At 61.9% G+C, this 224120-nt stretch carries 218 protein-coding genes, 2 tRNA genes, 1 rRNA gene, 1 other RNA gene, 1 pseudogene and 1 CRISPR repeat array (1 of these 224 running past the window's edge); of the genes and pseudogenes, 152 read left to right on the plus strand and 71 right to left on the minus strand.

What is annotated here, in order from left to right; translation table 11 throughout:
* Positions 1-99, plus strand: a 5S ribosomal RNA gene (gene rrf, locus JGZ97_RS05065); the annotation flags it as partial.
* Positions 100-244: 145 nt separating this feature from the next.
* Here rrf and JGZ97_RS05070 read toward each other — a convergent pair.
* Positions 245-880: a hypothetical protein gene (locus tag JGZ97_RS05070; RefSeq protein WP_207061537.1), complete on the minus strand. Its 636-nt coding sequence runs from the start codon at positions 878-880 to the stop codon at positions 245-247.
* A gap of 150 nt (positions 881-1030) precedes the next feature.
* Between JGZ97_RS05070 and JGZ97_RS05075 the strand changes: the two genes are divergently transcribed.
* Together JGZ97_RS05075 and JGZ97_RS05080 are read left to right on the plus strand one after the other, a co-directional pair.
* Positions 1031-1537, plus strand: a complete 507-nt coding sequence (locus tag JGZ97_RS05075) for a sigma-70 family RNA polymerase sigma factor (protein ID WP_207061538.1) — start codon at positions 1031-1033, stop codon at positions 1535-1537.
* The gene (locus JGZ97_RS05080; protein WP_207061539.1) at positions 1537-2292 is read left to right on the plus strand and encodes an anti-sigma factor; all 756 of its coding nucleotides are present in this window, start codon (positions 1537-1539) and stop codon (positions 2290-2292) included. The genes JGZ97_RS05075 and JGZ97_RS05080 overlap by 1 nt, the downstream gene beginning before the upstream one ends.
* A gap of 25 nt (positions 2293-2317) precedes the next feature.
* On the opposite strand, the gene JGZ97_RS05085 is transcribed toward JGZ97_RS05080, so the two are convergent.
* The 3 genes from JGZ97_RS05085 to JGZ97_RS05095 are packed head-to-tail and all read right to left on the minus strand — an operon-like array spanning position 2318 to position 6862.
* Positions 2318-3376, minus strand: a complete 1059-nt coding sequence (locus JGZ97_RS05085) for an efflux RND transporter periplasmic adaptor subunit (protein WP_207061540.1) — start codon at positions 3374-3376, stop codon at positions 2318-2320.
* A 5-nt stretch (positions 3377-3381) separates the two neighbouring features.
* Positions 3382-6672 (minus strand): efflux RND transporter permease subunit, encoded by a 3291-nt coding sequence (locus tag JGZ97_RS05090; RefSeq protein WP_207061541.1) that lies wholly within the window; start codon positions 6670-6672, stop codon positions 3382-3384.
* Positions 6665-6862, minus strand: a complete 198-nt coding sequence (locus JGZ97_RS05095) for a hypothetical protein (RefSeq protein ID WP_207061542.1) — start codon at positions 6860-6862, stop codon at positions 6665-6667. The genes JGZ97_RS05090 and JGZ97_RS05095 overlap by 8 nt, the downstream gene beginning before the upstream one ends.
* 68 nt (positions 6863-6930) lie before the next feature.
* Between JGZ97_RS05095 and JGZ97_RS05100 the strand changes: the two genes are divergently transcribed.
* The 4 genes from JGZ97_RS05100 (at position 6931) to JGZ97_RS05115 (ending at position 11849) form a co-directional block, all read left to right on the plus strand.
* Positions 6931-7296, plus strand: a complete 366-nt coding sequence (locus tag JGZ97_RS05100; RefSeq protein ID WP_207061543.1) for a rhodanese-like domain-containing protein — start codon at positions 6931-6933, stop codon at positions 7294-7296.
* Complete coding sequence (locus JGZ97_RS05105; protein WP_207061544.1) at positions 7293-7946, plus strand: DsbA family protein; 654 nt, start codon at positions 7293-7295, stop codon at positions 7944-7946. The genes JGZ97_RS05100 and JGZ97_RS05105 overlap by 4 nt, the downstream gene beginning before the upstream one ends.
* Before the next feature lie 251 nt (positions 7947-8197).
* Positions 8198-8953: a TSUP family transporter gene (locus JGZ97_RS05110; protein ID WP_242521554.1), complete on the plus strand. Its 756-nt coding sequence runs from the start codon at positions 8198-8200 to the stop codon at positions 8951-8953.
* A gap of 289 nt (positions 8954-9242) precedes the next feature.
* A complete protein-coding gene (locus tag JGZ97_RS05115; protein ID WP_207061545.1) occupies positions 9243-11849 on the plus strand; it encodes a hypothetical protein in 2607 nt (868 codons plus the stop codon).
* 172 nt (positions 11850-12021) lie between these two features.
* On the opposite strand, the gene JGZ97_RS05120 is transcribed toward JGZ97_RS05115, so the two are convergent.
* A tRNA-Phe gene (locus JGZ97_RS05120) sits at positions 12022-12097 on the minus strand.
* Positions 12098-12221: 124 nt separating this feature from the next.
* Here JGZ97_RS05120 and JGZ97_RS05125 point away from each other — a divergent pair.
* Genes JGZ97_RS05125 through waaF form a run of 4 tightly spaced genes read left to right on the plus strand, consistent with a single transcriptional unit; the run spans position 12222 to position 16209 of the window.
* Entirely contained in the window at positions 12222-12794 is a 573-nt protein-coding gene (locus tag JGZ97_RS05125) for an SIS domain-containing protein (protein ID WP_370584008.1), read from the plus strand.
* A 9-nt stretch (positions 12795-12803) separates the two neighbouring features.
* Positions 12804-14258 carry a bifunctional D-glycero-beta-D-manno-heptose-7-phosphate kinase/D-glycero-beta-D-manno-heptose 1-phosphate adenylyltransferase HldE gene (gene hldE, locus JGZ97_RS05130; RefSeq protein WP_207061546.1) on the plus strand — a complete coding sequence of 485 codons (1455 nt, stop codon included), beginning with the start codon at positions 12804-12806 and terminating at the stop codon, positions 14256-14258.
* Positions 14255-15199: an ADP-glyceromanno-heptose 6-epimerase gene (rfaD, locus tag JGZ97_RS05135; RefSeq protein ID WP_207061547.1), complete on the plus strand. Its 945-nt coding sequence runs from the start codon at positions 14255-14257 to the stop codon at positions 15197-15199. The genes hldE and rfaD overlap by 4 nt, the downstream gene beginning before the upstream one ends.
* A gap of 2 nt (positions 15200-15201) precedes the next feature.
* Positions 15202-16209 carry a lipopolysaccharide heptosyltransferase II gene (gene waaF, locus JGZ97_RS05140; protein WP_207061548.1) on the plus strand — a complete coding sequence of 336 codons (1008 nt, stop codon included), beginning with the start codon at positions 15202-15204 and terminating at the stop codon, positions 16207-16209.
* A 22-nt stretch (positions 16210-16231) separates the two neighbouring features.
* Here the strand turns inward: waaF and msbA are convergent, their stop codons facing one another.
* Positions 16232-18007, minus strand: coding sequence for a lipid A export permease/ATP-binding protein MsbA (gene msbA, locus JGZ97_RS05145; protein WP_207061549.1), 1776 nt, complete (start codon positions 18005-18007; stop codon positions 16232-16234).
* Positions 18008-18121: 114 nt separating this feature from the next.
* Here msbA and lpxL point away from each other — a divergent pair, with 114 nt between their 5' ends.
* Both lpxL and JGZ97_RS05155 read left to right on the plus strand, forming a co-directional pair.
* Positions 18122-19054 (plus strand): LpxL/LpxP family Kdo(2)-lipid IV(A) lauroyl/palmitoleoyl acyltransferase, encoded by a 933-nt coding sequence (lpxL, locus tag JGZ97_RS05150; protein WP_207061550.1) that lies wholly within the window; start codon positions 18122-18124, stop codon positions 19052-19054.
* Positions 19055-19411: 357 nt separating this feature from the next.
* A complete protein-coding gene (locus tag JGZ97_RS05155; protein ID WP_207061551.1) occupies positions 19412-20548 on the plus strand; it encodes a glycosyltransferase family 4 protein in 1137 nt (378 codons plus the stop codon).
* On the opposite strand, the gene JGZ97_RS05160 is transcribed toward JGZ97_RS05155, so the two are convergent.
* From JGZ97_RS05160 to JGZ97_RS05200, 9 genes are all read right to left on the minus strand, one after another.
* Positions 20545-21279, minus strand: coding sequence for a hypothetical protein (locus JGZ97_RS05160; RefSeq protein ID WP_207061552.1), 735 nt, complete (start codon positions 21277-21279; stop codon positions 20545-20547). The two genes, JGZ97_RS05155 and JGZ97_RS05160, sit on opposite strands and share 4 nt — an antisense overlap.
* Before the next feature lie 13 nt (positions 21280-21292).
* A complete protein-coding gene (locus JGZ97_RS05165) occupies positions 21293-22402 on the minus strand; it encodes a glycosyltransferase (protein ID WP_207061553.1) in 1110 nt (369 codons plus the stop codon).
* Positions 22403-22424: 22 nt separating this feature from the next.
* Positions 22425-23033: a CatB-related O-acetyltransferase gene (locus JGZ97_RS05170; protein WP_242521555.1), complete on the minus strand. Its 609-nt coding sequence runs from the start codon at positions 23031-23033 to the stop codon at positions 22425-22427.
* Entirely contained in the window at positions 23027-23722 is a 696-nt protein-coding gene (locus tag JGZ97_RS05175; RefSeq protein ID WP_207061554.1) for a lipopolysaccharide kinase InaA family protein, read from the minus strand. The genes JGZ97_RS05170 and JGZ97_RS05175 overlap by 7 nt, the downstream gene beginning before the upstream one ends.
* 4 nt (positions 23723-23726) lie before the next feature.
* On the minus strand, positions 23727-24851 hold the full coding sequence (locus JGZ97_RS05180) for a glycosyltransferase family 4 protein (protein ID WP_207061555.1): 1125 nt from the start codon (positions 24849-24851) through the stop codon (positions 23727-23729).
* A complete protein-coding gene (locus JGZ97_RS05185) occupies positions 24848-25654 on the minus strand; it encodes a glycosyltransferase family 2 protein (protein ID WP_207061556.1) in 807 nt (268 codons plus the stop codon). Before JGZ97_RS05185 ends, JGZ97_RS05180 begins: the two co-directional genes overlap by 4 nt.
* A complete protein-coding gene (locus JGZ97_RS05190; RefSeq protein ID WP_207061557.1) occupies positions 25651-26691 on the minus strand; it encodes a glycosyltransferase in 1041 nt (346 codons plus the stop codon). The genes JGZ97_RS05185 and JGZ97_RS05190 overlap by 4 nt, the downstream gene beginning before the upstream one ends.
* A gap of 126 nt (positions 26692-26817) precedes the next feature.
* Positions 26818-28089 (minus strand): 3-deoxy-D-manno-octulosonic acid transferase, encoded by a 1272-nt coding sequence (locus JGZ97_RS05195; protein WP_207061558.1) that lies wholly within the window; start codon positions 28087-28089, stop codon positions 26818-26820.
* Positions 28086-29156, minus strand: a complete 1071-nt coding sequence (locus JGZ97_RS05200) for a glycosyltransferase family 9 protein (protein WP_370584009.1) — start codon at positions 29154-29156, stop codon at positions 28086-28088. The genes JGZ97_RS05195 and JGZ97_RS05200 overlap by 4 nt, the downstream gene beginning before the upstream one ends.
* Before the next feature lie 2 nt (positions 29157-29158).
* Here JGZ97_RS05200 and JGZ97_RS05205 point away from each other — a divergent pair, with 2 nt between their 5' ends.
* From JGZ97_RS05205 to JGZ97_RS05215, 3 genes are all read left to right on the plus strand, one after another.
* Positions 29159-29860, plus strand: coding sequence for a 3-deoxy-D-manno-octulosonic acid kinase (locus JGZ97_RS05205; protein ID WP_207061559.1), 702 nt, complete (start codon positions 29159-29161; stop codon positions 29858-29860).
* A 181-nt stretch (positions 29861-30041) separates the two neighbouring features.
* Positions 30042-31043 carry a branched-chain amino acid aminotransferase gene (locus JGZ97_RS05210; protein ID WP_207061560.1) on the plus strand — a complete coding sequence of 334 codons (1002 nt, stop codon included), beginning with the start codon at positions 30042-30044 and terminating at the stop codon, positions 31041-31043.
* Positions 31044-31209: 166 nt separating this feature from the next.
* Positions 31210-32958, plus strand: a complete 1749-nt coding sequence (locus JGZ97_RS05215) for a CHASE domain-containing protein (protein WP_207061561.1) — start codon at positions 31210-31212, stop codon at positions 32956-32958.
* A 39-nt stretch (positions 32959-32997) separates the two neighbouring features.
* On the opposite strand, the gene JGZ97_RS05220 is transcribed toward JGZ97_RS05215, so the two are convergent.
* A complete protein-coding gene (locus JGZ97_RS05220) occupies positions 32998-35988 on the minus strand; it encodes a DUF748 domain-containing protein (RefSeq protein WP_207061562.1) in 2991 nt (996 codons plus the stop codon).
* Between the two features lie 154 nt (positions 35989-36142).
* Here JGZ97_RS05220 and JGZ97_RS05225 point away from each other — a divergent pair, with 154 nt between their 5' ends.
* Positions 36143-36565, plus strand: a complete 423-nt coding sequence (locus JGZ97_RS05225; RefSeq protein WP_207061563.1) for a heavy metal-responsive transcriptional regulator — start codon at positions 36143-36145, stop codon at positions 36563-36565.
* A gap of 15 nt (positions 36566-36580) precedes the next feature.
* Here JGZ97_RS05225 and rpiA read toward each other — a convergent pair whose 3' ends face one another.
* Complete coding sequence (gene rpiA / locus JGZ97_RS05230; RefSeq protein ID WP_207061564.1) at positions 36581-37255, minus strand: ribose-5-phosphate isomerase RpiA; 675 nt, start codon at positions 37253-37255, stop codon at positions 36581-36583.
* 170 nt (positions 37256-37425) lie between these two features.
* On the opposite strand from rpiA, the gene ilvA reads away from it, so the two are divergent.
* Positions 37426-38943: a threonine ammonia-lyase, biosynthetic gene (gene ilvA / locus JGZ97_RS05235; RefSeq protein WP_207061565.1), complete on the plus strand. Its 1518-nt coding sequence runs from the start codon at positions 37426-37428 to the stop codon at positions 38941-38943.
* Between the two features lie 37 nt (positions 38944-38980).
* On the opposite strand, the gene JGZ97_RS05240 is transcribed toward ilvA, so the two are convergent.
* Together JGZ97_RS05240 and JGZ97_RS05245 are read right to left on the minus strand one after the other, a co-directional pair.
* Positions 38981-40321: an ATP-binding protein gene (locus JGZ97_RS05240; protein ID WP_207061566.1), complete on the minus strand. Its 1341-nt coding sequence runs from the start codon at positions 40319-40321 to the stop codon at positions 38981-38983.
* Complete coding sequence (locus JGZ97_RS05245; RefSeq protein ID WP_207061567.1) at positions 40302-41027, minus strand: response regulator; 726 nt, start codon at positions 41025-41027, stop codon at positions 40302-40304. The genes JGZ97_RS05240 and JGZ97_RS05245 overlap by 20 nt, the downstream gene beginning before the upstream one ends.
* A 147-nt stretch (positions 41028-41174) precedes the next feature.
* Between JGZ97_RS05245 and JGZ97_RS05250 the strand changes: the two genes are divergently transcribed.
* Positions 41175-41798: a Spy/CpxP family protein refolding chaperone gene (locus JGZ97_RS05250; protein WP_207061568.1), complete on the plus strand. Its 624-nt coding sequence runs from the start codon at positions 41175-41177 to the stop codon at positions 41796-41798.
* Between the two features lie 37 nt (positions 41799-41835).
* On the opposite strand, the gene JGZ97_RS05255 is transcribed toward JGZ97_RS05250, so the two are convergent.
* The 4 genes from JGZ97_RS05255 to JGZ97_RS05270 all read right to left on the minus strand — a co-directional run bounded on the left by JGZ97_RS05255 (position 41836) and on the right by JGZ97_RS05270 (position 47737).
* The gene (locus JGZ97_RS05255; RefSeq protein WP_207061569.1) at positions 41836-42357 is read right to left on the minus strand and encodes a hypothetical protein; all 522 of its coding nucleotides are present in this window, start codon (positions 42355-42357) and stop codon (positions 41836-41838) included.
* Positions 42358-42430: 73 nt separating this feature from the next.
* A complete protein-coding gene (locus tag JGZ97_RS05260) occupies positions 42431-43624 on the minus strand; it encodes an NnrS family protein (protein ID WP_207061570.1) in 1194 nt (397 codons plus the stop codon).
* A 190-nt stretch (positions 43625-43814) separates the two neighbouring features.
* Positions 43815-46733 carry a bifunctional [glutamate--ammonia ligase]-adenylyl-L-tyrosine phosphorylase/[glutamate--ammonia-ligase] adenylyltransferase gene (gene glnE / locus JGZ97_RS05265; RefSeq protein ID WP_207061571.1) on the minus strand — a complete coding sequence of 973 codons (2919 nt, stop codon included), beginning with the start codon at positions 46731-46733 and terminating at the stop codon, positions 43815-43817.
* Between the two features lie 65 nt (positions 46734-46798).
* Complete coding sequence (locus tag JGZ97_RS05270) at positions 46799-47737, minus strand: inorganic triphosphatase (protein ID WP_207061572.1); 939 nt, start codon at positions 47735-47737, stop codon at positions 46799-46801.
* A 175-nt stretch (positions 47738-47912) separates the two neighbouring features.
* Between JGZ97_RS05270 and JGZ97_RS05275 the strand changes: the two genes are divergently transcribed.
* The 3 genes from JGZ97_RS05275 to argA all read left to right on the plus strand — a co-directional run bounded on the left by JGZ97_RS05275 (position 47913) and on the right by argA (position 51461).
* Positions 47913-48593 carry a TIGR00153 family protein gene (locus tag JGZ97_RS05275; protein WP_207061573.1) on the plus strand — a complete coding sequence of 227 codons (681 nt, stop codon included), beginning with the start codon at positions 47913-47915 and terminating at the stop codon, positions 48591-48593.
* Positions 48594-48694: 101 nt separating this feature from the next.
* A complete protein-coding gene (locus JGZ97_RS05280) occupies positions 48695-49960 on the plus strand; it encodes an inorganic phosphate transporter (RefSeq protein ID WP_207061574.1) in 1266 nt (421 codons plus the stop codon).
* Between the two features lie 157 nt (positions 49961-50117).
* Complete coding sequence (argA, locus tag JGZ97_RS05285; protein ID WP_207061575.1) at positions 50118-51461, plus strand: amino-acid N-acetyltransferase; 1344 nt, start codon at positions 50118-50120, stop codon at positions 51459-51461.
* Between the two features lie 93 nt (positions 51462-51554).
* Here argA and JGZ97_RS05290 read toward each other — a convergent pair whose 3' ends face one another.
* A complete protein-coding gene (locus JGZ97_RS05290) occupies positions 51555-52664 on the minus strand; it encodes a poly(3-hydroxybutyrate) depolymerase (protein WP_207061576.1) in 1110 nt (369 codons plus the stop codon).
* 306 nt (positions 52665-52970) lie between these two features.
* Here JGZ97_RS05290 and JGZ97_RS05295 point away from each other — a divergent pair, with 306 nt between their 5' ends.
* Both JGZ97_RS05295 and JGZ97_RS05300 read left to right on the plus strand, forming a co-directional pair.
* On the plus strand, positions 52971-53303 hold the full coding sequence (locus JGZ97_RS05295; RefSeq protein WP_370584011.1) for a VOC family protein: 333 nt from the start codon (positions 52971-52973) through the stop codon (positions 53301-53303).
* Positions 53304-53518: 215 nt separating this feature from the next.
* Positions 53519-53947: a hypothetical protein gene (locus tag JGZ97_RS05300; protein ID WP_207061577.1), complete on the plus strand. Its 429-nt coding sequence runs from the start codon at positions 53519-53521 to the stop codon at positions 53945-53947.
* A 71-nt stretch (positions 53948-54018) separates the two neighbouring features.
* Here the strand turns inward: JGZ97_RS05300 and sodB are convergent, their stop codons facing one another.
* Entirely contained in the window at positions 54019-54603 is a 585-nt protein-coding gene (gene sodB / locus JGZ97_RS05305; protein ID WP_207061578.1) for a superoxide dismutase [Fe], read from the minus strand.
* A 216-nt stretch (positions 54604-54819) separates the two neighbouring features.
* Here sodB and JGZ97_RS05310 point away from each other — a divergent pair, with 216 nt between their 5' ends.
* Complete coding sequence (locus JGZ97_RS05310) at positions 54820-55092, plus strand: hypothetical protein (RefSeq protein WP_207061579.1); 273 nt, start codon at positions 54820-54822, stop codon at positions 55090-55092.
* Between the two features lie 7 nt (positions 55093-55099).
* Here JGZ97_RS05310 and cysQ read toward each other — a convergent pair whose 3' ends face one another.
* Together cysQ and nudE are read right to left on the minus strand one after the other, a co-directional pair.
* On the minus strand, positions 55100-55924 hold the full coding sequence (cysQ, locus tag JGZ97_RS05315; protein WP_370584012.1) for a 3'(2'),5'-bisphosphate nucleotidase CysQ: 825 nt from the start codon (positions 55922-55924) through the stop codon (positions 55100-55102).
* Entirely contained in the window at positions 55921-56478 is a 558-nt protein-coding gene (gene nudE / locus JGZ97_RS05320) for an ADP compounds hydrolase NudE (protein ID WP_207061580.1), read from the minus strand. Before nudE ends, cysQ begins: the two co-directional genes overlap by 4 nt.
* A 38-nt stretch (positions 56479-56516) precedes the next feature.
* Here nudE and yrfG point away from each other — a divergent pair, with 38 nt between their 5' ends.
* The 7 genes from yrfG (at position 56517) to JGZ97_RS18455 (ending at position 63236) form a co-directional block, all read left to right on the plus strand.
* A complete protein-coding gene (yrfG, locus tag JGZ97_RS05325; RefSeq protein WP_207061581.1) occupies positions 56517-57179 on the plus strand; it encodes a GMP/IMP nucleotidase in 663 nt (220 codons plus the stop codon).
* On the plus strand, positions 57176-57580 hold the full coding sequence (locus tag JGZ97_RS05330) for an RNA-binding S4 domain-containing protein (protein WP_207061582.1): 405 nt from the start codon (positions 57176-57178) through the stop codon (positions 57578-57580). Before yrfG ends, JGZ97_RS05330 begins: the two co-directional genes overlap by 4 nt.
* A 136-nt stretch (positions 57581-57716) precedes the next feature.
* A complete protein-coding gene (hslO, locus tag JGZ97_RS05335) occupies positions 57717-58598 on the plus strand; it encodes an Hsp33 family molecular chaperone HslO (protein ID WP_207061583.1) in 882 nt (293 codons plus the stop codon).
* A 227-nt stretch (positions 58599-58825) separates the two neighbouring features.
* Positions 58826-59152, plus strand: coding sequence for a thioredoxin TrxA (gene trxA / locus JGZ97_RS05340; protein ID WP_207061584.1), 327 nt, complete (start codon positions 58826-58828; stop codon positions 59150-59152).
* Positions 59153-59381: 229 nt separating this feature from the next.
* Positions 59382-60641, plus strand: coding sequence for a transcription termination factor Rho (rho, locus tag JGZ97_RS05345; protein WP_207061585.1), 1260 nt, complete (start codon positions 59382-59384; stop codon positions 60639-60641).
* 343 nt (positions 60642-60984) lie between these two features.
* Positions 60985-62475 carry a 4-hydroxy-3-polyprenylbenzoate decarboxylase gene (gene ubiD / locus JGZ97_RS05350; RefSeq protein ID WP_207061586.1) on the plus strand — a complete coding sequence of 497 codons (1491 nt, stop codon included), beginning with the start codon at positions 60985-60987 and terminating at the stop codon, positions 62473-62475.
* Complete coding sequence (locus JGZ97_RS18455) at positions 62472-63236, plus strand: NAD(P)H-flavin reductase (RefSeq protein WP_207061587.1); 765 nt, start codon at positions 62472-62474, stop codon at positions 63234-63236. The genes ubiD and JGZ97_RS18455 overlap by 4 nt, the downstream gene beginning before the upstream one ends.
* A 29-nt stretch (positions 63237-63265) precedes the next feature.
* On the opposite strand, the gene JGZ97_RS05360 is transcribed toward JGZ97_RS18455, so the two are convergent.
* Genes JGZ97_RS05360 through hemC form a run of 4 tightly spaced genes read right to left on the minus strand, consistent with a single transcriptional unit; the run spans position 63266 to position 67616 of the window.
* On the minus strand, positions 63266-64519 hold the full coding sequence (locus JGZ97_RS05360; protein ID WP_207061588.1) for a heme biosynthesis HemY N-terminal domain-containing protein: 1254 nt from the start codon (positions 64517-64519) through the stop codon (positions 63266-63268).
* On the minus strand, positions 64519-65862 hold the full coding sequence (locus tag JGZ97_RS05365; protein WP_207061589.1) for a uroporphyrinogen-III C-methyltransferase: 1344 nt from the start codon (positions 65860-65862) through the stop codon (positions 64519-64521). Before JGZ97_RS05365 ends, JGZ97_RS05360 begins: the two co-directional genes overlap by 1 nt.
* Before the next feature lie 30 nt (positions 65863-65892).
* Positions 65893-66684 carry a uroporphyrinogen-III synthase gene (locus tag JGZ97_RS05370; RefSeq protein ID WP_207061590.1) on the minus strand — a complete coding sequence of 264 codons (792 nt, stop codon included), beginning with the start codon at positions 66682-66684 and terminating at the stop codon, positions 65893-65895.
* Complete coding sequence (hemC, locus tag JGZ97_RS05375; protein ID WP_207061591.1) at positions 66681-67616, minus strand: hydroxymethylbilane synthase; 936 nt, start codon at positions 67614-67616, stop codon at positions 66681-66683. The genes JGZ97_RS05370 and hemC overlap by 4 nt, the downstream gene beginning before the upstream one ends.
* 198 nt (positions 67617-67814) lie before the next feature.
* On the opposite strand from hemC, the gene argH reads away from it, so the two are divergent.
* Positions 67815-69200, plus strand: a complete 1386-nt coding sequence (gene argH, locus JGZ97_RS05380; protein ID WP_207061592.1) for an argininosuccinate lyase — start codon at positions 67815-67817, stop codon at positions 69198-69200.
* A 186-nt stretch (positions 69201-69386) separates the two neighbouring features.
* On the opposite strand, the gene JGZ97_RS05385 is transcribed toward argH, so the two are convergent.
* Positions 69387-69905, minus strand: coding sequence for a glycine cleavage system protein R (locus JGZ97_RS05385; RefSeq protein WP_207061593.1), 519 nt, complete (start codon positions 69903-69905; stop codon positions 69387-69389).
* Positions 69906-70039: 134 nt separating this feature from the next.
* Here JGZ97_RS05385 and JGZ97_RS05390 point away from each other — a divergent pair, with 134 nt between their 5' ends.
* Both JGZ97_RS05390 and JGZ97_RS18315 read left to right on the plus strand, forming a co-directional pair.
* Positions 70040-70966 carry an AEC family transporter gene (locus JGZ97_RS05390; protein ID WP_242521556.1) on the plus strand — a complete coding sequence of 309 codons (927 nt, stop codon included), beginning with the start codon at positions 70040-70042 and terminating at the stop codon, positions 70964-70966.
* Positions 70967-71204: 238 nt separating this feature from the next.
* On the plus strand, positions 71205-71333 hold the full coding sequence (locus JGZ97_RS18315; protein ID WP_255537706.1) for a hypothetical protein: 129 nt from the start codon (positions 71205-71207) through the stop codon (positions 71331-71333).
* A 13-nt stretch (positions 71334-71346) separates the two neighbouring features.
* On the opposite strand, the gene JGZ97_RS05395 is transcribed toward JGZ97_RS18315, so the two are convergent.
* The 4 genes from JGZ97_RS05395 to JGZ97_RS05410 all read right to left on the minus strand — a co-directional run bounded on the left by JGZ97_RS05395 (position 71347) and on the right by JGZ97_RS05410 (position 72703).
* On the minus strand, positions 71347-71931 hold the full coding sequence (locus JGZ97_RS05395; protein WP_207061594.1) for a 5-formyltetrahydrofolate cyclo-ligase: 585 nt from the start codon (positions 71929-71931) through the stop codon (positions 71347-71349).
* A gap of 9 nt (positions 71932-71940) precedes the next feature.
* Positions 71941-72121, minus strand: a non-coding RNA gene (gene ssrS / locus JGZ97_RS05400) — 6S RNA.
* A 58-nt stretch (positions 72122-72179) separates the two neighbouring features.
* Entirely contained in the window at positions 72180-72497 is a 318-nt protein-coding gene (locus JGZ97_RS05405; RefSeq protein WP_207061595.1) for a cell division protein ZapA, read from the minus strand.
* A complete protein-coding gene (locus tag JGZ97_RS05410; protein WP_207061596.1) occupies positions 72497-72703 on the minus strand; it encodes a TIGR02449 family protein in 207 nt (68 codons plus the stop codon). Before JGZ97_RS05410 ends, JGZ97_RS05405 begins: the two co-directional genes overlap by 1 nt.
* Before the next feature lie 179 nt (positions 72704-72882).
* On the opposite strand from JGZ97_RS05410, the gene JGZ97_RS05415 reads away from it, so the two are divergent.
* The 11 genes from JGZ97_RS05415 to JGZ97_RS05465 all read left to right on the plus strand — a co-directional run bounded on the left by JGZ97_RS05415 (position 72883) and on the right by JGZ97_RS05465 (position 86721).
* Positions 72883-73476 (plus strand): UPF0149 family protein, encoded by a 594-nt coding sequence (locus JGZ97_RS05415; RefSeq protein ID WP_207061597.1) that lies wholly within the window; start codon positions 72883-72885, stop codon positions 73474-73476.
* An 11-nt stretch (positions 73477-73487) separates the two neighbouring features.
* Positions 73488-74810 (plus strand): Xaa-Pro aminopeptidase, encoded by a 1323-nt coding sequence (gene pepP, locus JGZ97_RS05420; RefSeq protein WP_207061598.1) that lies wholly within the window; start codon positions 73488-73490, stop codon positions 74808-74810.
* Positions 74807-76063, plus strand: a complete 1257-nt coding sequence (gene ubiH / locus JGZ97_RS05425) for a 2-octaprenyl-6-methoxyphenyl hydroxylase (protein WP_207061818.1) — start codon at positions 74807-74809, stop codon at positions 76061-76063. The genes pepP and ubiH overlap by 4 nt, the downstream gene beginning before the upstream one ends.
* Before the next feature lie 6 nt (positions 76064-76069).
* Entirely contained in the window at positions 76070-77320 is a 1251-nt protein-coding gene (locus JGZ97_RS05430) for a UbiH/UbiF/VisC/COQ6 family ubiquinone biosynthesis hydroxylase (RefSeq protein WP_207061599.1), read from the plus strand.
* Positions 77321-77394: 74 nt separating this feature from the next.
* Positions 77395-78498 (plus strand): glycine cleavage system aminomethyltransferase GcvT, encoded by a 1104-nt coding sequence (gcvT, locus tag JGZ97_RS05435; RefSeq protein ID WP_207061600.1) that lies wholly within the window; start codon positions 77395-77397, stop codon positions 78496-78498.
* Positions 78499-78558: 60 nt separating this feature from the next.
* The gene (gene gcvH / locus JGZ97_RS05440; RefSeq protein WP_207061601.1) at positions 78559-78951 is read left to right on the plus strand and encodes a glycine cleavage system protein GcvH; all 393 of its coding nucleotides are present in this window, start codon (positions 78559-78561) and stop codon (positions 78949-78951) included.
* A 123-nt stretch (positions 78952-79074) separates the two neighbouring features.
* Positions 79075-80271, plus strand: a complete 1197-nt coding sequence (locus tag JGZ97_RS05445; protein WP_207061602.1) for a class I SAM-dependent rRNA methyltransferase — start codon at positions 79075-79077, stop codon at positions 80269-80271.
* Between the two features lie 33 nt (positions 80272-80304).
* A complete protein-coding gene (locus JGZ97_RS05450) occupies positions 80305-81342 on the plus strand; it encodes an NADP(H)-dependent aldo-keto reductase (protein WP_207061603.1) in 1038 nt (345 codons plus the stop codon).
* 95 nt (positions 81343-81437) lie between these two features.
* Positions 81438-82166 carry a divalent cation transporter gene (locus JGZ97_RS05455; protein ID WP_207061604.1) on the plus strand — a complete coding sequence of 243 codons (729 nt, stop codon included), beginning with the start codon at positions 81438-81440 and terminating at the stop codon, positions 82164-82166.
* A gap of 266 nt (positions 82167-82432) precedes the next feature.
* Positions 82433-84211: a methyl-accepting chemotaxis protein gene (locus JGZ97_RS05460; protein ID WP_207061605.1), complete on the plus strand. Its 1779-nt coding sequence runs from the start codon at positions 82433-82435 to the stop codon at positions 84209-84211.
* A gap of 140 nt (positions 84212-84351) precedes the next feature.
* Positions 84352-86721 carry an EAL domain-containing protein gene (locus JGZ97_RS05465; protein ID WP_207061606.1) on the plus strand — a complete coding sequence of 790 codons (2370 nt, stop codon included), beginning with the start codon at positions 84352-84354 and terminating at the stop codon, positions 86719-86721.
* A gap of 53 nt (positions 86722-86774) precedes the next feature.
* Here JGZ97_RS05465 and JGZ97_RS05470 read toward each other — a convergent pair whose 3' ends face one another.
* Entirely contained in the window at positions 86775-87761 is a 987-nt protein-coding gene (locus tag JGZ97_RS05470; protein WP_207061607.1) for a calcium/sodium antiporter, read from the minus strand.
* Positions 87762-88174: 413 nt separating this feature from the next.
* Between JGZ97_RS05470 and JGZ97_RS05475 the strand changes: the two genes are divergently transcribed.
* The 6 genes from JGZ97_RS05475 to JGZ97_RS05500 all read left to right on the plus strand — a co-directional run bounded on the left by JGZ97_RS05475 (position 88175) and on the right by JGZ97_RS05500 (position 93365).
* Positions 88175-89086, plus strand: a complete 912-nt coding sequence (locus JGZ97_RS05475) for an ABC transporter substrate-binding protein (protein ID WP_207061608.1) — start codon at positions 88175-88177, stop codon at positions 89084-89086.
* A 30-nt stretch (positions 89087-89116) separates the two neighbouring features.
* Positions 89117-90253: an ABC transporter permease gene (locus tag JGZ97_RS05480; RefSeq protein ID WP_370584013.1), complete on the plus strand. Its 1137-nt coding sequence runs from the start codon at positions 89117-89119 to the stop codon at positions 90251-90253.
* Positions 90250-91185, plus strand: coding sequence for an ABC transporter ATP-binding protein (locus JGZ97_RS05485; protein ID WP_207061609.1), 936 nt, complete (start codon positions 90250-90252; stop codon positions 91183-91185). The genes JGZ97_RS05480 and JGZ97_RS05485 overlap by 4 nt, the downstream gene beginning before the upstream one ends.
* A complete protein-coding gene (locus JGZ97_RS05490; protein WP_370584014.1) occupies positions 91182-91937 on the plus strand; it encodes an ABC transporter permease in 756 nt (251 codons plus the stop codon). The genes JGZ97_RS05485 and JGZ97_RS05490 overlap by 4 nt, the downstream gene beginning before the upstream one ends.
* A 117-nt stretch (positions 91938-92054) precedes the next feature.
* Positions 92055-92711: a DsbA family oxidoreductase gene (locus JGZ97_RS05495; protein WP_207061610.1), complete on the plus strand. Its 657-nt coding sequence runs from the start codon at positions 92055-92057 to the stop codon at positions 92709-92711.
* A 363-nt stretch (positions 92712-93074) separates the two neighbouring features.
* On the plus strand, positions 93075-93365 hold the full coding sequence (locus tag JGZ97_RS05500) for a cytochrome c5 family protein (RefSeq protein ID WP_207061611.1): 291 nt from the start codon (positions 93075-93077) through the stop codon (positions 93363-93365).
* 102 nt (positions 93366-93467) lie between these two features.
* On the opposite strand, the gene JGZ97_RS18460 is transcribed toward JGZ97_RS05500, so the two are convergent.
* Positions 93468-93581, minus strand: a complete 114-nt coding sequence (locus tag JGZ97_RS18460) for a nitrous oxide reductase accessory protein NosL (protein WP_207061810.1) — start codon at positions 93579-93581, stop codon at positions 93468-93470.
* Positions 93582-93612: 31 nt separating this feature from the next.
* On the opposite strand from JGZ97_RS18460, the gene JGZ97_RS05510 reads away from it, so the two are divergent.
* Entirely contained in the window at positions 93613-94266 is a 654-nt protein-coding gene (locus JGZ97_RS05510; RefSeq protein WP_207061612.1) for an MtrB/PioB family outer membrane beta-barrel protein, read from the plus strand.
* A 45-nt stretch (positions 94267-94311) separates the two neighbouring features.
* The gene (locus JGZ97_RS05515; RefSeq protein ID WP_207061613.1) at positions 94312-94881 is read left to right on the plus strand and encodes a hypothetical protein; all 570 of its coding nucleotides are present in this window, start codon (positions 94312-94314) and stop codon (positions 94879-94881) included.
* 348 nt (positions 94882-95229) lie between these two features.
* On the opposite strand, the gene JGZ97_RS05520 is transcribed toward JGZ97_RS05515, so the two are convergent.
* The 7 genes from JGZ97_RS05520 to JGZ97_RS05550 all read right to left on the minus strand — a co-directional run bounded on the left by JGZ97_RS05520 (position 95230) and on the right by JGZ97_RS05550 (position 101590).
* Positions 95230-95577, minus strand: a complete 348-nt coding sequence (locus JGZ97_RS05520) for a RidA family protein (protein ID WP_207061614.1) — start codon at positions 95575-95577, stop codon at positions 95230-95232.
* 39 nt (positions 95578-95616) lie between these two features.
* Positions 95617-97101 (minus strand): NAD(P)/FAD-dependent oxidoreductase, encoded by a 1485-nt coding sequence (locus JGZ97_RS05525; RefSeq protein ID WP_207061615.1) that lies wholly within the window; start codon positions 97099-97101, stop codon positions 95617-95619.
* Positions 97098-97418: a (2Fe-2S)-binding protein gene (locus JGZ97_RS05530; RefSeq protein WP_207061616.1), complete on the minus strand. Its 321-nt coding sequence runs from the start codon at positions 97416-97418 to the stop codon at positions 97098-97100. Before JGZ97_RS05530 ends, JGZ97_RS05525 begins: the two co-directional genes overlap by 4 nt.
* Entirely contained in the window at positions 97396-98526 is a 1131-nt protein-coding gene (locus JGZ97_RS05535) for an FAD-binding oxidoreductase (RefSeq protein WP_207061617.1), read from the minus strand. Before JGZ97_RS05535 ends, JGZ97_RS05530 begins: the two co-directional genes overlap by 23 nt.
* Before the next feature lie 155 nt (positions 98527-98681).
* Positions 98682-99680 (minus strand): TRAP transporter substrate-binding protein DctP, encoded by a 999-nt coding sequence (gene dctP, locus JGZ97_RS05540; protein ID WP_207061618.1) that lies wholly within the window; start codon positions 99678-99680, stop codon positions 98682-98684.
* Positions 99681-99738: 58 nt separating this feature from the next.
* The gene (locus tag JGZ97_RS05545; RefSeq protein WP_207061619.1) at positions 99739-101037 is read right to left on the minus strand and encodes a TRAP transporter large permease; all 1299 of its coding nucleotides are present in this window, start codon (positions 101035-101037) and stop codon (positions 99739-99741) included.
* On the minus strand, positions 101030-101590 hold the full coding sequence (locus tag JGZ97_RS05550) for a TRAP transporter small permease (RefSeq protein ID WP_207061620.1): 561 nt from the start codon (positions 101588-101590) through the stop codon (positions 101030-101032). The genes JGZ97_RS05545 and JGZ97_RS05550 overlap by 8 nt, the downstream gene beginning before the upstream one ends.
* Before the next feature lie 171 nt (positions 101591-101761).
* Here JGZ97_RS05550 and JGZ97_RS05555 point away from each other — a divergent pair, with 171 nt between their 5' ends.
* Positions 101762-102691, plus strand: a complete 930-nt coding sequence (locus JGZ97_RS05555) for a LysR family transcriptional regulator (RefSeq protein ID WP_207061621.1) — start codon at positions 101762-101764, stop codon at positions 102689-102691.
* Between the two features lie 517 nt (positions 102692-103208).
* Here the strand turns inward: JGZ97_RS05555 and JGZ97_RS05560 are convergent.
* The 5 genes from JGZ97_RS05560 to rph form a co-directional block, all read right to left on the minus strand.
* Complete coding sequence (locus JGZ97_RS05560; protein ID WP_207061622.1) at positions 103209-103934, minus strand: fumarate reductase iron-sulfur subunit; 726 nt, start codon at positions 103932-103934, stop codon at positions 103209-103211.
* The gene (locus tag JGZ97_RS05565; RefSeq protein ID WP_207061623.1) at positions 103931-105895 is read right to left on the minus strand and encodes a fumarate reductase flavoprotein subunit; all 1965 of its coding nucleotides are present in this window, start codon (positions 105893-105895) and stop codon (positions 103931-103933) included. The genes JGZ97_RS05560 and JGZ97_RS05565 overlap by 4 nt, the downstream gene beginning before the upstream one ends.
* On the minus strand, positions 105892-106620 hold the full coding sequence (locus tag JGZ97_RS05570) for a fumarate reductase cytochrome b subunit (protein ID WP_207061624.1): 729 nt from the start codon (positions 106618-106620) through the stop codon (positions 105892-105894). The genes JGZ97_RS05565 and JGZ97_RS05570 overlap by 4 nt, the downstream gene beginning before the upstream one ends.
* A 164-nt stretch (positions 106621-106784) precedes the next feature.
* Positions 106785-107009 carry an RNA-binding S4 domain-containing protein gene (locus JGZ97_RS05575; protein WP_207061625.1) on the minus strand — a complete coding sequence of 75 codons (225 nt, stop codon included), beginning with the start codon at positions 107007-107009 and terminating at the stop codon, positions 106785-106787.
* A gap of 524 nt (positions 107010-107533) precedes the next feature.
* Complete coding sequence (rph, locus tag JGZ97_RS05580) at positions 107534-108256, minus strand: ribonuclease PH (protein WP_207061811.1); 723 nt, start codon at positions 108254-108256, stop codon at positions 107534-107536.
* A gap of 162 nt (positions 108257-108418) precedes the next feature.
* Between rph and JGZ97_RS05585 the strand changes: the two genes are divergently transcribed.
* From JGZ97_RS05585 to JGZ97_RS05615, 6 genes and pseudogenes are all read left to right on the plus strand, one after another.
* The gene (locus JGZ97_RS05585) at positions 108419-109285 is read left to right on the plus strand and encodes a YicC/YloC family endoribonuclease (RefSeq protein ID WP_207061626.1); all 867 of its coding nucleotides are present in this window, start codon (positions 108419-108421) and stop codon (positions 109283-109285) included.
* 199 nt (positions 109286-109484) lie between these two features.
* Positions 109485-110678: a site-specific integrase gene (locus JGZ97_RS05590; protein WP_207061627.1), complete on the plus strand. Its 1194-nt coding sequence runs from the start codon at positions 109485-109487 to the stop codon at positions 110676-110678.
* Between the two features lie 43 nt (positions 110679-110721).
* Positions 110722-111582: a DUF6387 family protein gene (locus tag JGZ97_RS05595; RefSeq protein WP_207061628.1), complete on the plus strand. Its 861-nt coding sequence runs from the start codon at positions 110722-110724 to the stop codon at positions 111580-111582.
* Between the two features lie 139 nt (positions 111583-111721).
* Positions 111722-111967 carry an AlpA family transcriptional regulator gene (locus JGZ97_RS05600; RefSeq protein ID WP_242521558.1) on the plus strand — a complete coding sequence of 82 codons (246 nt, stop codon included), beginning with the start codon at positions 111722-111724 and terminating at the stop codon, positions 111965-111967.
* Between the two features lie 11 nt (positions 111968-111978).
* A pseudogene (locus tag JGZ97_RS18095) lies at positions 111979-114327 on the plus strand (DUF3987 domain-containing protein).
* Positions 114328-114330: 3 nt separating this feature from the next.
* Entirely contained in the window at positions 114331-114771 is a 441-nt protein-coding gene (locus tag JGZ97_RS05615) for a hypothetical protein (protein WP_207061632.1), read from the plus strand.
* A 547-nt stretch (positions 114772-115318) separates the two neighbouring features.
* Here the strand turns inward: JGZ97_RS05615 and JGZ97_RS05620 are convergent.
* From JGZ97_RS05620 to JGZ97_RS05635, 4 genes are all read right to left on the minus strand, one after another.
* Positions 115319-116086, minus strand: coding sequence for a hypothetical protein (locus JGZ97_RS05620; protein WP_207061633.1), 768 nt, complete (start codon positions 116084-116086; stop codon positions 115319-115321).
* Entirely contained in the window at positions 116086-117015 is a 930-nt protein-coding gene (locus JGZ97_RS05625; protein WP_207061634.1) for a hypothetical protein, read from the minus strand. The genes JGZ97_RS05620 and JGZ97_RS05625 overlap by 1 nt, the downstream gene beginning before the upstream one ends.
* Before the next feature lie 22 nt (positions 117016-117037).
* Positions 117038-117637, minus strand: a complete 600-nt coding sequence (locus JGZ97_RS05630; RefSeq protein ID WP_207061635.1) for a hypothetical protein — start codon at positions 117635-117637, stop codon at positions 117038-117040.
* Between the two features lie 155 nt (positions 117638-117792).
* Complete coding sequence (locus tag JGZ97_RS05635; protein WP_242521559.1) at positions 117793-119058, minus strand: thrombospondin type 3 repeat-containing protein; 1266 nt, start codon at positions 119056-119058, stop codon at positions 117793-117795.
* A gap of 402 nt (positions 119059-119460) precedes the next feature.
* On the opposite strand from JGZ97_RS05635, the gene JGZ97_RS18465 reads away from it, so the two are divergent.
* Positions 119461-120600 carry a helix-turn-helix transcriptional regulator gene (locus JGZ97_RS18465; RefSeq protein WP_207061636.1) on the plus strand — a complete coding sequence of 380 codons (1140 nt, stop codon included), beginning with the start codon at positions 119461-119463 and terminating at the stop codon, positions 120598-120600.
* A gap of 265 nt (positions 120601-120865) precedes the next feature.
* On the opposite strand, the gene JGZ97_RS05645 is transcribed toward JGZ97_RS18465, so the two are convergent.
* Both JGZ97_RS05645 and JGZ97_RS05650 read right to left on the minus strand, forming a co-directional pair.
* Positions 120866-121246, minus strand: coding sequence for a hypothetical protein (locus JGZ97_RS05645; RefSeq protein WP_207061637.1), 381 nt, complete (start codon positions 121244-121246; stop codon positions 120866-120868).
* Positions 121247-121279: 33 nt separating this feature from the next.
* Positions 121280-122542, minus strand: coding sequence for a hypothetical protein (locus JGZ97_RS05650; protein ID WP_207061638.1), 1263 nt, complete (start codon positions 122540-122542; stop codon positions 121280-121282).
* A gap of 891 nt (positions 122543-123433) precedes the next feature.
* Here JGZ97_RS05650 and JGZ97_RS05655 point away from each other — a divergent pair.
* The 7 genes from JGZ97_RS05655 to cas2 all read left to right on the plus strand — a co-directional run bounded on the left by JGZ97_RS05655 (position 123434) and on the right by cas2 (position 133511).
* Positions 123434-124276 (plus strand): WYL domain-containing protein, encoded by an 843-nt coding sequence (locus JGZ97_RS05655; protein ID WP_207061639.1) that lies wholly within the window; start codon positions 123434-123436, stop codon positions 124274-124276.
* Between the two features lie 130 nt (positions 124277-124406).
* Entirely contained in the window at positions 124407-126842 is a 2436-nt protein-coding gene (cas3, locus tag JGZ97_RS05660) for a CRISPR-associated helicase Cas3' (RefSeq protein WP_207061640.1), read from the plus strand.
* A complete protein-coding gene (gene csx17, locus JGZ97_RS05665) occupies positions 126839-128962 on the plus strand; it encodes a type I-U CRISPR-associated protein Csx17 (RefSeq protein WP_207061641.1) in 2124 nt (707 codons plus the stop codon). The genes cas3 and csx17 overlap by 4 nt, the downstream gene beginning before the upstream one ends.
* Before the next feature lie 40 nt (positions 128963-129002).
* A complete protein-coding gene (gene cas7u / locus JGZ97_RS05670; RefSeq protein WP_207061642.1) occupies positions 129003-129950 on the plus strand; it encodes a type I-U CRISPR-associated RAMP protein Csb1/Cas7u in 948 nt (315 codons plus the stop codon).
* A 3-nt stretch (positions 129951-129953) separates the two neighbouring features.
* Positions 129954-131447 carry a type I-U CRISPR-associated protein Csb2 gene (csb2, locus tag JGZ97_RS05675; protein WP_207061643.1) on the plus strand — a complete coding sequence of 498 codons (1494 nt, stop codon included), beginning with the start codon at positions 129954-129956 and terminating at the stop codon, positions 131445-131447.
* Positions 131448-131524: 77 nt separating this feature from the next.
* Entirely contained in the window at positions 131525-133189 is a 1665-nt protein-coding gene (gene cas1 / locus JGZ97_RS05680) for a CRISPR-associated endonuclease Cas1 (RefSeq protein ID WP_207061644.1), read from the plus strand.
* Between the two features lie 28 nt (positions 133190-133217).
* Positions 133218-133511, plus strand: coding sequence for a CRISPR-associated endonuclease Cas2 (cas2, locus tag JGZ97_RS05685; RefSeq protein WP_207061645.1), 294 nt, complete (start codon positions 133218-133220; stop codon positions 133509-133511).
* 205 nt (positions 133512-133716) lie between these two features.
* Positions 133717-134981: a CRISPR direct-repeat array (repeat unit 36 nt; unit sequence GTTATCCGGAGCGTTTAGCTCCGGCCTCTTTGAAGC).
* 445 nt (positions 134982-135426) lie between these two features.
* On the opposite strand, the gene JGZ97_RS05690 is transcribed toward cas2, so the two are convergent.
* Positions 135427-136386, minus strand: a complete 960-nt coding sequence (locus JGZ97_RS05690) for a LysR family transcriptional regulator (RefSeq protein ID WP_207061646.1) — start codon at positions 136384-136386, stop codon at positions 135427-135429.
* Positions 136387-136964: 578 nt separating this feature from the next.
* On the opposite strand from JGZ97_RS05690, the gene JGZ97_RS05695 reads away from it, so the two are divergent.
* The 7 genes from JGZ97_RS05695 to JGZ97_RS05725 all read left to right on the plus strand — a co-directional run bounded on the left by JGZ97_RS05695 (position 136965) and on the right by JGZ97_RS05725 (position 144860).
* Positions 136965-138344, plus strand: coding sequence for a glutamine synthetase family protein (locus JGZ97_RS05695; RefSeq protein ID WP_207061647.1), 1380 nt, complete (start codon positions 136965-136967; stop codon positions 138342-138344).
* Positions 138345-138378: 34 nt separating this feature from the next.
* On the plus strand, positions 138379-139770 hold the full coding sequence (locus JGZ97_RS05700; RefSeq protein WP_207061648.1) for an aldehyde dehydrogenase family protein: 1392 nt from the start codon (positions 138379-138381) through the stop codon (positions 139768-139770).
* A gap of 10 nt (positions 139771-139780) precedes the next feature.
* Complete coding sequence (locus tag JGZ97_RS05705) at positions 139781-140944, plus strand: iron-containing alcohol dehydrogenase (protein WP_207061649.1); 1164 nt, start codon at positions 139781-139783, stop codon at positions 140942-140944.
* A gap of 12 nt (positions 140945-140956) precedes the next feature.
* Entirely contained in the window at positions 140957-141673 is a 717-nt protein-coding gene (locus tag JGZ97_RS05710; protein ID WP_207061650.1) for a GMP synthase, read from the plus strand.
* A 158-nt stretch (positions 141674-141831) separates the two neighbouring features.
* Positions 141832-142338, plus strand: a complete 507-nt coding sequence (locus JGZ97_RS05715; protein ID WP_207061651.1) for a TRAP transporter small permease subunit — start codon at positions 141832-141834, stop codon at positions 142336-142338.
* A complete protein-coding gene (locus tag JGZ97_RS05720; protein ID WP_207061652.1) occupies positions 142335-143654 on the plus strand; it encodes a TRAP transporter large permease subunit in 1320 nt (439 codons plus the stop codon). The genes JGZ97_RS05715 and JGZ97_RS05720 overlap by 4 nt, the downstream gene beginning before the upstream one ends.
* Before the next feature lie 153 nt (positions 143655-143807).
* On the plus strand, positions 143808-144860 hold the full coding sequence (locus JGZ97_RS05725) for a TRAP transporter substrate-binding protein (RefSeq protein WP_207061653.1): 1053 nt from the start codon (positions 143808-143810) through the stop codon (positions 144858-144860).
* Between the two features lie 312 nt (positions 144861-145172).
* On the opposite strand, the gene JGZ97_RS05730 is transcribed toward JGZ97_RS05725, so the two are convergent.
* Positions 145173-145259, minus strand: a tRNA-Leu gene (locus JGZ97_RS05730).
* A gap of 182 nt (positions 145260-145441) precedes the next feature.
* On the opposite strand from JGZ97_RS05730, the gene queA reads away from it, so the two are divergent.
* The 6 genes from queA (at position 145442) to rnr (ending at position 153473) form a co-directional block, all read left to right on the plus strand.
* Positions 145442-146485: a tRNA preQ1(34) S-adenosylmethionine ribosyltransferase-isomerase QueA gene (gene queA, locus JGZ97_RS05735; protein ID WP_207061654.1), complete on the plus strand. Its 1044-nt coding sequence runs from the start codon at positions 145442-145444 to the stop codon at positions 146483-146485.
* Between the two features lie 22 nt (positions 146486-146507).
* Positions 146508-147623, plus strand: coding sequence for a tRNA guanosine(34) transglycosylase Tgt (gene tgt / locus JGZ97_RS05740; protein ID WP_207061813.1), 1116 nt, complete (start codon positions 146508-146510; stop codon positions 147621-147623).
* A 43-nt stretch (positions 147624-147666) separates the two neighbouring features.
* Positions 147667-147996, plus strand: a complete 330-nt coding sequence (gene yajC / locus JGZ97_RS05745; protein WP_207061655.1) for a preprotein translocase subunit YajC — start codon at positions 147667-147669, stop codon at positions 147994-147996.
* Between the two features lie 93 nt (positions 147997-148089).
* Positions 148090-149955 (plus strand): protein translocase subunit SecD, encoded by a 1866-nt coding sequence (secD, locus tag JGZ97_RS05750; protein WP_207061656.1) that lies wholly within the window; start codon positions 148090-148092, stop codon positions 149953-149955.
* Positions 149956-149958: 3 nt separating this feature from the next.
* A complete protein-coding gene (gene secF, locus JGZ97_RS05755; protein WP_207061657.1) occupies positions 149959-150882 on the plus strand; it encodes a protein translocase subunit SecF in 924 nt (307 codons plus the stop codon).
* A 167-nt stretch (positions 150883-151049) separates the two neighbouring features.
* A complete protein-coding gene (gene rnr, locus JGZ97_RS05760) occupies positions 151050-153473 on the plus strand; it encodes a ribonuclease R (protein WP_207061658.1) in 2424 nt (807 codons plus the stop codon).
* 1 nt (position 153474) lies between these two features.
* On the opposite strand, the gene JGZ97_RS05765 is transcribed toward rnr, so the two are convergent.
* Complete coding sequence (locus JGZ97_RS05765; RefSeq protein WP_207061659.1) at positions 153475-154890, minus strand: VTT domain-containing protein; 1416 nt, start codon at positions 154888-154890, stop codon at positions 153475-153477.
* A 76-nt stretch (positions 154891-154966) separates the two neighbouring features.
* Here JGZ97_RS05765 and serB point away from each other — a divergent pair, with 76 nt between their 5' ends.
* The 34 genes from serB (at position 154967) to rplQ (ending at position 175790) form a co-directional block, all read left to right on the plus strand.
* A complete protein-coding gene (gene serB, locus JGZ97_RS05770; RefSeq protein ID WP_370584015.1) occupies positions 154967-156181 on the plus strand; it encodes a phosphoserine phosphatase SerB in 1215 nt (404 codons plus the stop codon).
* Positions 156178-156849, plus strand: a complete 672-nt coding sequence (locus JGZ97_RS05775) for a TetR/AcrR family transcriptional regulator (RefSeq protein WP_207061661.1) — start codon at positions 156178-156180, stop codon at positions 156847-156849. The genes serB and JGZ97_RS05775 overlap by 4 nt, the downstream gene beginning before the upstream one ends.
* A gap of 230 nt (positions 156850-157079) precedes the next feature.
* Positions 157080-158642: an ABC transporter ATP-binding protein gene (locus JGZ97_RS05780; protein WP_207061662.1), complete on the plus strand. Its 1563-nt coding sequence runs from the start codon at positions 157080-157082 to the stop codon at positions 158640-158642.
* Positions 158642-159703 carry an ABC transporter permease gene (locus tag JGZ97_RS05785; protein WP_207061663.1) on the plus strand — a complete coding sequence of 354 codons (1062 nt, stop codon included), beginning with the start codon at positions 158642-158644 and terminating at the stop codon, positions 159701-159703. The genes JGZ97_RS05780 and JGZ97_RS05785 overlap by 1 nt, the downstream gene beginning before the upstream one ends.
* 8 nt (positions 159704-159711) lie before the next feature.
* Positions 159712-160644, plus strand: coding sequence for an ABC transporter permease (locus JGZ97_RS05790; protein ID WP_207061664.1), 933 nt, complete (start codon positions 159712-159714; stop codon positions 160642-160644).
* 46 nt (positions 160645-160690) lie between these two features.
* A complete protein-coding gene (locus tag JGZ97_RS05795; RefSeq protein WP_207061665.1) occupies positions 160691-161767 on the plus strand; it encodes a BMP family ABC transporter substrate-binding protein in 1077 nt (358 codons plus the stop codon).
* Between the two features lie 274 nt (positions 161768-162041).
* Entirely contained in the window at positions 162042-162353 is a 312-nt protein-coding gene (gene rpsJ, locus JGZ97_RS05800) for a 30S ribosomal protein S10 (RefSeq protein WP_207061666.1), read from the plus strand.
* Between the two features lie 105 nt (positions 162354-162458).
* Positions 162459-163097 (plus strand): 50S ribosomal protein L3, encoded by a 639-nt coding sequence (gene rplC, locus JGZ97_RS05805; RefSeq protein WP_207061667.1) that lies wholly within the window; start codon positions 162459-162461, stop codon positions 163095-163097.
* Between the two features lie 11 nt (positions 163098-163108).
* Complete coding sequence (gene rplD, locus JGZ97_RS05810) at positions 163109-163714, plus strand: 50S ribosomal protein L4 (protein ID WP_207061668.1); 606 nt, start codon at positions 163109-163111, stop codon at positions 163712-163714.
* Positions 163711-164007 (plus strand): 50S ribosomal protein L23, encoded by a 297-nt coding sequence (rplW, locus tag JGZ97_RS05815; RefSeq protein WP_207061669.1) that lies wholly within the window; start codon positions 163711-163713, stop codon positions 164005-164007. Before rplD ends, rplW begins: the two co-directional genes overlap by 4 nt.
* Positions 164008-164012: 5 nt before the next feature.
* Positions 164013-164840: a 50S ribosomal protein L2 gene (gene rplB / locus JGZ97_RS05820; RefSeq protein ID WP_207061670.1), complete on the plus strand. Its 828-nt coding sequence runs from the start codon at positions 164013-164015 to the stop codon at positions 164838-164840.
* 23 nt (positions 164841-164863) lie between these two features.
* Positions 164864-165139, plus strand: coding sequence for a 30S ribosomal protein S19 (gene rpsS / locus JGZ97_RS05825; RefSeq protein WP_114697027.1), 276 nt, complete (start codon positions 164864-164866; stop codon positions 165137-165139).
* Positions 165140-165153: 14 nt separating this feature from the next.
* The gene (gene rplV / locus JGZ97_RS05830) at positions 165154-165486 is read left to right on the plus strand and encodes a 50S ribosomal protein L22 (protein WP_207061671.1); all 333 of its coding nucleotides are present in this window, start codon (positions 165154-165156) and stop codon (positions 165484-165486) included.
* Positions 165487-165497: 11 nt separating this feature from the next.
* A complete protein-coding gene (gene rpsC / locus JGZ97_RS05835) occupies positions 165498-166184 on the plus strand; it encodes a 30S ribosomal protein S3 (RefSeq protein WP_207061672.1) in 687 nt (228 codons plus the stop codon).
* Between the two features lie 11 nt (positions 166185-166195).
* A complete protein-coding gene (gene rplP / locus JGZ97_RS05840) occupies positions 166196-166609 on the plus strand; it encodes a 50S ribosomal protein L16 (RefSeq protein ID WP_207061673.1) in 414 nt (137 codons plus the stop codon).
* Positions 166609-166800, plus strand: coding sequence for a 50S ribosomal protein L29 (rpmC, locus tag JGZ97_RS05845; protein ID WP_207061674.1), 192 nt, complete (start codon positions 166609-166611; stop codon positions 166798-166800). Before rplP ends, rpmC begins: the two co-directional genes overlap by 1 nt.
* 2 nt (positions 166801-166802) lie before the next feature.
* Positions 166803-167063, plus strand: coding sequence for a 30S ribosomal protein S17 (gene rpsQ, locus JGZ97_RS05850; RefSeq protein WP_207061675.1), 261 nt, complete (start codon positions 166803-166805; stop codon positions 167061-167063).
* Between the two features lie 77 nt (positions 167064-167140).
* On the plus strand, positions 167141-167512 hold the full coding sequence (gene rplN, locus JGZ97_RS05855; protein WP_207061676.1) for a 50S ribosomal protein L14: 372 nt from the start codon (positions 167141-167143) through the stop codon (positions 167510-167512).
* A gap of 111 nt (positions 167513-167623) precedes the next feature.
* Positions 167624-167941: a 50S ribosomal protein L24 gene (gene rplX, locus JGZ97_RS05860; RefSeq protein WP_207061677.1), complete on the plus strand. Its 318-nt coding sequence runs from the start codon at positions 167624-167626 to the stop codon at positions 167939-167941.
* 14 nt (positions 167942-167955) lie between these two features.
* Entirely contained in the window at positions 167956-168495 is a 540-nt protein-coding gene (gene rplE, locus JGZ97_RS05865; protein WP_207061678.1) for a 50S ribosomal protein L5, read from the plus strand.
* A 12-nt stretch (positions 168496-168507) separates the two neighbouring features.
* Positions 168508-168813 (plus strand): 30S ribosomal protein S14, encoded by a 306-nt coding sequence (gene rpsN, locus JGZ97_RS05870; protein WP_207061679.1) that lies wholly within the window; start codon positions 168508-168510, stop codon positions 168811-168813.
* Positions 168814-168862: 49 nt separating this feature from the next.
* Positions 168863-169255: a 30S ribosomal protein S8 gene (gene rpsH, locus JGZ97_RS05875; RefSeq protein ID WP_207061680.1), complete on the plus strand. Its 393-nt coding sequence runs from the start codon at positions 168863-168865 to the stop codon at positions 169253-169255.
* A gap of 10 nt (positions 169256-169265) precedes the next feature.
* A complete protein-coding gene (rplF, locus tag JGZ97_RS05880) occupies positions 169266-169799 on the plus strand; it encodes a 50S ribosomal protein L6 (RefSeq protein WP_207061681.1) in 534 nt (177 codons plus the stop codon).
* A gap of 12 nt (positions 169800-169811) precedes the next feature.
* Positions 169812-170162 (plus strand): 50S ribosomal protein L18, encoded by a 351-nt coding sequence (gene rplR / locus JGZ97_RS05885; protein WP_207061682.1) that lies wholly within the window; start codon positions 169812-169814, stop codon positions 170160-170162.
* A gap of 10 nt (positions 170163-170172) precedes the next feature.
* Positions 170173-170673, plus strand: a complete 501-nt coding sequence (rpsE, locus tag JGZ97_RS05890) for a 30S ribosomal protein S5 (RefSeq protein ID WP_207061683.1) — start codon at positions 170173-170175, stop codon at positions 170671-170673.
* Between the two features lie 6 nt (positions 170674-170679).
* Positions 170680-170862 (plus strand): 50S ribosomal protein L30, encoded by a 183-nt coding sequence (gene rpmD / locus JGZ97_RS05895; protein ID WP_207061684.1) that lies wholly within the window; start codon positions 170680-170682, stop codon positions 170860-170862.
* Positions 170863-170876: 14 nt separating this feature from the next.
* Positions 170877-171311, plus strand: coding sequence for a 50S ribosomal protein L15 (gene rplO, locus JGZ97_RS05900; protein WP_207061685.1), 435 nt, complete (start codon positions 170877-170879; stop codon positions 171309-171311).
* Positions 171312-172637, plus strand: coding sequence for a preprotein translocase subunit SecY (gene secY / locus JGZ97_RS05905; RefSeq protein ID WP_207061686.1), 1326 nt, complete (start codon positions 171312-171314; stop codon positions 172635-172637).
* Between the two features lie 21 nt (positions 172638-172658).
* Complete coding sequence (gene rpmJ / locus JGZ97_RS05910) at positions 172659-172775, plus strand: 50S ribosomal protein L36 (RefSeq protein ID WP_207061687.1); 117 nt, start codon at positions 172659-172661, stop codon at positions 172773-172775.
* A 142-nt stretch (positions 172776-172917) separates the two neighbouring features.
* Entirely contained in the window at positions 172918-173274 is a 357-nt protein-coding gene (rpsM, locus tag JGZ97_RS05915) for a 30S ribosomal protein S13 (protein WP_207061688.1), read from the plus strand.
* Between the two features lie 19 nt (positions 173275-173293).
* Entirely contained in the window at positions 173294-173680 is a 387-nt protein-coding gene (gene rpsK / locus JGZ97_RS05920; RefSeq protein WP_207061689.1) for a 30S ribosomal protein S11, read from the plus strand.
* Between the two features lie 15 nt (positions 173681-173695).
* Complete coding sequence (gene rpsD / locus JGZ97_RS05925) at positions 173696-174316, plus strand: 30S ribosomal protein S4 (RefSeq protein ID WP_207061690.1); 621 nt, start codon at positions 173696-173698, stop codon at positions 174314-174316.
* 27 nt (positions 174317-174343) lie between these two features.
* The gene (gene rpoA, locus JGZ97_RS05930; protein WP_207061691.1) at positions 174344-175345 is read left to right on the plus strand and encodes a DNA-directed RNA polymerase subunit alpha; all 1002 of its coding nucleotides are present in this window, start codon (positions 174344-174346) and stop codon (positions 175343-175345) included.
* Positions 175346-175388: 43 nt separating this feature from the next.
* A complete protein-coding gene (gene rplQ / locus JGZ97_RS05935; protein WP_207061692.1) occupies positions 175389-175790 on the plus strand; it encodes a 50S ribosomal protein L17 in 402 nt (133 codons plus the stop codon).
* A 736-nt stretch (positions 175791-176526) separates the two neighbouring features.
* Here rplQ and JGZ97_RS05940 read toward each other — a convergent pair.
* Both JGZ97_RS05940 and uvrA read right to left on the minus strand, forming a co-directional pair.
* Positions 176527-177282 carry a Mut7-C RNAse domain-containing protein gene (locus JGZ97_RS05940; protein ID WP_207061693.1) on the minus strand — a complete coding sequence of 252 codons (756 nt, stop codon included), beginning with the start codon at positions 177280-177282 and terminating at the stop codon, positions 176527-176529.
* 108 nt (positions 177283-177390) lie between these two features.
* Entirely contained in the window at positions 177391-180216 is a 2826-nt protein-coding gene (gene uvrA, locus JGZ97_RS05945) for an excinuclease ABC subunit UvrA (RefSeq protein WP_207061694.1), read from the minus strand.
* 173 nt (positions 180217-180389) lie between these two features.
* On the opposite strand from uvrA, the gene ssb reads away from it, so the two are divergent.
* Positions 180390-180923: a single-stranded DNA-binding protein gene (gene ssb, locus JGZ97_RS05950; RefSeq protein ID WP_207061695.1), complete on the plus strand. Its 534-nt coding sequence runs from the start codon at positions 180390-180392 to the stop codon at positions 180921-180923.
* Between the two features lie 11 nt (positions 180924-180934).
* Positions 180935-181819 (plus strand): dTDP-4-dehydrorhamnose reductase, encoded by an 885-nt coding sequence (gene rfbD / locus JGZ97_RS05955; RefSeq protein ID WP_207061696.1) that lies wholly within the window; start codon positions 180935-180937, stop codon positions 181817-181819.
* A gap of 17 nt (positions 181820-181836) precedes the next feature.
* On the opposite strand, the gene JGZ97_RS05960 is transcribed toward rfbD, so the two are convergent.
* A complete protein-coding gene (locus JGZ97_RS05960; RefSeq protein ID WP_207061697.1) occupies positions 181837-182217 on the minus strand; it encodes a SirB2 family protein in 381 nt (126 codons plus the stop codon).
* 105 nt (positions 182218-182322) lie between these two features.
* Between JGZ97_RS05960 and moaA the strand changes: the two genes are divergently transcribed.
* From moaA to JGZ97_RS06005, 9 genes are all read left to right on the plus strand, one after another.
* On the plus strand, positions 182323-183333 hold the full coding sequence (gene moaA / locus JGZ97_RS05965) for a GTP 3',8-cyclase MoaA (RefSeq protein WP_207061698.1): 1011 nt from the start codon (positions 182323-182325) through the stop codon (positions 183331-183333).
* 83 nt (positions 183334-183416) lie between these two features.
* Positions 183417-184529, plus strand: coding sequence for a 1-acyl-sn-glycerol-3-phosphate acyltransferase (locus JGZ97_RS05970; protein ID WP_207061699.1), 1113 nt, complete (start codon positions 183417-183419; stop codon positions 184527-184529).
* Between the two features lie 9 nt (positions 184530-184538).
* Entirely contained in the window at positions 184539-185039 is a 501-nt protein-coding gene (gene moaC / locus JGZ97_RS05975; protein WP_207061700.1) for a cyclic pyranopterin monophosphate synthase MoaC, read from the plus strand.
* Positions 185040-185042: 3 nt separating this feature from the next.
* Positions 185043-185300: a molybdopterin converting factor subunit 1 gene (gene moaD / locus JGZ97_RS05980; RefSeq protein ID WP_207061701.1), complete on the plus strand. Its 258-nt coding sequence runs from the start codon at positions 185043-185045 to the stop codon at positions 185298-185300.
* A gap of 16 nt (positions 185301-185316) precedes the next feature.
* On the plus strand, positions 185317-186066 hold the full coding sequence (locus tag JGZ97_RS05985; protein ID WP_242521561.1) for a 1-acyl-sn-glycerol-3-phosphate acyltransferase: 750 nt from the start codon (positions 185317-185319) through the stop codon (positions 186064-186066).
* Positions 186067-186077: 11 nt separating this feature from the next.
* Complete coding sequence (locus tag JGZ97_RS05990) at positions 186078-186347, plus strand: hypothetical protein (RefSeq protein ID WP_207061703.1); 270 nt, start codon at positions 186078-186080, stop codon at positions 186345-186347.
* A 74-nt stretch (positions 186348-186421) separates the two neighbouring features.
* Entirely contained in the window at positions 186422-187390 is a 969-nt protein-coding gene (locus JGZ97_RS05995) for a hypothetical protein (protein WP_207061704.1), read from the plus strand.
* 119 nt (positions 187391-187509) lie between these two features.
* Positions 187510-188364, plus strand: coding sequence for a transposase (locus tag JGZ97_RS06000; RefSeq protein ID WP_207061705.1), 855 nt, complete (start codon positions 187510-187512; stop codon positions 188362-188364).
* Positions 188365-188422: 58 nt separating this feature from the next.
* Complete coding sequence (locus JGZ97_RS06005; protein WP_207061706.1) at positions 188423-188776, plus strand: nucleotide pyrophosphohydrolase; 354 nt, start codon at positions 188423-188425, stop codon at positions 188774-188776.
* Positions 188777-188983: 207 nt separating this feature from the next.
* Here JGZ97_RS06005 and JGZ97_RS06010 read toward each other — a convergent pair whose 3' ends face one another.
* From JGZ97_RS06010 to ispB, 4 genes are all read right to left on the minus strand, one after another.
* The gene (locus tag JGZ97_RS06010; RefSeq protein WP_207061707.1) at positions 188984-190531 is read right to left on the minus strand and encodes a DASS family sodium-coupled anion symporter; all 1548 of its coding nucleotides are present in this window, start codon (positions 190529-190531) and stop codon (positions 188984-188986) included.
* 358 nt (positions 190532-190889) lie between these two features.
* Positions 190890-192110, minus strand: a complete 1221-nt coding sequence (gene fabB, locus JGZ97_RS06015) for a beta-ketoacyl-ACP synthase I (RefSeq protein ID WP_207061708.1) — start codon at positions 192108-192110, stop codon at positions 190890-190892.
* A 111-nt stretch (positions 192111-192221) separates the two neighbouring features.
* Positions 192222-192737 carry a 3-hydroxyacyl-[acyl-carrier-protein] dehydratase FabA gene (gene fabA / locus JGZ97_RS06020; RefSeq protein ID WP_207061709.1) on the minus strand — a complete coding sequence of 172 codons (516 nt, stop codon included), beginning with the start codon at positions 192735-192737 and terminating at the stop codon, positions 192222-192224.
* Positions 192738-192846: 109 nt separating this feature from the next.
* Positions 192847-193815, minus strand: a complete 969-nt coding sequence (gene ispB, locus JGZ97_RS06025) for an octaprenyl diphosphate synthase (RefSeq protein WP_207061710.1) — start codon at positions 193813-193815, stop codon at positions 192847-192849.
* Between the two features lie 224 nt (positions 193816-194039).
* Here ispB and rplU point away from each other — a divergent pair, with 224 nt between their 5' ends.
* The 4 genes from rplU (at position 194040) to proB (ending at position 197117) form a co-directional block, all read left to right on the plus strand.
* Complete coding sequence (gene rplU / locus JGZ97_RS06030; RefSeq protein WP_207061711.1) at positions 194040-194351, plus strand: 50S ribosomal protein L21; 312 nt, start codon at positions 194040-194042, stop codon at positions 194349-194351.
* Positions 194352-194373: 22 nt separating this feature from the next.
* A complete protein-coding gene (gene rpmA, locus JGZ97_RS06035) occupies positions 194374-194631 on the plus strand; it encodes a 50S ribosomal protein L27 (RefSeq protein WP_207061712.1) in 258 nt (85 codons plus the stop codon).
* A 130-nt stretch (positions 194632-194761) separates the two neighbouring features.
* Complete coding sequence (gene cgtA, locus JGZ97_RS06040; protein ID WP_207061713.1) at positions 194762-195964, plus strand: Obg family GTPase CgtA; 1203 nt, start codon at positions 194762-194764, stop codon at positions 195962-195964.
* 28 nt (positions 195965-195992) lie between these two features.
* Complete coding sequence (gene proB, locus JGZ97_RS06045; RefSeq protein WP_207061714.1) at positions 195993-197117, plus strand: glutamate 5-kinase; 1125 nt, start codon at positions 195993-195995, stop codon at positions 197115-197117.
* Between the two features lie 139 nt (positions 197118-197256).
* On the opposite strand, the gene rpsT is transcribed toward proB, so the two are convergent.
* Entirely contained in the window at positions 197257-197517 is a 261-nt protein-coding gene (gene rpsT / locus JGZ97_RS06050) for a 30S ribosomal protein S20 (RefSeq protein ID WP_207061715.1), read from the minus strand.
* Between the two features lie 147 nt (positions 197518-197664).
* Between rpsT and murJ the strand changes: the two genes are divergently transcribed.
* The 13 genes from murJ to thiO all read left to right on the plus strand — a co-directional run bounded on the left by murJ (position 197665) and on the right by thiO (position 211505).
* Positions 197665-199230: a murein biosynthesis integral membrane protein MurJ gene (murJ, locus tag JGZ97_RS06055; protein WP_207061716.1), complete on the plus strand. Its 1566-nt coding sequence runs from the start codon at positions 197665-197667 to the stop codon at positions 199228-199230.
* Between the two features lie 69 nt (positions 199231-199299).
* A complete protein-coding gene (gene ribF, locus JGZ97_RS06060; protein ID WP_207061717.1) occupies positions 199300-200247 on the plus strand; it encodes a bifunctional riboflavin kinase/FAD synthetase in 948 nt (315 codons plus the stop codon).
* A 5-nt stretch (positions 200248-200252) separates the two neighbouring features.
* Positions 200253-203072, plus strand: a complete 2820-nt coding sequence (gene ileS, locus JGZ97_RS06065; RefSeq protein WP_207061718.1) for an isoleucine--tRNA ligase — start codon at positions 200253-200255, stop codon at positions 203070-203072.
* Between the two features lie 10 nt (positions 203073-203082).
* A complete protein-coding gene (lspA, locus tag JGZ97_RS06070) occupies positions 203083-203592 on the plus strand; it encodes a signal peptidase II (RefSeq protein ID WP_207061719.1) in 510 nt (169 codons plus the stop codon).
* 6 nt (positions 203593-203598) lie between these two features.
* Positions 203599-204039, plus strand: coding sequence for a peptidylprolyl isomerase (locus JGZ97_RS06075; RefSeq protein WP_207061720.1), 441 nt, complete (start codon positions 203599-203601; stop codon positions 204037-204039).
* A gap of 216 nt (positions 204040-204255) precedes the next feature.
* Positions 204256-204825 (plus strand): GspH/FimT family pseudopilin, encoded by a 570-nt coding sequence (locus tag JGZ97_RS06080; RefSeq protein ID WP_255537712.1) that lies wholly within the window; start codon positions 204256-204258, stop codon positions 204823-204825.
* Positions 204822-205319, plus strand: a complete 498-nt coding sequence (pilV, locus tag JGZ97_RS06085) for a type IV pilus modification protein PilV (RefSeq protein ID WP_207061722.1) — start codon at positions 204822-204824, stop codon at positions 205317-205319. Before JGZ97_RS06080 ends, pilV begins: the two co-directional genes overlap by 4 nt.
* 10 nt (positions 205320-205329) lie before the next feature.
* Entirely contained in the window at positions 205330-206337 is a 1008-nt protein-coding gene (locus JGZ97_RS06090) for a PilW family protein (RefSeq protein WP_207061723.1), read from the plus strand.
* Positions 206338-206360: 23 nt separating this feature from the next.
* Entirely contained in the window at positions 206361-206849 is a 489-nt protein-coding gene (locus JGZ97_RS06095; RefSeq protein WP_207061724.1) for a PilX N-terminal domain-containing pilus assembly protein, read from the plus strand.
* A gap of 19 nt (positions 206850-206868) precedes the next feature.
* On the plus strand, positions 206869-208998 hold the full coding sequence (locus JGZ97_RS06100; protein ID WP_207061725.1) for a pilus assembly protein: 2130 nt from the start codon (positions 206869-206871) through the stop codon (positions 208996-208998).
* 17 nt (positions 208999-209015) lie between these two features.
* On the plus strand, positions 209016-209486 hold the full coding sequence (locus JGZ97_RS06105) for a type IV pilin protein (RefSeq protein ID WP_370584017.1): 471 nt from the start codon (positions 209016-209018) through the stop codon (positions 209484-209486).
* Between the two features lie 256 nt (positions 209487-209742).
* Positions 209743-210330 (plus strand): GspH/FimT family pseudopilin, encoded by a 588-nt coding sequence (locus tag JGZ97_RS06110; protein WP_207061726.1) that lies wholly within the window; start codon positions 209743-209745, stop codon positions 210328-210330.
* 62 nt (positions 210331-210392) lie between these two features.
* Complete coding sequence (gene thiO / locus JGZ97_RS06115) at positions 210393-211505, plus strand: glycine oxidase ThiO (RefSeq protein WP_207061727.1); 1113 nt, start codon at positions 210393-210395, stop codon at positions 211503-211505.
* An 87-nt stretch (positions 211506-211592) separates the two neighbouring features.
* On the opposite strand, the gene JGZ97_RS06120 is transcribed toward thiO, so the two are convergent.
* A complete protein-coding gene (locus tag JGZ97_RS06120) occupies positions 211593-212354 on the minus strand; it encodes an outer membrane protein assembly factor BamD (protein WP_207061728.1) in 762 nt (253 codons plus the stop codon).
* A 197-nt stretch (positions 212355-212551) separates the two neighbouring features.
* On the opposite strand from JGZ97_RS06120, the gene rluD reads away from it, so the two are divergent.
* Positions 212552-213517: a 23S rRNA pseudouridine(1911/1915/1917) synthase RluD gene (gene rluD / locus JGZ97_RS06125; protein WP_207061729.1), complete on the plus strand. Its 966-nt coding sequence runs from the start codon at positions 212552-212554 to the stop codon at positions 213515-213517.
* 4 nt (positions 213518-213521) lie between these two features.
* Entirely contained in the window at positions 213522-214280 is a 759-nt protein-coding gene (gene pgeF, locus JGZ97_RS06130) for a peptidoglycan editing factor PgeF (RefSeq protein WP_207061730.1), read from the plus strand.
* Here the strand turns inward: pgeF and tdh are convergent.
* A complete protein-coding gene (gene tdh, locus JGZ97_RS06135; protein ID WP_207061731.1) occupies positions 214277-215308 on the minus strand; it encodes an L-threonine 3-dehydrogenase in 1032 nt (343 codons plus the stop codon). The genes pgeF and tdh overlap by 4 nt on opposite strands.
* A gap of 29 nt (positions 215309-215337) precedes the next feature.
* On the minus strand, positions 215338-216525 hold the full coding sequence (locus JGZ97_RS06140) for a glycine C-acetyltransferase (RefSeq protein WP_207061732.1): 1188 nt from the start codon (positions 216523-216525) through the stop codon (positions 215338-215340).
* Positions 216526-216786: 261 nt separating this feature from the next.
* On the opposite strand from JGZ97_RS06140, the gene clpB reads away from it, so the two are divergent.
* The 3 genes from clpB (at position 216787) to JGZ97_RS06155 (ending at position 220567) form a co-directional block, all read left to right on the plus strand.
* Entirely contained in the window at positions 216787-219363 is a 2577-nt protein-coding gene (gene clpB / locus JGZ97_RS06145; protein ID WP_207061733.1) for an ATP-dependent chaperone ClpB, read from the plus strand.
* A gap of 167 nt (positions 219364-219530) precedes the next feature.
* Positions 219531-220163 carry an N-acetyltransferase gene (locus JGZ97_RS06150; RefSeq protein WP_207061734.1) on the plus strand — a complete coding sequence of 211 codons (633 nt, stop codon included), beginning with the start codon at positions 219531-219533 and terminating at the stop codon, positions 220161-220163.
* On the plus strand, positions 220163-220567 hold the full coding sequence (locus JGZ97_RS06155) for a gamma-glutamylcyclotransferase family protein (protein WP_207061735.1): 405 nt from the start codon (positions 220163-220165) through the stop codon (positions 220565-220567). Before JGZ97_RS06150 ends, JGZ97_RS06155 begins: the two co-directional genes overlap by 1 nt.
* Before the next feature lie 13 nt (positions 220568-220580).
* Here the strand turns inward: JGZ97_RS06155 and JGZ97_RS06160 are convergent, their stop codons facing one another.
* Positions 220581-220847 carry a hypothetical protein gene (locus tag JGZ97_RS06160; protein WP_207061736.1) on the minus strand — a complete coding sequence of 89 codons (267 nt, stop codon included), beginning with the start codon at positions 220845-220847 and terminating at the stop codon, positions 220581-220583.
* Positions 220848-221336: 489 nt separating this feature from the next.
* Between JGZ97_RS06160 and JGZ97_RS06165 the strand changes: the two genes are divergently transcribed.
* The 3 genes from JGZ97_RS06165 to JGZ97_RS06175 form a co-directional block, all read left to right on the plus strand.
* Positions 221337-223058 carry an acetolactate synthase 3 large subunit gene (locus JGZ97_RS06165; RefSeq protein ID WP_207061737.1) on the plus strand — a complete coding sequence of 574 codons (1722 nt, stop codon included), beginning with the start codon at positions 221337-221339 and terminating at the stop codon, positions 223056-223058.
* Between the two features lies 1 nt (position 223059).
* On the plus strand, positions 223060-223551 hold the full coding sequence (gene ilvN / locus JGZ97_RS06170; protein ID WP_207061738.1) for an acetolactate synthase small subunit: 492 nt from the start codon (positions 223060-223062) through the stop codon (positions 223549-223551).
* A 126-nt stretch (positions 223552-223677) separates the two neighbouring features.
* Positions 223678-224120: the 5' portion of a hypothetical protein gene (locus JGZ97_RS06175; protein ID WP_207061739.1), read on the plus strand. 166 nt of this gene lie beyond the right edge of the window; only the first 443 of its 609 coding nucleotides appear in the window; it begins with the start codon at positions 223678-223680; its stop codon lies off the right edge, out of view.

The following is a 224120-nucleotide window of genomic DNA, read 5'->3' on the forward strand; positions in this document are numbered from 1 at the left end:
TCCGGAACCACCTGACTCCATCCCGAACTCAGAAGTGAAACGGTCCAGCGCCGATGGTAGTGTGGGGTCTCCCCATGTGAGAGTAGGTCATCGCCAAGCGCCTTATCCTGAGAAACCCCCGGCACACCGTGCCGGGGGTTTTTCGTCTGGGGCTATTCCTAGGGAAAAATCGCTAGGGCCGCGATGCCCTATCACTCCTTCTCCTGGTAGCCAAAGGCATTGCCGTCGTCTTCTCTGCGGGCCTTTACATCCCTTCAGCTTTTGCCATAAAGCCCATGTGTTTTGCGCTTTCAGCCAAACCGCCCTCGCCCGCTTGCCAGGTGATTTTACCGTCGCCGTCAGCGTCTGCGCCCTCCACCAACTGATGGCTCAGTGCCTGGATTTCCTCAACCTTCGCGCTGGCTTCTGACGCGCTGTCGGCATCCAGTACCTGCTTCGCCAAAGTCAGGATTTTCTCCGCGCGGTCGGCGGTATTCGCGGCGGCGGTGGAAACATGCTCCGCGTGAAGCTTGATCGCTTCACTGGCCCCCTCACTGGCGGCGGCGAGCCCGATATGCTTGCTTACCCCTTGGGCCGCCGCCAATACGCCGTAGCCGTTGCCCGGCCCCTTTTCGGCCTGGCTGGGGTCGATCGCGTGGATGATATGCACGGTGTGGGTTTTCATCCAGGAGAGATCATCCGTTTTCTGAGCGGCCAGATCGGCATGCTGGATGGCGATCTTTGCCTCGTCCATTGCGGTGGGTAACAAGCCTGCATTAGCCGGCGTGTCTTTCCAGCCACTGGTAACGTGGCCCATGTGGGCATGGGCCATATTCATATCAGCACTGGCAGCGATACCGGCGAATCCGGCGCTCAGGACGAAAATGAGTGGTTTGATCATGGTTCACCTCTTAGGTTTTGGTCACGGTTACCCCCATCAACACGGCAGCCGTTAATTTATTCCTGATTTATTTACTTGGATTTAATTGGCGCTATGCTCGGAATAATCCGGCCGCCAACGTGTTAGTTGGTCAGAGGTGAGACAACCCGTATGAATTCGTTTGATCAACAACTGAGTGAGCAGATCCCGGCCCTGCGCCGCTACGCCAGGAGCCTTTTGCATAGCGGTTCGCAGGCTGACGATCTGGTACAGGACTGTTTGACCCGCGCTTTGGAGCGGCAGCACCTGTGGCAGGCGGGTACCGACCTCAGGGCCTGGCTGTTCACCCTGATGCACAACCTGTTCGTTAACCAGCTGCGTAGAAACGCGCGGCAACCGGTGGCCGTCACCTTGGTTGAGGACACCCCTGGCGATGTGGTCATTGGGCCAGAGCAGGTTGCCCGCAACCAGCAGCTGCACCGGCAGATGGCGCGGCTGCCTTTTCCCCAGCGCGAGGTGCTGGCCCTGGTGGCGCTGGAGGGCTTCACCTACCAACAGGTGGCGGAAATTTTGGATATTCCGATCGGCACTGTCATGTCGCGGCTGAACCGTGCCCGTGAATCCATGCGCCAGTGGTTGTACAGCGAACCGGGTAGCGGGCTTCGGAGGGTCAAGTAGTGAAGACACCCATTAGCGAGCGTGACCTGCACGCCTTTGTCGATGGCTTGCTGCCGCCGGAGCGTGCTGAGGATGTTCGGGAGTGGCTTGCCAGCCACCCGGACGATGCCGCCCGGGTGGCGGATTTTCGCCAGCTTAACGAGGAACTGCGTCTGGCCTATCCCACGCCGACCGGCCCGCTGCCTGAGCCCCGGCCCCGCCGGTCTTTGCCGCGCTGGGCGATTGCCGCGGCCATGGCCGGCTTAACCCTGTTCGGCGGCATTGGCGGCTGGCATTTGAATACCTATATGCAGCCCGCTGCCCGCCCGGCGCTGGCAGATCTTTCCCAGCGCCTGGTGCAGCCGGCACGGGTGTCGCATCAGGTGTACACTCCCGAGGTCCTGCATCCGGTGGAGGTGCGACGCGAGCAGCAGCAACACCTGGTGGGCTGGCTGTCCAAGCGTCTGGGCCAGCCGGTCAGCGCGCCGGATCTCGCATCCCAGGGCTTCGAGCTGATCGGGGGGCGGCTGCTGCCGGCCACCGATGGGCCGGCGGCGCTGTTCATGTACGAGAACAGCGTTGGGCAGCGGCTCACGCTCTACGTGCGTCAGGCAGATGACCCGCGCGAGCAAACTGCCTTTCGACGGTTCAGCGCCGAAGGGCTGAACAGCTTTTACTGGATCGACAACGGATTGGGCTACGCGCTGACCGGCGACATCAATGTTGAGCAGCTGATGGAGAGCGCCAACCAGGTTTACCGTCAGCTGACGCTCTAGCGGTGCGGGTTCAGCTCTCTTGTGGCTAGCCCGAAGGCATGACTGGCAGCAGCGCCTCGCCCGCCTGCAGCCCGGACACCACTATCCACTGGCCGTCCACCTCCCCGCCCAGGCGCACGAAGCGGCGCTCCGGCCCTGCGGGTGTCGATACCCACACCAGGTTGAGCTGCCCCACCTGCGCTACGCGCTCTTGAGGAATCAGCAGCAGAGTCTCCTCTCCGGCCGGCACCTCCAGCTCGGCATAGAGCCCGGGGAGGAGGCGTTCGTCCTGGTCAATACGGGCCTTGACCAGAAAGCTTCGCGAGCCGGGATCGGCGCTCGGCACCAGCTCTTCCAGGGTGGCGTTCAGGCTGATCTGCAGGGACGGCACCGACACCCTCAACGTCTGCTGGGGCTCAAGCGCAAGGGCCCTTTCCTCGCGCACCCGGGCTTCGATCCTGAGGGTTCCCGGGTTGTAGATTGACAGCAGCGCCTGCCCGGGTGAGGCGGTATCACCGGGTTCGGCCAGGCGATCGACAACCCGGCCGTCGATGGGCGATTCAATGCGGGTGTAACTTAGCGCCGCCTGGGCTTCTTTAACCCGCTGCCGCGCCGAGGCCAGCTCTGCCGTCAGGCTGTTGAATTCGGCCCGTGCCCGATCCAGGTCCGCCTGGGCCACCAGCTTGCGTTGATAGAGCCCTTCAATACGCTCCCGACTGGCGCGTGCTTGCTGCAGCCGGGCTTGTGCGGCCCTAACCTGTTCCTCGCTTTGGGCCAGGCGGGACTTGAGGTCCCGCTGGTCCAGTTCCACCAGCAGCTGACCGGTGCGGACCGTATCCCCGGCGCGCACGTGGACAGCCTCAATGGTCGCCAGCAGGCGTGATGAAATTACCGACGCCTGCTTGGCCTGCACGCCGGCGGGAACCGCCTCGATGCGGGTGCGGGTGACCGCGCGTACCGGAACCTGATCGCCGGTCGGTACGGCACGGGGCGCATTCAGTCCGGGGGCCAGGCGTTCGCTGAACAGCCCCGCCAGGTAGGCGACGATCAGCAGTAGCCCGACCACCGCCAATAACGGCAGAACCAGTTTTCTGGCCTTGCTCATGGGTGTCACTCCTCGTTAACAGCCGCCTCGGGGCGATCAAATACCAACAGGTAAACCACCGGCACCACCAGCAGGGTAAACAGGGTCGAGGCGATAATGCCGAAGATGATCGCCAGGGCCAGGCCGCTGAAGACCGGGTCGAGAATTATCACCAGGTTCCCCAGCAGGGTGGTGCCCGCGGTCAGGAGCACCGGGCGCATGCGCACCGCGCCGGCCTGGATCAGGGCCTCTTTGATACTGGCTCCCTCTGCCCGCGCCTGGCTGATGAACTCCACCAGGATCAGTGAATTGCGCACCACGATACCGGCCAGGGCGATCATGCCGATCATCGCCGTGGCGGTGAACAGCACCGGCTCCGGGGCGCCGGCCACCACCCGTTCGCCAAACTGATTCAGCAGCCAGAATCCGGGCATGATTCCGATCACCGTCAGCGGGATCGCCAGCATGATGATCAGCGACAGGGCCGCGGAGCCGGTCTGCGCCCGCAGCACGAAAAAGATCCCCAGCAGCGCGAAGATGAACGCCAGTCCCATGTCGCGGAACACGTCCTTGGTGATGCGCCACTCGCCCTCACCGGTCCAGCGGATATCGGTACCCGGAGGCAGACTCCAGCCCAGACCCGCCCCGGAGTTGATAAAGGTGCGCTGCTGCCAGTCGCTGCTCTCGCCGGGGGCTTTGCCCAGGTCCGCATGCACATCGGCGATGATCTCGGCCGGGGTGCGTCCGTTGAGTTCCGCGGTGACGTAGATGATCGGCTGCTGATCCTTGCGCAGTCGGGCGGGCTCCGCCGGCAGTTCTACGAATTCGCCCAGTTCGCCCAGGGCCACCAGCGGCTGCGGCGCGGCGTCCAGTACGCCCTCGTTCTGTTGTTGCACCACCCCGGGCCGTCCCTTGAGCTGCAAGCGCTCGAAGTCGCTGGCACCGGTGCGCTGGTCCGACGGCAGGCGCAGTTCGACCGGCAACGGCCGGGCTTCCCGGGGCTGCTGCAGGTAGCCCGCCACCAAGCCGCCGTTGGCAAGCGCCAGCAGCTGGTTGGCATCGTCGGTCGAGACCCCGGACAGGGCCGCTTTCTGCTTGTCTAACACAAAGCGCAGCCGCTGGGCGGGCTGCTCCAGGCTGGCATCGATCTCCACCACGTGAGGTTCCTGCGCCAGCCTGGCCATCAGTTGCCGCGCCGCTTCTTGCTGGCGGGCATAGGGCACCAGGGTGTCTGCGGTCACCTCGGCCACCAGGGTGCTCATGACCGGCGGTCCCGGCGGGACTTCCACCACCTTGACCGTCACGCCCCCGGCATTGAGGGGGTGCAGCAGCTGACGCAGCCGCAAGACCACCGCGTGGGACTGGTGCTCCCGCTCGGACTTGTCGACGAGGGTCAGGCGCAAGTCCGCCTGGTGGGGTTGGGTGCGCAGGTAGTACTGGCGCACCATGCCGTTGAAATCGATGGGGGAGGGCTCCCCGACAAAGGCCGCCACCGCGGTGACCTCCGGCAGGCGTCGGACCTGCAGCGACACCCGCTGCGCCATCGCCGCGGTCTGCTCCAGGGTGCTGCCCTCGGGGAGGTCGATCACGATCTGCACTTCGCTCTTGTTGTCGAAGGGCAGCAGCTTCAGCGGCACCAGGCGCAACAGCGGCAGGGCCGCCGCCAGCAGGAACAGCCCGAGCACGACCCACAGCAGCCACCGGGCCCGGTTCCTGTGTGCTAGGAGGGGGGCCAGCAGCCCCCGGTAGGCAGCTTCCATCGAGGAGGGTGGGGCGCTCTCCGTGGTGGTGTTTGGGCGCAGCAGGCGGGAGGCCAGCCAGGGCGTCACCAGGAACGCCACCAGGGTGCTGACGCCCACGCTGACCGGCACGTTGAAGGCCATCGGCGCCATGTAGGGCCCCATCATGCCGGTGATATAGGCCAGGGGCAGGAACGCGAGAACGATCGCCAGGGTCGACATCAGCAGCGGCACCCGGATTTCCCGTATCGCCGTCACCACCCGCTCTGCGGTGCCGCCTTCGCCGCCGCGCATAAACCGCTCGATGTTGTCGACGCCGGTAATCGGGTCGTCCACCAGCAGCCCCAGGGAGAGAATCAGGGCGAACAGGGTGACCCGGTTGATGGTGTAGCCGAACCAAAGGTCCAGGGCCAGGGTGATGCCGTAACAGATCGGCACCGCCAGCCCCACCACCAGCGCCGGGCGCCAGCCCAGGAATACGCCGATAAACACCACCACGGTGAACACCGCGAAGGCGAGGCTGGAGACCAGGTTGTTGACCTTGTCGTTGGCGGTCTGGCCGTAATCGCGCAGCACCGTTACCTGGATCTCCGGCGGCAGCAGTTCGGCCTGGAGCCGGGCCACCTCGGCGTGCACCGCTGCGGCCACCGCCACGGCGTTGCTGCCGCGCTGCTTGGCGATACTGATCGCCACCATGGGGCGGCCTTCAGCCTCTTCTGGGTTGGCAAAATCGATCCAGCTGTAGCGGGATGGCTCCGCCGGACCATCGACCACCGCCGCCACGTCCTGCAGGTAGACGGGGGTGGCGTCGACCACGTTCACCACCTGGTTGCGCAGGGCGTCCAGATCGTCGAAAAAGTCGCCGCCTTCGAGCTGCAGGGTGCGGTTGCCCAGGGAGAGGGCGCCGGCACTCTGGCGCAGGTTGGACTGGGCGATGGCCGCGGCCACCTCTATCGGCGTGGTCAGGCGCGCGGCCAGGCGCTCGGGGTCGAGCTGTACCTGCACCTTTCGCTCGCGCCCGCCCACCACCTGAATTTCACTCACCTGGGGCAGGGCCTGCAGGCCGGTGGTGAGTTCGTCGGCCACGCGGCGCAGCTCGAAGTCACTGTAGCGTCCGGGGTCACTGCTCCACAGCCCCAGTAGCAGAATCGCCACGTCGTCCACCTCCACCGGCCTGACCTGCCAGTTGCTGACGATGGCCGGCACCTGGTCCTGGTGGGAATAGAGCTTGTTGTAGGTGTTGAGCAGCGCGTCTTCGCGATCTTCCCCCACGAAAAAACGCAGGGTGACGTTCGCGCCGCCGCCAAAGGAGCTGGCGTAGAGGTGTTCGACCCCGGGAATCTGGGCCAGCAGCTTTTCCAGCGGCTGGGTGACCTGGCGCTCGATCTGCGTGGCGTCAAGCCCCGGCACCGCCACCCTGACATCCACCATTGGCACCACGATCTGCGGCTCTTCCTCGCGCGGCGTCCACTGCAGCGCGATCGCTCCCGCCAGCAGTGCTACCGCGAAGATCAGCGCCGGCAGGCCGCCGCCCAGGGCGCCTTCGACGATGCGATCCAGCCAGTCGGGTTTATTCATTGGCTTCGTCCAAGGTGGCCGGCCCCGCCAGCGGTGCGGGCGGCATCCGCTTGCGTTGCTTGCATATTCGATAATAGAGGATCTGGCGCCCATCGTGCGCTGAGACACCTTCGCAGGCCGGTTCCTGCCACCGGTGTTCGGCGGAGTGGTCTATAAACAGGTTCTGGTTCATGCCGCACAGTATAATCATTGTTTAGACATGGCTACATTAGCAAAAACAAATTAATATCCCCGTCAGCCATCAGAGGAGTAAACACCATGCTGACCCCCATTCCCGAGCTGATTCGTTCCATCAGCCCCAACGTTCGCACCCTCAGTGCCGAGCAGGCCCTGGCCGAGGCGGCAGAGCACCCCAACAGCTTAGTGATCGATGTCCGTGAGCCGGGGGAAGTCGCCGAGCGGCCAATCAAGGGTTCGATCAATATTCCCCGTGGCGTGCTGGAGATGAAACTCAGTACCCAGTACAACGACCCGCAACTGCCCATCTATCTGCACTGCGCCACCGGCGCACGGGCGACCCTGTCGGCGGAGCAGTTGCAACGTATCGGCTACCGTAACGTGACTGTCATCGGCTGCCCGATCGATACCCTGGAAGGGGTGTGCAACCGGGAGAACTGCGCATGACCCTGCCCATCGACTACTACAGCGATATTCTCTGTGTGTGGGCGTGGATCGCCCAGAAGCGGGTGGAGGAGCTGGACCGGCAGTGGGGTAGCCAGGTGGCGATCCGCAGCCGGTTTATCGATGTATTCGGCGACGCCCATGGCCGTCTCCATAAGCAGTGGCAGGATCGCGGCGGCTTCGAGGGCTTTGCCGAGCACGTGGTCAACGCCGCCGCGCCCTACGCCACCGCGCCGGTCAATCCCATTATCTGGCGCGAGGTGCGCCCCACCAGCAGCCTGCCGGCCCATCTGCTGATCAAGGCTGCTGAGCTGGTCAGCGGCAGTGAGGCTTCAGACCGCCTGGCGCTGGCACTGCGGCACGGATTTTTTGTCGAGGCGCGGGATATCAGCCAGCGCGACACCCTGATCGCGATCGCCCAGGAGCAGAAAGTTGATACCAAGGCGCTGCGCCAGCATCTCGACGACGGGCGCGCCATGGCGGCGCTGATGGCCGACTATCAGCAGGCGCGGCAACAGAACTTGCAGGGCAGCCCCTGCTGGATCATGAACGAAGGCCGGCAAACCCTGTACGGCAACGTGGGCTACCGGGTGCTGAATGCCAATGTCGAGGAGCTGCTCAAGCGCCCCGCCGACGAAGCCTGCTGGTGCTGACCCGGTCGGCCCTGCCCGTCATGGCCCGCTTAGCGGGCCCCCGAGCCCCATCGGGACGATAATCTCACGCAGCGCTTGACGCACGACTGCATCCGGCCCAGGATGCGCCTCTGTGTTTGCACCGCGACGGAAATTGTTCGGGAGATCAAGCGAGTGGACGACTCGTGTGGCTCCCGGGCGCGTGCCTGTCACCATCCAACAGCCAGGTTCCGCCCAGTGCGGGGCGCTTGATCGGAGTCACCGCTAACCCCATGCCCATCGAGCTGACGCTGGAGCTGGTCCTGATGCTCGCCTTTGCCGGCCTGGTGGCCGGCTGTATCGACGCGATCGCCGGCGGCGGCGGCATGATCGCCCTGCCCATGCTGCTGTTTGCCGGACTCTCGCCAGCCCAGGCGCTGGCCACCAACAAGTTGCAGGGCAGCTTCGGCACCTTCTCCGCCAGCCTCTATTTTATTCGCCGGGGGCTGGTTCAGCCGCGGCGCATCTGGCCGATGGTGCTGTGCACCTTTGCCGGGGCGGCTCTGGGTACGATCCTGGTACAGATGTTGGACCCGAGTTTTCTCACCGCGGTGATTCCGCTACTGCTGATCCTGATCGCGCTCTACTTTCTGTTCTCGCCCCAGGTGGGTGAAGAGGACGTGCAGCGGCGGATCGGGGAGTGGACGTTCGCCCTGACGGTGGGCTTCGGGGTGGGCTTTTACGACGGCTTTTTCGGCCCCGGCACCGGTTCCTTCTTCGCCATCGCCTTCGTCAGCCTGCTGGGCTTCGGGCTCACCAAGGCCACGGCCCACACCAAGGTGCTGAATTTAACCAGCAACCTCGCTTCCTTGCTGTTCTTTATCGCCGGCGGGCAGGTGGTCTGGACCCTGGGGCTGGTGATGGCCGCAGGGCAGCTGATCGGCGGGCGGCTGGGCGCTTCGCTGGTGGTGCTCAAGGGCTCTCGGCTGATCCGCCCCCTGGTCGTGACGATCTGTATCCTGATGAGCGTCAAGCTGCTGTTGGAGTGACCGCGGCTACTCGCTACAACTTAAAAATGAGAATACGGCCTGTCGCTAGTCGAGCGCGGGCAAAAAGGCAAAAGTCAATTTTCGTGCCTATACTTGCGTAACTGAACCCAAAGGCGCAATGCCTTGATCATGTTGTCAGCCCTGCTGGCAGTCACACGCAGAGTCACCTGCATGAGCCGCGCTAACGGTCCTAACCACCGGACGGAGGCGCCTCATGTCCCCAACGGAATCCCATTGCGCCGTAAAGCGCACACTTGATTATTTAGCTGTCTTTTTCCTCGTATGGGCCATGTTGCTCGTCGCGGCCTGCAGCGACAGCGATTCCGACAGTCCGGCGCCGCTGTCAGAGGGCGGCCCTCCGGCGGGTGAGGGGCGTCCGGCACCCCTTTCCGACGATCCGGTGGAAAATACCTTGCTGACCCTCGGGGTGCCCCTGGAAGATCGCGCCAGCCCCGCGATCGATGGCGACGGCAATCCGCTGCCGTCGTCATTCGAGCCGCTGGGGGCGGTCTTTGAGGTGTCGAAGCCGGCGGAGCTGCTGTTTGCCGGCGGCGCGTTTGAGACGCGAACGGAGCAGGGGGCGATCGTGGAGCGGGTTCCGGACCCGGATGCGGATTCGGAGGTTGACCCCGATGCCCGGGTCACATCGCTGCTGCATAACCCGCCGGAGCGTTTCTGGCTGACCTCCGGTTACTCCGAGCCCTACAGCGCCATTGGCGCGGATATTGACAGCGACGGGCTGGAAGAGACCGTCGTCGTCTATGTCGATGAGAACGGCGAACTGCGTGCCTACCTTATTGACGATGGCGAGAGCGGCTTCGCAGAGTCCGGTGAGCTGGTGGCGCCCGGCGGAATTACCGGCACCATTCACGCTGTCGACCTGGCGGCGGGTGATTTCGACAATGACCAAACTGTCGATGTGGCCCTCGCCGTTGGCACGCAAGAGGGGCTTGGCTTTCTGGTGATCCTGACCGATGAGGCTGGCCAGCTTGCGACCGTGCCGGCGCTGACGCGGCTCTACGCCTCGGCAGGCAATCCCCTGCGGCTGTTCGTCTCCGCGGGCAACAACGACTACGACAACGCCAGCGAACTGGCGCTGACCCGGATCGACGAGGATATCGACCCGTCGCTGGGCAAAGCAGGCAGCGGCGTGGTCCATCTTGAGGTGCTGGATGTCGAGGAGGGCGCCTGGGGGCTGGACTTCGAGGTCGACAACGTCACCATCGACGTCGAACTGAGCGGAGACGACACCCCCGAGCAGATGTCCGCCATCTTTGGCGTCGGCGTGCTTGTGGACATCGATGCCGACCAACTCGATGAGCTGGCCTTCGCCGGGCTGAATGCCTTCCTGCCTGACGTGACAGGCGATCTCGACAATGCCGACCCAAGGAAGAAGACCTTCTACATCCTCGTTGCCCATGAAGATGGCGAAGGGGGTTATCAGCCAATTGCCACGGCACGGCGTGAATTCAACTTTGAGGACAGCCTGGAGACGGCCCGCCAGGTGCGGTTTATCCACGTTAACCCGGTTGACCTCGACGGCGACGAGCGCTTGGAGCTCCAGGTCAACGAGGTGATTTTCGATAATTTTGCCGATACGCCCGAGCCCTGGGAAGCGTATTGCGCGATAGCGCCCAACGTCTTCCTGCCGGATGACTCGGACTTTCCCCTGGCGCCCAACAATACCGCGACCGCGATTGGCGATTTCAACGCGGATGGCACCAGCAATATGGCCTACCTGGTTCCAACCGGGGCGTTTGTTGAGACCATCAAGATCTACGGCGAGGGCTGTATCGTCGAGGATGAAATCCCCGTCGAGCCGCTTTCCACGGCAAGCAACAATGACGTCAAAGGTACGCTGAATTATGTCAACCTTCAGCTCGCTGCCGTCAACGTCGATGACGACGCCATCATCCTCCGTTCGGTGCCCGGTCAGCACTTTGTCTCCTATACCGAACCCATGATCGTCGCCGCCCTGGCCGCGCCTCCCTGCGCGTTCGATATCGGCCAGAGCATCGATGCCTGTTCCACCTCCTTTGGCAGCACCTCCTTTATCGATCTCGAGGCGTCTGCATCAATGACGGTTTTTGGCTCGATGGTCTTTGGCGTGGAGGTGGATGGCGGGGTCTCGCAAACTGAAGCGAGCGCCAAAACAAAGCTATCGGCCTACCTGAGCGCCGGCAAAGGCTGGGGATTCACCCGCTCTGAGTCCGTGGTCTTTACCTCCGGGGCGATGGAAGACACCGTTATCTTCTCCACGGTGCCCTACGATGTGTTCGAAATGGTCTATGTCCGATTCGCACAACGGCCGGACCTGGTGGGCCGGGTCGCTCGGCTGCTGCTGCCCCGGCCCCCATTGACGTTGATGGTAGAGAAAGAGTTTTTCAACGCCTCGGTGCCGGAGGAGGACCGGATCGGCAGCGATGTGTTTCAGCACACCATCGGCGATCTCGACTCCTACCCGACCGTCGCCGAGCGTGACCAGTTAATGCGGGAAAACGCCTTCGTACTCGACCTCGTCGACGGTTTTATACCCTGGGTGCCGCCAGCAAGAACCCAAAGCGCGGTCCATGTGGGGGAAGGCGGCGGCAATGTCCAGCTCGGGCTGGCGATTGGCCAGTCGGTATCGAGCTCGGTTAACGCAGGGCTCAGTCTCGAGCTGGATGTCGAGGTTACGGCGGCCGGTGTTGTTGGGGGCTATTCGGTGGGGGTCGGTGCGGAAGTGGGCTTCTCGAAAAGCTACGGTGAGGAGATGAGCTACACCGGCACCATCGGTAACTTAGATGCCGTCAACTTTGCCGATAGTGGTTATGCCTTCGGCTTGTTCACTTACCACCAGCAGCGGGCAAACGGCGATACCTTCGAGGTGATCAATTACTGGGTGGAGCCTGACTGAGTCCGGCTGTAGCTTACGCGCGGTCATCCCGTTATGAGCGCGGTTCGGGTAGAGGAAGATATAGGAGCCGTCTGAGGTTTACCCTTCTTCGCCTAGAGAAAGGGCCCGGGGCTGCAGAGTTGGTTGTTCAAAAACACAAAAGCCCCGTCGTACCGACGAGGCTTAAAAGAAGTGGTGCCCGGAGGCGGAATCGAACCACCGACACGAGGATTTTCAATCCTCTGCTCTACCAACTGAGCTATCCGGGCACTCAGAAGGCGCGTATTTAATCTTTTTTTGAGGGGGGTGTCAAGGGATCGTGCGGCGTCGTGGTCTCTCCTTTAAGCGCTCTGCTATAATGGCCGCTTTTCTGTGGCCTGCGGGGTGTTGGACGTGATTGACAGCTTTAATGATGCACTCAAGCGGCATCAGGAAGTCTTCGAGGCGGTCCGGGGGCTGGCGCCCCAGGCGGAGGCCTTTGCCCGGCGGGTCATCGATTGCATCGAGGGCGGCGGCAAGGTGCTCTGGATGGGTAACGGGGGCAGTGCCGCCGACTGCCAGCATCTGGCGGCGGAGTTCATGGTGCGCTACAAAGACGACCGCCGTCCCCTGGCGTCGATTGCCCTGACCACCGACAGCTCGATTCTCACTGCGCACACCAACGACTACAGTTTCGACACCCTCTTTGCCCGACAGGTGCAGGGGTTGGCGCAGCCCGGGGACCTGGTGGTGGGGCTGTCCACGTCGGGCAACAGCGCCAATGTCATCCGTGCCATTGAGCAGGCCAAGGCGCAGGGCGTGGCCACGGTGGCCCTGCTGGGCCGTGACGGCGGGAAGTTGGCGGGCATGGCGGATCTCTCCGTCACCGTTACCTGCCAGGAGACCGCACGCATTCAGGAGGCCCACATCTTTATCGGCCACTGGCTCTGCGAAATCATTGATACTCACCTAGCCAAGGATCACTGACAGCCGATCATGCAGCCTTCCTATATTCCTGATTTCTCACGCAGCCGGGTCCTGATCGTCGGTGACCTGATGCTGGACCGCTACTGGCACGGCAAGACGCAACGCATCTCCCCCGAGGCGCCGGTACCGGTGGTGCATATCAACGATCACGAGGGACGCCCGGGAGGGGCCGGCAACGTGGCGCTGAATATCGCTGCCCTCGGCGGGCAAACCACCCTGCTGGCCCTGGTGGGCGAGGATGCGGCGGCCGAGTCGCTGCGCGAGCAGCTGCAGGATGCCGGGGTGACCTGCCAGTTCGAGGCGGTGCCCGGCTCCGACACGGTGACCAAGCTGCGGGTGATGAGCCGCAACCAGCAGTTGATCCGCCTGGATTTCGAGGATGGCTTTGCCGACTACGACCACCAGCACCTGCTGAGCCGCTTTGATGCCTGCCTGGCCGAGGCCGAGGTGGTGGTTTTCTCCGACTACGGCAAGGGGTGTCTCGACGAGGTTGAGGCGATGATCAGCCGGGCGCGGGCGGCCGGCAAACCGGTGCTGATCGACCCCAAGGGCAATGACTTCAGCCGCTATCGAGGCGCCACCCTGATCACCCCCAACGAAGCGGAGTTCGCGGCGGTGGCCGGCGCCTGGGCGGATGAAACCGACCTGGTGGACCGGGCCCGCGCCCTGCGTCAGGCCTGTGAGCTGGACGCCCTGCTGATTACCCGCAGCGAGCGGGGCATGGCGCTGATCCGCGAAGCCGACGAGCTGCATATCCCCACCGTGGCCCAGGAAGTGTTTGACGTGACCGGCGCCGGCGATACCGTCATCGGCACCCTGGCCGCGGCCCTGGCCTCGGGGGAGTCCCTGGAGGACGCGACCCGCCTGGCCAATCTGGCGGCCGGCATCGTGGTGGCCAAGCTCGGTACCGCGACCCTCAGTGCCGAGGAGCTTAACCGTGCGGTGCTGGCCGACGCGGTGGAGGAAACCGGCGTGGTGAGCCTGCACGCGCTGCAGCACCAGCTGCAGGCGGCCCGTGCCCGGGGCGAGACCATCGTGATGACCAACGGCTGCTTCGACATCCTGCACGCCGGCCATGTCCAGTACCTTGAGCAGGCCCGGGCCCTGGGCGATAAACTGGTGGTAGCGGTCAACAGCGATGATTCCGTGGCCCGGCTCAAGGGGCCGGAGCGCCCCATCAACGGCCTGGAGCAGCGCATGGCGGTGTTGTCGGGGCTGGCCAGCGTCGACTGGGTGATCCCCTTCGGCAAGGACTCGGTGGACGATAATCCCGCGGAGCTGATCAAGGCCCTGCTGCCGGATATTCTGGTCAAGGGGGGCGATTACCGGCCCGAGGACGTGGCCGGAGGCGATGCGGTGATCGACAACGGCGGCGAGGTGATCATTCTCGGCTTTCTGGACGGCTGCTCCACCACCAATATCGTGCGACGGATTCGACAGGGCGAGGACATCAAGAACCCATGATTATCGTAACCGGCGGCGCCGGCATGATCGGCAGCAACCTGGTCAAGGGGCTCAACGAGCGGGGCGAGACCGATATCCTGGTGGTCGATAACCTCAGCAACGGCCACAAGTTCTGGAACCTGCAGGACTGCCAGATTGCTGATTACCTGGACAAGGATGAGTTCCTGGCCCGCATTCGCGCGGGGCAAGGCTTTGACCGGGTGCGGGCCGTGTTCCACCAGGGCGCCTGTTCGGCCACCACCGAGTGGGATGGCCGCTACATGATGGCCAACAACTACGAGTACTCCAAGGTGTTGCTGCACTGGTGCCTGGAGCGCAGCGTACCCTTCCTCTACGCCTCCTCGGCCGCCACCTATGGCAAGACCGAGACCTTCCGCGAGGAGCCGGCCTGCGAGGGGCCGCTCAACGTCTACGGCTACTCCAAGTGGCAGTTCGACCAGTACATCCGCCGCCTGGAGCCCTTTGCCAGCCAGGTAGTGGGCTTTCGCTACTTCAACGTCTACGGGCCGCGGGAGCAGCACAAGGGCAGCATGGCCAGCGTCGCCTTTCATCTCAATGAGCAGATCCTGCGGGGCGAGAACGCCAAGCTGTTCGGCGGCTACGACCACTTCGAGGCCGGTGAGCAGAAGCGTGATTTCGTCTACGTAGGGGATGTGGTCAAGGTCAATCTCTGGTTCCTGGATCACCCGGAGCAGTCCGGTATCTTCAACCTCGGCACCGGTCGTGCTCAGCCCTTTAACGACGTGGCCCGGGCGGTGATCGACTTCCACGGCAAGGGGGAGATCGAGTACATCACCTTTCCCGACCACCTCAAGGGGGCCTACCAGAGCTTTACTCAGGCCGATATCTCCCGGCTGCGGGCGGCGGGCTACCAGGAACCGTTCAAGACGGTGCAAGAGGGTACCGCCGAATACCTGCAGTGGCTGCACGAGAAGGGGTGAGCATGGGCAAACGCTACCTGGTGGTGGGGCCGTCCTGGGTCGGGGACATGGTCATGACCCAGAGCCTGTTCAAGCGGCTGAAAAACGAGTCGCCGGGCTGCGCGATCGACGTGGTGGCGCCGGCCTGGTCGCACCCGATCCTGGCCCGCATGCCCGAGGTGCGCGAAGCCATTGCCCTCGATGTGAAGCACGGCGAGTTCGGCTGGAAAAAACGCTTTGCGCTGGGTAAGCAGCTGAGAGGGGGCTACGACCACAGCATCGTGATTCCCCGCTCCTGGAAGTCGGCCCTGGTGCCCTATGTCGCGGAAGTACCCGAGCGCACCGCCTACCGGGGCGAGATGCGTTACCTGTTGGTGAACGATATGCGGCTGCTGGACAAGCAGCGCCTGCCCCTGGCCGTGCAGCGCTTTGTCGCCCTGGGTGGGGCGCCGAGCTTAAAACCCCCGGCGATACCGAGCCCTGAGCTCGAGGTGGATGCCGCCAACCAGCAGCGCTTTCTGGAGGAACACGGGATCGACCGGGATCGGCCGGTGATCGCGCTGCTGCCGGGCGCCGAGTTCGGCCCCGCCAAGCAGTGGCCCACCGCGTGCTGGGCCCGGGCCGCCGAGGCGCTCTACCGTCGTGGTTTCCAGCTTTGGTGCCTGGGTTCGCCCAAGGACAGCGAGGTGGCCGAGGCGATCCAGGCGGAGGCGGACTGTCCCATCCTCAACTTCTGTGGCCGTACCCGGCTGGAAGATGCGGTGGATCTGCTGGCGCTCGCCGAGCATGCGATCAGCAACGACTCGGGATTGATGCACGTCGCCGCCGCCGTGGGCACCCACGTGGTGGCCATCTACCGCACCACCACGCCCGACTACACGCCGCCGTTGACCGACAACGCGGACATTCTGCGTGCGGACCTGGGCGGCGATGAGAGCCTGATGGGGGTGCGGGAGCTGCCCGAGGGGCATGGTCTCAAGGATGTGCCCGTCGACCAGGTGCTGGACTGCATCGGCAGCAACACCGCTTAACCCCGGCTTTTTCCACCTTTTTCTATTCTGTTTCCATCTCTGCACCGGGCTCCTGTGCTGCCCGGTGCAGCCGTGCGTAGGCACCCCCCTCGGCCAGCAGCGCCTCGTGACGCCCTGACTCGATGATGCGCCCTTCCTCCATGACCAGGATCAGGTCCGCCTTCTCCACGGTGGAGAGACGGTGGGCGATGACCAGGGTGGTGCGCTGGGCCATGGCCGACTCCAGGGCCGCCTGAATGTGCTGCTCGGAGCGGGTGTCCAGCGCCGAGGTGGCTTCGTCCAGGATCAGGATGGGGGCGTTCTTCAGCAGCGCCCGGGCGATACAGATGCGCTGGCGCTGGCCGCCGGAAAGGCGCTTGCCCTGCTCGCCGATCGGCGTGTCCAGCCCCTGGGGCAGATCCCGGGCAAACTCCATGACCCTGGCCTGCTCGGCGGCCTGCTCCACCTCGCTCTCTGAGCTTCCGGCCAGCTCGCCGTAGGCGATATTTTCCCGAATGGTGCCGTCGAACAGCACCGCCTGCTGGTCCACCAGCGCGATCTGGCGGCGCAGTGCCTTCAGGGAGTAGTGCTCAAGGGGGATGCCGTCGAGCAGTACTTCACCCCCGGTGGGATCGTAAAAGCGGGGCAGCAGGCTGGCCGCCGTGCTTTTGCCGCTGCCCGAGGCACCGACTAGCGCCACGGTCTGGCCCGGTTCGATGTTAAAGCTGATGCCGCGCAGGGTGTCGTCGCGGCCGCCCGGGTAGCGGAAGACCACGTCTTTGAAGGCCAGTCGGCCCTGAGCGCGTTCGGGCTGCGCCTCCCCCTGGTCCTTCTCCGCCGGGGCGTCCAGCAGCTCGAACAGGCTCTGGGCGGCAGAGATACCCTGCTGGATGATGGCGTTGACGTCGGTGACCTGGCGCAGTGGCTTGGCAATGAGGATGGCGGCGGTGATGAAGGCGATAAATTCGCCGGTCTTCATGTCCGCCATCAGGTCGGGATGCAGGCCGACGAAGACCAGCCCCGCCAGGGCCATGGCCACGAACAGCTGGATTGTCGGGGTGCTGATCCCGGTGGTGGCGACCAGCTTCATACGCTGCTGCCGGTCCCGGGCGCAGGCCTTCATGAAGCTGCGCATCTCCTGACTCTCTCCGCCGTAGACCTTGACCACCGGAAAGCCGTGGATGGTCTCCGAGGCGGCATTGGTGACGCTGCCCATGGAGTCCTGAATCCGTCGACTGATCTTGCGAAAGCGTTTGGAGGCCTTGGCCACGACCACGCCGATGGCGGGGCTGACCAAAAACAGCATCAGCGCCAAGCTGCCGTTGAGGTAGATCAGGTACGCGAGCAGCCCGACGATGGTCAGCCCCTCGCGCACCACGATGGTCAGCGCCTTGGAAGAGGCGCCGGTGACCTGCTCGACGTTGAAGGTGAGCTTGGACAGCAGCTGCCCCGAGGGCAGGCTGGCGTAAAAGCTGCTGGGCAGGCGCAGCAGGCGTTGAAACAGTTCCTGGCGCAGGTCGTTGACCACCCCCCGGGTGACGTAGGCGATGCAGTAGGCGCCGATAAAGGTACCCACGCCGCGAATGGCGAAGATGACGATGATCGACAGGGCGATCGCTGCGCGCAAATCGTAGCTGCGCCCCTGCTCAATGGCGGTGATGACAAACTCCAGCCACTTGGCCGCCGCTGTCTGGGTGCCTGCGTAGACGGCAAAGCCCAGCAGGCTCAGGGCAAAGGGCTTCCAGTAGGGTTTGACGTAACGCAGCAGGCGCTTGTAGGCCTGCCAGCCATCGGGGTTGTGAGGGGTGTCGGGGGTCATGGGCTCCGCATTCGGGTCGGCTCAATCTGGAGGGCGATTATACCGGGATCGCCGCCCGAATGCTGCGAAGCTTGTCCAAATCCGGTATATTCAGCGCTTTTTCGAGGGTATGCCATGGGGCGAAAGCAGCAACAGCCGCCAGAGCATTTCTGGGCGCCAAGATGGTGGCCGGTCTGGGTCGGAGTCGGCCTGGGGCGGTTGCTGGCGCGCCTGCCCTTCGGCCTGCTGATGGGGCTCGGCACCCTGTTCGGACACCTCCTGTTCTGTCTGCTGCCCTCCCGGCGTCATATCGTGCGGGTGAACCTGCGCCTCTGTTTCCCCGAGCTTGCTGAGGCCGAGCGCGAAGCCTTGGTGCGGCGGGTGTTCGTGGCCAACGGCATCGGTTTTTTCGAATCCCTGCTGGCCTGGTGGGGACCACGGCAAGCCATGGCGCGGCGGGTCCGTTTCGAGGGGCTGGAGCACCTGGAAGGGGCCCTGGCCGAGGGGCGGGGCGTGCTGCTGCTGGGGGCTCACTTCAGCACCCTGGAGTTGGGTGGCCTGTTCATGGCGGAGGTGGCGACTGTCAACGCCATGTACCGGCGTCACGACAATCCGCTGCTGGACCGGATCATCACCCAGGCACGCCAGCGCTTCTGTCCGCAGCCCATTGAACGCCGAGATATTCGTGGAGTGATCCGCACCCTGAAAAAGAACCAGTGCGTCTGGTATGCCCCCGACCAGGACCTGGGCAAGCACGCCTCGGTTTTCGCCCCCTTCTTTGGCCAGCAGGCCGCGACCCTCACCGCCACCTCGCGTATGGCCCGGCTTAACAACTCTCCGGTTCTGATGCTGGCCCACTACCGCAATCCCGACAACCGAAGCTACACGGTGCGCCTCTCCCCGCCCCTGGAAGACTTTCCCTCGGGCGACGACGTGGCCGATGCGGTGCGGGTCAATCAGGTGATCGAGGAAGCGATTCGCGTCCATCCCGAGCAATACCTCTGGCTGCATAAGCGCTTCAAGACACAGCCGGACGGGCGGCATAAATTGTATAAGGAGTTTGAATAAAAAGTGTTTATAGGATGGTTGTTAATGTGGTTTGCCGAGGCTTGACCGGTGTTTTCCCCTTCTTTGGCACTGGCGTTGAGCGTTGGTCGAGGTGGTGCGTCCTGCTGCCCATGCTGCGACTGAGTCTGTTGTTGGAGCATAATATCGCACCTCTTTTTTTGCGCTTATGGGCGCCATTCTGAACCCTCCCCAATATAAGAACCGCTCGAGGTTGGAAATTTCCGGCTCGGCGAGGGGGTAGTTCTGGCGGGGTAGGTTTGCTCTGTCACTATAAAACCGGGCTTGAAAGCGGAGGCATGATACGCTGCTGGCCGCCCGATGAGGATGTAAAACTTTTGAGTAGAAGGTGTCAGGAGCGTGAGTACCGAAGTTTCGATGATTAGATCATTGCATATTTTGCATACCGAAGCGCTCAAAGGACCTGGTGGGCAGACGTTACGGGTTTTGAATGAGGCGCAAGGTATGATGGCTAGAGGTCATAAAGTGACTTTGATCTGTCGCCCGAACACCTTTATATATCAAGACGCTTTACGGCGAGGGATTCCTTGCGTGGCGATGGCTCTGGATAGAAAGAGCTTTAGGACGGCCCGCAAGCTGCGCCGATGGTTGAGGGAGAATCCTGTCGACGTTATCAACACGCACAGCTCGGCCGACAGCTGGGTGGTTGCCATGGCGCAGTTGAGCTTTCGAAAGCGCAAGATTCCTGTGGTGCGGACCCGTCATACGCAGAGGTCAGTTGGCAGGAATCTCAAGTCTCGCTGGCTCTATACTCGGGCAAGTCAGTTTATTGTTACTACAGGTGAAGGGGTTCGTTGTCGGTTGATTGAGGACAATGGGTTCGACCCTGACAGGATTCGCTCTTTCCCTTCAGGGGTTGACCACCAGTTATTTTGTCCAGGTGATAGCGAGGTGGCGCGTCGGAACCTGGGGCTGCCTGTGGACAAAACCATTGTTGGCATGGTCGCCCTCTTCTCGCCCGAGAAGGGGTATGAGGACCTGATCCGTGCAGCTGGGCGTTTGGAAAATCAGAACCTGCACTGGGTGCTGGTCGGCGATGAGAACCGGGATGGCAGCTACCGAGAGAAGCTCAAACAGCTTGCCCGAGAGGAAGGCGTGGACGAGCAGGTCACTTTCGCTGGCTTTCAGAGCGACGTGGCGCCTTGGTTTCAGAGCATGGATATTTTCTGTTTGCCTACCTTTGCTAAAGAAGGGGTGCCGCAAGTTATTCTCCAAGCGATGCTTTGCAGGCTTCCGGTCATCACGACAGGCGTGGGCAGTATTCTTGACGCGGTTGAAGACAAAGTGACAGGGCTGGTGGTGCAACCGCGAGATCCAGTAGCCCTCGCCGACGCGATAGAAACGCTAACAAAGGACATCCGGCTACGAGAGGCTCTAGCTGAGCATGGGCATCGTAAAGGACTTAGCCATTTTACTCTGGAGTCCATGCTTGACGGGATGGAAGGGGTTTTTCAGAAGGTGGTTGAGTCCTTCTAGCTTGGCTGCGGTTGAGTAACACCTGAAGCTTTGTGTAGTTGGCGATACAGGTTCATAAGATAGAGCATCAGGAAGAGCGCTAGGCAAAACTCTTTGGTTTCGCCTTTGGCAATGTCGAGAAGGTAGGGCATTTGGGCGCCCGTCGCTTCTACCGCTTTGCTGGGAAGGGTGACGAAGACTGCGACAAGCGAGGTAGGAATACAGATTCGTGTTGGCCAAATCCAGCCAAAAATGCTGCTGCTGCTAAAATCCGCCGGCTTGTTCCTAGCCCATAGCAGTGGCGCCAGTATGCCGCCAACAAAAGCGGCTAGGGTCAGGAGAGCGCGGGGCAGGTTGTCCAGTAAGCCTTCCAGTACAGGGTCGTTATGCAGGTTGAACTCGCCCTGTTCATTACGCTGAGCAATGGCCTCAGGGGTCGCATAGCCGAGCCAGTGCTGCCCCCAGCTTGCTTCTTCTCCTGCGAAATATAGGCAGCCTAGGGCCATTATCAGAGTGAAGGTGCCGAACAGGTTAGCACGCACGTGTTCACGCAATGTAAAGCAGCGAATGGCGTAGTAAACAGCGAATACTAAAAAAACCACGGTTAGGGTTTCGGTGACACCAAGTTCTCCGCGCATCCACTTGTGATAAACCTCTTCACCGGCGGCTTTGGCACCGATTTGCGCAGCGATGATGGCGATGGGGAGTCCTAGCCAGAGCCAAGGGGAGATTGAGCGATTCGAGCTAGTCATGAATTGTGAGTCTTTAGCCTTGAGGTGCTGGCTGGTCAGCCAGTTTTTCCCATAAATGAACGACGTTTTCCACCAGAAAGGGCCGATAGTTCCGTTCGCTGATCTCTGGCGCCATGCGTTCCACAGCGGTGATCCTTTCCGCGAAAGCGCCGGTATCGCCGAGGGGCACAAGGTAATCCAGCATTCCCGCCGCTTCAAGCACTTCTTTCGGGCCTGACTTGCAGTTCATGGCAACGACCGGTGTTTCCAGGACCAGTGATTCGCACAGAGAAACGGGCATCCCTTCTCTTTCGGATGTCATCAGAAGTGCTGTCGCATTTTTGATGTATTTGTACGGGTTTTTAATATGTCCGGTGAAATAAACCTGGCTTTCTAGCCCTCGTTCTTTGACGTCCGCTTTTATTTCTTCAAGGAGGTCTTCGTCGCCACCCCCGACAAGAATAAGAGGCGTTTTGGTCCCGGAACGTTGATACGCCTCGATCAACCAGTCAAAACGTTTCTGCCGGGATAGGCGGGCAACGGAGACAAAGTAGCGATCCAGGTCTATTTCGCGCGGCTCGTCGGCCTGCTCAAGCATCATGGAACGGTTGACCGGGTTGATGATGGATCGAATGCTTTTGGGTACCGGCGCACCAGCTACGGAATGGTAGGCGTCCATTACGCCCGATGAGACGCAGACTAAATTTTTGCCTTCCTGGCGCCTTTTCAGCCGCTTCATGCGCCCTTTTGGGCACCAAGTGATGCGGTCGCTATGGATCCAAAGGTAAAGATTGATGCGCTCGTCATCGATATTCTGCACGATGGATTGAGTGGACGAGACCACCACGTCCGGATTGGCTTTCAAGAGCGCCTTTTGCAGTCTTTTCCCCTGGAAATAATGCCGGAATCGCTTGGGTGTGAATCTTCCAGAAGAGAACTCCAGGCTTTTTAAAGTGACATTCTCGGGCAGGTCGTGATAGGCGCCTCCCTCCAATAGCCAAAGCTCTACCCGGTGGCCTCTTTCGGCCAGCCCTTCGGTTATGGTGATGTTGATCCGCCCGATCCCGCCTTTATCGATTCGATTGGCCAGAAAAATAAAGTGCAGGGGAGAGGCCGCAGGCTTGCTTGGATTGGAGTTATGCATTTGGTTAGGAATAATCGTTGGGTTAGTCAGCTTTTGAAGCGTTGTTTAGCATTTCAGTCACTCGGTCCGGATCAAGGTTCACCCAGTCTTGCCCCAAAAACTCAAAGTCGTCGTCAATATCTCGCTCGCTTATTTTCCTGGCAGGCACGCCACCATAAACGGCGTAGGGCTCAACATCCCGCGTGACGACCGCACCCGCAGCGATAACCGCCCCGGTCCCTATTTTGACGCCGTTTAGTATAACCGCTCGCGCTCCGACCCAGACGTCATGACCAATCGACGGTGGTGGCCCGTTGGCACTCACCGTTGGGTGTTTGGCGATGTAGTCTGGGTGGTTGTAGACCGCGGGAGAGGTGGTCAGAAAGCGGGTCGGGTGGTCTGTGCCCCCTATAAGGCAGTCGTACGAGATGGAGCAGTAGCGGCCGATCTGCGCCTGAAAGATGCGGGTACCCGGGTTGACGTAGGTATGGGCTCCGATGCTGACGTTTTTTCCGATCTGGACGTTCTCCTTGATAGCCGCGCCGGGCTCAATACGGCATTTTCGGGACACACGGGCGGATCTAATTGTGACCCCCGGAAATCTTCGGCGCAATTGGTATAGTTTTATCCTCTCTTTAATGGTGATCAGCATGAGGTTTGCAAAACCCTGTTGTTGAAGGCAGGCCATTCGGCTTCGGTACCACCGTGGCCAAAAAAACGTTTTTTAAACAGCGCATGATTTTTCAGAAATCGCTCCTGGGCTTTTTCCGGCGCACGGGGGTAGTGCTTCACCTCAGTGTCGATCCAGTAGAGTTCGCCCTGTGCGCTTCGCATAAGGTTGCCGAAGTGGAAGTCTCGAAACAGAACGCCTTGTGCCATCATCATTGCTAATTCATCGGCTGTCTGGTCCAGCAGTGTCTGCCGGTCGGTGGCGGCGGGGTGATGGCGCAGGTAGTCGCTTAGCGATATAGCACCGTCCAGGTACTCCAGGTAGAGCAGGGAGCGGTATTTGGCGCTCGGGTTTAGTGGCAGTGCGCGGGCCAGCACCGCCGGTGTTTTCAGCCCGCAGCTGGTCAGTAATTCGGCGCCTCGGGATTCCTTGTCCGCCGGGGTCAGTCCGGCCAGTTTGGCCAGGTTGTCGACCCAGCGATTGCGCCGGAGCGGGGCCTTTACGATAAAGCGGCGACTGGGGTCGACGAAAATATCGGAGGTGCTGTGCTCCAGCGTCAGCTGCTCAAACGCGCCGTCAAGCAGCGCTTGAGCAGCTGAAGGTTTATCGATGAAGAGCATGTGCCAGCGGTGGTAACCGTTGGGAAGGCGGATTTTGGCCAGTCGTAACATCGGGTCAGGCGCCCCGCTTTTCGAGGGCGACCTTCAGGAGGGCCTCGGTGTTGCGCTGCATGACCTGTTCAACGGCGAGCGCCTCGACCTGCTGGCAGCAGCGTTCGTGCAAGCGGCTCCCGGTCTGTTTCTGCCAGTGAATCATTGCCTCGCCCCAGTGCTCCGGCGGGGCCTCGGCATCTAGGACGCTGGCAACCTCGGAATGGACCACTTCGCTGGCACCGCACTGGCGGCTGGTAATCACCGGCACGCCGCTGGCCAGCGCCTCAATCACGCTGTAACCGAAGGGCTCGTAGCGAGTGGGTAAGACATAGCAATCGGCAGCCGCGTAGCAGACCTCAGGGTCGCGTCGCCCCCCCAGAAACGAGACGTGGCGCTCGATATTCAGGCTCCTGGCGAGGGCTTCATACTCGCCTTGATTGCTGTCGTAGCCCACTATCGCCAAGTGGCTGTCGGGGTGCGGTTGCAGTGCGCTGGCAAAGGCCTTCAGAGCGATATCCAGCCCCTTCCGTTGGTAACCGGACCCGAGGAAAAGGTAAAGGAAAGTGCTGCTCTTCAAGCCCAACTTCTCGCGCAGGGCGCCCGCGGCATCCCGGTGCTGTTCGCGGTTGAACCGGGATGTGTCCACTGCGTTGTGGATCACTGTGATTTGATCGGCGGGCACCTGGTAGTCCTTAACCAGCTCGCGCTTGGTTTTTTCCGAGTTGGCCACCACATGCCGATAGGCCCCAGGTTTAAGTGCCTTGGCTTCAATGCGGCGAGTGACGATGTCTTTTAACCGGTGTTTCTCCTTGCCGTAGGTGCTGAGCTGGAAGCTTTTGTGGGTGCCGCCGCCGATGCGGATCAGGTCATGGCTCCAGGTCTTGCCCAGGCCATAGACAAGGTCGTACTCATGGTGGCGCAAGTGGTTTTCCACCGCTTTGGCGAAGCGCCACATCCGCATTGCTTTGCCGATGGCGAAAGACTTGAGCGCCACAAATCGAACGCCGGGTGCAGGCGCTGCTTCATGGCTTCGACAGATAATCGTCACCTCATGGCCCTGGTTGACTAAGTAGGGGGCCAGTTGGTTGATGAATAGCTCGGTACCGCCAGCGTAGGCATGGCGCATGTGGACCAGGGCGATCTTCACGGCTGCTTCTCCCCTTGTTGCTTTTCCTGTTGCTGCAGGGCCCAGAGGGCGGCGTATTTGTTGAACACGTACTGGCTGGCCAGGATGGCCAGCAGAAAGCCATGCTTGCCGTCGAGAAAGCCCCTCTGGAACAGGTACTTGCGGATAAAGCAGGCGAAGGCGTGGAGCAGAGCGGTGGTCAGCCCGCTGCGCTTGCCCCGGGCGTGGCGGGCCCGGGCCCAGTCGGCGGCGTAGCGCACCGACTTGGTGACGAAGGGCTGGAACTCGGTGCAGGTGTAGTGGAGCAGGTCCCCCGCGAGCACCTCGGTCTTGCCTGCGGGGCAGTCGAGCTGCTCGTGGACCTGCGCGTCGTTGTAATGGTAGCGATCGCGGCGGTAGAGCCGGGCCACCCGGTCCGGGTACCAGCCGGAGTGGCGGATGAAGCGGCCGAAGAAGTAGCTGCTGCGGTTGACCGCGTAGACCTGTTCAGGATCGTTATTGGCCAGGGCCTGCTCGATGCTGGCCCGTAGCTGGGGCGTGACGCGTTCGTCGGCGTCGATCATCAGGATCCATTCGCTGGTGGCTGCCTCCTGGGCCCGTTGGCGCTGGCGGCCAAAGCCCGCCCAGGGGCCGGAGGTTTCTACGCGCGCGCCCAGCTCGGTGGCGATCTGCTGGGTGCCGTCGTCGCTGCCGCTGTCAAAAATCAGCACCTCGTCGGCCCAGCGCACGCTCTCGATGCAGGCGCGGATGTTGGCCGCTTCGTTCTGGCTGAGGATGACGGCGGACAGGGTTGGCTTGTCGGTGTCGGCGTCGGTATCGGTCATCGGTTCTCGGTCAGCTCCCGGTAAAGGGCCGTGTAGCGGTCGGCGATGGCGGAGGGGCTGTAAGCGGGCAGGCGTCGGGCGCCCTCGGCTGCCAGATGCCGAGCATAGTCCGGGTCCCTGTAGAGGGTCTCAATGGCCTCGGCAAGGGCGCTGGCGTCGGCCGGCGGCACCAGCAGGCCATTGGCTTGGTGCTCGACGATATCGGGAATGCCGTCGACCCGGCTGGCGACGATGGGCACCCGGTACTCCATCACGTCGAACAGCACCGAGCCCAGCCCCTCCTCCAGTGAGGGAAAGGCGAACAGGTCCAGGGCGGCAAGGTAGTCCCCGACGTTGCTTTTAAAACCGAGGAACTCGACGTTGTCGAGCCCCTCGGCCTCGGCCTTGAGCATCGCTTCGTCCCGTCCCTGGCCCAGAAACAGAAAGTGCAATTCCGGGCAGCGGGGGGCGAGCTGGCGGGCCGCCTCGATTAGGTGGCGCTGCCCCTTGTGCTTGTTGACCAGCGCGCCGATGTGGCCGACCAGGAACTTGCCCGGGTAGCGTTGGCGAATCGCCGCGGCTGCCTCGGGGTCGTGGTCGAGGTGGGCGCACATGCTGGGAATCACCCGCGTGGTCAGGGCCGGATCATAGGCGTGCAAACCGGTTTCGATGGCGCGGGAGAGCGCCACCACGCAGGATGAACGGCGGTAGGCCAGGCGGGTGCTGGCGCGCGTCTTCAGCGGGTTGGGCACGCGCCGGGTAATCAGGTAGGGGGCGCCGCCCAGGGCGTTCTCCAGCAGGCACCAGTGCACCGCACGGCCATCGTGGGCGTGGAGTAAATCGACTCCGCGCCGTCCCAGGCGGTGTCCGCCAAGGGGGGAGTTGGCAGTGTGAAAACGCAGGTTATCCACATCGGCCAGGTGCTCGCGCAGGGGCGAGGTCGCGCGGCAGACCAGTGCCTGGGTAAAACCGCGTGCGGCCAGCTCGCGAATCAGCAGGCCGGTCTGGCGCTCGCCGCCGCGAAAGCCTTTCGAGAGATTGACATGGCAGATGTGCATGGGGCGTGGTTGTCCGCGATTATTCGCAAATAGCCCGCCGGCAGGCTGGCCGTGGCGGCCCCGCCTAATCGGACGGGGCCGAAAAAAGAGCATGGTATCACGCTCGCCGCCCGCGCTGTAGCGGGCTCAGGGCTGGGGGAGCTGGCCCAGAATCAGCGCCGCCTGATCGGCGGCGGCGCCCTGCAGCTGTTCCTGGCACTGCCTCGCCTGCCGGGCCATGTGCTGTCGCGCCCCGGCGTCGGCCAGCAGCGCATCAAGGGATTGCTGGAGCGCCTCCGGGGTATCCACCTGCTGCAGGGCCTCGGCTTCGAGGAAACGCTGCAGGATATCGTCGAAATTGCGCATGTCCGGCCCCACCACCATCGGGCAGTCGCAGGCGGCGGGCTCAAGAATGTTGTGGCCGCCGACGGTGCTGAAGCTGCCCGCGACCCAGGCCAGATCGGCCGCGGTGTAGAAGGCCAGCAGCTCGCCCAGGGTGTCGGCCAGGTAAACCTGGGTCTTCTCGGCCACCGGGGTGTCATCGCGGCTGCGTTGCTGCCAGGCGAAGCCGGAGCGCTCGCAGAGCTCGGCGACGGCGGCGAAGCGCTGCGGGTGGCGGGGCACGATCACCAGCAACGCCTGGTCATGGTGCCCGAGGATCCGGCGCTGGCACTCCAGAGCGATCTGCTCCTCCCCGTCGTGGGTACTGGCGGCCAGCCAGACCGGGCGATCCGTCCCCAGGTGGCGGCGCAGCGCCTCCCCCTGATCACGGGTGTTGGCGTCCAGGGTCAGGGTGTACTTCACGTTGCCACTGACTCGCAGCCGTGAGGGGCTGACACCGAGCCGCTGGTAACGTTCGGCGATCGCAGGACTTTGGGCCAGGATCAGCTGCGCCCGTTGCAGGGTTTCCCGCCAGAGGGCCGGCAGCTGGCGCTGGTAGCGATTCAGGGAGCTCTCGGAGAGACGCCCGTTGGCCAGCACGATCGGGACGCCCCGGGCCTGGGCCTGGCTCCAGAGCTGAGGCCAGATCTCCACCTCCATCACCAGCAGCAGGCGTGGCCGAATGGCATCCAGGGCCCGGCGCACGGCACCAGGAGAATCGTAAGGCGCGTAGAGGTGCCGGTCCGCCTCGCCCAGGGCCGGGCGGATGGTGGCCGCGCCGGTGGCGGTGGTGGTGGTGACCACGAAGGGGCCTTGGTAACCCTGGGCCCGCAGGGTGTCGATCAGCAGGATGGCGGCCTTGGCCTCCCCCAGCGAGGCCGCGTGCAGCCAGATGGGAGTAGCGGGAAGGGGCGTGGAATAATGCCCCAGCCGCTCACGCCAGCGCGCCGGATCCTGCTTGCGGCCGAGCCACAGGGCCAGGGGGGTGGCCAGGGTGATCAGCGAACGGTAGAGCCCCCGCTGCGCGCCTGCGCTCACGCCGTTGCCTCAAGGACCAGGCGGTCCAGCATGGCGATCACCTCCTCGGGGGTGATCGCGTCCATGACATCGGGCTCGCGTACCCGCTTGCCCCAGCTCACCGCCTCGACTTCGCAGTCGAAGGCGCGTCGCACCTGATCCGGGTAGCGGTTGACCACCCAGTGACGGCTCAGGTAGGGGCCGGTGCGATCCGGGTTGGAACTGGCATAGAGGCCCAGGGCGGGGGTGCCGGTGGCGGTGGCCATGTGCATCGGCCCCGAGTCCGGTCCCAGCACCAGGCGGGCCCCTTCGACCAGCGCCAGCAGGCTTTTCAGGGAGGTGCGCCCGATCAGGTTGCGGGGAGCGTGCTGACAGAGGCGGCTGATGCGGCGGCCGTAATCCTGTTCCAGCTCGGTATCGCCCCCGGTCAGCACGCACGCCAGCCCGTGTTGTGCGAAGGCGTGATCGATGACCCGGGCGTAGCCCTCGGCTGACCAGTTGCGAAAGTTGCGTACCCGCTGGCTGGAGCAGGGGCTGATCAGCAGGTAGGGGCCGTTCGGGGCAAAGGCGTTGGCGGCGTCGCGCTCGGCCTCGGGAATGGGAATATCCCACTGCAGCGGCTCCGCCTTCGCCCCCAGGGCCCGGGAAAAATCCAGAAACCCTTCCAGCACGTGGCTGCGCGGGTGGGGGGGGATCTGCCGGTTGCAGAACCAGTTCTGGTGGTCCTTGGCCCGGGCATCGTCGAACCCCAGGCGAAGGGCGGCGGGAATCGCCAGGGAGACCAGGCTGGCGCGCAGCGCTGCCTGCATATGCAGCAGCACATCGAATTGGCGTTCCCTGAGCTGGCGGCGCAGGGCGAGTACGCCGCGGATGCCGGATTTCTTGTCGTAGGGGATGAACTCCACCCCCTTGAGGCCGGCCAGCAGGCGGTGTTCCACCTTGCCAATGATCCAGGTTATGCGACAATCGGGCCATTGCCTCTGCAGTGCCCGAACCGCCGGCACCGCATTACAGACATCCCCCAGCGCAGAGAGGCGCAGGATGCAGATCGATCGAGGCGCATGGGTCAGCGGTAGGTCCGAGTTCACGAATGACGTTCCAGATTCTGCAGCAGAGCGGGGGCACCGTGCTGGCGGTGCCGGAGTTGGTAGAGCATATTACTCCTTCCTGGTTTGATCTCAACTGGTGGCAGGCCCGGGGCCAGTCGGTGCGCTCGGCGCCGGGACGGGGCGAGAGTTACTTCCTCGACTACGAAGGCTGGCCGCTGGTGTGGCGTCACTACAAGCGTGGCGGGCTGGTGGCGCGCCTCAGCGAGGACCGCTACCTCTGGCCCGGCCTTACGCGAACCCGCGCCTACCGGGAGTTCACCCTGACCGAACAGCTGCGCCAGCGCGGCCTGCCGGTGCCGCGCCCGTTGCTGGCCCGTGTTCAGCGGTGCGGGCTGAGCTATCGCGCTGATCTCTTTACTCAACGCCTGCCGGCGGTACGCTCCATGGCCGATGCGCTGGCCAGCGGGGCCGAGCAGGTGCCCTGGGACGAGGTGGGCCGGACCCTGGCCCGCTTTCACCGGGAGGGGCTGGACCATGTCGACCTCAACCTGCGCAATATCTTGATCGATGCCCAGGGGCGTGTCTTTGTGATCGACTTTGACCGCTGTCGCTTGCGCCAGCCCGCTGTCAGCTGGCAACAGGGAAACCTGCGTCGCCTGCGCCGCTCCCTGCACAAATTGTTCCCTGGTGCCGAGCTGGACGCCGAGTGGCAGCGGCTTCTGGCTGCCTATGACCGGGGCTGAATGCCGGGCCGCGGGCGGGAGCTACGACCTTGGTGCCACTCAATTCCTTTTTCCAGAATTGCTGATTACAATCATCCTACGAGTCAATCGGCACGTCCCGGCGTGGGACTTCTGTGCGTCCCATTCCCCGCGCCGAGTCTAACTAAAACAATGTTTCATCATGGTGATTTGAGGTAGCTCAATGGCAGCATTCGGTACCCTGTTCATGCCCGAAATGGCGATTTCCTGGTTTGACGGCTCCGCCTGGAGCGAGCCCAAGCTGGTGGCCAGCGACAGTATCCAGCTGCATCCGGGGGCCCATGTTCTGCACTACTCCAGCACCTGCTTTGAAGGGCTCAAGGCGTTTCGTCACGAGGACGGCAGCATCAAGGTGTTCCGCATGGACGCCAGTATGGCCCGCTTCGCCCAGAGCAGCCGCCTGCTGGCCCTGCCCGAGATTGATCCGGCGATGAGCTCGCGCATGATCACCGAAACCGTTGCCCGCTTTGCGTCCGAGGTCCCCGCGCCTCCGGGCTCCATGTATATCCGTCCCACTCACTTCGGTACCGAGCCGGCGATCGGCAAGGCGGCGGCGCCCTCCAGCACCTCCTGCCAGTACATCCTGCTCTCCCCGGTGGGTGATTACTTTGCCGGCGGCGACAGTTGTTTGCGCCTGCTGGTCGAGGACCAGGGCATGCGCTGCGCGCCCCACAACGGCATGATCAAGAGCGGCGGCAATTACGCCAGCGCCCTGCGCCCGATCTTGGCGGCCCGGGCTGAGTACCAGGCGGACCAGGTGCTGTTCTGCCCCGGCGGCGATGTCCAGGAGACCGGTGCCGCCAACTTCCTGTTGATCGACGGTGACGAGATCATCACCAAGGCGCTGGATGAGAGCTTTCTGCACGGCATCACCCGGGACTCGATTCTCACCCTGGCCCGTGACCTGGGGATGCGGGTTTCCGAGCGCCCGCTGAGCGTCGACGAGCTGCTTGAGCGGGCGGCCAAACCCGGCTGTGAGGCCGCGCTTTCAGGCACCGCGGCGGTGCTGGCCCCGGTTGGGACGCTGATCTACCGGGGCAAGGAGTACGCGGTGGGCAGCGGTAAGGTGGGTGAGACCACCGTGCGTCTGCGCCAGGCCCTGAACGATATTCAGTGGGGCAAGGCGGAAGACCGTTTCGGCTGGCTGACCAGCATCGACCTGTAATAAGGCGCCTTTGCAGGCGCTGCCCTTCCTTTATCCCCCTCCCGCTCTCGGGAGGGGGCCCCGCTTTTGAGCGGACGCCGGCGCGACGGCGGTTGCGCAGCAAAAGCCCTCAGCATACACTCGGACTTGCATTCCACTCAGACCGCCATCAGAGCCTTATCCGTTGATGATCAAGCAAAAACTCACAGCATTGGGGGTTGTATGGGCGGTCGTCACCCTGTTCTTTCTGGTGCTGCTGCTGTTGCTGGATATCAGTGAACAGCGGGAAAACCTGCAGCTTGAAAGCAGCATCATCTACGAGCATGCCTACGAACGGGCCCTGGTCAACGAGGTGCTGCTGCATAACTTTGTCGAGCTGGTGGAGACCGATCCGGATAACCTTGACCAGATCCGCCGCTACGCGACGGAGATGCGTGAGCACTACCCCCATATCCTGCGCCTGATGATCCACGAGCGGATCCAGCCGGCCCAGGTCGAGAGCCTTGAGCGGGAGATGCACGGGCGCGGCTATCCACGCTTTCGGGTCCGCACCGTGCACCCGGAAACGCACCAGTTGACGCCGGCCCGCACCGGGCAGCCGGTTTACTACCCCATTACCTTTGTCGAGCCCATGAACGCCGAAGGCGAGCGTTTGCTGGGGCTGGACAGTTACTCCTTTCCGGGTAACCGCGCCGCCATGATGCAGGCCAGTTATTATCTGGATGTGTTTGCCTCTGACCCGTACCCGCTGGTTGACGGCAGTATCGGCTATCGCCTGTTTCACGCGCTGGACGCGACGGTGCTGCCGCAGGAGAACGCCCACCGCCTGGTGTCGCTCACCATTCGGGCCGATGAGCTGCTGCCGCCGCTGCCCCATATCAAGTCGGGATTGCGGGTTACCCTGTTTGACGGCCAGGGCAAGGAGCTGGTGACCCGGCGGGAAAAGGTGGGCGCGGGGCCCGCGAGCGAGTCGCTGCTGCCGGTGCTGGCGGAGAGGCGCAGCATCAGCCGGTTCGGTCAGTCCCTGGAGGTTTTGATCGAGAAGCAGCTGCGCTGGAACGAGATGAACTGGCCCATTGCGCTGGTGGTACTGATCTTTTCGGCGATCGCCTACCTGCTCACCCAGCAAAACTACCAGCGTAAGCAGGAGGCGGAGGGTGAGCTGGTGCGGCTCAACCGCAAGCTGCGCCAGGAACGCGACCTGCTGGAGGACCGGGTGCAGGAGCGCACCTGGGAACTGGTGAAAACCAACTCCGAGCTGCGCAAACAGGTGAAAGAGAACCGCAGCCTGACCCAGAAAGTGTTGATTATTCAGGAAGAGGAACGGCGCAATATCGCCCGTGAGCTGCACGATGAGATGGGCCAGTCGCTGACTGCGATCCGTACCGATGCCCACCTGCTCAAGCAGTTGACCCAGGAGGATCCGGAGTCGGTGCTGCACCAGGCGGCGCACTCCATCGACAGCATTGCCCAGCGCATCTACAGCGTCACCTACGGCCTGATGCGGGCCCTGCGGCCCTCGGCGCTGGATGACCTGGGGCTGGCCGACGCGCTCAAGGAGTGCATCGCCAACACTCACCTGGACACCGCCGGCGTGCAACTGCACCTGGAAATGGAGGGCGCCCTGAACGAGCTCAACGAAGCGCTGAACATCAGCTGTTATCGTCTGGTTCAGGAGGCGCTGAACAACTGCGTCAAGCATGCCGAGGCCAAGAACATCTGGCTCAGCGTGCGCCGCGAGTCCTCACCTGAGGGGCGGCTGGTGGTCTCCATCGAGGACGACGGCAAGGGCTTTGACGAACGCAACTACCGCAGCGGCTTCGGCCTGATCGGCATGCGCGAACGGGTTCTTGCCCAGGGAGGAAGCTTCAACCTGCGAACCCAGCCTGAGGGTGGCACCCGGATCGAGGCCAGCCTGCCGGTGGTCGAGGAGTAGGCAAGCCCGGCTTCCTTCCCTTTTTCCCGCCAAGCAACTTTACAGCCCCAGTTTGACTCGGGGGCGCTCCGTGCTGGTGGAATCCACCTCCGGGAGGCAGCCGAACAGCTGCTTGGGGTTCACCGCCGCCTGTTGCAGGTAATCCATGACCCGGTCGGCCCGGCGCTGGGCCAGGTCGTTCAGAATCCGCAACTGCGCCTCGCTGACCAGCATCGACCGGGCCGCCTGGGACGCACCGGCCACCGGTGGCTGGGTATCGGCGATGGCCCCGAGGGCCTCGGCATCGGCCTTGACGGCGGTGCCGCAAAGGTTGAGCCGGATGCCGTCCCGTTCCTTGAGCATGCCTTCGAGTTTGGCGAGGTAGTTTAGGGCCTCGGGGTCGAGTTCGTCCGAGCCCGGGGCGAAATAGACCGGCGCCAGCTCGATGGCACTGCCCTGCTGCTTGACCGCCATGCGGGTGAGGGCGATCAGGGCGCCATAAGGCTGCAGGGCCGTCACCAGGTAGGCCATGGCCGCTTTTTTAGTCACGTTGGCCATCACGGTGTTGATGATGCTCTGGTAGCCGAATTCCGGGTCGTCCAGGGAGCCTTCGATGGGCAGTGACAGGGCTACGTTGTTGTCGCCGTCGGTCAGGATCGAGATCGCTGTTTCCAAGGGCATGCCCAGCTGCTGGTCGAACGCTCCGGCTGCCTCTGGAGCCTGGTGCTTCACTTGCAGGTTGTTGATGCGCAATTCGTTCTGACTTTTCACCAGACCTTTGTCCAGCGTTCCCTGAGTATCCACGTAGAGCTGCCCGCTGCTGAGCTGATAGCCGGTGTAGCGCGCCATATAGGGGCTGAAGGGGGGCAGGGAGAGATCCTCGATGCCGCCCTTCCAGTTGCCGGTCGGCTTGGGGGCGAACCAGGCGTATTGACCGTCAAGCGTCAGCTCGCCGAAGCGGTTGATCCGGCCCTGCACGCTGAACGGCCCCGGTGCCTCGCTGCTGGAGTCCAGCTGCTCAACCTGCAGCTTTGCCAGGGTCAGGGTCAGGGTCGTGGGGGGATGAACGGTGGCACCGGTATACGCCAGGGTGGCGGGGGCGCTGAGCTGTAGCTTGCCAAGGCGAAATGCAAAGGGTTCAGCCTCAGGCGCATTAACCGGCTCGGCGTCGTCTGGCTGGGCTGGGGATGCAGGAGCCGTGTCGGCGGCGGGCGCTCCCTTGACCTTTGTCAGCCAGCGGCTCCAGCGCGCGGGGCGCCCCTGCTTATCGGTCACGACCCCGGTTTTCAACGCCCCGACATTGATCTGCTCGACCTCTGCCTGTTTTGGACCGGCACTTAGCTGGCTCACGTCCACGCCTTCAAGCTGCAGCAGAGTCGCCTTGTCCAGCGTGACTTGCAGGGGGCCAAGGACGAGCGCCTGGGCGCGGTAGAGGTCAGGTTGGGGCAGGGAGAGATTCTCCAGGGCGAGGCTTTCGAGTGCGGCCAGGGGCGCGCCCGCATCATCCTGCAGCGCCATCTGCTCCAGCCGGGCATCACCCGAGAGGTGTTTCAGGCTGCCTTGGGCAAGGTCGACGCCGACGCCTCCCTGCCAGGCGAGCGCCTGCAGCCCCAGCTGCAGGTGGGGCAGGGTCAGGCTCAGCGGCTCGGTGCCCAGGGTGCCCTCAAAGTCGAGGCCATCGCCATTGCCCACCAGGGTGCCTTCGAGCGTCACCGCTTTTTCTGCCAGGCGCATCGTCTGCCGGCCCAGCTCAAGGTTGTCGAGTGTTAATCGGTGCTGGCTCTGCAGGTCGCTCAGAGTGCCCTCTGTCTGGGCCAGCTCGGCGGTGCCCTCCCATTGCAACTGTCCGAGCGCCAGCTCCAGGGCCGACTCGGGTTGGCGGGCGGCGATATCTGCCAGGTTCAGGTTGCCGCGGGTGGACACGGTGACGGCACCCTCGGTTTCGAGCTTCACCTGCGCTGTTCCCTGCCAGCGCAGTTGGGCCTGGCTCAAATGGGCGCCCTGGGCGGTCTCGACCTCGGTGGCCCTCAGCGTCAATGTCCCATCAGCGTCCGCCTGTTGCCCCGCTTCGCTGCGGGCGAGGGAGGCGGTCCCTTCCCAGGCGGCGCCTTCGAGGCGTCCGGATGCCACGTCTGGCTGGCTCCCTTCGGCGCTATTAAGCTCAAGGGTTCCGTCCAGGCTGGCGGTGCGCAACCCCTCGCTTCCTACGGCTGCGCGGGTGCTGCCCTGCCAGCTCACTTGGCCTATCCCCGCCTGTTCCCCGTAGCGCACATTCTGGAGGTCGATACTGCCCTCCTGGGCGAGCAGCAGCCCGTCGGCATCCTGGCTGAAGGTCAGGCTCAGGTCCGTGGTCAGCGCGCCTTCAACGGGCACCGGCATCCAGGGGTTGAGCAGGGGGCCAAGCTGCAGGGCCTCGATGCGAAGCTGGCTATCCGCGGCGGGTGCCGCGGCGAACGGGGTGGCGTTGCTGGTGATTTTAAGCGCGCTCTCGTTGAGTTGGCCTTCGAGCTGGATGCGGCTCGCCTGGCCCGGTTCCCATGTGCGGAGCAGATCGAGGCTGGCCTGGTCGATGTACAGACGCTGGGTGGCCTGTTTGAGGGTGGCCGTGACCTCGATATCATCCAGGGCCAGCTGGCTCAGGCCCCAGCTCCAGGCGCTTTTGCGAGGCTCGTCGGCGGCCGGCTCCTGGGCGGGTGGAAACAGCAGCGGGCCTGCCTGCCAGCCTTCAGCGCCCTGGACCAGGGGGACGAAGGTGCGAGACAGCGCGATGCGGTCAAGGTGCAGGCGGCGCTGGAAGAGGGCCGGAATCTCCAGGTCCAGCTGCAGGTCGCCCACGCGAAGTTCGCCGCGCTGCCCCGTTGCCTCCAGGCCCTGCAGGTGCAGGAAGCCGGTCCAGATATTGAGATAGAGTCCTTTGATGTCGACCTGCTCGGCGCCGAAATTTTCTAACTGCTTGGCCAGTTGCCAGCGCGCCAGCAGCGGCGGCGCCAGGGTGATAAGGAGCAGCAGAGCAACCACACTCAGCAGGATGTAGGTCTTGCGGTTCAGCATGGGGCGATCATCCTTCGTTGCCGGACTGGAGCCGGCGACCGATCCGTTTCGCCCGGCGCGCTTGGGTCTTGGCGGCGAGGTTGCCTTAAGGGCAGTACCGACGCCAAAATGCAGTGATTTCAACGAGCCGGAGGCGGGGCTTCACCCCTAGTATATGTCGAGATTACGCATCGGGCAGGTGGCCCGGGAGGCCGGAATCAGTGTGGAAACCGTACGTTACTACGAGCAGCGGGGGTTGATCGAAGCCCCGCGCCGCAGTGACGCGGGGTACCGGGAGTACCCGGCCTCGGTGCGTGAGCGCCTGGCCTTTATCGCCCGGGGCAAGGCGCTGGGGTTTTCCCTGGACGAGGTGCGCGAACTGCTGGATCTGCAGCTCGATGCCGACGCCGACCGGGCCGCGGTCAAGGGGTTGGTGGAGGAGAAAATGGCCCTGATCGACGCCAAGATGGCGGAGCTGGCCCGGCTGCGGGGCTCGCTTGCGCAGCTCTCCCGCCAGTGTGACGGCAGCGGTTCGGCCAAGGGCTGCCCGATTCTGGCTTACCTGGTTCAGGGGACGTCGGAAGCGGATGCCCCCTGAGCCGGTGCGGGCCGGTTACTCGGCCCGCAGCACCTCGACCCCCTCGGGGGTGCCCATCAGCACAAGGTCCGCGGGGCGGGCGGCGAAGAGACCGTTGGTGACCACGCCCACCAGGTTGTTGAGGCGCTCCTCCAGGGCCACGGCGGCCTCGATCTCAAGGTTGTGGACGTCGAGAATCTGGTTGCCGTTGTCGGTGACGAAACCTTCCCGGTAGACCGGCTGGGCGTCCAGCTTGAACAGCTCCCGGGCCACGTAACTGCGGGCCATGGGGATCACCTCCACGGGCAGGGGGAATTCGCCCAGCAGCTCCACTTTTTTGGTCTCGTCGACGATACAGATGAAGGTCTTCGCCACGGCGGCGACGATCTTCTCCCGGGTCAGGGCGCCGCCGCCGCCCTTGATCAGCTCCAGGCGCTGGTTGAACTCGTCCGCGCCGTCGATGTAGTAATCCAGCTGGTTGACCGAGTTGAGGTCGTAGACCGGAATGCCGTGTCCCTGCAGGCGCTCGGCCGTCGCCTCGCTGCTGGCGACGGCACCGTCGAAGAGGTGCTTGATGTTGGCCAGTTCGTCGATAAAGAAGTTGGCGGTGGAGCCGGTGCCGACTCCGACAATACTGGTGTTGTCGAGCTGGCCCTGGATCTGTTCGACCGCGGCTCGCGCCACTGCCTGCTTCATCTCATCTTGGGTCATGGGGGTCTCTGTCTTGTGGTTGGGCTGGGGGTGATTGGCTGGAGCCGTCGAGGGGGGAATTATACGCGCCCCGGGGCAGGGCTTGTAGACGTACCCGCTGAATACTGATTAATATAGCCGGTTTCGGTTTTGCCCCCGCGAATCAATCAGCAACCTGCTTCGGACCTCCTATGCCGCACCAGTACATCAAGAAAATTCTCCAGGCCCGGGTCTACGACGTGGCGAAAGAAACGCCCCTGGATGAAGCCCGCGCCATTTCCAAGCGCCTGGGCAACCGTGTACTGCTCAAGCGCGAAGACCTGCAGCCGGTGTTCTCCTTCAAGTTGCGCGGCGCCTACAACAAGCTCTCCCAGCTCTCGGCGAAAGACCGGGCGCGGGGGGTGGTCGCGGCCTCGGCCGGCAATCACGCCCAGGGTGTGGCCCTGGCGGCGGCGCACCTGGGGATGAAGGCGACCATCGTCATGCCCAAGACCACGCCGGACATCAAGGTCAACTCGGTGCGGGCCCGCGGTGGCAAGGTGGTGCTGCACGGGGATACCTTCGACGAGGCCTTTACCTACTCCCAGCAGCTGGTGAAGGAGCAGGGGATGGTGTACGCCCACCCCTACGACGACCAGGACGTGATCGCCGGCCAGGGCACCATCGGGATGGAGCTGCTGCGCCAGGAGAGCGGGCCGATCCACGCCATCTTCGTGCCCGTGGGCGGCGGCGGCCTGATCGCCGGGATTGCCGTTTACATCAAGTACCTGCGCCCTGAAATCAAGATCATCGGGGTGGAGTCCGCGGACTCGGCCTGCCTCAAGGCGGCCCTGGACGCCAACGAGCGGGTGGTGCTGGACCAGGTGGGCATCTTCGCTGACGGCGTTGCCGTGGCCCAGATTGGCCAGAACACCTTTGAAATCTGTCGCCAGTACGTGGACGAGGTGATCACCGTCTCCACCGACGAGATCTGCGCCTCGATCAAGGATATCTTCGACGACACCCGCTCCATCACCGAACCGGCCGGCGCCCTGGCCCTGGCCGGATTGAAGAAATACGCGGTGCGCGAGGGGCTCAGTGACAAGACGCTGATCGCCATCGACAGCGGCGCCAACGTCAATTTCGACCGCCTGCGCCACGTCTCCGAGCGTGCCGAGCTGGGGGAGCAGCGCGAGGCCATTATCGCCGCGAAAATTCCCGAGCGTCCCGGCAGCTTCAAGCAGTTCTGCCAGGCCCTGGGCAAGCGCAACATCACCGAGTTCAACTACCGCTTCAGCGACCGGGACGAAGCCATGGTCTTCGCCGGGGTGCAGATTCGCGAGGGGGGCGAGGGGCGCCAGGAGCTGATGGAGACCCTGCGGCCCCACCTGGACGAGGTGGAGGACCTGACCGACAACGAGATCGCCAAGCTGCACGTGCGTTACATGGTCGGCGGTCACGCCCCGGCCCTGCTGACCAACGAGGTGGTGTACCGGTTTGAATTCCCCGAGCGGCCCGGCGCTCTGATGAAGTTCCTCAACAAGATCGGGGGGCGCTGGAATATCTCCATGTTCCACTACCGTAACCACGGCGCCGCCTACGGGCGGGTACTGGTGGGCATGCAGGTGCCCCCGGAGGAGCGTGAACAGGTGGAGCAGTTCCTGCGCGAAATCGGCTACCACTTCAGCGACGAGACCGACAACCGGGCCTATCAGCTGTTTCTTAACTAGGCCTCAACAAGCCCTCAGCGGGCGTTCAGGGGCGCGCTCAGGGGTGCGTTGCCGGGACCCGCGGTAGCCGCACCTGCAGGCAGAGACCGCCACCCGGGCGGTTGCCGGCGCTGATCTCGCCGCCGTGCAGGCGCACCGCCTTGGCGGCGATGGCCAGCCCCAACCCCCAGCCTTCCGCTTCCCGGGCCGGATCGGCGCGCACGAAGGGATCAAAGACCCGTTCCTGCAGTGCCTCGGGTAGCCCCGGCCCCCGGTCGCACACGCTGATCTCGGCCCACCCCGCGTCGGTTGTCAGCGTGACCTCCACAGCCTGCTCCGAGTACTTGAGGGCGTTGCGCACGATATTCTCCAGGGCCCGGTGCAGTTGCCGGGGATGGCCGCGACAGTATGCAGGACCAGGGGCGGCAAGGGTCACCCGGGGGGCTTCGAAGTTGGCATCGTCCACCAGCTGCTCCAGCAGTTGGCCCAGGTCCAGCGTCTCCCGCGGTGTCTCCGCCGGCGCACCGTCCATGCGGACCAGCAGCAGAATCTCTTCGATCAGGGCGTTGAGGCGCTCGGCCTCCTGCTCGATGCGATCCAGGGCTTCCCCCGGTTCGGCACGGCGCCGGGCCAGCTCGATGGCGACCCGCTGGCGGGCCAGGGGCGTGCGCAACTCGTGGGAGACGTCCCTCAGCAACTGCTGTTGCCCTTCCAGCAGGGTCTGCAGGCGCTCGGCCATGCGGTCAAAGTCCGCCCCGAGTTCGCCCAGCTCGTCCCTTCGGTTGCCCATGGCCTCTCCGACCCTGACCTGGAGGTCGCCCTCGGCGAGGGCCCGGCTGGCCCGCTGCACCAGCCGTACCGGCCGCACCAGGTAGCGGGCCAGCAGGCCCGACAGCAGGGCCACGATCAGCACCGTCAGCCCCAGCCGCCAGGCCAGGGTGGAGCCGGAGTAGAGCAGGTCGATCAGCTCCCGGGGGTTGAGCACCACGAACCGCAGCGGCTCGCCCGCATTCTCAAGGGTCCAGCTGATGGGGCGCCGGCGCCAGCGATCGTGATGGCGGGGGCCGGGAGGCGCCCCCTGTTGCAGGTGATGGTGCAGGCGCGGTGGCAGGGGCATGCCGTCGAGACTGCGGCCGCGGCTGTCCAGCAGCAACACCCGCAGCCCGGTCTCCTGCAGCAGGTTGCGGCGCCAGCGGGTGAGGGCCTCGGGGCCGCCCCGGCGGTACTGGTCCAGGGCCTCGTTGGCGTGTTGGGCCAGGGGTGAGGTGTCGGCCAGGCGGCTATCGAAGTGGCGCGCCAGCAGCCAGGTCAGGCCCATGTTGGCCGCCACCACCAGCATCATCACGACCCAGAAGGCGAGAAACAGTTTTAGGTAGAGGCTACGCATCGGCATTGGCATCGGTGTCGTCCGGCGGCAGCAGCAGGTAGCCTTGGCCGCGCACGGTGCGGATGCACAGCGCGTCGCCGGCCAGGGCCGCGAGCTTTTTGCGCAGGTTGCTCAGGTGCATGTCGATGGCGCGGTCAAAGGGTCCCAGGCTGCGCTTGAGGGCGTAACGGGTCAGGCGCTCGCGGCTGACCAGGCTGCCGGCTTCGCGCATCAGCAACTCCAGGACCAGCCACTCGGTATGGGTCAGCTCCAGCGCCTGGGCGCCGTAACGGGCCCGGTGGCGGCGCAGGTCCAGGTGCAGGGCGTCGAGCTCAAGGCTGTCGCGGGTGGTCGCCCCCGGTTCCTCCCCTTGCTCCAGCGCCACCCGGCGGATGATGGCGCGAATCCGGGCCAGCAGCTCGCGGGGGCTGCAGGGCTTGGGCAGGTAGTCGTCGGCGCCGATCTCCAGGCCCAGGATGCGGTCTATCTCTTCGCCGCGGGCTGACATCATCAGCACCGGGGTCGCCGCCTCCTGGCGCAGCGCCTTGAGGGTGTCGAAGCCGTTGAGGCCGGGCATCATCACGTCCAGCACGATCACGGCAAAGCGGCGGCCGCGGGACAGCGCCAGGCCCTCGTCGCCGCTGTGGGCGCAGGCGACTTCGAAGCCCTCGAGCTCCAGGTATTCGCTGAGCATTTGGCACAGCGCCCGGTCGTCATCGACCAGTAAAATAGGATCCATTCTATCTCCCTGTTATGCCTCCCTATTCTGACACAGCGGCGGCGTCTCGGGCGGGGCTTTACACAACCTTTACACGCCATTGACCCTGCTTTGCACTACCCTCGGTAAGCTGATTATGGAAAGCCTGACGACTCACGGAGAAGGATCATGAAAAAACGTATCGGATTAACCCTCGGCGCGCTGGCGTTGGTCACCACCACTGCCTTGGCGGTGGCCGGTCCTGGCGGAGGTGATTGTGGCGGCCCCGGGGGGGGGCATGGAGCCATGGGGAGCGACGGTTACGCAATGCACCACGGCATGATGCACGGGCAAGGTGGCTCGGGCATGCACCACGGCATGATGCGGGAGAAAGGCGGGGCCGGCATGCACGGGGGGCGGATGGGCGCCCATGGAAAAGGCGCGTATGGGAAGGGAACCATGGGGCCGCGGATGCTACAGCGGCTCGACTGGGCGCTGGAGCTGAACGGGGAGCAGCGCGACCAGGTGCGCTCCTTGCTCAAGCAGCAGCAGGGGGAGCACCAGGCGCGGCGTGAGCAGATGCGCGCGCTGCACCGGCAGCTCAACGAGCTGGACCCGGCCGCGTCGGATTACGAGTCGAAGGTCCAGCAGCTGGCCGAGCAGCAGGCGCAGCTAATGGCGAAGATGTGGACCCAGCGTGGTCAGTTGCACGCCCAGATCGGTGCGTTGCTGAGCCCCGAGCAGCAGGCGACCTGGGATGAGATGCACCGCCAGATGGGAGACCACCGGGGCCATCATCAAGACCCCTCCTGATGCGGCCTTTGTGCGTGGGGCGTGCGGCCGGCGGGACTCAGTCGCAGCCGGCCGGCACCTCCGGGGAGTGGGGGTAGCGGCTGTCGGTGAGGGCCCGGGCGGTGAAGAGCCAGAGGGAGATCAGCCCCCAGGAGAGGCCGATGACCACCCCCAGGTCGACGATACCGCGCCAGGGCTGTTCCAGAAAGTGGACCAGCTGAACCAGGCCGATGATCATCAGGGTGAGCATAAAGGTCACCACTTGGCGGCGGCGTTCGATGTGAAAGTAGCCCATGCAGAACACCGGTGCCAACAGGGCACGCAGGCGACCGGGGTAGCGGTAGAGGTAGGCGATGCGAGCGGCGACCCGCGGCGAAAACCCCTTCTGAAAGCCGCGGTAGCCTTCGCCGTAGCTCATGAAAAAGACCCAGGCCGCCATGCCCAGCCAGTGGTACCAGGCAAGCGGCTGTTCAAAGGCCTGTAGGGCGATCAGGCTCAGGCGGTAGATCGCCCAGAGAAAAAAGACGCTGATACCCAGTAGGCCCCAGCCGGCGGCGGCGGTTCTCAGTGCGCGTGTCATGTTTGTCAATTTCCGAGCCAAAAGGGCCTGGAATTATAACGGCCCCGTGCCGCCTTGACGACTTGGCCGATCCTCACCCTGGACGCCCGTCGACCCGGGGGCGGATCAGCTTGGGCCAGTAGTCGATGCAGAAGGCGCTGAAGGCCAGGATCCAGAGCAGGGCGCTGGCGCCCAGCAGCGGGGCCTGCAGCCCGCTCCAGAAGCCCAGTCCCGCGATGACCCGGAGCGTGGCGCCGAGGGTCAGCAGGTAAATGCCGATGACCGTCAGCCGGGGCAGCTCCAGCGGACGGCCGGTGTGGCCCAGGGAGACCCGCGCCATCATGCCCAGCGTCATCAGCCCGATCCCGCCGACGGTGAAGGCGTGAACGGCCCCCGACTGGCCGACCAGTCCTAACCCGGCCAGCCCCTTGAGCACAAAACCCAGGGCAATGGCGCCGTAACCCAGGTGCAGCACCCAGATGATGGGGTGGCCCCAGAGCCTGCGGTCCTGCCACCCTGCGAGGCGCAGAAAGTGTACTCCGCCCAGCGCCAGGGCCAGGGCGGCCTGGGCCGGGGTATCGCGCTGCAGCAGCTCCCACAGCGCCAGCACCAGCACCCCCGCCACCGACGCGATTTCTACCGGTTGCCATTGCCGGGGCTGCATGCCGGGCAGGGGGTTACGGGTAAAGAAGGGAATGACGCGCCCGCCCATCACCACGATCACGAGGATTACCAGGTTGAGACCGAACTGGCTGCCCAGCCCCGGCAGCGGGTTTTCGCCCAGCGCCGCCATGTGCATCAGGCTGTTGCCGAGGGCAAAGAGGGCGAGGATGACCAGGAAGGCGAGGTTGCGCGGCGCCCGGGCGGCGAGCAGAGGGCGCGCCAGGGCCAGGATCACCAGGGGGGCAAAGGCAATATCCACCAGGGCAGTGAGCCAGCCGGGCTGGCCCAGGTCCAGGGTGCAGAGCAGGCGCCCGGCGAGCCAGACCGCCACCAGCCCCACCAGAGGCCAGCCGCTGGGGACTTTCTCGCCGGTCCAGTTGCGCACCGCAGTGAGCAGAAAGCCGGCAATGATGGCCAGTGCGTAGCCGTAAAGCATTTCGTGGGCATGCCAGGCGACCGGGGTGAAGTAGCCGTTCAGGCTCAGGTGGCCGTGGTAGTAGGGTAACCAGAGCAGTATCAGCACCACCGCGGCCAGGGCGCCCAGGCCGAAGAAGGGGCGAAAGCCCAGGTAGAACAGGGCGAAGCGGTCGGGGGGAATGCGGTCTTCCGGTCTTTCAATATTCAACACGGCGCGCGGACTCCTGGTGGCGGCGGGGCCGGGGCGGCCCGGGGCCAATAACGCAGAGCTTAGCCGGCGGGACGGGCGGTGAGCCTTGATGTACATCATTTCCGACGGTTGACGTCGGATTAGCTGGCGCCGACCTTGCCCTGGTCATGGGGGCCCGCCCCAGACCCCGGGTCTGCGGCGGATTTGCTCAGCTCTCCAGAACCGCCCGCCAGGTGGTTGCCACCGCCTGGCGCAGCTTTTTCACCGCTTTCTGGCTGATGACGCTGGACGAGTCTCCCTGCAGGGCAAGCCGGTGGGCGAGGCCGCGGTAGGCCTTGTAGGCTTCGCGCAACTGCTCGGCATCCTTGGCGCACAGCAGGTGCGCGGCTTCGATGGCGTCGAGAATCCGTATGTTGTCGGTGTAGGTCAGCAGCCCGGGGTGGTCGGCGGCGTGGGCCAGGGTCAGGTACTGGACCAGAAACTCGATGTCGACGATGCCTCCGGCGTCCTGCTTCAGGTGAAAATCGGCATCCTCCCCTTCGCTCTTGCCCTTGGTGCCCAGGTGCTCGCGCATTTTCAGGCGCATTTCGAGGACCGCCTGCTTCAGCTCTGCCGGGTCCCGGCGCTGACCCAGTACGTTATGTCTTACCGCTTCGAACCGGTCCTGCAGGGCGCCTCCGCCGGCCACCACACGGGCCCGCACCAGGGCCTGGTGCTCCCAGGTCCAGGCTTCGTTGAACTGGTAATCCTCAAAAGCCTTGAGGGAACTGACCAGCAGCCCGGAGTTGCCAGAGGGGCGCAGGCGCATGTCCACTTCGTAGAGCTGGCCGGAGGGGGTGCGGGTGTTCAGCAGGTGAATGATGCGCTGCCCCAGGCGGGTGAAGAACACCTGGTTGTCGACGGGTTTACGACCATCGGTGGCCAGCCCTGGGCCGCCGTCGTGGATAAACACCAGATCGAGATCGGAGCCGTAGCTGAGCTCGATCCCTCCCAACTTGCCGTAACCGACGATGATGAAGTCTCTGTCACAGGGCACGCCGAGGGCCTTCTGCGGCAGCCCGTGTTTGTCCGTGAGCAGCTTCCAGGCGATATCCAGCGCGCCGTTCAGCACCACCTCGGCGATGTAGGTGAGGTAATCGCTCACTTTCATCAGCGGCAGCGCACCGGATATCTCCGCCGCCGCCACCCGCAGGACGTGGGCGTTCTTGAAATAGCGCAGGGCCTCCATCAACTGCTCCGTGTCCTCCTCGGGAATGCGCAGCAGCTTTTGCCGCAGCTCGTGTTCCAGCGCGGCCTTGTCCGGGGGGCTGTAGAGGGTGCGGACATCAATCAGCTCGTCCAGCAGGATCGGCTGGTGGGCCAGCTGTTCGGCGAACCAGGGGCTGGCCGAGCAGAGCTTGACCAGTTGGGCGAGGGCGCCGGGGTTTTCCCACAGCAACACCAGGTAGGCGCTGCGGCGCAGGACCGCCTCGATCAGCTGGAGTACCCGGGCGAGGGTGCGGGTGGGGGCTTCGACCTGGGCGGTGGCGTTGAGCAGCAGTGGCATCAGCCGGTCGAGGCGGTCGCGGCCGATGGGCTGCATCATCTTGACGCGGCGGCTGTTGCGCAGGTTGTTGATCAGGCGCCAGGCCTCTTCTGGATCTTCATGACCGGCCCGGGCCAGTTGTTCCTCGGCCTCGTTGGGCTCAAGTTTGGCCGTCCACAACAGCGCCCACTCCTCTTCCTCCCGGGGCTTCGCCTGTTCCGCGTCGGCCGGTGCGATGACCTCGGCGAATTGTGCCCGTACCCGTGAGCGGTGGTGGTCCAGGCAGGTTAAAAATGCTTCCCAGTCGTCGAAGCCCATGCTGTAGGCCAGGCGCAGCCGTGCCGGTTCACTCCGAGGCAACTCCTGAGTCTGTTGATCCGCTACCGCCTGCACCGCGTGCTCGCTGTCGCGCAGAAATCGGTAGGCGGCGTAAAGCTCGTCGGCGGCCCCCTGGGGCATGCCGACGGCGTCGGGCAGGAGGGCGAGAATCTGCTTGAGTTCGCGCTGCTGCAGGCGGTTGTCACGGCCGCCCCTGATCAGCTGGAAAGCCTGGGCGATAAACTCCACTTCTCGAATGCCGCCGGGCCCCAGTTTGACGTTGCCATGGAGGTTGCGCCGCCGGATCTCGCGATTGATCATCGCTTTCATCTCCCGCAGCGAATCAAAGGCGCTGTAGTCCAGGTAGCGGCGATAGACGAAGGGGCGCAGGGCGCTCATCAGCTCGGCGCCGGCGCTCTGATCGCCGGCCACGACCCGGGCCTTGATCATGGCGTAGCGCTCCCAGTCCCGTCCCTGGTCCTGGTAGTACTCCTCCATGGCGGCGAAACAGGGGGCGAGGATGCCGCTTTCGCCGTAGGGGCGCAGGCGCATGTCAACGCGAAAGACAAACCCCTCCGCGGTCTGGGCGTCCAGGGCCTGGATCAGCTTCTGCCCCAGCTTGTTGAAAAAACTCTGGTTATCCAGGCAGCGCCGGCCGCCCTGGGTCTCCCCCATGCTGGGAAAGGAGAAGATCAGGTCGATGTCTGAGGAGAGGTTAAGCTCGCGGGCGCCCAGTTTGCCCATTCCCACCACGACCAGCTGCTGGGGCTTGGCGGGGCTGTTGCCCCGGGGACGGCTATAAGGGGTTCCCCACTGGGCGCAGGCCCGTTCATAAAGCCAGGTCAGGGCCTGGTCGATGCACGCGTCGGCGAGGTCGCTGAGATCCGCGGTGGTCTCTTCCATCTCTGCCAGGCGGGTCAGGTCCCGCCAGATGATGCGGACCATCTCCTGGTGACGGAACAGTCGCAGCTGCCGCTGCAGCTGCGCGTCATCCTCGGCGTCAGCGAGCTGCGAGGCCAAGGCCTGGGCGTAGCCCTGCGCTTCAGTGCGTGCAGACTGCAGACGGGGAGCCAGGGCCTCGAGCATGTCCGGCCGCCGGCTGCATTGTTCGGCCACGTAATCGCTGCCGGCCCAGACCCGGGTCAGCTGTTCCCAGAACAGGGTGGGTAGCTGTGCCAGTCGTTGCAGGCGTTCCGAGCCTGCCGCTTCGGCAAAGGCCCGCCAGTGTGCCTCAACCGGGGGGCGGAGCGGTGCGGGGAGTTGGTCAAGAAGCGGGCCGGCCATGGCGAATCCTTAAGCAAGAGGGGGAGGGCTGATTAGAGGCAAAAAAGCGCCGCTCAGCAAGTATGTCACCCATCGTTCCGGTGCTCAAAAAGGGCCTGGGCGAGGGTGACCAGCGTCAGCCCCAGGCGGCGACTGTTGATCCACTTCAGTACGACTTGGCGGCGCTCAGCGTCGGGGCGTTGCAAGGCGTCGTGCAACGCCCGCAGCTCGTCACCCAGCGCCTCGGGCGCGAATCCGGCGGTGTCTTTCAGGGCTCGGAGGCTCTGCTCCAGTTGCTGCAGGAGGCCGGGGTCATCGACAAACAGGTAGGACTCCATCACCGCCTGCAGTCGCTCGAGCGTGGCAGTGGCGTCAACGGCGCGGTTGCTGGCCGGTGGCAGGTTGCGGGCGCGCTCGGGGTGCCGCAGGCGATAGCCACGCTCGGCCTTGCTGATGCGCGTGATCCTCAACGCAACGTCCGCGGCGAGTTGTTTGGCCAGTTCGAAAAGGGCCTCGGGGGGGCCGTCTTTGAGCTCCAGCTCGATTTCGCTGATCGGATCACTGAGGGTGTCGGCGCGCGCCTCGCCGACGTCCAGCACCAGCTCGACCTGGGCGCTTTGGCCGTTAAAGGGAAAGTCCAGGTTCCAGGTGATGCGCATGAAGTCGGTGGTGAAGGCCGGCACGAGCGTGCTTGGATTGAGGCCTGGCGGCAGGGCCTCGGCCGGCAGCTTTTCGGGGGCCAGCTGCGGGGCCGCCAGCCGCCACTCCCATTCGTTTCTCTGGTGCAGCCCGCCGCGGCTTTGACCGCGGGTCTTCAGGGTTTGAATATACTCTTCGCCCTGGTGACGGATGCGCAGCGCCACTCCGTGTTGGTTGAGGCGTTGTTCAGGGCTGTCAAAATAGGTGTTCAGCAGGTGCCGCTTGACCGGAGGTGGCCCTGCGTAGTTTTTCAAAAGGGGAGACTGGCGCAGTGTATCCTGCTGATTGGGAGGGAGGCTGAGTTTCAGTTCGATTTCCTGAGGCATGTATTAGTTATCTCTAATGTTCTGAGGGCGAGAGCCCTTCGGGGGTTCGCCGGTTTGTTACAATAGTGTTACAGAATGGTTGCGCGGTTGGTTTTATTTTGTGGCAAAAAGGCTACAAAATGATGATATCTGCCTCTATACTGCGCCGAAATTTTCCTAGCCAAGGTGAATGCTAATGGTAGCCAACAGCTCCTTTATGCAAATGTTTGCTCGCTCGCCTGTCAAGCCGATGCAGCAACATATCGAAAAGGCCCACGCTTGCGCGATGGAATTGGTGCCCTTCTTTGAAGCGGTGCTGGCCAAGGATTGGAAGAAAGCAGAAGCCGCGCAGCTGCGGATTACCGAGCTCGAGCACGAGGCCGACGAGCTCAAGCGGGGGGTGCGTGCCCACCTGCCCAAGAGCCTGTTTATGCCGGTACCGCGCACCGACCTGCTGGAACTGCTGCGCATGCAGGACCGGATTGCCAACAAGGCCAAGGACATTGCCGGCATCATGCTGGGCCGGCAGATGGAAATCCCCCCTTCCATGGCCGAGGCCGTCACCGGCTATGTAAGGAGCTCCCTGGCGGTCAGCGCCCAGGCGGTGGTCGCCCTGAACGAACTCGATGAGCTGGTCGCCGCCGGTTTCCGTGGTCGCGAGGCTGACCTTGTGGACGGCATGATCCAGCGCCTTGACGAGCTGGAACACGATGCGGACATGCGTGAGCGGGAGGTGCGCCACATGCTCTTGGCGCTGGAGAAGGACCTGCCCCCTATCGACGTGATGTTCCTGTACAAGGTCATCGACTGGATCGGCGAACTGGCTGATCGCGCCGAACAGGTCGGCAGTCGACTGCAACTGCTGCTGGCCCACTAACCGATCGTTGCATCACGCGCCGGCGGGACGGCTTTTTAACAAGGCGCCGTCCGTCACCGGCCGCAACGAGCCGATACGAGCAACCAAGGGAAGTCTTCTCCATGAGTATCATTGCAGAATACGGCAACATCCTGGTCATTCTGGCCTGCCTTTTCGGTTTCTTCATGGCCTGGGGTGTGGGCGCCAACGACGTCGCCAACGCCATGGGCACCTCCGTGGGCTCCAAGGCCCTCACGATCAAGCAGGCGATTTTAATCGCCATCTTCTTTGAATTTGCCGGTGCCTACCTGGCCGGCGGTGCCGTGACCGCCACCATCCGCAAGGGGATTATCGACCCCGGGCTGATGGCCGGCACGCCCGAGCTGCTGGTCTTCGGCATGCTGGCCGCATTGCTGGCGGCGGGTATCTGGCTGTTGGTGGCCACTCACTTCGGTTGGCCGGTCTCCACCACCCACTCCATCGTCGGCGCCATTGTCGGTTTCGCCGCCGTGGGTATCTCCGTGGATGCGGTGGCCTGGGGCAAGGTGGGCAAGATCGTCGCCAGTTGGGTGGTCTCGCCGGTGCTCGCCGGCACCCTGGGCTTTATGTTGTTCAGGAGTGTGCAGCGGCTGATTCTGGACAGCGCCGACCCCTTCGCCAACGCCAAGCGCTATGTGCCCATGTACAGCTTCCTGGTGGGCTTTATCATCGCCATGGTGACCTTCACCAAGGGGCTCAAGCATATCGGCCTGGGGCTGAGCTTCGGCGAAAGCGCCGCCTACTCCATCGTTGCGGGCCTGGTGATCTTGGTGCTGGCCAAGTACCTGCAGCGCAATATCACCGAGAGCGAGGAAGAGAACCGCGAATACCACTTCACCGGGGTGGAGAAGGTATTCGGGGTGCTGATGATGTTTACCGCCTGCGCCATGGCGTTCGCCCACGGCTCCAATGACGTCGCCAACGCCGTCGGCCCCTTGGCCGCGGTGGTCAGCATTATCGGCGCCGGCGGTGAAGTTGCCCAGAAGAGCGCGATGCCCCAGTGGATCCTGTTACTCGGCGGTGCCGGTATCGTTCTGGGCCTGGTCATGTACGGCCACAAGGTGATCGCCACCGTGGGCAGCAACATTACCGAGCTGACCCCCAGCCGCGGCTTCGCCGCCACTCTGGCGGCGGCCACCACCGTGGTGATCGCCTCCGGCACCGGGCTGCCGATCTCGACTACCCATACCCTGGTGGGGGCGGTACTCGGGGTGGGCATCGCCCGAGGCTTGTCGGCGCTGAACCTGCAGGTGGTGGGCACCATCTTCATGTCCTGGATCGTCACCCTGCCCGCCGGCGCCGGTCTGGCGATCCTGATCTTCTTCACCCTGAAGGGGATCTTCCTCTAACCAGAGGAGGCGCAAGCAGCGTCTGACGGCGGGCCCTGAACGGCCCGCCGTTTTTGTTTTTGTCGCGTAAAGCCTGCACAATGAGGGCGCCGGTCGCGGAGGGCGGTGCCGCGGCAAGCAGGCCAGCCATCACCGTCTGCATGAGGATCACGACGCCTTGAGCCAGAGCAGCCAAACCCAGGACTACGTGGATTTTTTCCGCCATTGCTCGCCCTATATTAATGCCCACCGCGGCAAGACCTTTGTGCTGATGCTCGATGGCGATGCCCTGGCGGCGGATAACTTTCCCAACATTGTTCACGATATCGCGCTGCTCAACACCCTGGGTGTGAGGCTGGTGCTGGTACACGGTGCCCGCCCGCAGATCGAGACCCGCCTGGCGGAGCGGGGCATCCGCTCGCGGCTGCATCACCACCTCCGGGTAACCGACGAGGCAACCCTGGCCTGCGTCAAGGAGGCGGCCGGGAGCTTGCGTGCCGACATTGAGGCGCTTTTCTCCATGGGGCTGCCCAATTCACCCATGCACGGCGGCCGCTTCCGTCTGTGTGGGGGCAACTTTGTCACCGCCAAGCCGCTTGGGGTGGTGGATGGGGTGGACTACTGCCACACCGGGGAGGTGCGGCGGGTGGACAGCGCCGCTCTGCAGCGGTTGCTGGACGACGGCGCCATCGTGTTGCTTTCCAACCTGGGCTATTCGCCCACGGGGGAGGTGTTCAACCTGTCGGTGGAAGACGTGGCGGCGCGGGTGGCGATCAGCCTGCAAGCCGACAAGCTGATCTGCTTCGGCGAGGAGCCGGGGATCACCACCCGGCGCGGCGAGCGCCAGTCGGAGTTGCTGACCCGCAGCGCCGAGCGCCTTTTGCGCCACTACCTGGAGAGCCTCGACGACCCGCAGCAATCGCCCCGCAATGAGCTGTCACGGCAGCTGACCGCGATCACCCAAGCTTGTCACGGCGGGGTCGACCGGGGCCACCTGATCAGTTATCGCCAGGACGGGGCTTTGCTGATGGAGCTCTATACCCGGGAAGGGGCGGGAACCATGATCCTCAAGGAGAGCTACGAGCAGGTGCGCCAGGCGCACATCGAGGATGTGGGTGGTATCCTGGAGCTGATTCAGCCCCTGGAGGAGAGCGGCGTGCTGGTGCGCCGGTCCCGGGAGCGGCTGGAGAACGAGATCGAACGTTTTACCCTGGTGGAGCGCGACGGCGCCATTATTGGCTGCGCGGCCCTTTACCCCTTTGATGATGGCTCGGCGGAGCTGGCCTGCGTCGCGGTGCATCCGGATTACCGGGGCGGGGAGCGCGGCGATGCCCTGCTTTGCGCCCTGGAGGCCCGGGCACGGGAGCAGGGCCTGTCACGGCTCTTTGTGCTCACGACCCGGACCGCCCACTGGTTCCGTGAGCGTGGGTTTGTGGAGGTGGGGCGCGAGCACCTTCCCGATGGTCGCCAGGCGCTCTACAACCTGCAGCGCAATTCGAAGGTGTTTGAGAAGCCGCTGTAGGTAGCTGTAGGTACAAGCAGCGCCTGGGCAAGCGGCCGGTGCGACTGCCCTACGCTGTCCCACCGGGCCGGGGGCTCACGCTGGCTCGCAACGCTAGGGGCGCTGGCGCAGGCGGTTGATCATGCCGTGAACCGCCTGCGGTTGCAGCCCGCTCTGGGTGAAGAAGTCCGCCCCTGAGTAGCCCCAGAAATCCCAGCACCCCCGGGGGTTATACGGCGTCTCCTCCATCAGGCTGCGATCCCGAATCTGCGGGTAAAGCACCAGTAGCCGGTTGTTTTCCGCCACTTCGTTGTAACCCGCCGCCTCGTGAAAGAACACGCCGTTGGTGTCGATTTCGGCGGCAGACTGGCGGCAACCGTGAAAGGCCACGTGCAGCGCGCAGCCCCCCGCTTGGCAGGACTTGGGAATGTAGAGGTAACCGGTATCGGCCAGCCCGGAGCTTTCGAACTGGGTGTCGGTATCGAGGAATTCACGCTGGTCAAAGGCCAGCATTTCGCCTTCAAGGGTGTCTGCATTGGCGGCGAGGACGCCATAGAGGTGGGTCAGCAGGGCGCGCGCCTGGTCGTAATCCTCGCAGTTGTTGATAAACGGCGGTGCGTGGGCGTCACAGGCATGGTCGAGGTTGTCCGAGATAAAGGCATGCCCGGCCTCGGGGTTGACCTCAAACTCGATCGCCGCCGCGGGTACGCCGACGGCCCGGTAAAATCGCTCGGCCTCGGCCACCACTTCGGTGACCACGGTGTCGTCCTCGCCGCCGCTGAACAGATAAACACGGTCGTTCGCGAGCTGCTCCGGCGTATCGATCAGCCCCGCCTCGGCGTGCTCGCGGGCCTTATCCGCCAGCGCCTCGCCGTCGGGCAGCAGCGCCTGCAGACAGGCACTTTCAAACGGCCAGATGCTGTAACGGCAGGGGTTCATGCAGCTGGTGGTGGCGGTCACCACAAAGAAGCTGGAAGGCCAGCCGAAGGTGCCGGCACAGTAATAAGGTCCGCCCGCGATAATTCCCGCGCCGCTGATGGTGGCCGAGTAGGCGACGTGAAACTGGGACGCCATGTAGCCGCCGGAGGAGAGACCGGAGACGGTGGTTCCTTCAAGCGCGGCCTCCAGGGCGGGAAGGCGCTCGGCGGCGCAGTTCTGAAAACTCAAACTCAGCAGCAGCGCCAAGGCATATTTGAACAGGCGCTCCTTGCCTTTTCTATTCATCGGGCGGGTCCTCGCTCCTTTAGCTGGGGCGTTACAGTATAGGGGGGATGACGACTGTTGACCCCCGGCTCCGGCACTCGGGTGGACGGCACGACCGGGTCCGGCCCTTGCCGGCGCGCGTGGCCAACTTGGATGCGACACTCTAAACTCCGGTGGAGGAACGAGGGCGCGGTGCCGGCTTGAGTGAGTCGTCATCCGGTCCTTCTTCGCGCCGCAGACAGGAGCTGGCGATGGAACCCCGTATCAGCATGATCACCCTGGGCGTGAGTGACTTGGACCGCGCGATCGTTTTCTACGAGCAGGGGCTTGCCGCGCCTGGCTTCGCCCCCCAGCGTCGCCTTTTTCAACCTCAACGGCACTTGGCTTGGGCTTTACGGCCGAGACGCCCTGGCCGAGGACGCCGGCGTGGATGCTGACGGCAGTGGCTTTCGCGGCGTCACCCTGGCCCATAATTTGGACTCGGAAGCGGCCGTTGACGTCCTCCTGAGGGAGGCGGTGGCGGCCGGCGCCTCCCTGGTCAAGCCAGCGCAGAAGGTGTTCTGGGGCGGGTATAGCGGTTACTTCGCCGATTCCGATGGTCATCTCTGGGAGGTGGCCCATAACCCCCTCCTCTGGATTGGCCCCGCCGCTGGCGAATAAGCCGCCGCGTGGTAAAGGCGAAGAGTTGGGGAACGGGGTGTCCCGGGAGAGTGACTTCACCTGCGGAGCGAGGGCGCCGATTTTTCGTTTGGGTGCCCCTTAGTGTGAACCTTCCAGAGTGACAGGGCAGCACCATGACCTCATCCGACCCCGATACCCACCCGGTCCACACTGAACCCGCCGCCACCCGTGTTCATTACTACTAGGGACAGCTGTTGCTGGCCCCGGCCCTGCAGCGAGACCAGGACTATCTACTGGGAAAAATCCGCCAGAGCCACCGGGCTCTGTTTGAACCCGGGGTGGTCAAGGGGCTGGTGGTGCGGGTGGGGGACGGCCGGGTGCACGTGGCTGCCGGTTTCGCCATGGACAGGCTCGGTCGGCTGCTGGAACTGAGTCGCGACCTCTCCTTCGAGCCGCCGGCGGAGAATGGGGCCTGGCGGCTCTGCGCGCGGGTCGACGAGCGCTCGCATTTTCTCGAACTTCCCGGCTACCGGGAGGCTGAAGTGTCACAGCATGCTTCCCTGGTGGAAGAGCGGGTACGGTTTTTCCTGCGTCCGGCGGACGCGCAGATGCCACCGGGGGAGGAGGTGGTTATCGCCGGCATTCGGCGCCACGGCGGGGGCATTGACGTCAGCGACGCCTGAAAAAGTCGACGGGTAGGGAGCAAAAAGGGCGGCAGAGGAGCCGCCCTTGGTGGGGTTGGTCGGGGCCTAGTTTACTTGCTCAGGTTTTCGTTGACGAAATCCCAGTTCACCAGAGCCCAGAACGCCTCCATGTACTTCGGACGCAGGTTGCGGTAGTCGATGTAGTAGGCGTGCTCCCACACATCCACGGTGAGCAGCGGGGTCTGGCCTTCGGTCAGCGGGCAGCCGGCATTGCTGGTGTTGACGATCTCGACGCTGCCGTCACTGTTCTTGACCAGCCAGGTCCAGCCGGAGCCGAAGTTGTTTACCGCGCTCTCGGTGAACTTCTCCTTGAAGCTGGCAAAGGAGCCGAAGGCGCTGTTGATGGCGGCGGCAGCCGCACCGGTGGGCTCGCCGCCACCGTTGGGGCTCAGGCAGTGCCAGTAAAAGGTGTGGTTCCAAACCTGGGCGGCGTTGTTGAACACCCCGCCGGCGGGGGCGCTGGTGATAATCTCTTCCAGGCTTTTGCCTTCGTACTCGGTCCCCGGCACCAAGCCGTTGAGCTTGACCACGTAAGTGTTGTGGTGCTTCCCATAGTGGTATTCCAGGGTCTCGGCGGAGATATGGGGTGCCAGCGCGTCTTGCGCGTAGGGGAGGGGCGGCAGTTCAAAGCTCATGACGTTACCTTTTCCTTTCCTGAGTTCAAAAAATAAAGCTGGGAGCGGCCGGTCGGATCCCTAGGCCGCCGTGGAGGTGGCTGATGATAACAGCAGAATTGACAAAAGTCATACTGTGGAGGTTGGTTTTTGGCTCGACTAAAGTCGCTTCTACAAAATTCAGCTTAGCCCATAAAATGGGCGGATAAATTAAATAATAAGAAGACCTTATCTCTTATGCCGAAACTGTTTCTCTACCTCGGGGGGTTGGCGTTGCTGGCCTTTGTTATCAGCCGCCAGTTTGCGACGCCCGATACCTGGACGCCCTTTGTGGAGGGTTGTACTCGCAGCGGCGCCAGTTTTGAGCGTTGCGAGTGCCTGGCCGATTACATACACGACCGGCTGAGCGAGGCGGAAGTGCGGGCGGTGATGGCGAACCGGGTCGCGGGGGCCTCGTTCGAGGGGCGGGTGCATGCGATTGTGGAAGCGGGTACCCAGGCGTGCCGTTAGCAGGGGATCAGGCCTCGCCTAACAACCCGAGCCAGTCGACGGTGGGGTCGGCTTGGGCTATGAATTCAGGGTTGTAGAGGCTTGCCCCCGTGTTGTAGCGCAGCGGGCTTCCCTGGAGATCCGTGACCACCCCGCCGGCGGCTTCCAGCACGGCCTGGGCAGCCGCGGTGTCCCACTCGCTGGTGCGGCCGGTGCGCAGATGCAGATCGGCCATGCCCTCGGCGATCAGACAGAGTTTCAGCGAGCTTCCGACTGGGGTGATGGACAAGGGGTGCTGGCGGTCCAGTTGCGCCATTAACTGTTGGGTCCGGTCATTCTGGTGGCTGCGGCTGACCAGGACGCTGGCAGGGCGATAAGGCGTGAGAGGGCGGCTCCGTATGTTGACTTGGCGCCCCTGTTGGTTGAGTTTGACCGCGCCGGTGCGCAGGCTGCCGCCATAGGTGGTGTGGCTGACCGGGATGTGCACGGCGCCGAGCACCGCGCGGTGCGCCTCAACCAGGGCGATGTTGACGGTGAACTCGCCATTGCCGTGGATGAACTCCTTGGTCCCGTCGAGGGGGTCGACAAGCCAGTAGCGGGGCCAGTGATGGCGTTCGCCCATCGTCTTGGCCGGGGATTCTTCAGAAAGGACCGGAATGTCGGGGGTCAGGCGCACTAGGCTGGCGGTGATCAGCTCATGGGCGGCCAGGTCTGCCGAGGTGACGGGACTTTCATCGGCCTTGTGCGCTATGTCCAGTCGCGGGCGGTCGTGATAGTAAGTGAGAATAAGGTCGCCCGCTTCCCGGGCGATCTTCATGATTTGCGGCAGCAGGGCTTCGTTGCTGGCGCTCACCGAGCGTGTTCCTCCCGGCGAAAAAGCTGCTTCCACAGCAAAAGCGCGGCGATGACCCGGGCTTCGGAAAAATCCCGCTCCAGCACCAGTTTGTCAATTTCCGCCACCGGGTGGGCAATCACCTCCAGCGGCTCCGGCTCGTCCCCCGGCAGGCGCTTGGGGTAGAGGTCTTCGGCGACAATGATCTGGATGCTGTGCCCCATGTAGTTGGGCGCGGTGGTCAGCTCCTTGAGCGGCGTCAGACGCCGCGCGCCGTAGCCCACCTCCTCCATCAACTCCCGGTTGGCCGCTTCGAGCGGGTCCTCGCCGGGGTCAATCAGCCCCTTGGGCAGGGTCAACTGGTAGGCGTTGAGGCCGGCGGCGTATTCGTTGATCAGCAGCAGGGTATCGGGGTCGAGCAGGGGAATGACCATCACTGCCCCCCAGCCCTTTTTGGCCAAGCGCTCGTAGGTGCGTTCAACGCCGTTGGTGAATCGCAGATCCAGGGCTTCTACCTCGAAGAGGCGGCTGCGGGCCACGGTTCGTGTCTTCAAAATTTCGGGCTTTGTCGGCATACTGAAAGGTCTCCGGCGACCACCATAGAACGAGGATCATGCTGAACTGGGATACCATCGATACCGTCCTGCTGGACATGGACGGCACCCTCTTGGATCTGCACTACGATACGTATTTCTGGCTTGAGCACCTGCCGGCGCGCTACGCCGAGACCCACGGGATTTCCGCGGCACAGGCCCGGGCACAGTTGCACAAGCGTATCATAGAGGAACAGGGCTCGCTCAACTGGTACTGCGTGGACTTCTGGTCGGCGGAACTGGGGGTTGATATCGGCGCGCTCAAGCGTGAAATCAGCCACAAGGTGGCGTTTCGCCCGTACGTGAAGGACTTCCTCAGCGCGCTGCGCGAGGCCGGCCTGCGCTCGGTGATCGTGACCAACTGCCACCGTACCAGCCTCCAGATGAAGCTGGAGCAGACCGGTCTTGATCGCCTGGTGGACGGCATCGTCTGCTCCCACGATTTCAAAGTGCCCAAGGAAGATGTGCGCTTCTGGGACAGCCTGCAACATGAACAGCCCTTTGACCGGACCCGCACCCTGCTGGTGGATGACAGCCTGGCGGTGCTGCGCTCTGCCGCCCACTACGGTATCCGTCATCTGCTGACCATCTACCAGCCGGACAGCCGCCAGCCAGCGCGGGCCATCGACGAGTTTCCCGGCATCGACCATTTCGACCAAATCCACCCGGGAGTCCGGCGATGAGCCCCGTTTCCGGCATCGAACGGGTGCGTCTGGACAAGTGGCTCTGGGCGGCCCGCTTTTTCAAGACCCGCGCTCTGGCCAAGCAGGCGATTGAAGGGGGCAAAGTTCACTACAACGGCGCTCGCGCCAAGGTGAGCCGTCCGGTGGAGGTGGGAGCCCTGCTGCAGATTCGGCAGGGGTTTGACGAGAAAACCGTCGAGGTCCTGGCGCTCTCCGATCAGCGCCGCGGGGCGCCCGAGGCCGCGCTGCTCTACCGGGAGACCGAAGAGAGTCTGCGACGGCGGGAGCTTGCCGCCGAGCAGCGCCGGGCGCTGCGGGGAGCGGCCCCGGTATCGGACGGTCGCCCGACCAAAAAGCAGCGCCGGCGTATCCAGGCCTTCAAGGGCAGCTTCGAGGAGTAGCATTTCTTCCCGGAACCCGCGGCGAGTTGACCGGGGCATGCAGGGCTAGCGGCGGCAGCTGTGGTAAAATGCTGCATTCGCCGCCATTCCAGCCGAGCCAATCCTGCCAGCCAAACCCATCCAAACAAAAGTGACTATGAGTAACCCTGACCAGATCCAACGTTTTATCTTCGACGATACCGACGTGCGCGGAGTGCTGACCGGTACCGATGCCGCGTACCAGGCCGTGTTGCAGTCCCATGAGTACCCGGTGGCGATTCAACGGCTGCTGGGCGAGATGCTGGCGGCGGTCAGCCTGCTCAGCTCAACCCTGAAATTTTCCGGTCGCCTGGGACTTCAGGCGCGGGGCGAGGGGGCGGTGAGCCTGATGATGGCCGAGTGCAACCATCAGCACGACCTGCGGGCCATTGCCCGCTGGGAAGGGACGCTGGACGAGGATGCCGGACTGCTGGAACTGCTGGGGCGCGGCCAGTTGGTGATCACCATCGAGCCTGAAAAGGGACAGCGTTACCAAGGGGTGGTGGCGCTGGAGAGGCCCCAGCTCGCCCAGTGCCTGGAATCTTACTTTCAGCAGTCCGAGCAGCTCGCCACCCGCATTTTGCTGGCGGCTGACGGCGACAAGGCAGCCGGCATGCTGTTGCAGGCGCTGCCAGCCAAGGAGCAGAATGAACGCTATCGGGAGAACTGGGACCGCATTGCCCATCTGGGGGCGACGCTCAGCAGCGCCGAACTGTTGACCCTGGATAACCAGACGTTGCTGTATCGGCTTTACCACGAGGAGGCGCTGCGCTTGTTCGACCCGGAGCCCCTGCGGTTCGCCTGCGACTGTAGCCGCGAGCGCAGCCTTGGGGCCTTGCGGACGCTCGGTGAGGAGGAGGTGGCCTCAATGCTGGACGAGGCGGGCAGGATTGCGCTGGACTGCCAGTTCTGTAATGCCCGTTATGAGTACGATCGCGCTGACATCCAGCAGCTGTTCAGTGATTCCTCCGGTATCACCCCCTCGCCATCGCGCCACTGAGCATGCGCCTTAGGGGCCCGGGCACCGGACGAACACCGCCGATAGCGGCATGACCCGGTTCGGGGGGTTGTAATCTGGCGCCGCAGCCCCCATTTTATTGGGCACCGCTGTGCCGATATCGGGCAAGGCGTCCTTTGAACGACGAAGGTAGCGCTTTTATCTGTTCATCCTACCGGCTATGATGAGCCACCATTCAAGTGCGCCGAGTACCTTGGAGAAAGGATTTTATGAGCGAGAATATTATTAACGTGACCGACGCCAGCTTTGAGGAAGAAGTTCTCAAGGCCGATGGTGCTGTACTGGTCGACTACTGGGCCGAGTGGTGCGGACCGTGCAAGATGATCGCCCCCGTGCTGGAAGAGGTGGCGAAGGACTACAGCGACAAGCTGAAAGTCTGCAAGCTGAATATCGATGAGAACAATGAAACCCCGCCCAAATTCGGGATTCGCGGCATCCCTACGCTGATGCTGTTCAAAGGCGGCAATGTGGAAGCGACCAAGGTGGGCGCCCTGTCCAAGTCGCAGCTGACCGCGTTCCTTGACGGGAACCTCTGATCGTCGAATCAACAAGGCGCAGCCAAGCGGGGGTGTCCCGGGTTGCGCTTTATATCCCTTCTCTTGCGCAGGGGCGCGCGGTAGCGGCGCCAGTTGCAATCTTTGGGATTAATGGCCAGAATAGCGCTGTTGAGGCCGCCTGACGGGCTGCCGCGCTCCGTTCTACCCCTCTTTCTTACTTATTCTACCTACCCACCCAGAGTGCCATCGGGCACCTTGACAACTGACTATGAATCTCACCGAACTCAAACGTAAATCCGTACCCGAACTGCTGGACATCGCCAAGGAAATGGGCCTGGAGAATCTGGCCCGATCCAGAAAACAGGATGTCATTTTCTCCATCCTCAAGAAGCACGCGAAGAGCGGTGAAGATATCTACGGAGACGGGGTCCTGGAAATTCTGCAGGACGGCTTCGGCTTCCTGCGCTCGGCGGACAGCTCCTACCTGGCCGGCCCCGATGACATCTACGTCTCCCCCAGTCAGATCCGGCGTTTCAACCTGCGTAAGGGCGACACCATCGCCGGCAAAATCCGCCCCCCCAAGGACGGTGAGCGTTACTTCGCCCTGCTCAAGGTCAGCGAGATCAATTTTGATCGCCCCGAGCAGGCCAAGACCAAAATCCTGTTCGAGAACCTGACCCCGCTGTTCGCCCAGAAGCGACTGCGCATGGAGCAGGGTAACGGCAGTACCGAAGACCTGACTGCGCGGGTGATCGACCTGGTCTGCCCCATGGGCAAGGGCCAGCGGGCCCTGATCGTCTCCCCGCCCAAGGCAGGTAAAACCTTGATGTTGCAGAACATCGCCAACTCCATCACCCGCAACAACCCCGAGTGTTACCTGATCGTCCTGCTGATCGACGAACGCCCTGAAGAGGTGACCGAGATGCAGCGCACCGTGCGCGGCGAAGTGGTGGCCAGTACCTTTGACGAGCCGCCGGCCCGTCACGTGCAGGTGGCTGAGATGGTGCTGGAGAAGGCCAAGCGCCTGGTCGAGCACAAGCAGGACGTGGTGATCCTCCTGGATTCCATCACCCGCCTGGCCCGGGCCTACAACACCGTGATCCCCTCCTCGGGCAAGGTGTTGACCGGTGGTGTGGACGCCCACGCCCTGGAGCGCCCCAAGCGCTTTTTCGGCGCGGCCCGAAACATCGAGGAGGGCGGCAGCCTGACCATCATCGCCACCGCCCTGGTGGATACCGGCTCGAAGATGGACGAGGTGATCTTCGAGGAGTTCAAGGGCACCGGTAACTCCGAACTCCACCTGGACCGCAAGGCCGCCGAAAAGCGGGTCTTCCCGGCCATGAACATCCGTCGCTCCGGCACCCGGCGCGAGGAGCTGCTGACCAACGAAGACGAACTGCAGCGGATGTGGATCCTGCGCAAGCTGCTGGACTCCATGGAGGACACGGCGGCGATCGAATTCGTGCTCGACAAGCTGAAGGACTTCAAGACCAACGACGAGTTCTTCCTGTCCATGAAGCGCAAGTAAACCGTCGCTTCCGCTGATCAAGGGTAAGCCCCAGGGCTTACCCTTTTTTGCGTCCAGGGATGGACGTATGCCGCGGAGGCAGGAAGCCGGCAGCGGTATGCGAGGGATGGACGTATGCCGCGGATGCAGGAGGCCGGCAGCGGTATGCGAGGGATGGACGTATGCCGCGGAGGCAGGAGGCCGGCAGCGGTATCAGGGATGGACGTATGCCACGCAGACGGGCCGCTGAATACCCGGGGATAACCAGGCTCTGCCTTCACTTCTGTACCCAAAGGGCAACGGCTGGCCAGGGTTCCGGGAAATGACTAAAATCGCTTTTCTGATCGAAATGCTGGGTTAAACCATGAAATACAAGGATCTCAGAGACTTTATCCAGGGGCTGGAGGATCGGGGCGAGCTGGTCCGGGTTAAGGCCGAGGTGGACCCTCACCTGGAGATGACCGAGATCTGTGACCGCACCCTGCGGGCGGGTGGCCCGGCCATTCTCTTTGAGAACCCCAAGGGTTTTGATATGCCGGTGCTGGCGAACCTGTTTGGCACGCCGGGGCGGGTGGCCCTGGGCATGGGTGAAGAGGAAGTGTCGCAGCTGCGGGAAATTGGCCGCTTGCTGGCCTTTCTCAAGGAGCCCGAGCCGCCCAAGGGGATGAAGGATGCCTGGGAGAAGCTGCCGATCTTCAAGCAGGTCATGAACATGGGGCCCAAGGTGGTTAAACAGGCCCCTTGCCAGACTCACGTGTTTCAGGGCGAGGAGGTGGACCTTCGGCGCCTGCCGATCCAAACCTGCTGGCCTGGTGATGCCGCGCCCTTGGTGACCTGGCCGCTGGTGATCACCAAGGGGCCGCATAAGGAACGCCAGAACCTGGGGATTTATCGCCAGCAGCTGCTCGGGCGCAACAAGCTGATCATGCGCTGGCTCTCCCACCGCGGCGGGGCGCTGGACTTCAAAGAGTGGCAGCAGGCCCACCCGGGAGAGCGCTTCCCCGTTGCCGTGGCCCTGGGGGCGGATCCGGCGACCATTCTCGGCGCGGTGACCCCGGTGCCGGACACGCTTTCCGAATACGCCTTTGCCGGGCTGCTGCGGGGGCAGAAGACCGAGCTTGTGAAGTGTCTTACTTCGGATCTGCAGGTGCCCGCCTCCGCGGAGATTGTGCTTGAAGGCTATATCGAAGCTGGAGAAGTAGCCGAAGAGGGGCCTTTTGGGGATCACACCGGTTATTACAACGAGGTCGAGTCCTTCCCCGTCTTCACCGTGGAGTGCCTGACCCACCGCAACCGGCCGATCTATCACTCCACCTATACCGGACGCCCGCCGGACGAGCCGGCGGTATTGGGGGTGGCGCTGAACGAGGTGTTCGTACCCATCCTGCAGAAACAGTTTCCGGAAATCGTCGATTTCTACCTGCCGCCGGAGGGGTGCTCCTACCGGTTGGCGGTGGTGACCATGAAAAAGCAGTACCCGGGACACGCCAAGCGGGTGATGATGGGCGTCTGGTCTTTCCTGCGGCAGTTTATGTACACCAAATTCGTCATTGTCACCGACGATGACGTGAACGCACGGGACTGGAAGGATGTGATCTGGGCGATGACCACCCGCATGGATCCGGCCCGGGACAGCGTCTTTATCGAAAACACGCCGATCGATTACCTGGATTTCGCCTCGCCGGTACCGCGCCTGGGGTCGAAAATGGGCTTTGATGCCACCAATAAGCTGCCCGGCGAGACCGAGCGCGAATGGGGCCGCCCCATCAGCATGGATCCCGCGGTGAAAAAGCGGGTCGATGAAATCTGGGCAAGCCTTGGAATCGAGTTACCCGAAGGAGGGGCCCCCCTGTGAGCGAAGAGTCTACCCTAGATGTCTACCTGCCGGAGGCCGCCGAATACAGTTGCGGTGTGTTGAGCAAGCGCCACCTGGGAGCCCGGGTTTACGAGGTGGTGCTGGAGCGTCCGCCGGAAACGCCGTTCCTTCCAGGCCAGTATCTGCAGGTGATGCTGGACGACGCCAACGGTGTCCCCTTTTCCATTGCCAGTGCCCCCGAAGAGCCGGCTACCCTGACCCTGCACATTCAGAACCAGGGCGAGGACAGTCTTTCCGAGCAGGTGCTGGAGCGGCTGCAGCCCGGCGCCCGGGTGCCGGTGCGCCTGCCCATGGGAGAGTGCTGTCTGCGCAGTGACCAGCTGGCCGCGGATGAGGTGCTGATTCTGGTTGCCGCGGGGACCGGGTTTGCACAGATGAAAGCGATTATCGAGTCGGTCATCGAATCCGGCCTGGAGAACCCTGTCTGGCTCTACTGGGGCAGCCGCACGCCGGATCTGTTTTATGCCCGGGAACTGGCCGAAAGCTGGGCCGAGGCGTTGCCCAGCCTGCAGTTCATCCCGGTGGTTTCTGAGTTGACGGTGGGTTGGCTGGGGCGTACCGGCCTGGTCCACCACGCTGTACTGGAAGATTTTGAGGACCTGGCCGAGGCCCGGGTTTATCTCTGCGGTTCCCCGCAGATGGTCTACGCGGCGGAAGATGATTTCATGACCCGCGGCCTGCGCCCGGACCGTATCTTCTCCGATGTCTTCGCCTATGCGCCGCGCCCCGACGCCGATTGAAGCCGGCGGCCGGGGGCTGCGCCTGCAGGTTAGCTGAGAGTGGCCGGCCGTTCCGGCAGGGGCAGTTTCGGCAGTTGGTCGGCGGCGGCGTCAAAGGTGTCTAGCAGCAGGCGCTGGCAGTTTTCCTGATCATTCAGATTACGCAACAGCCGCACCAGCTCGTTGCGGGTCTCCTGATTGTCCTCCCGCTCCAGGCTGCGCTCAAAGTAGTCGCGGGCATCGTCCCAGGCTTCGTTGCGCAGTGATAGACGCCCCAGGGTGAGCAGCAGCGAGGGGTCTCCGCCGTGGAGTTTCAGCCACTGCTGGGCCTGTTTGAGCTGCTTGCCCGGCTGCTCGCCTCCGATGCGGCCGTAAAGGCGCACCAAGTCGCTGTCCCAGTTGCGCTTGATGCTGTTGCGCAGCACGGTTTCCGCCTGCTCCGAAAGACCCGCCTGGTCCATCAGGGTGGCGTAGCGGGCCACCAGCGCGCTGTCGTTGGACAGGTGCTTGGGTAGGCCCTTCCAGGTTTTGCGCAGCGCTTCGAGCCGCTGCTCTGCATCCGCCTCCACCGGCACCGCTTCCAGCTTGCTCTTGAGCAACCCTCGGTAGGCCTTGCGCTCAAGCTGTTGCAGCTTGTCCTCTGGGTAGACCTGTTCCTTGCGCAGATCCGGTAGCAGTTGGGTCATGCCGTCCCAGTCTTCCAGGCGCAGGTAGACCCGCTTCAGCAGCTTCAGCACGTAGGTATGGCGCGGGGCGATGCGTCGCAGGCGCAGCAGGGTCGCCAGACAGGGCTCCAGCTGGCCCCGTCCCAACTGCGTGTGGGCCTGGGTGATGCCGATGGCGAGCTCCGCCTGCGGGGTCTTCTGCCGGGCCTTTTGCAGCAGGGACTCGCACTCGGTGGGAAGGTTCTGCTCATGGGCGGCCCTGGCCGCCGCCAGGTAGTTGATCAGGGGCGTTTCGGCATGATCCGCGGATTGGGTCAGGTAGCGTTGGGCTTTGGACCACTCGCCCGAGGAGAGTGCCATCAGCCCCTTCAGGGTCTTGCGGTTGGCGCTGCGACGGTGGCGGGAGTGGTTCCAGCGGCGCAGGGAGCCGCGCCGCTGCATCAGGTACTGGACGGTACGAAGCAGCAGGTGCAGGGCGAGAAAGGCGACCCCGACAATCAGTACCAGCCCCCAGAGGCTGGTTTCCACGGTGGTATTGGCGTAGCTAAGCAGGACGTAGCCCGGGTCGCGAACGATCCACTCTCCCAGCACGGTGCCCAGCAGCAGTACCACCAAGGCAAGAATGAAAAGGCGTTTCATCAGGCGGCTCCTTTTCCTTCGTGCGTTTGGCTCAGGTAGGTCTTGAGCGACTTGAGCGAGCCGGAGATATCCGGCAGGGGCGGGGCCACCTGCAGACCCTCCATCTCTTTCAGCCCTTTAAGCAGCGCCTGGGTGGTAGCGTCCTCGCTTTCGAAATACGTGCGGATCCACTCTTTGGCCTTGTCCAGGCTGGCGTCATAGGGGCCCTGTTTGCCCTGCAGCAGGGCCAGTTGGGCCTGTTCCAGCATGAGGTGCAGATTCTGTTGCAGGAAGTAGTTCTGCTCGGGTGAGAGCAGTGGCTCCACCGGCTCATCCCGGTGCTGCACCACCACCAGCTGGCCGAGGCTGTCCATGGCGCGGTTCCAAGAGGCCTTAAGCCCGTCATTCCAGCTCTGTTCCACGCTGTCGGGGGTGATCCCCTTCAGCAGGTCCGGCAGTTCTCCCTTGTCGGTCACCGGAACCTGGCGCAGGTTGTCCACCTGTTCGTTGAGCGCTGCCAGCTTGACGAAGCTTCCGGTTACATCGAGCTTGGGAACCGCTTCCAGTGCAGCGATATCCTTGGCGAGCGCCTTGCGGATATCGTAGAGGGAGACGTCGTCGGTCTCTTCAAGGATCTGGTCGGCGGATTGGAGCAGTGCCAGGGCGCCTTTGGGTGAGTTCTCCATCAGCACCCGCTGATTGGCCAGGCGCAGCAGATACTCCACCTCGGCCAGCAGCCAGTCGCGACGGTTGTTGCCCTGCATCTTGGTGATCTGTTGCATGCCTCGGGTCAGGCGATTCTGCAGTTCGTCGACGCTCTGCTGCTTGCTGTCGAGTTGTTGGCTGAGCTGCTGGACGGTGCCCGAGACCTGGGCCACGGAGCCTTGGGCCTGCTCGGCGGCCTGCTGGCTCTGGCTCAGGTTTTTCCGCATCGCATCCAGCTGCGCCAGGGATTGAGCGTGCATCCTTTGCATCTGGTAATAATCAAAGCCTGCCAGCGCCAGTGCGCCCAGCGCCACCAGCAGCGCCAGTGCACCGACCCATCCGCTTTTGCCGGAGCCACTGCTTTGCGCAGCCGTACTTGGAGCAGTGCTCTTGGCGGTCTCCCGTGGCTTGTCGGAGGTCGCTTTAGCTGGAGGGGTTCCGCCCGAGTCTTTGGTAGCGGGTTTGCTCTTGGAAGCCTGCGCGCTTGTTTTCTCGGGTTTGCTGCCAGGGGTGCCGGAAACGGGTTCTTTCTTGGGATCCGAGGTATCCGATTTTTCCGGGGCGGCGGTCGGTTGTTCGGGGGGGGCGGTAGAGGCGGCCGGTGCGTCGGCCTTGGGAGCTTGGTTTTCCTTCTCGTTCTCGTTCACGGATTTTTCCATCGTTATTATTCCGCTGTATTTACTGTGCTTTTAATCCCGTCGTTGCAGTGCCTCGAGCATGGCCCCGTCGGTGGCGTTGGCCGCCTCCCTGACCTGCTCAAAGCCCAGCTGGTGGGCCTGTTCTGCGACCCTTGGACTGGGCACGACCAGCAGCCGGCGCCGCAGCGCCGATGCCTCGAACTGTTGGTTCACCTGCCTGCAGAGGCGAACCAGATTGTCCAGCGCCTCTCCGCTGGTCACTAACATAACCGTCGGCGGGGATTTATAAATGATACTTTCGATGTCCGCGCTGCTGTAGGTCGGGCAGCCCCGCCGGTAAAGTTCAGCATAGTCCACCTGTGCGCCGCGAGCTTGCAGGGTCTGGGCCAGAAGTTCCCGTCCTCCCTCGCCGCGGCAGATCAGTACGCGCTGGTGGTCCAGTTCCTGGAGGATCGGAAGCGCGAGCAGGGCTTCGGAGTCCATGGCCTGATCCGGGTGTTGCGCGGGGATGCCCAGTTCGGAGAGGGTCCGGGCCGTTGCCTGTCCCACCGCCAGCCAATGAATCCGCAGGGGTAGTTGAGGCCAGTAGCTGTCAATCCACTCGTGGCCCAGGCGGGCGGCGTTAGCGCTGACGAAGATCACCGCATGGTAGTGGTCCAGGTCCAGAAATTTCTGTTTCAGGCTGCTGTATTGAGGGTTGTCCGGTGTGCAAGGGTGGATGGCCAGGGTGGGGAAGCGCACCGCCTCTGCCCCCAGGGCCTGCAGGTGTTGGCACAGGGCGTCGGCCTGATGGGCGGGGCGGGTGACCAGCACCCGCTCACCCGTCAAGGGGGCGTGGCTCATGCCCCGTAAACGGCCTTGAGAATGCGGTCGGCGCCCTGCGCGAGCAGGGCTTCGGCCACTTGCACACCCAGCGCCTCACACTGTTCGACCGGTCCCCGGGCTTCGGCACGCAGCACCTCGGTGCCGTCGGGCTGGCCGACCAGACCGCGCAGGTAAATTGACCGGCCGTTCTCCTCCAGTACTGCGTAGCCGGCGATGGGGACCTGGCAGCCCCCTTCAAGGCGTCGGTTCATGGCCCTCTCGGCCTTGACGCAGCAGGCGGTGGCTTCGTGGTTGAGGGGAGCAAGCAGGGCCTGGGTAGCGAGATCGTCCGTGCGACACTCGATGCCCACGGCGCCCTGGCCGCCGGCGGGCAGGCTCAGCTCGGGGGGAATCTGCTGGCGGATGCGGTCTGCCATCTCCAGGCGCAACAACCCGGCCGAGGCCAGGATGATGGCGTCGTACTGGCCGTCATCGAGCTTGGCGAGGCGGGTCTGTACGTTGCCCCGCAGCCAGTTGACGGTCAGGTCGGGACGGGCTTCGCGCAGCTGGGTTTCGCGGCGAAGGCTGGAGGTGCCGACCACGGCGCCGGCGGGCAGGGCGTCGAGAGACGCGTAGCGGTTGCTGACAAAGGCGTCGGTGGGGGTCTCCCGCTCGCAGATCACCGCCAGGCCCAGGCCCGCGGGAAACTCCATGGGCACGTCCTTCATCGAGTGCACGGCGATATCGGCTTCACCTTCCAGCAGTGCGTGCTCCAGCTCCTTGACGAAAAGCCCCTTGCCCCCCACTTTGGCCAGCGGGGTGTCGAGAATCTTGTCGCCCTTGGAGACCAAGCCCTTGAGCTCAACCTGCAGGCCGGGGTGGTGCCTCTCCAGCTCGGCCTTGATGAATTCGGCCTGCCACATGGCCAGAGGGCTTTTACGGGTGGCGATACGGATTAGTTTCTCGGTCATCTCGGGGTCTCGTACGCTGTTGATCTTAAGGGGCAAAGGGAGGAGAGGGGCCTTCGTCCGAATTCAACGCAGTGTAACAGAAAGCGAAGGGGCTTCGCAGCGCGAGCCGTCGCAGGCGGCGGGCCGGCGCGCTATAATGGCGCTCTTTTTAAATGTCAGCACCGCCGGTCGCGGCGGGCCAGAATAGGATTTTGCACCATGTCCGATACCAACCAGCAGTGGGGTGGTCGCTTCAGCGAGGCGACCGATGCCTTTGTCGCCCGTTTCACCGCCTCGGTGGATTTCGACCAGCGCATGTACCGCCAGGATATTCAGGGTTCGGTGGCCCATGCCCGCATGCTGGCCAAAGTGGGCGTGCTCAGTGAGGAGGAGCGGGATGCCATCCTGGGTGGGCTGCAGGAGGTGCTGGAAGAGATTGAGCGCGGCGAGTTCGAATGGTCCGTGGCGCTTGAAGATGTGCATATGAACATCGAGGCGGCCCTGACCCAGAAGATCGGGGTGACCGGCAAGAAGCTGCACACAGGGCGCTCGCGCAACGACCAGGTGGCGACCGATATCCGCCTCTACCTGCGTGATGAACTGGATGCGATCCTGGGTGAATTGCGCCGCCTGCAGCAGGGGCTGCTGGATCTGGCCGAGCGTGAGGCCGACACCATCATGCCGGGCTTCACCCACCTGCAGACCGCGCAGCCGGTGACTTTCGGCCATCACCTGCTGGCCTGGTTCGAGATGCTGGAGCGGGACCACGGGCGTTTGCTGGACTGCCGCAAGCGGGTCAACGTACTGCCGCTGGGCGCCGCGGCCCTGGCCGGTACCACCTACCCCATCGACCGCCACTACACCGCCGAACTCCTGGGCTTTGACATGCCCAGCGAAAACTCCCTGGACTCGGTCAGCGACCGGGATTTCGCCATTGAATTCTGCGCCGCCGCCAGCCTGCTGATGACCCACCTCTCCCGGGCTTCCGAGGAGTTGGTGCTCTGGACCTCGGCTCAGTTTGATTTCATCGATCTGCCTGACCGGTTCTGCACCGGCTCCTCCATCATGCCGCAGAAAAAGAACCCCGATGTGCCCGAGCTGGTGCGGGGCAAGACCGGACGGGTCAACGGCCACCTGATCTCCCTGCTGACCCTGATGAAGTCCCAGCCCTTGGCCTACAACAAGGACAACCAGGAGGACAAGGAGCCTCTGTTTGATGTGATCGACACCCTGCAGGGCTGTCTGCGCGCTTACGCCGACATGATCCCGGCGATTACGCCAAAGAAAGAGAGCATGCGCGAGGCCGCCCTGCGCGGTTTCTCCACCGCCACGGACCTGGCCGACTACCTGGTGCGCAAGGGGGTGGCCTTCCGTGATGCCCATGAGATCGTCGGCAAGTCGGTGGCCTACGGTATCGAGGCGGGTAAGGATCTTGGTGAAATGAGCCTGGAGGAGCTGCGCCGTTTCTCCGATACCATCGAAGACGATGTGTTCGAAGTGCTGACCCTGGAAGGTTCAGTGGCGGCCCGGGATCATATCGGCGGCACGGCCCCGGACCAGGTGCGTGCGGCCGTGGCCCGGGGGCGGGAGCGGATCGCCGGCTAGTTGCTCTGGCCGGAGGCGGGCACTGCGCCCGCCTCCGAGTTTCCGTGAGGCCCCTACGTCAGAAAAGAGCCTTCAGCTCAGAAAAGAGCCTTCAGCTCTGGAAAGAAGCTTCAGCTAAAAAAAGAGCCCTCAGCCCTAGAAAGAGCCCTCAACCCTGGAATGAGCCCTCAGCCCTAGAATGGGTCTTCAGCTCTGAAAGCTGATATCGACCATCAAGTCGGCGGCGATCGCTTCCAGGCTCTCCTGCAGCTCGTCCACATCCACGTCGTTCGGCACCAGCAGGTCGGCCTGCGCCTTGAATAGCAGTTCGGCGGACATGGAGCCGCTCACCACTTCCGTTTCCAGCTTGTCGACGCTGATTCCCCGTTCGGCCAGGGCCCGGGAGATTTCGCGCACGATGCCCGGCTTGTCATGTCCCACCAGATCCAGGCTCAAGGCTCGTCCCAGGCGTTCGGCCGGGCTCTGTTGGTCGGTTTCGGCGATGACCCGCAGGCCTTCGCCTTCCAGGGCCTCAAGGTCGGCCAGCAGCTCGGCCGTCCGGGTTGCATCGACGCTGGCGATCAGAATGCCGGCAAATTTTCCCGCCAGGCGGGACATGCTGCTGCGCTGCCAGTTGGCTTGGTGCTGTACCAGGATACCCGACACCCGTTCCACCAACCCGGGCTTGTCGGGACCGATCAGCGTTAGAACCAAAGAGGTTTTCATAGAAAGCGAGCTCCATTTTGAGGGGCTTTTAATAAGCGTGCGTATACTGCATTCTATGCGCCCCCGTCCCCGCACCGCAAACCCCCAGCAGGTGCGGGTAGTGTCTGCGAGATAAGGAGTGCGCGCAGCAAGCCATGACCCAAATGAGCGGTATTCTGGCGGCCCTGGGGCCGGTGTTCGCGCTGGTGCTGCTGGGCTATCTGCTCCGGACCTGGAACTTTCCTGGCCAGGCGTTCTGGCCCCTGGCCGAGCGCTTCACCTATTTCCTGCTTTTCCCCTGCCTGCTGGTACAGAATCTGGCGAGCGCGTCGCTGGATGCCGAATCCCTGGGTACGGTGGTGACCGCGCTGGTGCTGACGCTCTCGCTGGCCAGCCTGGTGGCGCTGCTGCTGGGGCGCCTGCTGGCGATTGAGGGGGCGGCGCTTACCTCCTATTTCCAGGGCGCGGTGCGTTTTAACACTTACGTGGGCTTAGCGGCCGCCGCCGGTCTCTATGGCGAAGCGGGATTGTTGTGGGGCGCACTTTTTCTGGCGGTGACTATTCCCCTGGTGAACCTCTATTGCGTACTGCTTTTTGCCTGGTGCGGGGAGCAAGCGCGGTCGCCTTCTGTTCGGGAGGTGCTCCTCAATGTGCTGAAAAACCCGCTGATTGTGGCCTGCCTGCTGGGAATCGGCCTCAACCTCAGTGGTTTGGGGTTGCCGCCGGGTAGTGCACCGGTGCTGGCGTTGCTGAGCCCCATGGCGCTGCCGCTGGGGCTGCTGGCGGTGGGGGTGGGGTTGGATATGCGGGCGCTGCGCGGTGGCGGCCGGGCCCTTTGGGTCAGCGCCGGCTTTCGCCTGCTGTTCTATCCACTGTTTTTCCTGATGGTGGCATGGGGGCTGGGAGTGCCTTCCGCGGCGCTTGGCCCATTGCTTTTGTTCGCGCTGCTGCCGACAGCGCCTTCGGCCTATATTCTGGCGCGGCAGCTAGGGGGGGATGCGCCGCTGATGGCTTCGATCATCACCCTGCAGACCCTGCTGGCCATGGCCACCATGACGCTGCTATTGAGCCTGTTGGCCTGACGAACGGTATTCGGGGTTATGCCGGGTGCCGGCCCGGTCCATGAGTTTTTTAAATCCCGGCGGTTAAAAAGGCTAAAGTTTCCCGCCACAGGCCGAAACCTTAGTGGGAGGCTCGGGTTGCAGCCATGCGCCGCCCGAAAAGGGTGATGTAAGTGACTAAAATATTGCAATTGCGGCGGGATCTGCGATGCTTCCCCTCGCCGAGATAGCACGTAACCGTTAAGACAAGAGAACAGGAATGAAGAAAGGCCCCGATTTGATCATGATCCTGGTTGTGGTGTTCGTTATCGGCTTTGTGATCACCGGTGTCAGCAAGACCGACCTGCAGCAGCTGGCGTCGATTACCCGCAGCCTCGGACTCAGTTAAGCCCCGCCCGGGCTCAGCTCCAGTAGAGCCGCTTATCCGATGCCACGCCGGCCAGGGGAATGTCCCAGCTGGCCAGCTGTAACGAAGCCACCTTCTGGCATTCATGGGCCAGCCCCAATAGCAACGGGCTGCGCCGATGGGGTTGGCGCCGTTTGAAGGCAAACGAGCGGTCGTAGAACCCCCCACCCATGCCCAACCGGCCCCCTTTTTCATCAAAGGCCACCAGCGGCAGCAACACCAGATCCAGCGACCAGGCCGGCACCCTCGGATTGAGGGTGCCGTGCGGCTCCGGTATGCCAAAGCGGTTTCGGATCATTCGGCTGTTCGGCCGGTAGCGGACAAACCAGAGGCGGTTGTGGCGCACCGGGTGCAGAACCGGCAGGTAGCAATGCTTGCCGGCACGCAACGCCGCCTGCAGCAGGGGTTCGGGGGAAATCTCGCCGTCGTTGGGAAGGTAAAAGGCGATACGTCGGCGGCTGAGAAACAGGGGGTGGCGACCCAGCAGGCGCAACAGTCGCTGCGCGGCCTGCTGTTGCTCCAGGCGGGTCAGGCTGCGTCGCTGGGCACGGATCTGCTGGCGAAGCTGTTGCCGGTTCATCGAATCAGGAGACTCCCCGCAGTGCCGGTGTCGGCTTTTGGCCCTGAACCCGAAGGTTCAAGTTGGCGGTTTCCGAGATACCTTAGGCTTTCCGTCTTGCGGACCTGCACATCAGTACCCGCTGGAAACCTCCGTGGTGGTGATTATCGGCTCGAGGGACAACACCGACTGCCGCACACCTCAGGGAGTGTTCCCAATTATACCCGTTGGCTACCGGATGTCAGGTCTTGAAAATTCGTCGATCTGTGTTAGTCACGGCCCTGCCCGTTGCCTTCAGCGGGTGGGGCAAGCACCTTCTCCATGCTCTCGCAGAGGCGTTGGCAGCGCTGTTCCATTTCCCTCAGCCGGGTGCTGGTGTCAAGGTAGTCATGGGACAGGTTGAGGGCCGCCATTACCGCGATGCGCTCGAGGCCGAATACCTTCCCCGACTTTTTGATTTCCTGCATGGTGCGGTTGAGCAGGCGGGCAGCCTCTCGCAGCTCCTCGCGTTTCTCTTCCGGGCAGGCGATCAGAAACTCTTTTTCCAGCAGGGTAATGGCGACGTTCTGATCTTCTCTTGGCTGCATCAATTTTGCTCCATCGCCTTGAGTCGGTTGATCATCGCCTCGACCTTGCCCCGGGTGGCTTCCTGGGTCTGAATGAGCTGCGCCCGCTCGCTTTTCCAGGCCGCTTCTCTCTGGCGCAACAGACGGTTTTCCTTCTGCAGCTGCTGATACTCCGCGACCAGGCGCTCGATCTGCTGCTCCAGGTGGTTGAAAGTTTGGTCCGCCATTGCCCTCGGGATCCTCCATGCTAAACGAATTCAACTATATAAGGGGGTGCTACACCGGTCAATGAACACCCTGATTCAGGGCGTCCGCGCGTGGTTCTGCTGCGGCTGAAATGCTAGGATCAACGCCTCTGTTTTACCCAGGCCCGGCGCATGGCGCCCGGCCGCTGCGAGAGAGCAACGTGAGTAAAGAACTGTCCGACCTGGAGTTGCCCGGTTTCGATGACCTGGCCGATGATTTTGTTCGCCACGGGGCCCTGGGCTCCCCCGCTGAGCTGCACGGGTACTTGTGTGGTCAGCTCAGTGCCGGCCAGCGACTCAGTGCCGAGGGCTGGCTGGGGCACGCCCTGGAGCTGATTGGCGTCGAGGAGGCGCCCAGCGAGGAGATGAGCGAGGACCTGCGCCAGCTCTATGCCCTCAGCTTGTCTCAGTTCGAGGGGGACAGCTTCGACTTCGCCCTGCTGCTTCCCGAGGAGAACTGCTCCCTGGCCCAGCGGGCGCAAAGCCTGGGTCACTGGTGCCACGGCTTCCTGAGCGGGTTTAGCCTGGCAGGGGGCAAGCTGGATAAGGACCTGAGCGCCGAGGCTCAGGACGCGATGCAGGACTTTGCCCAAATCGCCCAGATCAGCGCCGATGAAGAGGGCGGCGAAGAAAACGAGGCCGACTTTATGGAGGTCCACGAGTACGTGCGCATGGCCGCCCTGCTGGTCTTTTCCGAGTGTAACCGGGTGCCCGGCGGCGACCAGGCGCTCCCCCCCGGCACCCCGCTTCATTGAGGAGGCTCATTTTGTCGACTCTGTCTGACCGCGAGTATGCCCAGCGCCGTCAGCGCCTGATGGGGGCGGTGGAGGCGGACGCGGTGCTGCTGGTGCCCGCCGCCACCCTCAAGTATCGCAACCGCGACGCTGAGTACGGGTTCCGCCAGAACAGCGACTTTCTTTACCTCACAGGCTTTAATGAGCCGGACGCGTTGCTGGTGCTGTTGCCTGGGAAGAGCGGCGGGGAGGTGGTGCTTTTCTGCCAGCCCCGCGATCCGGAAAAGGAGGTCTGGACCGGCTATCGCCCGGGTCCCGAGGGGGCGATGCAGCGGTTCGGAATGGATCGGGCCTTCTCCCTGGAGCAGCTCGACGACGAGCTGCCGCAGCTGCTGCAGGGACGCTCACGGATTTATTGCCCGCTGGCAGATGAGACGCTGCAGGGGCGTCTGGCTGGCTGGCGGCAGCGCCTCATGCAGCGCTGCCGGGACGCCCAGCAGGTGCCGCAACAGTTGCAGGAGCTGGGCGGGCCGCTGCACGAACTGCGTCTGTTCAAAACGGCGGCGGAGCAGGCATTGATACGGGCCAGCGGCGAACTCAGCGCCCAGGCTCACTGCCGGGCCATGCGTGCCTGCCGGCCCGGTCTTTACGAGTACCAGTTGGAGGCGGAGATTCACCACCAGTTCGCCATGGGCGGAAGCCGCGTCCCCGCGTACGGCACCATCGTGGGCAGCGGCGCCAACGGCTGTATTCTGCACTACACCCAGAACCAGGACCGGCTCGAGGCGGGGGAGCTGGTGCTGATCGACGCCGGCGCAGAGCTCGAGGGCTATGCCGGCGACATTACCCGCACCTTCCCGGTCAACGGCCGGTTCAGCGACCGCCAGCGGGCCCTCTATGAAGTGGTGCTGGCGGCCCAGGAGGCGGCCATCGCGGCGGTGCAGCCGGGGAATTCCTTCAACGCGCCCCACGAGGCGGCGGTGGCCGTGCTGACCGAGGGGCTGGTGCGCCTGGGCCTGCTTGAGGGCGAGGTGGACGCATTGCTCGCCGAGGAGGCCTACACCGCGTTTTATATTCATCGCACCAGTCACTGGCTGGGTCTCGATGTGCATGACGTGGGGGCCTACCGGCGGGACGGCCAATGGCGCAACCTGGAGCCGGGGATGGTGCTGACCATCGAGCCGGGTCTGTATATCGCCCCCGACGACGAGCGCGTGGACCCCGCCTGGCGGGGGATGGGCATCCGTATCGAGGACGATCTGCTGGTGACCGGAAGCGGACACGAAGTACTCACGGCCGGTGTCCCCAAAGCGGTTGCAGCCATCGAGGCGTTGATGGCGGAGGGGCGCGCGTGAGCCGGCATTTTGATGTCGCCATCATCGGCGGAGGCATGGTGGGCGCCAGCCTCGCCCTGGCGCTTGCCCAGGGGCGGGAGCACCCCCTGCGGGTGGCTGTGTTCGAGGCCTTTCCGCTCCCCGCAAGCCAATCCGTGGATCTCAACCCCAGCTATGACGCCCGCTCCACGGCGCTGGCCTGGGGCAGTGCCGAGATCCTGCAGGGGCTGGGAGTCTGGGAAGCCCTGCAGCCGGGGGCGAGTGCCATCAACCAGATTCAGGTGTCGGACCGCGGCCATTTTGGCTCCACCCGTCTGCGGGCGCGGGAAGCACAGGTCCCGGCGCTCGGCTATGTGGTCGAGAACCGCTGGTTGGGCAAGGTCCTGATGGCGCGGCTGGAGCAAACGGAAGGGGTTGAGCTGATCTGCCCGGCCGAGGTTTTGCGCGCCCATGCCGAGGAGACCGGCATGGGTTTCGTGGTGGATCGCGACGGCACCGCAGAAGCCTACAGCGCCGACCTGCTGGTGGTCGCCGACGGCGGCCGCTCGGCCTTGCGTGAGCAGTTGGGTATCGACTACCGCGCGAGCGATTACGAGCAGTGCGCCATCATCGCCAACCTGAGCCCCAGCCGGCCCCACCAGGGGATTGCCTATGAGCGCTTTACGGCGGCAGGCCCCATGGCCCTGCTGCCGCTGAACGATGCCACGCCGGGCCAGCCCCGGGCGGCCCTGATCTGGAGCCTGCCGCTGGAGCAGGCCGACGAAGCCTTGGGCTGGAGTGACGCAGCCTTTCTTGAGCAGTTGCAGGAGGCCTTTGGTTACCGTGCAGGGCAGTTCCTGCACGTGGGCGAGCGCCACAGTTATCCCCTGCGGCTGGTGCGGGTGCGCGAACAGTACCGCCGTGGTCTGGTGGTGCTGGGCAACGCCGCTCACACCCTGCACCCGATTGCCGGCCAGGGCTTTAACCTGGCCCTGCGCGGGGCCATGGCATTGGCTGAAGAGGTACAGGCGGCTGCGGCGGCGGGAGAGCCTTTGGGCGGGTTACCGTTGCTGCGCCGTTTCGAGCACCGGGTCGCCTGGGATCAGGAGAAGACCATTGGTTTCAGCGACCGTGTCACGCGGCTGTTTTCAAATGGCCAGCCGCCGCTGGTGGTGGCCCGCAACCTAGGACTTCTGGCCCTGGATGTACTGCCACCGTTAAAGCGGGCATTCGCGCTCAGCGCCATGGGGCTGGATGTCCCCGCCCCCCGCCTTGCCTCGCACAGAGAGGAGTAAGACGCCATGCAACAGACAGATATCGCGATCGTCGGCGGTGGCATGGTGGGCCTGACCCTGGCCTGTGCCCTGGGTGACAGCGGCCTGGAGGTGGTGGTGGCCGACCCCCAGACTCCGCCGGCCACCGAAGCCCCCCTGGGAGAGAGTGCCTACGATGCCCGGGTCAGCGCCCTGACCGCCGCCTCGGAACAGATCCTTCGCAACCTGGGCGCCTGGGAAACCATGGCCGCGCTGCGGGTCTGCCCCTACCGGGAGATGGAGGTCTGGGACGGTGAAGGCACCGGACGGCTCCATTTCAGCGCCGCCAGCGTGCACCAGCCGCAGCTGGGCCACATCGTTGAAAACCGGGTCACCCTGGCCGGCCTGCACAGGGCGTTTCAGCGCCATGACAACCTGAGCTGGCGGGGCGGCGCCGCGCTGGCGGCACTCTCTGTGGCCGAGAACGGGCGGCGGGTGCTGACCTTTGACGACGGCAGCCAGCTGGCCGCCCGGCTGGTGGTGGCCGCCGACGGCGCCCGTTCTCGTACTCGGGAGCTGGCGGGACTGCCGGTGCATGCCTGGGACTATCAGCATCATGCCATCGTCGCTACCGTGCGCACGGAACAGCCCCTGCACGCCACCGCCTGGCAGCGCTTTACCGAGGACGGTCCGCTGGCGTTCCTGCCCCTGGCGGGCGGCGAAGGGCGAAACGCCTCCATCGTCTGGTCCACCTCCCCGGATCACGCCCGGGAGTTGATGGCCCTGGGCGATGCCGCCTTTTGCGCCGAGCTGCAGGACGCTTTTGAACACCGCCTGGGCAGTATTTCCAAGCCCTCCCCCCGGCACTGTTTTCCCCTTACTCAGCGTCACGCCCCCAGCTATCTGGCGGAACACCTGGCCCTGGCCGGGGATGCCGCCCACAGCATTCATCCCCTGGCCGGGCAGGGCGTCAACCTCGGGCTGCTGGATGCCGCGGTCCTGGCCGAGGAGATCCGCGCAGCGCATGAGCTTGGGATCGATTTTGCCGATCCGAGCCGGCTGCGTCGCTACCAGCGTCGTCGCCAGGGGGATAACCTGCGGATGATGGCGATGATGGCCGCCCTGCGGCACCTGTATGGGCGCGTACCGCCGCCCCTGCAGTGGCTGCGCAACCGCGGCATGGGCGCCGTGAACCGGCTCGCCCCGCTCAAGCACTACCTGGCGATGCAGGCCATGGGCCAGCGGCGGGAGTTGCCCGCACTGGCCCGTCCTGAGGCAGAAGTCGCGGCCAGCGGTTGAATTAGCCCGGCGCTGTCTATACATTCACAACCCTATTTCCGGCCGGCAAGGGTCGACGTCCAGCGAGAACTACCATGGCTAATAAAACAGCACTCTTTTCTCTCCACTGCCAGATGGGCGGTAAAATGGTTGATTTCGGCGGCTGGGAAATGCCGCTTCACTACGGCTCACAGAAGGCGGAACACCACGCCGTGCGCGACGAAGCGGGCATGTTCGATGTCTCGCACATGACCGTGGTCGATGTCCGTGGCAGCGACGCCGAAGATTACCTGCGCCGGCTCCTGGCCAATGACGTGGCGCGCTTGAAAGGCCCCGGCCGCGCGCTTTACACCGCCATGCTGAACGAGGACGGCGGGGTCATCGATGACCTGATCGTCTACGCCATGGGCACTCCCGGCTCCACCGGGCAGTGGTACCGCCTGGTGGTCAACTGCGCCACCCGCGAAAAAGACCTGCGCTGGATGGCGGAGCAGGGCGCCCGTTTCGAGGTGACCCTGACCGAGCGTCCCGAGCTGGCAATGATCGCCGTGCAGGGACCGCGGGCCATTGAGCAGGTCCGCGCCGTGGTCAGCGAGGCCAAGCAGCGGGCCCTGGCGGATCTGAAGCCTTTCCAGGGCGCCTCTGCCGAAGGCTGGTTCCTGGCCCGCACCGGTTACACCGGTGAAGACGGTCTGGAAATCATGCTGCCCGAGGACGAGGCGGCGGGTTTCTGGCAGGCCCTGGCGGATGCCGGCGTCGCTCCTTGCGGGCTAGGGGCGCGGGACACCCTGCGCCTGGAAGCGGGGCTGAACTTGTACGGCTCCGACATGGATGAGAGCGTCTCTCCTTTGGCCGCCAACATGGCCTGGACGGTCGCCTGGGAACCCGAGGAGCGGGACTTCATCGGTCGCAAGGCCCTGGAAGCGCAGCGCGCGGCGGGCGATCAGCCCAAGCTGGTGGGTCTGGTCCTTGAAGGACGGGGCGTGCTGCGCGGCGGGCAGCCGGTCATCGTTGAGGGCGTCGGCGAGGGTGAAATCACCAGCGGCTCCTTCTCTCCGACCCTGGGGCACTCCGTGGCCCTGGCCCGGGTACCCCGCGCGACCGGCAGTGAGGCCGAGGTGGAGATCCGCGGCAAGCGGCTGCCGGTGCAGGTGGTCAAACCCTGTTTCGTGCGCCACGGCGAAAAAGTCTATTCTTGAGAAACTATACCGGGGCCAGCACACAGCGCCTCGCCTAATTCTGAACATGAGGACAGCACCATGAGCAACATTCCCACCGAGCTGAAGTATGTATCCAGCCACGAGTGGATCCGCGACGAAGGCGACGGCACCCTGACCGTGGGCATCACCGATCACGCCCAGGACCTGCTGGGCGACGTGGTCTTTGTCGAGCTGCCCGAGGTGGGCGCGAGCTACGCCATGGGTGACGACATGGGTGTGGTGGAGTCGGTCAAGGCGGCGTCGGACATCTACGCGCCGATCAGCTGCGAGGTGGTGGCGGTGAACGAGGCGCTCGAGGACGCACCGGAGACCGTCAACAGCGAGCCCTATACCGACGGCTGGTTCTTCCGGGTCAAGGCCACCGACGCGGCGGAGCTGGAAAACCTGCTCGACGCCGAGGCTTACGGTGCGCTCTGCGAGGCAGAAGAGTAAGCCCCAACGCTCACGAAAAGGCCGCCCCGGGCGGCCTTTTTCTTTTCAGCCCCGCCTGGTACGGCGCAACGGCCTCACCGGCGGGCTATAATCGCTCCCCTTTTTCAGCTCAGGACGTAGCCCATGTCTCTTCCATCCATCCGCCTCAAGCCCAAAGCCGACCGGCGCCTGCGCGGCGGCCACCTGTGGATTTACAGCAACGAGGTGGATATTGCCGCCACACCGCTTAAAGGGCTGGCGCCCGGCGAGCAGGTGGTGGTGGAGCAGGCCGGGGGCAAAGCCCTGGGGGTTGCCTACATCAATCCCAACAACCTGATCTGCGGGCGCCTGGTGAGCCGCGACAGCGGCCAGCCCCTGGACCGCTCGCTGCTGGTGCACCGGCTGAATCTGGCCCTCTCCCTACGCACCCGCTGCTTCGATAAGCCCTGCTACCGGCTGGTCTTTGGCGAGAGTGACGGCCTGCCGGGGCTGGTGGTGGACCGCTTCTTCGACGTGCTGGTGGTGCAGATTTCCACGGCGGGCATGGAGCGGTTGAAGGGGGAGATCGTCGACGCCCTGAACCAGGTCCTGCGCCCCGCGGCCATTCTGCTGCGCAATGACGGGCGGATGCGCGCCGCCGAGGGGCTGGAAAGCTACGTCGAGGCGGCGCTGGGAGAGGTGCCGGAGACCGTGCCCCTGGAGGAGAACGGTGTGCGCTTTGAGGCCCCGGTGCGCGAGGGCCAGAAGACCGGCTGGTTCTATGACCACCGGATGAACCGGGCCCGGCTGCAGCACTATGCCAAGGGCAAGCGGGTGCTGGATGTGTTCAGCTATATTGGCGGCTGGGGCGTGCAGGCCGCGGCCGCCGGCGCTGAACAGGTGCTCTGTGTCGATGGCTCCGAGACGGCGCTTTCCCGGGTGCAGGCCAACGCTGCGTTGAACAATGCCGGCGACCGGGTGGCGACCCTGCACGGCGACGCCTTCGAGGCCCTGCGCCAGCTCAAGGCCGATAACGAGCGTTTTGATATCGTGGTGGTCGACCCGCCGGCCTTTATCCAGAAGCGCAAGGATATCCGCAATGGCGAGCGCGCCTACGACCGCATCAACCAGCTCGCCATGCGTCTGCTGGCGCGCGACGGCCTGCTGGTATCGGCCTCCTGCTCGATGCATCTGGGGCGGGACCGGCTGGTGGACATTCTGCGGGCGGGCAGCCGCCAGCTGGACCGCCAGGGGCAGATCCTCGAGCAGGGGCACCAGGGGCCGGACCACCCGGTGCACCCGGCGATTCCTGAAACCGACTATCTTAAAGCGATGTTTATGCGGGTGCTGGCCAACGGCTAAGACCCGCGGGGCTTTTCAGCGGGAGGTGACGTGATGCAATACCGGCAGTTGGGAAACAGCGATCTTAAGGTGAGCCTGCTCTGCCTTGGGACCATGACCTGGGGCGTGCAGAACAGTGAGCGCGAGGCCTTCGCCCAGCTCGACTATGCCTGGTCCCGGGGGATCAACTTCCTGGACACCGCCGAGATGTATCCCATCCCCACCGGCCCCAAGCACCAGGGGGAGACGGAGCGCATCATCGGCCGCTGGATGCAGGAGCGGGGCAACCGCGACCGGGTGGTGCTCGCCACCAAGGTGACCGGCCCCGGCGCGTTCGTTTCCTATATTCGCGAGGACATGCGCCTGGACCGGCGTAACATTCGCGCCGCCCTGGAGGGCAGCCTCAAGCGGCTGCAGACGGATTACGTGGATCTCTACCAGGTGCACTGGCCCGACCGGGTCAGCACCTTTTTCGGTAAGCGTGGCTACGAGCACCGGCCAGAGGAGGACGGTGCGTCCCTGGAGGAAACGCTGGAGGCCCTCGCCGAGCTGGTCCAGGAGGGAAAGGTGCGGGCCATCGGCGTCTCCAACGAGACTCCCTGGGGGGTGATGCGTTATTTGGGCCTGGCCGAGGCGCGGGGCCTGCCCCGGGTGGCGACGGTGCAGAACCCCTACAGCCTCCTCAACCGCAGCTGCGAGACCGGGCTGGCTGAGGTGCTGCTGCGCGAGGATATTGGCCTGCTGCCCTACTCGCCGCTCGCGTTCGGCACCCTCAGCGGCAAGTACCTGCACGACCAGCGTCCCCCCAACGCCCGTCTGACCCTGTTTCCCGACTACCTGCGCTACCTCAAGCCCGCCGGCATCGCCGCCACCGAGGCTTACGTGGCCCTGGCCCATGAGCGGGGGCTGGACCCGGCCCAGATGGCGCTGGCCTACGTCAACAGCCGGCCGTTCGTCACCAGCAATATCATCGGTGCTACCACCCTGGCCCAGCTCAAGAGCAACATCGACAGCGAGGGGGTGAAACTCGACGATGGGGTGCTGGAGGCGATCGAGGCGATTCACGAAAATCACCCCAACCCCTGTCCCTGACTCGGGACGGGCAGGGTGAGCAAGGAGGGTAGGGGCTGGCGGCGCGTCGCCCGTCAAAGGACCCTGGACAAGGCTAAGGGTGCAGGAGGCGACGCGTGAGCCCGCTGCTGACCAGCCTTCTGCTGACCTTCGGCGCCGGGGCCGCGATCCCCCTGGGCGGCTTTATCGCCAGCTTCGAGCGGATCCGGCCGCGCTGGCTGGAGCGTGAGCTGCGCCATTTTATCATCGCCCTCGGCGGCGGCATCCTGCTGGGAGCGGTCGCCGTGGTGCTGGTTCCGGAAGGCCAGGCCCTGCTCGATGACTCCCTGTGGGTGATGCTCGCGCTGCTGAGTGGCGGGCTGGTGTTTTTTGCCATCGAACGGCTGCTGGGGCTGCGTCGCCGCGCCGCGCCGCAGCTGATGGGCATGCTGCTCGATTTTGTCCCCGAGGCACTGGCCCTGGGGGCGCTGGTGGCCCTGGAGTCGCCAACGGTTCCACTGCTGGCCTTGCTGATCGCCCTGCAGAACCTCCCCGAGGGCTTCAACGCCTACCGGGAGTTGATTCCGCTCAGCGGACAGAACCCCGTCAAGACCCTGCGGTTTATGGCCAGGCTGACCCTGATCGGGCCCGTGGCCGGGCTCTGCGGCTTTCTCTTCCTCGGTGCCCTGCCGGCACTGCTGGGATTTGTGATGCTGTTTGCCTCGGGGGGCATTCTTTATCTCATCTTCCAGGATATCGCCCCCCAGGCCCGGCTTAAGAAGCACTGGGCGCCGCCACTGGGGGCGGTGGTCGGCTTTTGTATCGCGCTTTTCGGCCACCTGATTCAGGGGGGCTCCCACCCCTGAAGGCGGGCTGGAGGGAGCCTTTATCTCGCCCTTCCGTTTCTCCTTCTCCTTCTCCTTTCCCTACCACGACCCTGGCAGCGCTTGTGAGACCTGACTGTATCTCCCCAACCTTCCCAGGGATGTCGTACCGAAGGGCTTCCGGGATGCCCAGAAAATGACTTAGATCAATACGACCCCGCGAAACGGTTGCCTCGCGTGGCCCCCGCGGTTTAAATCCCTACACCCTCTGGGCCTGAACACCAACTCCATAACAACTAGAGCCATCCATGAGCCTTTATCACCAGATCGAGAAAACCTTTTTTTCCTCCCTGACCCGTAAAATCGTCGGTAACGTCGGCTTTCTGATGGTGATGATGCTGGCGGTCCTGTCCCTGAACCTGCTGGCCTACCGGGCTCTTGTCGGCCTGGAGCTAGACCAGCCGGGCGCTGCGGCGAGGGTCGCCGCCGTGGCCGATCAGTTGCTGGCCAGCACGGTGATCCTGGGGCTGGCGCTGGCGGGGGGCATTTTTCTCATCTTTTTCATGCGCCACCTGTTCCTGCGGCCCGTGCGCGCCATGACCCGGGTGCTGCGCACCATCCGCGAGAACGAGGGGGACATCTCCTCCAACCTGCCGGCCTTCACCTTTGATGAAATCCGCACCATGGCCGGCGCCTACAACGATTTCGCCACCAACCTGCGCGGTGTTATCGCCACCATTCGCCAGCGCAGCGTGAAGGTGGCCCTGGGCGCGACCCAGCTCAGCAAGGTGATCCACCAGGCTGATATCCGTGTGAACGAGCAGGAAAAGAGCGCCTCTTTGGTATTGCAGTCCAGCAGTGAGGCCACCCAGGCCATTGACAGCATTGCCCACCATACCGGTGGGATCACCGAGCGCAACAGCGAGAACCTGGCCGTGGCCCGTGCTTCCGCCGATGAGATGGAGGCGATCGTGGGGCGGGTGCAGGCGGTGGATGCGCTGGTGAACGAGTTTGCCGGTACGGTGCAGCAGCTGGAGGACAACTCGGTGCAGATTCGCCGGGTATTGGAGATGGTCAATGAGTTCGCCGAACAGACCAACCTGCTGGCCCTGAACGCCGCCATCGAGGCGGCCCGGGCCGGCGAGCAGGGGCGGGGGTTCGCCGTGGTGGCCGACGAGGTCCGTCACCTGGCGCAGAAAGTTCAGTCTGCCGCCGGCGAGATCGGGGGCAACGTGCAGGTCATGAGCGACCTGGTGGCCAGCACCCGGGCGGGAACCGACAAGATTCGCGAGCACAGCGGCAGCACCCAGGCGGTGATTGGCGAGACGGCCCAGCGTTTTACCCGCATGGTTGCTGATTTTGAGCAGGTGAACGGGCAACTGACCGACATCAGTGCCGCCATCGAAGAGCTTTCGGTAACCAACCGGCAGTCGCACCAGCATGTCACCCAGATCGGCGCTCTGAGCAGCGAGCTGAAGGAAGAGATAGACCAGACACGGGAGTATTCGGAGAGCCTGGAGCTTGCCACCGAGGCGATCCAGGAGCTGCTGTCCCGCTTCATCATCGGCTACGGCAATTTTGAGCGCATTATCCAGTCGGCACGGGCCTGGCGCGACGAGGTGCAGGCCGCCCTGCAGGGGCTGGCCGACGAGGGACACGATCTGTTCGATACGCGTTACCAGCCTGTCGCCGGGACCGATCCGCAGAAATACCGGGTCAGCTACGTAGACGCGCTTGAGCGCGTGATTCAGCCACTGGTGGATCGCTATATCCAGGAGCGGCCCGAATTTATCTACGTGGTGCCGGTGTGCTGTACCGGCTACCTCCCCGCGCATCACAGCCATGTCAGCCAGGCGCCCACCGGTGATCCGCAGGTGGATAACCTCCGCAGTCGCCACCAGCGCATCTATAACGGCAGCCGGGCGGAAGTGCGCCGGGCGGAAAACACCGAGCCCTTCCTGCTGCAGACCTTCGTGCGGGATACCGGGGAAGTGCTGAATGACCTCTCTCTGCCGCTCATGGTTAACGGGCGGCACTGGGGGGGACTCATCCTGGGCTTCACCCCCGAGCGGTTGCTGGACAGTTAAGCGCCGGCTGTCCCCCTAGGGGGAGGCGATCGAGTTGCCGGCTCAGTGAGCCCAGGCATGCACGGAGTAATTGGGAAAATGGATTAAATAGATGTATTTGCTGTACCGGGTTTTGTTTGCCAGGCCCTACGGGATTGTTCGTGCCGGATTCTGATCAGGGGAAAGCTGTTGTTAAACGGGGGCACGTATTGAAGGGGGTGGGCTGTCTGCTGTTCGGACTGCTGGCGCCCGAGGCTTTCGCGGGCCCTGCGCTGGAGTTGAGCACGTCGGAGCGGACGTGGCTGCTGGCCGCCGTTACCCTGGCGTTGGTGCTGATGCTGGTGCTGGGCTGGCTCTGGAATCAGCGCCTGCAGCGGGAGGTCGAGGTGCGCGCCCGCACCGAGCGCTCCCTGCGCGAGAGCGAGCAGCGCCTGGAACGGGCCCAGGCCATTGCCCATATCGGTGACTGGGAGCGGGATCTGGAAACCGACGAGATCCGCTTTTCGGACGAGGTGTTCCGCATCCTGGGTTATCCCCCCCAGGCCTTCACCCCCAACGAGCGCAAGATGAGCGAGCTGGTGCACCCGGAGGATATCCGCCGGGTGATGCGGGACCACTGGCGCAACCCGCATGAGCCCCAGAGCAGCTCACGAACCGAGTTTCGCATTCGTCGGCCGGACGGGGAAGAGCGCTCGTTGCTGGCCATTGCCGAGCTCGAGCTTGATGCCGCCGGCAGGCCCAGCCGCCTGGTGGGAACGCTGCAGGATGTCACCGAGCTGCAGGCCGCCTACGAGCGCCTGGGGCTGGCCCGCGAAGTGATCGAAAACGTCGCCGAGGGCATCCTGATTGCCGATGCGGAAAAGGTGATCCTGGACGCCAACCCCGCGTATCAGAAGATGACCGGTTTCAGCCGCGAGGAGTTGGTGGGCAAGTCGGTGCCCAAAAGCAAGTCGGGGTACCACGACCGGGCTTTTTACGCGCGGATGTGGGAGGCCATCGAGCAGCAGGGGCAGTGGCAGGGTGAAATCTGGAACCGCCACAAGAGCGGGGAGGTCTATCCCAGCTGGCTGACGATCAACGCGATTCGGGAGCCGGCCGGGGCGGTGACGCACTACGTGGGGCTGTTCCGGGACCTTTCTGCCCAGAAGAGCGTCGAGGCCAAGCTCGAGCGGATGGCGCTTTACGACGCCGTTACCGGGCTGCCCAACCGGACCCTGTTTCACCAGCGGCTGGACCAGGAGCTGCGCAGGGCGGGGCGCCGGGGCGGCACACTGGCGGTGTTCTGGCTGGACCTGGACCGGTTCAAGCTTGTCAACGACTCCCTCGGCCCGGAGGCCGGCGACCGGGTGCTGCAGGAGATGGCCGAGCGGTTGGGCCGGGCGGTTCGTCGCAGCGATACCGTGGCGCGCATGGGGGGAGACGAATTCAGCCTGATCATGCCCGGTGTCGGGGGGCTTGAGGGCCTGGCGCAACAGGCCGACGCGCTGCTGTGCCAGATTAAAGAGCCGGTCTGTGTTGACGGAGAAGAGCTGTTCCTGGGCGCTAGCCTGGGACTCGCCACGTACCCCGACGATGGCGCTGAGGCCAGCGAGCTGATCAAGGCCGCGAACGCCGCCATGTACCGCGCCAAGGCGGAGGGCGGGGACCAGTACGCCTTCTTTGACGACGCCCTGAACAGCAGCGAGACCGAGCCCCTGGTGCTGGAGCGCGAGCTTCGCTACGCCCTCAGCCGCGACGAATTCTGCCTCTATTACCAACCCAAGGTCGACCTGGACAGCGGGCGCCTGATCGGTGTCGAGGCGTTGGTGCGCTGGCACCACCCGCAACGGGGCGTGATCTCACCCGCCGAGTTTATCCCCCTGGCCGAGGCCACCGGCCTCATCGTGCCCCTGGGCGAGTGGATCCTGCTGACCGCCTGCCGCCAGGCCGCCCGCTGGCGGAGTCGCCCGGGCGGGGCGCTGCCGGTGGCGGTGAACCTCTCGGCGCGCCAGTTCAGCCGCCAGCAGGCGCTGCTGGAGCTGGTCCGCAGCGCCCTGAAAGAGTCGGCGCTGGAACCCGGGATGCTGGAACTGGAGCTGACCGAAAGCATGGTGATGGGGGATGTCTCAACGGCCATCGAGACCATGCACGCCCTGCGCAAGCTCGGCGCCCGCCTGGCCATCGACGATTTCGGCACCGGCTATTCGTCGCTGGAGTACCTCAAGCGCTTCCCCATCGATACGCTGAAGATCGACCAGAGTTTCGTCCGCGAACTGGATGCGGACAGCAACGACGCCGCCATCGTCCAGGCGGTGATCGCCCTTGCCAAAAGCATGGCGTTGAACGTGGTGGCCGAAGGGGTGGAGACCGAGCACCAGCGACGTTTTCTAACCGAACACGGCTGCCGTAGCGGGCAGGGCTACCTGTTTGCCCGACCGCTTTTGCCGGAGCAGCTCGAGCAGACGGCGTTGTTCCGGGAGGTGGTTGCTGGCGCTCGAGCGCAGGAGGTGGAGCGTCCCGCCAAACGTAGGGTGGGGCAGCCAAGCCACTGACGGGAGGTGGCTTGGCTGCCTTAGGTTGGACTATTGCGGATGTTGCTCACTGCCTAGGCGCCCAGGGTCTGGGCGCCGATGACCCCGTAAGCCAGCCAGCTGGTGTAGGCGATAAAGGTGAGCAGCAGTAGCGCTCCTTCAAAGCGGTTGATGCGCCCCGGCCCCCTGAAACCGTAGCCCATGATAAAGAGTACCAGGGTGAGGCCCATCATCAGGGCCCAGTCTCGATAGAGCACTTCGGCCGCCACCGCAATCGGCTGGATGGTGCCGGCGATACCCACCACCGCCAGGGTGTTGAAGATATTGGAGCCGATCACGTTGCCCAGGGCCAGGTCGTGCTCGCCCTTGCGCACGGCGGCGATCGAGGAGGCAAGTTCCGGCAGCGAGGTGCCGATGGCGACGATGGTCAGACCGATGATCAGGTCGCTCACTCCCAGGCCGGTGGCCACTTCCACGGCGCCCCAGACCAGCAGCCGTGAGCTCAGTATCAGCAGCACCAGCCCCAGCACCAGCCAGAACAGCGCCGGCTTCAGGGCCATGGGCCGGTCCTCTAGCTCGCTGGCGGTGTCGGCGGCGAGGACATCTTCGCGCCCCTGAATGCCCTGGTAGATGGTCCAGCCCATCAAGGCGCCGAAAACGGCCAGCAGCCCCCAGGCCTCGGCCCGGGCCACTTCACCGTCGAGCAGGGTCATGGCCACCAAGAGCGTCAGGGCGGCCAGCAGGGGCAACTCCTTGCGCAAGATTTTTGACTGCACGGCGATCGGGCTGATCACCGCCACCGTTCCGAGTACCAGGGCAATATTGGCTATGTTGGAGCCGAAGGCGTTGCCCAGCGCCAGGGCCGGGTTGCCCTGCAGCGCGGCCAGGGCCGAGACCACCATTTCCGGGGCCGAGGTGCCGAAGCCGATAATCACCATGCCGATCAGCAGGGGCGGCATGCCAGCATGGGTCGCCGTGGCGGCGGCGCCTTCAACGAAGCGGTCGGCGCTCCAGATCAGCAGCGCGAGCCCGGCGACGACGGCGAGTAGGGGCAGTAGCATGGGAAGCTCTCCTGGTTAGACGTTGTCCCGAAACAGCAGCGCGCAGTCTCCCTGAAACAGGCTTGCGGGGCAAGGCGGTGTTCCGCGAGCCCTGGTTTCTTGGCGCAGGTTTCGTAGCGCCCGGTTCGTAGCGCAGGGGCTCGCGTTTCTAATCGTTCGTCTGCGCGTGGTGTACGCGAGGGTTTCCAGGGCTCACTCCTGTTTCCCGGCGGGGCCTCGCGATGAGGCCTGAAAACGGACCTCGCTACAGCATAGACGCTGCATCGAGCAGGGGGGGCGGAGGGGCCGGAGAGGCGCGCGCGGTGCGCGCTCCAGGCCTTCGAACGGCGTTCAAACGCTGTCCAACTATAGGAAAACGTTATTCTTTTCCTATACTCAGTGCTCGGCCTCCAAACAACAGATGGATTCTGACCATGAAATTCGGACTAAAACGCCTTCTCTTTCTCGTCGCCGGTTGCCTGGCGCCCCTCGCGCTTGCCCAGGCCGCCAACCCGGTGGTGGTAACCTCGAAGATCGACACCGAGGGCTCGGTGCTGGGGCAGCTGATTCTGCAGCGCCTCGAAGCCGGTGGCGTGGAGGTTGAAAACCGGCTCCAGCTGGGGGGGACCAGTATCGTGCGCCAGGCGTTGCTGGCCGGGGAGGTGGATATTTACCCGGAGTACACAGGCAACGGTGCCTTCTTTTTCGACATGACGGACAGCGACGTCTGGCACGATGCCGGCGACGCCCTCAAGACCGTGCGGGAAAAGGATGCTGAAAACGGCATCGTCTGGCTGACGCCCGCGGATGCCAACAACACCTGGGCGATCAGCGTGCGCCAGGACCTGGCCGAGCCCGAGGCGCTGGATACCCTGGAGGATCTGGCCGAGTACCTGGGGCGGGGCGGGCGCTTCAAGCTGGCGGCCAGTGCCGAGTTCGTGGAGTCCCCCCAGGCCCTCCCGGCCTTCCAGAAGGCTTACGGCTTTGAGCTTGGCGATGATCATCTGCTGGTGTTGTCCGGCGGTAACACGGCCGCCACCATGCGGGCTGCAGCCCAGGGCGTTAATGGCGTCAACGCGGCCATGACCTACGGCACCGACGGTGGGCTGGGGGTGCTGGGCCTGAAAGTACTGGAAGATACCCTGGGGGTGCAGCCGGTCTACCAGCCGACCCCCGTGGTGCGAAAATCGGTGCTGAGCGCTCACCCTGAAATAGAAAACCTGCTCGCTCCCCTCTTTGAGGCGCTGGACCGGGAAACCCTGCAGACCCTGAACGGCGAGGTGGCGGTATTGGGTAGAGATCCGCGGGAGGTCGCCGCCGCCTTTCTGAGCCGTATCGAGGAGTAAAGGATCCCCTCCCGCCTGCAGCCCAGCCGTGTGCTCCCGGCCTTGATGCTGGGTGCGCTGGGTCTCTGGTTGGGCGCGCCCCTGGTCAGCGTGGCCCCCAACCGGATTGTCCCGGGCGAGGGGGTTTATGCCACTGAGCTGCTGGGGACCGTCCTGGCGCTGAGCGCTCTGCTGCCGCTGGCCTTGGTGGCCGGCGCCGGACGCCTCCCTACCCTGAGCGGCCTGCGCGGGGCCCTGGCCCTGGTGATCGCCCTGCTGGCGGGATTGCCGTTGCTGCTGGCCTGGGCGGCGCAGCGGCTGGTTACCCCCGAGTTACCGGGAGCCCGGCTGGGCATCGGGCCGGCCTGGTGGGGGCTGCTGTTCCTGTTCCTGCTGGCGCTGGTCGAGCTGCGTACCCGCCTGGCGATCGCCCGCCTGTCACTCTGGGGACTGCTGCTGCCCGTGGTGTTGGTGTGGTGGTTGGCCCTGGACGGCTGGCTGGCGCCCCTGGCCCTGGTGCAGGAGTTCTCCGGCCGTCGCCAGCAGTTTGCCACGGCCCTGGTGCAACACCTGGCGTTGGTGGGGGCGGCGGTCGGCATCAGCCTGCTGATCGCAGTGCTCCTGGCGCTGGCCATGCGCCACAATCCGACCCTGCGCCGCACCGGCTTCGGGGTGCTCAATTTTCTCCAGACCATCCCGAGCCTGGCCCTGTTCGGCCTGTTGCTGGCGCCTCTGGCCTGGCTCGCCGATCGCTACCCCTGGCTGGCGGAGCTGGGGGTGCAGGGCATTGGCTGGGCGCCGGCCTTGCTGGCGCTGGTGGGCTACAGTCTGCTGCCCCTGGTGCGCAACTGCTACGTGGCCCTGGAGGCTGTGGCGCCCGGGGTACTGGAGGCCGGGCGGGGGATGGGCATGAGCCGCCGGCAGCTGTTTTGGCAGGTGCGCCTGCCCCTGGCGTTGCCGGTGATACTCGAAGGGGTTCGGATCACCACGGTGCAGGCGATCGGCTTGACGGCCGTGGCCGCATTGATCGGGGCCGGGGGGCTGGGGCGGTTTATCTTCCAGGGGCTGGGGCAGGCGGCGATGGACCTGGTGCTGCTGGGGGCGCTGCCGATCCTGGGGCTGGCGCTGCTGGTGGACGGCCTGTTGGGGGCTTTGAGCCGGCAGCTGCAGCAGGGAGCGGATGCATGATCGAACTACGCCGGGTGAGCAAGCGATTTGGCGCTGAAACCGCCGTGGATGGGATCTCCCTGCGGGTCGAAAAGGGGGAGCTCTGCGTCCTGGTGGGCACCTCCGGGTGCGGCAAATCCACCACCCTGCGCATGATCAACCGCCTGCTGGAGCACAGCGCCGGTGAGATTCAGATTGACGGCCGGCCGGTGCAGGCGTTCGACGAGGTGCAACTGCGCCGCCGCATCGGTTACGTCATTCAGAGCACCGGGCTGTTTCCCCACTGGACGGTGGCCCGCAACATCGGCCTGGTGCCGACGCTGCTCAAGTGGCCCCGGGCGCGAGTCGAGGCCCGGATCAGCGAGCTGATGGCGCTGCTGGGGCTGCCCCGCGATACCTTTGGCGACAAGTACCCCGACCAGCTCTCGGGCGGGCAGGCCCAACGGGTGGGGGTGGCGCGGGCCCTGGCGGCAGATCCAGACATTCTGCTGATGGATGAACCCTTCGGCGCCCTGGACCCGATTACCCGGGAGGAGCTGCAGGAACAGCTGGCCGGCCTGCAGTCGCGGCTGCACAAGACCATCGTATTCGTCACTCACGATATGGACGAGGCGCTGCGACTGGCTGACCGGCTGGTGGTGATGGACCGCGGGCGCATCGTGCAGCAGGGTACCCCCCTGCAACTGCTGCGCGACCCGGCCAGCCCCTTCGTGGAGTCGATGCTCGGCGGCGAAGACCGGGGGCTCAAGGCGGCGGCGCTGATACCGGTGAGCGAACGCATGGTCGCTCCGGGCGCCGAAGCGTTGCCCCGGGTGGCCGTTAACGCCAGCCTGCGCCAGGCCCTGGCGCTGATGCTGAGCGCCCGGGCCCCGCGCTTGAGCGTGGTCGATGCGGATGGAAGGGTCGTGGGCGAGCTCGGCCTGCCGCAGCTGTTGGGCGCCCGCGCACCGTGAGGGGGGCGCAACGGCTGGCGCGGGGCGGGTGGCCGCTGATCTGGCTGCTGCTCCTGCTCGGCCTGGCCCTGGGTATGGAGTCCCTGGAGCCGTTGTTCCGCTGGCTGGAGCCGGACAGCCGCCAGGTGATCTACCAGCGGGCGGACTTTCTGAACCTGCTGGGGCGCCACCTGCTGGTGGTGACCCTGGCCTCGCTCCTGGCCATACTGCTGGGGGTCAGCGCGGCGGTGGCGGTGACCCGCCCGGGCGGTCGCGACTTTCTGCCGCTGCTGGCGCAAACGGCTTCCATGGGCCAAACGTTCCCGCCGGTGGCGGTGCTGGCGCTGGCGGTGCCGGTGCTCGGCTTCGGCACCCTGCCTATCATCGTCGCCCTGCTGCTCTACGGCCTGCTGCCGATCGTGCGCAACACCCTGGCCGGTATTCAGGGGGTAGACCCCGCGGTGGGCGAGGCGGCCCGCGGCATGGGCATGAGCGGCTGGCAGCGGCTGTGGCAGGTGGAGATGCCGCTGGCCGCACCGGTGATCCTGGCCGGCATCCGTACCTCCGTCACCGTCAATATTGCCACCGCGGCGCTGGGGGCCACGGTGGGCGCCAGCAACCTGGGGGACCCGATCATTTCCGGCATCGTCAACGGCAATACCGCCTACGTTGTCCAGGGGGCCTTGATGATCGGCCTGCTGGCGCTGACCGTGGACAGCGCCTTCGAGCGCTGGCAGGGGCGGCTTGAGCGTGCAAGGGCCGCTGCCGCCTGATGACAGGGGCGTCCTCGAGAGAAGACCCTGTGCCCTGGCGTTGTGCTTGCTGGCCAGCCCGGTTTGACTTTATGGTGTCAGCATCGACGCCGTTGCAATCAGACTCCGGAGAATCCCATGGCCAAGCCCCTTAAGATTGACTTCGCCTCCGACGTGATGTGCCCCTGGTGCGCGGTCGGCCTGCACAGCCTGCTGCAGGCGCTGGACCGGCTCGGTGACGAGGTCTCCCCCCGGTTTCATTTTCATCCCTTTGAGCTGACCCCGGACATGCCGCCGGAAGGTGAGCCCGTGGTGCCGTACCTCTGCGCCAAGTACGGCATGAGCGAGGACCAGGTACTGCAGAGCCAGGCCCAGATCACCCAGCGCGGGGCGCAACTTGGCTTTACGTTCGATTTTCGCCCCGACAGCCGCAAGTGGAACACCTTCGACACCCACCGCCTGCTCTATTGGGCCGGGGAGCAGGGAGCCGGAGCGCAATTGGCGCTGAAGCTCAAACTGCTCGAAGCCTATTTCACCCACAACCGGAATCCCTCCGAGCGCGGCCTGCTGTGCGAACTGGCGAGCGAGGCGGGGCTGGATGCGACGGAGGCCGGCGAGGTGTACGACAGCGGGCGCTACGGCGAAGAAGTCCGAGCCGAAGAGCAGCTCTGGCAGCGGCGTGGTGTCAATTCCGTGCCGACTGTCGTGTTTGACCAGCGCTATGCCCTGACCGGGGGACAGCCGGTGGAAGCCTTCGTTGAGGCGATCCGCGAGGTGTTGAGTCACCGCGGCTGAGGCTCAAGCCTCAATCCCGCAGGGAGCTGAGGGGCGAGGACGGGCCACGCTCAAGAGAGACTCTTCCGCTCAAAAAACGAGCGCCGGGCTCAACCGCTTTGCGCGCGCTGGCGAAAGGCGGTTTTCCCACGAGCGGCAACAGGTTTATCCACAGGCTTGGTGGATAAACCATGCTAGGCAGCGATCCCTGCGCTGTCATGCACCACTTCAAAATGGCGTTCTCTAATATAAAGTCGCTCACCGGACCGGCGATGGCTGACAAATAGAGAGAGACTCCGCTTATCGTCTAGATTTAACCCAGAGCGAATGCTCCTGAAGGCAATCCTATCCTGAATATCCCTACCCGTTAGAGGAGAAATGATTATGAAACCATTGAGCATAGCCTTGGGGCTCTGCCTGTCTGGAGCAGTGATGGCAGGCGATGGTGAAGTCGTCTACAACCAGTATTGCGTCGCCTGTCACGGTACCGGCGTTGGTCCGATGGCGCATGACCAAGCCGCTTGGCAACCAAGGTTAGACGCCAAGGGTGGAGTTGAGGGTCTGTTGGAAAGCGCGAAAGCCGGGGTCAACGCGATGCCCCCGAAAGGCGGCTGCGTGGATTGCTCCGACGAGCAACTGCGAGATGCGATCGTCTTTATGACCACCTCCAAGTGATCCCTCCGGTGAGGCACGTCATCCCCTGAGGCCCTGGTGTGCCCTTCAGAATGCTCGTGAGCGGGGGCTTGCGAGTTTTCGTGTGACCGGGTCAGAGGGATCTCAGAACCCCATCGCGGAGATCAGCGCCAAGTCAATCTGGTCAAATCGGTAAACCTGACCACCGTAGGTTGCGGCGAAGGCTTCTGCGGTTTTCTGCTCGGCAAAGCTGGCCAGGGTCGGCGCGGATGGCGCCCGGCGTTACACCATGGCCGACCGGGAGCGCCTCAAAGCCCAGTTCAACGGTCAGTACGTACTGGGCAGCAGCGGCTATATCGGCCTGATGCTGCAACAGGCGCAGGACGATTACGACGACACCGAGTACGGTCTCAAGGACGTCGATCGCTCCCTGTACACCTTGAGTTTCGGCGCCACCCCGCTCCGCACCCTGACCTACAGCCTGCATGCCGGTATTCAGCAGTATGAGTACGACCAGGTTTCCACTAGCAGAGGCGACGAGTGGACCCTGCTGACCGACAACCAGAGCCTGGTTGCCGGCATGGACATCGGTTGGGAAGCGCTGGAGAACCAGCTGCAGCTGAACCTGGCGTATCGCTATACCCAGTCCACGGGCGAGCTGAGCCAGACCAACACCGCTGCGACCGCCGCGGACCCGGTGATTCCGCTGCCGGACCTGGATACCCGCATCCATACCGTGGAACTGGAAGCCGAATACTTCCTGGACCTGCAGACGACCTTGATCGCCCGCGCGGTGTATGAGGACTACGAAGCGGATAACTGGTCCTTCGACGGTATCGGTCCGATCGCCAACGACGGCCGGCGTGACTACCTGACCGGGGGCATGAGTACCCCCAACCACCACGCCGCCCTGATCGAGCTGGGTGTTCGTTACCAGTGCTGATCGCGGCTCAGCGGTTACCTTAAAAAGGGCCCTTCGGGGCCCTTTTTGTTTGCACTCTTTTCATTCAGCCGCCGTAAGCCGTTACCTCAATTGTCACCGAACAGCGCCATCTGTATATTAACTCCGCGCATTTATGCGTCTCAGTTTCCTCAGCAGTATGTTGTGATGGTAGAACGATCAATGAGCCGGCATGTAACAACCCAGGTGAACTTATCGGCAGACGGTCGTTACATAAAAGTGACTCAAAGCGGGTTGTTGCGTCCTGCCGACATAAAAAAGGCGCGCGCTACTTCGTTACCGCTCTACGATAAGTGCGATGCCGTCTTGGTGGACTACCGGGCAGTGGATCTAAGTGGATTGAGCTTTATTGATCTGGATAATTTAGCTGCTGAACTGAAGCAGGATGTGCCAAAGTGCCGGCGTATGGCTCTGGTCGGAAAAGAAGGGATTTCCGAGAAATACTATGCCCACCTGGTCAATGTCTGTTGCTTGAAAGGCGTTGATACCCGGCTCTTCCGGGAGCTGGCCCCGGCTGAGAACTGGCTGCGTGAAGAACACTCCCAGCAGCGGAATTTAACGGCCTGCTTGGGGCCGGTCGCAGCCATCCCCGCCTGAAACTCTGAGCGTTCTGTTTGTTTATATAGTTGATTCGTTGCCTGATCTGGCCGATTAATCGTTCTGACGAAGGCTTTCCAGACCCTGATCAGGGCGCCTCCTTCTTCGTCTGTCACCACTCTTCCTTTTATCCATCGTCAGAGGCCAGACCGCTCGGCCAATTCCGTAAACCGGGCGCCTGTGGTGCTCTGTTGCAGGGGGATCAGTGGTGTAGGCTTCGTGGGTTCAGCCAGCGATTAGGACGATGCGGGCGGCGTCTGACGTTCGGTTGCCCGGCGCCGGGCTGTGCGCCAGGCAACCTGGGAAACCGGGAGAGGGGCAAGGGCGATAGCCCCTCTCCCTGCCTGATTAAAGGGCGGCGATAACGGAGACTTCCACTTTCAGCTCCGGGCTGGCCATGGCTGCCTCGACGCAGGCGCGGGCCGGGGCGTGACCCTCGGGAACCCAGGCGTCCCACACCGCGTTCATGGCGGCGAAGTCGTCCATGGTCTTCAGGTAGACGGTAGCGCTCAGCATTTTTTCGCGGCTGCTACCGACCGACTCCAGCAACTGGTCCACCTTGGTCAGCATGGTCAGGGTCTGTTCGGTGATATCGGCGCTGCGGTCTTCGGCGACCTGCCCGCACAGGTAAACGGTGTCGTTGTGAATCACGATTTTGCTCATGCGTTGAGCGGTTTGGTGGCGTTGAATGGACATGGCTCTCTCGTCTGTTGGTACAGGTTTTAAAAAAGAAGCTTAGTGCTTGGCGTCGGCCGCCGGAGCAGGCTTGGCATCGTGGGCGCCAAGTTCCTTGGCCGGGGTGGCCATGGCTGCCAGCTCGCCCAGGGTGATCGGCTTGATCGGTGAGCGCACCCGATAGTAGCCCACGTCGGCCACCGGCACCTCACGGGCCTCGGCGATCAGCTGCGAAACGGTCAAGCCGCAGAGGCGGCCCTGGCAGGGCCCCATGCCGGCGCGGCTGAACGCCTTGGCCTGGTTGGGGCCGGCGCAGCCGCCCCGGGCGATGCGGCGGATCTCGCCGGCAGTCACCTCTTCGCAACGGCACACCAGGGTGTCGTCGGCGGGGCGCAAAAATTCCTGTGCCGGGCGGTAGAGCCGGTCCAGGAACGGACGAATCGCCAGCTCCCGGTGGATCTCCCGTTGGATCGGCGCGGCCTCGGCGTCGCGCTCCTGGTCGCTGATCCGTTGTAGCCGGGCGGCGATGGCGAGGGCGGCCAGCCGTCCCTGCTTCTCGGCCACCAGGGCGCCGCCGATGCCGCTGCCGTCGCCGGCGATGAAGAGGTTGTCGATGCTGCTGGCGCCCCAGCTATCCAGGGTCGGGCGCCAGCACTCCTGTAAGGCGTCCCAGTGGTGTTCGGCTCCCACGGCTCGGCTCAGCTGGACGTTGGGCACTACCCCCTGGTGAACCAGCAGGGTGCGGCAGGCGATGCGCTGCTCGCGACCGCGGCGACGGTAGCTGATGCGATCCAGCTTGCCCTCGCTGTCGGCCAGGGCGCGCAGCTCGGATACCCCGCCGAGGTGCTTGACGCCGCCGCGCTTGAGCTCGGCCAGCAGCCCCATGCCTTTGGCGAGCGCGCGCCAGCCCCTGAGGGCGCCGCCCAGCTCACGCAGGGCGTCTCGGTAGTGGGCGGTGGGGGTGGTTTCCAGTACGGCCTCGACCTGAATGCCGGTGCGCAGCAGCTGGCAGGCGAGCAACAGCAGCAGCGGACCGCTGCCGGCCAGTACCAGGGGCGCGGACGGTGCCAGGCCGCTGGTCTTGAGCATGATCTGGGCGGCGCCGCAGGTCATCACCCCGGGAAGAGTCCAGCCTGGAAACGGCACCGGGCGCTCCTGTGCGCCGGTGGCCAGCAGCAGGGCCTTGAAGCCCAGTCGCCGGCTGCGGCCGTCGCGGCTCAGGCAGAGGTGACGCGGGCCTGCTTCCCAGACGCTGGCCCTGTCGATGCGATCGACCGTCGCGGCGCAAAAACGCTGCACCAGGGACTCGCCGTAATAGTAATCGGGGCCCAGCACGTTGCGGTCCTGCAGGACGGGGTCGCCGACCTGACGGTAGATCTGCCCGCCGGGCAGCGGCTGGTCGTCGATGACCGCAACGCTCAGGCCGCGCTCGGCGGCATCGATCGCGGCCGCCATGCCCGCCGGACCGCTGCCTACGACGGCCAGGTCATAGTCGGCGACAGCGGTGTCGTCGACGGCGCTCAAGGCGCTTGCAGATGGGTTCATGCTGTCTCCTCCTGCGAGGCGCGGGCACCGTGCTGAAAACGGACCTGCATGCCCTCGGCCACCGGGGTCATGCAGCCTTGGGTGTTGGGGCGTCCGTCGATCTCCATCAGGCATTCGAAGCAGATGCCCATCATGCAGTAGGGGGCTCGCGGCGCCCCCGAAACAGGGGTGGTGCGGGTCGGCCCGAGGCCGGCGGCGAGCACGGCCGCGGCGACGCTCTCGCCGCGACGGGCGTTGACCGCTTGACCTTCCACCCACAACTGCACCGTCTCCGACGGGGTGGCGGGGAGCCGCTTAAAGGCTGAATCGCTGGGCATGGAACGCCTCCAGGGCTAATTCGTTGTGAACCCGGTCGTTGGCGATCCAGTCCGCCAACGGTCCGGCGTGGGCCGCCGCCAGGGTGACGCCGCTGTGGCAGGTCACCAGGTAGGCGCCGGGATGCTGTTCGGACTGCTGGTAGATCGGGTAGCCGTCGGGGGTCATGACCCGCAACGCGCCCCAGGCGCGCACCAGCTTGACCTGCTCCAGCAGCGGGAACATGCGCACCGCGCGGGCGGCGATGGCGGCCATCACGTCGGTGGTGGTGCCGGGGTCAAAACCCACGTCCTCTTTCGAGTCGCCGCACTGAATGGTGCCTTCACCGGTCTGGCGCACGTGGCCGGTGGGGTAGTCGAGAAAGTGACGCACCCGTTCGGCAATCAGCACCTGGCCGCGGTTGGGGATCACCGGCGCCGACAGGCCGACCTGGGGCGCCAGGTCGCGGTTGCCGAGCCCGGCCGCCAGCACCACCTTGCCGGCGGCGACCGGCTGGCCGCGGGTGTGGATGCGAAAGCCGCCCTCGTTGGGCTCGATTTTCAGCACAGGTCCCTCGGTGGAGAGGAGGCCGCCGCGCTGGTTGAAGCGCTGCACCATCGCCCGCATCAGCAGCAGCGGGTTGACATGCCCATCCTCCGGGCCCCAGGTGGCGCCGGCCACGGTGGGGCCGATCTCCGGCACCTTGGCCTTGAGCGCTGTGTGATCGAGCACCTCGAAGGGGTAGTCGCCGCCGAGGGTGTCGCGCATCGCACTCAGCATATCGGCGCGCTGCGCCAGCTCGTCGTCGCTCAGGCAGACGTAGAGCCCGCCGATCTGCGACAGCTGCAGGTCGACGCCGGTGGCGTCGGTCAGCTCGGCGGCATAGTCCTTCCAGAGGCGGGCGGAGAGCCGGCTCAGGCGGGCGTACTCCGGGCAGGTGTCACCCTTGCCCTGGACCCAGACCAGGCCGAAGTTGCCGCGCGAGGCACGCAGGGCGATATCGCCCTCGTCCACCACCGCCACCTTCAGTCCCTGCTCCTGCAGACCCAGCGCCACGGCCAGTCCGACCAGGCCGCCGCCAATGACGGCCACGTCGGCATCGCAGCGGCCAGGCATCAAACCTGCGCTCATGGTTCTTTCTCCAGTGGGATCATCGGTTTGCCCGTTGTCATCGAGCTTGAGTTATCGAGCTTGAGTTATCGGGCTTGAGTTAACGGGCTTGTGTTATCGGACCTGGGGGCCGGCCGCAGCGGGTGCGGCCGGCAGGTTGGCTCAGCCGGTCCGAATCAGTTGGCGGCCTGGTCCAGGATCGCCTGACCCCAGTCGGAGCCCACGTCTTCCAGGATCTGCGGCCAGACGTCGGTGCGGACCTTCTGGGCGGCTGCGGCCAGCTCCTCGTCGCTCAGCTCAACGATGGTGGCGCCGTTATCCGCCAGCTTCTGCTCGTACGCGGCCTGGTCGGCTTTGGCACGGGACCAGCGCTTGGCTTCGAAGTCCAGGGCCGCTTTTTGCAGGGCCTCGCGGTCTTCGGCGTCCAGGTCAGCCAGGGTCTCGGAGTTGATGATCATGTACCACACCTCGAAGTGGGTGTTCATCGGCAGGTAGGTCTTGGTGACGTCGCGGAAGGAGGCGTAGTAACCCTCGGCGCCGGAGCCGATCACACCGTCAACCACGCCGGTCTGTACCGCGGTGAAGGCCTCGGAGAAGGGGATGGGGGAGCTGATGTAGCCCAGGGCGTCGCCGGTCAGCTGAAAGCTTTTGATGCCGGGGACGCGGACCTTGATGCCCTTTTCGGCGTTCACATCGCCGGGGGCGACGGCGTCACGGTTCAGGGCGATACCGCCGAAGTAGACCGGGTAGGCGGCCAGCATGGTGATGTCCTGCTTGGCGTACAGCTCCTTCATGGTGTTGTAGATGACACCGTTGGGGCCGTAGATCTTGCGGGCCTGGTCCCAGTTCTCGGCGAGGTAGGGGAAGGAGCTGATCTGCATCTTGCGATCGGCAGCGGCGGCGGCGGGCTGCACGGCCATGTCCACCGCGCCCACGGAGATCCGCTCCTGCACGGAGGTGTAGTCCCCCAGGGCGCTGGCGGCGTAGATCTTGACCTTCACGTCACCGTCGGTGGCCAGCTTCACTTCGCCGGCGAAGGCCTGCAGCTCCTGGTCGATGATCGCGCCCTGGGGCCGCACGTGGCTCAGTTTCAGGGTGGCGGCCTCGGCGGCAGCAACGGCCCCCAGCGACAGGGAAAGCGTCAGGGCAAGGTTTTTGGTCAGCGTGGTACGCATGATGGTGTTCTCCTTTTTATCGTTTTGAGTTCCCGGAGGGGGAGTTGTTAAGCAGTGGTTAGTAGCCCAGCATCTGAGGGATGAACTCGGACAGCTCGGGCCAGATCAGAACCAGGGCGACGACCGGCAGGTAGCCGAACAGCAGCAGCACCATGGCCGGTTTGATAATCTCGGTGAACTTGACGTTGCCGATGCGGGCGCCCAGGTAGAGGATGCTGGCATAGGGAGGCGTCACCCCGCCCATGGCGGTGGTCACGCCCATGATGGCGGCGAACTGGATCGGGCTCACGCCCAGGGCCTCCATCAGCGGCATCAGCAGGGGCGCGGTCAGGATGATGGCGGTGATGTCGTTAACCACCATGCCGATCAGGAACAGGAACAGGGTCACCAGCAGTAACAGCAGGGTCTTGTCCTCGGTGATCTCGAAGATCGCCTCCACCAGCGCCTGGGGAATGTCCTCCATCACGAAGATCTGGCTCAGCATCAGGCTGAACAGGATCATGATCAGGATCGCGCCGACGGCGGTGGCGGACTCCTTGCCGGACTCCAGGAACGATTTCCAGCTCAACCCTTTGTAGATCATGAAGCCTACCGGCAGGGCGTAGATCACGGCCACGGCGGCGGCCTCGGTCGGGGTCATCACGCCGCCGTAGATACCGCCGAGGATGATGGCGGGCATCAGCAATGCCGGGATCGCGTGAACGGTGTTGTTCCCCGCCTGCTTGACCATCTCGCCAAAGGATACCGGCTCGTCCAGCACCAGGTCGAACTTGCGGGACATGACCAGGTTGACCACGGCAAAGTTGAACATGATCAGCAGACCCGGGCCGAGGGTCGCCAGGAAACTCGCCAGAATCGATGTCTCGGTCACCCAGCCAAAGACGATCATGGTGACGCTGGGGGGAATCAGCAGGCCCAGGATGGAGGAGTTGGCGATCAGCGCGGTGGCGTAGGCGCGGGGATAGCCCTTGCGCTCCATCTCCGGAATCAGCAGCGGGCCGATGGCGGCGATACCGGTGAGACCGGAGCCAGAGATGGCGCCGATAATGGCGCAGCTGACGGAGGCGACCACCCCCAGCCCGCCCCGAATGCGGCCGACAAAGACGTTGACGAACTTCAGCAGACTGGCGGCGATGCCGCTCACGCTCATGATGGTGCCGGCGAACACGAACAGGGGAATGGCCAGCAGCACGGGGTTGGTCAACTGGCCGAAGCCCCAGAGCATCATCCCCTTCATGGTGGCGTCACCCACCAGGGTCATCACCATCAGGCCGGCGCCGAAGCAGTAGGGCAGCGGTACGCCCAGGCTCAACAGGAAGACCAGTACCAAAAAGGAAAGCAGGGCGATCTCAACCATGGGTCTTGTCCTCGTGATGCTCCAGAATCTCGAACTCGTCCAGTTCGCTGGTGTGGGGATGCTCATGGTCGATGGGGGCATCCAGTTCCTTGCCGCCGCGCAGCAGCGCCCGAATATGGCCGTACAGGTGCCAGGCCACGTAGAGGCTCATCGCCGCCAGGGCCGTGAACAGCGCCGACTCGTAGATGAGCGTGGGCAGGTAAAGGGTGGGCGTCTCCTTCCCGACCCGAATGGCGTAGCGCAGGTAATCCCAGGCCCAGGTGGTGAGCCAGATCGAGATGATGAGACTGAGGCTTTCCGAAATCACCAGCAGGATATGGCGGGCCCGCTCGGTGCTGAGGAAGATCTCGAGGACGTTGGCGCGGATCTGGGTATCCTCGCGGGAGGCATTGACCGCGCCCAGGGCGTAGAGCCAGAGGGTGGGGATCATGGCCACCTCCTCCAGCCCCATGATGGGGGTTTCAAATACGTAGCGCGTGATCACCTGCACGAACTGGAAGCCGGCCACGGTGCTGATCAGTAACGCCAGCGTATAGCGAAAGAGCTTCTCCATTTTGTTATCTCTTTAATTGGAGGCTTTATGAGGCTTTTTAGTATTTGTCGCCTCATTTCCGTATGGGTCGTAGTGTCTTAGTATTATCAAATAACATCAAATCGTTTGTTTTGAGTACTTGATAACATGGTGTTATAAGATTGGCGGCATAGACGTAGACGGGGGCAGCAGATGGCGCGAATCAGTTTCAGGCAGGTGGAGGCCTTTCGGGCGGTGATGATCGCCGGCACCACCACCGGTGCGGCGGAGATTCTCTATATCTCTCAGCCGGCGGTGAGCCGCCTGCTGAGCGACTTCGAAGAGAGCGTCGGGGTGCAATTGTTTGAGCGCCAGAAGAAACGCCTGGTGCCCACCCCCGAGGCGATGATCCTGTTCGAAGAGGTGGAGAAGTCTTTTGTCGGGATCGAGAAGCTGGCCCGCACCGCTGAGGAGCTGAAAGTGTTCCACCGCGGCACCCTGCGGATCGTCTGCCTGCCGGCGCTGGCCCAGGATTTCCTGCCGGCGGTGGTGAGCGAATTCATGGCGCGCCACGAGGGGGTGGCCGTGACCCTGCAGGTGCGCAGCTCGCAACAGGTAGCCGACTGGATCGCCAACCAGCATTTCGATATCGGCCTGTCCGCGATCAAGGTGTCCGACCCGGCCATCGAAGTGCGGGAGCTGGCCAGCAGCCGGCTGCTCTGCGCGCTCCCTCCCGGGCACCGGTTGGCGGAAAAGACGGTGATTGTCCCCGAGGACCTGGAGGGCGAGCAGTTCGTCTCCCTCGGCACCGAACAGAGCGTGCGCTACAAGGTGGACGAGGTGTTTGAAAAAGCCGGGGTGCAGCGCAAGCTGCTGTTTGACACCCAGGTCTCCCACGTCGCCTGCGCCTACGTGCTGGCCGGCGGCGGAGTGTCGCTGGTGGACCCGGTGACCGCCATCAACTACGCCCGCCAGGGGCTGGAGGTCAGGCGTTTCGAGCCGGCGATCCCCTTTAACTACAACATTCTCTACCCGATCACCCGCTCCCAGTCGCAGCTGGGCAAGGAGTTCAGCCAGTTGCTGCAAAAGCGCCTGAGACAGATGTCGGATCGTTCGAACGGGCTTTTTTGCACTCAGGGTTAAGCCGGCTCCCCAATGCACCCCGGTGTCACCGGCTCATCTAAATGACCGCCTCCTCGTTACCGACCATTTCCTAAAAATCACCGTCGTCACGCTGATCCCCAAGCCCGGCGACTTCGCCGGAACAGTCGTTGCCCTGGGCTCCTTGAAACTTACCCTTGCTGACATAGGGTTAATACGGGCACTGATGTCCACTGTTCGACCCAACATCGAACGGTTTGGGAGAGCAACATGGCCGGAGTAAGCGGAAGCGATCACGAACCTTGGAAGCAGCTGTCCAAAAAACCGATACCTGCGCCGTGCGCAGGTATCGGTACCGGAAGAGCTGGAGGCCATGGATCGGTACCAGCAAAGGGCGGACGCCACGTTTCCTCAACGGCACGGAGACTACCCATGAGTAACATGACCCAGGGTTGGCTCGCGTACATGTTCGACATCGGTGTCGCCTACAGGAGGGGACGGAGCGGGTTATCGACCAACGCCCCAGCGCCGACCGAGGCGTCTGCCCCCCATGCCCATCTCACGCCTGCAGCATCTTGCGCCTCAGGTAGGCGATCTGCACCTGATGGGGCAGCGCCTTGGGACAACTGTCCTCGCAGCCGAGCAGGCTCATGCAGCCGAACACCCCGTCCTCGCTGCCGATCACCTCGTAGTAGTCAGCGTCATCGCGCCCATCCCGGGGGTCGAGGCGAAAGCGTGCCAGCTTCATAAAGCCCACGGCGCCTAGGAAGCTCTCCTTCATCCGCTTGGTGGCGCAGGCGGCCACGCAGCAGCCGCACTCGATGCAGCGGTCTAGTTCGTAGATCGCCTCGGCCAGCGCCGGTTCCATCCGTTCCTCCAGGACGTGGATGTTGCCGGCCTTTTCCCGGTGGACCCACCCCTCGATCCGCTCGCTCATGGCGCGCATGAAGCGACCGGTGTCAACCGACAGGTCGCCGATCAGTTCAAAGGCGGGCAGCGGGTGGAGGGTGAACTCCCCGGCGGGGGAGGCGGTGGTGAGGGTGCGGCAGGTCAGCCCTGGCTTGCCGTTGATCACCATCGCGCAGCTGCCGCAGATACCGGCGCGGCAGACGAAATCGAACTTGAGACTGGGGTCCTGCTCCTCCCGCAGCTTGTTCAGGGCGATAAAGAGGGTCATGCCGTCGCTCTCCGGCAACTGGTAGCGCTGCATGCGGGGCTGGTCGCCCTCGAGCCGGGGGTCGAAGCGGAAGATGTTCAGGGTCAGGGTACGACCGGATGCGTTCATGACTCCTCCACGCCGGAGCGCTGGTTGCGGGGGCGGTGTTTTTCCGGCACCTCAAAGGGCATGGCCGCGGCCTGACGGGCGAAGCGGTCGGCGTCGGGGCCCAGGGCCTCCAGCCGGGCGTCGAGCTCGGCCTGACGTTTTGCGGTATCCGGGTGGTGGCGGGTGCGGTCCTCGCCGTAGCCCCGGGAGCCGGGGGGCAGCTCCATGGCCATGATATCCAGAGGCTCGTATTCCAGCACCAGTTCGTCACCCCGTTGAAAGTAGAGACTGCGCTTGAGCCAATGGAGATCGTCCCGGTCGGGGTAGTCCTCCCGGGCGTGGGCGCCGCGGCTCTCGGTGCGGGCCAGGGCACCCCGGGCGGTACAGAGGGCCAGCTTGAGCATTCGAGGCAGCGCCATTGCCAGCTCCAGTTCGGGATTGGCGTGGCGCACCCGGTGACTGAGCGCGAGCTTCTGGCTGCGCTCGAACAGCGCCTCGAGCTCGGCCACAGCCGCCTCCAGCTCCGGACCGTTGCGGAAGATGCCCACCTTCTCGGTCATGATCGCCCGCATCCGCTCGCGCAGGGGGAAGGCGCTCTCCCCCTCCTCCCTGGCCAGCAGGGTGTCAATCTTCGACTGTTCGGCGGCCACGAACCCCTCGATGACGCCGCTGTCGATCGCCACCGAGTGCTGCTGGCAGAAGTCGGCCACGTATTCGCCGACGATCATTCCCGCCACCACCGTCTCGGCCACCGAGTTGCCCCCCAGGCGGTTGAAGCCGTGCAGATCCCAGCAGGCTGCCTCGCCGGCGGCGAAGAGCCCCTTCAGGTGGGTGCTCTCACCCCGCTGGTCGGTGCGGATACCCCCCATGGAGTAGTGTTGGGAGGGACGCACAGGAATGAAGTCCACCGCCGGGTCGATCCCCAGGAAGGATTCACAGATCTCCCTGACCTCCCGCAGGTTCTTCTCAATGTGTTCGCGACCGAGGATGGTGATATCCAGCCACAGGTGGTCGCCGTAGGGGGACGGCACCCCCTTGCCCTTGCGCATGTGTTCGGTCATGCGCCGGGAGACCACGTCCCGGGAGGCCAGCTCCGCCTTTTCCGGCTCGTAATCGGGCATGAAACGGTGGCCATCCACGTCCCGCAGCACCCCGCCGTCGCCCCGGCACCCCTCGGTGGTAAGGATCGCCGCCGGCACGATGGCGGTGGGGTGAAACTGGATCGCCTCCATGTTGGCCAGTGGCGCTACCCCGGTCTCCAGGGCAATGGCGGCGCCCATGCCGTCGCAGACCAGGGCGTTGGTGGAGATGGCGTAGAGGCGCCCGAAGCCGCCGGTGGCGAGGGTGGTGGCCTTGGCCACGTAGGCGATTAGCTCGCCGGTGACCAGGTCCCGCACCACCGCCCCGTGGCAGCGGTTGTCCTGGTGGATCAGGGCGATCGCCTGCTTGCGCTCGTGAACCGGGATCTTCAGCTCGATCGCCTTGTTGTCCATGGCGTAGAGCATGCTGTGGCCGGTGCCGTCGGAGGTGTAGCAGGTGCGCCATTTCTTGGTGCCGCCGAAATCCCGGGCGGTGATCAGGCCGTGATCGGCGGGCTCTTCGGTGATGGTGATCTTCTGGGCGTTGACGATGGCGGTGCGCTCCCCCTGCTGGACCCGGTTCCAGGGCACCCCCCAGTGGGCCAGCTCGCGCACCGCCTTGGGGGCCACGTGGCAGAACATTCGCGCCACCGTCTGGTCGCAGCCCCAGTCGCTGCCCTTGACGGTGTCGGCGAAGTGGACGTCCTCGTTGTCTTCCTTGCCCTTGCTGGCGGAGGCGAGGCTCGCCTGCATCCCCCCCTGGGCCGCGGCCGAGTGGGAGCGTTTGGCCGGAATCAGCGAGAGCACCAGGGCATCCAGCCCCCGCTGTTTGCTGGCAATGGCGACGCGCAACCCCGCCAGGCCGCCGCCGATGACCAGAGAGTCCGTATAGACGATCTTCATAAGGCGCCCCCCTGTTCCAGTCCGATGCGGACAAACACGGCCAGGGTCGCCAGCCCGAGCAAGATAAAGAGCCCCGAGGCGGCCCACTTGAGCCGCTGCAACCGCAGCCGGGTGCGGCGGGGATCCCTGGAGGGAAAGAGGTTCCACTTGATCGCCAGCCGGTAGAGACCGATGGCGCCGTGCAGTTCGGCCACCAGTAGCAGGGGCAGGTAGAGTATCCAGAAGCCCCCGGCTACGATGCGCATGGCGGAGCCTTCGGGGCCGATGGTCTCGGGCAGGGCGAACATGGTGAAGAGGTGGGCCGGCACCAGGAAGAGGATGATCACGCCGGTCAGGGCCTGCAGGCTCCACTGGCGGGTATCGGCATGGTCCAGCAGTTGCTGGGAGTGGCGCAGTTCCCGGTATTGGTGCCAGTTCGAGGGCAGTTTGCGCATCGCCAGCAACGCATGCACCACCACCAGCAGGGTGATCGCCAGGGCGATCACCGAGACGATCACCGGGTAGCCCTCGCCGTGGGGGGAGAGGAAGGCGCCCTCCATGGCCCGGGTCACCCAGGCCATGGCCTCCTTGCCCAGCAGAATGCTGGAGACCAGCAGCAGGTGGGCCCAGAGAAAGAGCGCCAGCAGAAACCCTGACAGGCTCTGCCACAGATCGAGCCGGGCGGCGGTGCGCCGGCCGCTCGGATCCCAGGTGAGGAGACGAAGGTAGTTCCGCTGTTCCGCCATAAAAGGCGCCCTCCTGGATCAGGGGTAATAAAATCAGTTCCAGGCAGATGGAGCCACCGGGCCCGACCGCGTCACCCGGCCATGCCTCGCCAGCATACCCTTCCCCGCCGGGCTCTATCACTACATGATGGTCAATTGATGGACGCAGATCAAAAGGGAGAGGATCAGTGTTCTGCGGCTTCCAGCAAGATCTTCATCTTTTCGGCACCGAACTCCACGATGTCGCCGGCGTAGATCTTTTTCCGTTTGCGGGTCTCCACCTCGCCGTTGACCCGCACCTGGCCTTCCTCAATCGCCGCCTTGGCTTCACCGCCGCTGGGTAGCACCCCCTCGAATTTGAGAATTTTGTAAAGTTCGACGGGTTCTCTGGAAATTTCGACATTCCGCATGGCGGCGCTCCTCGCTGAGGAAGGCGGGCGATCGCGCCTCCTTCCCGACAATCAGGCGCGCATTATTGGTCAGCGCCCGGGCATTTGCAAAATCCGAACCCCAGGCACGCACTACCGGTCCCCTCGCTTTGCTCCGACCGTTTATCGGCTGCGCTTGTCGCAACAGCTTGGATGAGCTGTCTTGTTCGGTCGGCCTTCGCGAGCCCGAGCGCGGTGGGACCTGCCCGCAGGCACGCCGAAAACCCATTTTTGACGATCTATCGACAGGTACCGACGGCGTTCGGGTCGCTTAAGCTGGATTTGCCCCATCCCATCAGGTGCTGGAGCCGGTTTTTATACGGTTCTCCTGCCGCGGCTCTCCTAACCCGTGGCGGTGCTCAAGGAGACCAACGTGGATCTGCCCCGCAACCTGGGCAAGTCGGTGACCGCCGAGCCGGCGAATACTACCGGCGAAAAAAAGCCCCGGCTGAGCGGGGCTTATTTTTAAGAGCGACTTCAATCAGCGTTTTGTCGCGGCGAACGTCTCAGCCGGCCAGCGCCGCCTTCTGAAGCTTGACCAGCTCGCCGATCCCCTTGCTCGCCAGGGCCAGCATGGCGTTGAGCTCGTCCTGGGTAAAGGTCTTGCCCTCGGCGGTGCCCTGCACCTCCACGAAACCGCCTTCCTCGGTCATGATCACGTTCATGTCGGTCTCGGCTTTGGAGTCCTCGGCGTAGTCCAGGTCCAGCACCGGCTGGCCCTTGTAGATGCCCACCGAGACCGCCCCCAGCAGCCCCTTGAAGGGATTGCCCTTCATGGCGCCGTTGCGATCCTTGGCCAGCACGGTGAGGGCGTCCTTGAGGGCCACGCAGGCGCCGGTGATGGCGGCGGTGCGAGTGCCGCCGTCGGCCTGGATCACGTCGCAGTCGATGGTGATGGTGTTCTCGCCCAGGCGCTCCAGGTCCATGACGGCCCGCAGGGAGCGGCCGATCAGGCGCTGGATCTCGACGGTGCGTCCGCCCTGCTTGCCGCGGGCCGCTTCGCGGTCCATGCGCGAGCCGGTGGAGCGGGGCAGCATGCCGTACTCGGCGGTGACCCAGCCCGAGCCGCTGCCGCGCAGAAAGCGGGGCACTCCCCGGCTCACCGAGGCGGTGCAGAGCACCTTGGTGTCGCCGAACTCAACCAGTACCGAACCTTCGGCGTGCTTGGTGTAGTGGCGGGTGAGCTTCACCTCCCGGAGCTGGTCCGGGGCGCGCCCGCTGGGGCGCATGGCGTCCATACCGAGGTTTTTCAACTGGTCGGAAAGGGAGGAAGTCATTAAAGAGCCTTAATCGTAGAGCGGTGGAAATGAAACAGCCCTAGTGCCCGCCAAGAGCGGGTTGTTAGAATAGCTGCCGTTGGAATCCACCCATTTTAATCGAGATCGGTGCTTATGACACGCAGCATGACCGCCTTCGCCCGCCAGCAGAGCGAGCACCCCTGGGGAACCCTGGTCTGGGAGGTGCGCTCGGTGAACCAGCGTTACCTGGAACCCCACCTGCGCCTGCCGGAGAGTTTCCGGGAGCTGGAAGGGGGGCTGCGGGAGCGGCTGCGAAAGGGGCTGCAGCGGGGCAAGGTGGAGTGCACCCTGCGGTTTCATCCCGCGGAGCAGGGTGATGAGCAACTGCAGGTCAACCTGGCGCTGGTCAGCCAGCTGCGGGACGCCGCCCGGCAGGTCAACGAGCTGCTGGCGGATCCGGCGCCGGTGAGCGCCCTGGAGGTGCTGCGCTGGCCGGGCGTACTGCAAGAGCGCAGCCCGGACACCAAGGCGGTGCACCAGGCCGCGCTGGCGCTGTTTGACGTCGCCCTGGCGGAGCTGGTGGAGAACCGCCAGCGCGAGGGCAAGGAGCTGGCCCAACTGATCGAGCAGCGCCTGGCCTCGATCACCGACATCGTCGCCCAGGTACGCAGCCGCCTGCCGGAGATCCTGGCCCGCCAGCGCGAAAATCTGCTGACCCGGCTGGAAGAGGCCAAGCAGGAGCTGGAACCCGCGCGGCTCGAACAGGAAATGGTGCTGGTGGCGCAGAAGGCCGACGTGGACGAGGAGCTGGACCGGCTAGACACCCACGTTGCCGAGGTGAGCCGGGTGCTCAAGCAATCCGGCGCCATCGGCCGACGCCTCGATTTTCTGATGCAGGAACTCAACCGGGAGGCGAACACCCTGTCGTCCAAGTCCATCGTCGCCGAAACCACCCAGTGTGCGGTGGAGCTCAAGGTGCTGATTGAGCAGATGCGGGAGCAGATCCAGAATATCGAATAGTGTCCTGGCTCAAACTCACACATCCTGCTTTTGCCACGTAAGCCCCCTAAAATAGGGGGCTTTTGTTTTTGTGTGTTCTCAAGCTGTTCCTGTTGTGCTTATAATCGCGGTAACCAAATTGGTAACAGAGCGGTAACTAGATTGGTAACCAAGTCGCGGTAACCAAATTTTCAGCCCTGTGGTAACCAGCAGGTGGGAGATGGGACAGCTCACAGACAAAGGGATTAAGGCGATTATTAAATCTGGCGATGAGGGGCGCTTCGCGGACGGTGATGGCCTTTACCTCTGCATTCGCTCTGCAGGCAAGGCGTACTGGGCGCTCCGCTACACAGCTAATGGGAAGCGAAAGCTCTTCACTATCGGCTACTACGAGCACATTTCTCTAGCTGGCGCCCGGACCGAAGCGGGCCTGCTGAGAGCTCGGATCGCCAAAGATGGAACTGATCCGGTCGCCGAGCGCCATAGGGAGAAGCAAAAAGCGATACGAACTACCGATGACTTGTTTGACGACTGGTACAGCCAGCACGCCAAGCGGCTCAAGCATCCTAAGATTCCCCTCCGAAAATATGAGCGTGATATTCAGCCCGTACTAGGAGGGCTCAAAGTAGAAGCCGTAACTCCTCGGGATGTCCGTGCGGTGGTTCACAAGATCACTGCCAGCAAGCGTCCGACGGTTGCAAACGATGCCTTGGCGTTGATGAAGCAGCTGTTCAACCATGGCATTAAGCTGGACGCGATGGCTAGCAACCCTGCTGCAGCTTTTACCAATCAGGATGCCGGAGGTGTCGAAAAGAGCCGCGAACGCATCCTTGAGTTGCCTGAATTGAAAGCGCTTTTTGCCGCACTTCGGAGCCGGCCCGACGCGTTCACGCGTGAAAATTACCTGGCCTGCGCGCTTCTTTTGGTGCTCGGCGTGCGCAAAATGGAACTGCTTGCTGCGCAATGGAGCGAGTTCGATCTTGAGAAGGGTCTATGGTCGCTCTCGGCAGAGCGCACCAAAATGGATGCGGCCGTCTTGATTCCCTTGCCTCCGGCGGCGGTCGCGTGGCTTGAAGAATTGAAGGTCAGGGCATGCGGAAGCGACTATGTATTCCCGCGCCGAAGGGCAAGCAAGCGCTACCCGCACATGAGCCCGGATACCCTTAATGCCGCCCTCAATAAGCTTGCTAAGGCCGGCGTGATTTCCCACTTTACCGTGCATGACCTGCGGCGCAGCTGCCGCTCGCTGCTAGCACGCGTCGGCACTCCGCCTCATATCGCGGAGCGCTGTCTGAATCACAAAATCAAGGGGGTGGAAGGGGTTTATGACCGATATGACTATCTAGACGAACGTCGCACAGCTCTAACCGCAGTGGCGGATATCGCTGCCCCTATCACCAATCTTGACGTCTAGATGCGACAACGACCCTAGAATTAATACCCAAAGAGAAACAGTTTTGAAACGTATCAAGTCCCTTAAAGACCTTCCTTCATGGTTTGACATCAAGAACTATGATGCGCTGTTAGGCCTCACGCTGCAGGAACTTCTCGAGCAATTGGAAGTACGAGGAACAATGCGCGGTTTCCTCTACGAAGAAGATTCCATCATTGTTAAGCGGATACGCAGTGGTAATCCGATTTTACCCACCTATTGCAGTGAAGAAGCAGAGCGCGCTTTCGCTGACAGTCAAAGAGCCCGTGGCCTATCTTATGAGCCAACACCACAGTTAGCATCTAGCCGGTCCATTAATCCGCTCAGGTTTTATGACCTAGCGCCGGCTAGTGTAATCGCTCGTGACGATGAAATTTACAAGGTAGGCGATGACGGCCTCGTCATGAATAGAAAACGCGCTTTATCTAATGTTTCTCTTCATCCTGATCCTAGTTTCGAAAGCGCCATATGGACAGCGATACGCCTCGACGGGTCAAGCGATGAAGAAATTTTGGCCGAGCTGCGCAGCTTGCTGCCTTCGTGGCGAGAGCAGAAGGGCACTCCGCCACCTGACTACTCCGTAGGGCGCCTTGGTGAAGCTACCTTTAAAAATATTGTGCGCTATGGGGCGATCCCTCTTCTAGATTTGATGCAGTGGGAGGACATGAGCGGTTCAAAAATATCCAATGCTGTTTTGGCGCGCGTTATCTTTAGCCACGACAACGATATGATAAAAGGTGAAGAGCATCTAAAGAAAACGGTCCGGCCATTCGTGCAACATGTCATCTCCGGTGAGCTAACGACCAGGCTGGAAGCGCTCTTACTGCGAAAGCCCGAGCTACAATCGCGACGCGTCGAAGACCACATTGCCATCATGGAGGGGTAATTTCGCTACGCCGAAATTACCCTCGTTTTCATGCAGCTCAAAGATCATCCATAAAGAGAATAATGAAAATACACTGATAAAACAGATAGATACGCGCAGTATCACTTCCGTCCAAGCTGAAACACTGGAGGAAGTGACTTTGAAACCCTACATCACACCCACCCCCGAGCAGCGTACCGCAGCGCTTGAAGCGGCGGGAGCCCAAGAAGGCCTCTGCCGAGACAAAGAGCGTTGCAGCATCACCTCCTTGAGCCGTTCCAGAACCTGGCAGCTCGAGCGCGAAGGCAAGCACCCGAAGCGGATCGCACTTGGCCCCAATTCTGTTGCCTGGCGGCGGTCTGACCTTCTGGTCTGGGTCGAGCAACAACAGTGCCGCAACGGCTAGTGAGGTGAGATATGCATACAACCGTCCCATTCTCATTAGTTGATCCCGCCGTACAGTATGCTCGCGCCGGCTATGCGGTTTTCCCGCTGGAGCCGGGCGGCAAAAAACCCGCAACGCCCCGCGGCTTCAAAGATGCGAAGCGTTGTCCTGATCAGGTGCGCGCGCTGTGGCGCAACCCTGCTAGCAATATCGGCTTGCCCACAGGAAGCATCAATGGCTTCTTTGTCGTCGATGTGGACGAGCCCACGCAGTGGTTTGAACTGGTTGAAACGCACGGAGGAGAGCTTCCCTCCGGCCCCAAAGCCACTACTGATAAGGGGTTCCATCTTTATTTTGCTATCCCGCAGGAATTGAAAGGACAGCACATCCGCAATCGCGCCAACCTGGCCGGATGCTTCGATGTTCGTGGTGATGGGGGCTACGTGGTGGCTCCGCCGTCGGTTCACCCCAATGGCCACCGCTACGAATTCGCTGAGAAGCTGTCTACGACCCCGCTGCCGATGCCTCCCGCCTGGTTGTTGGACCTCATCGGCCGGTCGGAAGATGCTCCGCGGGTACATAGCGATAGCTCAGGAACTATTGAACGTGTCAGCCGTTATGGACAGGCCGCACTCAATCAGGAGTGCAGTCGTATTGCTGCAACTCAAGAGGGGGGCCGTAACGATGCGCTCAACTGTGCGGCATTCTCAATCGGCCAGCTGGTGGCGGGCGGTGAGCTTTCGTTGGCAGAATCTCACGCCGCCCTTGCGGAGGCCGCGACCTCGGCAGGGCTGCCAGCGCATGAAGTTGATAAGACGCTGACCAACGGCCTTGAAGCGGGTATGCAGGTGCCGAGGCAGGCACCTGACGAGTCACTCACACATGGCAACCAGGAAGCGCGTAGCGCGGATGATAACCCGGCGCCAAAAATCCACTGGTCACCCCCCAAGCCCTTAAAGAACGAATTGCTCCCGGTGGAAGCGTTCGATCCCGAGCTCCTCCCTGAACCGTTGCGGGACTTTGTGGTGGATCTGTCGGAACGCAAGGACAACGCGCCCATGGACTTTGGTGCAATCGGGGTGATGGTCGCCCTGAGCAGCCTGCTGGGTCGAAAGCTTGGTATTCACCCCAAGCGTCATGACGACTGGCTGGTGATCCCTAATCTTTGGGGTGTCATTGTCGGGCGGCCGTCGATGAAAAAGACGCCCACCTTGGATGATGCGATTCGCCCGCTTAAACGCCTGGAGGGCGAAGCGAAAACGGATTTTATCGCCGCATCAGCAGACTATCAGGCAGCCCAAAAACTGGATCAGCTTCAGCAAAAGGAAGTTGAAAAGCGCGCGGCGAAGTTGGTCAAACAGGACAAGCACAGCGACGCTCACACTCTGCTGCTCGAAGCATAGGAGAGCGTGCCGTTAGAGCCGGCCCGGCGGCGCTACTTGGTAAACGATGCCACGGTCGAAAAACTTGGTGAGATTCTGTCTGAAAACCCCATGGGTATCCTGCTGTTCCGGGATGAGCTGACCGGCTGGATGAACAGCATGGAGCGCGAGGGCCGCGGACAAGATCGCGCGTTTTATTTGGAGGCCTGGGGTGGTCAGGGGAGCTTCACTTATGACCGAATCGGTCGCGGCACGGTGGAGATTAAGAGCACCACCGTTAGCGTTCTCGGCGGAATCCAACCCGGAAAGCTGCAGCCGTATCTGATGGCGCAGCGCAACGGTAGCGGTGACGATGGCTTCATTGAGCGGCTACAGATGATGGTGTATCCCGATCAGGGCAAATTCCAGCATATCGACCGCCAACCAAACCAAGACGCTCAAGCGCGCGCCGATGCGGTGTTTCAGCGCTTCAATGAAATCCCCCCCAGTGATGATGTCGTTCCCGCGCTGCGCTTCTCTGAGGAGGCTCAAACGCTGTTTGATGAATGGTATTCGGAGCTAATGCAACGAATCCGCACGGGGGAGAGCAGCGCTCAGATGGAGAGCCACCTGAGCAAATACCCTTCCCTGATGGCCAGCCTCGCACTTCTTATTCATGTGGCTGAGGTCGGCACCGAGGAGCCGGTATCGGCTGAATCTGCGGCGCGGGCGGCGGACTGGTGCGACTACTTGGAAAGTCATGCCCGACGTGTTTACGCACTCGGTCATGATTCCGCTGTTGGCGCTCGTTCGCTGGTGGAGCGCCTACCTAAGCTCCCCAATCCTTTTCGGATCAGTGATATCAACCGTAAGCAATGGGGGGGATTGAGCAACGCTGAGGACATTTACCGCGCGCTGGATACGCTTTGCGAGCATGGCTACCTGTACCGGGAAACAGTCCCTACATCCACCAAGCCGAAAACGCTCTACCACATCAACCCAGCCGTCCGTGAGGACTGACGGATGGGACGATACCTCAATGCGTTACGGGAAAGGGAAAAAGCAAAAAGCACCTCCTGCGCTCCCGATGATTCCGACAAATTCAAAAAATCGGTTTTATCGGGTGCAAGTCCTGCGAATTCTGAAGAGTCTTCCGCCAAAAAGAATACCGCGGCCATTGGCGACGGGCCGGAGATACCGCCGCGCCAAGAGGTAACTGGAGGAGGCTCGTTCTCTGCTCAATCAGCCGCGGACTTCCTTGACCACATTGCACGAGGGGTAGAGGTGGACGTAGAGACTTTGTTGAACCTTGGCGTTCTGGCTCAGCAGGATATCGAAGACCTGAAAGCAGGTATGTACCGTCGTGAGCATATTGCAGCTTACCTGGATGTCGTACGCCAAGCGCTGGACTTGCAGAAAGGGACCGAAGTTTCGACAAAAATGAAGCTAGCAGGCAAGCGGTAATGATATGGGGTTTTTCTACGAATCGTTTGGGAGACTCGGTGCAGCACCATGGGGTGTTCGGCGCTTCCTCTGCATGGAGCATAGAGTTTGATATTTACCACCTGCGGTTACTACTTCGGCATAGAACTGAACAGTAAAGATAAGGTATTAGGTGCACACCCGTTCCTTGCTCATCAGCCAAACCATCGACCGGTCGCTTATGCGAACTTTGCAGACATTGTCTCTGCTGTAGCCGAGCGGCGGGAACCGCCCCGAAGGAGCCGCTGAGAGCCTGCGAACCATTCAACCATCCTTGATCGCCAGAAACATGAAAGCGGACGCTGGCTGTGGTGGCTGGTCGCGACAGGAGCTGCTCATTATCAGACATTCTGGGGCGGATGGTGTGGTTCCCCAGCTATGAGCTGTGCTTGATGTCAGGGCTGAATAACGTCCCGCGTCACCGGTAGTAAAAGCATAGGAGGAACGAGCGGCGCTTTTTTACTCCCCGAGTGGATGCTGTTGTTGTGCTGCATAGTTTTCAGGAAGCTCACCAATTGCCACAAAAATGTTAAAGTAACCTTGACCGAATTGACATGCCGTAATTCTGTAGTACCTTATCCACGAGAGCGCAGTCATTTTTACTGCCATGAACTACTATTTCCTTGATAAAGTTCCTGATAGGTTTTCCATCATGCTCTGCTAAAATGTAGTATGGTGATCCTTTTACGCAATCTATTCGCACATGATCAGAAGTTAAACCAGCAATTAATCTCCATTCCCTCTGGCGATAATATCGCAATTCAAGCGTGTCTGTTTGGCGTGTGTAATCTGTAAAATATAGGATATTCCCTAAAAACCTTATTGCCCCTTCTAATTCACCAATATCTTCAACATGGTCGTATAGTTCCGACCGGTATTTATTTGGCAAACATTTAATCTTATCCATAATGGTGCGAAGTTCAGTGAGGCGATACAACAAAGAAACTCCAATCCGATCTTCTGTGTCTTTTTCGTCGTTACCGATAGGGGCAGGTAAATAGAATACGGGGAAGCCTCCCAGTGCTCTTATGAATTCTGTTTCAAAGCCAATTCCTACTGGCCCAAATGCTTCACAATGATCACGAAGGTCGCTTTCGCAATTTAAAGAAGTAAGACAGAGCCGATATTGCCTAACTTGGAGGCTTTTATTACATCCACAGGGGTCTTTCCACGGCACTTCGGGATCTTCCTTAACCAGGAAAAACCCATTTTTCAAAATCCCTTTTAAAACATCAATCGCAGGATCAATTGAATTTCTCTTTGACCTACAAAAGCAATGATAAAGCAGGTGGCCCATTAGCGCATTAGAAGTCTAGGCGTATCGCCATGACTGCCTTTTAATTGATGAGATGCGAATCGTAGCTTTGACCAATGCTTGGGGTATTCATCTCGGATATGCCGTAAAAATGATGCAATGTTTGAAAACTTGGTAGATCTGTTTAACAGCTCCGGATTCGTTTCGTGAATCATTTTCAAAATATTTCCGCGTGAAAAATTAACGACCCTTTTTTGGTCATCAAGGAATGTGAAGCTAGGTGAACCAGACAAACTTATAGCACTTTTTGCGCAGTTTACCCTGAATGAGGGTTGTGCATGCTCATCGGTCCAAGTCCAATTAACAACACCTTCCGATGAAAGTTGTCTCTCAATTAGGCTTGCATTGGCAGGGTCTCTGGCATACTGCTGCAAGTCAGTCAATAGCAGATCCAGCGTCAACAGCGTTTCACCAGCCTTAGTTTTTGCTAGAGCAGGGCTCACTTCTATGAACCAGACAGAACGCGGAGAAACCCGATTTTTATAAAGAAGTTTAATGTCTTTAGTTGTTGGTTTTCCAAGTAGGTTAATGTTGCGAAACACTTGTTCACTTTCACTAGCGACCAGGTCAATAGCCCCCTTTATCAACCATGTATCCGCTGTGTAGCTTCCACTGCATTTTTCACCGAAGAAAAACCCTCTTTTTCCAAAAACTATTTGGATCGTGCTTGAATTTTTACCAGGCAAAAGGTTAGCCGACTCGATTTTACACCTATCACTACCAGTACTATCGCAAGATGCAATGCTTCGTAAAATTACTCCGCCTCCTGCGGTACTAATACTCCCCTCAATGACTTCAGTTGGCGCATACGCTGGTCCTGAATCGAATGCAACACCTTTTAGCCCTGCTGATGCAGAAACTGAAAGCAATATTACGACAAAGACAGAACAGAGTCGAATTTGGAATTTCATATCATTCCCCTTTTCCAGTAATTCAGCTGCTGTCTATTCCTAATTCCGTTATCAGCCGTGCTGATGTATCAGCATATAGTTCATTAAATTCATCTCTTCGTAATCTCTGAGTATTTGAGACAAACATCTCATCCCAACTAGGTTTCCAGTTATCTCCCCAAGCTTTCTTATACATGCTGACATTAGCCCGTGATGCGGCAGCTAATCCTGCACCCCTATTAGTAACAAAACATGCATTAATTAGTCGAGCATATGATTCTCTAAACTGTTCAGACCACAAAAATTTGTAAATATAAAAGTTGCGATCCAAGTTGCGCTTGAGATCAAGTAAGACTGGTGGTTCCATAGACCCCCAGTTGCCAATGTAATTAAATGCACAGTAGAGATTGTTTAAATCTTTTGCCATCTCTTCAAAAACACGAAGTCTCCATTCTACTTGAATACGAGTTCGCCATTCGTTGTTCTCACGTCGTTGCAACTCTGACTTTATAGCAAACCCAATAATTGCGAGTACAGCAGGAACTGCGGCTTGAACCACAAGTTTTGCTACATCTAGGCTAGTCCAATCTGACACAAAACCCCTCTTTGCATGACTTTCCAGCTTGTTGATTTGATTCGCCATTTTTTCCCTCTAACCCAAAGGAGTGGGAAAAAGATGCCAAAGTCTCAATTAACGGGAAGCTGGGAGGAAAAATAGTGTGGCCATCAACACAACGTGCGATCGACGACCGTTTTGCCCGAAAGCGCCCCGCCTTGGCGGGGCGGCAATCGATATGACTACCTTCGTTTCGCTGCTTCCTTAATAAACAACGACTTCTCTGTTTCGTTTATCAGCCCAAGTGCCACGGATTCATTCGCTGCGTGGGCAACGCAGTTCACGTATTTGCCGTGCTGAACAAAATTGCTTATGTCACATGCTCTGGCGATTCTTTGCGCTCCTGTGCAGCCATCTAAGTCAACAGGCAACGAAGGTGGCGACAGCGGGCACAGATCAACTTGGTCATCAACTCCATCGCCGTCACTATCGCCATCGCAAGCATCGCCGATGCCGTCGAGGTCAGCGTCAGATTGAGCCGGATTGGGGTCTTGCGGGCAGTTATCCTGCGTATCCTCAACGCCATCGCCGTCATCATCGACATCGCAAGAATCACCGGCGCCATCGCCATCAATATCGATCTGGTCCGGGTTCGCAACCAACGGACAGTTGTCCGTTACATCGGGCACCCCATCAGAATCCTGATCGATTGCGCCACAACTCAAGTCATAATCCACTCCAGACAGCGTCAAGGATGTGGGACTGACGGCACAGGGCTCGGACACAGTAAAAATACCCAGACCGGCTGCTACATCTCGGAGGACATAAGTAAGTTCTGGAACAAGAGTGACCGTCGCATCCCCAAAGCGATGCTCCGTTACTTGCAAAATGTACCAAGCCTGAGAGATCGAGTTCCTATCAATCACAGAGACATCGGTGTTGGCGAAAGAAAGCGCTCCCGCGGCCCCAGATGCTGCGGTGCTATCAAACACATTCACCGTTCCATCGCCGAGCAGCGTGATCAGGAAGGCGCTTGACTGCAAACCGACTGCAACTCGGTATGCATTGCCAATAGAGCCGTTAAAGTTCAGGTGATTACTAGGAACTAAGTTAACCGTCTGCAGGCCAGTTACGGATTCGGTCACACGGCCGATCTCCCACAGGCCTGCATATTGGCCCGGATCGATCACAACCGGCAGTGTGAGTATGCTTAGAACGCCGCTCCCTCCGATCGCGGAGACGCCATCAAAATCAGGGGGTAGCGTTATCATTCCAGCTTCATCCACGGAGAATATCACCAACCCCGTCGTCCCTGGCCGGAATCGGTGTACTCCTGGGTCAAGATCAACCACAGCTGTTCCGCTTCGGAATTGACCGTCAATGTCCATATCCCAAAGACCGGTGTAGTTTCCGGTATCAATCGTTACTGCAACGGCATATACGTTGGCTGAGCCGAATAGACTGAGCATTACGGTCAAAATGACCGCGTAGATGTTTGTTCTTTTCATTGCGGCCTCCTCGCTGGGAAAATCAGCCTTTTGCCCGTTGGCACTGACACCACGCTACGGACCGGGGTCAGTGGCCACTGGGCCTCCCCCCCTTCCAATCGATATGGCTGATCTCGACTGCAAAAAACACTCCACGCTTGCACCAACACAAAAACAACACGCTAGATGAGATTTGCGCCGGCCCAGTAAAAGGTTCCGTCTACCCCATCTGGGGTAGGCGGCCCGCGCAACAAAACGACAACCATCTAATCTGGAAATGATTTTCAAAGAAATCCGAGAAAACGCTCTTTCCGCCGGCCGATGAACGCCGCGCGGAAGTGATAAATTTTTCGACTACCCTAGTTGAATAGCCCTTCGCATATAGTGGATAAAGTCATTTGTTGAAACCCGAGGAGGCATGAGGTGGACGATCTAACCGCGGTACTTGCCACGGTGGAAGCGATCTACTCCGCACCAGGAAGCGCCGACAACTGGCCGCAAGCGGTCGAGTCCATCACCAAGGTATCCGGCGGCTCAGCGGGAGCCTACTTTGTATTGAGCGGGGAAGATCAGAGCACCGAGGTGGCGGCTGATTACGGTTATGACGCGGAGGATAGGGTGCTTTACCAAAGCCCTTACGGGGTAGAAAACGACATCCGTTATCAGTACATGCACAACCTGATACCGGGACAGGTCTTTCGCGATTTAGAGTTCGTGACCGACGCCCAAGCCTATCACGACAGCAAGTGGATTCAGTTTCAGCGCGAAAAGCACGGCGTTTTCTGGTGCCTCTGCGCCCGCGTGAGCCCGCACAATCTTTGGAAAGACTTCATCGCCATCAACCGGCTTGAGGCATGGGGGCAGCACACCGATCAGGAAAAAATCCATCTGCAATTGTTGCTGCCCCACCTTTCGCGGGCGGTCGAGCTGCACCGCACCGTCAGTCGACTGGAGTCGCGTTACGGCGCCGTGCTAGCGGTACTCGACAAACTGCTCGTGGGCTTGGTGATTTTTGACCAAGCCGGCCGGGTGATTGTATCCAACACCACCGCGCAGGCCGAGGCCGACACGACCGGCGCCTACCGCTTCACTGCGACGGGCCAACTCCAGCTGCGTCACTCACCGCTGCAGCATCGCTTCGAACAACTCCTAGCCGAAACATTGAAAACCAGTAAGCAGGAGGGGCGCAGTGAAGGGGGGCTGCTGCCGTTACCCTGCCCCAATAAAAGCGGCACGCTGTTATTCGAACTGATGCCCGTGCGCGATGATGGCTTCAGCGACTCCGACAATATCAGGGGCGCTGCCCTGTTCGTGATCAACCCGGACCGTAGTGAAGTGGCTGACCTGCTCGGGCTTAGCAAAATTTTCGAGCTAACCGAAGCGGAAACTGATATCGCTCGCAGCCTGGTGGAGGGGCTGGCATTGAATGAGATCGCCGAGGTCCGGCATTCGTCGGTTAGCACCGTCAGGACTCAACTCAAGTCAGTGTTTGCAAAGACCGGGACGCGGTCTCAGGCAGGGTTGGTCAGGCTGGCGTTGAAGGCCAATCCTCCTGTCGCGTGAAGCAGATTGGGATGCCTCCCGGTTAGCTCCAGCAATCCACTCGGCCTGTTCCAATGCCCGCCAAGGGGTTAAAACCGGCGGTGTCTAAGCTTTGTCTAGAAAAGCATCAAAGCCGTTCAAATCGCGGTGCCGCGATGCAGATCTTCAAGGAACTTGAGGACCGTCCTGATCGCCACAAGCTCCTCTTTGTACTGTCCGATAACGGAGAACGAGCACAACTATTCGCGAGTTGGGTTGTCGTTTTCAAGCGTGCCAACGAGGGTGGTCAGAAGGCGCCGTAGTGTTGACTTTCGTTGTATTCCATCAAGCAGTCTAAGCACCACTTGGTCAGCCCGTCTGCGTTTTTTTCAGAGACGCCGAAGTCATGCTTAAACATCGTGCGGTGGCAGTTGCGGCAGGTCTTTCTCTGAATGACCGGGGGCGGGCCCAGATAGGGATCATCCATAGCTTCAAGTTGCTCCTTGATCAGGGCGACGAGCTTCTCCTTGTGCGTCTCTTTGAGATAGCGAGCGCCCTTCTGGGTACTTTCCCAATGCTTATGAGGTTGCTCGACGACCTCCACAAGGCTTAACCGTTTCAGGGCGGTGTAAATGCGGGCCTTGGTTTCTCCAAGCCCATCAGCCAAATTCTGAACAAACTGCTCCATGATCAACTCCTGGGTCAGGTGGATGAATGCCGCTCAGCGTGAATTGGCGTAGATTTCGCTCGGGCTTCTCAGGTCTGACAAAAATAGACTCTGCTCTTTGTCCCCGGTCTTAAAGCGCACTAACGCGACCTTGTCGTTGGATTGCTCTGGAATACCCCAGTAAATACGCAGGCGATTACTACTGCCGGTGCTGATGTGCTTGGTGACCTCCCACCAGTGGTTATTGCCCTTAACACGCGACGAGAATTTCTCTCCCCGCTCGAGCATTTTTAGGGTGCCCATCAGGGATCGATAATTGGTAACGTTGCTCGCGATTTCGTCGAACGACTGATCATCAAAAACGATTCGGGGGAATACATGGGGTAGCAGACTATGTAGCAGTTGCTGTTTGGCCTTGGATGCCTTTTCCGACGGCTTCTTTATGCTTTGGTGATAACTGAGTTCATCCTTTAACCCGTCGATGGTTTCGTGCGCGTGTTCGAGTTGTTTTCTTAACTCGCCGTTCTCTTCATCGAGCTTCTTCAGATCGGCATCAAACGCTTGGATGTACTCATCGACAGCTTCTTTTTGAGCGTTCCGAATGGGTGTGGTGTCGAGCTTTGCTGCGGTAAGTTGTCGTGAGAGTTTATCAACGCGGTGTTGTGCTTCGTTGAGCCTTAGGCTGGTTTCTGAATATTCCTTTTCGAGAGCGCCCAGCTCGTCAGTTTTTGTCGCGTAAACTCGAAGATGTAGGTCCAGCTGTTCGGATAAAGAGCGGTTTTCGTTCAGCAGAAAATTAATTAGTACCTGTTCACTATCGATGGAATCGCAGGGGGACTGCCGATGATCATAGTTGCCACCGTCCTCTCTTATTACGTTTCTAGACTCCTCCGTTACTAGTTCGAGAACTCTATTTTCGACGTCTTTGTCGTTAGGGGAGTTGCACAGGCGAACAAACCAGTCGTATTGATAGCCGTCATCGGCAGGTCTGAAGCTTTCGGCTGCTCGTATAAAGTCGATACCGCTATTACGAAGAACTTGCTTTGCTTTCTGGAAGGCTTCTTCTGGGCCATCAAAAACAAAGTATATTCCGTAAGGGTTCTTCTCGATGCTCCATGCTTTGATGAAACATAGATCAGGCTTATAAAGCAGCCGCCAGCGGTAATGCTCGTCTTGCACATAGAGCGACTCTCTATGGGCATGAAGATGGCGACTAACCGCTCTTCTGTCTGCACCAATGCTTGCTGCAACTTCCCTCGCAAGCTGGTCGGGATAGGCTTGCAGGTGTTCTTGTACGGCGGCCTTAATAGAACTCATCTCTGCGTCTCCGTTTCCCTACTTTGGACGAAAGCATGTCTCTGCTGAGCTCGCGCATATTTGAGCCAAGCAGAAACATATCAATAAAAATCAACAATATGAATACGCGGCCCATCAGTGAACAGCTTGGAGACACTTATTAACCAGCCGCTTCTAACCACCAAAGAAGCTGCCCGTTACCTCGGACGGGCAAGGCATTTCTTGAACGAGATCGTTGGGCTGGGGCGCGCATTCCATTTATCCGAGTAGGTTTCTATAAGTGGTGCGAGCATGATCCCTGACCCAAGGGGGCTGCTGGTACCTGAAGAAACCGAAGGTGATCTACGGGGAGTGAGCGGGGATGGTTCTATCACGCCGCCCCCGGCAGTGATGTTGGCCAGACCGGCAAGTCGCCGAAAAGCTACGTTGTTGACGAAGTCTGCGTGCGCGAGGAGGGATAGCGAATGTATTACGACGTCCCGGACGGCAAGCTAATTAGTCGGTCCTGAAAAATCCCGCTTTTTACTTTCAAGCCTGAGCGGGAATTCACGGCTTTTCAGCTCATTGCCAGAGGTTTTCTATCTGTTGCCAAAATGCGGCCCAAAAAACCGGTCTCGCAGCCAGCCAACGCAGCGGTCTTGTCAGATTTTGACCGGCGACGCATAGCAGCACATTGAGCGCCTCGCCCAATATCCCCTTCAGATAACAGCAAGGGGTCGCAGGCGGGCAGGGATTCATCTCATGCAGTAATGCTTAATAAACCTGTACTGTCTGCCGATATGCGGGTAGCTAACAGCGCTATCATCTGTTAAAACAGAGGCTTAGCATTAGGAAGTAAGTCTGGATTTGGCTCTCACATCACCGGCATAGGCTCATTGAGTTGCAAAGGGGACTTTGGGCTTAAGGATAAGCATGGCAAGGCTGAGTACTAATGATAAGTATTGGCTGATCGAGTTGATCCTTTATTGGGAAGGCCGCTTATCGACGACACATCTGACCGAGTTCTTCGGAATCAGCCGACAGCAAGCCAGTAAGGATATCAATCGCTATAAGAGGGAACATCCGGGCTGTTTTGTTTATCAGCCCAGAATCAAACGCTATGTACCCACTGATGGCTTCTGCCCGCGTTACCTGCGTGGCGATGTCAGTGAGTATCTGGACTGGATGGCAGGCCGGCAATCGATAACAGTACCGCGCCACCCCTCCTTCAGCCTGCCGCATGCCGCGGTGACTCATCCTCCCCGCGCCGTATCACCGGTGCTGATGCGCCCGTTGGTTCAGGCGCTACGCGAGCGCCGCCGTATCGACGTGGACTATGTGTCGCTCAGCAATCCCAGTCGCGACGGCCGCGTCATTGTCCCGCACACCTTCGTTAAATCCGGCCTGCGTTGGCATCTACGCGCGTTCTGCGAGAAAAGCGGGGACTACCGAGATTTTGTACTCAGTCGCTTTCGGGGAGAGCCGGAAGTGCTCGATCAATCCAGTCGCTCCGCGAGTGGTGACCTGGCCTGGAACACCCAGGTAGAAGTGGCTCTTAGACCCGATCCCCGATTGTCGGCGGCCAAGCAAGAGGCGCTGAGCCACGATTACGGCATGAGTGGAGGAGAGCTCCGACTGTCAACTCGGGCGGCACTAGTGCAGTACCTGCTGATTGAACTGCAGGTCAACGTAAAAATGCTCGATGGCTGCCCAGAAGCGCAGCAACTGGTTCTCATCAATCAAGACGAGCTCAAACCGTGGCTGTTCAACGGTTGACCCGATGATATCAGCGACCTGTCAACTGGCTTTACCTGTGCATTTTTCCAGGATTGGTCGGGGATGACGATTCGTAGATAGTCGCGACATACCGCTATGAAACAGGGCCGGCGGCCCTTGGGGACTAAAGATGAAATTTAAAGCGTTCTTCTCTAAGGCCTTTGGCGAAGAGGTCGTGGAGCCATTGCCTTACCAGGAAGCGCTGGCACTTGGCGAGTGGCCCGATATCCTCAATATTCCTACCGGCCTTGGCAAGACCGCAGCGGTTACCCTGGCATGGCTTTACAAGCAGCAGGTCCAGCAAGACAGCAATACTCCGAAACGCTTGATTTGGTGCCTGCCCATGCGGGTACTTGTTGAGCAGACTGAGAGCAATATCCGGGGCTGGCTACAGAGTTTGGCGTTGGAGCACCGTGTGGGCGTGCAGGTGCTGATGGGGGGAAGCCAAGACCTCAAGGACCAGAGCTGGGCGGAGTCCCCGGAAAAGCCAACGATCCTGATCGGCACCCAGGATATGCTGCTGTCTCGGGCACTGATGCGTGGCTATGGCATGAGTCGCTACCTCTGGCCAATCCATTACGCACTGCTGCATAACGATGCCTATTGGGTCTTTGATGAAGTGCAGTTGATGGGGCCAGCGCTGCGCACGGCGGCGCAACTCGAAGCGTTCAGACGTGATCTACCACTGGCCAAATCCAGTCGAAGTCTTTGGGTGTCCGCAACGCTTAACGCGGACTGGTTGGCCACCGTGGATTTCAAAGGCCATATCAACGGCCTGACTACTCATAGTCTGAGCGAAGCGGATCGTGCACACCCGGTTTCTGCCAAACGAGTTGGAGCCAGCAAGACCCTTAGCTTCACGCAAACACGACTCGATAAAGAGAGCGCAAAGCAGCAAGCAAAGAGCTATCTGGCCAGCCTATGTGACGAGGTGATTCAACACCATCAGCCGGACAGCCAGACGCTGGTCATCCTCAACCGAGTGGACCGTGCTCAGGGGTTGTATGAGGCGCTGAAAGAGCGCCACCCGTCAACCGAGTTGCTGTTACTTCATGCCCGTTTTCGTGCGGCCGATCGCCAGCGGATCGAGGTCAAACTCAAGGCCAAGGACGCTGGTCGCAATCGCATCATCATCGCCACGCAGGCGATAGAAGCAGGCGTCGACATCAGCTCTGCCACCCTGTTTACGGAGCTGGCCCCCTGGTCATCCCTGGTTCAGCGCCTAGGACGTTGCAACCGCTACGGTGAACACTCAAGCGCACGGGTTTTCTGCATTGATATCGATGAGTCGCTGGAGGCCGCACCCTATACATCTAGTGCCCTATCCCAAGCCCGCGCACAGCTTGAAGCGGTATTGGCGCAAGGAGGTGACGCTGCGCCGGGGCGCCTTCCGGCAGTGGCGGATGTACATGAACAGGGCTTGGTGTTGCGACGTCGCGATTTCATGGAGCTCTTTAACACTGACCCTGATCTCTCCGGCTTGGATGTGGATGTGTCACCTTACATACGGGATTCAGGCCTGCCTCAATGCCAAGTGTTCTGGAGGGACTTCGAGGAATCGCCGCAAGAGCAGCCAGCAGTGGCCAGTCATGAAATCTGCCAAGTAGGGATAGCGCAACTGCGCGACCACCTGAAGAAAGCGAGCGCCTGGGTTTTCGATCATTTGGAAGGGCGATGGCAAGCACTGAAAGCCGACCGACTAAAACCTGGCATGATCGTTATGTGTCGGGCATCAGAAGGGGGGTATCGTCCTGAAATAGGTTTTAAAGCAGCCAGCAAGGGAAAGGTTGATGACCTGCAGGAGCCGGCTAAAGACGTTCTGGAGGCCTACAGCAGTGATCGCCGCAGTCAGACCGGGCGCTTCGTCCCGTTGGCAGAGCATCTGGAAGATGCCCGTCAAAGTGCTGCTCGGCTCTGTGATCAGTTGCGTGTCGAAGACGACCACGCCGAGGCGATCATAACCGCAGCGCACCACCATGACTGGGGTAAGGCGCATGAAGCCTTCCAATTCATGCTCACTCGCACGGGCGATGCGCCGGCAACGGGCGCTCCCTGGGCCAAATCCGCACGCGGTGGTGGACCCGCAGACTACCGTATGAACCCCACGGACGGGCAGGAGCAAGGCGTTCCACGCCCCTGTTTCCGGCACGAACTCGCCTCAGCGCTGGCCTGGCTTGATACCCATAAAGATCATCCCCAGCGAGATCTCGTCGCCTACCTGATAGCGGCACATCATGGCAAAGTGAGAATGGGATTACGTGCGCTGCCGACGGAAAACCAGCCAAAGGACAGCCGGCTCTATGCCCGAGGTGTATGGGCCGGTGACGAATTGCCTGCGCTCAAGTTGGGTGATACCGATGAGCTGCCGAAGGTCCCACTCAGGCTTGATCTGATGCGTCTGGGAGAGGGCGACATGGGGCAATCCTGGGTCGCTCGTACACAAGAAGTGCTGGAACAATTAGGCCCTTTCCAACTGGCCTGGCTTGAGGCGTTGGTACGTATTGCGGACTGGCGCGCATCCAAAGAGGTGCAGAGTCAAGATGACAAGGAGGCCCCTCAATCATGAATCGAATACTGCTAAAAGGCTGTGCTCCGACGCCGCTGGCTCACTACCTCAAGGCACTGGGCATACAGCGCCTAGTCGCAGAGCAGCTCGATCCGAAGGTGAAGGGCGCCTGGCGGGATGATGGCTTCGAGCTCATGGCCAATGTGGACGATCAGGCGCTTCAGGACTTTTTTCTAAACCGTTATCAACCGACTGCGGTACTGGCCCCGTGGAATGGCGGAAGTGGCTTCTTTCCCTCCGACAACAAAGACGGCTTTGGTCCCATCGTCGCAGGAACGGCAGAGCGCTTTGCGCCGCTACGAGAAAGTATCGAACAGATTCAACAAGTGCTTTGCGAAGAATCTTTGACAGCCAAGCCCGACAGTGAGCAGAAGGAGCGGCTGCTTAACCATCTACGGAGTACGTTGCCGGATCGCGCATTGGACTGGATGGATGCAGCGCTGATGTTAACTGATGACGGCGCCAAGTATCCGCCCCTGCTGGGGACCGGTGGCAACGATGGTCGCCTGGACTTCACCAACAACTACTTAAAGCAGTTAGTTGCGCTATTCGATCCGAACACGGGGGCACCTTCGGTTACCGCCAGTCAGGCCCTTCCGAATGCCTTATTCGGGACGGTGTACCGAGGCAGCGGTAAGGGGGTTATCGGCCAATTTGCGCCGGGGAGTGCCGGGGGCCCTAACAGCAGCACCGCATTTGAAGGCGGTGCCCATGTCAACGGATGGGACTTTGTGCTGATGCTGGAGGGGGCGCTACTGTTTGCGGCGAGCGTCACCCGACGTCAGGGGCACGGGGAAAGAGGGAGCCTCAGCTACCCATTTACGGTTCGCATGAGCGGCAGCGGCGCCGGTAACACTGCCCAGGCCGACGAGGGGAATGCTCGAGCGGAGATGTGGTTGCCGCTATGGGGCCAGGCGGTCACCCTAAGAGAGATTAAGGCGGTGTTGAGTGAAGGCCGCGCCGCAATGAATGGCAAACTGTGCCGTGATGGTCTGGACTTCGCCCGTGCCGTAGCGCAACTGGGGGTGGATCGCGGTATCGACGCCTTTCAGCGCTATGCGTTTGTGATGCGCTCCGGTAAGGCCTACCTGGCCACGCCGCTCAAGAAGTTCCGGGTGGAACAGCGGCCAGAAGCTGAACTGATCGCTGACTTGGAACGTAACGGCTGGCTGTCTCGGCTGCGTCGGTTGGCCCGTGCCAAGGAGGCCCCCAATAGCTTGAAAAGCGCTGTTCAGGGGCTTGAGAACGCCCTCTTTGACCTTACTCAACGAGCGACCAGTAGCACCCTGCAATCGATTCTGATCCGCCTGGGCGAGTTGGTTGATTGGCAAGCCCGCAGCCGCAAAGGCCGTGAAGCCTCGTTGAACCTGCCACGGCTGTCATCTGCCTGGCTGCGCGATGCGGATGATGGCAGTGATGCGTTCCGTCTGGCCGCGGCATTGGCAAGCATCGGTGTTGGCGGCGCCTTGCCCATGCGCGCGCATATTTTTCCTTTGGATAAGGGCAGCAACAGCTGGCGTTTGGCCGATAACGGCGACAATGCCACCTGTACGTGGGGAACTGGCGGCTTGAGCCGGCAGTTTGCGCCGTTGCTGGCCCGCCGCTTACAACTAGATAAGCAGGCGCCTGTCGGCATCCGCTTAGCTGGCAAGGTGCCGGCCGACCTCGCGGCCATAGAAACCTTTTTGTTGTCACCAGACCTGGATCGACAGGTGGCCGCGTTACTGCCCGGATTGGCGCTGATTGATCGGCCGTTTGCTCTTCCAAATCGGCAAACGGATCAGCCGCAACTGCCGCTGGTCTATCGGCTGCTGAAGCCGCTGTTCTGCGATGCCCAGCAACTCAAAGACGCATCCTTGTTAGTGGAAGGTAAGCAGCTCACTCTGCCGAGCACGGTTACGCGCCTGTTGGCGGCGAACCGGGTGGAAGAGGCTGTTGCCGAAGCGATGCGGCGCACGCGCATTGCGGGTATTCAAGCACCGAGCTTGGCGCCTGAGTGTGGTGCCATTGATGGCTCGCGTTTGCTGGCGGCTCTGATGGTGCCCATGTCCACTAACAGTTTAAAGCACTTGGCACGCGCCACCTATCGTCTCGACGCGGCTGAGTCCGTGCGAGCCTGATCAAGACACCCCTTTTAAGTTCATAGCAAGGAGAATGCACATGACTTTCGATTTTAGCGCTTTTGATAACGCCCCCCGCCTGCTGCTCGAAGTGGACCTTCAGCCATTGCAGGGCACTCGCTTTCAACCGACCGGCTTCCCCGATCTCGGCGCCGCGGTTTACGAAGGCCCTGATGGCGAGCAGATGCTGCTGGTCGAGTCGGCACAGAGCATGGCCAACCGCCTGGAAGTGGTGTGCTGGGATGATGTGGCGGATGACTGGGTTACACCGCTGAAGGGGCTGCCGCTGGTGAAGGTTCAGGACAAGAGTGGTCGGCCGCTGACCAACTCGGTACTGGAATCCCACCGCATCAACTCGCCTTATATTCTCGAGGGCAAGGATAAGAGCCTGCTTGAGGTGCTGAAGTCCGAGCTGGCGGGTATGGAGGAAGGGCGGGTCGACATTCGACGCTTGGCCACCGTGCTGATGCGGCTAGACACCAATGCCCTGCTGCACGGGGTGTTCTTGGCCAAGAAAGAACTGGCAGGGGGACGGCTGCGTTTGCCGCGTGTCCTGTCCGCCTTTATCGAAGCGCGCCAAGCCAAAGTGGCCGCCAGCGGTGGGGTCAAGAATGACAGCGTCAACCCCAGCGGAGATACCAGCAAGGGATTTGGCAACGTGCCTTTCGCCCGTGATGAGTACGTGGCGCCGCAAATTACCGCCTACTTCAATATCGATCTGTCCCAAATTCGTGCCTTTGGCTTGGGTGATGCAGCGAACAACTTATTGGCGGCACTGGCGCTCTACAAAATCCGTCGCTTCCTTGATGAGGGTCTGCGGCTGCGCACCGCATGCGATCTGCGCCAAGTTGATCTGCGTGTGACTCAGCCTCAGAGCTTTGCAGTTCCCGGGCGTGCGGAGCTAGAAGCACAGCTGCCCTCCCTGATTGAGGCCTGCAGCGAACTGTTTGCCGACCCCCGTGTCACTCAGGTCACCTACGAGAAATAAGCCATGCTGACTATCGCCATTCACTTTCCTGCGGGTCGCTACCATGCCACCCCTTGGGGAAAGCATGTCAACGAGGCCGACGTGGAGTGGCCGCCGTCGCCGTGGCGACTGCTGCGCGCGCTACTGGCGACCTGGCACCGCAAGGGAGACCAGACGCGCTTCAGTCAGGCGCAGCTGGAGCAGCTGTTTGAGCGACTGGCCAGCGAGCCGCCGCGATTTGCGCTGCCGCCGGCACGACAGGCGCACACCCGTCATTACATGCCGGGCGCCGGCAATAAAACCAGCCTTGTGTTCGACGCCTTTGCCGTGATGCACAAGTTCGCGCGCCTGATCGTCCAATGGCCGCGCGTTGAGCTGAACAACGAGGACGAAGCGCTGCTGGATGACCTGCTCGCGAAACTGGGCTACCTGGGGCGCGCTGAAAGTTGGGTCACTGCCGAACGCTTAAACGGCTGGGATGGTCATTTCGATGCGTTTCCAGGCGATGACCGATTGACAGAGGACGGCCTGGCGCGTGAGCCGACCACGCTGCTGGCGCCACTCTCTGCCGCCGACTGGCGCCAGCAAAGGGATGCGCTACTGCAGAATACCGATATCAAAAGCGTCAAAGGCAAAAAAGGCGTGGCGCTTCAGGCGACCTTGCCGGAACCGTTGGTTGAGGCGCTGGAACTCGATACCGGCGCGCTACAGGCGGTGGGCTGGAATGCTCCGCCAGCCGCGCAGCAGGTGATCTATTACCGGCCCTATCATGCCCTGAGCGGCCGCATACCGCGTCAGGCTGAATCCAGGCAAAGCTTGCCGATCCAACAGGCGCGACTGCAGTTGGTGGGCAAGCCGCTGCCGCGCGTAGAGGACACACTGCGTGTGGCTGAGGCCTTCCGGTCGGCGTTGATCCATACCCTCGACCAGCGCCTAGGAGTGGCCGTTCCGCCGCTCATCTCCGGTCACGACCTGCCTGCCGAGAACCGCCATGCCCACGCCTTCTTTCTGCCGGAGGATGCCGACGCAGACGGCCGAATTGATCATCTCTTGCTGCACGTTCCCGGTGGGATCGACGCCGATGTATTGCGGGCGCTCGATATCATGAATCGCCTCTGGATGGGTAAGACCGGGGAGTGGCGATTGCTGTTGGATACCAAAGGCGATGCCCTTGGCCAGCTTTCCAACCAAGGGCAAGTCTGGGAAAGCCTCACCCCATATCTTCACCCCTGGCACTGCAAGCGAGGCTTTGATGTTGAAGCCCAGTTGCTGCGTGAGTGCCGCCTGCGAGGGTTGCCGGAACCGACTATCGAACGGCTGGAAAGTATCCCGCTAGGGCGGGCCAAGCGTCCCATGCGCCCAGTGCAATTCCAGCGTTTCCGTCGTCGGCGTGGCCTGCAACAACCGGACCGGCGCGGCAGTTTCCTCCGCTTGAGCTTTGCGGAGCCGGTCACAGGGCCGTTGGTCTTGGGCTTCGGTTGTCACTTCGGATTAGGGATGTTCGGTAGCAAGGACTAAATGAGCGACTAAATCGGACGGCTGCAAGAGCTGCACTGCGTCTGTGTCAATATTCACCTAGGGAAAGGGTGGTGCCCATGGAAAATGCAGCGGCGGAGCCTAGTCTCATACCAGCTCGCATGATTAACGAGTATGTATACTGTCCGCGCCTAGCCTACATGGAGTGGATTCAAGGCGAGTGGCGGGACAATCTGGATACGGAATCTGGTCGTTACGCCCACCGCCGGGTTGATAAAAAATCCGGTAACTTGCCTGATTCTGAGCAGCCGGACGATGAACAACCGATCCATGCGCGTTCTATTACGCTGAGCGATGACGACCTGGGCATTATTGCAAAGCTGGACCTGATAGAAGGAGATGGGAGCAGGGTAAAGCCTGTTGATTATAAGAAAGGTAAACGCCCACATATCGCTTCTGGGGCATACGATCCAGAGCGGGTACAGCTCTGTGCGCAAGGGCTGCTGCTTCGCAAGCATGGATATAGCGCAGAGGAAGGCGAAATCTACTATGTCGCCTCGAAGGAGCGTGTACGAGTCCATTTCGACGAAGATTTACAGCAGACGACGCTGGAGGCAGTAGAAGAACTCCGCAGCCTGGCTCACAAGGATATACCGCCACCACTTGAAGACAGCCCCAAATGCCCCCGCTGTTCGCTCGTTTCCATCTGCCTGCCCGATGAGGTCAATTGGTATAACAAGCTGGAAGAAGCCCCACGACCCATTGCGGTTAGAGACGACGAGCGCATACCCGTCTACGTCCAGGCGCCGTATGGCACCGTGCGTAAAAAAGGGGAGGTGCTGGAAATTGAAGCAGGAGAGCAAAAGCAACAGGTTAGAATTAATGAAATTAATCACTTGGCGCTCTACGGAAACGTTCACTTAACTACTCCGACCTTACAGACACTGATGCAGCGAGAAATTCCTGTCTCGTGGCATACCCAAGGAGGTTGGTATTACGGGAGTGTGCAGAGCCTGGGGCAGAAGAACGTGCATTTGAGAATAAGTCAGTTCAGGTCAGCATTTGATGACGCTGCCTGTCTGAAGATATCCCGTAGTTTGGTTCGCGCTAAGATTCTTAACTGTCGAACCCTGTTACGCCGTAACTGGCGGGGTGATGAGCCTCAAGATCAGGCTCTCAAAGGGTTACGAGAGTGCGCGAATCGCGCCTCTCGTGTCTCTGATATGGCCACTCTGCTCGGTCTTGAAGGGCAAGCTGCCAGTATCTACTTCAAAGCCTTCGCCCATCTAATCGCTGCCGATAAGCTTTCCTCGGGATTCGTTTTCAACCAGCGTAATCGGCGTCCTCCAAGAGACCCGATCAACGCCTTACTGTCTCTCGCTTATAGTGTTTTGAGCCGGACATGGGCGGCAACGCTGCACAATGTCGGGTTTGATCCGTACGTTGGTTTTTACCATCAGGCCCGCGCCGGCCGTCCGGCTCTGTCACTGGACATGATGGAGCCCTTTAGACCGTTGCTTGCAGATTCAGCTGTCATTACCGCGATCAATAACGGTGAGTTGAACGTAAAGGACTTTGTTAGCCATGGCGACCAGTGCGGGCTAACCACATCAGGGCGTAAAACTTTCCTAGGCATTCTGGAGCGGCGTCTCGGTCAGCAAATTACCCACCCCTATTTTGGCTATCGCATTAGTTACCGGAGGTTACTCGAGCTGGAAGCTCGTTTGTTGGGGCGTTTTCTGAATGGCGAAATAGAGCACTATCAAGGGTTCACAACGCGTTAAAGAGTGACCATTGAAGGAAATAGCGCTAATGAGCAAGGAGTATCTTTATCTAATCACTTATGACATAAGCGATCCAAAGCGCCTACGCCAGGTGTTTAGAATCATGGAAGGCTACGGCGAATGGGTGCAATTATCTGTATTTCAGTGCCGCTTGAGCCCTCGCCGTTATCAACGATTAATTGCCGATCTGGAAAAGGAGATCAAACAACACGAAGATCACGTCCTGCTGTTTAAGTTGTGGGCTGCCGACACCCAGTCAGCCGAATTTGTTAGCATAGGGAAGGCATTTCAGCCCATTACTAAAGAACCGGTGATTATCTGACGGCTCGCCGGCCAGATGCGAGTGCTTAGGTGGTGAACAAAACGCCCATGACCGCTCGCACTACGAAATGCTCTTTAACAATCAACAAAATACGAAGCACGCGGCTTTGACGTTTGTCATAAAAACCATGGCGTTCGGTAATGGGAGCTTAGTGCTCGCAGCTCTCTGTTACGGAGTGCTAATCCAGCGGCATAGGGAAGACGCGGTTATCCGGAGCGTTTAGCTCCGGCCTCTTTGAAGCATTTTGTAACACACCGGCTTCGTGACCAGTGATTGGTTATCCGGAGCGTTTAGCTCCGGCCTCTTTGAAGCGAGGCTATGAGTTCCCAAGAAACCGGGGACTGGCTCGTTATCCGGAGCGTTTAGCTCCGGCCTCTTTGAAGCGCGGATTGTGCGTGATAGATGCGGTGCAGATCGCTGTTATCCGGAGCGTTTAGCTCCGGCCTCTTTGAAGCTGAATTTACGCGGGGGGTTTGAGTATTGTACAACGGGTTATCCGGAGCGTTTAGCTCCGGCCTCTTTGAAGCTAGATAGATTTTTTACCTAATGCGAAGTAGTCACCAGGTTATCCGGAGCGTTTAGCTCCGGCCTCTTTGAAGCTTATAGAAAACCCGGTCCCCGAGGGTCAGGCCCAAGTTATCCGGAGCGTTTAGCTCCGGCCTCTTTGAAGCCCGTTGCCGGTCGGGGCCGCTATCGACCCCTACTGGGGTTATCCGGAGCGTTTAGCTCCGGCCTCTTTGAAGCTGAATTTACGCGGGGGGTTTGAGTATTGTACAACGGGTTATCCGGAGCGTTTAGCTCCGGCCTCTTTGAAGCCCCAGTTGGCCTGGGCGTCACGGAGGATCTGCTGCGCGGTTATCCGGAGCGTTTAGCTCCGGCCTCTTTGAAGCAGGGAAACGGCCGGGTACTCGCCGATCGTGTAGTGGGTTATCCGGAGCGTTTAGCTCCGGCCTCTTTGAAGCTTTCCATTCACTCCCCCTTCGTTTTTCCTAGTTCAGTTATCCGGAGCGTTTAGCTCCGGCCTCTTTGAAGCGAGAATAGCGATATCAACGCTGTTCGAATCGAGCGCAAGTTATCCGGAGCGTTTAGCTCCGGCCTCTTTGAAGCCTGGCTGATGCAGTCACACGGAGGCAGGTATTCCTTGTTATCCGGAGCGTTTAGCTCCGGCCTCTTTGAAGCAAAGAAAACGCACTGCGCAACCGTTCACGCATGAATGTTATCCGGAGCGTTTAGCTCCGGCCTCTTTGAAGCGAGTCGAATAGACATGGCTATGGCCTCGTCGGTAGGTGTTATCCGGAGCGTTTAGCTCCGGCCTCTTTGAAGCTCGGCCATGCTCCGCGAGGCGGGGGTGCTCACCAACAGTTATCCGGAGCGTTTAGCTCCGGCCTCTTTGAAGCCAGCAAATTGGGGGCGCGCCCGTGACCCTGTGGCGGTGTTATCCGGAGCGTTTAGCTCCGGCCTCTTTGAAGCAGATGTGACTCAAGTTCTACCACTCTCGCAGATCGGGCCGACTGGATTAGAATGTGGAACAACGCCAACTAAACAGGCACCGATTGGGTCAAGATAGGGCCAATTCGAAGTGGCGCCTTCACTGGCAACGAGCAGTCAAACGGCCTGTCGCCTTCTTGGAAGCAGAAGACAAATTGGTAACCAAATCGGTAACTATTCAAGAATTTTGACCGGGTAAGAGGATTTAAAAGCATTAAAAAACAATGCTTAAAGACGATGAATAAATATTCAGATCCAGAATATCGAGTGATGTTTCTGCGGCCTTATAGAGATCCAAGACATAGCACTAGGCCCGGTTCTTCCTGGCTTTGACAGACCTCTGCGGATCAGAGGGCCTCAGCCTCATGCCGAGGGACCGGAGCCCTTGCTCCTCTGGGTGTGAAATCCCGGCGTTCTGAGTCCCTGCCTAGTCGCCCAGTGTCAGTTGATCCTCCAGCCAGGGCTGCTCTTCGGTCAGTGCCGGTAGAAAGTGTCGGCCAAGAATCGAAACGCTGTCCTCGGCAATTTTCTGTGGCAGGTCGCCCAGCTCGCCGCTGCGCGCGGTGAGGGTCAGGGAGCGGAACAGCGGCTCCGTCGGCAGCCGCCGAAGCTGTATGTTTTGCAGCTTGATGCCGCTTTGAAAGACGCACAGCGGCGTGGTGATGGTCCAGCCCAGGCCTGCCGAAACCGAGGCGACGATGGCTGAGGTGTTGTCCAGTTGCAGCCGCTCCGGCGGCTCGGTATGGGCGCGGCGCAGGTGTCGCTCGATGCTGCTCCCGATAAGCGAGTGGCTCGAATAGCGAATAAAGTCCAGTTGGCTGGTCAGGGTCGCCAGGCTGTCCACCGGCTGGCTGTAATCGTTGGGCAGGGCCAGCACAAAGGGTTCGCGCAGGATGTGGTAGCGCGTCAGGTCCGGATAGTCCTCTAGGGCATCGTCAGAGATGATGATGTCGACATTGCGTGCCAGCAGCGCGTGGCCGTGCAGGTGCGAAAGACCGGTACTGATCGACCAGTCCTGGGCCCGGTTCTTCAGGGCGTTGACCAGCGATCGGCCAACCGCCGTTGCGATCGAATCAACCACCGCGATCTTGATATGCCGTAGCCGCGTGAAATCCGCCTGCTTGATGGCCAGGCTGGTTTTTTGTGCTTCGCTCAGCAGCTGTGAACTGCGGTCCTGGAGAAAACGCCCGGCGGTCGTCAGCTTCATGGGGCGTACGGAACGGTCGAACAGGGTGGTCTGCAGCGCTTCCTCCAGGTTGGCCAGCGACTGTGAGATCGAGCTCTGGGTCATCCCCAGTTGCTGCGCCGCCAGGCTCATGTTGCCGCTTTTGGCCACCTGGGCAAACAGCTCCAGCGCCCGAAGATCAAATCCAAATCGTGTCGCCATGGGCGCTCCTGGTTATCGGTTGATGCTTCGCTGCCGGGGGGCTGTGTCGTCCTGGCCGGTCGCGGGGTGGCAGGGCGAATGCACCTGTCCCGGGGCTACCTCTTGAGCGCATGCATTCATCAGTATTAGTTTTTCTTATAGTGATAAATCATTCTAACTAATTGTGTTTGAAGGGCAAGTTGCGAGCGGCTATAGCTTCAAGGCGGCATCAGAGCCGGACGGTGAGGCTCTGACCCAAACAGCCCTGCAACCGTGGTACGTGCAGGGGATGGTCGGAAAACAATCGCCAGGAGAGTCTGGAAGTGTCCGAACAGTTCGCCATCACCAACGCTTCAAACCCGGTCGCGCGTGCGGACATACCTTCCATTGTTGACATCCCTTACCTTTTTGACACACCTCCCCTTTCCTATTGCCCCGCACGGGCAGCGGCTGTAACTCCGCCTCGCAACCGCGGTGACAGTCACCGGGACTGGCGGCCCGCGAGTGACGGCCTGCGAATATCGGCCCGCAACCGCCACCCTCTTCGGCGTTTGCGTCGGTAAACGGATTACAAAAATAACCACAGCGGATAGGCAACCATGATGAACCCCAGAGATGTAAAGACCGCTGAAGATGCACGGCGCATCGTCGAGGAGCGCAACCTGACTCACGTCAAAGTGGGCCTGTTTGACAACGACGGCGTCATGCGAGGCAAGTACATGAGCCGCGAGAAGTTCTTCTCCTCTCTGGAGGGCGGCTTCGCGTTCTGCGATGTGGTGCTCGGCTGGGACTCCTGTGATCAGCTCTATGAGAACGTAGGGGTCAGCTTTACCGGTTGGCATACGGGCTATCCCGATGCGCCGGTGCGTGTCCTGCCGGAGAGCTGCCGGGAGATACCCTTTGAGCCGGGAATGTTGCTGTTTCTCTGTGACTTCGAAGGGGACGCTGCGGCCATCTGCCCGCGCAATGTCCTGCACCGGGTGCTGGATAAGGCCGATGCGATGGGCTTCGACGCCTCTGCGGCCTTTGAATATGAGTTTTTTCTGTTCAACGAAACGCCCCACTCGGCGCGCGCCAAAAATTATCGCAACCTCGAGCCCATTACCCCCGGCTTTTTCGGTTACTCGATGCTGCGCAACTCCGTCCATTCCGAGCTCTATCTGGAGCTGATGGCGCTGTGCGAGAAGATGGACTTCCCGATCGAGGGGTTGCACACGGAGACCGGCCCCGGTGTGCTGGAGGCGGCGCTGGCCGTTGACAGCGCGGGCGAGGCGGCTGACAAGGCGGCCCTGTTCAAGACCTTCACCAAGGTCTGGGCGCAGCGCAAAGAGATGATGGCGACCTTCATGGCCAAGTGGTCCAACGACTACCCGGGGCAGTCGGGCCACATCCATATGTCGTTGCGGCACAAGGACACGGGGCGTTCTGCGTTTTACGACCCGGACCAGGCCATGAACATGAGCAAGCTGCAGCGTCACTTCGTCGCCGGGCAGCAGAAACTGATGCCGGAACTTTTGGTGATGATGGCGCAGACCGTCAACGCCTACTCGCGACTGATTCCCGGTTTCTGGGCCCCGACCGACGCGACCTGGGGCTGTGAGAACCGCACCACCGCGTTGCGGGTGATTCCCGGCTCAGACAAGTCGCAGCGGGTCGAATACCGGCTCGGCTCCGCCGACGCCAACCCCTACATCGCATTGGCCGCGGCGCTCGGTTCAGGTCTTTACGGCATCGAGCAGGCGCTCGAGCCCGAAGAGATGGTCGCCGGTAACGCCTACGAGCAACAGCACCCCCAACACCTGGCCCTGCCCCAGACGCTTTCTGATGCCGCCGCGATGTTGCGGCGCTCTGAGGCGGCACGGGCGCTGTTCGGCAGTGCCTTTGTCGATCACTACGCGGCGACACGGGACTGGGAGGCGCGCGAATTCCGCAAGCACATCACGGATTGGGAGCTGCAGCGCTATTTCGAAATCATCTAATCGGCCCGGGGCCGCATCGGACAGAGACCAGATCATGACGTCGATACAACAGACCTTTTCACCCATCGATGGCGCTCTTTATGTGGAGCGGGCGCTGGCCAGTCAAGCCGAAATAGATGCGGCCTGTGCGCGGGCCGTGCAGGTTCAGGCGGCGTGGAGGCAGGTGCCGCTTGGTGAGCGCCAGGAGATCTGCCGCAAGGCGGTCGACGCCTTCGTGGCCAGCAAAGAGGCGATCGCCGAAGAGCTGTGCTGGCAAATGGGGCGCCCGATCCGTTACGCCGCCGGCGAGGTCGGCGGGTTCGAAGAGCGGGCCCGTTACATGATCGATGTTGCCGAGGACGCCCTGGCGCCGGTGCGGGTGCCCGAGAAAGAAGGGTTTACCCGCTACATACGCCGCGAACCGCTGGGCGTGGTGCTGGTGATCGCACCCTGGAATTATCCCTACCTGACCGCCGTCAACGCGGTGATGCCGGCCATCCTGGCTGGCAACGCGGTGCTGCTCAAGCACTCGGCCCAGACGCCCCTGTGCGCCGAGCGCATGGCCGAGGCGTTTGCGGCGGCGGGGCTGCCGGAAGGCGTGTTCCAGTATCTGCACCTGAGTCATGCCGATACCGAAGCGCTGATCGGATCGGATGCGATCGATTACGTCGCCTTCACGGGTTCGGTTCCCGGGGGCGCGATGGTCGAGCGTGCCGCCGCCGGCCGGTTTATCGGTGTCGGCCTCGAGCTGGGAGGGAAGGACCCCGCCTATGTCCGTGCCGACGCCGACCTGGATCACGCGGTGGAGGCCACCATTGACGGCGCTTTTTTCAACTCGGGCCAGTCCTGTTGCGGGATTGAACGCATCTACGTGCAAGAGGCCATTTACGATGCCTTTGTCGAGAAGGCCGTTGCGCTGGTTAAGCAGTACCGGCTCGGTCGCTCGGATGACCCGGCAACAACCCTCGGCCCGGTCGTGCGCGCATCCGCCGCGGACTTTGTCCGCGAGCAGGTTCGTGACGCCGTGGCACAAGGCGCCAAGACGCACATCGACCCGGCCGATTTCCCCGCGGATTCGGCAGGCACCCCTTACCTGGCTCCCCAGGTACTTACCGACGTGGACCACCGCATGCGGGTCATGACCGAGGAGTCCTTCGGCCCCGTCGTCGGCATCCAGAAGGTGCGGGACGATGAGGAGGCGATCGCGCTCATGAACGACAGCGCGTTCGGGCTGACCGCCGCCATCTTCACCCGCGATGTGAAGGCCGGCGAGGCGCTGGGGCAGCGGGTCGAGACCGGCACCCTGTTCGTTAACCGTTGTGATTATCTCGATCCCGCGCTGGCATGGACCGGCATCAAAAACTCGGGACGCGGCTGCACCCTTTCCCGGCTGGGGTACGAGTCACTGACCCGGCCCAAGTCTTTCCACATCAAATTAGAATGCTAAGAGGCGTGCCATGACCCAGTTGACTGCTAATTGGAACTATCCCAACAGCATCCGTGCCGGCGCAGGGCGCATTGATGAGTTGCCCGCCCTCTGCGCTCAGCTGGCCATCAAGGCGCCCTTGCTGGTGACCGATCCGGGGCTGGCGACACTGCCGATGGTCGAAGACGCGGTCAATGCCTGTCGAGGGGCGGGGCTCGACTGCGGCCTGTTCTTCGGCATACAGGGTAATCCGACCGGTGAGAATGTGACGGCAGGTGTCAGCGCCTACCGTGACGGCCGGCACGACGGCATCATCGCCTTTGGGGGTGGTTCGGCCCTGGATGCGGGCAAGGCCGTGGCGCTGATGGTGGGGCAGGAGCGGCCCCTGTGGGACTTCGAGGACGTTGGCGATAACTGGACCCGCGTTAACGAGGCGGGCATGGCGCCGATCATTGCCGTGCCCACCACCGCGGGCACGGGCTCGGAGGTGGGCAGGGCCTCGGTGATCACCGATGCGCCCAACCACGTCAAGCGGATTATCTTTCACCCGAAAATGCTGCCCTCGGTGGTGATCCTCGACCCTGAACTGACCTGCGGCCTTCCCCCCCATATCACCGCCGCGACGGGGATGGATGCGCTGTCGCACAACCTCGAGGCGTTGTGTGCACCCTCCTATCACCCCATGGCTGAAGGGATCGCCGTCGAGGGGATCCGGTTGGTTAAGGAATATCTGCCGCGGGCGGTGGCCAACGGTGACGACCTGGAAGCGCGCACCCAGATGCTGGTCGCTTCCAGCATGGGCGCCACCGCGTTTCAGAAAGGGCTGGGGGGGATGCATGCCCTGGCCCATCCGCTGGGGGCGCTGTTTAACGCTCACCATGGGCTGCTCAACGCGATCCTGATGCCCTATGTGCTCAAGGCCAATCGCGAGGCCATTGAGGCCCGCATCGTCAGGCTGTCGCGTTACCTCGGGCTGAAACAGGCCTCCTTCGATGGCTTCCTGGAGTGGGTGCTGGCGCTGCGCGGTCAACTCGAGATCCCCCATACCCTGACCGATATCGGCATCGGTGACAGCGGCGCCGAGCGTGTTGGCCGTATGGCCGTGGCCGATCCCTCGGCCGGTGGAAACCCGATCCCGTTTGATGCCGAGCGCTATAGCGCGATCTTCTGCGATGCCGTTAACGGAAGGGTTTGAGGGGGGGATCTGATGAAGATCGGTATTCTGCAATGCGATGACGTGTTGGAGGCGCTGCAGCCTGAATTTGGCAACTACCCGGCGATGTTCGAACAGATGCTGGGAGAGTTTGCGCCGGGCTGGCAGTTCGTCACCTATCGGGTCATCGACGGGCTACTGCCCCGGTCCGTGGATGAGTGTGATGGTTACATCACCACGGGCAGCCGTCACGGCATCAACGATGGGGCGCCCTGGATTGATCAACTGCAGCGTTTTGTCGCGGAGCTGGCGCAGGCCGAAAAGAAGTATGTCGGCATCTGCTTCGGGCACCAGCTGCTCGCCAAGGCGCTGGGCGGCGAGGTCGGCCGCTCGGCGCGCGGGTGGGGGGTCGGCGTTTCCTTTACGCGCATCAATATTGAGAAACCCTGGATGAAACCCTTCCAGCCCGGACTGGACCTGGTGGTCAGTCATCAGGATCAGATTGAAGTCCTGCCCGAGGGGGCGGAGGTGTTGGCCAGCAGCGCCTTCTGCCCCTACTACATGGTGCAGTACAACCGCCACCTGATGACCATCCAGGGACACCCGGAATTCAGCAAGGCGTACTCCAGCGCGTTGATGGATTACCGTAAGGACCGCATCCCGGCCGAGCGGATTCGCGAGGGCAAGGCGTCGTTGTCGGCTGAGGTCGACGACCGCTTGACGATGCAGTGGATCATCAATTTCTTTGCAGAGGGTCATACCGGTGATTAGGCCCTGCCGGTTGGCGCAATCATTAGGGGAGTTCGCGCGTCCCCGTTTTTGTTGTACCCAATGAGAGACGTCCTTGCTCTTTTGGCGCATGCCTCCTTGGGCAGGCGAGGCAAGGGTTTAATCGGTTGGGCTGAAAGAGATAAAAAACGGGAGGCTTCATGCCCAATGTAATAAAAGTCTATGTGCATTATGTTGATGCAATTAATAGACGGATCGGGCGAATTATGATGTACATGATATTTGCGCTGATGGGCATCTTGCTATATTCGTCGATTACCAAGACGTTTTTCCTGCCGTCCTTGTGGACGTTGGAAATGGCCCAGTTTTTTATGGTCGGTTATTACATGTTGGGCGGCGCCTACTCTCTTCAGCTTGGCTCCCATGTGCGCATGGACCTCTTGTACGGGTCCTGGAGAAAGAAGAACAAGCTGTCCATGGATGTCATTACCATCTTATTTCTGATTTTTTATCTGTCCGTAATGCTGTACGGCGGTTATTCAAGCACTGAATATGCGCTGGAATATGGAGAGCGTAGTTACTCCTCGTGGCGGCCCTATATGGCGCCCATAAAGATAGTGATGTGTGTCGGTATTTTAATGATGCTCCTTCAAGCTATATCGGAGTTATTTAAAGACGTTGCCCGGCTGCGCGGAGAAGAACTATGAGTTACGAACTGATTGCATTGTTGATGTTCTCATCGATGATGCTGATGCTGCTGACCGGGCAGCGGGTGTTTGCCGCGATCGGTTTCATCGCGGTCACGGCGTCGCTACTGCTCTGGGGTGAAGGGGGCTCTGAGATCGGTTTCAGTGCGGCCATGAAACTGATGAAGTGGTATCCGCTGCTGACCCTGCCAGTTTTCATCTACATGGGTTACATGCTGTCCGAGTCGGGGCTGGCCGACGACCTGTATGGCATGTTCCATGTCTGGATGGGGCCACTGAACGGTGGCTTGGCGATCGGCACGATCGCCTTGATGGTGGTGGTGTCGGCGATGAACGGACTCAGCGTCGCGGGGATGGCCATCGGTGCCAGTATCGCCCTGCCTGAGCTGTTGCGGCGAGGGTATGACAAGATCATGGTGACCGGCGTGATTCAGGCCGGCAGCTCCCTGGGAATACTGGTGCCTCCCAGCGTGGTGCTGGTGCTCTACGGCATGATTGCCCGCCAGCCGGTCGGTCAGCTGTGGATGGCCGGGGTGATCCCGGGCCTGCTGATGGCCGCCCTGTTTGTCATTTACATTGCTGTTCGCTGCCGGCTCCAGCCCAATCTAGGGCCCTCCCTGCCCGCGGAAGAGCGCGACATGCCTCTTCGAGAAAAGCTCAAGCTACTCAAGGCTGGCATTGTCCCGCTGTTTATCTTCTTCTCCATGACCGGACTGTTCCTGATGGGGGTCACCAGCTTGGTTGAGAGCTCCGCGGTGGGCGCTGCCGCTGCGACCCTGGCGGCCCTGGTGAAACGGCGCCTGACCCGAGCCGTGCTGGAACAGACGCTGCGCAAGACGCTGGGGATCTCTTGCATGTTTATGTGGATTATCCTCGCGGCGCTCTGTTTTGGCGCCGTCTTTGACGGGCTTGGCGCCGTCAAAGCGATCGAAAGTCTGTTTGTCGAGCGGCTCGGGCTGACGCCCTGGCAGATCCTGATCCTGATGCAGCTGTCGTACCTGCTCATGGGAACCTTTCTGGACGATACGGCGATGCTGGTCATTGTGGCGCCCCTGTTCATACCGCTGGTCGGATCCCTCGGCTTTGATCTGGTCTGGTACGGCGTGCTTTACACCATTACCTGCCAGGTCGCCTATATGACGCCCCCGTTCGGATACAACCTGTTCCTGATGCGGGCGATGGCGCCGCCCGAAGTGACCCTGATCGACATCTATCGCTCGGTCATCCCGTTCGTGCTGATCATGATTCTGGCTCTGACATTGGTAATGGCCTATCCGCAGCTGGCGCTGTGGCTGCCCGGGTATTTCTACGGTTGATGGGAGGCGTTAACCGCTCTCAGGGCCAGGTAACAACGCATTTTCAAACACATTTACGTTCAGACGGGGGATGAAAACGAGTGCAGTAGGGATTTCAACTTCAAACACATCCGGTTTCGCTGGTTAGAGGAAACTGTTACGGAGATAACAACCATGACGAATAGACGTGATTTTTTGAAAAAGGCCGGCGCGGCAGCCGGTGTTGCGGCGGGAACTGCTGTTTTGGGAGCGCCTGCTGTTCACGCAAAGTCGACCATCAAGTGGCGGTTGCAGACCTATGCAGGGCCTGCACTGGGAGAGCACGTCATCAAACCCGCGATTGACGCCTTTAACAAGGCGGCCAACGGAGAGATGGAGATCGAGCTCTTTTATGCCGATCAGCTCGTCCCGACCGGGGAGCTGTTTCGCGCCATGCAGCGTGGAACCATCGATGCCGTTCAATCAGATGACGACTCGATTGCCGCGCCCGTCGATATCTCGGTATTTGGCGGTTATTTCCCCTTCGCGACGCGATACAGCCTGGATGTGCCGGTCCTGTTCAACCAGTACGGGCTGAACGAGATCTGGGAAGAAGCTTACGATGAGGTTAAGGGCGTCAAGTGGCTGAGCGCAGGCTCCTGGGATCCGTGCCATTTTGCCACCAAGGAGCCCATCACCAGCCTGGCTGACCTTAAGGGCAAGCGGGTGTTTACCTTCCCCACGGCCGGTCGCTTCCTGTCCCGGTTCGGGGTCGTGCCGGTTACCCTGCCGTGGGAGGATGTGGAAGTCGCCCTGCAGACCGGCGAGCTGGACGGCATCGCCTGGTCCGGCATCACCGAGGACTACACGGTGGGCTGGGCTGACGTGACCCAGTACTTCCTGACCAACAACATCTCCGGCGCCTGGTGCGGTTCCTTCTTCGCCAACTCCGAGCGTTGGGAAGAGCTGCCCGAACACCTCAAGACCCTGTTCCGGGTGTGCATGGACAGCTCCCACTACTATCGCCAGCACTGGTACTGGGGTGGCGAGGCGAAGTTGCGTACCGCCGGCACCAAGCTCAAGCTGACCTCAATCCCCGACAGCGAGTGGGCTCAGGTCGAAGCCGAGGCGCTCAAGTTCTGGGATGAAGTGGCCAAGGAAAGTCCGCGCAATGCCAAGGTGGTGAAGATTCTCAAGGAATATAACGCCACCATGGAGAAAGCGGGGCGCCCCTACCGTTACGGCTGACGGGGTTTACGCCCTGTTCCGGTTTCTCGAGCGGCACTTGGTGCCGCTCGAGAGTCGATGTTCGAAACCCGCCTGATTCGCTTCACTGCAATGCGAACGCCCATCGGCGTTCGTTAGCTCTCCTGCGATAGCCCTCGTGGCGGTTGCGCACAGAATCCGCTTAGGAGGGGCCGCCTGCGGCCAAGGGCGATTAACGGCAAGCGACTGTGCCAGCAGGGAAACACCCGGCAACGGCTGTCTGCGTGGTAGCTGACCCGCGGATCATTCATGCCAAGTAAGGAAAAAACGAAACAGAACGCTTCGCTAAATAAGTGGTAGCGGTGGGCGGACTCGAACCGCCACGCCGGTTAAGGCAACGGATTTTGAATCCGTCGTGTCTACCAATTTCACCACACCGCCGACACTGATCTTTGCGCCGCGCTGTCCGCCGGGCTAGGGGGCTAAAATTCCCTTGGCCCTTCGCGGGTCGGCGAAAGAGCGTGCTATTATAAGCGCCTTTTTAAGCAGGTCAATGCGGCGCGGGGTCTCTCGTCCGCTACTGCAAATGCCGTCCCCGGATTTCCACTCAGTGCTGTTTTTCTATGCGTGTCAAAGACTTTCATTTCGATCTTCCTGAAGAGCTGATCGCCCGCTTCCCTGCGGCGCAGCGTACCGGCAGCCGTCTGCTGTGCCTTGACGGCAACAGCGGGGCGCTCGCCCATCGCGGTTTTGCCGAAATTCTCGACCTTTTTGCCCCAGGCGACCTGGCGGTGTTCAACGACACCCGGGTGATACCGGCCCGCCTGTTCGGCCAGAAGGCGTCCGGGGGTAAGATCGAGATGCTGGTGGAGCGAATTCAGGACGATCACAACGCCCTGGCCCATATTCGCGCCAGCCGCGCCCCCAAGCCCGGCGCCACCCTGCTGCTTGAGGGGGTGCTGGAGGCGGAGGTGACCGGCCGCGAGGGCAACCTGTTCCAGGTCCGCTTCAAGGGGGAGCGTCCCCTGCTGCAGTGGCTGGAGGAGGTGGGCCACATGCCCCTGCCGCCCTATATGGAGCGCGAGGAGCAAGCGACAGACCGGGAACGCTACCAGACGGTCTACGGCCAGCGCCCTGGGGCTGTGGCAGCGCCCACCGCCGGACTGCACTTTGACGAAGCCCTGCTGGCCGCTCTTAGGGACAAGGGGGTGGAGCTGGCCTTCGTGACCCTGCACGTGGGGGCCGGCACCTTTCAGCCGGTGAAGGTTGAAACCGTCCACGAGCACCAAATGCACAGCGAGTACATCGAGGTGTCGGAGGCGGTCTGTGAACGGGTGCGGGCGACCCGGGCCCGGGGCGGCCGGGTGGTGGCGGTGGGCACCACCAGCGTGCGCTGCCTGGAAACGGCCTCCCGGGAGGGGCGCATCCAGCCCTACAGCGGCGATACCGATATCTTTATCTACCCGGGCTACCGCTTCAAAACGGTGGATGTGCTGGTCACCAACTTCCACCTCCCCGAGTCTACCCTGCTGATGCTGGTCAGCGCTTTTGCCGGCACCGAACACGTGCGCGCCGCCTACGCCGAGGCGGTGGCGCAGAAATACCGTTTTTACAGTTACGGGGACGCCATGTTTATTACCCGTCAGACGCAACCCGAGGAGGGCTGAGCCCGTGAGTCGCACCTGTTTTATGTCCTATGAACTGCTGGCCACCGAGGGCAAGGCCCGGCGGGGACGCCTGACCTTCCCCCGCGGCCAGGTGGAAACCCCTGCCTTCATGCCGGTGGGCACCTACGGCACGGTCAAGGGGATGCTGCCCCGGGACATCGTCGAGACCGGGGCCCAGATCATCCTGGGCAACACCTTTCACCTGATGCTGCGGCCCGGCACCGAGGTGGTCAAGGCCCATGGCAGCCTGCACGAGTTCGTGCAGTGGCAGGGGCCGATTCTCACCGACTCCGGGGGCTTTCAGGTGTTCAGCCTGGGCGAGATGCGCAAGATCACCGAGGAGGGGGTCAAGTTCCAGTCCCCGGTGGACGGCTCCAAGGTGGTGCTCACCCCCGAGCGCTCGATGGAGGTGCAGCGTGACCTGGGCTCGGATATCGTGATGATCTTCGATGAGTGCACCCCGTACCCGGCCACCGAGCAGCAGGCGGCGGACTCCATGCGTCTCTCCCTGCGCTGGGCCGAGCGCTCCAAGCGGGCTCACGGCGACAGCCCCTCCGCGCTCTTCGGTATTGTACAAGGGGGGATGTACGAGCATCTGCGCGAAGAGTCACTGGCCGGACTCACCGAGATCGGCTTTGACGGCTACGCCATCGGCGGCCTCTCGGTGGGCGAGCCCAAGGAGGAGATGCTGAAAATCCTCGACCACACCACCCCGCAACTGCCCGAGGACCGCCCCCGTTACCTGATGGGGGTGGGGCGCCCGGAGGACCTGGTGGAAGGGGTGCGGCGGGGCGTCGACATGTTTGACTGCGTCATGCCGACCCGCAACGCCCGCAACGGCCACCTGTTCACCTCCACCGGGGTGGTAAAGATCCGCAATGCAGCACACCGCCATGACACGGCCCCCCTGGATGCCGAGTGCGACTGCTACACCTGCCAGAACTTCAGCCGCGCCTACCTGCACCACCTGGACAAGTGCCGGGAAATGCTGGGCGCCCAGCTCAACACCGTTCATAACCTGCGTTACTACCAAAACCTGATGGCCGGATTGCGCAGCGCTATCGAACAGGGTAAATTGGGCGACTTTGTGGACGAATTCTACCGCAAGCGCGGCCAGGTCACGCCCGAGCTGGGTTGAGACCGGTTACGGTTGTAAGCCAAAGACTTTTTAGGAGACATCGATGAGCTTTTTTATCTCCCCCGCCTTCGCTCAGGAAGCCCCTGCCGGGGGTGCCGGCGATCCCATGGGTCTGCTGTTCCTGGTCGGTTTCGCGCTGATTTTCTACTTCATGATGTGGCGCCCCCAGAGCAAGCGGGCCAAGGAGCATAAAGCCCTGGTTGCCGGCCTCTCCAAGGGTGATGAGGTGGTGACGTCCGGTGGCCTGCTGGGCCGCGTCACCAAGGTCGACGACGACTACGTGGTGCTGGCGGTGAGCGACAACGTCGAGCTCAAGTTCCAGAAGATGCACGTCGCGGCGGCCCTGCCCAAGGGAACCATCAAAGAGATCTGATCGCGCAACCGGCGATCTACCTCAAACGCCACTGCCTGAAGTCAGTGGCGTTTTGTTTTGTGCAGTACTGAATTGAGGAACAAGGGCATCGTTATGCTCAACAAGTACCCCCTCTGGAAAAATCTGCTGATCGTGCTGATCCTGGCGGTCGGCGCCATCTACGCGGCCCCCAACCTTTACCCCGATGATTTCGCGGTGCAGGTCTCCGGCGCCAGCACCTCCACGCCCATCGACCAGCGGGTGCTGGAACGGGTCAAGCGGGCCCTGGAAAAAGAGAACATCGCCTACTTCGGCGCCGAACTGACCGATGCCAACGCGCTGGTGCGGCTCGATGACAGCGAGTCCCAGCTGCGGGCCCAGGCCGCGGTCAAGCGCGCCCTGGGGGACGATTACGTCACCGCCCTGAACCTGGCGCCCACCACCCCGCAGTGGCTCACCGACATCGGCGCTGGCCCCATGAAACTGGGCCTGGATCTGCGCGGCGGGGTTCACTTCCTGATGGAGGTGGACATGAACGAAGCGGTCAAGCAGCGCCTGGATGTGTATGTCAGCGAGATCAAGACCCTGCTGCGCAGCGAGCGTCTGCGTTACCGCAACGTCACCCATAACCGCGACGGCAGCCTCAACATCCGCTTTGCCGATGCCGCCGACCGGGACGAGGCCCGTGCGCTGCTGCGCCGCGAGTACAACGAATTCGTGGTGAGCGAGGAAGACAACGACGAAGGCGCCTTCCTTAATATCAACCTGACCGAGGCGAAAATCCGCGAAATCGAGGATTACGCCATCAAGCAGAACCTGACCACGGTGCGCAACCGGGTCAACGAGCTGGGGGTGGCTGAGCCGCTGGTGCAGCGCCAGGGGCGTAACCGCATCGTGATCCAGCTGCCCGGGGTGCAGGACACCGCGGCGGCCAAGCGGATCCTGGGCAAGACGGCGAACCTGGAGTTCCGCCTCGAGGCCCGCCCCGATGCGCCGCGCACCAGCACCGAGGCCTACGAGTTCCGTGAGGCGGGGCGTCCCTCGGCCAACCTGGAGAAGGACATCATCATCACCGGCAGCGCGGTCTCCAACGCCCAGGCCAACTTCGACGAGAACGGCATGCCCCAGGTCTCCATCACTCTGGACTCCAAGGGCGGGCAGATGATGAACCGGGTTACCCGTAACGCCGTCAAGCGGCGCATGGCGGTGCTGTTTATCGAGCACAAGACCCGCACCCGCTACGAGACCGTGGACGGCGAAGAGAAAGAGATCCGCATCCCCTACGTGGAGAAGAAGATCATCAGCCTGGCCACCATCCAGACCGCGCTGGGCTCGCAGTTCCGCATCACCGGCCTGGACGGCGCCGGGGAGTCCTCGGAGCTGGCACTGTTGCTGCGCGCCGGCGCCCTGGCCGCGCCCATCTACTTCGTCGAGGAGCGCACCGTGGGCCCGAGCCTGGGGCAACAGAACATCGACACCGGGGTAACCTCGGTACAGATCGGCCTGGCCCTGGTGCTGCTCTTCATGCTGGCCTTCTACAAGGCTTTCGGCCTGATCGCCAACATCGCCCTGACCATCAACCTGGCGCTGCTGGTGGCGGTGATGTCGATGCTCTCGGCGACCCTCACCCTGCCCGGCATCGCCGGTATCGTGCTGACGGTGGGCATGGCGGTGGACGCCAACGTGCTGATCTTCTCGAGAATAAAAGAGGAGCTGAAGAACGGGCTGCCGCCGCAGTCGGCGATCAATTCCGGCTACCAGCAGGCCTTCTCCACCATCTTTGACGCCAACATCACCACCCTGCTGGTGGCGGTGATCCTCTTCGCCGTGGGCACAGGCCCCGTGAAGGGCTTCGCCGTGACCCTCTCCATCGGCATCATCACCTCCATGTTCACCGCCATCATGGTGACCCGGGCCATCGTGAACCTGGTCTACGGGGGCCGTGCCGTGAAGAAGCTGTCAATCGGTTGGGGGGTGTAAGCGATGAGTAACGAGAAAGTGATCAACTTCATGGGGCTGCGCAAAGTCGCCGCGGCCTTCTCCATCGCCCTGGTGCTGGTGGCGATTGGCTCCCTGGCGATCAACCAGCTGCGCTTCGGGCTGGACTTCACCGGCGGTGCCCTGATCGAAGTCGAGTACGCCCGGGAGGTGCCCCTGGATCAGGTGCGCGAAACCCTGGGCGGGGCCGGCTACCAGGACGTGACGGTGCAGACCTTCGGTTCGCCCACCGACATCCTGGTGCGCCTGCAGCAGGACCACACCCCGACCCTGGGGGACGAGGTGCTGGCGACCCTGCGCGAGGGCACCGACACCGAGGTGAGCCTGCGCCGCTCCGAGTTCGTCGGCGCCCAGGTCGGGGAAGAGCTGCGCGAGCAGGGCGGACTCGGCATGCTGCTGGCCCTGGGGCTGGTAATGCTCTACGTGGCCTTCCGTTTCCAGTTCAAGTTTTCGGTGGGCGCGGTGGTGGCCCTGGCCCACGACGTGCTGATCGTGCTGGGTATCTTCTCGCTGCTGCGGATCGAGTTCGACCTCACCGTGCTGGCGGCGATCCTGGCGGTGATCGGTTACTCCCTCAACGACACCATCGTGGTCTCGGACCGTATTCGCGAGAACTTCCGCAAGGTGCGCAAGGGGTCGTCGGAGGAGATCATCAACCTCTCCCTGAGCCAGACCCTGGGACGGACCTTGGTGACCTCCTTGACCACCTTGCTGGTGCTGCTGGCGCTGTTCTTCTTTGGTGGCGAGATGATCCACGGTTTCGCCACCGCGCTGATGATCGGAGTGCTGGTGGGAACCTACTCCTCTATCTATGTGGCAGCCAACGTGCTGATGGCGATGAACGTATGCCGTGAGGACCTCCTGCCGCCGGAGAAGGAGGAGGACGCCGAACTCGACGAGCGTCCCTGAGTGCGTCATGCCGGACAACGCCAGCCTCGCGCTGGCGTTTTTATTTTGGTCAAGACGCGCTTTACGCGATACCCTGACCTTTAATTACGTGATAATCGATGCACGTTGAGCGTTTTTGGAGCTTTTTCTAAAACGCCACCAAGCCAACAGAGAGTTAAGCCCCCTCCATGATTCAAGATCCCTACGCAGACCGGGAAGCCCAGAAGTACGACAACCCCATCCCCAGCCGTGAGGCCATCCTTGCCCTGCTGAAAAAACTGCAGCGGCCCATGACCCACCCCCAACTCTGCGCCGAGCTGGGAATGACCAGCGAAGCCGATATCGAAGCCCTGCGCCGGCGCCTGCGGGCCATGGAACGCGACGGTCAGCTGATCCACACCCGCCGCGGCGGCTACGGGCTGGTGGACCGGATGGACCTGATCGCCGGGCGGGTAACGGGTCATCGCGACGGCTACGGTTTCCTGACCCCCGACGACGGCAGTGACGATATCTACCTGCACAACCGCCAGATGCGCAAGCTGTTCGACGGCGACAAGGCGCTGGTGCGGGTCGGCGGGCTGGACCAGCGCGGGCGGCGCGAAGGCAGCGTGGTGGAGGTGATCGAGCGCAACACCCAGCAGCTGGTGGGGCGCTTCTTCGATGATGAGGGGGTCTACACCCTGGTGCCGGAGAACCGGCGCATCTGCCAGGACGTGCTGATCGCACCGGAAGATTGCAAGGGTGCGGAGGACGGCGAGTACGTGCTGGTGGAGATCACCAAACAGCCGGGTAAGCGCGGCGGGCCCCGGGGGCGTGTGGTGGAGATCCTGGGCGCGCACATGGCCCCGGGCATGGAGATCGAGGTGGCGATCCGCGCCCACGGTATCCCCAGCCAGTGGCCGGATGCGGTGACCCAGGAGGCGGCCGCTTACGGGGCCGAGGTACGCGAGGCCGATAAAAAGCACCGGGTGGATCTGCGAGAGACGCCCTTGGTCACCATCGATGGCGAGGATGCCCGTGACTTCGACGACGCCGTCTACGCCGAGCGCAAGAAGGGCGGCGGCTGGCGCCTGTTCGTCGCCATTGCCGATGTCTCCCATTACGTGGCGCCCGGCAGCGCGCTGGACGAGGAGGCGCGGGCGCGGGGCAACTCGGTCTACTTCCCCGCCCAGGTGGTGCCCATGTTGCCGGAGGTTCTCTCCAACGGCCTCTGCTCCCTCAACCCCCATGTCGACCGCCTGACCCTGGTTTGCGAGATGACGGTCAGCAGCAGCGGTCGGCTCAGCGGTTACCAGTTTTACGAGGCGGTGATCCGCTCCCACGCGCGGCTGACCTACACTCAGGTCGGGGCGCTGCTGGATGCGCCCGACACCGATAAGGGCCAGGAAATCAGCCGCCAGTATCCCGAGCTGGTGCCCCACCTGCAGGAGCTGCACCGGCTCTACCAGGCGCTGCGGGAAGCCCGTCACGCACGGGGTGCCATCGACTTTGAAACCACAGAAACAAAGATTGAATTTGGCAAAGACCGCAAGATCGACCGGATCGTGCCGGTGGTGCGCAACGACGCCCACAAGCTGATCGAGGAGTGCATGCTGTGCGCCAACGTGGCGACCGCCCGCTTCCTGGAAAAGCTGAAGGTGCCGGGGCTGTTCCGGGTGCACCAGGGACCCAAGGAGCAGAAGCTGGAAAACCTGCGCAACTACCTGGGCGAGCTGGGGTTGAACCTGGCCGGGGGCGACAGCCCGCAGCCGCTGGATTACCAGATGCTGCTGGAGTCGGTGCAGGACCGCCCCGACGCCCATATCATTCAGACCATGATGCTGCGCTCGCTCAGCCAGGCCAAGTACACGCCGGAGAACGAGGGGCACTTCGGCCTGGGTTATTCCGCCTACGCCCACTTCACCTCGCCCATCCGTCGCTACCCCGATCTGCTGGTCCATCGCGCCATCCGCTCGGTGATCCGCGGCGGCGAAAGCGGCGGGCTGCTGCGCCGGGCGGTAAAGTCAGTCACCGGGCGCGGCAGCGACCCCGTGCGCCGGATCAAGGGGGCCCAGAGCGTCGATCCCAAGAAGAGTTACCCCTACGACATGGCGGCCATGGTGGAGCTGGGTGAGCACTGCTCCCAGACCGAGCGCCGCGCCGACGAGGCAACCTGGGACGTGATCGCCTGGCTCAAGTGCGAGTACATGCAGGATTGCGTCGGGGACGAGTTCGAGGGGGTGGTGAGTGCCGTCGCTCCCTTTGGCCTGTTTGTCGAGCTCAAGGATATCTACGTGGAGGGGCTGGTCCACGTGACCGCCCTGCAGGGTGATTACTACCACTTCGACGCCGGCAAGCAGCGCCTGACCGGGGAACGTACCCGGGTGACCTACCGCCTGGGCGACGAGCTGCGGGTCAAAGTGGTGCGGGTCAACCTGGATGACCGTAAGATCGACTTCGAGATGGTGGACCACCTCTCTGCCCCCAAACGCACCCGCAAGGGGCGGGGGGGGAGTCAGAAAAACGGCGCCAAGCGCCCGCGTCAGCCGTCTATGGAAGCGCGCGGCGGCCAGGGCGGCGACAAAAAGGGCGCCGGCAAAAAGAGTCCCCGTAAGCCCCGCCGTCGTAACTGAGTCAGCCTTGCTGCAGGCTCGCCAGCGCCGGGGGCAGCTCCAGGCTCAGGCAGATGACGAGCCAGCTCAGGGCAAGGCCCGCCGCCAGCCAGCCCGTTGAGCTGCGCCAGCGGCGTTTGGGCCTGTCCAGGGGGCTGTAGCCGAGGCGGGCCAGCGCCACCAGGCAGAGCCCCAGCAGAATGCCCCCCAGCACACCGCTGATCCAGTTCAACCCCAGGTAGAGGCGTGCCAGCCCTAAAGCCAGTACGGGCAGGGCGGCCAGTCCGTAGCTGATCCAGCGTTGGTGGTAGGGCCGTTGCTGGGCGTAGAAGGTGGCCAGCAGGACGATCAGAAAGGTGCTGCCGGCGGCCTGAACCCCGGGAAAGGCCAGATCGTCCAGTATTACCGCAATGGGCTCCGGCGGCTGAATGTCCAGCAGCCAGCGGGCGCCGAGGGCGACGGCCAGGGTCGCCAGTTGTCCCAGCAGCAGGCACAGTGCTGCCGGACGATCGCCGCGCCACCAGAAGAAAGCGGCCGCCAGCAGCGTCATCCCGATCAGGCACCAGCCGCTGAACGCCAAGGTAAAGCCCAGCACCCAGGGGGACAGCGCGTCGTTGCGCAGGGACTGGAACACCAGGTAAAAGGCGTGGTCCAGTGGCGTCAGCAGGCTGCTGTGGCGCAGGGTCAGGATCAGCAGCACCAGCCCTGTCAGACTCACCACCAGCAGCAACCCCGAGGCGATGGGTTGTTCGCCGCTGCGGGGGCTCTTCAGCAGATCCAGCCCCAGTCGATTGCGCAGTTGCGCTTCCCCCGGCCCGCTCGGGCGCAGCCAGTGATGGACCCCGTACATCAGCCCCAGCCCCAGGACGACCACCGCCAGCAGCGCCAGGTTGAGCATGCCGCCGTTGCGGGGATCGGAGAGTTCGCTGCCGGCCAGCCGTCCCAGCAGGTAGCCGGGTAGTATGTAGACCGGGGCCCAGAGCAGGGCGGAGAGCAGGTTGGCAGAGAAAAAACGGTGGGGTGGCATGTTGAGCATGCCGGCGACAAAGGGAAGCACCGGCCGGATGGGGCCGACAAAGCGGCCGATTACCACGCTGGGGATACCGTAGCGACGGATAAAGCGCTCGCCGCGGTCCAGCCAGCCGGGATGCTGGCGAAAGGGCCAGCGTCGTAGCAGCGGTTCGTGGGCGTGGCGTCCCAGCAGAAAACTCAGGCCGTCGCCCCCGGCGGCCCCGGCAACGGCGGCCAGCAGGCAGGTGCCCAGCCCCACCTCGCTGCCCCCGGCGAGGCTGGCCGCGGCGTATAGAATCGCCACCCCGGGCACCACCACCCCCACCAGGGCCAGGGACTCGACAAAGGCGGCCAGGGCGATGGCGCCGGCCAGCCATTGCGGGTTCTGCCCCAGCCAGGTGGTCAGGGTCGTGAGGTATTCGGTCATAGAGGGTGCTCGTCGCCAGCCTAGAGGTTAGAATAGCGGCCTTTTTTGAATTTCCGACAGTTAGCAGGTGGGGCGCGTGAAGGAAATTATTCTGATCACCATCGCCGGTGATGACAAGCCGGGGGTAACCTCTTCGATCACCCAGATACTGGCCCGTTACCAGGTCAATATTCTGGATATTGGCCAGGCGGTGATCCACGACAACCTGTCCCTGGGAATTCTGATCGAGATCCCGCCAGAGGCCGAGTCCTCCCCCGTGCTCAGTGACGTGCTGTTTCGCATGCACGAGATGGGGATGAACACCCGCTACGAGCCGGTGGACCCCGTGGACTACCAGCGCTGGGTGGAGGGTCAGGGCAAGGCCCGTCACATCATTACCTTGCTGGCGCGGCGCATCAGTGCCGACCACATTGCCAAGGTAACCCGGATCGCTGCGGCCCACGACCTGAACATCGACAACATCAGCCGTCTCTCGGGGCGGGTGCACCTGGACGAGGTCGATCACCGCACCAAGGCCTGCGTCGAGTTCTCGGTGCGGGGCAATCCCAGCGAATCGCTGCGCGCGGAGTTCCTCAAGGCCGCCAGTGACCTGGATGTGGATATCGCCTTTCAGAAGGACGACATCTTCCGCCGCAACCGGCGCCTGGTGGTGTTCGACATGGACTCAACCCTGATCGAGGCGGAGGTGATCGACGAGCTGGCCAAGGAGGCCGGCGTGGGCGAAGAGGTGGCGGCCATTACCGAAGAGGCGATGCAGGGCAAAATCGACTTCACCGAAAGTTTTAAGCGCCGGGTGGCGTTGCTCAAGGGGCTGGACGAGTCGGTACTGGAGGGCATCGCCGAGCGCCTGCCGCTCACCGAGGGGGCCGAAGCCCTCGTCTCCAGTCTCAAGGGGCTCGGGTTCAAGACCGCGATCCTCTCCGGCGGCTTCAACTACTTCGGCGAATACCTCAAAAGCAAGCTGGGCTTCGATTACGTCTACGCCAACGAGCTGGAGATCGAGCACGGCAAGGTGACGGGGCGGGTGACCGGCACCGTGGTGGACGGCAAGCGCAAGGCCGAACTGTTGCGCGAGATAGCGGCCCGCGAAGGGGTGCGTCTTGAGCAGACCATCGCCGTGGGCGATGGCGCCAACGACCTGCCCATGCTCAGCATCGCCGGGCTCGGCATCGCGTTTCGCGCCAAGCCCGTGGTGCGCGAAAGCGCTCGTCACGCCATCTCCACCCTGGGGCTCGACGGCATCCTCTATCTGATCGGCTTTCGCGACCGCGATGGCCTTGAGTCCCTGTGAGCCAAGCCGGGTCAAAGCAGGCCGCGGCAAGGAACGCTCCACCCCGGGAGGGGCGCATTCGCCGCGAGCGGCGTGCCGCCATCTTGGCCGCTGCCGAGCAGGAGTTCGCCATCAACGGCTTCAAGGGCACCAGCACCAGCGCCATCGCCCGGCGCGCGGGGCTGGCCAAGGCCCAGGTGCACTACTACTTTCCCAGCAAGGAGGCGCTGTATCGGGAGCTGCTGCGTTCCATCATGGACGCGTGGAACTGCCACCTGCCGGGGCCGGAAACGCAGCAGGAGCCGGGAGAGGTGCTGGCCGGCTACATCAACGCCAAGCTGCGCCTCTCCTGGGAGCGCCCGGCCCTGTCCAAGATTTTCGCCGGGGAAGTGCTGCGCGGCGCGCCGTTGCTGCGCGAGGAGCTTTTTGACCGCCAGCGCGAATGGCTGGCACAGCGCACGCAGCTGTTTCAGCGCTGGATTGAGCAGGGCAAAATGGCCCCGCTGGATCCAACCCAGCTAATATTCATGATCTGGGCCGCCACCCAGCACTATGCCGACTACCGGGCCCAGGTGCTGGCGATGATGGAGCAGGAGGAACTTACCGAAACGGACTTTGTCACCATCAGCGAGCAAGTGGTCGCCTTCTTGCTGCGCGGATGTGGGGTTGCACCGCCGGCTAAAAGTTAACCGGTAGTACAAATTTGTTCGGGTTTCAGGCATCATTAGGCCCCTTCATGACCGGGGTCGATTCGAACCCCTAAGATACTGAACGATTTCGCAGCGAGCTCTGCCGGCCAATGACCGGCGTGGGGCCCGTTTTTTCGGTTTTCAGCCTGCTGCGAGCACCGGAAGGTCTGTATGGTTGTCTTTCTACAGGGGCGTCCCGGCCCCGCACAGGCAAAGCGGGGAGAACGTTGATGGCCGACGCCACCCCTACGCCGCGCCTGGAACTGCAACAGCTGGTGAAGTCCTTTCCCGGCTGCCTGGCCAACGATCGGGTAGACCTGGTGGTTCAGCCGGGTGAGATCCACGCCCTGCTGGGCGAAAACGGCGCCGGCAAGAGCACGCTGGTGAAGATGATCTTCGGCCTGCTCAAGCCCGATTCCGGCACCATCCGCTGGGAAGGCGAGGCGGTGCGGATCGCCAGCCCCGCCATGGCCCGCGAGCTGGGCGTCGGTATGGTGTTCCAGCACTTTTCCCTGTTTGAGGCGCTGACCGTCAAGGAGAACATCGCCCTGGGCATGAGTAACCCGCCGCCCATGGCGCAGCTGGAAAAGCAGATCCTGGCGGTGGAGGCCCATTACGGACTGCCGCTGGATCCCAACCGGGCGGTGCACAGTCTCTCGGTCGGTGAGAAACAGCGTATCGAGATCGTGCGCTGCCTGCTGCAGAACCCCCGGCTGCTGATCATGGACGAGCCCACCTCGGTGCTCACCCCCCAGGAGGCGGAAAAGCTGTTCGTGACCCTGCGCCAGCTGTCGGCCGAAGGGTGCTCCATTCTCTATATCAGCCACAAGCTGGACGAAGTGCAGCGCCTGTGCGAACGGGCCACGGTGCTACGCCACGGGCGCAACGTGGGCGCCTGCCGTCCGGCCGAGGAGACCGCGGCCAGCATGGCGGCGATGATGGTGGGCGAAGAGGTGGAGGGCGCCAAGGTGAGCCACACCCACGCCCACGGCGACGTGGTGCTGGAGGTGCGGGGGCTCTCCCGGCCGGCGGCCAACCGTTTCGCCATCGAGTTGCGAGACGTTAATCTGCAGGTGCGCAGTGGCGAAATCCTGGGGGTTGCCGGGGTTGCCGGTAACGGCCAGGCCGAGCTGCTGGAGGTGCTCAGTGGAGAAGCTCGGAGCGAGGCCGGCCAGGTCAAGATCAACGATGAGCCGGTCGGGCGTCTGGGGCCCCACCAGCGCCGCCAGCGGGGGCTGAGTTTTGTGCCCGAGGAGCGCCTGGGTCATGGCTCGGTCCCCGAGATGAGTCTCAAGGACAACGCGCTGCTCAGCGGCTACACCCGTCAACCGTTCCTGCGCCGCGGCTTTATCCGCGAGGGGCAGGTGCGTGATTTCGCCGGGGAAGTCATCGATCGTTTTGACGTGCGCTGCGGCGGACATGACGCCGCCGCCGGCAGCCTCTCCGGCGGCAATCTGCAGAAGTTTATCGTCGGCCGCGAGGTGCAGCAGGCCCCCGAGGTGCTGATTATTGCTCAGCCCACCTGGGGGGTGGATGCGGGCGCCGCGGCGATTATTCACAAGTCCCTGCAGGCCCTGGCCGAGCAGGGTACCGCGGTGCTGGTGATCTCTCAGGACCTGGACGAGCTGATGACCATCAGCCACCGCATCGCCGCCATCTGCGGCGGTCACCTCTCTCCGGCCTATCCACGCAGCGAGCTCACCACCGAGGACGTGGGGCTGCTGATGACCGGCATGAACCTGGATATCGCCGGCGTGGTGGCCAATGCGGAAACTGAAATGGGGGTCGTCTAATGGCGCTGAAACTGGTTCCCCGGCCCCAGCCATCGCAGCTGATGGTCTATTGCTCGCCCCTGCTTGCCCTGGGGCTGACCCTGGTCGCGGGCTTTTTCATGTTTACCCTGATGGGGATCGACGGTTGGGAAGCGCTCAAGGCCTTCTTTATTCTGCCGGTCAGTGACAGCTACGGGGTCAGTGAGCTGCTGGTGAAGGCGGTGCCGCTGGTGCTGATCGGTATCGGCCTCTCCATCGGCTTCAAGGCCAACGTCTGGAACATCGGCGCCGAGGGGCAGCTGGTGATGGGGGCGGTGGCCGCCGGCGGGCTGGCGATCTTTTTTCACGAGAGTGAAGGGTTCTGGGTGCTGCCGGCGATGATGGCGCTGGGGGTGCTCGGCGGGGCGGCCTGGGCGGCCATTCCCGCCTGGCTGAAGACCCGCTTCAACGCCAACGAGATCCTCACCAGCCTGATGCTCACCTACGTGGCGGGGCTCTTTCTCAGCTACCTGGTGCACGGTCCCTGGCGTGACCCGGACGGTTACAACTTCCCCGAGTCCCGGATGTTTGCAGACTCTGCCTTGCTGCCGGTGCTGCTGGAGGGTACCCGGCTGCACATCGGCCTGCTGTTGGCCCTGGCATTGGTCATCGCCGCTTGGCTGATGTTGAGCCGCACCCTGATTGGCTTCCAGGTCAAGGTGGTGGGCGCGGCGCCCCGTGCGGCCCGTTTCGCCGGCTTTCAGCAGAAGGCCCTGATCTGGTTCAGTCTGCTGCTGGCCGGCGGGCTGGCGGGGCTGGCGGGGATGATCGAGGTCGCCGGCCCCATCGGTCAGTTGGTGCCCCAGGTCTCGCCGGGCTACGGTTTCACAGCCATCATCGTCGCCTTTGTCGGCCGGCTGCACCCGCTGGGTGTGACCGTGGCCGGGCTGCTGCTGGCCCTCTCTTATCTGGGCGGGGAGACACTGCAGATTGAGATGGGGCTGCCCCAGGCCGTGACCGGGGTGTTCCAGGGGATGTTGCTGTTCTTTCTGCTGGCCTGTGATGTGCTGATCAAGTACCGCCTCCGGCTGGGCAAGGCGTAGGTGAAGTGATGAACGAGACCATGTTGATTATCCAGGCCGCCATCCTCACGATCATGGGGGCGGCCACGCCGTTGCTGTTTGCTGCGCTTGGCGAGTTGGTGGTGGAGCGCTCCGGGGTGCTGAACCTAGGGGTGGAGGGGATGATGCTGGTCGGCGCCGTGGGTGCTTTTGCCGGCGCCATCGTCACCGGCAATACCTATATCGGGGTGCTGATCGGCGGCCTGTGCGGCACGGCGCTGGCGCTGCTGCACGGGTTTCTGACCCTGAGCCTGCTGGCCAACCAGGTAGCGACCGGTCTGGCGGTGACGCTCTTCGGAGTCGGCTTGAGTGCCCTGATCGGTGCTGATTTTGTCGGCACCACGGTGGAGCCGTTGCCCAACCTCCCGGTACCCCTGCTCAGTCAGCTGCCGTTGGTGGGGGCGCTGCTCTTTGACCACAACCTGTTGATCTATCTCTCGATCGCCCTGGCGGCGGCGCTGGCCTGGTTTATCTACCGCACACGGGGCGGACTGGTGTTGCGCGCGGTGGGTGAATCACCGGAGTCGGCCCATGCCCTGGGCTACCCTGTGATTGGAATTCGTTACCTGGCGCTGCTTTTTGGCGGGCTGATGGCGGGGCTGGGTGGCGCTTATCTCTCCGTGGTCTATACCCCCATGTGGTCGGAAAACATGACCGCCGGGCGTGGCTGGGTGGCCTTGGCGCTGGTGGTGTTTGCCTCCTGGCGGCCCGGGCGGGTGCTGGTTGGCGCATATATGTTCGGCGCCGTGACCATTTTGCAGCTGCACGGCCAGGGGCTGGGACTGGCGATTCCGTCCCAGTTCCTCTCCATGTTGCCTTACCTGGCAACCGTGCTGGTGCTGGTGCTGATCTCCCGGGATCAGATCAAACTGCGCGAAAATTCTCCCGCCTCCCTGGGTAAACCCTTCCGGCCTTCGGCCTGATTCGGGGCGGCAACCGTTAATCTTATTCAAAACGCAGGAGTATGCGATGAAGCAGAGTGTGAAGAAGATCCTGGGTGTGGCCGCCGCCGCAGCCAGCCTGGCCTTGGCGGCGCCGGCGTCGGCCGAAACCAAGGTGGGCTTTATCTACGTGGGGCCGATCGGTGATCACGGCTGGTCCTACCGTCACGACATCGGTCGTCAGGCTATCGAAGAGGCCTTCGGCGACGAGGTGAAGACCACCTACGTCGAGAGCGTCAAGGAAGGTCCCGATGCCGAGCGGGTTATCCGCAAGATGGCGGCCAGCGGCCATGACCTGATCTTTACCACCTCTTTCGGTTTCATGAATCCCACCCTCAAGGTCGCCAAGCGCTTCCCCAAGGTGAAGTTCGAGCACGCCACCGGCTACAAGCGGGCGGGCAACCTCGCCACCTACGCCGCCCGTTTCTACGAAGGCCGTTATGTGGTGGGTACCGTTGCCGGGCGCATGACCAAGAGCAACGTCATCGGTTACGTGGCTTCATTCCCCATCCCTGAGGTGGTGCGCGGTATCAACGCCACCATTCGCGCGGCGCGCAAGGTCAACCCCGAGGCGACCGTCAAGGTGGTCTGGGTCAACTCCTGGTATGACCCGGGCAAGGAGGCGGATGCCGCCAAGACCCTGATCGACCAGGGTGCTGACGTGATCCTGCAGCACACCGACAGCCCGGCGCCCCTGCAGGTGGCCGAGCAGCGCGGCGTGTGGGGGGTCGGTCAGGCCTCCGATATGACCAGCTTTGCACCCAAGGCGCAGCTGACAGCGATTGTTGACGACTGGGATAAGTACTACGTCGAGCGGGCCCGCGCCGTGATGGACGGTTCCTGGGAGTCCCAGGATACCTGGGGCGGCATCGCCTCGGGCATGGTGGCTCTGGCACCCTTCAACGCGGCGATCCCCGCCGAGGTGGTGGCCGAGGCCGAAGCGGTCAAGCAGGCGATCGTCGACGGCTCCCTGCACCCCTTCGCTGGCCCGGTGGTCAAGCAGGATGGCGAGCAGGTGATCGGCGAGGGTGAAGTGCTCGACGACGGCGCGCTGCTCTCCATGGATTACTATGTAGAAGGCGTTGAAGGCAGTTTGCCCAAGTAAGGTCTCAGCCGCCGCCCCTCGGGGCGGCGGTGCTTACCTTAATCGGATTCCGCGATTAAGGTGCCCGCGGGGGTAGCCAGGGCCTTCCGGCTTTGGTTAGAATCGCTGCTCTCTTCTTACGCGACCGACCGTTGTTCGCGCGGCGAAAATTAATTTTCCCGTCGCTCCTGTTTTAGGTTGCGCTCACTCAGTCCAGTGCGTACAATTCCGTACCCTTTTTTTAAGGGGTGGCAGTTATTTGCCATTTAATTTCCAATGCGGAGTTGTGATCGAAATGCAAAACCAGAAAATCCGTATTCGATTGAAGGCTTTTGATCATCGCTTGATCGACGCCTCCACTCAGGAGATCGTCGATACTGCCAAGCGTACCGGCGCGCAAGTGCGTGGCCCGATCCCTCTCCCGACTCGCAAGGAGCGCTACACGGTCCTGATCTCTCCTCACGTGAACAAAGATGCACGTGATCAGTACGAGATCCGTACCCACAAGCGCGTACTGGACATTGTCGAGCCGACTGAAAAGACAGTCGACGCGCTGATGAAGCTGGACCTTGCTGCGGGCGTGGATGTTCAAATTAGCCTGGGCTAATCGAATCACAGCGCTTCGGCGCTATACAAAACGTAGAGGAATGCTCTGAAATGGGCAGCCATAGCGGGTGATAGCCCCGTACTCAACTGGCAAGAGGTTTTTAAAATGACTATTGGTTTAGTCGGACGGAAAGCGGGGATGACCCGCGTGTTCACTGAAGACGGTGCGTCCGTGCCAGTCACGGTCATCGAGGTGGAACCGAACCGCGTAACTCAAGTTAAGTCTGCCGAGAAGGATGGCTATGCCGCCGTGCAGGTAACTGTCGGTACGCGCAAGGCCTCCCGCGTCAACAAGCCCCAGGCGGGTCATTTCGCCAAGGCGGGTGTTGAGGCAGGTCGCGGTTTGTGGGAGTTCCGCCTGTCGGGTGACGACGAAGTTCAGGTTGGTGATCAGCTGACGGTCGCAGCTTTCGAAGCTGGCCAGAAGGTTGACGTGACCGGTCAATCCAAAGGCAAGGGCTTCCAGGGCGGTGTTAAGCGCTGGAACTTCAGCATGCAGGATGCCACTCACGGTAACTCCCTGTCTCACCGTGCTCCCGGTTCTATCGGTCAGTGCCAAACCCCCGGTCGTGTCTGGAAAGGCAAGAAGATGGCGGGTCACATGGGGGCTGAGCGCGTAACCGTGCAGACGCTGGAAGTGGTGCGTGTCGATGCCGAGCGTAACCTGCTTCTGATCAAGGGTGCTGTTCCTGGTGCGCCGGGCGGTGATGTGATTGTTAAACCGGCTGTTAAAGCGCGCACCTAAGGGAGATGGCAATGAATTTGAATATTGCAGGCGCTAACGGTTCGGTCGAAGTATCCGAACTCGCCTTTGGTAAAGAGTTTAATGAAGCCCTGGTTCACCAGGTGGTGACCGCCTATCTGGCCGGCGCCCGTCAGGGAACCCGGGCTCAGAAGACCCGCTCCGAAGTGAGCGGTGGTGGTCGCAAGCCCTGGCGTCAAAAGGGTACCGGTCGTGCCCGTGCCGGCACCATCCGTAGCCCCATCTGGCGTACCGGTGGTGTTACTTTCGCCGCCAAGCCCCAGGACCACTCGCAGAAGGTCAACAAGAAGATGTACCGTGCGGCTATCCGCTGCATCTTCTCTGAGCTGGTGCGTCAGGAGCGTCTGGTCGTGGTTGAAGAGCTTTCTCTGGAAGCCCCCAAGACCAAGCTGATGGCTGCCAAGCTCAAAGAGCTGGACCTGAGCAACGTGCTGATGATTGCTGATGAGGTGGATCAGAACCTCTACCTGGCCGCGCGTAACCTGCCGCACGTCGACGTGCGCGACGCTGCCGCCATCGACCCGGTTAGCCTGGTCGGCTTCGAGAAGGTTCTGGTCACTGTGCCCGCGCTGAAGAAGATCGAGGAGATGCTGGGATGAACCAAGAGCGTATCTACAAAGTACTGCTGGGTCCGCACATCTCCGAGAAGGCGACCATCGTAGCCGAAGACGCTTCGCAGGTTGTTTTCCGTGTGGCGCCCGATGCAACCAAGCCTGAAATCAAGAAGGCCGTCGAGCAGCTGTTCGAAGTCAAGGTTGCTAGCGTTCGTGTGCTGAACGCCAAAGGCAAGACCAAGCGCACCATGCGCGGTCTGGGCAAGCGTAAGGATGTTCGCAAGGCTTACGTGCGCCTGGCTGAAGGTCATGACATCGACTTTATCGGTGAGGGCTAACAGAGATGGCAATTGTAAAATGTAAACCGACTTCTGCCGGCCGTCGTCACGTCGTCAAGGTTGTTCACGCCGATCTGCACAAGGGCGCGCCCCATGCAGCCCTGCTGGACAAGAAGTCCAAGAACGGCGGCCGTAACAACAACGGCCGTATCACTACCCGTCACAAGGGCGGTGGTCACAAGCAGCACTACCGGATCATCGACTTCAAACGCAACAAGGACGGCATCCCGGCCGTGGTTGAGCGTCTGGAGTACGACCCCAACCGTTCCGCCAACATCGCGCTGCTCAAGTACGCCGATGGTGAGCGCCGTTACGTTATCGCCGCCAAGAACATGAAGGCGGGTGACCCGGTGATCAACGGTGCTGGTGCGGACATCAAGGCAGGTAACTGCCTGCCGCTGCGCAATATCCCGGTGGGTAGTGTGATCCACTGTGTTGAGCTCAAGCCTGGCAAGGGGGCGCAGATCGCCCGTTCCGCCGGTGCCTCCGTTCAGCTGGTTGCCCGTGAAGGTCGTCACGCCACCCTGCGTCTGCGCTCCGGCGAGATGCGCAAGGTGCTGGTCGACTGTCGCGCCACCCTGGGTGAAGTCAGCAACAGCGAGCACAGCCTGCGCTCACTGGGTAAAGCTGGTGCTTCACGCTGGCGCGGCGTGCGTCCCACCGTTCGCGGTGTGGCCATGAACCCCGTTGATCACCCCCACGGTGGTGGTGAGGGTCGGACCTCCGGTGGTCGTCACCCGGTCTCTCCCTGGGGTATGCCGACCAAGGGTCACAAAACACGTAAGAACAAGCGTACGAACAATCTCATCGTACGTCGTCGTTCTAAGAAATAATCACTGAATTCGAGGAAACGGCTGTGCCACGTTCACTTAAGAAAGGTCCTTTTATAGACCTTCACTTGATGAAGAAGGTTGAGGCTGCCATCGAAAAGGGCGACCGCAAGCCAATCAAGACTTGGTCTCGTCGCTCTACCATCTTCCCGAACTTTGTCGGGTTGACGATTGCAGTCCATAACGGACGCCAACATGTTCCTGTTTTCGTTACCGAAGACATGGTAGGTCACAAGCTGGGTGAGTTTGCTGTCACCCGCACCTACCGCGGACATGCTGCTGATAAGAAAGCTAAGCGATAAGCGAGGATATAAAGATGGAAGTAGCCGCTAAGTTACGGGGCGCCCAACTGTCCGCGCAGAAAGCTCGCTTGGTAGCTGATCAGATCCGCGGAAAGTCTGTTGATGAAGCCCTCAACATTCTGGCTTTCAGCGCCAAGAAAGGCGCTGCAATCATGAAGAAGGTGCTGGAGTCGGCCATCGCCAACGCCGAGCACAATGAAGGTGCTGATGTTGACGAGCTGAAGGTGTCCACTGTATTCGTGGACGAGGGGATGACCATGAAGCGCATCAAACCCCGCGCTAAAGGTCGTGCCGATCGCATCCTGAAGCGCACCTGTCACATCACTGTTAAGGTTGCTGAGAGCTAGGAGACACCAAGATGGGTCAGAAAGTAAATCCAACTGGCATCCGGCTTGGTGTCGTTAAGGACCATACCTCTGTTTGGTATGCAAGCCGCTCTGCCTACGCGAAGAACCTGCTGCAGGATCTCGAGGTGCGTAAGTACCTCGAGGACAAGCTGAAGCAGGCTTCGGTAAGCCGTATTGAAATTGAGCGTCCCGCTCAGAATGCCCGTATCACCATTCACACTGCCCGTCCCGGCATCGTGATTGGTAAGAAGGGTGAAGACGTTGAGAAGCTCCGCAACGCTGTCAGCCAGATGATGGGTGTGCCCGTTCACATCAACATCGAAGAAATTCGCAAGCCTGAACTGGACGCCAAGCTGGTTGCCCAGGGTGTTGCGAGCCAGCTGGAGCGTCGCGTTATGTTCCGTCGTGCCATGAAGCGCGCGGTACAGAACGCCATGCGTCTGGGTGCCAAGGGCATCAAGGTGCAGGTCGGTGGTCGTCTCGGCGGTGCGGAAATCGCCCGTTCCGAGTGGTACCGCGAAGGCCGCGTACCTCTGCACACTCTGCGTGCCGATATCGATTACGGCACTTATGAAGCTCAGACCACTTACGGCATCATCGGTGTCAAGGTCTGGATCTTCAAGGGTGAGATCCTGGGCGGTATTGAGCAGGTTCGTGCTCAGAAGAAAGCCGCTGCCACCAAGAAAGGTTCTAAGTAGAGGGTACGTCAATGCTGCAACCTAAGCGTCTGAAATACCGCAAGATGATGAAAGGCCGTAACCGCGGCCTGGCTCAGCGCGGTAGCAAAGTAAGCTTTGGCGAATTCGGACTCAAAGCCACCGGTCGTGGCCGCATCACTGCGCGCCAGATCGAGGCGGCGCGTCGGACCATGACCCGTCACATCAAGCGTGGCGGCAAGATCTGGATTCGCATTTTCCCCGACAAGCCCATCACCACCAAGCCCCTGGAAGTGCGTCAGGGTAAAGGTAAGGGTAACGTCGAATACTGGGTAGCCCAGATTCAGCCCGGTAAGGTGCTGTTTGAAATGGAGGGTGTGTCTGAGCAGCTGGCTACCGAGGCGTTTGCACTCGCGGCTGCCAAGCTGCCCGTGGCGACAACTTTTGTTAAGCGGACGGTGATGTAATGAACACAGTTGAATTACGTGAAAAGTCCGCAGATGAGCTTAATCAAGAGCTGCTGAACCTGCTCAAGGAACAGTTCAATCTGCGGATGCAGAAAAGCTCTGGTCAGCTGGCGCAGACCCACCTGTTGGGTAAGGTGCGTCGTGACATTGCTCGCGTCAAAACAGTGCTGAACGAGAAGGCAGGTAACTAAGCATGGCAGAGACTAAAATCCGCACTGCAACCGGCCGCGTTGTCAGTGACAAGATGGATAAGACCATCACAGTGCTGGTTGAGCGCAAGGAAAAGCACCCGATTTACGGGAAGTATGTCAAGCGCTCTACCAAGCTTCACGCTCACGACGAGAAGAACGAATGCGGTATGGGTGACCTGGTGACCATTCAGGAAACCCGTCCCTATTCCAAGTCGAAGTCCTGGGCCTTGGTAAAGATTGAAGAACGCGCTGCAAAGGTGTAAGATATTGCGCCTTTGCTCCTAGAGCCGGATTTGCCCCGGAAGGGGCTGATCCGAGCTACGAGTGATGGAGTAAGACCATGATTCAAACAGAATCGATGCTTGATGTTGCTGATAACAGCGGCGCTAAGCGCGTTCAGTGCATTAAGGTACTGGGCGGCTCGCACCGTCGTTACGCTCGCATCGGGGATATCATCAAGGTTACCGTTAAGGAAGCAATTCCCCGCGGTAAGGTGAAAAAAGGCCAGGTGTTGAAGGCGGTAGTGGTTCGCACCCGTAAGGGCGTTCGTCGCGCTGACGGTTCCGTGATTCGCTTTGATACCAACTCTGCTGTGCTGTTGGGTGATACCAACGAGCAGCCGATCGGTACCCGTATTTTTGGCCCGGTAACGCGTGAGCTTCGCTCTGAGAAGTTCATGAAAATCATTTCCCTGGCGCCTGAAGTGCTGTAAAGACGCGAACTCCGAGTAGTTTGTGTCCATGTAAAACGCTGAGACCCGACTCCGTCGGGGCCTCGGCGTTTTGAGCATGAGAGGGTAGTAGGAAAGATAGGTAAAACAGCAATGCGCAAAATTAGACGCGATGATGAAGTCATCGTTATTGCCGGTAAGGACAAGGGCAAGCGCGGTAAAATTCTCAAGGTGCTTGAGAATGACCGTTTTGTTGTCTCCGGCATCAACATGGTGAAAAAGCACACCAAGCCCAACCCGATGGCTGGCAAGCCTGGCGGTATCGTTGAGAAGGAAGCCCCGATTGCGGCTTCTAACGTTGCGATCTTCAATGCGGCCACCGGTAAAGGTGATCGTGTTGGCTTCAAGATCTTGGAAGACGGTACCAAGGTTCGTATTTTCAAATCCAACGGCGAAGTCGTCGGCGGCTAAGGGGGACTGGTACCATGTCAAGATTGAAAGCGCTTTACAAAGACAAAGTCGCCCCTCAGCTCAAAGAAGAACTGAACCTGGCGAATGTCATGGAAATCCCCCGCATCACCAAGATCACCCTGAACATGGGTGTCGGTGAGGGCATCGGGGACAAGAAAATGATCGAAAACGCCGTAGCCGATATGGAAGCCATCGCCGGTCAAAAGGCGGTCGTGACCAAGGCCCGCAAGTCCGTTGCCGGCTTCAAGGTCCGTGAAGGTTGGCCGATCGGCTGCAAGGTCACCCTGCGGGGCGAGCGTATGTGGGAATTCTTCGACCGTCTGGTCGATATCGCCATTCCCCGTATTCGTGACTTCCGGGGTCTGAATTCCAAGTCGTTTGACGGTCGTGGCAACTACAGCATGGGCGTTAAAGAGCAGATTATCTTCCCCGAGATCGACTACGACAAAGTCGACAAGCTGCGCGGTATGGATATCACCATTACCACCACTGCGCGTACTAACGAGGAAGGTCGTGCTCTGATGACCGCTCTGGGTTTCCCCTTCAAAAAGTAAAGGTGGGTTGCTATGGCTAAGGAATCAATGAAAGCGCGCGAAGCAAAGCGTGCCCGTACTGTGGCTAAGTACGCCGAAAAGCGTGCTCAGCTGAAGGCTATCATCGGTAATGTCAACGCCTCCGAAGAGGAGCGTTGGGACGCCCAGGTGGCGCTGCAGAAGCTGCCTCGTGATGCTAGCCCCGTTCGTCAGCAGCGTCGCTGCCAGATCACTGGTCGCCCCCACGCTGTCTACCGCAAGTTCGGCCTGTCCCGGACCCAGCTGCGTGAAGCCGCCATGCGCGGTGATGTACCCGGCCTTAAGAAAGCTAGTTGGTAAGCGGCGGCCTCTCTGGCCGCACAGCTGCACAATAGTGAGGACTCATTAAATGAGCATGCAAGACACTCTTGCGGATATGTTTACGCGTATCCGTAATGGTCACATGGCTGAGAAGCAGTCTGTGTCCATGCCTTCCTCCACGCAGAAGGTGGCAGTCGCCAAGGTTCTGCAGGAAGAGGGTTACATCGCCGGTTACAACGTGGAGGGTGACGTCAAAGCCACTCTGACCGTTGAGCTGAAGTACTACGAAGGCAAGCCTGTTATCGAGAAGATCCAGCGTGTTAGCCGTCCCGGACTGCGTATCTACAAGTCCAAGGACGAGCTGCCCACCGTTTCTGGCGGTCTCGGCGTGGCCATCGTTTCCACCTCTAAAGGCGTCATGACCGACCGGGCAGCCCGCGCTGCCGGTATCGGCGGTGAAGTCATCTGCACCGTTTTCTAAGGAGGCTGGGATGTCACGTATTGCAAAAGCACCCGTCACCCTTCCTTCCGGTGTGGAAGCGAAGCTCGACGGACAGACTCTGAACGTTAAAGGTGGCAAGGGCGCTCTCGAGCTGGCCGTTCACCAGGACGTTGAAGTGAAGAACGAAGAGGGTGCGCTCAAGTTCGCTCCCCGTAACGGCTCCAAGCAGGCTGTTGCGCTGGCAGGTACCATGCGTGCTCTGGCCAACAACATGGTCAAGGGCGTCAGCGAAGGCTTCGAGCGTAAGCTTGAGCTGATCGGTGTAGGTTACCGTGCCGCCGTTAAGGGCCAGGTGCTGAACCTGACCCTGGGCTTCTCTCACCCCATCGACTATCAGCTGCCCGAAGGGGTCTCTGCCGAGATGGCCGGTCAGACCGGTATCATCCTCAAGGGTGCCGACAAGCAGAAGCTGGGTCAGGCCGCCGCAGAGATTCGCGCCTTCCGTCCGCCCGAGCCTTACAAGGGCAAGGGTGTTCGTTATGCCGACGAATATGTGCGTCGTAAAGAAGCTAAGAAGAAATAGTAGGGCAGGATTATGAGCGTAAAGAAAGATTCTCGTCTGCGTCGTGCCCGTCGCTCCCGCATGCAGATGCGTGAGCTGGGTGCTACACGCCTGTGCGTTCATCGCACACCCCGTCACATCTACGCGCAGGTCATCTCCGGCGACGGCGACAAGGTGCTGGTCAGCGCCTCTACCGTCGAGAAGGATCTGCGTGCAGGCGCTACCAGCAACGTTGATGCAGCCACCAAGGTGGGTCAGCTGATTGCAGAGCGCGCCAAGGGTGCAGGCATCACCAAGGTTGCTTTCGACCGTTCCGGGTTCAAATACCACGGACGCGTCAAGGCGTTGGCAGAAGCGGCGCGTGAAGGCGGCCTGGAATTCTAAGGGTTAGGTTATGGCAAATCACGAACAGAAAGATGGCGATCTGCAGGAAAAGCTGGTTCAGGTAAACCGCGTCGCCAAAGTAGTGAAGGGTGGCCGTATCTTCGGTTTCACCGCCCTGACCGTGGTCGGCGATGGCAACGGTAAGGTCGGCTTCGGCCGCGGTAAGGCGCGTGAAGTGCCGGTCGCGATCCAGAAGGCGATGGAGCAGGCGCGTCGCAACATGATCAAGGTCGACCTCAACGGTCACACCATTCAGTATCCGATCAAGGCGCGTCACGGCGGCTCCAAGGTCTACATGCAGCCTGCCTCCGAGGGTACCGGTGTTATCGCCGGCGGCGCCATGCGTGCGGTCCTGGAAATGGCCGGCGTTCACAACGTACTGGCCAAGTGCTACGGCTCCACCAACCCGGTGAACGTAGTTCGCGCGACCATCAATGGTCTCAAGGCTATGTCCGCGCCGGAAGACATTGCCGCCAAGCGTGGCAAATCCGTTGAAGAGATTCTGGGGTAATCTGCGATGGCTAAGACAATGAAAGTGACTCAGACTCGTAGCTCCATCGGCACCCTGCCCAAGCACAAGCTGTGCCTGAAGGGCCTGGGTCTGCGCCGCATCGGGCATACAGTCGAAGTTGAGGATACCCCTTCGGTTCGCGGCCTGGTTAACAAGGTTAACTACATGGTTCGCGTCGAAGGCGAATAACGGAGAAAGACATCATGCGTCTGAATACTCTGAGCCCGGGTGCCGGCTCCAAGAAGGCCCCTAAGCGGGTCGGTCGTGGTATCGGTAGCGGCCTGGGCAAGACCGGCGGTCGCGGTCACAAGGGTCTGAAGTCCCGCTCCGGCGGTACCGTCAAGCCCGGTTTCGAAGGCGGTCAAATGCCTTTGCAGCGCCGTCTGCCGAAATTCGGCTTTACCTCCCGTCAAGCTGCCTACCGCGCCGAGATTCGTCTCAACGAACTGGCCAAGGTAGAGGCTGACGTGATTGATCTGGCGGCTCTCGAGCAGGCCGATATCATCAGCCGTGACATCAAGGAAGCCAAGGTGATCCTGTCCGGTGAAATCTCCAAGCCCGTTACCGTTAAGGGCTTGAAGGTCACCAAGGGCGCCAAGGCGGCTATCGAAGCGGCAGGCGGAAAAGTCGAGGACTAAATGGCTAAGCAAGGAACTATTCCAACCGGGGTTCAAAGTGGACTGGGCGAGCTCAAGTCGCGCCTACTCTTTGTTTTTCTGGCGATAGTGGTTTATCGAATCGGGGCCCACATTCCGGTGCCCGGAATCAACCCCGATCGCCTTGCTGCCATGTTCGAACAAAACCAGGGCACCATCCTGAGCCTGTTTAACATGTTCTCGGGTGGCGCTCTGGAGCGCATGTCGATCCTGGCCCTGGGCATCATGCCCTACATCAGTGCCTCGATCATCATGCAACTGCTGACGGTTGTCAGCCCGCATCTGGAACAGCTCAAGAAAGAGGGTGAAGCCGGACGACGGAAGATTAGCCAATACACCCGCTACGGTACGGTCATCCTGGCCACCGTGCAGTCTTTAGGTATGGCGGTCGGTCTCGCAGGGCAGGGTGTCGCCTTTAGCGCAGACCTAAGCTTCTATTTCGTCGCTGTCGTTACCCTGGTTTCCGGGGCTGTGTTCCTGATGTGGCTCGGTGAGCAGATCACCGAGCGGGGAATCGGAAACGGTATCTCACTGCTGATCTTCGCGGGGATCGTCGCGGGTCTGCCCGGTGCTATCGGTCAGTCCTTCGAGGCTTCCCGCCAGGGCGACCTGAATATTCTGGCGCTGCTCACCATTGCCGTTCTGGCGGTGGCGACGGTTGCCTTCGTGGTGTTCATGGAGCGCGGCCAACGCCGCATCACCATCAACTACGCGAAGCGCCAGCAGGGTCGCAAGGTCTACGCTGCCCAATCCAGTCACCTGCCGCTGAAGGTGAACATGGCCGGGGTTATCCCGCCCATCTTCGCTTCCAGTATCCTGCTGTTCCCGGCCTCCGTGGGCCAGTGGTTCGGCCAGAGTGAAAACATGGGTTGGTTGCAGGATATCGCACTGGCGCTCGGTCCCGGCCAGCCCCTGTATATCCTGCTGTTTGCGGCGGCGGTGATCTTCTTCTGTTACTTCTATACCGCCATCATGTTCAATCCCAAGGACGTGGCGGATAACCTGAAGAAGTCCGGTGCCTTTATCCCCGGTATTCGTCCCGGTGACCAGTCGGCACGCTACATCGATGGAGTGCTGGGTCGTCTGACATTGTTCGGTGCGTTGTATATCACCGGCGTGTCATTGATGCCCCAGTTCCTGGTGGTAGCTTGGAATGTGCCTTTTTACTTCGGTGGAACATCACTGCTGATCGTGGTTGTCGTGGTCATGGATTTCATGGCCCAGGTACAGTCGCATCTGATGTCTCACCAGTACGAGTCACTGATGAAAAAATCCAATCTCAAGGGCGGCGGCGGCCTGGTCCGCTAACCGATCCATTTGGAGTAGATCATGAAAGTACGTGCATCTGTTAAGAAGATCTGCCGTAACTGCAAGATTGTACGTCGCAACGGTTCCGTTCGCGTCATCTGCAAAGCCGAACCTCGCCACAAGCAGCGTCAGGGCTAAGCCCGGTTGCAAGAGTGCGAAAGGCTAGCAAGGGATATGGGTTGATTTATAAACAATCAGCCCGTATAATCCTGCGCCTTTCGCGGAAGGTTAAAGTACCGCGCCATCCTAGAGCGGATGGCCGATAAACGGAGTAAATTGAATGGCCCGTATAGCTGGCGTCAACATCCCAGACAATAAGCATGCGGTAATCTCCCTGACTTACATCTTTGGTATCGGCCGTACCACTGCCGCACAGCTGTGCAGCGCAGTTGGCGTCGAGCCGAGCGTAAAGATCGGAGACCTGTCTGAGGACCAACTGGATAGTCTGCGTACAGAAGTTGCAAAGCTGACTGTAGAAGGCGACCTCCGTCGTGAGGTCAACATGAATATCAAGCGTCTTATGGACCTGGGTTGCTACCGTGGCATTCGCCATCGTCGCAGCCTTCCCCTTCGTGGGCAGCGCACCAAAACCAATGCGCGTACCCGTAAGGGCCCCCGCAAGCCGATCCGTAAGTAAGCGATAGGAATGACCCGACATGGCTAAGCCAACTCGCACACGCAAGAAGATTAAGAAGCAGGTAGTGGATGGGTTCGCCCACGTACACGCCTCTTTTAACAACACCATCGTGACCATCACTGACCGTCAGGGTAATACCCTGAGCTGGGCGACTGCTGGCGGCTCCGGCTTCCGTGGTTCCCGTAAGAGCACCCCCTTTGCTGCCCAGGTGGCCGCAGAGCGCGCGGGTGTTGCAGCTCAGGAATACGGCCTGAAGAACCTCGACGTATTCGTCAAGGGTCCTGGGCCGGGTCGTGAATCCGCCGTTCGTGCACTGAACAACGCCGGTTTCAAGATCACCAACATTACCGACGTGACGCCCATCCCGCATAACGGATGTCGTCCCCCCAAGAAGCGTCGCGTTTAATCAGGAGACGGTATAATGGCTCGTTACATTGGACCTAAATGTAAACTGTCTCGCCGCGAAGGAACCGACCTGTTCCTGAAGAGCGGTGTCCGCGCGCTGGATTCCAAGTGCAAGGCAGAGACTCCCCCCGGCGTACACGGTGCGCGCCGCAGCCGCCTGTCCGACTACGGTCTGCAGCTGCGTGAGAAGCAGAAAGTACGCCGCACCTACGGCGTTCTGGAGCGTCAGTTCCGCAGCTACTACAAGGAAGCCGCCCGTCTGAAAGGCGCTACCGGTGAAGTCCTGCTGCAGCTGCTGGAAGGACGTCTGGATAACGTTGTATACCGCATGGGCTTCGGCTCGACTCGTGCGGAAGCCCGTCAGATCGTATCTCACAAAGCGATTCTGGTGAATGGCAAGACGGTCAACATTCCCTCATACCAGGTACAGGCCGGAGACGTCGTCTCCGTGCGTGAGAAGGCCAAGAACCAGCTGCGCATCAAGAGCGCCCTGGAACTGGCTGCTCAGCGTGCCCCGGTAGAGTGGGTCGAAGTCGACAGCAGCAAGATGGAAGGTACCTTCAAGGCTAAGCCTGAGCGTGCCGAGCTGTCCGCTGAGATCAACGAACACCTGATCGTCGAGCTTTACTCCAAGTAAGACCCAATTGCTAGGTGGATAGATAGAATGCAGGCTTCAGTAAACGAATTTCTTAGCCCCAGCCGTATTGACGTCGAAGAGATCAGCGCTACCCGCGCCAAGGTTTCTTTGGAGCCGCTTGAGCGCGGCTTCGGTCATACCCTGGGCAACGCGCTGCGACGGATTCTTCTGTCGTCTATGCCCGGCAGCGCGATCTCCGAAGTGGAGATCGACGGTGTGCAGCACGAGTACAGCTCAATCGAGGGTGTACAGGAGGATGTCATCGAGATCCTGCTGAACCTCAAGGGTGTGGCCGTTTCCCTGCACAGTGGCGACGAAGCGCTCCTGACCCTGAGCAAGAAAGGTCCCGGTGTCGTTACCGCCGGTGACATTCAGCTCACTCAGGACGTGGAACTGATCAATCCTGATCATGTGATCGCTCACCTGAGCGATAACGCCGAGCTGAGCATGCAGCTGAAAGTCACCCGTGGCCGCGGTTACGTACCCGCCGACACCCGTGACAGCGGTGAAGAAGAGACTCGTCCCATCGGTCGCCTGCTGCTTGACGCAACCTACAGCCCGGTTCGTCGGGTTTCCTACGTGGTCGAGAGCGCGCGTGTAGAGCAGCGCACCGACCTTGACAAGCTGGTGATCGATCTTGAGACCACCGGCGCCATCGATCCCGAAGAGGCGATTCGTCGCTCCGCTACCATCCTGCAGCAGCAGCTGGTGGCCTTCGTGGACCTCGAGAGTGCGGAAACCGCTACCGAGTCCCAGCCCGAGCCGGAGATTGATCCGATCCTGCTGCGCCCGGTAGACGACCTGGAACTGACTGTTCGCTCCGCGAACTGTCTCAAGGCTGAGAACCTGTACTACATCGGTGACCTGATCCAGCGCACCGAAGTGGAACTGCTCAAGACCCCCAACCTGGGTAAGAAGTCCCTGACCGAAATCAAGGACGTTCTGGCCTCCAAGGGGCTCTCTCTCGGCATGCGTCTGGAAAACTGGCCGCCTGCAAGCCTGAAGAACGACGACAAGGTCGCTTCCTAAGCGACCTTGAACGACAAACGTTTAGTTTTGTAAGGAATTAAACATGCGCCATCGTAAGAGTGGTCGTCACCTGAATCGCACAAGCTCCCATCGCCAGGCGATGTTCAAGAACATGGCTGTGTCCCTGTTCGAGCACGAGCTGATCAAGACGACCCTGCCCAAAGCTAAAGAGCTGCGCCGCGTCGCCGAGCCGCTGATTACACTGGCTAAGGAAGACTCCGTAGCAAATCGCCGTCTGGCGTTCTCCCGCACTCGCAGCAAGTCTGCAGTCGGCAAACTGTTCAACGAGCTGGGACCGCGCTACGCGAACCGTCCCGGTGGTTACGTGCGTATTCTCAAGTGCGGCTTCCGCGCTGGTGACAATGCGCCCATGGCCTACGTTGAGCTGGTTGACCGTCCTGCCGTTGAGGCAGGCGAGGATGTGGCTGAGTCCGCTGAAGACTAAAGCCCGCGGTAGCTAGACCTTGAAAAGCCCGGCCAAGCGCCGGGCTTTTTTGTGGCTGGTGCCAAGGGCGCTGGCAGCTGGCGGCGCAAAGCAGTCCTTTTGGGGTTGTTTTGGTGGGCCGATGGTTTGGGTGTTTCAGATTGCTTGTTGAAAGGGGACGATGATTATTTGTTGCGCCCACCCGGGCGTCTTCATTTCTTTGCCGCGCGGCAAAGAAACAGAAGCAAAGAAACCGCGCCCCAATCAACCGCCCTGCGGGTACGCGCCTGCGGCGCTATGAAAGCCAAACGGAGGCGACCATACGCGCCATCCTTGGCGGGGATGGCCGGATCGTCATCCTTGACGATCCCCTTCGGGCCATTTTCAGTCTGGCTTTCATCGATTGATAGGGGACCCTGGGGGGCTTTCCGAAGCGACGATGCTCGCCTACAGGCCTCATGTTGCCGGTCAGTCAGCGCTGCCGTTGCCTCAGGCAACTCCCTGGTTCCCTTTCGTAATCGTTCAAAGTCAGCATGATTAGGCCCAAGCTGACTTTGAGAGCGCCAAAGGCGCGTACCCAAAGGGCGATTGCGCAAGGGTCGCCTGGGATCGCCAAGGGGATGGCGAAACATTCCCTTGGTCCGCCCGGCCGGGGCGGAATAAAACTTCGCCTACACGCCGAAAATGAGCCTAAAAAAAAGAACCGCAAACGTTAGCTTTTCGCCGAATACCGACCGTAGAAACGGGCCGGCCTATTTCACTTTTCGATGTGCCTCAGCTTCCCCATCAGCCCGGCATAGTGCGCCCCCCGCCAATACACCTGGCGACAGTCGTCGCAACGATAGAAGGTGTCGTAGCTGCGCCGAGTCCCCGGCGGTAGCTCCTTCTCCACGTCAGCCCTGTTCACTTTGGCCACTAAACCGTTGCAGTTGATGCAGCGGCTTAGCGGCCGGTACTGGCCGCCCAGTCCAAGGGCGTCGGCCACCTCGCCGACCTGATCCGTTGGATCGGTATGGCGGACGAAATAGCCCCAAGACACCCGGGCCTGCTTGAGGATGCCCAGGTCCCGAGTGAGAATGATGCGGCCCTGGGCCAGGGCCAGGTCGATGATGACGGGGTCATCCAAGTCGTTGCTCCAGAAGCAGTCAAAACCGAGCAGTCGCAGTTCCCGGCAGAGCTTGCCGAGGTGGACGTCGAGGATAAAACGGCGCGGCGAGGGCAGGGGCGTGTCCCAGCGGTCGGCCTGATCCGGCAATAGATGCTGGAGGCGGGGGTAAACGCTGATCCGTTCGCCCCCGTGCAGTCGAAAGGTCGGCGGGCGGGGGTGGCTATCCACAAGAACCAGGGACACCTCGGGGTGAGGCACCCCCTGGGCCTGGATGCTGTCCCGCAGTCCGACGGGGCCGCCGAAACGGTAGGGCGCGGGCCCTTGGCGGCGCTGACCGGGCAGGAAATCATTGAGGGCCCCGTAAAAACGGAACCGGGCCTCGCGCGGGGGGCGTTCGTGGTTCACGGACAAGGTCCTTCAGGGCTGCTCTACTGAGCTTAGACCCTTGCCATTAGATCCTTGCCCTTATACCCGAAGGCGCCTTCGTCCCCCGCTGGGCCGTGCGCTTGCCGCTTAGCGCTCGAGAAGCGGCTTGAGAAAGCGCCCGGTGTGGGAATGCTCCAGCGCGGCCACCTGTTCCGGGGTCCCGGTGGCGATAATCCGGCCGCCGTTGACCCCGCCTTCAGGGCCGAGATCCACCAGCCAGTCGGCGGTCTTGATCACGTCCAGGTTGTGCTCGATCACCACCACCGTGTTGCCGTGGTCCCGAAGCCGGTGCAGCACGTTAAGCAGCTGCTGAATGTCGTAGAAGTGCAGCCCGGTGGTGGGCTCGTCGAGTATGTAGAGGGTTTTTCCGGTATCCCGTTTCGAAAGCTCCTTGGCCAGCTTGACCCGCTGCGCTTCGCCGCCGGAGAGGGTGGTGGCGGCCTGGCCCAGGTGGATGTAGGAGAGTCCCACGTCGATTAGGGTCTGCAGCCGGCGGGCCAGCATCGGCACCGGGTCGAAGAATTCGCGGGCCTCCTCCACGGTCATCTCCAGCACCTCGTGGATGCTCTTGCCCTTGTATTTCACCTCCAGGGTCTCGCGGTTGTAGCGCTTGCCCTTGCAGACGTCGCAGGCGACGTAGATGTCCGGCAGAAAGTGCATCTCCACCTTGATCACCCCGTCACCCTGGCAGGCTTCGCAACGCCCGCCCTTGACGTTGAAGCTGAAACGGCCGGGCTTGTAACCCCGGGAGCGGGCTTCCTGGGTGGTGGCGAAGAGCTCGCGGATGGGGGTGAAGATGCCGGTGTAGGTGGCGGGGTTGGAGCGCGGCGTGCGGCCGATGGGGCTCTGGTCGATGTCCACCACCTTGTCCAGCTGGTCTAACCCGTCGAGCTTGGCGTGAGGCGCCGCTTCCAGGGTGGTGGCCTTGTTCAGGGCCGTGGCCGCCAGGGGATAGAGGGTCTGGTTGATCAGAGTCGATTTTCCGGAGCCCGAGACGCCGGTGATGCAGGTCATGAGCCCGATCGGGACTGCAAGGTCCACCTGTTGCAGGTTGTTGCCGCTGGCGCCTTCCAGTCGCAGCCAGCGATCCTCGGTGTTGGGGGTGCGGGCCGGCGGCACCGGGATCTCCTTGACGCCGCTCAGGTACTGGCCGGTGAGCGAGGCCGGGTTGTCCATCACCTCCCGGGGCGTGCCCTGGGCGATCACTTCACCGCCGTGGACGCCGGCCCCGGGGCCGATGTCGATCACGTGGTCGGCCAGGCGGATGGCGTCCTCATCGTGCTCCACCACCAGCACGGTGTTGCCCAGGTCGCGCAGGTGGGTGAGGGTGGCCAGCAGGCGTTCGTTGTCCCGTTGGTGGAGGCCAATGGAGGGCTCGTCGAGGATGTACATCACTCCGACCAGGCCTGCGCCGATCTGGCTGGCGAGGCGGATACGCTGGGCCTCGCCGCCGGAGAGGCTGTCAGCATTGCGGTCCAGGGTCAGGTAATCCAGCCCCACGTTCTCCAGGAACTGAAGCCGGGCGCGGATCTCCTTGAGGATCTTCTCCGCGATTTCGCCCTGCTTGCCCCTCAGGTGCAGTCGGCCGAAGTACTCCACGCTCTGGCCCACCGGCATGGCGGTGATGTCGGCGATGTTCTTCTCGTCGACAAACACGTGGCAGGCCTCACGGCGCAGCCGCGTGCCATGGCACGAGGGGCAGGTCTGCTGGGTCTGGTACTTGGCCAGCTCCTCGCGGACCATGGCGGACTCGGTATCGCGGTAGCGGCGCTGCATGTTGGGGATCACGCCTTCGAAAGGGTGCGCCTTGGTGGCGATCTCGCCGCGGTCGCTCAAATACTGGAACTGGATCCGGTCGCGGCCGCTGCCGTAGAGGACCGCCTGGCGTTGCTTGTCGGTGAGGCTGTCAAAGGGTTGGTCGGTGCGAAAGCCGTAGTGCTCGCCGACGGCGTTGAGCAGTTGGTAGTAGTAGACGTTGCGCCGGTCCCAGCCGCGAATCGCCCCTTCGGCCAGGGTCAGCTTCGGATTGCTGATCACCTTGGCGGGGTCGAAAAACAGCTTGGCGCCCAGGCCGTCGCAGCCGGCGCAGGCCCCGTGGGGGTTGTTGAAGGAGAACAAACGCGGCTCCAGCTCCTGGATGCTGTGACCGCACTGGGGACAGGCGAAGCGGGCGGAGAAGATCATCTCTTCGCCGTCGTCGTCCATGTAGCTCAGCTTGGCCAGACCGTCGGTGAGCTCGATACAGGTCTCCAGGGATTCGGCGAGGCGGGTCTGGATGCCGTCACGGACCTTGAAGCGGTCGACCACCACCTCGATCTGGTGTTTTTTCTTCTTATCCAGCTCGGGGGGATCGTCCAGGTCGCAGACAATGCCGTTGATGCGCGCCCTTACGAAGCCCTGGGCCTTGAGGTTGCTGAGCAGGTGCAGGTGCTCCCCCTTGCGTCCCTGCACTACCGGGGCGAGCAGCATCACCTTGCTGCCCTCTTCCAGCGCCAGGACCTGGTCCACCATCTGGCTGATGGTCTGGGCCTTGAGCGGCAGGTCGTGGTCGGGGCAGCGGGGCTCGCCGGCGCGGGCAAACAACAGCCGCAGGTAGTCGTAGATTTCGGTGATGGTGCCGACCGTGGAGCGGGGGTTGTGGGAGGTGGATTTCTGTTCGATGGAGATGGCCGGGGAGAGCCCTTCGATGTGGTCCACGTCGGGTTTTTCCATCATCGACAGAAACTGGCGGGCGTAGGTTGAGAGCGACTCGACGTAGCGGCGCTGTCCTTCGGCGTAGAGGGTGTCAAAAGCCAGCGAGGATTTGCCGGAGCCCGACAACCCGGTAATCACAATCAGCTTGTCCCGGGGAATGTCCAGATCAATGTTCTTCAGATTGTGGGTGCGGGCACCTCGAACGCTAATGGTTTCCATCTCTACCTCGATCAAACGGCGAACGGGCCATTATATCGGCTGCGCTTCAACATTGCTTGGCGGGCGACTCGGAATGGCAGGGGAATATGTTATTCTAGAGCGCTATTCCGGCGCCGCGCGGGGAACCCCTGGGGCGTCGACCGGCCATTTTTCGACAAGGGTAGACAGCAACCATGGCACGTGGTGTAAACAAAGTAATTCTGATCGGCAACCTGGGGCAGGACCCCGAGGTGCGTTACATGCCCAACGGCAACGCCGTTACCAATATCACCGTGGCGACCAGTGACAGCTGGAAAGACCGTGAAACCGGTCAGCCCCAGGAGCGCACCGAGTGGCACCGCGTGGTCTTCTTTGGCAAGCTGGCCGAGATCGCCGGGCAGTACCTGAAAAAGGGCTCCAAGGTCTACGTCGAAGGTTCACTGCGCACCCGCAAGTGGCAGGGCCAGGACGGGCAGGACCGCTATACCACGGAGATCGTCTGCGACATCAACGGCCAGATGCAGATGCTCGACAGCCGTGGCGGCGAAGGCGGTGGTGGTTATCAGCCCCGCAACCAGGGTTACGCGCCGCAGCAGCCCCAGCAGCCGCAAGCGCCCCAGCAGCAGGGGTATCCCCAGCAGGCGCCCCAACAGCCTCAGCAGGCCCCTCAGCAGCCGCAGCAAGCCGCCGGTGGCTTTGACGACTTCGACGACGATATCCCCTTCTGAGGGGGAACCCATTGTTCGAGTTACCCAAGTTGCTCGTTACCGGCGCCCAGGGGCAACTGGGTTACGAGCTGGTGGCCTATGCCCAGGAGCACGGCTTCGACGTCACGGCCTTCCCCCGGGAAAGCCTGGATATCTGTGACCGTGACGCCGTGGCCCGGGCGCTGGACCACTACCAGCCGGAATTTATCGTCAATGCCGCCGCCGTTATCCCCTTGCAGGAGGGCGATGATCCGGGCCTGAGGGTCAACGACTACGGTGTTGAAGGGTTGGCGATGGCCTGTGCCGAGCGCGGTATTGCCCTAGTCCACCTCTCCTGCGCCGAGGTGTTTGACGGTCTTAAAGAGGGCGCCTATCGCGAGGATGATGCCGTCTCGCCCTTGAGCGCCTATGCGCGCAGCAAGTGCCGGGGAGAGGCCGCGGTGCGCGAGCTGCTCGATCGCCATATTATCCTGCGCACCGGCTGGCTGTTCAGCGCCCGTGGCCAGAGTTTCGTGCGACGCCTGGTGGAGCAGGGGCGGGAAAACCGGCAGGTTCAGGTGTCTGACGGCTTGGTGGGCTGCCCCACCTCTGCCGCCGATCTCGGGCGCGTGGTGGTGGCGATGATCAAGCAGCTGCACGTGGGTGCCGACGCCTGGGGTACCTACCACTATGTCGCCAGCGACTGCACCAGCTGGTTCGGCTTCGCCGAAGCTATCGTGGCGGCGGCGCGCCAGTATGAAGATCTCAAGCTCGACGCCCTGGTGCCCGTGCCACAGGAGCAGATGGACCGCCGCCTGCGGCCGGCCCGAAGCGTGCTCCACTGCGAACGTATTCTCAACACCTTCGGGGTGCACCAGCGTCCCTGGCGCTCGGGCCTGACCCAGATTCTTCGAACGCTGTACAGCCTGACGGACTAGGCCACGGCCCGGCGGGTTCAGACTTGCCAGGGCCAGGGGTGGTGGGTGCGGGCTACCCAGAGGATGTAGCCCAGCGTCAGCAGCGCGCATACCAGCCAGGCCTGGCGACGTGGTTTGGTCTTGCCCCGGCGCAGGGCCAGGGTACCGAAGCCGATATAAAAGAGCAGCGCCACCACCTTGGCCGTCAGCCAGCCCTGGCTGAACGGGTATTGCTGGATGATCAGCGCCAGGCTGATGGCGCTGGCCAGGAGTGCGCTGTCGATGAGCTGGGGCAGGATTCGGACCCAGCGTTGCGCCAGCAGAGACGAGTCCAGTAGCATCCAGACAGCGCGCATAATAAAGAAACAGACGCTGAGGGTGACGGCGGTGACGTGCAGGTGCTTGACCAGCAGATACATCGGGGCTTGTTCCTTGTGCCTGGGGATGAAATACTTTAGCGAAGGGGTCGGTTATGGTCCAGCCGGCCCGTATTATTCTAGACCGGCGGGCCAAGGAGACACACGATGGTGACGACGAAGGAACCGGCTCGCGAGTTGGTTGATCGTTTTGGTCGGCGCGTCGACTACGTCCGTATTTCGGTGACTGACCGCTGCGACTTCCGCTGTGTCTACTGCATGAGCGAGCGGATGACCTTCCTGCCCCGCGAAGCGGTGTTGAGCCTTGAGGAGATCGAGCTGGTGGCCCGGGCATTCGTCAACCTGGGTGTGCGCAAGATCCGTCTCACCGGGGGCGAACCGCTGGTCCGTCGTGGCATTGAAACCCTGCTGCCGAAACTGGGCGCCCTGCAAGGGCTGGAGGAGCTGGTGATGACCACCAACGGCTCCCAGCTGCGACGCCTGGCGCCGCAGATACGGGCGGCGGGAGTCAAACGGCTCAATATCAGCCTGGATTCGCTGCGTCCGGATCGCTTCCGTCACATCACCCGCACCGGCAGGCTGGAGCAGGTGTTGGACGGCATCGAGGCCGCCCGGGAGGCGGGCTTTGAGCGGATCAAGCTCAACAGCGTGGTGCTCAAGGGGCGTAACGCCGACGAGGTACTCGATCTGGTCGATTTCGCCCGTGAGCGGGCCCTGGATATCAGCTTTATCGAGGAGATGCCCCTGGGGCAGATCCGCGAGCACGACCGCCACGAAACCTACTGCTCCAGCGACGAGGTGCGGGCGCTGATCGAGGCGCGCTACCCCCTGACCCCCATGACCCAGCGCACCGCCGGGCCGTCCCGTTACTTCAGCATGGCCGACAGCCGCAGTCGGATCGGCTTTATCTCTCCCCACAGTCACAACTTCTGCCACGAGTGCAACCGGGTCCGGGTCACCGTCGAAGGGCGCCTGCTCCTGTGTCTCGGTAACGAGCACTCGATGGATCTGCGTGCTCTTTTGCGCGCGTACCCGGGGGATATTGAACGCCTCGAGCGGGCATTGGTGGAGGCCATGGACCTCAAGCCTGAACGCCACCATTTTGACCTCGAGGCCGAGCCCCAGATCCTGCGTTTCATGAACATGACCGGCGGTTGATCGGCCACTGCCTTTTTTTCCGTAAGCAGGTAGAATACCCGCTTTTGCGGGGCCGACGGGGCCCGTTCGGCTCGAGGAGTGGCATGAGCGTTACCGACCTAGACCCTTATCAGGATATTCGTCCCTATCACGATGATGAGGTGCCCGGTGTATTGGCGGGGCTGCTGAAAAACGCCGAGTTCGTGTCGGCGCTGGGCCAGTTTCGTTTCCCGCGGCTGAGCCGCTTCGCTCCCTCCCTGGTGAATCAGTTGGTGCGCTTCGCGTTGGGCCGGCAGTTGGCCGGGGTCCGGACGGTGGCGGGCATGCAGGACGTGATCGCTGCCTACATGGGCAAGATGATCGAGCGCACCACCCACCGGGTCACCTTCTCCGGCCTCGAGGGGCTGGATGCGAACAAGGCGTACCTTTTCATCTCCAACCACCGCGATATCGCCATGGACCCGGCCTTCGTCAACTGGGGCCTCTATCACCACGGCATGCAGACGGTGCGTATCGCCATTGGCGATAACCTGCTGAAGAAGCCTTACGTCTCCGACCTGATGCGCCTGAACAAGAGCTTCATCGTCAAGCGTTCGGTCAAGGGGCGTGAAAAGCTCAAGGCCCTGATGGAGCTGTCGGGTTACATCAGCCACTCCATCGACAGCGGCCATTCGATCTGGATCGCCCAGCGCGAGGGGCGGGCCAAAGACGGCAACGACTTCACGGACCCGGCGATCATCAAGATGTTCTACATGGGCAAGAAGAAAAGCACGCCCGACTTCGCCGAGGCGGTCCGCGAGCTCAACATCGTGCCGGTCTCCATCGCTTACCAGTACGATCCCTGTGATGCCCTCAAGGCGCGGGAGCTGCAGGCGCTGGCCAGCGAGGGCGCGTATGAGAAGGGGCAGTACGAGGATATCGAGAGCATCGCCCAGGGCATCACCGGCTTCAAAGGCGACGTCCACGTGGCGTTCGGCCAGCCCATGAGCGGCGACTACGAGACCCCCGAGGCCCTGGCCGAGGCGATCGACCGGGAGATCATCGGCAACTACCACCTTCATGCCTCCAACCGCGTGGCGGCCGACGAGGCAGAGGCCGTGGATGACGCCGACCGTAAGGCGTTCGAGGAGCGCCTGCAGCGCGTCTCCGCCGAGTGCCGTCCCTGGCTCAAGGCGATGTACGCCAACCCGGCGCTGAACAAGCAAAAGCTCGCCTAGGAGGCGCAGATGACCGCAGAGCACGACGAACAGGCGACCCTGACCCATATCGACAGCGACGGGCAGGCGCGCATGGTGGACGTGTCGGAGAAGGCGGTGACCGTCCGCGAGGCCCGGGCAGAGGCCTACGTGGTGATGCGTCCCGAGACCCTGGCGATGATCGTCGAGGGGCGGCACAAGAAGGGCGACGTGCTGGCGGTGTGTCGCATCGCCGGCATCCAGGGGGCCAAGCGCTGCCCGGACCTGATTCCGCTCTGCCACCCGCTGATGCTCAGTTCGGTCAAGGTGGAGCTGCACCCGGAGCCTGAAAAAAACCGGGTGCGCATCGAGAGCCGTTGCAAGCTCAGCGGCCAGACCGGGGTTGAAATGGAAGCCCTGACCGCCGCCTCCGTGGCTGCCCTGACCCTCTACGACATGTGCAAGGCCGTGGACCGGGGAATGGTGATCGAGGGCGTGCGAGTGCTGGAGAAAAAAGGCGGTAAAAGCGGCCATTGGCGGGTAGAGGAGTAACCCATGGATTCGGTAGACCTGGTTTTTTTTGCCAGCATTCGCGAGCAGCTCGGCACCGACGCTGAAACGCTCGAGCTGGCGGCGGAGCTGAACACGGTTCAGGCCCTGATCGATCACCTGCGCACCCGGGGAGAGCCCTGGGCCTCGGTGCTGGCCGCCGAGCAACTGCTGGTGGCTGTCAATCAGGAGATGGCCGAGCGCAGCGCCGTGATAAAATCTGGCGATGAAGTCGCGTTTTTCCCCCCGGTTACCGGCGGTTAAAGGAGCTCAGCTGTTGATGAACTACCTACGCGCCGCGGTCTTCTACTCGGTTTTTGTCACCGCCAATATCATTCATTCCGTGCTGAGCCTGCTGGTTTCGCCGTTCTTGCCCTTCCCCGCCCGCTTCCGCTTTGTCTGTTCGGTCAATCGCCTGAGCCTGTGGTGGCTGCGGCTGGTCTGCGGTATCCGCTACGAGGTGATCGGCCGTGAGCACCTGCCCAGCGGCGGCCCCTTCGTGATCCTGGCCAACCACCAGAGCGAGTGGGAGACCCTCTTCCTGCAACTGCTGATCAGCCCCCAGTGCACGGTGCTGAAAAAAGAGCTGCTGCGGATTCCCTTCTTCGGTTGGGCCCTGGCGCTGCTCAAACCGATTGCCATCGACCGCTCCCAGCGGGCGCGGGCCATGAAACAGATCCTGCAACAGGGCAAGGCCCGCCTGGCAGAGGGGATTCCGGTGCTGATCTTTCCCCAGGGTACCCGGGTGCCGGCCGGTGAGGTGGGCAAGTTCAACAAGGGCGGCGCCATGCTCGCCTGCAGCGCCGAGGTGCCCATCGTCACCATCGTCCACAATGCCGGCGAGCACTGGCCCAGCGGGCGCTTTCCCAAGACCCCGGGCACCATCCAGGTGCGGGTGGGGCCGGTGATCGACACCCAGGGGCGCAAGGTGGACGAGGTTCACCAGGAGACCACCCGCTGGCTGCAGCACCACCTGGAGCAACAGCATCCGGTGGCGGCGCGGCCTGAGGGCGAAAAGGCTCACCTTTAGTCGGACCCGAGATGCTGGTGGTGCGCCCTAGGCTCGGCGCACCCCGTCCTCGCCTGCCCCATATGCAGCGCCGGCTGCCTCCTCAGCCGTTAGCAGTCTACCTGCAATTAGCCGGTGACCGAGATACGGCAATCTATCGTGCTTATCGCAGCGGTGGGTATCGCTTGAAAGGGATCGGCGATCATTTTGGTTTTCACTATTCCCGCGTCAGTCGAATCGTCAAGAAGATTAAGGGGGCAAAAGACAAGACCGGCAAAAGGCAAGACCTGACCCCTGTGTGATGACCCCTATGTGCTACGTACCTTTACGTGAATAGGGTCTTTGGCAGCATGGTGAATAGAGGAAGCTTAAGATAATGGAGCGATTGAAATTTTGTAGCGTTATGCTGCTGTGGTTGTTTGCTACCACTGCGGTGGCCTTGCCCTCGGCCAAAGTAACCATAAAGGTGGTGGATGATCAGGGGGGGCCGGTTGAGGGCGCAGAGGTAAGGGTAGGGTTTGAAAGTCCGGGCGGTTATTGGCAGGCAGGAAGGATTGCGTTTGATAGTGGTTACTCAGATTCTGATGGTATTCATGTAGCGTCTTCTAACACTTCGGGCCGCATTGGTTATCGGATAGAGAAAGAAGGTTATTACGAAAGCGAGGGTGGGTTTAGTGAGTTTACGGGAGTCAGCGGTGTGTACGGAATGCGCCGCTGGGAGCCTTGGAATCCGATCCTAGGGGTAGAGTTGCGTAAAATTCGTAATCCTATACCGCTCATTGTCAAACAAGTAGAGGCATTGGAACTGCCGATGCTAAATCGTCCTATCGGTTACGATTTGATGGCGGGTGATTGGGTCGTTCCCTTTGGTCAAGGTACCACTGCGGACTTGGTATTTACTTTGGAAAAAAGCTATCAATCACGTGGAAGCTGGAAATATAAGCTGTCACTTGGTTTTGCGAACCCAGACGATGGTGTAATACCTGTTCGAGCTTCGACCTCAAGCGGCAGCCAGCTTTTGCTAGCCCATCATGCACCAATAGAGGGATATAGGTCGGAATATTTCTGGGGCAAGGAGATGAAGATGTCGTCCTATGGAACCGCTGTTCGCAGTGATTTTGGGGAGCTTCAAACAGATGATTTAAACTTCTATTTTCGGGTGCGAAGTCAGCGGGATGAACATGGGAGACTGGTCAGTGGAATATATGGGAAAATTCATAATAAATTTCAGCTGACCAATTTCAAAATAGAAAGAACAGGGTCGCTAACATTCAATTATTTTCTCAATCCAACTCCGAATGATACTAACCTTGAATGGGATCAAAAAACGAATTTGTTTCATTGAGCGGGTGGGCCCTATTTGGTGATTAGGCATAGGGGTCAGGTCTTGCCCTTTGCCCGCATTGGTCTAAGGGGCATAGGGGTCAGGTCTTGCCTTTTGCCTCCATTGGTCTAGATTTCTGCATGAGCAGACCGTTACGCATCGAGTTCTCTGGCGCCCTCTATCATGTGACAGCAAGCGGTAAATGCCGCGATGCGATCTACTTTGGCGATGATGACCGTGCCCAGTTTATCGGCCTGCTGGCCGAGGTGTGTGCGGGTTACAACTGGCGCCTGCATGCTTACTGCCTGATGACCAACCACTACCACCTATTGGTGGAGACTCCTGACGGCAATTTGTCGAAAGGGATGCGACAGTTCAATGGAATCTATACCCAATGGATCAACCGAACACACCGCCGAGTAGGTCACCTGTTCCAAGGACGCTTTAAAGCCATTTTGGTCGAGAAGGAGTCCTATCTGCTGGAGCTAGCCCGCTACATTGTGTTGAATCCGGTTCGCGCCGGCATGGTCCCCGTCGCCCAGGAGTGGCCATGGTCCAGCTACGCTGCCACGGCGGGGTTGGCGGAGGAACCTTCCTGGTTGACCACCGGAGTGGTGTTGGGCCGCCTTGCCCGTAGCCGTCGAACGGCTCAGGAGCGATATACCCATTTCGTTGCCGAAGGTGTGAACCAGGCGAGTCCTTGGGATGGGCTGCGCGGGCAGATCTTCCTAGGCAGTGAACAGTTTGTTGAGCAGATGCAAGGACAACTGTCGCCGCATGCTTTTCTTGATGACGTGCCCCATGTGCAGCGCCGGTTGCCACCGCAGCCGTTAGCGGTCTACCTGCAATTAGCCGGTGATCGAGATACGGCAATCTATCGAGCTTATCGCAGCGGTGGGTATAGCTTGAAAGAGATCGGCGATCATTTTGGTTTGCACTACTCCCGCGTCAGTCGAATCGTAAAGAAGATTAAGGGGGCAAAAGACCAGACCTGACCCCTATGTGACCCCTATGTTTGACCCCTATGTTGTCCCCCAGACAGGTCGGTGATTGATGATGGATCTGGAAGAAATTTACGGCGCGATACAAGCGTTTGCGACGGAGCGTGATTGGGATCAGTACCACAATCCGAAGAATCTAGTGATGGCGTTGTCGGTAGAGGCGGCTGAGCTTGTCGAGGAGTTTCAGTGGTTGACGCCAGAGCAGGCAGAGAATCTGGATGAGGACCCCGAGCGGCTTGCTCGGGTGCGTGATGAAATAGCCGATGTGGCTGTTTATCTGATTCGGTTGTCAGGAAAGCTTGGCATCGACATGGAAGGCGCAATTGAGCAGAAGATGAGGAAAAACGCGGAGAAGTACCCCGCAGAAAAAGTGCGCGGGTCGGCCAAGAAATATACAGAGTATTGACCCGTTCTCTTGCATGCAGCTTCAAAGAGAGTCGTGAAGAAGACTGAGGTAGCAAAAGACAAGACCTGACCCCTATGTTGCTAGCGCGGCACCGGGTAATCCTCCCTTTTTTTGGCGGATTCCTTGCGGGTGGGCAAAAAAAGAGGGGGCCTAATGGGGCATCCAAGGCCTTGCACGAGTGTGCAAGGCCTTGTTGGTTGGGCAGGGTTAGAAACTCAGCCCGAACACCAGTTCCGCCAGCAGCGTGAACAGGGCAAAGGCGATGGCGATGGCCAGCAGGTTGAGGAGAAAGCCCGCGCGCACCATGTCCCGCAGTTCCATCCGCTCGTAGGAGAAGACGATGGCGTTGGGCGGGGTGGCCACCGGCATCATGAAGGCCATGGAGGCGCCCACAGCCACCGGGATGCAGAGGATCATCGGATCCAGGCCAAGGCCCACGGCCACCGCGGCCAGGATGGGCAGGAAGGTGGCGGTGGAGGCGGTGTTGGAGGTGATCTCGGTCAGGTAGACGATGGCGATGGTCACCAGCAGCACCAGCACCAGGGTGCTGACCTCGACATCGGTCACTGCGTTGCCGATCCACTCCGCAAGCCCGGTGCCTTTGAAGCCGCCGGCGAGCGCCAGGCCGCCCCCGAAGAGCAGCAGTACGCCCCAGGGCACGTTGCGGGCCGCCTCCCAGTCCAGTGCAAACTCGCCCTTGGTGCGGGACACGGGCACCGCGAACAGGATCATGGCCGCCAGCAGGGCGATGATGGTGTCGTTGATGGGCAGGCCGGTAACCTCCACCAGGAACTTGCGGAAGATCCAGCTCAGGGCGGCGCCGGCAAAGACGATCGCCACCAGCTTCTCCGCCCGGGACATGGCGCCCAGGGCCTTCAGCTCGCGCTGCACCACGCTGCCGGGGTCCTGGATGGCTATCCGGTGCGAGGGGAACAGCAGGCGGGTCAGCACCAGCCAGGTGATGGGCAGCATGATCGCCACCACCGGCACACCGAACAGCATCCAGTTGAAGAAGGTGATCTCGATGTCGTAGGTGTTCTGCAGGAAGCTGGCCAGCAGGGCGTTGGGCGGTGTGCCGATAAGGGTGCCGACGCCGCCGATGGAGGCGCTGTAGGCAATCGCCAGCATCAGGGCGACGCCGAAGTTGCGCACCATCTTGCCGTCATCGGTCTGCTTGGAGATGAAGTCGATCACCGACAGCCCTACCGCGAACATCATGATGGTGGTGGCGGTGTTGGAGATCCACATCGACAGGAAGGCGGTGGCCAGCATGAAGCCGAGAATGATCCGCGAGGGCGACGTGCCGATCCGGCTGACGATCTGCAGGGCGATGCGGCGGTGCAGGCCCACGTGCTGCATGGCCGCGGCCAGCAGAAAACCGCCCAGGAACAGGTAGATCAACGGGTGGGAGTAGTTGGCAGCGACCGGCTTGATCTTGTCGATCTCGAGCAAGGGCATCAGGATGATCGGCAGCAGCGCGGTGGCGGGGATGGGGACCGCTTCGGTCAACCACCAGGCGACCATCCAGGTCGCCATGGCGACCAGGCGCCAGGCCGCCTCGGGCATCGCTTCCGGCGCGGGGGCCAGCAGAATCAGCAGCGCGGCCAGCGGGCCGCCCAGCAGGCCGACCAGGCGCAGGCCGCTGACCGGTGTCTTTTGCACATCAGGACGGTCTTTGTAGTCGGGGTCGCGTCGGTCGCCCGGGGTCAGAAAATCTTCATCGTGGGCATGAACACCCGGCTTATCAGATGTCATTGATGGCTACCTCTTCAAATGACGGAGTTTGTGGATCTTGGCTGTCGCGGGCTCTTGACTCCGTGAACGGCGCATGAAATGCAATAAGTGAGCCATGTGTGACACGCCGGGCACGGTTTTGGCAAATCGCGTTCTGGTGAGGTGTTGCACGGCTTTTAGCCGGGTGTTTAAGGGGTGTCGGATCGGTTCGTGGTGGCAGGCTGAAAAACCGCCACGATATGGGTGGATATCCGCCCAGCAGGTCGAGCGCAATGGGTCGTATTTCGCCACAGGGGGGCTTTGAGTGTATGAGCAGGGAAACCTGCGGGAACAAAAAAGGCCGCTGTGATAGCGGCCTTTGGATAGCGGTGCCTGGCGCTTAGTCGCGGTAGCGCTGGAAGACCAGGGAGGCGTTGGTGCCGCCGAAGCCGAAGCTGTTGGACATGACCCGCTCCAGGCCCGCATTGTCGCGACGCTCGCGCACGATCTGCACGCCCTCGGCGTCGGGGTCCAGGTTCTCGATGTTGGCGGAGGCGGCGATAAAGTCGTTCTCCATCATCAGCAGGCTGTAAATCGCCTCCTGTACGCCGGCGGCGCCCAGGGAGTGGCCGGACAGGGACTTGGTGGAGCTGACCGCGGGCAGGTCGCCCCCGGAGAAGGCGGTACGGATCGCCTTGAGTTCCTGCATGTCGCCGGCCGGGGTGCTGGTGCCGTGGGCGTTGATGTAGTCGATCTTGCCGTCCACGGTGGCCATGGCCTGCTGCATGCAGCGCACGGCGCCCTCGCCGGAGGGGGCGACCATGTCGTAACCGTCGGAGGTGGCGCCGTAGCCGACCAGTTCGGCGTAGATCTTGGCGCCGCGGGCCTTGGCGTGCTCCAGCTCTTCAACCACCAGCATCCCGGCGCCGCCGGCGATGACGAAGCCGTCACGGTCGGCGTCGTAGGCGCGGCTGGCCTTCTCCGGGGTGTCGTTGTACTTGGAGGAGAGGGCGCCCATGGCGTCGAACAGGCAGCTCAGGGACCAGTGCAGCTCCTCGCCGCCGCCGGCAAAGACGACATCCTGCTTGCCCAGCTGGATCATCTCCATGGCGTTGCCGATGCAGTGGGCGCTGGTGGAGCAGGCGGAGGTGATGGAGTAGTTGACCCCCTTGATCTTGAACGGCGTGGCCAGGCAGGCGGAGACGGTGCTGCCCATGGTGCGGGTGACCCGGTAGGGGCCGACCCGCTTGATGCCGCGCTCGCGCAGCACATCGGCGGCTTCCACGATGTTGGCCGAAGAGGCGCCGCCAGAGCCGGCGATGAGGCCGGTGCGCACGTTGGAAACCTGTTCCGGGGTGAGCCCGGCGTCTTCGATCGCCTGCTGCATGGAGAGGTAGGAGTAGGCCGCGGCGTCGCCCATGAAACGGTGCAGCTTGCGGTCAATGTGGTCCTGAGGGTTGATGTCGATGGCGCCGGCAACGTGGCTGCGGAATCCCATCTCCTTGTACTCTTCCTGGAACGAGAGTCCGGAGCGGCCCTGCTGCAGGGACTCGAGAACGGTCTCTTTATCGACTCCCAGGCAGGATGTAATACCGATGCCGGTTACAACTACACGTCGCATAGGACAAACCTCTGAGTTTTGTTTATTGGTATCAGGATAGTCTGCGAAGCGGGTATTTTCTGCCGCTCGCAGACCTTTCGCCAGTGGCCCAAACGGGGCTGAAACGGCGGCCTAAAAATCAGCGGTGGAGGTGAACAGGCCGACGCGCAGGTCTTTGGCGGTATAAATCTCGCGGCCATCCACCTTGAGCGAGCCGTCGGCGATGCCCATCACCAGCTTGCGCTCGATCACGCGCTTGAGTTCCAGGTGGTAGGTGACCTTCTTGGCCGTGGGGAGTACCTGGCCGAAGAACTTCACTTCGCCGGAGCCGAGTGCGCGTCCGCGCCCCGGGTTGCCTTTCCAGCCGAGGAAAAAGCCAACCATCTGCCACATGGCGTCCAGGCCCAGGCAGCCGGGCATGACCGGGTCGCCGACGAAGTGACACTTGAAGAACCAGAGGTCCGGGTTGATATCCAGCTCGGCGATGATTTCTCCCTTGCCGTACTGGCCTCCGTCTTCGGTGATGGAAAGAATGCGGTCGACCATCAGCATGTTGTCAACGGGCAGCTGGGCATTGCCGGGGCCGAACATCTCACCGTGGCCGCACTTGACCAGCGCGTCGCGGTCGAAGGATGAGGGTTTAGTCATTGGAACTTGGTGTCCTTCTGCTTATTTGAGTCGCGATTATAGCGGTTTGGGGCGCGCAAAGCCTAGGGCCAGTGGGGAAATTCCGCCGCCGAACGCGTTGCGTTTGGCTTCAGGCCTTGCGCGAAATGGCCAGTTCCGCCAACTGCTCCAAGATGGTGCGGAAAGGGCTCGCCGGAAGCGGCTGCAGGTTGTCCAGGGCTTCCTGCACCTGGGCCTGGGCCTGGGCCCGAGTGTAGTCGATAGCGCCGGTGTCCCGGGCCGCTTGCAGGATCGGCTCCAGGTCCTCCAGGTTCCCCTTGCGGATCGCCTGCCGGATCAGCTGGCGCTGCGCCTCGGTGCCTTCGCGCATGGCGTGGATCAGGGGCAGGGTGGGCTTGCCTTCGGCCAGGTCGTCGCCGACGTTCTTGCCCATCTCCTCGGCATTGCTCTCGTAATCCAGCAGGTCGTCCACTAGTTGGAAAGCGGTGCCCAGGTGGCGTCCATAGAGGCGCAGCCCTTCCCGTTGTTCAGGGGTGGCGCCGGCGACCAGTCCGCCGCACTCGGTGGCCGCCTCGAAGAGCATGGCGGTCTTGCCGAGGATGACCTTCATGTAGTTCTCTTCGCTGACGTCGGGGTTTTTGCAGTTAAGCAGCTGCAGCACCTCGCCCTCGGCGATGACGTTGGTGGCGTTGGAGATAACCTCCATGATCTGCATGTCCCCCAGCTCGACCATCATCTGGAACGAGCGGGAATAGAGGAAGTCGCCTACCAGTACGCTGGGGGCGTTGCCCCACTTGGCGTTGGCGGTGGCGCGGCCGCGCCGCAGGTCGGAGGTGTCGACGACGTCGTCGTGCAGCAGGGTGGCGGTGTGGATAAACTCCACTACCGCGGCGAGGTTGATATGCTGATCACCCCGGTAGCCGCAGGCCCGGGCCGCCAGTAGCACCAGCAGTGGGCGGATCCGCTTGCCGCCGCTTTCAATAATGTAGTGTCCGATCCGCTCGACGAGGGGGACGCCGGAGTGCAGGTGATCGAGGATGTAGCGGTTGACGGCCTCGAAATCGTCGGCGATCTCGGGATGCAGTTGGTGTGGTTGCATAGCGGGGAGTCGGACTGATGGTTTGGCGGCATGCTAAGGGGAGCTTTGCCGGAGTGTCAAGCAAACTCTTGCTGTACGGCCTCAAAAGGGTTGTCAAGTAGTTGTCGGTGGCGTAGAATCCGCACCCCTGTGGTTCGTCCAACCGCACGCTCCCTACCATATGGTTGACCATTAGAAGTAGGCAATTTCAGTAGCCGGGCGGACCAGAAAATCTGGAGAAGATTATGTACGCAGTGATTGTCAGCGGTGGTAAGCAGCACCGTGTAAGCGAAGGCGAAACCCTGAAAGTTGAGAAGCTTCAGGCCGAGCCGGGTGCAACCGTCGAGCTGGACCGGGTTCTCCTGGTTGCCAACGGCGAAGACGTCAAGATCGGCGCGCCTGTCGTCGAAGGTGCCAAGGTGACTGCCGAGGTCGTGGCTCACGGCCGCGGTGAAAAAGTGCGCATCATCAAGTTCAAGCGCCGTAAGCACCACATGAAGAAGCAGGGCCACCGTCAGTGGTTCACTGAAATCAAGATTACCGGCATCAGCGCCTAAGCTGATTGAAGGAGACTGAAGAATGGCTCATAAAAAAGCTGGCGGTAGTACTCGTAACGGTCGCGATTCCGAGTCGAAACGCCTTGGTGTGAAGCGCTACGGCGGCCAAAAAGTCCTGGCTGGCAACATTCTGGTGCGTCAGCGTGGAACCCGTTTCCACGCCGGTGACAATGTTGGCTGCGGCAAGGACCACACTCTGTTCGCCACCGCTGAAGGCGTGGTGAAGTTTGAGGTGAAAGGCCCCAAGAGCCGCAAGTACATCAGCGTCGTGCCCGCCTAAGCAGGCAGTTCTGCACGGCCTCCGAAAAAGCTCCGCCGAGGCGGGGCTTTTTTTGTTTCTGTCCTTTCCCTTGGCGGGCCGGGGCTATCCTTGAATCATCAGGCGCGGCCAGCAGCCCGCGGAGTTGGAAATGAAATTTGTCGATGAAGTCGTAATCAGCGTCGAGGCAGGCAAGGGCGGCAATGGCTGTCTGAGTTTTCGTCGCGAAAAATTTGTCGCCAAGGGCGGCCCTGACGGCGGCGATGGCGGCGACGGCGGCTCGGTGTGGCTGCAGGCGGATGAGAATCTCAATACCCTGGTGGACTACCGTTTTCAGCGGCGCTACCGGGCGGAGAACGGCCAGCAGGGAATGGGTCGCAACTGCACCGGGGCCAAGGGTGGTGACGTCGTGCTGCGGGTGCCGGTAGGCACCACGGTGGTGGACGAGGATACCCAGGAGGTGCTCTGTGACCTGACCCGGGCCGGCCAGCGGGAGAAGGTTGCCCAGGGCGGTTTTCACGGGCTGGGCAACACCCGCTTCAAGTCCAGCGTCAACCGTGCGCCGCGCCAGACCACCAACGGCTCCTCCGGCGAGTCCCGAAACCTCAAGCTGGAGCTCAAGGTGCTGGCGGATGTGGGGTTGCTGGGGCTGCCCAATGCCGGCAAATCTACCTTCATTCGGGCGGTGTCGGCGGCCAAACCGAAGGTTGCGAACTATCCCTTTACCACGTTGGTGCCCAATCTTGGGGTGGTCAGCATCGAGCGTGACCGCAGCTTTGTGGTGGCCGATATTCCGGGGTTGATCGAAGGGGCGGCGGAAGGGGCCGGGCTCGGGGTGCGGTTCCTCAAGCACCTGGCGCGCACCCGGATTCTGCTGCACCTGGTGGATATGGCGCCCTGGGACGGTGTTGCGCCGGCCGATTCGGTCCGGTCGATCGCCCGCGAGCTGGAGAAATTCAGCCCGGCCCTGGCCCAGCAGGAGCGCTGGCTGGTGCTCAACAAGCTGGACCTGGTGCCGGCCGAGGAGCGCGAAGCACGCTGTCGCGAGCTGGTGGAAGCGCTGGACTGGCAGGGGCCGGTGTTTGAAATCTCTGCCATCAAGGGTGAGGGCACTCGCGAAGTGTGTGTGGCGATCATGGAGTATATCGAGGAGCGGCAGCGCCTGGAGGCCGAGGACGCCGAGGTCGCCGAGGCCGAGGCGAAGCGCAAGGCGCAGCTGGAAGCGGAGGCGCGGGAGAATCTGGAGCGTCTGCGTGAAGCCCAGCGGGCGCGGCGCCGGGACGGTGATGACGACCTGGATGATGATGATTTCGACGACGATGATTACGACGTCGATGTCGAGTATGTGCGTTAGTCGGTGAGAGTGAAGGAGTCGCGTGGGGATGAGCAGTAGGGAGCGGCTGACCCGGGGTAAGCGCTGGGTAGTGAAGATCGGCAGTGCGTTGTTGACCAACGACGGGGCCTGTCTGGATGAAGTGGCGATTGCCGGCTGGGTGGACCAGATGGCGGCGCTGCGCCGGGAGGGTATCGAGGTGCTGCTGGTCTCGTCAGGCTCGGTGGCCGCCGGCATGCACCGGCTGGGGTTGAGTCAGCGTCCGCGGGAGCTTCATCAGTTGCAGGCCGCGGCGGCAGTGGGCCAGATGGGGTTGGTGCAGACCTACGAGGCGGCGTTCCAGCGGCATGGTATGCACACCGCACAGGTGCTGCTGACCCATGATGACCTGTCCAATCGCAAGCGTTACCTCAACGCCCGCAGTGCCCTGCGTTCGCTGGTGGACTGGGGGGTGGTGCCGGTGATCAACGAAAACGATACCGTGGTCACCGATGAGTTCCGTTTTGGCGACAATGACACCCTCGGGGCGCTGGTGGCCAACCTGGTGGTGGCCGACGCCCTGATTATCCTTACCGATCAGTCCGGGCTGTTTGACTCGGACCCGCGCACGAACCCGAATGCCAAGCTGGTGCAGCAGGCCCGCGCCGAGGACCCGGCGCTGGATGCCATGGCGGCCGGCGGCGCGGGCGTGCTGGGGCAGGGGGGGATGCAGACCAAGGTGCGGGCGGCGCGGCTGGCGGCCCGCTCCGGCGCAGCGACGGTGATTGTCGGTGGGCGCGAGCCGGATGTGCTGCCCCGGCTGCGACGGGGTGAGGCGTTGGGTTCCTTGCTCGAGTCCGACAGTTCGCCCCAGGCGGCCCGCAAGCAGTGGCTGGCCGGTCACCTTCAGGCCCGTGGCACCCTGGTGCTGGATGAAGGCGCGGTGCGGGTGCTGCGCGAATCCGGGCGCAGCCTGTTGCCGGTGGGGGTGCGGCGGGTAAGCGGCGACTTCTCCCGTGGTGAAATGGTGCTCTGTGTTGACGAGCAGGGGCAGGTAGTGGCGCGGGGGCTGGTCAATTACGGCATCGGCGATGCCCGGCAGCTCGTGGGGCAGCCCAGTCAGCGCATCGAGGAGATTTTGGGTTATCGCGCAGAAGAGGAGCTGGTGCACCGGGACAACCTGGTGCTGGCTTGATCATTTAGGGATCCGGGGTGCGAAATCAGGGATGAGGGTGGTGTAGAGTCCTTTCCTGCTTCCTGCTTTTCGTGCAAGAACCAGGAGGCACAAAAAAACCGGCCGAAGCCGGTTTTTTTAGGATTCTGTAAAATGTGTTTTACAGAGCCTTGATCTGGGCGTTGAGGCGGCTCTTGTGACGAGCAACCTTGTTCTTGTGGAACAGGCCCTTGGTTACGGCGCTGTCCAGTACGGGGACGGCGGCGTTGTAGGCGGCTTGCGCAGCTTCTTTGTCGCCGGAGGCAACGGCAGCTACGGCTTTCTTAAGGTAGGTGCGGACCATGGAACGCAGGCTAGCGTTATGCTTGCGGCGCGTTTCTGCTTGGCGTGCACGTTTTCTGGATCCTGCGGAATTTGCCACAATCTGGCTCCTCAAATACCGTGAAGTAGAAAGTACATCGTAAAAAACGAAGAGGCGAAATTATTCATACCCCGGGGTGGCTTGTCAATCATTTTCCGCGGATTTGCGGTATGATCCCCCGCCAGATTGGTAGTAGGGACTGGTTTCATGGATAAGGCCCCAGATCAGGGCGTCAAAAAATCCGCGGGGTTGTTGCGCTCCAGCGCGGTGGTGGGGTTGATGACCTTGCTGTCGCGGGTGCTCGGGCTGGCGCGGGATATTGTCATTGCCCAGGGGTTTGGGGCCGGTGCCAGTGCCGATGCTTTTTTTGTCGCTTTCAAGATTCCCAATTTCCTGCGCAGGCTGTTTGCCGAAGGGGCGTTTTCCCAGGCCTTTGTGCCGGTGCTGTCGGAATATCAGGCCAAGAGGGATCGGGCCGCGGTCAAAGCGCTGGTGGATCGGGTGGCCGGTAGCCTGGGGCTTACCCTCAGCGGGCTCACCGCCGTGGCGGTGCTGGGGGCGCCGGTGCTGACGGCGCTGTTCGCGCCGGGGTTCTACTGGGGAGACAGCGACAAGTTCGACCTTACCGTCGATATGTTGCGGGTCACCTTTCCCTACCTGCTGCTGATCTCGCTGACGGCGTTTGCCGGCTCCATCCTCAACAGCCATGGCCGCTTCGCGGTGCCGGCGTTCACCCCGGTGCTGCTCAATCTCTCCCTGATCGGCGCCGTCTGGTGGCTTCAGCCCTGGCTGGAAACGCCGGTGATGGCGCTGGCCTGGGGGGTGTTGATCGCAGGCATCGCCCAGCTGCTGCTGCAGCTGCCGTTTCTGTTGCGCCTGGGCCTGCTGCCCCGCCCTCGGGTGGATTACCGCCATCCCGGTGTCAGTCAGATCATCAAGCTGATGATTCCGGCTCTGTTCGGGGTCTCGGTGAGCCAGATCAACCTGCTGCTGGATACGGTGCTGGCCTCTTTCCTGCAAACCGGCAGCGTCTCCTGGCTCTACTTTTCCGACCGTCTCATGGAGCTGCCGCTGGGTGTGTTCGGTATCGCCATTGCCACTGTGATCCTGCCCAGTCTGTCGCGCAAGTACGCCAGCCGGTCGGGGGAGGCCTTTGCTCAGACCCTCGACTGGGCGCTGCGCATGGTGCTGCTGATCGGGTTGCCGGCGGCGCTGGCGCTCTGCCTGCTGGCCGAGCCGCTGATCGTCACCCTGTTCCATTACGGCGCCCTGGAGGCGCGGGACGTCACCATGACCGCCTTCAGCCTGCGCGCCTACAGCCTGGGGCTGCTGGCGTTCATGTTGATCAAGGTGCTGGCACCGGGCTACTTCTCCCGCCAGGATACCCGGACGCCGGTGAAGATCGGTATCTGGGCCATGGTGGCGAACATGGGGTTGAACCTGGCGCTGATATTGCCACTGCAGCACGCGGGGCTGGCGCTGGCGACTTCGCTGTCCGCCTTTCTGAATGCCGGGTTGCTGCTGCGCGGGCTGCTGCGCGAAGGGGTGTTTCGTTGGCAGGCCGGATGGGGCGTATACGGCTTGCGTCTGCTGGCGGCGATCGCGGCGCTGGCGCTGTTTCTGTTCTGGGCACCGGCGCCGGTGCAGAGCTGGCTGGATTACAGCCTCTGGGAGCGGGTGCTTAACATGGCCTGGCTTTGTCTGGGCGGGGTGGGGTGCTATTTCGTCGTTTTGTATCTGGCCGGCCTGCGTCCGCGCCACCTGCGCCATTGAGCAGCGGTATTCCCGGCGCTGCGGCTGCGTTATAATGCGCCGTTTTGTGACTGGGTAATGCGGCGGCGAATGGAGCTAATCAGGGGTTTACACAATCTGCGCGATCAGCACCGGGGCTGCGTGGCCACCATCGGCAATTTCGACGGGGTCCACCAGGGGCATCATCGGGTGCTGGAGCAGGTGCGCGAAAAGGCCCAGGCCCTGGGTCTGCCCTCCGTGGTGATCATGTTCGAACCGCAGCCCCGGGAGTTTTTTGAAGGGGAGGGTGCCCCGCCCCGGCTGACCCGTTTTCGGCAGAAGTTCGAGCTGCTGCGCGACCACCAGATCGACCGGGTTTTCTGCCTGCACTTCAATGCCCGGCTACGGGCCCTCACCGCCGAAGCCTTTATCGATCAGCTGTTGCTTAACGGCCTGGAGGTCAAGTACTTTGTGGTGGGCGACGACTTTCGCTTCGGCTGTGACCGACGTGGTGATTTTGCGCTGTTGAAACACTACGGTGAAAGTCACGGCTTTACCGTGGTCAATACCTGCACCCACCGTATCGACGGCGAGCGGGTGAGCAGTACCCGCATTCGCGGTGCGCTGGCCGAGCACGAGTTCCTGCTGGCCGAGCGGCTGCTGGGGCGGCCCTACCGCGTCGAGGGCAAGGTGATTCACGGCCGCAAGCTGGGGCGTCAGTTGGGCGTGCCCACTGCCAATATCTCCCTGCAGCGCAAGCGCTTGCCCTTTTCCGGCGTTTTCGTGGTGGAGGCGACCACCGAGGAGGGGCGTCGCCGTGCCGGGGTCGCCAACGTGGGTGTACGCCCCACGGTAAACGGGGAAAGCCCCATGCTTGAAGTGCACCTGTTTGATTTCGATCAGGAGCTCTACGGCGAGCGGCTGGAGGTGGAGTTCAAGGCCTTTGTGCGCCCCGAACAGCGTTTCGACAGTATCGAGGCGCTGCGTAACCAGATTCAAGACGATATTGCCTTTGCCCGCAGCTGGGAATATCGGACCCATTCAGCGACAAGTGAATAATCGCAATGACCGACTATAAAAACACGCTCAACCTGCCCGAAACCGATTTTCCCATGCGCGGCAACCTGGCCAAGCGCGAGCCGGAAATGCTCAAGCGCTGGAATGAAAGCGACCTATACCGCCAGCTGCGCGAGGCCCGTGCCGGCCGTGACCAGTTCATTCTTCACGACGGCCCTCCCTACGCCAACGGCAATATTCACATCGGTCACGCGGTTAACAAGATTCTCAAGGACATTATCGTCAAGTCGAAGAACCTGAGCGGCTTCGACGCGCCCTATGTGCCCGGCTGGGACTGTCACGGCCTGCCTATCGAGCACAAGGTGGAGACCCTCATCGGCAAGGCCGGGGACAAGGTGACCTTCAAGGCATTCCGCCAGACGTGCCGGGACTATGCCCGCGAGCAGGTGGAGGGGCAGAAGCAGGACTTTATCCGCCTGGGCGTGTTCGGTGACTGGGAGAATCCCTACCTGACCATGAACTTCAACACCGAGGCCAACATCATTCGGGCCCTGGGAAAGATCGTGGAGAACGGGCACCTGGTGAAAGGCTACAAGCCCGTCTACTGGAGCGTGGTGGGCGCTTCCGCCCTGGCCGAGGCCGAGGTGGAGTACCAGGACAAGACCTCCACGGCCATCGACGTGCGCTTTGCGCCGGTGGACGAGGCGGCCTTCCTGAGCAAGTTCGAGAGCCTGGACGGGAAAGGCCCGGCCAGCGTGGTGATCTGGACCACCACCCCCTGGACCCTGCCCTCCAACCAGGCGGTGTCCCTGAACGCCGGGCTGGAGTATGCCCTGGTTGAGGTGGATGCGGGGCAAGGCGTCGAGCGCATCCTGCTGGCCGAAGCGCTGGTGGAGAGCGCGATGAGCCGTTACGGCATCGAGCACTACCGGGTGGTGGGGCGCTGCTGGGGCGAGGCTCTGGAAGGGCTGAAACTGCAGCATCCCTTCTACGACAAGCAGGTGCCCATCATCCTGGGGGATCACGTGACCACCGACGCCGGTACCGGCGCCGTACACACCGCGCCCGATCACGGGGTGGAAGACTTCGAGGTGGGTAAAAAGTACGCCATCGACACCCTCAACCTGGTGGACGGACACGGTATCTTCGTCGAGGCAGCGGGCGTGTTCGCCGGGCGCCACGTCTACAAGGTGGACGAAGAGGTGGTCGCCCTGTTGCGCGAGAAGGGGCGCCTGATCAAGGACCACAAGTTTGAGCACAGCTATCCCCACTGCTGGCGCACCAAGACGCCGCTGATCTACCGCGCCACCCCGCAGTGGTTTATCAGCATGGACGCCCGCGATCTCAAGGGCGACGCCATGGAGGCGATCAAAGGGGTGCAGTGGTTCCCCGGCTGGGGCCAGAGCCGCATCGAGGGGATGATCGAGCAGAGCCCCGACTGGTGCGTCTCGCGCCAGCGCACCTGGGGGGTGCCCATCACCCTCTTTATCCACAAGGAGACCCAGGAGCTGCATCCCAACACCAGTGCCCTGATCGAGGCCGTCGCCCAGCGGGTGGAGAAGGCCGGTATCGACGCCTGGTTCGAGCTGGAGCCCGCGGAGCTGCTGGGTGATGAGGCCGACCAGTACATCAAGGTCAACGATACCCTGGATGTCTGGTTCGACTCCGGGGTGACCCACTACTCGGTGCTGGACCAGCGCGACGGTCTGCGTTCGCCCGCCGACCTCTACCTGGAGGGCTCCGACCAGCACCGCGGCTGGTTCCAGTCCTCCCTGAAGACCAGCATCGCCATCAAGGGCCAGGCCCCCTACCGGCAGGTGCTGACCCACGGCTTCACCGTTGACCAGGACGGGCGCAAGATGTCCAAGTCCCTGGGCAACGTGGTGGCGCCCCAGGATGTGATGAACAAGTACGGCGCCGATATCCTGCGCCTGTGGGTGGCGGCCACGGATTTCAGCGGCGAGATGGCGGTTTCCGACGAGATCCTCAAGCGCACCGCCGATACCTATCGCCGCATCCGCAATACCGCCCGCTTCCTGCTGGCCAACCTCAACGGCTTTGACCCGGCCGCCAATGCAGTGCCCGCCGGGGAGATGCTGGCCCTGGACCGCTGGGTGGTGGACCGCGCCGCCCGCTTGCAGCAGGAGATTCTGGCGGCGTACGACCAGTACCAGTTCCTCAGTGTCTATCAGAAAGTACATCACTTCTGTGCCCTGGACCTGGGGGGCTTCTACCTGGATATCATCAAGGATCGCCAGTACACCACCCAGGCCGACAGCCTGGCGCGGCGCTCCTGCCAGACCGCGCTCTACCACGTGGCCGAGGCCCTGTGCCGCTGGATCGCGCCGATTCTCAGCTTTACCGGTGACGAAATCTGGAATCACCTGCCCGGCGAGCGCGGCGAGTCCGTACACCTGGTTACCTGGTACGAAGGGCTCTTTGAGCTGGATCCCGGGGCGGAGATGGACGCCGGCTTCTGGCAGCAGGTGCTGCAGGCCAAGAACGCCGTCAACAAGGAATTGGAGAATCAGCGTAACGCCGGCAAGGTGAAGTCCGGGCTTGCCACCGAGGTGGTGCTCTATGCAGACCCCGAGCTCAAGGCGCAACTGGAGCGACTGGGAGAGGAGCTGCGTTTCGTGCTGATCACCTCTGCGGCCCGGGTCGAGGCGCTCGAGGAGGCGCCGGGGGATGCGGTGGAAACCGAGCTGAATGGTCTCAAGCTGGCGGTGAATGTCAGCGCGCACGCCAAGTGCACCCGTTGCTGGCACCTGCGTGAAGATGTGGGCAGCCATAGCGAGCACCCTGAGCTGTGCGGTCGCTGCGTCGACAACGTCGAGGGCGCCGGCGAACAGCGCCTCTACGCCTGAGTACGCATTGATGGTGGTGAACAGAAGGCGCGGGGGGCTGGCCTGGCTCTGGCTCAGCGCGCTGGTGATCGTGCTCGACCAGGCCAGCAAGTACCTCGCGACCCAGGCCCTGGAGTACGCATCCCCCGTGGCCTTGCTGCCGGTGTTCGATCTCACCTTGCTGCACAACACCGGGGCGGCGTTCAGCTTTCTCGCCTCGGCCGGTGGCTGGCAGCGCTGGTTCTTCGCCGCGGTGGCGGTGGCGGTCAGCGCCTACCTGGTGCACTGGCTGCATAAAACCGGGCCGCAGCAGCGCTGGCAGGGCATCGCCCTGGCGTTGATCCTGGGCGGTGCCCTGGGGAATCTCATCGATCGCATCTGGCTGGGCTACGTGATCGACTTTATCTCCCTGCACTGGAAACAGTATTACTACCCGGCCTTCAACCTCGCCGATTCGGCCATCACCGTGGGGGCGCTCATGCTGCTCTGGGAGATGCTGTTCATGAAAGCCGGCGAACCCACGTGTGACACCAAGGAGTAACAACGGATGACACAGGCCTCCATCGGCCCCGGCGCGCGAGTGACCCTGCATTTCTCCCTTGAACTGGAGGATGGCCGGGCCGTGGACAGCACCCGGGAGGGGCAGCCGGCCACCTTTGAGGTGGGCGACGGTAACCTGTTGCCCGGCTTCGAACAGGCTCTGTTCGGGTTGCAGTCCGGCGATAAGCGGCGCTTACGGATCCTCCCTGAGCAGGGCTTCGGCCAGCCCAATCCCAGCAACGTACAGTGGGTGGGGCGGGATCGCTTCAACGGGATGGAGCTTGAGCCGGGGCTGGTGATCTCCTTCGCCGACGGCGCCCGGGGCGAGCTGCCCGGCGTGGTCAAGTCCCTGCATGAGGAGCAGGTGGAGGTGGATTTCAACCACCCCCTGGCCGGCCACACGCTCTATTTTGAAGTGGAGATTTTCGCGGTAGAATCGGTCTCCTGAGGCCGCCTCTCCGCAATTTGGGCAGGTTGCGCTCGGTCAAGGTTCGGGCGCTGTTGCCGGATGTCCCTCGTCCATTGGTCTATTCTTTATCAATACAGGGGGAAAGGCCCTATTGTGGGCCGGGTCTCTTATCTGGTATATCTCGCAAATAATTGATTTTTGACAGGTCGCGTAGTCGCACGTCGCTGCGAATGGCGGGCAGGGCAGGCAGTAGAGATGCAGTTGGACGTAGTAGATAAGGGCCTGGATGCTCAACGGTGCAAGGCTGCGTTAAGCCGGCGACATCCACCTCGACGCTCATCCGGGTTCACCTTGGTCGAGCTGCTTATCGTCATGGCCATCCTCACCATCCTCTGGGTGATCGCCTCACCCAACTACGACCCCATCATCGTCGGCAACAAAGTCAAACAGCAGAAATACGAAATCGCCACCAGCCTCGCCATGGCCCGCACCGAGGCGGTGAAGCGGGGAGCTTTGGTGCGGGTGTGCCAAGGCACCAGCGGCAGCTGCGGTACAAGCGATAGCGGCAGTGAGAGCTGGGCTGACGGCTGGCGGGTTCAGGATATGGATGGCGATACTGTGATCCACCTCGAACAAGGGGCCGCTCCCAACACCACGCTCAGCTACAGCTGCGGGGACTATGTCGAGTTCAACACCACGGGGGGGCGTGTCTCCTCCTCGGACGGTGAGTGTGTATTTACTGCCGGTAAGAAGGGCGGAGCGGATTATGACACCAAATTGAGTATAGGGCGCCAGGGGCGGGTACAGCTGGATTATACGGAATGAAAGAAATGAAGGGGACACGTCGCCGGGACAATGGCAAGAGAGCTGCACCGAGAGTCCCCTGCTCAAAGGGCTTTACGCTGGTTGAAGTGCTGGTGGCCGTGCTGGTGCTGTCGCTGGGTATTCTTGGTTTGATTGCGCTCGAGAGCATGGCGCTAAAAAACAACCACAGTGCCTACCAGAGAAGCCAAGCCACCATTTTGGCCTATGACTTGGCGGACAGGGTTCGGGCCAATCGTGATGAACGGGGTAAGTACATCGTCACCATACCGTCTGGAAAAACTCATTCTGCCACGACCTGCTCTTCTTGTAGCGCAGAAGGTCTGGCGGACAACGATTTGGTGGAGTGGAGCCAAGACATACAAAAGCTGCTTCCGGGGGCTAGTGCCGCAGTGACGGCGTCTGGCTCGGTGTTTACCGTGACCATCGCGTGGATAGATAACAGAGAGCGTGGATCGGATACGGTCGAAACCTTTCAAACATCCTTTAGGCCTTGAGGTGTTGACCATGGTAAACCCCAGGCAACAAGGCTTTTCGCTCGTTGAGCTGATGGTGGCCATGGTGCTCGGGCTGCTGATTGTCGCTGCGGTGCTGCAGACATTCCTGGCCGGCAAGCGTTCTTATGAAATGCAGGAAGACCTGTCCCGCATTCAAGAAAATGGGCGCTTTGCGATCGAGTTTCTTACCAGGGATATTCGTCAAGCTGGCTTTTGGGGCTGCTTGGGTCCGGACTCGATTCCAAACAATCACCTTAAAGACAAGAGCAATCCGCTTTACGGCTTTACTGGTTCTGTTTCCGGCGCGGAGAGCAGCGATTACACCGCAGAATTTGCCAATGATAAAAGTGTAACCGCGGACCGGATCCTGCTTGGCGGCGGCGGGGTGGATAGTTCATCGCCTATCCAAGTGACCCGCAAGAAGTCTCCTAACCCCTCAGAAAGTACCCAGGTCAGTAAAAATTCAGGAATAGAAGACGAAGACATTATCGTTATCACCGACTGCAAGACTGCCGATATTCTTCAAGTGACGGGTGTGAATACATCCAGTTCTCAGTTTGACGGCCTGACCCATAATCAAGCGCCCGGCTATGACCCGGGGAATGATGGCAGTGTCGACATGTCCACCGACTACCACGGCGCTCCTGTCTCCAATATTTTTAAGCTGAATAATCGCATCTATACCGTCAGTCTGGCCAAAAGCTCAGGTGAGCCGGCCCTGTACCGCAATGGCGAAGAGCTGGTGGAAGGCATTGAAAGTATGCAGTTCCTCTACGGCGTGGTAAGCGGGGGAAATATGTCGTACCTGCCTGCAGACAGCGCGAATATGGATGATGTGGTCAGTGTAAAAGTCAGCGTCCTCGCCAGGGGTTTTGGAAACGTAGCGAACGAACCCGTAACCTTTCAGTACAACGATGGAACATCATCAGCTGCAATTTCTTTTACCGCAAAATCAGGTGACCGCCGTTTGCGTAAAGTTTTCAGCTCGACAATCGCGCTGCGCAACCGGTTGGACTAGGCAAAATGGTGAGCAAATTGCCCATGATTCAGATGCTTCGATATCAGCAAGGGGCAACCCTTATCGTCACCATGATCTTCCTGGTGCTGCTGACTTTTCTCGGCGTCAGCACCATTCAGGATACCGCGTTGGAAGAGAAGATGGCAGCCAATATGCGGTTTAAAAACATGGTATTTCAGGATGCCGAAACGGCCTTGCGCGAAGCAGAGGAGCTTTTATCACAACCTGCTCCGCTGAGTGTTGATGCTAACGACTGGCTCTATGATGACGGTTACCCGTTCGGGGTATTCGACAGTTGTGCCTCCACGGGTGCCTCTTGGGCTTCCGCTTCTGCATCCAATGCAACGGTAAAATCCTGGTATGTAGCTCAGGAACTGTCTGTACTGGGCACCAGCGACAGTGCGGAAGTAGGTGTCGCTCAAGATGAGCAGAAGCTTTACCGGATCACTGCCTGTGCGCGCAGTGACAATACTTCAGCTTTGGTGGTGCTGCAGAGCACCTTCAGCCGCTGATTTAGAAGGGGAGTCGATTATGTATCAGCGTGTAATGATGGCTATTGGTGGCATGGCCCTGGCAATGCCCGGCTGGGCTGATCTTAGCTTTATGACCCCGACGGCCAGTTCCGGTGTCGCTTCCGGGCAAGCGGTAACGTCCAATACGACGCGGCTTCAGAAGGACAACCTGCTCTATCAGGCGCGTTTTAGCGTTGGCGTCGCAGGCGCTAGCGATTCGGTGGACTGGACCGGAGACTTGCTGGAGTTTGAGATTAAGCAAACGGGTAGCGTTTCGGCAGCCAATGCATCAAAGCGAGCGACTGCCTATCTTGACGATGATTTATTGTTTTCTCTTGACGATCGCAAGGTCTATACCATCGATGACTCCGGCTCCGGGCAGGAATTTGGTGAAGGTGCCTTTTTACCCGCAACGGTTGTTGAGTTATCTCCGACTGTTTCCGTAGCGGCCAGCTCGTTGGCCGAGTATATCAAGGGTGCCCATGATTCTGAGGAGTCCTCTGGTGGAACCGGTAACCTCCGGTATCGAAGTTCAAGACTGGGAGACATCATCAACTCGGCTCCCCAGTATTCGGGTAACCTGAACTTCGGTTATCACGCCTTGAGTGGCGGAACCCCGGATATTGGCAATCTGTACACCGACTTCGTCAGCACGGGGGCCTCCGCAACCCGGCCAGGCATGATTTATGTCGGAGCCAATGACGGGATGCTGCATGCGTTCAACGCCGAAGCAGATGCACTGAAAGAAGAGTTTGCCTTTATCCCTCGTACAGTCATTCCTGCCCTCGCCTCTTTGGCTTCGCCCAGCTATGAGCATCGCTATTACGTAGACGGTACCCCCAAGATTGCGGATGCGTTTGGTGGCAGGCTTGGTGAAACTAAATGGAAAACCATTTTGGTCGGGACCACGGCCGCTGGCGGCTCCGGTGTATTTGCGCTGGATGTCACGGAACCAGAGAGTTTTGGTGCAGGCTCGGTGCTGTGGGAGCACAATTCGGATTCTCTTGGCGAGCTTGGGTATACCCTGGCCCAGCCATCCATCGCTATGTTGCCGGATAACGATACCAACGATAGCAATAACTCCTGGGCGGCCATTGTGGCCAGCGGCTACGCCGATACGGCCAGTACGGGGGGGGGCTCCAATGAGGGCGTTCTGTATCTGATCGATGTGTTTTCCGGGGACACGATTGCTTCTGTGGCAACGGAGTCGGATCATGGCCTCTCTACGCCCTTGGCAATCGATTCAGATGGTGACCTTGCTGCTGATATTATCTATGCAGGCGACCTGTCGGGGAAACTCTGGAAGTTTTTCTTTGACGAAACGGCGCCCACTGGCACCGAGTGGAAAGTGCTTGAGCTTTTCGATGCCGGGCAGCCCATAAGTGCGAAACCCCAAGCGGTTAAATTCCGTGACCTGGGTGTCGTTCAAGATGGTTTTATGGTGCTGTTCGGCACCGGGCAGTATTTTCTAGAAGGGGACGAGGTGGCGGTTGCAGGTAGTGCCAGTTCCGCTTCGCCTTATGCGTTCTATGGAATATGGGATAAGAATGACGGGAAATCGGCGCCGACTTCCCTGACGACTCAGACTGTAACGGCGGAGGGAAGGGTCATCTTGAGCGACGGCACGGAGGGGCCGGAGGTACGTGTTACCTCCAACAGTTCGGCCAACTCCACCAGCGGATGGAAGCTTGAACTGAAAAGTTATGAGGACTCTGACTCATCACAGGTATTTCAGGAGCGGGTGGTGTCAGAGGCGGTGGTTCGGAATGGACGGGTGATTTTTTCCACATTGATCCCCAACGGAAAGCCTTACGACGGAACCGGCTGGATGATGGAGGTTGACGTTTTTTCCGGCGCGCGGCTGGACGACGTGCCTTTTGATCTGAATGATGACGATCAGTTTAATGATAAGGACAGGGTCAAGGTGAAAGGCAGTGGTGAAATAGAGGCCGGTGGCAGCGGCAACTTGATGGCGGTTTCCGGCATGAAGTCAACAGTAGGACTGATCTCCACGCCGAACGTGGTTTCGGCATCTAACAAGGAATACAAACATCTCAGCGGATCTAGCGGGGATATTCAGACGGTGGTGGAATCGACGGATGGGGCCACTTTCTCCAAAGGTCGTCAATCTTGGCAACAACTAAAATAGGGGAGGCTTTCAAGCCTGTGAGCCACAAAAAATCAAACGATGCTGTAAAGCAGTTCGGCTTCTCCCTGATCGAGCTGATGATCGCGGTGGCTATTCTCGGCATAATCGCGGCGATTGCCTATCCCTCGTATACTGAGTACGTGAAGAAATCCCGCCGGGCCGATGCCCAAGGGGCGCTGGTCTCCTTCGCCGGGGCAATGGAGCGGCACTTTACCGTTAATGGCAGCTACTGTGGGGCCGGCAGTGACGCCAACTCCGAGTGTGGAAATAATTCAGCTGGTGCTCCAAAAATCTTTCAAGCTTGGGCGCCGACTGACACCCCTGCTAAATCGAGCGCGTTTTACGAGCTCAAAATAGTATCAGTTGCACCTTCGAGCTTTCAGCTCGAAGCCTCTCCGATTAACTCTCAGCATGGTGACGACTGCGGAACCCTGACCATCACCCACACCGGTGCACGCGGCGCGGCCCAGAGCGGCTGCTGGCCCTAAGAAGCCGCCCGCCTAAATCCGTCTATACTCCAAAGGCCCGCAACGCGGGCCTTTTTGCGTCCAGGGATGGACGTATGCCGCGGAGACAGGACGTCGGCAGCGGTATGCGTTGCACGGATGGACGGCCGAAAACTGCTCCTGAGTTTTCGGCACTTTCGCCATCCATGTCGGGCGTATGCCGCGGAGACAGAACGTCGGCAGCGGTATGCGTTACACGGATGAGACGCAGTCAACGGATCTGACTGGAGAACACAACATGCGCAAGGATCGCGCGGCGCCTTTGCGGGCGCAGCTTTTTCCGCCTCGTCGGAATCAAGGTTTTACCCTCAACGAACTGCTGTTGACCCTCGGAGTGATCACCCTGGTCTCCACCCTGGGGATGGGCAGCTTTCAACGCTATATAGGCGATGTTCGCGCCGACACGGTGATTCTCAACCTGCGCACGGCGCTGATGCTGGCCCGCAGCGAAGCGATCAAGGGAACTGGCTCGGTGGTGCTGTGCCGGCGCAAGCCCGGTCAGGATCAATGCGCCGGCAGCAGCGCCAAGAACAAGCTCTTCTGGGACAGTGGCTGGCTGGTGTTTGCCGACGCCGATGAGAACAAGCTGTTCGATGGCGATGATCGCCTGATTCGCCAGTTTCCACCCCTCGATGAGAGCTTTGCCCTGAAGTGGAATCGCGGAGACTACATCGCCTACGAGGGGGACGGTTCGCTGGACTCCAATAACGGCACCTTCTGCCTGGGCAGTCGCCACCTGGACGGGATCGAGCGCGAGCTTGCCATCCCCCATACCGGCCGGGTGCGGGTCACGGCCGGCGAGTGCAGCTATACCCTGCTGCCCTGATTTCCTTGTTTTGCGCCGGGTGCTCGCCTAAGGTGCGGCCTTCAGGTGGCCGGGGAGGGGCGATGAAACAGGCGGATGTGATTGTTGTCGGCGGTGGGGTGATGGGGCTGTTAACGGCCCGGGAGTTGGCCGCCGCCGGCGCCCGGGTCCGGGTGCTGGACAAGGGACCGCTGGTCGGCGAGGCCTCCTGGGCGGGCGGAGGTATCGTCTCACCCCTCTACCCCTGGCGTTATTCCGAGGCCGTCACGGCCCTGGCTTCCTGGTCCCAGGGCTGCTACGAGCGCCTGTGCGAGGCGCTGATCGAGGAGGCCGGCATCAGCCCCGAGCTGCGGCAGAAGGGGCTGCTGATGCTGGCGGTGGAGGATGCCGCCGAAGCCCTGAGCTGGGCGCAAGCGCATCAACGTCCCCTGGCCCCGATTGATGCGGATGACATCTACCGCCTGGAGCCCCGGCTTCCTCCCGGGCTTGAGCGCGCGCTGTGGATGCCCGAGGTCGCCAGCGTGCGCAATCCCCGCCTGGGTCAGGCGTTGCAGCGCAGCCTGAGCCGTAATCCCCGGGTCAAACTGGAGCCGGGGACGCCGGTGGAGCGCTTTCGGGTGCAGGGTGGTCGGGTGGCGGGGGTCGAGACGCCTGAGGGATGCCTGTGCGCCGATCAGGTGCTGATCACGGCCGGGGCCTGGAGTGGTGAACTGCTGGCCGGGCTCGGGCTCTCCTTGCCGGTGGAGCCGGTGCGGGGGCAGATGCTGCTCTTCAACACGCCGGGCGATCTTATCGACCGGGTCATCCTGCGGGATGGCCGTTACCTCATTCCCCGCAACGATGGGCGTATTCTGGTTGGTAGCACGCTGGAATACACCGGGTTCGACAAGGCGCCCACGGAGCCGGCCTACCATAGCCTTAAACAGTCGGCGCTAACGATCCTGCCCGCGTTGCAGGACTGTCCGGTGGAGGCCCAGTGGGCGGGGTTGCGCCCGGGGGCGCCCGGCGGCGTGCCCTATATCGGCCGGTTGGCCCCCTTTGAAAATCTTTTCATCAATGCCGGGCACTTTCGCAATGGCCTGGTGTTGGCGCCGGCGGCTTGTCGTCTGGCGGCAGATCTTCTCCTGGACCGTTCCCCGCTACTGGATCCAGCTTCCTATAGCCTGGAGGCTCTGCGTCCGGAAGCGCCCCGTTAGACTGAGGGCTGGTTGCCAGAGGGGTGCAAAAAAGGAGCCGGGCGGCTCCTTTTTTGTGCATGCGGGAGTGGGACAGAAGAACTGGCCCTAGAGCTCGTCAAATGCCTGGGCGTAGCCCGGAAAGTTCTTCGCCAGCACGGCCCTTGAGTCAGCGGCCAAATCGTTCATGCCCAGCTCCTCGTAGGCGGCCACCATGATCGCCAGGGCGGCGGGGACCGAGGGCGTCTGCTGGTAGTTTTCAACCACGTAGCGCCCCCGGTTGGCGGCGGCGATGTAGGCGTTGCGCTTCATGTAGTAGCGGGCCACGTGGATTTCGTAGGCGGCCAGCTGGTTGCGCAGAAACAGCATCCGCTGGCGGGCATCGGGGGCGTACTGGCTGTTGGGGTAGCGGCTGGTGAGGGTGCTGAAGTCGTTGAAGGAATCCCTGGCCGCGCCGGGGTCGCGCTGGGAGGCGTCCGTGGGCAGCCAGCGGTCCAGCAGGTCGCTGTCCGCTTCAAAATTGGCCAGCCCCCTCAGGTAATAGGCGTAATCGATATTTTCGTGGTCGGGGTGCAGGCGAATAAAGCGGTCGGCTGCCGCCTTGGTCTGTTCCGTCTGGCTGGTCTTGTAGTAGGCGAAGATCAGCTCCAGCTGTGCCTGTTCCGAGTAGCGCCCGAACGGGTAACGGGATTCGAGCTGCTCCAGCTTGTCGATCGCCAGCTGGTAGTTGGGCAGCTCCATGGCCTCCATCGCCTCGGCGTAGAGCTGGGGTTCGGGAATGTCAAAGCTGTCTGAATCGATGCCGAACAGCGAGCAGCCTCCAAGCAGCCCGAAAAGGGTGATCAGAAGCGAAGATCGAAGCGTGCGCATAGGACGTCAATACACCTGTTAATGACGGGCAGGCCGAGGATGGCTGCGCCGGCGAACATAAGCGAAGGAAACCGGGCCGATATTTAACCACAGCGGCGCGGCTAAGGCCAAAGCCCTGTCGCCCCATGCCGTGCCGGGGGGCGCCGCTTTCGGGTATACTGGTCGATTAACCAATGATTCGACCTGCAAGGAATTTCATGTCTCAAGAGATCAAGCTTTCCATACCGGTTCCCACAGAGTTGGGGGGGTATCGACTGGACCAGGCGGTGGCGCAGATGTTTCCCGAATATTCCCGCTCCCGCCTGCAGAGCTGGATCAAGAGTGGCGAGTTGCAGGTGAACGGTGAGACGCGCCGGCCCCGGGACAAGCTGCTCGGCGGCGAAGAGGTGCGTATTCACGCCGAGCTCGAGAGCCAGGAACGCTGGGAGCCCGAAGCCATCGCGCTGGATATCGTCTATGAAGACGAGGCAATCCTGGTGCTGAACAAGCCCGCGGGGCTGGTGGTGCATCCGGCGGCGGGGCACAGCGGCGGCACCCTGCTCAACGCGCTTTTGCACCACGCCCCCGAAGTGGGCACGGTGCCCCGGGCCGGTATCGTCCATCGCCTTGATAAGGACACCACCGGACTGATGGTGGTGGCCAAGACCCTGGAGGCGCAGACGGACCTGGTGGCCCAGCTGCAGGAGCGGGCCATGGGCCGTGAATACGAGGCGGTGGTCTGCGGCGTGATGACCGGCGGTGGCAGCGTCGATGAGCCTATGGGGCGTCACCCCAAGCAGCGGCAGAAGATGGCGGTGCACCCGATGGGCAAGGACGCGCTCACCCACTACCGGCTGCTGCATAAATATCGCGCCCATACCCACGTGCGGCTCAAGCTGGAGACCGGACGAACTCATCAGATCCGTGTCCACATGGCCCATATCCACTATCCGTTGGTAGGCGATCCCCTCTACGGTGGCCGCTTCCGCCTGCCCAAGGGCATCAGCCCGGAGTTGCGCGACGCCCTGCGGGGATTCAAGCGCCAGGCCCTTCATGCCCGCCAACTGACCCTCTGGCACCCGGTCAAGGATCATGAAATGAGCTGGGAGGTGCCGCTGCCGGAGGATATGCAGGACCTGCTGCAGGCGCTGGCCGAGGACGCCAAGACCCTGGAACGGTACTGAGGCGATGCTGCGGGAGGCCGATCTGATCATCCCCCAATGGCCGGCCCCTTCCCGGGTCCGTGCCCGGGTGACCACCCGCGCCGGTGGGGTGAGCGAATCCCCCTTCGATACCCTGAACCTAGGGGGGCACGTCGGTGATGCGCCGTCGGCGGTAGCGGAAAACCGTCGATACCTTCAATCGCTGCTCGGCGATTCGGTTTGCTGCCACTGGATGGAGCAGGTGCACGGCACCGGGGTGTTCCGCTGTGATGGCCAAGATCCGGCACGGGTGGCCGAGGCCGACGCCGCGGTCGCCACCGAGCCCTATCGCGCGTGCCTGGTGATGACGGCAGACTGTCTGCCGGTGCTGTTCGCGGCCCGGGACGGCAGTGCCGTGGGGGCCGCGCACGCCGGCTGGCGCGGTTTGGCCAATGGCGTCCTGGAAGCGGCCCTGGCGTCACTGCCAGTGAAGGCGTCGGAGGTCTTGTGCTGGCTGGGGCCGGCCATCGGGCCGGCGCATTTTGAGGTGGGCGAAGAGGTCCGCGAGGCCTTTACGACCATCGATCCGGCTGCCACGCACTGCTTTCTTCCCGGGCAGGCGCCGGGGAAGTGGCTGGCCGACCTTTACGCCCTGGCCCGGCTGCGGCTGGGGCGGGCCGGCGTTACCGGCGTCTACGGCGGCGATTTTTGCACCTATGCCGAGCGCCGGCGCTTCTACTCCTACCGCCGGGACGGGCGCACCGGGCGTATGGCCAGCCTGATCTGGCTGGCCGACGAAGCCTAGGCGGCTTCCCAGTCCAGGATCACCTTCCCCGAGCGCCCTGAGCGCATCACCTCGAAGCCCTGCTGAAAGTCGTCGATGGCGAAGCGGTGGGTGATGATCGGCGAGAGGTCGAGGCCGGCCTGGATCAGGCTGGCCATCTTGTACCAGGTCTCGAACATCTCCCGGCCATAGATGCCCTTGATGGTCAGCCCCTTGAAGATCACCTGGGACCAGTCGATGGCCATGTCGGCGGCGGGAATCCCCAGCATCGCGATCTTGCCGCCGTGGTTGATCTTCTCCAGTGCCATGCGAAAGGCCGAGGGCACGCCGCTCATCTCCAGGCAGACATCAAAGCCCTCGGTCATACCGAGCTCGGCCATGACCGCCCCGATCGACTCGTCGTTGACGTTGACCACCCGGGTGGCCCCCAGTTTGGCCGCCAGTTCCAGCCGGTAGGGATTGATGTCGGTGATCACCACGTGTCGGGCGCCGGCGTGGCGGGCCACCGCGGCGGCCATGATGCCAATGGGCCCCGCGCCGGTGATCAGCACGTCCTCGCCGACCAGGTCAAAGGCCAGCGCGGTGTGCACCGCGTTGCCCAGCGGGTCGAAAATGGCTGCCAGGTCATCGGATATGCCTTCCGGAATCTTGAAGGCGTTGCCGGCGGGAATCACCAGGTACTCGGCGAAAGCGCCGGGCCGGTTGACCCCCACCCCGATGGTGTTGCGGCACAGGTGGCGCCTACCGGCCCGGCAGTTGCGGCAGTGACCGCAGGTGATGTGGCCTTCGCCGGAGACCCGGTCGCCGATGGCAAACCCTTGGACCTCCTGGCCGATGGCGGCAACGGTGCCCACGTACTCGTGCCCCACGGTCATGGGGACGGGGATGGTCTTCTGCGACCATTCGTCCCAGTTGTAGATGTGAATGTCGGTGCCGCAGATGGCGGTCTTGCGGATTTTGATCAGCAGGTCGTTGTGACCGATTTCGGGAACCGGGCTGTCGTGGAGCCAGATGCCGGGTTCGTGATGCAGTTTGGCCAGGGTTTTCATGCTGCGGTATTCCTATAAAGCGGATTCGGCTAAATCAGGTTCAGGGTCTTGCCGACACGGGTAAAGGCGTCGATGGCCCGGTCCAGGTCCTCGAGGGTATGGGCGGCGGACATCTGGGTGCGAATGCGGGCCTCGCCCCGGGGGACTACCGGGAAGGAGAAGCCGATCACGTAGATGCCTTCCTTGAGCAGGGCATCGGCAAAACGGCCGGCGAGGGCGGCATCGCCGATCATCACCGGGATGATCGGATGATCGGCCCCGGCCAGGGTGAATCCGGCCGCCGTCATCTGTCGGCGAAAATAGGCGCTGTTGTCCTGCAGGCGCTGGCGCAGATCGTCACTCTCCTCGAGCAGCGCCAGGGCTTCCAGGGACGCGCTGACGATGGCCGGGGCCAGGGAGTTGGAAAAGAGGTAGGGACGCGAGCGCTGACGCAGCCAGTCGATGACCGCCTTTTTGCCGGCGGTGTAGCCGCCGCTGGCGCCGCCCAGTGCCTTGCCCAGGGTGCCGGTAAGGATGTCCACCCGGTCGATGACGCCGTGGTGCTCGTGGGTGCCGCGACCCTTGGCGCCGAGAAAGCCCACCGCGTGGGAGTCGTCCACCATCACCAGGGCGTCGTACTTGTCCGCCAGGTCGCAGATGGCCGGCAGGTTGGCGATCACCCCGTCCATGGAGAAGACGCCGTCGGTGGCGATCAGGCGGAAACGGGCATCCTGGGCCTCGATCAGGCGCTGCTCCAGCTCGGTCATGTTGTTGTTGGCGTAGCGGTAGCGGCGCGCCTTGCATAGGCGCACCCCGTCGATGATGCTGGCATGGTTGAGGGCGTCGCTGATGATGGCGTCCTCGGCGCCGAACAGGGTCTCGAACAGACCGCCGTTGGCGTCAAAGCAGGAAGAGTAGAGGATGCTCGCCTCGGTGCCGAGAAAACCGCCTAGGCGCTGTTCCAGCCGGTGGTGCATATCCTGGGTGCCGCAGATGAACCGCACCGAGGCCATGCCGAAGCCTCTCTCGTCCAGGCCAGTCTTGGCCGCTTCGATCAGTCGCGGGTGGTTGGCCAGTCCCAGGTAGTTGTTGGCGCAGAAATTCAGGACTTCGGCGCCGGACTGAACCCGGACGTGGGCCTGCTGGGCGGAGGTGATCTCGCGCTCGTCTTTGTACAGGCCCTGTTGGCGCAGGGTTTCAGTTTCCTGGGCCAGGTGATGGTAAAAGTCGGCGCGCATGAAAAGCTCCTTCAACAATCCGGCTGGATAAAAATCCAATATATAAGAATTGCGCCTATGCTAGTCCTGGGTAGAGGGTGGCGTCAATGGTATGCAGGATAAAAATTCTGTATGTTGGAAAAGCAGTGCAATGCTTCTCTCCCTTACAACCATAGTTCGCCTTGAAGTTTCCCGGGGTGGCCGCATCTTTATAAGCAACACGCCGCCGACCATCCGGCGCCCTGCCGATCCCGGCGGAACTTTTTCAGAGAGGGTTTCCCCATGCGAATGGACCGACTGACCAGTAAACTTCAGGAAGCGATTGTCGACGCCCAGTCCCTGGCTGTGGGCCGTGACCATAACCTGATTGAACCCGTACACCTGGCGTATGCCCTGCTGGAGCAGAAAGGCGGCAGTATCAAGCCGCTACTCGGCCAGGCCGGCTTCGACGTGGACAAACTGCGCCGCGGGATGGAGAAGATTCTCGACGGCTTGGCCACCGTGCAGCACCCCGATGGCGAAGTGAGCATGTCCCCGGCCCTGGGCAAGGTGCTCAACCTGGCCGACAAGTACGCCCAGCAACGCAAGGACCAGTACATCTCCAGCGAGATGGTGATGCTGGGTGCGATGGAGGACAAGGGGCCGCTGGGTGATCTGATGCGAGCCAGCGGGGGCAGCCTGGAGAGCCTCAAGGCGGCCATCGATAAGGTGCGCGGCGGGCAGTCGGTGGGGGATCCCAACGCCGAGGAGAGCCGCCAGGCCCTGGAGCGCTTCACCATCGACCTCACCGCCCGGGCTGCCAGCGGCAAGCTGGACCCGGTGATCGGCCGCGACGACGAGATCCGCCGCGCCATCCAGGTGCTGCAGCGGCGGACCAAGAACAACCCGGTGCTGATCGGCGAGCCGGGGGTGGGTAAGACCGCCATTATCGAGGGGCTGGCCCAGCGCATTATCAACGGTGAGGTGCCCGAGGGGCTCAAGGACAAACGGGTTCTGGCCCTTGATATGGGCGCGTTGATCGCCGGCGCCAAGTACCGGGGCGAGTTCGAGGAGCGGCTGAAGTCCGTGCTCAACGAGCTGGCCAAGGAGGAGGGGCGTATCATCCTGTTCATCGACGAGCTGCACACCATGGTGGGGGCCGGCAAGTCGGAAGGGGCCATGGATGCGGGCAACATGCTCAAGCCAGCGCTGGCCCGGGGCGAACTGCACTGCGTCGGCGCCACCACCCTGGACGAGTACCGCCAGTACATCGAGAAGGATGCGGCCCTTGAGCGCCGCTTCCAGAAAGTGCTGGTGCTCGAGCCCACCGTGGAGGACACCATCGCCATTCTGCGGGGGCTCAAGGAACGCTACGAAATCCACCACGGGGTGGTGATCAACGACTCGGCGATTATCGCCGCCTGTCGCCTGTCTAACCGCTACATCACCGACCGTCAGTTGCCGGACAAGGCGATTGACCTTATCGACGAGGCGGCCAGCCGCATCCGCATGGAGATGGACTCCAAGCCCGAGTCCATGGACCGCCTCGAGCGCCGCTTGATCCAGCTGAAGATGGAGCGCGAGGCGCTGAAGAAAGAGAGCGACGCGGCGTCGCGCAAGCACCTCGAGGAGCTGGAAGAGGTCATCGCGTCCGTGGAACGGGAATACTCCGATCTGGAAGAGGTGTGGAAAACCGAGAAGGCGGCCCTGCACGGCTCCCAGAAGGTCAAGGAGCAGCTCGACCAGGCTCGCCAGGATATGGAGGTGGCCCGCCGGGAGGGCAATCTGGCGCGCATGTCCGAGCTGCAGTACGGGGTGATTCCGGAGCTCGAGAAGCAGCTCGACATGGCCAGCCAGGCGGAGATGCTCGACACCAAGCTGCTGCGTAACAAGGTCGCCGAAGAGGAGGTGGCCGAGGTGGTCTCCAAGTGGACCGGTATTCCGGTCTCCAAGATGCTGGAGGGTGAACGCGAGAAACTGCTGCGCATGGAAGAGGCCCTGCACGAGTGGGTGGTGGGGCAGGACGAAGCGGTGGTGGCGGTGGCCAACGCCGTGCGGCGTTCCCGCGCCGGCCTTGCCGATCCTAACCGGCCCAACGGTTCGTTTCTGTTCCTGGGCCCCACCGGGGTGGGTAAGACCGAGCTGTGCAAGTCCCTGGCGCGCTTTCTCTTTGACACCGAGGAGGCCATGGTGCGCATCGACATGTCCGAGTTCATGGAGAAGCACTCCGTGGCCCGGTTGATTGGTGCACCTCCCGGCTACGTGGGGTATGAGGAAGGGGGCTACCTGACTGAGGCCGTGCGCCGGCGCCCCTACTCAGTGTTGTTGCTGGACGAGGTGGAGAAGGCCCACCCGGATGTCTTCAACGTGCTGTTGCAGGTGCTGGAAGACGGCCGTCTCACCGATGGTCAGGGACGTACCGTGGATTTTCGCAATACCGTGGTGGTCATGACCTCCAACCTCGGCTCGGACATCATCCAGGGCTACAGCGACGACCAGGACTACGGGCAGATGAAGGATACGGTGATGGAGGTGGTGGGGACCCATTTCCGTCCGGAGTTCATTAACCGGGTCGACGAGGTGGTGGTGTTCCACTCCCTGGGGCGCGATCAGGTGCGTGGCATCGCCCGTATTCAGCTGGAGCGGCTCGACCAGCGCCTGACCGAGCGGGAGCTCTCCCTGGAGCTCAGCGACGGGGCCCTGGACCTGCTGATGGAGGCTGGCTTCGACCCGGTCTACGGGGCGCGGCCGTTGAAGCGGGCGATTCAGCGTCACGTGGAGAACCCACTGGCCGAGGCGATCCTTTCCGGCGATTATCTGCCAGGGGACCGCATACTCGCGGGGGCAGAGGACGGGCGGATCCAGTTCCGCAAAGCCTGACCCCCACCGGGGTGCTCTTTAAGGAGCACCCCGAATCCATGATGCTCCCCTGTAGCTATCCGCGCAAAACCGTCACGAGGGCTTTTTCCCCACCACTGCTGGCGGCCCCTGCATAATTCTTCTAGCTTTATTCCGAAAGGGCGAAGCGCTGCAGCTTAGGAGGTCGTATGGAGATCCGTCCGGCCACTCCGGCCGATGCGCGGGACTTGGCATTTCTTGTCGACCAGGCCGGCGAGGGTTTGCCCCGTTATCTCTGGGGGCTGGCCCACGGTGGGGGATTGCGTGGGGATGCATTGCTGGCCTATGGCGCTGAGCGGGCGATGCGCGAGGACGAGGACTTCAGCTACCGCAATGCCCGTGTGGCGGTGGTGGATGCCAAGATTGCCGGTATGCTGCTGGGGTATCGGTTATCGAGTCCTTATGACCTGACCAAGGGGCTGTCGTTGCCGGAAGTGGTGCGCCCGCTGGTGGAACTCGAAGCCCTGGTACCGGGCAGCTGGTATATCAATGCGATCGCCACCTACGAGCGCTTTCGCGGCCAGGGAGTGGCCTCGGCGCTGCTCTCGGAAGCGGTGCGGCTGGCCCGTGACTCGGGGGCGGACCGTCTCAGCCTGATCGTCAAGAGTGAGAATCAGACCGCCGGTATGCTCTACCGCAAGCTGGGGTTTGAGACCCTGGCCAGAAGGCCCATGGAGCCTTACCCCGGAGGGCGGCTGCGCAGCGAGTGGCTGCTGATGCTAAAGCCGCTGGAGGCGGGGCGCAGCGACAGCACTTCGGCGCAAGCCAACGTTGAATTCTGATGCACGTGTTTACCTACGGTACCCTGATGTTTGACCCGGTCTGGAGCCGGGTGGTGGCGGCGCGTTACCCTACCGTGCCCGGGAAGTTAGCAGGGTTTAGGCGCATGCGGGTGCGCGGCGATGCCTACCCGGCGCTGATTCCGGGAGTGGCTCAGGATGTCGTGGGTGGGCGGGTTTACCTCAGCGTCGACATGGACGATGTGCTGCGCCTGGACCGCTTCGAGGGGGAACAGTACAGCCGCTGCGTGAAGGAGATCCAGACCGAGAAGGGGCCGCTGCGCTGTGCTGTTTACGTGTTCAAACCGCAGTATCTGCGGCTAGTCAGCGAACATACCTGGGAGCCCGAATGGTTCGCACGCCGGGGCATTCACCGCTTTTTAAACCGCTACCGCGGCTTTCTGTAGAGCAGGCCCCGGGTTAATACAGGGCCTTTTCGTCACGCACCACCTCGCGCAGGATCTGCAGGAACAGCTTGTCGGCGTCGCTGTGCTGGTTGGGAATCTTGACGTTGGTGGTGGCGCTGACGCGCTCGGCGATCTTGCGCTCGGCGTCTTCCTCGTCAATCAGTTCCCGGGTGATGGAGAGGCACTGCTCGGCGATCTGCGGCTCTACGAGTACTTTCTTGATAAAGACCTTGAGCTCTTCGATGATGCGGTCGCGGTTGCGGATTTCGATGGCGGTCATGGTCACCCCTTATGCTGGACCTGCGTTAGCGACGGGCGCCTGCGCGGCCCGTCGCCCTCAAGTGTATGTCGGCAACTATAAATCAGAAATCGGTCCGGCCCTAATACTTCGTGGATGCTGCGCGCTGAAGGGATTAAATTCGCTGTTAGACCTTTGGGGTGGTTGCTAGCTACCGCAACCGGTGCCACAATGTCGATTCCTTTGTTTAGGCAAATAGCGTGCAGGTACCCCTGGCGCTATGTGATTTAGGCCATACCGGGCTTACATCCGTCCTTGCCGCGCCGATTAACGTATTGTGTCGGTGCATGACCTGAACGACCCGTCTCCCGACCCTCATGTCAGGCGACACTCCCAAGCCCGGTAACTGCCTGCCTCTGCTGGATCCTCCAGCCTGCCGGAAACAGGGAGTGGCGCGATTGCTCTGCCTTCGCTGCACTGAATCTTGACCGATACGCGGCCTGGGCTGCGTAAGATCTGAGGGTGATAAAAGTGGAATTACTGTCCGGCGCTGATATGGTTGCCCGCTTCCTGGCTGACGAAGGTGTGGAATACATCTACGGCTATCCGGGAGGTGCGCTGCTTCACATCTACGATGCGCTTTTCCAGCAGGATAAAGTTCAACACATTCTGGTGCGCCACGAGCAGGCGGCCACCCACATGGCGGACGCCTATGCCCGCGCCACCGGCAAGCCCGGTGTGGTGCTGGTCACCTCGGGGCCGGGGGCAACTAACGCGGTGACCGGTATCGCGACCGCTTACATGGACTCCATTCCCATGGTGGTCATCAGCGGCCAGGTGATGAGCCACCTGATCGGCGAGGACGCCTTCCAGGAGTGCGACATGGTGGGCGTCACCCGGCCGGTGGTGAAGCACAATATGAGCATCAAGTCGCCGGAAGAGATTCCCATGGCCCTGAAGAAGGCGTTCTACATCGCCTCCACCGGCCGTCCCGGTCCGGTGGTGGTGGATATTCCCAAGGACATGACTACCCCTACGGAGCGTTACGAGTACGTCTACCCCGAGTCGGTCAAACTGCGTTCCTACAACCCGGTGACCCGGGGACACAGCGGCCAGATCAAGAAGGCGGTGGAGCTGCTGGTGAACGCCAAGCGGCCGGTGATTCTTGCCGGTGGTGGTGTGATCCATGCCAATGCCTCCGAGCAGCTCACCGAGCTGGCACGGATGCTGAACTACCCGGTGGTCAACACCCTGATGGGACTCGGCACCTACCCCGGCACCGACCCGCAGTTCCTGGGCATGCCCGGCATGCACGGCTCGGTGGAGGCCAACATGGCCATGCACCATGCCGATATGATCCTGAACCTGGGGTCGCGACTGGATGACCGCATCACCAACGCCACCGAGAAGTTCTGCCCCACCGCCAAACTGGTGCACGTGGATATCGACCCCTCGTCGATCTCCAAGACCGTCGCCGCCGACGTGCCCATCGTCGGGCCGCTGGACTCGGTGCTGAACGAAATACTGAAGCTGGCCAAGGCCAGTGAGGTGGAGCGCGATGAAGAGGCGCTGGCCACCTGGTGGCAGCAAATCGAGGAGTGGCGTCGGCGCCACGGCGGTCGCTACCGTACTGACGACTCCGAGCTGATGAAGCCGCAGCAGGTGGTCGAGGCCCTCTGCAAGGTGACCAAGGGGGACGCCTACGTCTGCTCGGATGTCGGGCAGCATCAGATGTTCGCCGCCCAGTACTACAAGTTCAACAAGCCGCGGCGCTGGCTCAACTCCGGGGGGCTCGGCACCATGGGCTACGGTTTGCCGGCGGCTATGGGGGTCAAGCTTAACTTCCCCGACGAGGAGGTCGTCTGCGTGACCGGCGAAGGGAGCATCCAGATGAATATTCAGGAGCTCTCCACCTGCGCCCAGTACAACCTGCCGCTGAAGATTGTCTGCATCAACAACCAGTCCCTGGGCATGGTGCGCCAGTGGCAGGACCTCAACTACGAGAGCCGTCACAGCCAGTCCTACATGGAGTCCCTGCCGGATTTCACCAAGCTTGTGGAGGCCTACGGTCACGTGGGCATGGAGGTGACCCGGCTGGAGGAGCTCGAGAGCACCCTGGAGAAGGCGTTTGCGATGAAAGATAAGCTGGTCTTTATCAACGTCTACGTCGATCCCTACGAGCATGTCTACCCCATGCAGGTACCCAAGGCATCCATGCGCGATATGTGGCTGAGCAAGACGGAGAGAACTTAAGATGCGGCACATCATTTCAGTCCTGATGGAAAACGAGGCCGGCGCCCTCTCGCGGGTGGTGGGGTTGTTCTCCCAGCGTAATTTCAACATCGAATCCCTGACGGTGGCCCCCACCGAGGACCCGACCCTGTCACGCCTGACCCTGACCACCATCGGTCACGACGGCGTCATCGAGCAGATCACCAAGCAGCTCAACAAGCTGATCGAAGTGGTCAAGCTGGTGGACCTGACCGAGGGGGATCACATCGAGCGCGAACTGATGCTGATCAAGGTCAAGGCCCTGGGGTCGCAACGCGCTGAAGTCATTCGCAACGTCGATATCTTCCGCGGTCAGGTGGTGGATGTGACCAGCTCGGTCTACACCGTGCAGCTCACCGGTGACAGTGCAAAACTGGATGCCTTTATCGAGGTGCTGGGGCCCACCAACGTGCTGGAAGTGGTGCGTACCGGGGTTTCGGGCATCGCCCGGGGTGAGAAGGTGCTGAGCTTGTAAGCCATCACCTTGGATTCGAAACTGATTAAAAAACAGCCACTTGGCGGTTTTTTTTGGCGCTATCGGAAGGTTTTTCCGGATCGGCTTGGGCTACACTAGGGCTGAATCGGCGAAGAGGGGGAGGTCATGACGGGGCTGCGGCTGGCGATGCTGGGTATGACGATACTGGCTTTAGTGGCGCCCCCTTATGGGGTGGCTGAGGAGTTTGGTGGTGGTGAGACCGCCTCGAAGCCCTTTGCGCTGACCCTCTACGGCGTGGTGTTGAGTGAGGACACCATGGAGGATGTGCTGATCCTCAACGCCGACTTCGAGTCCGATTTTAAGATGGCGGCGCTGGCCCTGAGCCGTGACATCGATGAAAACTTCGATTCCATCGACCTGGAGTGGGAGGTGCAGCTGGCCAAGCATGTCTCCGGTCAGCATCACTGGGAGGTGAACGGTCTGCTAGCAGGCCGTTGGTTGGCTTTTCCCTGGGATACCACGCTGGATACCTCGGTGGCGTTCGGCGCGGGCCTCTCCTATGCCACCGAAGTTCCTCAATTTGAACGCGAAAGGCATGACGAGGCGAA

It is taken from the genome of Motiliproteus sp. SC1-56, from assembly GCF_017309075.1.
Lineage (GTDB): Bacteria > Pseudomonadota > Gammaproteobacteria > Pseudomonadales > Balneatricaceae > Motiliproteus.

Excerpts from the sequence above, each read along its gene's own strand:
- rpsE (WP_207061683.1), top strand. The coding sequence starts at position 170,173 with ATGGCAAATCACGAACAGAAAGATGGCGATCTGCAGGAAAAGCTGGTT.
- JGZ97_RS05445 (WP_207061602.1), top strand. The coding sequence starts at position 79,075 with ATGTCTCTTCCATCCATCCGCCTCAAGCCCAAAGCCGACCGGCGCCTG.
- tdh (WP_207061731.1), bottom strand. The coding sequence starts at position 215,308 with ATGAAAACCCTGGCCAAACTGCATCACGAACCCGGCATCTGGCTCCAC.
- JGZ97_RS05245 (WP_207061567.1), bottom strand. The coding sequence starts at position 41,027 with ATGGATCCTATTTTACTGGTCGATGACGACCGGGCGCTGTGCCAAATG.
- ilvN (WP_207061738.1), top strand. The coding sequence starts at position 223,060 with ATGCGGCACATCATTTCAGTCCTGATGGAAAACGAGGCCGGCGCCCTC.
- JGZ97_RS05215 (WP_207061561.1), top strand. The coding sequence starts at position 31,210 with ATGATCAAGCAAAAACTCACAGCATTGGGGGTTGTATGGGCGGTCGTC.
- rfaD (WP_207061547.1), top strand. The coding sequence starts at position 14,255 with ATGATTATCGTAACCGGCGGCGCCGGCATGATCGGCAGCAACCTGGTC.
- rluD (WP_207061729.1), top strand. The coding sequence starts at position 212,552 with ATGTCTCAAGAGATCAAGCTTTCCATACCGGTTCCCACAGAGTTGGGG.
- JGZ97_RS05960 (WP_207061697.1), bottom strand. The coding sequence starts at position 182,217 with ATGTATCTGCTGGTCAAGCACCTGCACGTCACCGCCGTCACCCTCAGC.
- JGZ97_RS05575 (WP_207061625.1), bottom strand. The coding sequence starts at position 107,009 with ATGCGGAATGTCGAAATTTCCAGAGAACCCGTCGAACTTTACAAAATT.
- JGZ97_RS05530 (WP_207061616.1), bottom strand. The coding sequence starts at position 97,418 with ATGCCCAGCGATTCAGCCTTTAAGCGGCTCCCCGCCACCCCGTCGGAG.
- JGZ97_RS05710 (WP_207061650.1), top strand. The coding sequence starts at position 140,957 with ATGAAGATCGGTATTCTGCAATGCGATGACGTGTTGGAGGCGCTGCAG.
- rpsM (WP_207061688.1), top strand. The coding sequence starts at position 172,918 with ATGGCCCGTATAGCTGGCGTCAACATCCCAGACAATAAGCATGCGGTA.
- rplC (WP_207061667.1), top strand. The coding sequence starts at position 162,459 with ATGACTATTGGTTTAGTCGGACGGAAAGCGGGGATGACCCGCGTGTTC.
- rplD (WP_207061668.1), top strand. The coding sequence starts at position 163,109 with ATGAATTTGAATATTGCAGGCGCTAACGGTTCGGTCGAAGTATCCGAA.
- JGZ97_RS05240 (WP_207061566.1), bottom strand. The coding sequence starts at position 40,321 with ATGCCAATGCCGATGCGTAGCCTCTACCTAAAACTGTTTCTCGCCTTC.
- JGZ97_RS05405 (WP_207061595.1), bottom strand. The coding sequence starts at position 72,497 with ATGCAGCCAAGAGAAGATCAGAACGTCGCCATTACCCTGCTGGAAAAA.
- JGZ97_RS05780 (WP_207061662.1), top strand. The coding sequence starts at position 157,080 with ATGGCCGACGCCACCCCTACGCCGCGCCTGGAACTGCAACAGCTGGTG.
- JGZ97_RS05705 (WP_207061649.1), top strand. The coding sequence starts at position 139,781 with ATGACCCAGTTGACTGCTAATTGGAACTATCCCAACAGCATCCGTGCC.
- JGZ97_RS05720 (WP_207061652.1), top strand. The coding sequence starts at position 142,335 with ATGAGTTACGAACTGATTGCATTGTTGATGTTCTCATCGATGATGCTG.
- JGZ97_RS05275 (WP_207061573.1), top strand. The coding sequence starts at position 47,913 with ATGGTAGCCAACAGCTCCTTTATGCAAATGTTTGCTCGCTCGCCTGTC.
- proB (WP_207061714.1), top strand. The coding sequence starts at position 195,993 with ATGAGCAGTAGGGAGCGGCTGACCCGGGGTAAGCGCTGGGTAGTGAAG.
- JGZ97_RS18315 (WP_255537706.1), top strand. The coding sequence starts at position 71,205 with ATGAAGAAAGGCCCCGATTTGATCATGATCCTGGTTGTGGTGTTCGTT.
- cas1 (WP_207061644.1), top strand. The coding sequence starts at position 131,525 with ATGGAAAATGCAGCGGCGGAGCCTAGTCTCATACCAGCTCGCATGATT.
- JGZ97_RS05790 (WP_207061664.1), top strand. The coding sequence starts at position 159,712 with ATGAACGAGACCATGTTGATTATCCAGGCCGCCATCCTCACGATCATG.
- JGZ97_RS05225 (WP_207061563.1), top strand. The coding sequence starts at position 36,143 with ATGTCGAGATTACGCATCGGGCAGGTGGCCCGGGAGGCCGGAATCAGT.
- JGZ97_RS05220 (WP_207061562.1), bottom strand. The coding sequence starts at position 35,988 with ATGCTGAACCGCAAGACCTACATCCTGCTGAGTGTGGTTGCTCTGCTG.
- yrfG (WP_207061581.1), top strand. The coding sequence starts at position 56,517 with ATGCTGAACTGGGATACCATCGATACCGTCCTGCTGGACATGGACGGC.
- moaA (WP_207061698.1), top strand. The coding sequence starts at position 182,323 with ATGGTGACGACGAAGGAACCGGCTCGCGAGTTGGTTGATCGTTTTGGT.
- rplV (WP_207061671.1), top strand. The coding sequence starts at position 165,154 with ATGGAAGTAGCCGCTAAGTTACGGGGCGCCCAACTGTCCGCGCAGAAA.
- JGZ97_RS05085 (WP_207061540.1), bottom strand. The coding sequence starts at position 3,376 with ATGAGCAAGGCCAGAAAACTGGTTCTGCCGTTATTGGCGGTGGTCGGG.
- JGZ97_RS05535 (WP_207061617.1), bottom strand. The coding sequence starts at position 98,526 with ATGAGCGCAGGTTTGATGCCTGGCCGCTGCGATGCCGACGTGGCCGTC.
- JGZ97_RS05410 (WP_207061596.1), bottom strand. The coding sequence starts at position 72,703 with ATGGCGGACCAAACTTTCAACCACCTGGAGCAGCAGATCGAGCGCCTG.
- rph (WP_207061811.1), bottom strand. The coding sequence starts at position 108,256 with ATGCGCCCCAGCGGGCGCGCCCCGGACCAGCTCCGGGAGGTGAAGCTC.
- JGZ97_RS05700 (WP_207061648.1), top strand. The coding sequence starts at position 138,379 with ATGACGTCGATACAACAGACCTTTTCACCCATCGATGGCGCTCTTTAT.
- JGZ97_RS05105 (WP_207061544.1), top strand. The coding sequence starts at position 7,293 with ATGACCCTGCCCATCGACTACTACAGCGATATTCTCTGTGTGTGGGCG.
- rplN (WP_207061676.1), top strand. The coding sequence starts at position 167,141 with ATGATTCAAACAGAATCGATGCTTGATGTTGCTGATAACAGCGGCGCT.
- JGZ97_RS05430 (WP_207061599.1), top strand. The coding sequence starts at position 76,070 with ATGCAACAGACAGATATCGCGATCGTCGGCGGTGGCATGGTGGGCCTG.
- pgeF (WP_207061730.1), top strand. The coding sequence starts at position 213,522 with ATGCTGCGGGAGGCCGATCTGATCATCCCCCAATGGCCGGCCCCTTCC.
- fabB (WP_207061708.1), bottom strand. The coding sequence starts at position 192,110 with ATGCGACGTGTAGTTGTAACCGGCATCGGTATTACATCCTGCCTGGGA.
- JGZ97_RS05545 (WP_207061619.1), bottom strand. The coding sequence starts at position 101,037 with ATGGTTGAGATCGCCCTGCTTTCCTTTTTGGTACTGGTCTTCCTGTTG.
- JGZ97_RS05310 (WP_207061579.1), top strand. The coding sequence starts at position 54,820 with ATGCCGAAACTGTTTCTCTACCTCGGGGGGTTGGCGTTGCTGGCCTTT.
- JGZ97_RS05270 (WP_207061572.1), bottom strand. The coding sequence starts at position 47,737 with ATGCCTCAGGAAATCGAACTGAAACTCAGCCTCCCTCCCAATCAGCAG.
- JGZ97_RS05590 (WP_207061627.1), top strand. The coding sequence starts at position 109,485 with ATGGGACAGCTCACAGACAAAGGGATTAAGGCGATTATTAAATCTGGC.
- murJ (WP_207061716.1), top strand. The coding sequence starts at position 197,665 with ATGGATAAGGCCCCAGATCAGGGCGTCAAAAAATCCGCGGGGTTGTTG.
- JGZ97_RS05100 (WP_207061543.1), top strand. The coding sequence starts at position 6,931 with ATGCTGACCCCCATTCCCGAGCTGATTCGTTCCATCAGCCCCAACGTT.
- JGZ97_RS05280 (WP_207061574.1), top strand. The coding sequence starts at position 48,695 with ATGAGTATCATTGCAGAATACGGCAACATCCTGGTCATTCTGGCCTGC.
- JGZ97_RS06075 (WP_207061720.1), top strand. The coding sequence starts at position 203,599 with ATGACACAGGCCTCCATCGGCCCCGGCGCGCGAGTGACCCTGCATTTC.
- JGZ97_RS05070 (WP_207061537.1), bottom strand. The coding sequence starts at position 880 with ATGATCAAACCACTCATTTTCGTCCTGAGCGCCGGATTCGCCGGTATC.
- rplU (WP_207061711.1), top strand. The coding sequence starts at position 194,040 with ATGTACGCAGTGATTGTCAGCGGTGGTAAGCAGCACCGTGTAAGCGAA.
- JGZ97_RS05395 (WP_207061594.1), bottom strand. The coding sequence starts at position 71,931 with ATGAACCGGCAACAGCTTCGCCAGCAGATCCGTGCCCAGCGACGCAGC.
- JGZ97_RS06160 (WP_207061736.1), bottom strand. The coding sequence starts at position 220,847 with ATGACCGCCATCGAAATCCGCAACCGCGACCGCATCATCGAAGAGCTC.
- JGZ97_RS05585 (WP_207061626.1), top strand. The coding sequence starts at position 108,419 with ATGACACGCAGCATGACCGCCTTCGCCCGCCAGCAGAGCGAGCACCCC.
- JGZ97_RS05385 (WP_207061593.1), bottom strand. The coding sequence starts at position 69,905 with ATGAAAACCTCTTTGGTTCTAACGCTGATCGGTCCCGACAAGCCCGGG.
- JGZ97_RS05475 (WP_207061608.1), top strand. The coding sequence starts at position 88,175 with ATGAAATTCGGACTAAAACGCCTTCTCTTTCTCGTCGCCGGTTGCCTG.
- JGZ97_RS05210 (WP_207061560.1), top strand. The coding sequence starts at position 30,042 with ATGGCAGCATTCGGTACCCTGTTCATGCCCGAAATGGCGATTTCCTGG.
- hslO (WP_207061583.1), top strand. The coding sequence starts at position 57,717 with ATGAGTAACCCTGACCAGATCCAACGTTTTATCTTCGACGATACCGAC.
- JGZ97_RS06140 (WP_207061732.1), bottom strand. The coding sequence starts at position 216,525 with ATGCGCGCCGACTTTTACCATCACCTGGCCCAGGAAACTGAAACCCTG.
- JGZ97_RS06100 (WP_207061725.1), top strand. The coding sequence starts at position 206,869 with ATGTATCAGCGTGTAATGATGGCTATTGGTGGCATGGCCCTGGCAATG.
- JGZ97_RS05205 (WP_207061559.1), top strand. The coding sequence starts at position 29,159 with ATGACGTTCCAGATTCTGCAGCAGAGCGGGGGCACCGTGCTGGCGGTG.
- JGZ97_RS05360 (WP_207061588.1), bottom strand. The coding sequence starts at position 64,519 with ATGAAACGCCTTTTCATTCTTGCCTTGGTGGTACTGCTGCTGGGCACC.
- JGZ97_RS05995 (WP_207061704.1), top strand. The coding sequence starts at position 186,422 with ATGGAGCGATTGAAATTTTGTAGCGTTATGCTGCTGTGGTTGTTTGCT.
- JGZ97_RS05555 (WP_207061621.1), top strand. The coding sequence starts at position 101,762 with ATGGCGCGAATCAGTTTCAGGCAGGTGGAGGCCTTTCGGGCGGTGATG.
- JGZ97_RS05630 (WP_207061635.1), bottom strand. The coding sequence starts at position 117,637 with ATGGCGAATCAAATCAACAAGCTGGAAAGTCATGCAAAGAGGGGTTTT.
- rpmD (WP_207061684.1), top strand. The coding sequence starts at position 170,680 with ATGGCTAAGACAATGAAAGTGACTCAGACTCGTAGCTCCATCGGCACC.
- JGZ97_RS05550 (WP_207061620.1), bottom strand. The coding sequence starts at position 101,590 with ATGGAGAAGCTCTTTCGCTATACGCTGGCGTTACTGATCAGCACCGTG.
- JGZ97_RS05510 (WP_207061612.1), top strand. The coding sequence starts at position 93,613 with ATGGCCGACCGGGAGCGCCTCAAAGCCCAGTTCAACGGTCAGTACGTA.
- JGZ97_RS05115 (WP_207061545.1), top strand. The coding sequence starts at position 9,243 with ATGTTGCTCGTCGCGGCCTGCAGCGACAGCGATTCCGACAGTCCGGCG.
- pilV (WP_207061722.1), top strand. The coding sequence starts at position 204,822 with ATGAAAGAAATGAAGGGGACACGTCGCCGGGACAATGGCAAGAGAGCT.
- rplB (WP_207061670.1), top strand. The coding sequence starts at position 164,013 with ATGGCAATTGTAAAATGTAAACCGACTTCTGCCGGCCGTCGTCACGTC.
- ribF (WP_207061717.1), top strand. The coding sequence starts at position 199,300 with ATGGAGCTAATCAGGGGTTTACACAATCTGCGCGATCAGCACCGGGGC.
- rpoA (WP_207061691.1), top strand. The coding sequence starts at position 174,344 with ATGCAGGCTTCAGTAAACGAATTTCTTAGCCCCAGCCGTATTGACGTC.
- JGZ97_RS05485 (WP_207061609.1), top strand. The coding sequence starts at position 90,250 with ATGATCGAACTACGCCGGGTGAGCAAGCGATTTGGCGCTGAAACCGCC.
- rplQ (WP_207061692.1), top strand. The coding sequence starts at position 175,389 with ATGCGCCATCGTAAGAGTGGTCGTCACCTGAATCGCACAAGCTCCCAT.
- rplF (WP_207061681.1), top strand. The coding sequence starts at position 169,266 with ATGTCACGTATTGCAAAAGCACCCGTCACCCTTCCTTCCGGTGTGGAA.
- tgt (WP_207061813.1), top strand. The coding sequence starts at position 146,508 with ATGTCCTATGAACTGCTGGCCACCGAGGGCAAGGCCCGGCGGGGACGC.
- JGZ97_RS05255 (WP_207061569.1), bottom strand. The coding sequence starts at position 42,357 with ATGACACGCGCACTGAGAACCGCCGCCGCCGGCTGGGGCCTACTGGGT.
- argH (WP_207061592.1), top strand. The coding sequence starts at position 67,815 with ATGTCCGATACCAACCAGCAGTGGGGTGGTCGCTTCAGCGAGGCGACC.
- JGZ97_RS05625 (WP_207061634.1), bottom strand. The coding sequence starts at position 117,015 with ATGAAATTCCAAATTCGACTCTGTTCTGTCTTTGTCGTAATATTGCTT.
- JGZ97_RS05725 (WP_207061653.1), top strand. The coding sequence starts at position 143,808 with ATGACGAATAGACGTGATTTTTTGAAAAAGGCCGGCGCGGCAGCCGGT.
- JGZ97_RS05560 (WP_207061622.1), bottom strand. The coding sequence starts at position 103,934 with ATGAACGCATCCGGTCGTACCCTGACCCTGAACATCTTCCGCTTCGAC.
- yajC (WP_207061655.1), top strand. The coding sequence starts at position 147,667 with ATGAGCTTTTTTATCTCCCCCGCCTTCGCTCAGGAAGCCCCTGCCGGG.
- JGZ97_RS05110 (WP_242521554.1), top strand. The coding sequence starts at position 8,198 with ATGCCCATCGAGCTGACGCTGGAGCTGGTCCTGATGCTCGCCTTTGCC.
- JGZ97_RS05620 (WP_207061633.1), bottom strand. The coding sequence starts at position 116,086 with ATGGGCCACCTGCTTTATCATTGCTTTTGTAGGTCAAAGAGAAATTCA.
- secY (WP_207061686.1), top strand. The coding sequence starts at position 171,312 with ATGGCTAAGCAAGGAACTATTCCAACCGGGGTTCAAAGTGGACTGGGC.
- JGZ97_RS05795 (WP_207061665.1), top strand. The coding sequence starts at position 160,691 with ATGAAGCAGAGTGTGAAGAAGATCCTGGGTGTGGCCGCCGCCGCAGCC.
- JGZ97_RS05495 (WP_207061610.1), top strand. The coding sequence starts at position 92,055 with ATGGCCAAGCCCCTTAAGATTGACTTCGCCTCCGACGTGATGTGCCCC.
- cas2 (WP_207061645.1), top strand. The coding sequence starts at position 133,218 with ATGAGCAAGGAGTATCTTTATCTAATCACTTATGACATAAGCGATCCA.
- JGZ97_RS05525 (WP_207061615.1), bottom strand. The coding sequence starts at position 97,101 with ATGAACCCATCTGCAAGCGCCTTGAGCGCCGTCGACGACACCGCTGTC.
- JGZ97_RS05175 (WP_207061554.1), bottom strand. The coding sequence starts at position 23,722 with ATGTTACGACTGGCCAAAATCCGCCTTCCCAACGGTTACCACCGCTGG.
- nudE (WP_207061580.1), bottom strand. The coding sequence starts at position 56,478 with ATGCCGACAAAGCCCGAAATTTTGAAGACACGAACCGTGGCCCGCAGC.
- JGZ97_RS05570 (WP_207061624.1), bottom strand. The coding sequence starts at position 106,620 with ATGGCGGAACAGCGGAACTACCTTCGTCTCCTCACCTGGGATCCGAGC.
- trxA (WP_207061584.1), top strand. The coding sequence starts at position 58,826 with ATGAGCGAGAATATTATTAACGTGACCGACGCCAGCTTTGAGGAAGAA.
- rpsQ (WP_207061675.1), top strand. The coding sequence starts at position 166,803 with ATGGCAGAGACTAAAATCCGCACTGCAACCGGCCGCGTTGTCAGTGAC.
- moaC (WP_207061700.1), top strand. The coding sequence starts at position 184,539 with ATGACCGCAGAGCACGACGAACAGGCGACCCTGACCCATATCGACAGC.
- dctP (WP_207061618.1), bottom strand. The coding sequence starts at position 99,680 with ATGCGTACCACGCTGACCAAAAACCTTGCCCTGACGCTTTCCCTGTCG.
- gcvH (WP_207061601.1), top strand. The coding sequence starts at position 78,559 with ATGAGCAACATTCCCACCGAGCTGAAGTATGTATCCAGCCACGAGTGG.
- JGZ97_RS05450 (WP_207061603.1), top strand. The coding sequence starts at position 80,305 with ATGCAATACCGGCAGTTGGGAAACAGCGATCTTAAGGTGAGCCTGCTC.
- JGZ97_RS05170 (WP_242521555.1), bottom strand. The coding sequence starts at position 23,033 with ATGCTGATCACCATTAAAGAGAGGATAAAACTATACCAATTGCGCCGA.
- JGZ97_RS05970 (WP_207061699.1), top strand. The coding sequence starts at position 183,417 with ATGAGCGTTACCGACCTAGACCCTTATCAGGATATTCGTCCCTATCAC.
- rplE (WP_207061678.1), top strand. The coding sequence starts at position 167,956 with ATGTCAAGATTGAAAGCGCTTTACAAAGACAAAGTCGCCCCTCAGCTC.
- clpB (WP_207061733.1), top strand. The coding sequence starts at position 216,787 with ATGCGAATGGACCGACTGACCAGTAAACTTCAGGAAGCGATTGTCGAC.
- JGZ97_RS05565 (WP_207061623.1), bottom strand. The coding sequence starts at position 105,895 with ATGAAGATCGTCTATACGGACTCTCTGGTCATCGGCGGCGGCCTGGCG.
- JGZ97_RS05370 (WP_207061590.1), bottom strand. The coding sequence starts at position 66,684 with ATGAGCCACGCCCCCTTGACGGGTGAGCGGGTGCTGGTCACCCGCCCC.
- JGZ97_RS05715 (WP_207061651.1), top strand. The coding sequence starts at position 141,832 with ATGCCCAATGTAATAAAAGTCTATGTGCATTATGTTGATGCAATTAAT.
- rho (WP_207061585.1), top strand. The coding sequence starts at position 59,382 with ATGAATCTCACCGAACTCAAACGTAAATCCGTACCCGAACTGCTGGAC.
- JGZ97_RS05655 (WP_207061639.1), top strand. The coding sequence starts at position 123,434 with ATGGCAAGGCTGAGTACTAATGATAAGTATTGGCTGATCGAGTTGATC.
- rplW (WP_207061669.1), top strand. The coding sequence starts at position 163,711 with ATGAACCAAGAGCGTATCTACAAAGTACTGCTGGGTCCGCACATCTCC.
- rpmA (WP_207061712.1), top strand. The coding sequence starts at position 194,374 with ATGGCTCATAAAAAAGCTGGCGGTAGTACTCGTAACGGTCGCGATTCC.
- JGZ97_RS06000 (WP_207061705.1), top strand. The coding sequence starts at position 187,510 with ATGAGCAGACCGTTACGCATCGAGTTCTCTGGCGCCCTCTATCATGTG.
- rpsJ (WP_207061666.1), top strand. The coding sequence starts at position 162,042 with ATGCAAAACCAGAAAATCCGTATTCGATTGAAGGCTTTTGATCATCGC.
- JGZ97_RS05165 (WP_207061553.1), bottom strand. The coding sequence starts at position 22,402 with ATGCATAACTCCAATCCAAGCAAGCCTGCGGCCTCTCCCCTGCACTTT.
- JGZ97_RS05250 (WP_207061568.1), top strand. The coding sequence starts at position 41,175 with ATGAAAAAACGTATCGGATTAACCCTCGGCGCGCTGGCGTTGGTCACC.
- JGZ97_RS05390 (WP_242521556.1), top strand. The coding sequence starts at position 70,040 with ATGACCCAAATGAGCGGTATTCTGGCGGCCCTGGGGCCGGTGTTCGCG.
- JGZ97_RS05635 (WP_242521559.1), bottom strand. The coding sequence starts at position 119,058 with ATGAAAAGAACAAACATCTACGCGGTCATTTTGACCGTAATGCTCAGT.
- rplX (WP_207061677.1), top strand. The coding sequence starts at position 167,624 with ATGCGCAAAATTAGACGCGATGATGAAGTCATCGTTATTGCCGGTAAG.
- JGZ97_RS05695 (WP_207061647.1), top strand. The coding sequence starts at position 136,965 with ATGATGAACCCCAGAGATGTAAAGACCGCTGAAGATGCACGGCGCATC.
- JGZ97_RS05785 (WP_207061663.1), top strand. The coding sequence starts at position 158,642 with ATGGCGCTGAAACTGGTTCCCCGGCCCCAGCCATCGCAGCTGATGGTC.
- moaD (WP_207061701.1), top strand. The coding sequence starts at position 185,043 with ATGGATTCGGTAGACCTGGTTTTTTTTGCCAGCATTCGCGAGCAGCTC.
- rpsC (WP_207061672.1), top strand. The coding sequence starts at position 165,498 with ATGGGTCAGAAAGTAAATCCAACTGGCATCCGGCTTGGTGTCGTTAAG.
- glnE (WP_207061571.1), bottom strand. The coding sequence starts at position 46,733 with ATGGCCGGCCCGCTTCTTGACCAACTCCCCGCACCGCTCCGCCCCCCG.
- JGZ97_RS06005 (WP_207061706.1), top strand. The coding sequence starts at position 188,423 with ATGATGGATCTGGAAGAAATTTACGGCGCGATACAAGCGTTTGCGACG.
- JGZ97_RS05185 (WP_207061556.1), bottom strand. The coding sequence starts at position 25,654 with ATGACCGATACCGACGCCGACACCGACAAGCCAACCCTGTCCGCCGTC.
- sodB (WP_207061578.1), bottom strand. The coding sequence starts at position 54,603 with ATGAGCTTTGAACTGCCGCCCCTCCCCTACGCGCAAGACGCGCTGGCA.
- hemC (WP_207061591.1), bottom strand. The coding sequence starts at position 67,616 with ATGACCGAGAAACTAATCCGTATCGCCACCCGTAAAAGCCCTCTGGCC.
- JGZ97_RS06090 (WP_207061723.1), top strand. The coding sequence starts at position 205,330 with ATGGTAAACCCCAGGCAACAAGGCTTTTCGCTCGTTGAGCTGATGGTG.
- JGZ97_RS05990 (WP_207061703.1), top strand. The coding sequence starts at position 186,078 with ATGCTGGTGGTGCGCCCTAGGCTCGGCGCACCCCGTCCTCGCCTGCCC.
- JGZ97_RS05160 (WP_207061552.1), bottom strand. The coding sequence starts at position 21,279 with ATGACTAGCTCGAATCGCTCAATCTCCCCTTGGCTCTGGCTAGGACTC.
- JGZ97_RS06150 (WP_207061734.1), top strand. The coding sequence starts at position 219,531 with ATGGAGATCCGTCCGGCCACTCCGGCCGATGCGCGGGACTTGGCATTT.
- rpmJ (WP_207061687.1), top strand. The coding sequence starts at position 172,659 with ATGAAAGTACGTGCATCTGTTAAGAAGATCTGCCGTAACTGCAAGATT.
- secF (WP_207061657.1), top strand. The coding sequence starts at position 149,959 with ATGAGTAACGAGAAAGTGATCAACTTCATGGGGCTGCGCAAAGTCGCC.
- rpsD (WP_207061690.1), top strand. The coding sequence starts at position 173,696 with ATGGCTCGTTACATTGGACCTAAATGTAAACTGTCTCGCCGCGAAGGA.
- ubiD (WP_207061586.1), top strand. The coding sequence starts at position 60,985 with ATGAAATACAAGGATCTCAGAGACTTTATCCAGGGGCTGGAGGATCGG.
- JGZ97_RS05290 (WP_207061576.1), bottom strand. The coding sequence starts at position 52,664 with ATGAATAGAAAAGGCAAGGAGCGCCTGTTCAAATATGCCTTGGCGCTG.
- JGZ97_RS05365 (WP_207061589.1), bottom strand. The coding sequence starts at position 65,862 with ATGGAAAAATCCGTGAACGAGAACGAGAAGGAAAACCAAGCTCCCAAG.
- cas7u (WP_207061642.1), top strand. The coding sequence starts at position 129,003 with ATGACTTTCGATTTTAGCGCTTTTGATAACGCCCCCCGCCTGCTGCTC.
- ispB (WP_207061710.1), bottom strand. The coding sequence starts at position 193,815 with ATGCAACCACACCAACTGCATCCCGAGATCGCCGACGATTTCGAGGCC.
- ileS (WP_207061718.1), top strand. The coding sequence starts at position 200,253 with ATGACCGACTATAAAAACACGCTCAACCTGCCCGAAACCGATTTTCCC.
- JGZ97_RS05985 (WP_242521561.1), top strand. The coding sequence starts at position 185,317 with ATGAACTACCTACGCGCCGCGGTCTTCTACTCGGTTTTTGTCACCGCC.
- JGZ97_RS05190 (WP_207061557.1), bottom strand. The coding sequence starts at position 26,691 with ATGCACATCTGCCATGTCAATCTCTCGAAAGGCTTTCGCGGCGGCGAG.
- rplP (WP_207061673.1), top strand. The coding sequence starts at position 166,196 with ATGCTGCAACCTAAGCGTCTGAAATACCGCAAGATGATGAAAGGCCGT.
- hldE (WP_207061546.1), top strand. The coding sequence starts at position 12,804 with ATGCAGCCTTCCTATATTCCTGATTTCTCACGCAGCCGGGTCCTGATC.
- JGZ97_RS05690 (WP_207061646.1), bottom strand. The coding sequence starts at position 136,386 with ATGGCGACACGATTTGGATTTGATCTTCGGGCGCTGGAGCTGTTTGCC.
- rplO (WP_207061685.1), top strand. The coding sequence starts at position 170,877 with ATGCGTCTGAATACTCTGAGCCCGGGTGCCGGCTCCAAGAAGGCCCCT.
- JGZ97_RS05520 (WP_207061614.1), bottom strand. The coding sequence starts at position 95,577 with ATGTCCATTCAACGCCACCAAACCGCTCAACGCATGAGCAAAATCGTG.
- JGZ97_RS05470 (WP_207061607.1), bottom strand. The coding sequence starts at position 87,761 with ATGCTACTGCCCCTACTCGCCGTCGTCGCCGGGCTCGCGCTGCTGATC.
- rpsH (WP_207061680.1), top strand. The coding sequence starts at position 168,863 with ATGAGCATGCAAGACACTCTTGCGGATATGTTTACGCGTATCCGTAAT.
- secD (WP_207061656.1), top strand. The coding sequence starts at position 148,090 with ATGCTCAACAAGTACCCCCTCTGGAAAAATCTGCTGATCGTGCTGATC.
- JGZ97_RS05645 (WP_207061637.1), bottom strand. The coding sequence starts at position 121,246 with ATGGAGCAGTTTGTTCAGAATTTGGCTGATGGGCTTGGAGAAACCAAG.
- JGZ97_RS05330 (WP_207061582.1), top strand. The coding sequence starts at position 57,176 with ATGAGCCCCGTTTCCGGCATCGAACGGGTGCGTCTGGACAAGTGGCTC.
- JGZ97_RS05095 (WP_207061542.1), bottom strand. The coding sequence starts at position 6,862 with ATGATTATACTGTGCGGCATGAACCAGAACCTGTTTATAGACCACTCC.
- uvrA (WP_207061694.1), bottom strand. The coding sequence starts at position 180,216 with ATGGAAACCATTAGCGTTCGAGGTGCCCGCACCCACAATCTGAAGAAC.
- rpsN (WP_207061679.1), top strand. The coding sequence starts at position 168,508 with ATGGCTAAGGAATCAATGAAAGCGCGCGAAGCAAAGCGTGCCCGTACT.
- ssb (WP_207061695.1), top strand. The coding sequence starts at position 180,390 with ATGGCACGTGGTGTAAACAAAGTAATTCTGATCGGCAACCTGGGGCAG.
- queA (WP_207061654.1), top strand. The coding sequence starts at position 145,442 with ATGCGTGTCAAAGACTTTCATTTCGATCTTCCTGAAGAGCTGATCGCC.
- gcvT (WP_207061600.1), top strand. The coding sequence starts at position 77,395 with ATGGCTAATAAAACAGCACTCTTTTCTCTCCACTGCCAGATGGGCGGT.
- rpmC (WP_207061674.1), top strand. The coding sequence starts at position 166,609 with ATGAACACAGTTGAATTACGTGAAAAGTCCGCAGATGAGCTTAATCAA.
- thiO (WP_207061727.1), top strand. The coding sequence starts at position 210,393 with ATGAAACAGGCGGATGTGATTGTTGTCGGCGGTGGGGTGATGGGGCTG.
- lpxL (WP_207061550.1), top strand. The coding sequence starts at position 18,122 with ATGGGGCGAAAGCAGCAACAGCCGCCAGAGCATTTCTGGGCGCCAAGA.
- csb2 (WP_207061643.1), top strand. The coding sequence starts at position 129,954 with ATGCTGACTATCGCCATTCACTTTCCTGCGGGTCGCTACCATGCCACC.
- JGZ97_RS06080 (WP_255537712.1), top strand. The coding sequence starts at position 204,256 with ATGCAGTTGGACGTAGTAGATAAGGGCCTGGATGCTCAACGGTGCAAG.
- JGZ97_RS06155 (WP_207061735.1), top strand. The coding sequence starts at position 220,163 with ATGCACGTGTTTACCTACGGTACCCTGATGTTTGACCCGGTCTGGAGC.
- msbA (WP_207061549.1), bottom strand. The coding sequence starts at position 18,007 with ATGACCCCCGACACCCCTCACAACCCCGATGGCTGGCAGGCCTACAAG.
- csx17 (WP_207061641.1), top strand. The coding sequence starts at position 126,839 with ATGAATCGAATACTGCTAAAAGGCTGTGCTCCGACGCCGCTGGCTCAC.
- JGZ97_RS05500 (WP_207061611.1), top strand. The coding sequence starts at position 93,075 with ATGAAACCATTGAGCATAGCCTTGGGGCTCTGCCTGTCTGGAGCAGTG.
- lspA (WP_207061719.1), top strand. The coding sequence starts at position 203,083 with ATGGTGGTGAACAGAAGGCGCGGGGGGCTGGCCTGGCTCTGGCTCAGC.
- ilvA (WP_207061565.1), top strand. The coding sequence starts at position 37,426 with ATGCCGCACCAGTACATCAAGAAAATTCTCCAGGCCCGGGTCTACGAC.
- rpsK (WP_207061689.1), top strand. The coding sequence starts at position 173,294 with ATGGCTAAGCCAACTCGCACACGCAAGAAGATTAAGAAGCAGGTAGTG.
- rnr (WP_207061658.1), top strand. The coding sequence starts at position 151,050 with ATGATTCAAGATCCCTACGCAGACCGGGAAGCCCAGAAGTACGACAAC.
- cgtA (WP_207061713.1), top strand. The coding sequence starts at position 194,762 with ATGAAATTTGTCGATGAAGTCGTAATCAGCGTCGAGGCAGGCAAGGGC.
- fabA (WP_207061709.1), bottom strand. The coding sequence starts at position 192,737 with ATGACTAAACCCTCATCCTTCGACCGCGACGCGCTGGTCAAGTGCGGC.
- JGZ97_RS06120 (WP_207061728.1), bottom strand. The coding sequence starts at position 212,354 with ATGCGCACGCTTCGATCTTCGCTTCTGATCACCCTTTTCGGGCTGCTT.
- cas3 (WP_207061640.1), top strand. The coding sequence starts at position 124,407 with ATGAAATTTAAAGCGTTCTTCTCTAAGGCCTTTGGCGAAGAGGTCGTG.
- JGZ97_RS06095 (WP_207061724.1), top strand. The coding sequence starts at position 206,361 with ATGATTCAGATGCTTCGATATCAGCAAGGGGCAACCCTTATCGTCACC.
- JGZ97_RS05615 (WP_207061632.1), top strand. The coding sequence starts at position 114,331 with ATGGGACGATACCTCAATGCGTTACGGGAAAGGGAAAAAGCAAAAAGC.
- JGZ97_RS05090 (WP_207061541.1), bottom strand. The coding sequence starts at position 6,672 with ATGAATAAACCCGACTGGCTGGATCGCATCGTCGAAGGCGCCCTGGGC.
- JGZ97_RS05650 (WP_207061638.1), bottom strand. The coding sequence starts at position 122,542 with ATGAGTTCTATTAAGGCCGCCGTACAAGAACACCTGCAAGCCTATCCC.
- JGZ97_RS05765 (WP_207061659.1), bottom strand. The coding sequence starts at position 154,890 with ATGACCGAATACCTCACGACCCTGACCACCTGGCTGGGGCAGAACCCG.
- JGZ97_RS06010 (WP_207061707.1), bottom strand. The coding sequence starts at position 190,531 with ATGACATCTGATAAGCCGGGTGTTCATGCCCACGATGAAGATTTTCTG.
- JGZ97_RS05075 (WP_207061538.1), top strand. The coding sequence starts at position 1,031 with ATGAATTCGTTTGATCAACAACTGAGTGAGCAGATCCCGGCCCTGCGC.
- JGZ97_RS05460 (WP_207061605.1), top strand. The coding sequence starts at position 82,433 with ATGAGCCTTTATCACCAGATCGAGAAAACCTTTTTTTCCTCCCTGACC.
- rpiA (WP_207061564.1), bottom strand. The coding sequence starts at position 37,255 with ATGACCCAAGATGAGATGAAGCAGGCAGTGGCGCGAGCCGCGGTCGAA.
- rplR (WP_207061682.1), top strand. The coding sequence starts at position 169,812 with ATGAGCGTAAAGAAAGATTCTCGTCTGCGTCGTGCCCGTCGCTCCCGC.
- JGZ97_RS06110 (WP_207061726.1), top strand. The coding sequence starts at position 209,743 with ATGCGCAAGGATCGCGCGGCGCCTTTGCGGGCGCAGCTTTTTCCGCCT.
- waaF (WP_207061548.1), top strand. The coding sequence starts at position 15,202 with ATGGGCAAACGCTACCTGGTGGTGGGGCCGTCCTGGGTCGGGGACATG.